This window comes from Amycolatopsis roodepoortensis (genome assembly GCF_014873915.1).
Taxonomy (GTDB): domain Bacteria; phylum Actinomycetota; class Actinomycetes; order Mycobacteriales; family Pseudonocardiaceae; genus Amycolatopsis; species Amycolatopsis roodepoortensis.
Map to the genome: position 1 here is coordinate 845,317 of NZ_JADBEJ010000008.1, position 228,227 is coordinate 1,073,543.

General features: G+C 68.4%; 226 protein-coding genes and 4 tRNA genes (2 of these 230 only partly in view). 156 read left to right on the forward strand and 74 right to left on the reverse strand.

From position 1 onward, the window contains the following. From nuoL to H4W30_RS41825, 5 genes are all read left to right on the forward strand, one after another. On the forward strand, positions 1–1,881 hold the 3' portion of the coding sequence (nuoL, locus tag H4W30_RS41805) for an NADH-quinone oxidoreductase subunit L (RefSeq protein ID WP_192747742.1). It extends 18 nt beyond the left edge of the window; only the last 1,881 of its 1,899 coding nucleotides appear in the window; the start codon falls outside the window, past its left edge; its stop codon occupies positions 1,879–1,881. Beyond that, positions 1,881–3,431: an NADH-quinone oxidoreductase subunit M gene (locus tag H4W30_RS41810; protein ID WP_192747743.1), complete on the forward strand. Its 1,551-nt coding sequence runs from the start codon at positions 1,881–1,883 to the stop codon at positions 3,429–3,431. Before nuoL ends, H4W30_RS41810 begins: the two co-directional genes overlap by 1 nt. Positions 3,432–3,434: 3 nt before the next feature. Then, positions 3,435–5,000: an NADH-quinone oxidoreductase subunit NuoN gene (gene nuoN / locus H4W30_RS41815; protein WP_192747744.1), complete on the forward strand. Its 1,566-nt coding sequence runs from the start codon at positions 3,435–3,437 to the stop codon at positions 4,998–5,000. A gap of 97 nt (positions 5,001–5,097) precedes the next feature. Further along, a complete protein-coding gene (locus tag H4W30_RS41820; RefSeq protein ID WP_192747745.1) occupies positions 5,098–5,904 on the forward strand; it encodes an alpha/beta fold hydrolase in 807 nt (268 codons plus the stop codon). A 32-nt stretch (positions 5,905–5,936) separates the two neighbouring features. Next, the gene (locus H4W30_RS41825) at positions 5,937–6,707 is read left to right on the forward strand and encodes a helix-turn-helix domain-containing protein (RefSeq protein ID WP_225950834.1); all 771 of its coding nucleotides are present in this window, start codon (positions 5,937–5,939) and stop codon (positions 6,705–6,707) included. On the opposite strand, the gene H4W30_RS41830 is transcribed toward H4W30_RS41825, so the two are convergent. The 4 genes from H4W30_RS41830 to H4W30_RS41845 are packed head-to-tail and all read right to left on the reverse strand — an operon-like array spanning position 6,660 to position 9,753. Further along, positions 6,660–7,412, reverse strand: a complete 753-nt coding sequence (locus H4W30_RS41830) for an ESX secretion-associated protein EspG (RefSeq protein ID WP_192747747.1) — start codon at positions 7,410–7,412, stop codon at positions 6,660–6,662. The genes H4W30_RS41825 and H4W30_RS41830 overlap by 48 nt on opposite strands. A gap of 27 nt (positions 7,413–7,439) precedes the next feature. Then, entirely contained in the window at positions 7,440–8,717 is a 1,278-nt protein-coding gene (locus H4W30_RS41835) for a PPE domain-containing protein (protein ID WP_192747748.1), read from the reverse strand. Continuing rightward, the gene (locus H4W30_RS41840; protein WP_192747749.1) at positions 8,717–9,331 is read right to left on the reverse strand and encodes a DUF3558 domain-containing protein; all 615 of its coding nucleotides are present in this window, start codon (positions 9,329–9,331) and stop codon (positions 8,717–8,719) included. The genes H4W30_RS41835 and H4W30_RS41840 overlap by 1 nt, the downstream gene beginning before the upstream one ends. After that, on the reverse strand, positions 9,331–9,753 hold the full coding sequence (locus tag H4W30_RS41845) for a hypothetical protein (protein WP_192747750.1): 423 nt from the start codon (positions 9,751–9,753) through the stop codon (positions 9,331–9,333). The genes H4W30_RS41840 and H4W30_RS41845 overlap by 1 nt, the downstream gene beginning before the upstream one ends. A 299-nt stretch (positions 9,754–10,052) precedes the next feature. On the opposite strand from H4W30_RS41845, the gene H4W30_RS41850 reads away from it, so the two are divergent. From H4W30_RS41850 to H4W30_RS41860, 3 genes are all read left to right on the forward strand, one after another. Then, positions 10,053–11,201 (forward strand): hypothetical protein, encoded by a 1,149-nt coding sequence (locus H4W30_RS41850; protein ID WP_225950835.1) that lies wholly within the window; start codon positions 10,053–10,055, stop codon positions 11,199–11,201. Between the two features lie 137 nt (positions 11,202–11,338). Further along, positions 11,339–12,526 carry an AAA family ATPase gene (locus H4W30_RS41855; RefSeq protein WP_126733260.1) on the forward strand — a complete coding sequence of 396 codons (1,188 nt, stop codon included), beginning with the start codon at positions 11,339–11,341 and terminating at the stop codon, positions 12,524–12,526. 35 nt (positions 12,527–12,561) lie between these two features. Continuing rightward, entirely contained in the window at positions 12,562–13,263 is a 702-nt protein-coding gene (locus H4W30_RS41860) for an HNH endonuclease (RefSeq protein WP_318780771.1), read from the forward strand. Here the strand turns inward: H4W30_RS41860 and H4W30_RS41865 are convergent. Further along, positions 13,239–13,874, reverse strand: a complete 636-nt coding sequence (locus H4W30_RS41865) for an SRPBCC family protein (RefSeq protein ID WP_192747752.1) — start codon at positions 13,872–13,874, stop codon at positions 13,239–13,241. The genes H4W30_RS41860 and H4W30_RS41865 overlap by 25 nt on opposite strands. A gap of 109 nt (positions 13,875–13,983) precedes the next feature. Then, entirely contained in the window at positions 13,984–14,643 is a 660-nt protein-coding gene (locus tag H4W30_RS41870; RefSeq protein WP_192747753.1) for a hypothetical protein, read from the reverse strand. A 179-nt stretch (positions 14,644–14,822) separates the two neighbouring features. On the opposite strand from H4W30_RS41870, the gene H4W30_RS41875 reads away from it, so the two are divergent. Further along, positions 14,823–15,128 carry a DUF6204 family protein gene (locus tag H4W30_RS41875; RefSeq protein ID WP_192747754.1) on the forward strand — a complete coding sequence of 102 codons (306 nt, stop codon included), beginning with the start codon at positions 14,823–14,825 and terminating at the stop codon, positions 15,126–15,128. A 1-nt stretch (position 15,129) separates the two neighbouring features. On the opposite strand, the gene H4W30_RS41880 is transcribed toward H4W30_RS41875, so the two are convergent. Further along, positions 15,130–15,297, reverse strand: coding sequence for a hypothetical protein (locus H4W30_RS41880; RefSeq protein ID WP_225950836.1), 168 nt, complete (start codon positions 15,295–15,297; stop codon positions 15,130–15,132). Between the two features lie 159 nt (positions 15,298–15,456). Between H4W30_RS41880 and H4W30_RS41885 the strand changes: the two genes are divergently transcribed. Further along, positions 15,457–16,482, forward strand: coding sequence for a polyprenyl synthetase family protein (locus tag H4W30_RS41885; protein WP_192748018.1), 1,026 nt, complete (start codon positions 15,457–15,459; stop codon positions 16,480–16,482). Between the two features lie 15 nt (positions 16,483–16,497). Continuing rightward, a complete protein-coding gene (locus tag H4W30_RS41890; protein WP_192747755.1) occupies positions 16,498–17,808 on the forward strand; it encodes a sunset domain-containing protein in 1,311 nt (436 codons plus the stop codon). A gap of 70 nt (positions 17,809–17,878) precedes the next feature. Here the strand turns inward: H4W30_RS41890 and H4W30_RS41895 are convergent, their stop codons facing one another. From H4W30_RS41895 to H4W30_RS41910, 4 genes are all read right to left on the reverse strand, one after another. Then, entirely contained in the window at positions 17,879–18,946 is a 1,068-nt protein-coding gene (locus tag H4W30_RS41895; RefSeq protein ID WP_034310725.1) for a 2-oxoacid:ferredoxin oxidoreductase subunit beta, read from the reverse strand. Continuing rightward, positions 18,943–20,850 (reverse strand): 2-oxoacid:acceptor oxidoreductase subunit alpha, encoded by a 1,908-nt coding sequence (locus tag H4W30_RS41900; RefSeq protein WP_192747756.1) that lies wholly within the window; start codon positions 20,848–20,850, stop codon positions 18,943–18,945. The genes H4W30_RS41895 and H4W30_RS41900 overlap by 4 nt, the downstream gene beginning before the upstream one ends. Positions 20,851–21,140: 290 nt before the next feature. Continuing rightward, on the reverse strand, positions 21,141–21,893 hold the full coding sequence (locus H4W30_RS41905; protein ID WP_192747757.1) for an enoyl-CoA hydratase: 753 nt from the start codon (positions 21,891–21,893) through the stop codon (positions 21,141–21,143). 13 nt (positions 21,894–21,906) lie between these two features. Next, a complete protein-coding gene (locus H4W30_RS41910; protein ID WP_005151923.1) occupies positions 21,907–22,353 on the reverse strand; it encodes an Lrp/AsnC family transcriptional regulator in 447 nt (148 codons plus the stop codon). A 74-nt stretch (positions 22,354–22,427) separates the two neighbouring features. Here H4W30_RS41910 and ddaH point away from each other — a divergent pair, with 74 nt between their 5' ends. From ddaH to H4W30_RS41925, 3 genes are all read left to right on the forward strand, one after another. Next, positions 22,428–23,273: a dimethylargininase gene (gene ddaH, locus H4W30_RS41915; protein WP_192747758.1), complete on the forward strand. Its 846-nt coding sequence runs from the start codon at positions 22,428–22,430 to the stop codon at positions 23,271–23,273. A 91-nt stretch (positions 23,274–23,364) separates the two neighbouring features. Continuing rightward, positions 23,365–24,021, forward strand: a complete 657-nt coding sequence (locus tag H4W30_RS41920) for a polysaccharide deacetylase family protein (protein ID WP_192747759.1) — start codon at positions 23,365–23,367, stop codon at positions 24,019–24,021. A 107-nt stretch (positions 24,022–24,128) separates the two neighbouring features. Beyond that, positions 24,129–24,797, forward strand: a complete 669-nt coding sequence (locus tag H4W30_RS41925) for a glycoside hydrolase family 75 protein (RefSeq protein ID WP_192747760.1) — start codon at positions 24,129–24,131, stop codon at positions 24,795–24,797. Between the two features lie 70 nt (positions 24,798–24,867). Here H4W30_RS41925 and H4W30_RS41930 read toward each other — a convergent pair whose 3' ends face one another. After that, positions 24,868–26,274: a hypothetical protein gene (locus tag H4W30_RS41930; protein ID WP_192747761.1), complete on the reverse strand. Its 1,407-nt coding sequence runs from the start codon at positions 26,272–26,274 to the stop codon at positions 24,868–24,870. A 296-nt stretch (positions 26,275–26,570) separates the two neighbouring features. Here H4W30_RS41930 and H4W30_RS41935 point away from each other — a divergent pair, with 296 nt between their 5' ends. From H4W30_RS41935 to H4W30_RS41990, 12 genes are all read left to right on the forward strand, one after another. Beyond that, a complete protein-coding gene (locus H4W30_RS41935) occupies positions 26,571–27,887 on the forward strand; it encodes a nucleotide sugar dehydrogenase (RefSeq protein WP_192747762.1) in 1,317 nt (438 codons plus the stop codon). Further along, complete coding sequence (locus tag H4W30_RS41940) at positions 27,868–29,055, forward strand: glycosyltransferase family 4 protein (protein WP_192747763.1); 1,188 nt, start codon at positions 27,868–27,870, stop codon at positions 29,053–29,055. The genes H4W30_RS41935 and H4W30_RS41940 overlap by 20 nt, the downstream gene beginning before the upstream one ends. 138 nt (positions 29,056–29,193) lie before the next feature. After that, a complete protein-coding gene (locus H4W30_RS41945) occupies positions 29,194–30,483 on the forward strand; it encodes a GumC domain-containing protein (RefSeq protein ID WP_192748019.1) in 1,290 nt (429 codons plus the stop codon). Then, entirely contained in the window at positions 30,480–32,081 is a 1,602-nt protein-coding gene (locus H4W30_RS41950; RefSeq protein WP_192747764.1) for a Wzz/FepE/Etk N-terminal domain-containing protein, read from the forward strand. The genes H4W30_RS41945 and H4W30_RS41950 overlap by 4 nt, the downstream gene beginning before the upstream one ends. A 189-nt stretch (positions 32,082–32,270) precedes the next feature. Next, positions 32,271–34,172, forward strand: a complete 1,902-nt coding sequence (gene asnB, locus H4W30_RS41955; RefSeq protein ID WP_192747765.1) for an asparagine synthase (glutamine-hydrolyzing) — start codon at positions 32,271–32,273, stop codon at positions 34,170–34,172. A gap of 161 nt (positions 34,173–34,333) precedes the next feature. Next, entirely contained in the window at positions 34,334–36,502 is a 2,169-nt protein-coding gene (locus tag H4W30_RS41960) for a bi-domain-containing oxidoreductase (protein WP_192747766.1), read from the forward strand. Then, the gene (locus H4W30_RS41965; RefSeq protein ID WP_192747767.1) at positions 36,502–38,433 is read left to right on the forward strand and encodes a heparinase II/III family protein; all 1,932 of its coding nucleotides are present in this window, start codon (positions 36,502–36,504) and stop codon (positions 38,431–38,433) included. Before H4W30_RS41960 ends, H4W30_RS41965 begins: the two co-directional genes overlap by 1 nt. Beyond that, the gene (locus H4W30_RS41970) at positions 38,430–39,950 is read left to right on the forward strand and encodes a right-handed parallel beta-helix repeat-containing protein (protein ID WP_192747768.1); all 1,521 of its coding nucleotides are present in this window, start codon (positions 38,430–38,432) and stop codon (positions 39,948–39,950) included. Before H4W30_RS41965 ends, H4W30_RS41970 begins: the two co-directional genes overlap by 4 nt. A gap of 55 nt (positions 39,951–40,005) precedes the next feature. Further along, positions 40,006–41,187, forward strand: a complete 1,182-nt coding sequence (locus H4W30_RS41975; protein ID WP_192748020.1) for an O-antigen ligase family protein — start codon at positions 40,006–40,008, stop codon at positions 41,185–41,187. Next, positions 41,184–42,377, forward strand: a complete 1,194-nt coding sequence (locus H4W30_RS41980) for a glycosyltransferase family 4 protein (protein WP_192747769.1) — start codon at positions 41,184–41,186, stop codon at positions 42,375–42,377. Before H4W30_RS41975 ends, H4W30_RS41980 begins: the two co-directional genes overlap by 4 nt. Next, positions 42,374–43,006, forward strand: coding sequence for a phosphatase PAP2 family protein (locus tag H4W30_RS41985; RefSeq protein WP_192747770.1), 633 nt, complete (start codon positions 42,374–42,376; stop codon positions 43,004–43,006). The genes H4W30_RS41980 and H4W30_RS41985 overlap by 4 nt, the downstream gene beginning before the upstream one ends. A 17-nt stretch (positions 43,007–43,023) precedes the next feature. Beyond that, positions 43,024–43,824 carry a class I SAM-dependent methyltransferase gene (locus tag H4W30_RS41990; RefSeq protein WP_192747771.1) on the forward strand — a complete coding sequence of 267 codons (801 nt, stop codon included), beginning with the start codon at positions 43,024–43,026 and terminating at the stop codon, positions 43,822–43,824. Between the two features lie 369 nt (positions 43,825–44,193). Here H4W30_RS41990 and H4W30_RS41995 read toward each other — a convergent pair whose 3' ends face one another. From H4W30_RS41995 to H4W30_RS42065, 15 genes are all read right to left on the reverse strand, one after another. Beyond that, positions 44,194–45,663, reverse strand: a complete 1,470-nt coding sequence (locus tag H4W30_RS41995) for a right-handed parallel beta-helix repeat-containing protein (RefSeq protein ID WP_192747772.1) — start codon at positions 45,661–45,663, stop codon at positions 44,194–44,196. A 55-nt stretch (positions 45,664–45,718) separates the two neighbouring features. Beyond that, complete coding sequence (locus H4W30_RS42000) at positions 45,719–47,029, reverse strand: glutamate-1-semialdehyde 2,1-aminomutase (RefSeq protein ID WP_192747773.1); 1,311 nt, start codon at positions 47,027–47,029, stop codon at positions 45,719–45,721. A gap of 4 nt (positions 47,030–47,033) precedes the next feature. Then, the gene (locus tag H4W30_RS42005; protein WP_192747774.1) at positions 47,034–47,582 is read right to left on the reverse strand and encodes a dTDP-4-dehydrorhamnose 3,5-epimerase family protein; all 549 of its coding nucleotides are present in this window, start codon (positions 47,580–47,582) and stop codon (positions 47,034–47,036) included. Beyond that, a complete protein-coding gene (locus H4W30_RS42010) occupies positions 47,579–48,814 on the reverse strand; it encodes a polysaccharide pyruvyl transferase family protein (RefSeq protein ID WP_192747775.1) in 1,236 nt (411 codons plus the stop codon). Before H4W30_RS42010 ends, H4W30_RS42005 begins: the two co-directional genes overlap by 4 nt. Beyond that, positions 48,811–49,752: a glycosyltransferase family 2 protein gene (locus H4W30_RS42015; protein ID WP_192747776.1), complete on the reverse strand. Its 942-nt coding sequence runs from the start codon at positions 49,750–49,752 to the stop codon at positions 48,811–48,813. Before H4W30_RS42015 ends, H4W30_RS42010 begins: the two co-directional genes overlap by 4 nt. Beyond that, positions 49,749–50,999: an MATE family efflux transporter gene (locus H4W30_RS42020; RefSeq protein WP_192748021.1), complete on the reverse strand. Its 1,251-nt coding sequence runs from the start codon at positions 50,997–50,999 to the stop codon at positions 49,749–49,751. The genes H4W30_RS42015 and H4W30_RS42020 overlap by 4 nt, the downstream gene beginning before the upstream one ends. 56 nt (positions 51,000–51,055) lie before the next feature. Next, positions 51,056–52,336, reverse strand: a complete 1,281-nt coding sequence (locus tag H4W30_RS42025; RefSeq protein WP_192747777.1) for a DUF4910 domain-containing protein — start codon at positions 52,334–52,336, stop codon at positions 51,056–51,058. Next, complete coding sequence (locus tag H4W30_RS42030; protein WP_192747778.1) at positions 52,336–53,358, reverse strand: NAD-dependent epimerase/dehydratase family protein; 1,023 nt, start codon at positions 53,356–53,358, stop codon at positions 52,336–52,338. Before H4W30_RS42030 ends, H4W30_RS42025 begins: the two co-directional genes overlap by 1 nt. 5 nt (positions 53,359–53,363) lie before the next feature. Then, positions 53,364–54,017, reverse strand: coding sequence for a PIG-L deacetylase family protein (locus tag H4W30_RS42035; RefSeq protein ID WP_192747779.1), 654 nt, complete (start codon positions 54,015–54,017; stop codon positions 53,364–53,366). Further along, entirely contained in the window at positions 54,014–54,805 is a 792-nt protein-coding gene (locus H4W30_RS42040; protein WP_192747780.1) for a sugar phosphate nucleotidyltransferase, read from the reverse strand. The genes H4W30_RS42035 and H4W30_RS42040 overlap by 4 nt, the downstream gene beginning before the upstream one ends. Further along, a complete protein-coding gene (locus H4W30_RS42045) occupies positions 54,802–56,037 on the reverse strand; it encodes a class I SAM-dependent methyltransferase (protein ID WP_192747781.1) in 1,236 nt (411 codons plus the stop codon). Before H4W30_RS42045 ends, H4W30_RS42040 begins: the two co-directional genes overlap by 4 nt. Positions 56,038–56,489: 452 nt before the next feature. Then, entirely contained in the window at positions 56,490–58,415 is a 1,926-nt protein-coding gene (locus H4W30_RS42050; RefSeq protein ID WP_192747782.1) for a S8 family serine peptidase, read from the reverse strand. A gap of 135 nt (positions 58,416–58,550) precedes the next feature. Next, positions 58,551–59,012, reverse strand: coding sequence for an acyl-CoA thioesterase (locus H4W30_RS42055; protein ID WP_318780772.1), 462 nt, complete (start codon positions 59,010–59,012; stop codon positions 58,551–58,553). A gap of 63 nt (positions 59,013–59,075) precedes the next feature. Then, positions 59,076–60,263: a BtrH N-terminal domain-containing protein gene (locus H4W30_RS42060; protein ID WP_192747784.1), complete on the reverse strand. Its 1,188-nt coding sequence runs from the start codon at positions 60,261–60,263 to the stop codon at positions 59,076–59,078. A gap of 24 nt (positions 60,264–60,287) precedes the next feature. Next, positions 60,288–61,256 (reverse strand): YncE family protein, encoded by a 969-nt coding sequence (locus tag H4W30_RS42065; protein WP_192747785.1) that lies wholly within the window; start codon positions 61,254–61,256, stop codon positions 60,288–60,290. Between the two features lie 134 nt (positions 61,257–61,390). Here H4W30_RS42065 and htpX point away from each other — a divergent pair, with 134 nt between their 5' ends. The 3 genes from htpX to H4W30_RS42080 all read left to right on the forward strand — a co-directional run bounded on the left by htpX (position 61,391) and on the right by H4W30_RS42080 (position 64,960). Further along, positions 61,391–62,257, forward strand: a complete 867-nt coding sequence (gene htpX / locus H4W30_RS42070) for a zinc metalloprotease HtpX (RefSeq protein WP_192747786.1) — start codon at positions 61,391–61,393, stop codon at positions 62,255–62,257. Between the two features lie 321 nt (positions 62,258–62,578). Further along, the gene (locus H4W30_RS42075; protein ID WP_192747787.1) at positions 62,579–63,640 is read left to right on the forward strand and encodes an LLM class flavin-dependent oxidoreductase; all 1,062 of its coding nucleotides are present in this window, start codon (positions 62,579–62,581) and stop codon (positions 63,638–63,640) included. Positions 63,641–63,643: 3 nt separating this feature from the next. Beyond that, positions 63,644–64,960, forward strand: coding sequence for an NtaA/DmoA family FMN-dependent monooxygenase (locus H4W30_RS42080; RefSeq protein WP_192747788.1), 1,317 nt, complete (start codon positions 63,644–63,646; stop codon positions 64,958–64,960). Here the strand turns inward: H4W30_RS42080 and rfbA are convergent. Then, complete coding sequence (rfbA, locus tag H4W30_RS42085; RefSeq protein WP_192747789.1) at positions 64,950–65,831, reverse strand: glucose-1-phosphate thymidylyltransferase RfbA; 882 nt, start codon at positions 65,829–65,831, stop codon at positions 64,950–64,952. The two genes, H4W30_RS42080 and rfbA, sit on opposite strands and share 11 nt — an antisense overlap. Before the next feature lie 53 nt (positions 65,832–65,884). After that, positions 65,885–67,033 (reverse strand): sialidase family protein, encoded by a 1,149-nt coding sequence (locus H4W30_RS42090; RefSeq protein ID WP_192747790.1) that lies wholly within the window; start codon positions 67,031–67,033, stop codon positions 65,885–65,887. 184 nt (positions 67,034–67,217) lie between these two features. Here H4W30_RS42090 and H4W30_RS42095 point away from each other — a divergent pair, with 184 nt between their 5' ends. Beyond that, positions 67,218–67,874 carry a hypothetical protein gene (locus H4W30_RS42095; RefSeq protein WP_192747791.1) on the forward strand — a complete coding sequence of 219 codons (657 nt, stop codon included), beginning with the start codon at positions 67,218–67,220 and terminating at the stop codon, positions 67,872–67,874. Positions 67,875–67,923: 49 nt separating this feature from the next. On the opposite strand, the gene H4W30_RS42100 is transcribed toward H4W30_RS42095, so the two are convergent. Continuing rightward, entirely contained in the window at positions 67,924–68,415 is a 492-nt protein-coding gene (locus H4W30_RS42100; RefSeq protein ID WP_016331028.1) for a YajQ family cyclic di-GMP-binding protein, read from the reverse strand. 119 nt (positions 68,416–68,534) lie between these two features. On the opposite strand from H4W30_RS42100, the gene H4W30_RS42105 reads away from it, so the two are divergent. From H4W30_RS42105 to H4W30_RS42115, 3 genes are all read left to right on the forward strand, one after another. Next, positions 68,535–68,616, forward strand: a tRNA-Tyr gene (locus H4W30_RS42105). Positions 68,617–68,722: 106 nt separating this feature from the next. Continuing rightward, positions 68,723–69,283, forward strand: a complete 561-nt coding sequence (locus H4W30_RS42110) for a TetR/AcrR family transcriptional regulator (RefSeq protein ID WP_192747792.1) — start codon at positions 68,723–68,725, stop codon at positions 69,281–69,283. Beyond that, positions 69,280–70,671, forward strand: a complete 1,392-nt coding sequence (locus H4W30_RS42115) for an MFS transporter (RefSeq protein WP_192747793.1) — start codon at positions 69,280–69,282, stop codon at positions 70,669–70,671. Before H4W30_RS42110 ends, H4W30_RS42115 begins: the two co-directional genes overlap by 4 nt. Here the strand turns inward: H4W30_RS42115 and H4W30_RS42120 are convergent. From H4W30_RS42120 to H4W30_RS42140, 5 genes are all read right to left on the reverse strand, one after another. Further along, a complete protein-coding gene (locus H4W30_RS42120) occupies positions 70,619–71,323 on the reverse strand; it encodes a class I SAM-dependent DNA methyltransferase (protein ID WP_318780773.1) in 705 nt (234 codons plus the stop codon). The genes H4W30_RS42115 and H4W30_RS42120 overlap by 53 nt on opposite strands. A 112-nt stretch (positions 71,324–71,435) precedes the next feature. Further along, on the reverse strand, positions 71,436–72,005 hold the full coding sequence (locus H4W30_RS42125; RefSeq protein ID WP_192747794.1) for a dihydrofolate reductase family protein: 570 nt from the start codon (positions 72,003–72,005) through the stop codon (positions 71,436–71,438). Between the two features lie 40 nt (positions 72,006–72,045). Continuing rightward, a complete protein-coding gene (locus H4W30_RS42130; protein WP_192747795.1) occupies positions 72,046–72,468 on the reverse strand; it encodes a PPOX class F420-dependent oxidoreductase in 423 nt (140 codons plus the stop codon). Continuing rightward, positions 72,465–73,679, reverse strand: a complete 1,215-nt coding sequence (locus H4W30_RS42135) for a DUF4241 domain-containing protein (protein ID WP_192747796.1) — start codon at positions 73,677–73,679, stop codon at positions 72,465–72,467. Before H4W30_RS42135 ends, H4W30_RS42130 begins: the two co-directional genes overlap by 4 nt. 39 nt (positions 73,680–73,718) lie before the next feature. Next, positions 73,719–74,357: a TetR/AcrR family transcriptional regulator gene (locus H4W30_RS42140; RefSeq protein WP_192747797.1), complete on the reverse strand. Its 639-nt coding sequence runs from the start codon at positions 74,355–74,357 to the stop codon at positions 73,719–73,721. 97 nt (positions 74,358–74,454) lie between these two features. Between H4W30_RS42140 and H4W30_RS42145 the strand changes: the two genes are divergently transcribed. Then, entirely contained in the window at positions 74,455–74,598 is a 144-nt protein-coding gene (locus tag H4W30_RS42145) for a hypothetical protein (protein WP_158633055.1), read from the forward strand. A gap of 49 nt (positions 74,599–74,647) precedes the next feature. Further along, a complete protein-coding gene (locus H4W30_RS42150) occupies positions 74,648–75,028 on the forward strand; it encodes a VOC family protein (RefSeq protein ID WP_126733305.1) in 381 nt (126 codons plus the stop codon). 52 nt (positions 75,029–75,080) lie between these two features. Here H4W30_RS42150 and H4W30_RS42155 read toward each other — a convergent pair whose 3' ends face one another. The 4 genes from H4W30_RS42155 to H4W30_RS42170 are packed head-to-tail and all read right to left on the reverse strand — an operon-like array spanning position 75,081 to position 77,587. Then, complete coding sequence (locus H4W30_RS42155; RefSeq protein WP_306856048.1) at positions 75,081–75,470, reverse strand: VOC family protein; 390 nt, start codon at positions 75,468–75,470, stop codon at positions 75,081–75,083. Further along, a complete protein-coding gene (locus tag H4W30_RS42160; RefSeq protein ID WP_005152025.1) occupies positions 75,467–75,757 on the reverse strand; it encodes an ArsR/SmtB family transcription factor in 291 nt (96 codons plus the stop codon). The genes H4W30_RS42155 and H4W30_RS42160 overlap by 4 nt, the downstream gene beginning before the upstream one ends. A gap of 43 nt (positions 75,758–75,800) precedes the next feature. Beyond that, positions 75,801–76,445 carry a response regulator gene (locus tag H4W30_RS42165; RefSeq protein ID WP_192747798.1) on the reverse strand — a complete coding sequence of 215 codons (645 nt, stop codon included), beginning with the start codon at positions 76,443–76,445 and terminating at the stop codon, positions 75,801–75,803. Further along, the gene (locus H4W30_RS42170) at positions 76,436–77,587 is read right to left on the reverse strand and encodes a sensor histidine kinase (protein ID WP_225950839.1); all 1,152 of its coding nucleotides are present in this window, start codon (positions 77,585–77,587) and stop codon (positions 76,436–76,438) included. Before H4W30_RS42170 ends, H4W30_RS42165 begins: the two co-directional genes overlap by 10 nt. A 135-nt stretch (positions 77,588–77,722) precedes the next feature. Between H4W30_RS42170 and H4W30_RS42175 the strand changes: the two genes are divergently transcribed. Then, positions 77,723–78,373, forward strand: a complete 651-nt coding sequence (locus tag H4W30_RS42175) for a DedA family protein (protein ID WP_192747799.1) — start codon at positions 77,723–77,725, stop codon at positions 78,371–78,373. A gap of 47 nt (positions 78,374–78,420) precedes the next feature. Here H4W30_RS42175 and H4W30_RS42180 read toward each other — a convergent pair whose 3' ends face one another. The 6 genes from H4W30_RS42180 to H4W30_RS42205 form a co-directional block, all read right to left on the reverse strand. After that, positions 78,421–79,581, reverse strand: coding sequence for an alkaline phosphatase PhoX (locus tag H4W30_RS42180; RefSeq protein WP_192747800.1), 1,161 nt, complete (start codon positions 79,579–79,581; stop codon positions 78,421–78,423). Then, entirely contained in the window at positions 79,578–80,081 is a 504-nt protein-coding gene (locus tag H4W30_RS42185) for a helix-turn-helix domain-containing protein (protein WP_192747801.1), read from the reverse strand. Before H4W30_RS42185 ends, H4W30_RS42180 begins: the two co-directional genes overlap by 4 nt. Continuing rightward, positions 80,078–80,278: a hypothetical protein gene (locus H4W30_RS42190; RefSeq protein WP_126733312.1), complete on the reverse strand. Its 201-nt coding sequence runs from the start codon at positions 80,276–80,278 to the stop codon at positions 80,078–80,080. The genes H4W30_RS42185 and H4W30_RS42190 overlap by 4 nt, the downstream gene beginning before the upstream one ends. Positions 80,279–80,445: 167 nt before the next feature. Continuing rightward, positions 80,446–82,848 carry an endopeptidase La gene (lon, locus tag H4W30_RS42195; RefSeq protein WP_192747802.1) on the reverse strand — a complete coding sequence of 801 codons (2,403 nt, stop codon included), beginning with the start codon at positions 82,846–82,848 and terminating at the stop codon, positions 80,446–80,448. Between the two features lie 167 nt (positions 82,849–83,015). Beyond that, the gene (locus H4W30_RS42200) at positions 83,016–83,864 is read right to left on the reverse strand and encodes an SAM-dependent methyltransferase (protein WP_192747803.1); all 849 of its coding nucleotides are present in this window, start codon (positions 83,862–83,864) and stop codon (positions 83,016–83,018) included. Positions 83,865–83,882: 18 nt separating this feature from the next. Then, positions 83,883–84,821: a GNAT family N-acetyltransferase gene (locus H4W30_RS42205; protein ID WP_192747804.1), complete on the reverse strand. Its 939-nt coding sequence runs from the start codon at positions 84,819–84,821 to the stop codon at positions 83,883–83,885. Between the two features lie 280 nt (positions 84,822–85,101). Between H4W30_RS42205 and H4W30_RS42210 the strand changes: the two genes are divergently transcribed. The 6 genes from H4W30_RS42210 to H4W30_RS42235 all read left to right on the forward strand — a co-directional run bounded on the left by H4W30_RS42210 (position 85,102) and on the right by H4W30_RS42235 (position 89,139). Beyond that, entirely contained in the window at positions 85,102–87,717 is a 2,616-nt protein-coding gene (locus tag H4W30_RS42210) for a putative bifunctional diguanylate cyclase/phosphodiesterase (protein WP_126733316.1), read from the forward strand. A gap of 79 nt (positions 87,718–87,796) precedes the next feature. Further along, positions 87,797–87,869, forward strand: a tRNA-Thr gene (locus H4W30_RS42215). Positions 87,870–87,918: 49 nt separating this feature from the next. Further along, a tRNA-Met gene (locus tag H4W30_RS42220) sits at positions 87,919–87,991 on the forward strand. Positions 87,992–88,036: 45 nt separating this feature from the next. Beyond that, positions 88,037–88,201 (forward strand): 50S ribosomal protein L33, encoded by a 165-nt coding sequence (rpmG, locus tag H4W30_RS42225; RefSeq protein WP_005152047.1) that lies wholly within the window; start codon positions 88,037–88,039, stop codon positions 88,199–88,201. An 87-nt stretch (positions 88,202–88,288) separates the two neighbouring features. After that, a complete protein-coding gene (locus H4W30_RS42230; RefSeq protein WP_034304171.1) occupies positions 88,289–88,738 on the forward strand; it encodes a MaoC family dehydratase N-terminal domain-containing protein in 450 nt (149 codons plus the stop codon). Then, a complete protein-coding gene (locus H4W30_RS42235) occupies positions 88,735–89,139 on the forward strand; it encodes a MaoC family dehydratase (protein ID WP_192747805.1) in 405 nt (134 codons plus the stop codon). Before H4W30_RS42230 ends, H4W30_RS42235 begins: the two co-directional genes overlap by 4 nt. A gap of 75 nt (positions 89,140–89,214) precedes the next feature. Here the strand turns inward: H4W30_RS42235 and H4W30_RS42240 are convergent, their stop codons facing one another. Further along, a complete protein-coding gene (locus H4W30_RS42240; RefSeq protein ID WP_192748025.1) occupies positions 89,215–90,147 on the reverse strand; it encodes an SGNH/GDSL hydrolase family protein in 933 nt (310 codons plus the stop codon). Between the two features lie 118 nt (positions 90,148–90,265). Here H4W30_RS42240 and H4W30_RS42245 point away from each other — a divergent pair, with 118 nt between their 5' ends. Further along, positions 90,266–90,481, forward strand: coding sequence for a hypothetical protein (locus H4W30_RS42245; RefSeq protein WP_126733319.1), 216 nt, complete (start codon positions 90,266–90,268; stop codon positions 90,479–90,481). A gap of 37 nt (positions 90,482–90,518) precedes the next feature. Here H4W30_RS42245 and H4W30_RS42250 read toward each other — a convergent pair whose 3' ends face one another. Next, a complete protein-coding gene (locus tag H4W30_RS42250) occupies positions 90,519–91,415 on the reverse strand; it encodes a TIGR03619 family F420-dependent LLM class oxidoreductase (RefSeq protein WP_192747806.1) in 897 nt (298 codons plus the stop codon). Then, positions 91,412–91,939, reverse strand: coding sequence for a PLP-dependent aminotransferase family protein (locus tag H4W30_RS42255; RefSeq protein WP_192747807.1), 528 nt, complete (start codon positions 91,937–91,939; stop codon positions 91,412–91,414). The genes H4W30_RS42250 and H4W30_RS42255 overlap by 4 nt, the downstream gene beginning before the upstream one ends. 206 nt (positions 91,940–92,145) lie before the next feature. Here H4W30_RS42255 and H4W30_RS42260 point away from each other — a divergent pair. The 6 genes from H4W30_RS42260 (at position 92,146) to H4W30_RS42285 (ending at position 95,765) form a co-directional block, all read left to right on the forward strand. Beyond that, positions 92,146–92,218, forward strand: a tRNA-Trp gene (locus H4W30_RS42260). A 27-nt stretch (positions 92,219–92,245) separates the two neighbouring features. Next, entirely contained in the window at positions 92,246–92,698 is a 453-nt protein-coding gene (secE, locus tag H4W30_RS42265) for a preprotein translocase subunit SecE (RefSeq protein WP_007031001.1), read from the forward strand. 76 nt (positions 92,699–92,774) lie between these two features. Continuing rightward, the gene (nusG, locus tag H4W30_RS42270; protein WP_192747808.1) at positions 92,775–93,614 is read left to right on the forward strand and encodes a transcription termination/antitermination protein NusG; all 840 of its coding nucleotides are present in this window, start codon (positions 92,775–92,777) and stop codon (positions 93,612–93,614) included. Between the two features lie 78 nt (positions 93,615–93,692). Continuing rightward, positions 93,693–94,127 (forward strand): 50S ribosomal protein L11, encoded by a 435-nt coding sequence (rplK, locus tag H4W30_RS42275; protein ID WP_020633284.1) that lies wholly within the window; start codon positions 93,693–93,695, stop codon positions 94,125–94,127. An 82-nt stretch (positions 94,128–94,209) separates the two neighbouring features. Further along, complete coding sequence (gene rplA / locus H4W30_RS42280; RefSeq protein ID WP_126733323.1) at positions 94,210–94,923, forward strand: 50S ribosomal protein L1; 714 nt, start codon at positions 94,210–94,212, stop codon at positions 94,921–94,923. Between the two features lie 77 nt (positions 94,924–95,000). Continuing rightward, positions 95,001–95,765, forward strand: coding sequence for an alpha/beta fold hydrolase (locus tag H4W30_RS42285; protein ID WP_192747809.1), 765 nt, complete (start codon positions 95,001–95,003; stop codon positions 95,763–95,765). Positions 95,766–95,927: 162 nt separating this feature from the next. Here H4W30_RS42285 and H4W30_RS42290 read toward each other — a convergent pair whose 3' ends face one another. After that, positions 95,928–96,776, reverse strand: coding sequence for a hypothetical protein (locus H4W30_RS42290; protein WP_192747810.1), 849 nt, complete (start codon positions 96,774–96,776; stop codon positions 95,928–95,930). A gap of 328 nt (positions 96,777–97,104) precedes the next feature. Here H4W30_RS42290 and rplJ point away from each other — a divergent pair, with 328 nt between their 5' ends. From rplJ to H4W30_RS42355, 13 genes are all read left to right on the forward strand, one after another. Next, entirely contained in the window at positions 97,105–97,656 is a 552-nt protein-coding gene (gene rplJ / locus H4W30_RS42295) for a 50S ribosomal protein L10 (protein WP_192747811.1), read from the forward strand. Between the two features lie 48 nt (positions 97,657–97,704). Then, positions 97,705–98,091: a 50S ribosomal protein L7/L12 gene (gene rplL / locus H4W30_RS42300; RefSeq protein WP_192747812.1), complete on the forward strand. Its 387-nt coding sequence runs from the start codon at positions 97,705–97,707 to the stop codon at positions 98,089–98,091. A gap of 490 nt (positions 98,092–98,581) precedes the next feature. After that, positions 98,582–99,751 carry an ABC transporter ATP-binding protein gene (locus H4W30_RS42305; protein ID WP_192747813.1) on the forward strand — a complete coding sequence of 390 codons (1,170 nt, stop codon included), beginning with the start codon at positions 98,582–98,584 and terminating at the stop codon, positions 99,749–99,751. A gap of 38 nt (positions 99,752–99,789) precedes the next feature. Further along, the gene (locus tag H4W30_RS42310; RefSeq protein WP_020633292.1) at positions 99,790–100,542 is read left to right on the forward strand and encodes an MlaE family ABC transporter permease; all 753 of its coding nucleotides are present in this window, start codon (positions 99,790–99,792) and stop codon (positions 100,540–100,542) included. A 3-nt stretch (positions 100,543–100,545) separates the two neighbouring features. Next, positions 100,546–101,382: an MlaE family ABC transporter permease gene (locus tag H4W30_RS42315; protein ID WP_005152080.1), complete on the forward strand. Its 837-nt coding sequence runs from the start codon at positions 100,546–100,548 to the stop codon at positions 101,380–101,382. Then, positions 101,379–102,716 (forward strand): MCE family protein, encoded by a 1,338-nt coding sequence (locus H4W30_RS42320; protein WP_192747814.1) that lies wholly within the window; start codon positions 101,379–101,381, stop codon positions 102,714–102,716. The genes H4W30_RS42315 and H4W30_RS42320 overlap by 4 nt, the downstream gene beginning before the upstream one ends. Positions 102,717–102,885: 169 nt before the next feature. Next, entirely contained in the window at positions 102,886–103,917 is a 1,032-nt protein-coding gene (locus H4W30_RS42325) for an MCE family protein (RefSeq protein ID WP_126733329.1), read from the forward strand. Further along, complete coding sequence (locus H4W30_RS42330) at positions 103,914–104,900, forward strand: MCE family protein (RefSeq protein WP_192747815.1); 987 nt, start codon at positions 103,914–103,916, stop codon at positions 104,898–104,900. Before H4W30_RS42325 ends, H4W30_RS42330 begins: the two co-directional genes overlap by 4 nt. Further along, a complete protein-coding gene (locus H4W30_RS42335) occupies positions 104,897–106,075 on the forward strand; it encodes an MCE family protein (RefSeq protein WP_192747816.1) in 1,179 nt (392 codons plus the stop codon). The genes H4W30_RS42330 and H4W30_RS42335 overlap by 4 nt, the downstream gene beginning before the upstream one ends. Then, positions 106,075–107,274, forward strand: coding sequence for an MCE family protein (locus tag H4W30_RS42340; protein ID WP_192747817.1), 1,200 nt, complete (start codon positions 106,075–106,077; stop codon positions 107,272–107,274). The genes H4W30_RS42335 and H4W30_RS42340 overlap by 1 nt, the downstream gene beginning before the upstream one ends. Beyond that, a complete protein-coding gene (locus H4W30_RS42345) occupies positions 107,274–108,539 on the forward strand; it encodes an MCE family protein (protein WP_192747818.1) in 1,266 nt (421 codons plus the stop codon). Before H4W30_RS42340 ends, H4W30_RS42345 begins: the two co-directional genes overlap by 1 nt. 31 nt (positions 108,540–108,570) lie before the next feature. Further along, positions 108,571–109,092 carry a hypothetical protein gene (locus tag H4W30_RS42350; protein ID WP_126733334.1) on the forward strand — a complete coding sequence of 174 codons (522 nt, stop codon included), beginning with the start codon at positions 108,571–108,573 and terminating at the stop codon, positions 109,090–109,092. 84 nt (positions 109,093–109,176) lie between these two features. Further along, the gene (locus H4W30_RS42355) at positions 109,177–110,148 is read left to right on the forward strand and encodes a hypothetical protein (RefSeq protein WP_192748026.1); all 972 of its coding nucleotides are present in this window, start codon (positions 109,177–109,179) and stop codon (positions 110,146–110,148) included. Positions 110,149–110,289: 141 nt separating this feature from the next. Here the strand turns inward: H4W30_RS42355 and H4W30_RS42360 are convergent, their stop codons facing one another. After that, positions 110,290–111,468, reverse strand: coding sequence for a hypothetical protein (locus H4W30_RS42360; protein WP_318780774.1), 1,179 nt, complete (start codon positions 111,466–111,468; stop codon positions 110,290–110,292). Between the two features lie 646 nt (positions 111,469–112,114). On the opposite strand from H4W30_RS42360, the gene rpoB reads away from it, so the two are divergent. Together rpoB and H4W30_RS42370 are read left to right on the forward strand one after the other, a co-directional pair. Then, positions 112,115–115,615, forward strand: coding sequence for a DNA-directed RNA polymerase subunit beta (gene rpoB / locus H4W30_RS42365; RefSeq protein ID WP_192747819.1), 3,501 nt, complete (start codon positions 112,115–112,117; stop codon positions 115,613–115,615). A gap of 85 nt (positions 115,616–115,700) precedes the next feature. Next, a complete protein-coding gene (locus H4W30_RS42370; protein ID WP_192747820.1) occupies positions 115,701–119,612 on the forward strand; it encodes a DNA-directed RNA polymerase subunit beta' in 3,912 nt (1,303 codons plus the stop codon). Positions 119,613–119,847: 235 nt separating this feature from the next. Here the strand turns inward: H4W30_RS42370 and H4W30_RS44685 are convergent, their stop codons facing one another. Beyond that, complete coding sequence (locus tag H4W30_RS44685) at positions 119,848–120,075, reverse strand: hypothetical protein (protein ID WP_318780775.1); 228 nt, start codon at positions 120,073–120,075, stop codon at positions 119,848–119,850. A gap of 76 nt (positions 120,076–120,151) precedes the next feature. Between H4W30_RS44685 and H4W30_RS42375 the strand changes: the two genes are divergently transcribed. The 7 genes from H4W30_RS42375 (at position 120,152) to H4W30_RS42405 (ending at position 127,847) form a co-directional block, all read left to right on the forward strand. Further along, entirely contained in the window at positions 120,152–121,567 is a 1,416-nt protein-coding gene (locus H4W30_RS42375; RefSeq protein ID WP_318780776.1) for a hypothetical protein, read from the forward strand. Between the two features lie 953 nt (positions 121,568–122,520). Next, positions 122,521–124,365, forward strand: a complete 1,845-nt coding sequence (locus H4W30_RS42380) for a selenium-binding family protein (protein WP_225950841.1) — start codon at positions 122,521–122,523, stop codon at positions 124,363–124,365. Between the two features lie 80 nt (positions 124,366–124,445). Continuing rightward, positions 124,446–126,194 carry a hypothetical protein gene (locus tag H4W30_RS42385; RefSeq protein ID WP_192747821.1) on the forward strand — a complete coding sequence of 583 codons (1,749 nt, stop codon included), beginning with the start codon at positions 124,446–124,448 and terminating at the stop codon, positions 126,192–126,194. A gap of 32 nt (positions 126,195–126,226) precedes the next feature. Then, complete coding sequence (locus tag H4W30_RS42390) at positions 126,227–126,460, forward strand: hypothetical protein (protein WP_192747822.1); 234 nt, start codon at positions 126,227–126,229, stop codon at positions 126,458–126,460. Between the two features lie 26 nt (positions 126,461–126,486). Next, positions 126,487–126,720: a hypothetical protein gene (locus H4W30_RS42395; RefSeq protein WP_034304224.1), complete on the forward strand. Its 234-nt coding sequence runs from the start codon at positions 126,487–126,489 to the stop codon at positions 126,718–126,720. A 55-nt stretch (positions 126,721–126,775) separates the two neighbouring features. Beyond that, positions 126,776–127,261 carry a hypothetical protein gene (locus H4W30_RS42400; RefSeq protein ID WP_192747823.1) on the forward strand — a complete coding sequence of 162 codons (486 nt, stop codon included), beginning with the start codon at positions 126,776–126,778 and terminating at the stop codon, positions 127,259–127,261. Positions 127,262–127,346: 85 nt separating this feature from the next. Continuing rightward, positions 127,347–127,847, forward strand: a complete 501-nt coding sequence (locus H4W30_RS42405; protein ID WP_192747824.1) for a GNAT family N-acetyltransferase — start codon at positions 127,347–127,349, stop codon at positions 127,845–127,847. A 4-nt stretch (positions 127,848–127,851) separates the two neighbouring features. Here the strand turns inward: H4W30_RS42405 and H4W30_RS42410 are convergent, their stop codons facing one another. Genes H4W30_RS42410 through H4W30_RS42425 form a run of 4 tightly spaced genes read right to left on the reverse strand, consistent with a single transcriptional unit; the run spans position 127,852 to position 131,382 of the window. Beyond that, positions 127,852–129,288 (reverse strand): hypothetical protein, encoded by a 1,437-nt coding sequence (locus H4W30_RS42410; protein WP_192747825.1) that lies wholly within the window; start codon positions 129,286–129,288, stop codon positions 127,852–127,854. Positions 129,289–129,297: 9 nt separating this feature from the next. Next, positions 129,298–130,461 (reverse strand): hypothetical protein, encoded by a 1,164-nt coding sequence (locus tag H4W30_RS42415; RefSeq protein WP_192747826.1) that lies wholly within the window; start codon positions 130,459–130,461, stop codon positions 129,298–129,300. Between the two features lie 13 nt (positions 130,462–130,474). Next, a complete protein-coding gene (locus H4W30_RS42420; protein WP_192747827.1) occupies positions 130,475–130,807 on the reverse strand; it encodes a hypothetical protein in 333 nt (110 codons plus the stop codon). Further along, positions 130,804–131,382, reverse strand: a complete 579-nt coding sequence (locus H4W30_RS42425) for a YbaB/EbfC family nucleoid-associated protein (RefSeq protein ID WP_192747828.1) — start codon at positions 131,380–131,382, stop codon at positions 130,804–130,806. The genes H4W30_RS42420 and H4W30_RS42425 overlap by 4 nt, the downstream gene beginning before the upstream one ends. 683 nt (positions 131,383–132,065) lie before the next feature. Between H4W30_RS42425 and rpsL the strand changes: the two genes are divergently transcribed. The 39 genes from rpsL (at position 132,066) to truA (ending at position 156,689) form a co-directional block, all read left to right on the forward strand. Then, positions 132,066–132,440, forward strand: coding sequence for a 30S ribosomal protein S12 (gene rpsL, locus H4W30_RS42430; protein WP_003102113.1), 375 nt, complete (start codon positions 132,066–132,068; stop codon positions 132,438–132,440). Then, entirely contained in the window at positions 132,440–132,910 is a 471-nt protein-coding gene (rpsG, locus tag H4W30_RS42435; RefSeq protein ID WP_007031033.1) for a 30S ribosomal protein S7, read from the forward strand. The genes rpsL and rpsG overlap by 1 nt, the downstream gene beginning before the upstream one ends. 63 nt (positions 132,911–132,973) lie before the next feature. After that, positions 132,974–135,073, forward strand: coding sequence for an elongation factor G (fusA, locus tag H4W30_RS42440; protein WP_125679956.1), 2,100 nt, complete (start codon positions 132,974–132,976; stop codon positions 135,071–135,073). 124 nt (positions 135,074–135,197) lie between these two features. Then, entirely contained in the window at positions 135,198–136,391 is a 1,194-nt protein-coding gene (gene tuf, locus H4W30_RS42445) for an elongation factor Tu (RefSeq protein WP_016331088.1), read from the forward strand. Positions 136,392–136,800: 409 nt separating this feature from the next. After that, positions 136,801–137,106 (forward strand): 30S ribosomal protein S10, encoded by a 306-nt coding sequence (gene rpsJ / locus H4W30_RS42450; RefSeq protein WP_003102098.1) that lies wholly within the window; start codon positions 136,801–136,803, stop codon positions 137,104–137,106. 34 nt (positions 137,107–137,140) lie between these two features. Then, a complete protein-coding gene (gene rplC, locus H4W30_RS42455; protein ID WP_007031036.1) occupies positions 137,141–137,791 on the forward strand; it encodes a 50S ribosomal protein L3 in 651 nt (216 codons plus the stop codon). Positions 137,792–137,793: 2 nt separating this feature from the next. Continuing rightward, positions 137,794–138,480 carry a 50S ribosomal protein L4 gene (rplD, locus tag H4W30_RS42460; protein ID WP_192747829.1) on the forward strand — a complete coding sequence of 229 codons (687 nt, stop codon included), beginning with the start codon at positions 137,794–137,796 and terminating at the stop codon, positions 138,478–138,480. Continuing rightward, on the forward strand, positions 138,477–138,788 hold the full coding sequence (gene rplW, locus H4W30_RS42465; RefSeq protein WP_126733348.1) for a 50S ribosomal protein L23: 312 nt from the start codon (positions 138,477–138,479) through the stop codon (positions 138,786–138,788). Before rplD ends, rplW begins: the two co-directional genes overlap by 4 nt. A 16-nt stretch (positions 138,789–138,804) precedes the next feature. Next, on the forward strand, positions 138,805–139,638 hold the full coding sequence (gene rplB, locus H4W30_RS42470; protein ID WP_005166779.1) for a 50S ribosomal protein L2: 834 nt from the start codon (positions 138,805–138,807) through the stop codon (positions 139,636–139,638). 18 nt (positions 139,639–139,656) lie between these two features. Next, a complete protein-coding gene (gene rpsS / locus H4W30_RS42475; protein WP_003102083.1) occupies positions 139,657–139,938 on the forward strand; it encodes a 30S ribosomal protein S19 in 282 nt (93 codons plus the stop codon). A gap of 28 nt (positions 139,939–139,966) precedes the next feature. After that, entirely contained in the window at positions 139,967–140,383 is a 417-nt protein-coding gene (gene rplV, locus H4W30_RS42480; protein ID WP_005166780.1) for a 50S ribosomal protein L22, read from the forward strand. Beyond that, positions 140,383–141,240, forward strand: coding sequence for a 30S ribosomal protein S3 (gene rpsC / locus H4W30_RS42485; RefSeq protein ID WP_192747830.1), 858 nt, complete (start codon positions 140,383–140,385; stop codon positions 141,238–141,240). Before rplV ends, rpsC begins: the two co-directional genes overlap by 1 nt. Before the next feature lie 3 nt (positions 141,241–141,243). Next, on the forward strand, positions 141,244–141,663 hold the full coding sequence (gene rplP, locus H4W30_RS42490; RefSeq protein WP_005166782.1) for a 50S ribosomal protein L16: 420 nt from the start codon (positions 141,244–141,246) through the stop codon (positions 141,661–141,663). Further along, positions 141,663–141,911, forward strand: coding sequence for a 50S ribosomal protein L29 (rpmC, locus tag H4W30_RS42495; RefSeq protein WP_007031040.1), 249 nt, complete (start codon positions 141,663–141,665; stop codon positions 141,909–141,911). The genes rplP and rpmC overlap by 1 nt, the downstream gene beginning before the upstream one ends. Beyond that, complete coding sequence (rpsQ, locus tag H4W30_RS42500; protein ID WP_007031041.1) at positions 141,908–142,189, forward strand: 30S ribosomal protein S17; 282 nt, start codon at positions 141,908–141,910, stop codon at positions 142,187–142,189. The genes rpmC and rpsQ overlap by 4 nt, the downstream gene beginning before the upstream one ends. Positions 142,190–142,268: 79 nt before the next feature. Continuing rightward, entirely contained in the window at positions 142,269–142,637 is a 369-nt protein-coding gene (gene rplN / locus H4W30_RS42505) for a 50S ribosomal protein L14 (RefSeq protein ID WP_005166785.1), read from the forward strand. Positions 142,638–142,640: 3 nt separating this feature from the next. Next, complete coding sequence (gene rplX, locus H4W30_RS42510) at positions 142,641–142,955, forward strand: 50S ribosomal protein L24 (RefSeq protein ID WP_005166786.1); 315 nt, start codon at positions 142,641–142,643, stop codon at positions 142,953–142,955. Between the two features lie 2 nt (positions 142,956–142,957). Continuing rightward, a complete protein-coding gene (rplE, locus tag H4W30_RS42515; protein ID WP_093938476.1) occupies positions 142,958–143,521 on the forward strand; it encodes a 50S ribosomal protein L5 in 564 nt (187 codons plus the stop codon). A 4-nt stretch (positions 143,522–143,525) separates the two neighbouring features. Continuing rightward, entirely contained in the window at positions 143,526–143,711 is a 186-nt protein-coding gene (locus H4W30_RS42520; RefSeq protein ID WP_005166789.1) for a type Z 30S ribosomal protein S14, read from the forward strand. 80 nt (positions 143,712–143,791) lie between these two features. Next, a complete protein-coding gene (rpsH, locus tag H4W30_RS42525) occupies positions 143,792–144,190 on the forward strand; it encodes a 30S ribosomal protein S8 (protein ID WP_007031043.1) in 399 nt (132 codons plus the stop codon). Positions 144,191–144,206: 16 nt separating this feature from the next. Continuing rightward, positions 144,207–144,746 (forward strand): 50S ribosomal protein L6, encoded by a 540-nt coding sequence (gene rplF, locus H4W30_RS42530; RefSeq protein WP_005166793.1) that lies wholly within the window; start codon positions 144,207–144,209, stop codon positions 144,744–144,746. A gap of 2 nt (positions 144,747–144,748) precedes the next feature. Continuing rightward, on the forward strand, positions 144,749–145,147 hold the full coding sequence (rplR, locus tag H4W30_RS42535; protein ID WP_007031045.1) for a 50S ribosomal protein L18: 399 nt from the start codon (positions 144,749–144,751) through the stop codon (positions 145,145–145,147). A gap of 34 nt (positions 145,148–145,181) precedes the next feature. Then, complete coding sequence (gene rpsE / locus H4W30_RS42540; protein ID WP_007031046.1) at positions 145,182–145,826, forward strand: 30S ribosomal protein S5; 645 nt, start codon at positions 145,182–145,184, stop codon at positions 145,824–145,826. A gap of 2 nt (positions 145,827–145,828) precedes the next feature. Next, the gene (rpmD, locus tag H4W30_RS42545) at positions 145,829–146,014 is read left to right on the forward strand and encodes a 50S ribosomal protein L30 (RefSeq protein WP_007031047.1); all 186 of its coding nucleotides are present in this window, start codon (positions 145,829–145,831) and stop codon (positions 146,012–146,014) included. Beyond that, positions 146,011–146,457: a 50S ribosomal protein L15 gene (gene rplO, locus H4W30_RS42550; protein WP_034304258.1), complete on the forward strand. Its 447-nt coding sequence runs from the start codon at positions 146,011–146,013 to the stop codon at positions 146,455–146,457. The genes rpmD and rplO overlap by 4 nt, the downstream gene beginning before the upstream one ends. Positions 146,458–146,727: 270 nt before the next feature. After that, a complete protein-coding gene (locus H4W30_RS42555) occupies positions 146,728–147,531 on the forward strand; it encodes a hypothetical protein (protein ID WP_318780777.1) in 804 nt (267 codons plus the stop codon). 50 nt (positions 147,532–147,581) lie between these two features. After that, the gene (locus tag H4W30_RS42560; protein ID WP_192747831.1) at positions 147,582–148,214 is read left to right on the forward strand and encodes a LysE family translocator; all 633 of its coding nucleotides are present in this window, start codon (positions 147,582–147,584) and stop codon (positions 148,212–148,214) included. A gap of 307 nt (positions 148,215–148,521) precedes the next feature. Further along, positions 148,522–149,829 (forward strand): preprotein translocase subunit SecY, encoded by a 1,308-nt coding sequence (gene secY, locus H4W30_RS42565; protein WP_126733351.1) that lies wholly within the window; start codon positions 148,522–148,524, stop codon positions 149,827–149,829. Then, complete coding sequence (locus H4W30_RS42570; protein ID WP_192747832.1) at positions 149,826–150,380, forward strand: adenylate kinase; 555 nt, start codon at positions 149,826–149,828, stop codon at positions 150,378–150,380. Before secY ends, H4W30_RS42570 begins: the two co-directional genes overlap by 4 nt. Positions 150,381–150,424: 44 nt before the next feature. Then, positions 150,425–151,201: a type I methionyl aminopeptidase gene (gene map / locus H4W30_RS42575; protein ID WP_192747833.1), complete on the forward strand. Its 777-nt coding sequence runs from the start codon at positions 150,425–150,427 to the stop codon at positions 151,199–151,201. A 544-nt stretch (positions 151,202–151,745) separates the two neighbouring features. Then, on the forward strand, positions 151,746–151,967 hold the full coding sequence (infA, locus tag H4W30_RS42580) for a translation initiation factor IF-1 (protein ID WP_005166804.1): 222 nt from the start codon (positions 151,746–151,748) through the stop codon (positions 151,965–151,967). A 36-nt stretch (positions 151,968–152,003) separates the two neighbouring features. Then, positions 152,004–152,117: a 50S ribosomal protein L36 gene (gene rpmJ, locus H4W30_RS42585; protein WP_004558882.1), complete on the forward strand. Its 114-nt coding sequence runs from the start codon at positions 152,004–152,006 to the stop codon at positions 152,115–152,117. Between the two features lie 205 nt (positions 152,118–152,322). Continuing rightward, positions 152,323–152,703, forward strand: a complete 381-nt coding sequence (gene rpsM, locus H4W30_RS42590; RefSeq protein WP_005166805.1) for a 30S ribosomal protein S13 — start codon at positions 152,323–152,325, stop codon at positions 152,701–152,703. Next, entirely contained in the window at positions 152,700–152,885 is a 186-nt protein-coding gene (locus H4W30_RS42595) for a hypothetical protein (protein ID WP_005166807.1), read from the forward strand. The genes rpsM and H4W30_RS42595 overlap by 4 nt, the downstream gene beginning before the upstream one ends. An 18-nt stretch (positions 152,886–152,903) precedes the next feature. Beyond that, a complete protein-coding gene (gene rpsK, locus H4W30_RS42600) occupies positions 152,904–153,311 on the forward strand; it encodes a 30S ribosomal protein S11 (protein WP_004558885.1) in 408 nt (135 codons plus the stop codon). Positions 153,312–153,334: 23 nt separating this feature from the next. Further along, on the forward strand, positions 153,335–153,940 hold the full coding sequence (gene rpsD, locus H4W30_RS42605; RefSeq protein ID WP_007031054.1) for a 30S ribosomal protein S4: 606 nt from the start codon (positions 153,335–153,337) through the stop codon (positions 153,938–153,940). Positions 153,941–154,067: 127 nt separating this feature from the next. After that, positions 154,068–155,141: a DNA-directed RNA polymerase subunit alpha gene (locus H4W30_RS42610; RefSeq protein WP_005166811.1), complete on the forward strand. Its 1,074-nt coding sequence runs from the start codon at positions 154,068–154,070 to the stop codon at positions 155,139–155,141. 77 nt (positions 155,142–155,218) lie between these two features. After that, positions 155,219–155,782: a 50S ribosomal protein L17 gene (rplQ, locus tag H4W30_RS42615; RefSeq protein WP_192747834.1), complete on the forward strand. Its 564-nt coding sequence runs from the start codon at positions 155,219–155,221 to the stop codon at positions 155,780–155,782. 73 nt (positions 155,783–155,855) lie between these two features. Continuing rightward, positions 155,856–156,689 (forward strand): tRNA pseudouridine(38-40) synthase TruA, encoded by an 834-nt coding sequence (gene truA, locus H4W30_RS42620; protein WP_225951075.1) that lies wholly within the window; start codon positions 155,856–155,858, stop codon positions 156,687–156,689. On the opposite strand, the gene H4W30_RS42625 is transcribed toward truA, so the two are convergent. From H4W30_RS42625 to eccE, 3 genes are all read right to left on the reverse strand, one after another. Continuing rightward, positions 156,659–157,621, reverse strand: coding sequence for an endonuclease domain-containing protein (locus H4W30_RS42625; RefSeq protein ID WP_192747835.1), 963 nt, complete (start codon positions 157,619–157,621; stop codon positions 156,659–156,661). The genes truA and H4W30_RS42625 overlap by 31 nt on opposite strands. A gap of 244 nt (positions 157,622–157,865) precedes the next feature. Then, positions 157,866–158,588 (reverse strand): hypothetical protein, encoded by a 723-nt coding sequence (locus H4W30_RS42630; RefSeq protein WP_126733355.1) that lies wholly within the window; start codon positions 158,586–158,588, stop codon positions 157,866–157,868. Then, positions 158,585–159,766: a type VII secretion protein EccE gene (gene eccE / locus H4W30_RS42635; RefSeq protein ID WP_192748032.1), complete on the reverse strand. Its 1,182-nt coding sequence runs from the start codon at positions 159,764–159,766 to the stop codon at positions 158,585–158,587. The genes H4W30_RS42630 and eccE overlap by 4 nt, the downstream gene beginning before the upstream one ends. 558 nt (positions 159,767–160,324) lie before the next feature. Between eccE and eccB the strand changes: the two genes are divergently transcribed. From eccB to H4W30_RS42650, 3 genes are all read left to right on the forward strand, one after another. Then, a complete protein-coding gene (eccB, locus tag H4W30_RS42640) occupies positions 160,325–161,938 on the forward strand; it encodes a type VII secretion protein EccB (RefSeq protein WP_192747836.1) in 1,614 nt (537 codons plus the stop codon). Between the two features lie 67 nt (positions 161,939–162,005). Then, positions 162,006–162,320 (forward strand): hypothetical protein, encoded by a 315-nt coding sequence (locus tag H4W30_RS42645; RefSeq protein WP_034304288.1) that lies wholly within the window; start codon positions 162,006–162,008, stop codon positions 162,318–162,320. A 5-nt stretch (positions 162,321–162,325) separates the two neighbouring features. Further along, the gene (locus H4W30_RS42650; protein WP_192747837.1) at positions 162,326–163,462 is read left to right on the forward strand and encodes a WXG100 family type VII secretion target; all 1,137 of its coding nucleotides are present in this window, start codon (positions 162,326–162,328) and stop codon (positions 163,460–163,462) included. A 92-nt stretch (positions 163,463–163,554) separates the two neighbouring features. Here the strand turns inward: H4W30_RS42650 and mycP are convergent, their stop codons facing one another. After that, entirely contained in the window at positions 163,555–165,192 is a 1,638-nt protein-coding gene (gene mycP, locus H4W30_RS42655) for a type VII secretion-associated serine protease mycosin (protein WP_192747838.1), read from the reverse strand. Positions 165,193–165,215: 23 nt separating this feature from the next. Next, a complete protein-coding gene (gene eccD, locus H4W30_RS42660; protein WP_126733359.1) occupies positions 165,216–166,580 on the reverse strand; it encodes a type VII secretion integral membrane protein EccD in 1,365 nt (454 codons plus the stop codon). Positions 166,581–167,049: 469 nt separating this feature from the next. Here eccD and eccCa point away from each other — a divergent pair, with 469 nt between their 5' ends. The 5 genes from eccCa to H4W30_RS42685 all read left to right on the forward strand — a co-directional run bounded on the left by eccCa (position 167,050) and on the right by H4W30_RS42685 (position 174,316). Beyond that, a complete protein-coding gene (gene eccCa / locus H4W30_RS42665) occupies positions 167,050–171,057 on the forward strand; it encodes a type VII secretion protein EccCa (RefSeq protein ID WP_192747839.1) in 4,008 nt (1,335 codons plus the stop codon). A gap of 51 nt (positions 171,058–171,108) precedes the next feature. After that, entirely contained in the window at positions 171,109–173,049 is a 1,941-nt protein-coding gene (locus tag H4W30_RS42670) for a type VII secretion-associated protein (RefSeq protein WP_192747840.1), read from the forward strand. Between the two features lie 12 nt (positions 173,050–173,061). After that, complete coding sequence (locus tag H4W30_RS42675; RefSeq protein WP_192747841.1) at positions 173,062–173,424, forward strand: hypothetical protein; 363 nt, start codon at positions 173,062–173,064, stop codon at positions 173,422–173,424. A 232-nt stretch (positions 173,425–173,656) separates the two neighbouring features. Continuing rightward, positions 173,657–173,977: a WXG100 family type VII secretion target gene (locus tag H4W30_RS42680; RefSeq protein ID WP_091597926.1), complete on the forward strand. Its 321-nt coding sequence runs from the start codon at positions 173,657–173,659 to the stop codon at positions 173,975–173,977. A gap of 54 nt (positions 173,978–174,031) precedes the next feature. Further along, on the forward strand, positions 174,032–174,316 hold the full coding sequence (locus tag H4W30_RS42685) for a WXG100 family type VII secretion target (protein ID WP_125679971.1): 285 nt from the start codon (positions 174,032–174,034) through the stop codon (positions 174,314–174,316). Between the two features lie 123 nt (positions 174,317–174,439). Here the strand turns inward: H4W30_RS42685 and H4W30_RS42690 are convergent, their stop codons facing one another. Continuing rightward, positions 174,440–175,177, reverse strand: coding sequence for a DUF4333 domain-containing protein (locus H4W30_RS42690; RefSeq protein WP_192747842.1), 738 nt, complete (start codon positions 175,175–175,177; stop codon positions 174,440–174,442). 59 nt (positions 175,178–175,236) lie between these two features. After that, entirely contained in the window at positions 175,237–176,127 is an 891-nt protein-coding gene (locus H4W30_RS42695) for a hypothetical protein (RefSeq protein ID WP_126733364.1), read from the reverse strand. 276 nt (positions 176,128–176,403) lie between these two features. On the opposite strand from H4W30_RS42695, the gene rplM reads away from it, so the two are divergent. The 6 genes from rplM to H4W30_RS42725 all read left to right on the forward strand — a co-directional run bounded on the left by rplM (position 176,404) and on the right by H4W30_RS42725 (position 182,237). Continuing rightward, on the forward strand, positions 176,404–176,856 hold the full coding sequence (gene rplM / locus H4W30_RS42700; RefSeq protein ID WP_005166833.1) for a 50S ribosomal protein L13: 453 nt from the start codon (positions 176,404–176,406) through the stop codon (positions 176,854–176,856). A gap of 14 nt (positions 176,857–176,870) precedes the next feature. Further along, a complete protein-coding gene (rpsI, locus tag H4W30_RS42705; RefSeq protein WP_034304312.1) occupies positions 176,871–177,374 on the forward strand; it encodes a 30S ribosomal protein S9 in 504 nt (167 codons plus the stop codon). A gap of 257 nt (positions 177,375–177,631) precedes the next feature. Then, complete coding sequence (glmM, locus tag H4W30_RS42710; protein WP_192747843.1) at positions 177,632–178,966, forward strand: phosphoglucosamine mutase; 1,335 nt, start codon at positions 177,632–177,634, stop codon at positions 178,964–178,966. An 84-nt stretch (positions 178,967–179,050) separates the two neighbouring features. Beyond that, positions 179,051–179,359, forward strand: coding sequence for a type VII secretion target (locus H4W30_RS42715; protein WP_126736594.1), 309 nt, complete (start codon positions 179,051–179,053; stop codon positions 179,357–179,359). Further along, entirely contained in the window at positions 179,359–181,740 is a 2,382-nt protein-coding gene (locus H4W30_RS42720; RefSeq protein WP_192747844.1) for a hypothetical protein, read from the forward strand. Before H4W30_RS42715 ends, H4W30_RS42720 begins: the two co-directional genes overlap by 1 nt. An 11-nt stretch (positions 181,741–181,751) precedes the next feature. Then, entirely contained in the window at positions 181,752–182,237 is a 486-nt protein-coding gene (locus H4W30_RS42725) for a hypothetical protein (RefSeq protein WP_192747845.1), read from the forward strand. A gap of 4 nt (positions 182,238–182,241) precedes the next feature. On the opposite strand, the gene H4W30_RS42730 is transcribed toward H4W30_RS42725, so the two are convergent. Further along, positions 182,242–183,174 carry a cytochrome P450 gene (locus tag H4W30_RS42730; RefSeq protein WP_192747846.1) on the reverse strand — a complete coding sequence of 311 codons (933 nt, stop codon included), beginning with the start codon at positions 183,172–183,174 and terminating at the stop codon, positions 182,242–182,244. Between the two features lie 62 nt (positions 183,175–183,236). Between H4W30_RS42730 and H4W30_RS42735 the strand changes: the two genes are divergently transcribed. The 5 genes from H4W30_RS42735 (at position 183,237) to H4W30_RS42755 (ending at position 188,554) form a co-directional block, all read left to right on the forward strand. Further along, on the forward strand, positions 183,237–184,898 hold the full coding sequence (locus H4W30_RS42735; RefSeq protein WP_192747847.1) for a fatty acyl-AMP ligase: 1,662 nt from the start codon (positions 183,237–183,239) through the stop codon (positions 184,896–184,898). Beyond that, positions 184,888–185,193, forward strand: coding sequence for an acyl carrier protein (locus tag H4W30_RS42740; RefSeq protein WP_020633351.1), 306 nt, complete (start codon positions 184,888–184,890; stop codon positions 185,191–185,193). The genes H4W30_RS42735 and H4W30_RS42740 overlap by 11 nt, the downstream gene beginning before the upstream one ends. A 138-nt stretch (positions 185,194–185,331) precedes the next feature. Beyond that, positions 185,332–185,646 (forward strand): hypothetical protein, encoded by a 315-nt coding sequence (locus H4W30_RS42745; RefSeq protein ID WP_016331125.1) that lies wholly within the window; start codon positions 185,332–185,334, stop codon positions 185,644–185,646. Continuing rightward, positions 185,646–187,988, forward strand: coding sequence for a hypothetical protein (locus H4W30_RS42750; protein WP_192747848.1), 2,343 nt, complete (start codon positions 185,646–185,648; stop codon positions 187,986–187,988). Before H4W30_RS42745 ends, H4W30_RS42750 begins: the two co-directional genes overlap by 1 nt. A 29-nt stretch (positions 187,989–188,017) precedes the next feature. Further along, the gene (locus H4W30_RS42755; RefSeq protein ID WP_192747849.1) at positions 188,018–188,554 is read left to right on the forward strand and encodes a hypothetical protein; all 537 of its coding nucleotides are present in this window, start codon (positions 188,018–188,020) and stop codon (positions 188,552–188,554) included. A gap of 281 nt (positions 188,555–188,835) precedes the next feature. On the opposite strand, the gene H4W30_RS42760 is transcribed toward H4W30_RS42755, so the two are convergent. After that, positions 188,836–189,660, reverse strand: coding sequence for a dienelactone hydrolase family protein (locus H4W30_RS42760; protein WP_125679983.1), 825 nt, complete (start codon positions 189,658–189,660; stop codon positions 188,836–188,838). A 171-nt stretch (positions 189,661–189,831) separates the two neighbouring features. On the opposite strand from H4W30_RS42760, the gene glmS reads away from it, so the two are divergent. The 8 genes from glmS to tsaE all read left to right on the forward strand — a co-directional run bounded on the left by glmS (position 189,832) and on the right by tsaE (position 199,438). Beyond that, positions 189,832–191,694 (forward strand): glutamine--fructose-6-phosphate transaminase (isomerizing), encoded by a 1,863-nt coding sequence (gene glmS, locus H4W30_RS42765; protein WP_125732187.1) that lies wholly within the window; start codon positions 189,832–189,834, stop codon positions 191,692–191,694. A gap of 15 nt (positions 191,695–191,709) precedes the next feature. Continuing rightward, positions 191,710–193,149 carry an NAD(P)H-hydrate dehydratase gene (locus tag H4W30_RS42770; RefSeq protein ID WP_192747850.1) on the forward strand — a complete coding sequence of 480 codons (1,440 nt, stop codon included), beginning with the start codon at positions 191,710–191,712 and terminating at the stop codon, positions 193,147–193,149. A 234-nt stretch (positions 193,150–193,383) separates the two neighbouring features. After that, a complete protein-coding gene (locus tag H4W30_RS42775) occupies positions 193,384–194,199 on the forward strand; it encodes a DeoR/GlpR family DNA-binding transcription regulator (RefSeq protein ID WP_192747851.1) in 816 nt (271 codons plus the stop codon). Next, a complete protein-coding gene (gene xylB / locus H4W30_RS42780; protein ID WP_192747852.1) occupies positions 194,189–195,616 on the forward strand; it encodes a xylulokinase in 1,428 nt (475 codons plus the stop codon). The genes H4W30_RS42775 and xylB overlap by 11 nt, the downstream gene beginning before the upstream one ends. Before the next feature lie 4 nt (positions 195,617–195,620). Beyond that, positions 195,621–196,712: an ABC transporter ATP-binding protein gene (locus H4W30_RS42785; protein WP_192747853.1), complete on the forward strand. Its 1,092-nt coding sequence runs from the start codon at positions 195,621–195,623 to the stop codon at positions 196,710–196,712. A gap of 28 nt (positions 196,713–196,740) precedes the next feature. Further along, positions 196,741–197,880 (forward strand): alanine racemase, encoded by a 1,140-nt coding sequence (alr, locus tag H4W30_RS42790; protein ID WP_192747854.1) that lies wholly within the window; start codon positions 196,741–196,743, stop codon positions 197,878–197,880. Continuing rightward, on the forward strand, positions 197,877–198,974 hold the full coding sequence (locus tag H4W30_RS42795; RefSeq protein ID WP_192747855.1) for an alpha/beta fold hydrolase: 1,098 nt from the start codon (positions 197,877–197,879) through the stop codon (positions 198,972–198,974). The genes alr and H4W30_RS42795 overlap by 4 nt, the downstream gene beginning before the upstream one ends. Further along, the gene (tsaE, locus tag H4W30_RS42800) at positions 198,974–199,438 is read left to right on the forward strand and encodes a tRNA (adenosine(37)-N6)-threonylcarbamoyltransferase complex ATPase subunit type 1 TsaE (protein ID WP_192747856.1); all 465 of its coding nucleotides are present in this window, start codon (positions 198,974–198,976) and stop codon (positions 199,436–199,438) included. The genes H4W30_RS42795 and tsaE overlap by 1 nt, the downstream gene beginning before the upstream one ends. A gap of 71 nt (positions 199,439–199,509) precedes the next feature. Here tsaE and H4W30_RS42805 read toward each other — a convergent pair whose 3' ends face one another. Together H4W30_RS42805 and H4W30_RS42810 are read right to left on the reverse strand one after the other, a co-directional pair. Next, positions 199,510–200,844: a carboxyl transferase domain-containing protein gene (locus H4W30_RS42805; RefSeq protein WP_192747857.1), complete on the reverse strand. Its 1,335-nt coding sequence runs from the start codon at positions 200,842–200,844 to the stop codon at positions 199,510–199,512. After that, positions 200,841–202,262: an acyl-CoA synthetase gene (locus H4W30_RS42810; protein ID WP_192747858.1), complete on the reverse strand. Its 1,422-nt coding sequence runs from the start codon at positions 202,260–202,262 to the stop codon at positions 200,841–200,843. The genes H4W30_RS42805 and H4W30_RS42810 overlap by 4 nt, the downstream gene beginning before the upstream one ends. Before the next feature lie 385 nt (positions 202,263–202,647). Between H4W30_RS42810 and tsaB the strand changes: the two genes are divergently transcribed. Genes tsaB through tsaD form a run of 3 tightly spaced genes read left to right on the forward strand, consistent with a single transcriptional unit; the run spans position 202,648 to position 204,829 of the window. Further along, the gene (gene tsaB / locus H4W30_RS42815; protein WP_034304364.1) at positions 202,648–203,307 is read left to right on the forward strand and encodes a tRNA (adenosine(37)-N6)-threonylcarbamoyltransferase complex dimerization subunit type 1 TsaB; all 660 of its coding nucleotides are present in this window, start codon (positions 202,648–202,650) and stop codon (positions 203,305–203,307) included. Next, positions 203,304–203,783: a ribosomal protein S18-alanine N-acetyltransferase gene (rimI, locus tag H4W30_RS42820; RefSeq protein WP_192747859.1), complete on the forward strand. Its 480-nt coding sequence runs from the start codon at positions 203,304–203,306 to the stop codon at positions 203,781–203,783. Before tsaB ends, rimI begins: the two co-directional genes overlap by 4 nt. Next, the gene (gene tsaD / locus H4W30_RS42825; RefSeq protein ID WP_192747860.1) at positions 203,783–204,829 is read left to right on the forward strand and encodes a tRNA (adenosine(37)-N6)-threonylcarbamoyltransferase complex transferase subunit TsaD; all 1,047 of its coding nucleotides are present in this window, start codon (positions 203,783–203,785) and stop codon (positions 204,827–204,829) included. The genes rimI and tsaD overlap by 1 nt, the downstream gene beginning before the upstream one ends. On the opposite strand, the gene wecB is transcribed toward tsaD, so the two are convergent. The 3 genes from wecB to H4W30_RS42840 all read right to left on the reverse strand — a co-directional run bounded on the left by wecB (position 204,826) and on the right by H4W30_RS42840 (position 207,059). Beyond that, positions 204,826–205,977, reverse strand: a complete 1,152-nt coding sequence (gene wecB / locus H4W30_RS42830) for a non-hydrolyzing UDP-N-acetylglucosamine 2-epimerase (RefSeq protein ID WP_126736664.1) — start codon at positions 205,975–205,977, stop codon at positions 204,826–204,828. The genes tsaD and wecB overlap by 4 nt on opposite strands. Positions 205,978–206,081: 104 nt before the next feature. Continuing rightward, positions 206,082–206,261, reverse strand: coding sequence for an LPXTG cell wall anchor domain-containing protein (locus tag H4W30_RS42835; RefSeq protein ID WP_007031099.1), 180 nt, complete (start codon positions 206,259–206,261; stop codon positions 206,082–206,084). A gap of 21 nt (positions 206,262–206,282) precedes the next feature. Further along, a complete protein-coding gene (locus H4W30_RS42840; protein WP_192747861.1) occupies positions 206,283–207,059 on the reverse strand; it encodes a choice-of-anchor P family protein in 777 nt (258 codons plus the stop codon). 431 nt (positions 207,060–207,490) lie between these two features. On the opposite strand from H4W30_RS42840, the gene xrtP reads away from it, so the two are divergent. Together xrtP and H4W30_RS42850 are read left to right on the forward strand one after the other, a co-directional pair. Continuing rightward, positions 207,491–207,994: an exosortase P gene (xrtP, locus tag H4W30_RS42845; RefSeq protein ID WP_034304374.1), complete on the forward strand. Its 504-nt coding sequence runs from the start codon at positions 207,491–207,493 to the stop codon at positions 207,992–207,994. Continuing rightward, positions 207,994–209,382, forward strand: coding sequence for a glycosyltransferase (locus tag H4W30_RS42850; protein WP_034304376.1), 1,389 nt, complete (start codon positions 207,994–207,996; stop codon positions 209,380–209,382). Before xrtP ends, H4W30_RS42850 begins: the two co-directional genes overlap by 1 nt. Before the next feature lie 15 nt (positions 209,383–209,397). Here the strand turns inward: H4W30_RS42850 and H4W30_RS42855 are convergent, their stop codons facing one another. Next, a complete protein-coding gene (locus H4W30_RS42855) occupies positions 209,398–211,293 on the reverse strand; it encodes an N-acetylmuramoyl-L-alanine amidase (protein ID WP_192747862.1) in 1,896 nt (631 codons plus the stop codon). A 141-nt stretch (positions 211,294–211,434) separates the two neighbouring features. Here H4W30_RS42855 and H4W30_RS42860 point away from each other — a divergent pair, with 141 nt between their 5' ends. From H4W30_RS42860 to groL, 3 genes are all read left to right on the forward strand, one after another. Beyond that, positions 211,435–212,073: an HAD family hydrolase gene (locus tag H4W30_RS42860; protein WP_192747863.1), complete on the forward strand. Its 639-nt coding sequence runs from the start codon at positions 211,435–211,437 to the stop codon at positions 212,071–212,073. Positions 212,074–212,290: 217 nt separating this feature from the next. Beyond that, the gene (groES, locus tag H4W30_RS42865) at positions 212,291–212,584 is read left to right on the forward strand and encodes a co-chaperone GroES (RefSeq protein WP_009072407.1); all 294 of its coding nucleotides are present in this window, start codon (positions 212,291–212,293) and stop codon (positions 212,582–212,584) included. 100 nt (positions 212,585–212,684) lie between these two features. Continuing rightward, positions 212,685–214,298 carry a chaperonin GroEL gene (gene groL, locus H4W30_RS42870; protein WP_192747864.1) on the forward strand — a complete coding sequence of 538 codons (1,614 nt, stop codon included), beginning with the start codon at positions 212,685–212,687 and terminating at the stop codon, positions 214,296–214,298. A gap of 255 nt (positions 214,299–214,553) precedes the next feature. Here the strand turns inward: groL and H4W30_RS42875 are convergent, their stop codons facing one another. After that, a complete protein-coding gene (locus tag H4W30_RS42875; protein WP_034305019.1) occupies positions 214,554–214,856 on the reverse strand; it encodes a WhiB family transcriptional regulator in 303 nt (100 codons plus the stop codon). A 248-nt stretch (positions 214,857–215,104) separates the two neighbouring features. Here H4W30_RS42875 and H4W30_RS42880 point away from each other — a divergent pair, with 248 nt between their 5' ends. The 5 genes from H4W30_RS42880 (at position 215,105) to H4W30_RS42900 (ending at position 219,499) form a co-directional block, all read left to right on the forward strand. Beyond that, positions 215,105–216,016, forward strand: a complete 912-nt coding sequence (locus H4W30_RS42880; RefSeq protein ID WP_192748034.1) for a MerR family transcriptional regulator — start codon at positions 215,105–215,107, stop codon at positions 216,014–216,016. Positions 216,017–216,025: 9 nt separating this feature from the next. Next, complete coding sequence (locus H4W30_RS42885) at positions 216,026–216,865, forward strand: hypothetical protein (protein ID WP_192747865.1); 840 nt, start codon at positions 216,026–216,028, stop codon at positions 216,863–216,865. A 140-nt stretch (positions 216,866–217,005) separates the two neighbouring features. Further along, entirely contained in the window at positions 217,006–217,602 is a 597-nt protein-coding gene (locus H4W30_RS42890) for a response regulator transcription factor (protein ID WP_003073605.1), read from the forward strand. A gap of 379 nt (positions 217,603–217,981) precedes the next feature. Beyond that, complete coding sequence (locus tag H4W30_RS42895; protein WP_026467317.1) at positions 217,982–218,554, forward strand: sigma-70 family RNA polymerase sigma factor; 573 nt, start codon at positions 217,982–217,984, stop codon at positions 218,552–218,554. Next, complete coding sequence (locus H4W30_RS42900) at positions 218,555–219,499, forward strand: anti-sigma-D factor RsdA (RefSeq protein ID WP_192747866.1); 945 nt, start codon at positions 218,555–218,557, stop codon at positions 219,497–219,499. A 110-nt stretch (positions 219,500–219,609) separates the two neighbouring features. Here the strand turns inward: H4W30_RS42900 and H4W30_RS42905 are convergent, their stop codons facing one another. Continuing rightward, positions 219,610–219,996, reverse strand: a complete 387-nt coding sequence (locus tag H4W30_RS42905; protein WP_005166667.1) for a DUF5319 domain-containing protein — start codon at positions 219,994–219,996, stop codon at positions 219,610–219,612. 123 nt (positions 219,997–220,119) lie between these two features. Here H4W30_RS42905 and guaB point away from each other — a divergent pair, with 123 nt between their 5' ends. The 3 genes from guaB (at position 220,120) to H4W30_RS42920 (ending at position 223,467) form a co-directional block, all read left to right on the forward strand. Then, positions 220,120–221,631: an IMP dehydrogenase gene (gene guaB, locus H4W30_RS42910; RefSeq protein WP_126736620.1), complete on the forward strand. Its 1,512-nt coding sequence runs from the start codon at positions 220,120–220,122 to the stop codon at positions 221,629–221,631. Positions 221,632–221,712: 81 nt separating this feature from the next. Further along, positions 221,713–222,183 carry a DUF3574 domain-containing protein gene (locus H4W30_RS42915; RefSeq protein WP_192747867.1) on the forward strand — a complete coding sequence of 157 codons (471 nt, stop codon included), beginning with the start codon at positions 221,713–221,715 and terminating at the stop codon, positions 222,181–222,183. 150 nt (positions 222,184–222,333) lie between these two features. Beyond that, complete coding sequence (locus H4W30_RS42920; RefSeq protein ID WP_126736622.1) at positions 222,334–223,467, forward strand: GuaB3 family IMP dehydrogenase-related protein; 1,134 nt, start codon at positions 222,334–222,336, stop codon at positions 223,465–223,467. A 120-nt stretch (positions 223,468–223,587) separates the two neighbouring features. On the opposite strand, the gene H4W30_RS42925 is transcribed toward H4W30_RS42920, so the two are convergent. Continuing rightward, positions 223,588–223,983, reverse strand: a complete 396-nt coding sequence (locus H4W30_RS42925) for a hypothetical protein (protein ID WP_318780779.1) — start codon at positions 223,981–223,983, stop codon at positions 223,588–223,590. Positions 223,984–224,085: 102 nt separating this feature from the next. On the opposite strand from H4W30_RS42925, the gene H4W30_RS42930 reads away from it, so the two are divergent. Together H4W30_RS42930 and H4W30_RS42935 are read left to right on the forward strand one after the other, a co-directional pair. Further along, positions 224,086–225,792, forward strand: coding sequence for a GMC oxidoreductase (locus tag H4W30_RS42930; RefSeq protein WP_192747868.1), 1,707 nt, complete (start codon positions 224,086–224,088; stop codon positions 225,790–225,792). Positions 225,793–225,801: 9 nt separating this feature from the next. Continuing rightward, positions 225,802–226,524: a maleylpyruvate isomerase N-terminal domain-containing protein gene (locus H4W30_RS42935; protein ID WP_192747869.1), complete on the forward strand. Its 723-nt coding sequence runs from the start codon at positions 225,802–225,804 to the stop codon at positions 226,522–226,524. Positions 226,525–226,543: 19 nt separating this feature from the next. Here the strand turns inward: H4W30_RS42935 and H4W30_RS42940 are convergent, their stop codons facing one another. Beyond that, on the reverse strand, positions 226,544–227,527 hold the full coding sequence (locus H4W30_RS42940) for an ABC transporter substrate-binding protein (protein ID WP_192747870.1): 984 nt from the start codon (positions 227,525–227,527) through the stop codon (positions 226,544–226,546). A gap of 53 nt (positions 227,528–227,580) precedes the next feature. Between H4W30_RS42940 and H4W30_RS42945 the strand changes: the two genes are divergently transcribed. Then, on the forward strand, positions 227,581–228,227 hold the 5' portion of the coding sequence (locus tag H4W30_RS42945; RefSeq protein WP_225950844.1) for a FecCD family ABC transporter permease. 361 nt of this gene lie beyond the right edge of the window; the window shows 647 of its 1,008 coding nt (coding positions 1–647); it begins with the start codon at positions 227,581–227,583; the stop codon falls past the right edge of the window.

A 228,227-nucleotide genomic window follows, 5' to 3' on the forward strand; every position in this document is an offset into this window, starting at 1 on the left:
CTGCTGGTGGCCTTTCCCGCCCTCGGCGCCCTGATCCTTCTGCTGGCCGGTAAGCGCGCGCGTCCTTGGGGACACCTCCTCGGCAGTGCGACCGTCTCACTGTCCTTCGTGTACGGCCTGATCCTGTTCTTCACGGCCGACACGAAGGCCACCGCGGACGTCAAGCTGTTCTCGTGGATCCCGGTTTCGGCGCTGCAGGTCGACTTCGGGCTCCGGATCGACGCGCTGTCGCTGACGTTCGTGCTGCTGATCACCGGCGTCGGCATGCTGATCCACTTCTACTCGATCGGCTACATGGCCGAGGACCGCGACCGGTCGAGGTTCTTCGCGTACCTCAACCTGTTCGTCGCCTCGATGCTGATCCTGGTGCTGGGCAACAGCTTCGTGACGCTGTACCTCGGCTGGGAAGGCGTGGGTCTCGCCTCGTACCTGCTCATCGGCTGGTACCAGGACCGCCCGTCCGCGGCCACCGCGGCGAAGAAGGCGTTCCTGATGAACCGCGTCGGTGACGTCGGGCTCGCGCTGGCGATCTTCCTGATGTTCAAGTACGTCGGGAGCACCGGCTACGCCGAGGTCTTCGGCGCCGTCGGCCAGATCCCGACCGGCGCGGTCACCGCGATCGCGATCCTGCTGCTGCTGGGTGCCTGCGGTAAGTCCGGCCAGTTCCCGCTCCAGGCCTGGCTTCCGGACGCGATGGAGGGCCCGACCCCGGTCTCGGCCCTCATCCACGCGGCGACGATGGTCACCGCCGGCGTCTACCTCGTCGCCCGCGCGCACGAGATCTTCAACGCCACCGCGGACGGCCGCCTGATCGTCACCCTCGTCGGCACGGTCACGCTGCTGATCGGGTGCATCATCGGCTGCGCGTACGACGACATCAAGAAGGTCCTGGCGTACTCGACGGTCAGCCAGATCGGTTACATGATGCTCGCCGTCGGCCTCGGGCCGATCGCCTACGCGCTCGGCATCATGCACCTGGTGGCGCACGGTTTCTTCAAGGCCGGGCTGTTCCTCGGCGCCGGTTCGGTCATGCACGCCATGAACGACGAGGTCGACATGCGGAAGTTCGGCGGGCTGCGCAAGCACCTGCCGGTCACCTTCTGGACCTTCGCCCTCGGGTACCTGGCGCTGATCGGTATCCCGCCGCTCTCGGGCTTCTTCACCAAGGACGCGATCATCGAGGCGGCGCTGTCGCAGGGCGGCTGGCGCGGCTGGGTGATGGGCGGCGCGGCACTGCTCGGCGCCGGGCTCACCGCGTTCTACATGACGCGCCTGATGGTGATGACCTTCTTCGGCAAGGAACGCTGGAAGGAGATCAAGAGCTCCGACGGCCGCGACTTCCACCCGCACGAATCGCCCGCGGTGATGAAGTGGCCGATGATCATCCTGGCGATCGGCTCGATCGGTGCCGGCGCGTTCTTCGCCCTCGGCGACCGCTTCGCCGAATGGCTTTCGCCGGTGGTCGGCCCGCTCGAAGAGGGTGGCCACAGTGTCATCCCGCACGCGCTGGTCCCGATCCTCACCGTGGCGCTTTCGGTGCTCGGCGCGGCGGCGGCGTGGCTCTTCGTCGGCCGTAAGGACGTTCCGGTGGAACGCCCCGAGCGGGTCTCCGCCGTGGTCAAGGCCGCGCGCAACGACCTGTACGGCAACACCCTGAACGAGACGCTGGTCGCCCGCCCGGGCACCTGGCTCGCCCGCGCGCTGGTCTACGTGGACAACCGCGGGGTCGACGGCGCGGTCAACGGCCTCGCCGCCGGGCTCGGTGGCGGATCCGGGCGCCTGCGCCGCCTGCAGACCGGCTTCGTCCGCTCGTACGCACTGTCCATGCTGGGCGGCACATTCCTGCTTCTGGCGGCACTCCTGCTGGTGAGGTTCTCCTGATGACCTGGGTACTCGCATCCATCCTGCTGCCGCTCGTCGGCGCCGCGGTCGTCGCGGGGATGAAGAAGAACGACAGGCTGGCGACGCTCACCGCGCTCGTGGTCTCGCTCCTGACGTTCCTGCTGGTGATCCCGATGTGGGCGAGCTATTCGCCTTCGGGGGACCGGATCCAGCAGAAGTCCTCGATGGACTGGATCCCGAACTTCGGCATCCACATCTCGTTCGGCATCGACGGCATCGCGCTGGTGATGATCGCGGTCATCGGCCTGCTGGTGCCGATCGTGGTCGGCGCGCTGGGCCTGACCGACAAGCTCCCGGCCGGGCGTTCGGCGGGCGGGTTCCTGTCACTGATCCTGGTGCAGGAGGCGCTGACCATCGCGGTGTTCGCCGCGACCGACGTCTTCCTGTTCTACGTGCTGTTCGAGATCATGCTGATCCCGATGTACTTCCTGATCGGCGGCTACGGCGGCGCGAACCGGCAGTACGCGGCGGTCAAGTTCTTCCTGTACTCGTTCCTCGGCGGCCTGATCATGCTGGCCTCGGCCATCGGGGCGTACTCGATGGCGTCGGACGAGCTCGGCAAGGGCACCTTCGACTGGGAAACGCTCGTCACGGTCGTCCGCGACGCCCCGCTGGGCACGCAGATCTGGCTGTTCATCGGGTTCTTCCTCGCGTTCGCGATCAAGGCCCCTTTGGTGCCGTTCCACACCTGGCTGCCCGACGCCGCGGGCCAGGCGCCCATCGGCGTCGCGGTCCTGCTGGTCGGCGTGCTGGACAAGGTCGGCACGTTCGGGTTCCTGCGCTACTGCCTCCCGATGTTCCCGGAGGCGAGCAAGGAACTCGCGCCATGGGTGCTGGTGCTCGCCGTCGCGGGTGTCCTTTATGGATCGATCCTCGCGGCCGGGCAACGCGACATGAAGCGCTTCATCGCCTACGTGTCGATCGCCCACTTCGGGTTCATCGCGCTGGGCATCTTCACCTTCAACGAGCAGGCGATGGTCGGCTCGGTGTCGTACATGCTCAACCACAGCCTCGCCACCGGCATGCTGATCGTGGTCGTCGGCCTGATCGTGATGCGCGGCGGATCGACGCGGATCTCCGACTACGGCGGCATGGCGAAGGTGACCCCGCTGCTCGGCGGGATGCTGCTCATCGCCGGTCTGTCCACTTTGTCCCTGCCCGGCACGAACTCCTTCATCAGCGAGTTCCTGGTGCTGCTGGGGTCCTTTGTGGACTACCCGGTGTACACGATCATCGCGACGGTCGGCATGGTGCTGGCCGCGGCGTACGTGCTCTGGCTCTACCAGCGCGTCATGCAGGGCCCCGTGCGCGGTGACGCCCTGATGGCCGCGGGTGGTGGCCCCGGTACGGCCATCGCCCCCGAACTCGGGGCGACCAAGGCCATCAAGGACCTCGGCGGCAAGGAGATCGCGATCCTCGCGCCGATGGTCGTGCTGATCATCGCGCTCGGGTTCTATCCCAAGCCGGTGCTCGACACGATCACCCCGTCGGTGCAGCAGACCATGTCTGCCGTGCAGGGAGGCAAGTAAACCGTGCTCTTCTTGACCCAGGCGCCACTGCTGCAGGTGCCGTCGATCGACTACTTCGCCGTCACGCCGATCCTGATCATCCTCGGGGCCGCGTGTGTCAGCGTGCTGTTCGAAGCCTTCCTGCCCAAGCACATGCGGTGGCCGTCGCAGGTCTTCCTCTCCCTGGTCGGGATCGGGGCGGCGGGCGTCTTCCTGGCCTGGTACGCCAGCACTTCCGCGCCGAAGAGCGGCGTCACGACCTTCAGCGGCGCGATCGCCGTCGACCGGCCGTCGCTGTTCCTGTGGGGCACGCTGCTGGCGCTGGCGCTGGGCGCGCTGCTGCTGATCGCGGACCGTTCGGTCGAGCCGGGCGGCGCGTTCGTCGCGCAGGCCGGTATCCGCCCCGGCACGGTCCAGGACCGTGCGCAGGTGGGCACCACCGGCATGCAGACCGAGGTCTTCCCGCTGACGCTGTTCGCGCTCGGCGGCATGATGGCGTTCGTCGCGGCCAACGACCTGCTCACCATGTTCATCGCGCTCGAGGTGCTGAGCCTGCCGCTGTACCTGATGTGCGGTCTCGCGCGGCGGCGTCGCCTGCTCTCGCAGGAATCGGCGGTCAAGTACTTCCTGCTCGGCGCGTTCTCTTCGGCGTTCTTCCTCTACGGTCTCGCGCTGCTCTACGGCTACGCGAACTCCGTGAAGCTGTCGGACATCGCCAACGCCGCCGCCGGTTCGGACCGGTCGGACACGCTGCTGTTCGCCGGGCTCGGGCTGCTCGCGGTCGGCCTGCTGTTCAAGGGTTCGGTCGGTCCGTTCCACACCTGGACCCCGGACGTCTACCAGGGCGCGCCGACGCCGGTCACCGCGTTCATGGGTGCCTGCACCAAGGTCGCCGCGTTCGGCGGGATCCTGCGGGTGTTCCAGGTGGCGTTCGAGTCGACCAGCTGGGAATGGCGCGGCGTGCTCTGGGGCGTCGCGATCATCTCGATGCTGATCGGCGCGGTGCTGGGCCTGACGCAGACCGACGTGAAGCGCATGATCGCCTACTCGTCCATCGCGCACGCCGGGTTCCTGCTGGTCGGTGCCATCGCGATGACCGAGGACGGCCTGTCGAGCACGCTGTTCTACCTGCTGGCCTATGGCTTCACCACGCTCGCCGCGTTCGGTGTCGTCTCGCTGGTGCGGGACTCGAACGGTGAGGCGACGCATCTGTCCGCGTGGGCGGGCCTGGCGAAGCGGTCTCCGGTGCTGGCGGGGGTGTTCACCTTCCTGCTGCTGGCGCTGGCCGGTATCCCGCTGACCAGTGGCTTCGTCGGCAAGTTCGTGGTGTTCTCGGCGGCCCTGTCCGACGGGATGGCGCCGCTGGTCGTCGTCGCCTTGATCTTCAGCGCCGTCGCCGCGTTCTTCTACCTGCGCGTGATCGTGCTGATGTACTTCTCCGAGCCGGCGCCCGACGGCCCGACCGTCACCGTGCCCGGCGCGTTCACCACCACGGCGATCACGCTCGGCGTCATCGTCACGCTGGTGCTGGGCCTGCTCCCGGCGTTCGCCCTCGACTGGGCGGGCTCCGGCGGTTTCGCCCTCAAGTAGTCCCGGTTCGCGAAAGGCCCCCTCGCTGACGTGAGGGGGCTTTTTCGTGTCAGTGCGACGTCAGAGGTGTGACAGGCCGGACCGCGATAGTTTCCTCATGACCAAGAACAGCACTGCCACGATCACCGCCCCCTGGACCGGAATGGTCCCCGTCGAAGACACCGCGCTCGCCGTCACCGACACCGGTGGCCCCGGCATCCCGATCGTCTACCTCAACGGCCAGTTCGCGACCCAGGGCTACTGGCGGCGGATCCTCGCCGACCTGGGCTCGGAGTTCCGCCACATCACCTACGACGAGCGTGCCCGCGGCAAGTCCCGCCGTTCCGCGGACTACTCAATGGCGGCGGCCGTCCGCGATGTCGACGCTGTCCTCGCTGCCCGCGGAGTGGAGCGGGCCATCGTGGTGGGCTGGTCCTACGGCGCGGTCGTCGCGGCGCACTGGACCGCCCGGAATCCGGAGCGCACCATCGGCGCGGTCCTGGTCGACGGCGCCTTCCCGTACGACTGGCTCGACGAGGCCATGGAGCAGCGGATCCGGAAGATGTTCAAGCGCCTGAACCTGATCATGCCGCTGCTGCGCCCGACCGGCCTGGCCCCGCGGATGACCGCCGCGCAGCAGGCGGAGAGCAACATCGAGCTCGGCAAGCTTTCGCGGGAGGCCGAGCTGGGGCCGGTGCTCGACGGCATCACCGTGCCGACGCGATACGTGCTCGCCTCGGGAACCTCCTTCGGCAGCAAGGCGGACGAGCAGGAACAGATCCGGACCGGGCTCGACGCCGTGACCGTCCGCAATCCGAACATCAAGGTGAGCGCGAAGGTCGAGAGCAACCACGGAGCCTTGCTGCGCAAGGACTTCCCGGCCATTTCCGCTGCCGTTCGCGAGGTCGCCCGGCTTGGCGAATGACTTGCTCCGCCGCACCGGGCAGGGTACTCCCGATGCCGAAGCCCACACCCCAGGCGAGAGCCCTCGCCGACGGACTGCGAGCCGCGCGGAAGGCCGTCAGATTGGCCGCGACCGAGGTGGCCGACAAACTGGCGTGGTCCCAGTCGACGATCAGCCGGATCGAAACCGGCCTGCGCGCGGCGTCCGCGGAGGAGGTGTCGGCGCTGCTCGCGGTGTATCAGGTCACCGGAGAGCGGCGAGAAGCGTTGCTCTCGCTCTCCCGCGATCCGGGGGCCTGGTGGTTCGGTGACGTGTCCCTTCAGGGTGAAACGCTTGCGCGGTACGAAAAGGAGGCCACCAAGATCGTCGCTTTCGGGACCACGCTCCTGCCGGGACTGCTGCGGACTCCCGCCTACGCGAGGGCTGCGAACTCTCCCGCCGCAGTGCTGGGCCAGAAGAGATTCGTCGCCTATATCGACGAAGCGGCGTTGCACCGCCAGGTCGGTGGGCCGCTGGTGATGGCGAATCAGCTTCGGCATCTCGTCTCGATGGCCGAGCGGCCCACCGTCGAACTCCGGGTCATCCCGTTCGCCGCCGGAGCACATGCGGGCGATGCCCACGTTCTGCTGGAATTCGGCGACGCACCGCCGGTGGTGTACCTGGAACATCGGCGGTGTGGGCTGTTTCTCCACCGGCCCTGCGATGTCGAGCCCTACCTTCGGTCCACTGTGGACGCTGTCGCGCTGGATCCGGCTCGGTCGGTCCGCCTGATCGAGTCAGTGATCGAGGCTCGCCCGCAACGCGGCGACCTTCTGGGCCAGTAGCGTGGGTTCGCCGGGCAGGACGGTGATGTACCTGTTCCGGGGTGAACCGCTCACGTGCATGGCCACCCGTCCGGCGTCGAGGTCCAAATAGGTCAGACTGTCCGTCGCCTCGGTGCGTTTACCCCCGTCCGGGTGCATAGCCGCGGCGAAGAAGCCGACGCCGAAATAGGGCTGCTCGAAGACCTCGTCCAGCTGTCGTGCTTCGCGGCTTCGGGACTCGGGCTCGTCGTAGAGCCCGTCCCCGCCGCTGCCGTTGAAGTCGTCCTGGGGCAAGGAGAACGGGGCGAACCGCGCGGGCGGGTACTCGGGCAGGTTCATCACGAGCGCCGCCGCGCGATCGGCGGTCCGCACACCTTTCAGCCACACGCGGTTGCCTTCGCAGATCGCGGTGACCGCGGCCCGGCCGCGTACGGCGACGAGCACGTTGTACTGCTCCGTCTCCGTTCGCAACGTCGCGTAGTACTCGGTGTTCGGCCGGTCGAGTATGTGCAGGACGTCCTCGAAATCGCTGGTCAGCCGCTTGCCCTCGGTGAACCCGTGCTGGCCGAGCTCCTCGAACGCTGCCCTGTCCTCGCCGTTTCGCGACGACGGCGGGATGTAGCGCAGCCCGCCCGCGAAGATCAGATGCGGATCGCCGCAGCCGGCGTGACGGAACGCGGTCAACAAGGTGTCGAGCGTGATCTCGACCGGGCGCGCGAGCACCACGTGCCTCCCTCCCCTGGGACTGTGGTGCTACTTCTTCTTCTCGCCGATCACCGGCGGCATCGGCTTCTCGGTGTAGCCACCGAAGGTCTCGTCGGGGTCCGGGTTCTGGAGGTACGCCGGAGCCTTCTTCTCCTTGTCCTCCTCGCCCTTCCCGCGAGCTGCGCCGGGCGCCATCGGCATCCCGTTCGCCCCGCCACGACCGGAGGCGCCTGCCGTTCCCACCGCACCACGGCCGGCCACGCCCTCACCGGGCATCCCCGCGCCGCTTCGGCCACCCATACCGGGCTGCTGTCCGGGCCCGCCTACTCCGCCTGTCGCGCCTGGTCCGCCTGGGCCGCGGAAACCGCCGCCGCCCGGCCCACCTGGTGTCCTGATGCCCGAACCCGGTACCCCGGGGCCGGTCGTTCCCGGGCCGTACCCGGGCGGGAAGGCGCCGGGCGTGTTGTACGTCGGGTTCGGCTTGCCGGTCGGCCCGAAGTCGGCGTTCGCCGCCGGCGGCACGACCGGAGTGGTCTGGGGCGGCGTATACGAATTCGCGCGGGTCCCGTCGTCCGGCAGCTGATGGCCGGGGTGATGCTGACCTGGCTGGGGCCCTTGCCCAGGCTGCGGGCCGCCGACAGTCTGACCCGGTGTGCCCGGCCCGTTGGGACCACTCGGCCCGTCGGTACCGCCGGGACCGCCCGGACCTCGGTAGGGCTCGCCGACCCCGTACTCGCGCCCGTCGGAACCGTCGCCGAACCCCCTGGCGGCCGGCTTCCCGCCGCCGCCCTCGTCCAAGGTGACACTGCCGCCGGGGTCGGTGAGCTGCGCGTACTGGGCGGGCAGCTCGTCACCGTTGGCGGTGCTGGCGGAGTGGTAGCTCGCGAAGGTGTCGATGTTGTGCTGGCTGTCGGCCTGGTACGCCTGGACCTTGCTCCAGTAGCCGACCAGGCCGCCACTCATGACGGACTTGACGTCCTCGGCCGTCGGCGCGGGCTGCTCGGGCGGAACCGGCTTGACCGAGTTCTTGGCCGTGCCGAACGCGTCCATCTGCGCGCTGATCGCCGACTGGGCGACGGCCAGATGCATCGCGTCGTCGTACGCGGCTTCGACAACGGGCTTCGTCGCGTCGGCTGCGGCGTCGCTGGCGCCACCCTGCCAACCGGCCATGGTCTTCTGGGTGAGCGCGGAGAGCTTCTGCGCCCGTTCGTGGTGCCGCTGGGTCAGGTTGAAGCCACTCTTCTGTGCATCTGCCAATGAACCCGGGCCTTCGCCACCGGTGATCTGTTCGTAGATCTGGGCGGCGGTGAGCGGTCCTGCCGTCATCAGTTGCCCCCTCGGATGGTGGCGAGGACCCTGATCGCGGCTTCACGAGCAACATCGCAAGGGTCCTTCTTGCCGATGTTTGCTTCGGATTGCTCCGCGGCGACGCCGATAGTTTCCGTGTCGCTGGTTCCCAGTGCGGCCGAGCAACGGCCTGCAGACCGCTCGTCCTTGATGCCGTAAGCGGTCAAGGGGTAGCCATCAACTGCTTCGAGCGGCTCCAGGAATTGGTAGGACTTCCCCTTGGCTTCATAGATTCTCGCCGTGCCGCTGTCTTGCTCGTTGCTGAAAACCACGCTGACGAGAGGCCGGGTAGTGGAGGGGGCGACCCAAGTACATGCGGGCCCGGCTGCGCCGTCCCGGGACTTGCCATCCGCCGCTACGCCTAGGAGTTCCTCGACTTGAGACTTGTTGAGGGTGTTGCAAGGCGCTTGCTTGAACCTTGCCAGGTCGATCGGGTCCCCGACCTTGGGTACGTCGGGAGGCGTACTGGCCGGGTTCGACGGGCTCTGGCTCGTTCCGCCGCTGGTGGGTGTGGGCGTGCCGTTCGGGGTGGGGGTCGAGCAAGCACCGACGGTAAGCGCGACCGCGCCGACTATGAGGACTGTTCGACGCATCAGGCGATGCCTTTCGGCTGTTGGTTGACGACTGTGGTGGCGTGCTCTTCCGCAGTGGCGTACTTGCCGAGCGCGACCAGATACTTCTTAGCCATGTTCTCGCAGTAGGTGATGCGCTGAGTGAGGGCTTCGACGAGCGCCTCGCCGGATTGCCGGGTTATGGAAGCGTTGTCCCCGCTTGCGTAGTCAAGTCCTGGGGGCTGAGCAAAAGCAATCCTGTTCGCGTCGATCAGGTCGTTCTTGTACTCGACTGCCAGGTCAGACCACTCTTTCACCAGCTCGTGAAGGGTCGCCTCGTCGTACTTGAACCCCGCGCCCTGCGCGACAGGCGTCCCGTACGAACCCCCACTGGGCCGAAAGCGGTCGACCTCGCTCCAACGCAACCCCGGCTCATAGGTCGGCGAACCCTCAGGCACGGCCATGCACCCCCATGGCGCCGAACCGTTCCCCGCTGAATAGCCGAAGCCGCCCCGAAGTCACCGTCGTCATCTGCCCCTCCCGTGGCTACAAGGTGCGTCTCCCCGATGCACCCTGCGTAATCCGACGCCGGGAAGATTACCAGGGTTCCCGGGGTGGTGAAGCAGGCTGCATAAAGTCCTGCTCCCTGCTGAATAGCCTCCGCGATCATGGTGACTATCCGTGAAAATCAATCGTGTGAACCTGCCCGGGAAAACGGGGTTCCACCTGGTGAGCTGCCCCGCGAATTCGCACACTCTGCGTAATGAAGTTTCGAAGAGTGATTCTCGGCGCAGTGCTCCTAGGGCTGCTCGCGGCTTGTACGGATTCCGTGGATACGCCCCTGCCGCCTCCGCAGTTTCCGAAATGGCAGCCCAAACAGCCGCGCCCTGCGGATCGTGACGGAAAGGCCGTCGACGCGACGCTGGCCGCTCTCGACTTCTGTGAGCTGATCGACCTGGCCGCCTACGACCGCAGGAAGGGCGGCGATACCCGGCCGGTGATACGCGAGCCCAAGGTGAAGTACGGCCGGAAGATGTGCACTCTCCTCCGCGGCGGCTATGAGGCCTTGCTTTACGTCGAGGACGTGGACCCGGGCCACGCGGCGCTCCGGAACGACGGAGCCGTCATCGATCTCGCCGGGGTGAAGGCGTACCAGGTCGAATCCCGCCGTGAGGGCGCGGTCAGCGGCTGCGCGATCACCGTCCCGGTCAGTTTCCAGCGCGCGGTCCAGTTCGAGCTGGGGTTCCAGAGCCGGAGCAAGGACTGCGGACTCCTCCGCGACTTCGCCACCGCCGGAGCCGCGAAGCTGCCCCGCGACCTCGTCTACCCGCCGGACGCTCAGGACAGCGCCCGCGTCGGTGCCTGCGCCAACTGGGTCTCCACCAGCAAGGGCGAGACCTGTGATCCGGCGGTCGAGGCCCAGGTGCCCTCAGGTGCCGACGCGATCCTGGCAGCCGGCGCCGCCGACCCGAACGTCGAGTGCACGGTGTTCCGGGACGCGGTCAAGAAGACCTTCGGGCCGGAGTTCGAGCCGATCGCGACGCCGGGGGCCTGCTACTTCGTCGAACCACGCCATCGGGTGCAGATCGAGGCGGGGGCCACCGCGAACGGCGGCGCGCCCGGCGACTGGCACGCCGACCCGAACGGCACCTGCAAAGACCACCGTCAGCACTCGTTCAGCGGGAATCCGGGAGCCACCCTTCGCACCAAGGACGACAGCGGGTTCCTCATGTACGTCTCGCCGTTCGGGAGCCTCGGCTCGCGCGGGCATGTCCGGCTGCTGATTTCGTCGCAGCGGGAGCGGGGGATCGACGAATGGCCGCGGTCCAGGGCGCTCCCGGCCGTGGACGTCGCCAAGGCGCACGCCGTGATGGAGCTCGTGATGGCGACCCACTTTCGGGGGCCCAGGTGACGCCCGCGCGAACCCGCGATCGACGTCGACAGGGCGCCCTCCCACCGCGATAGCGGGGCCTTCGGCCAGGCGGGTTCACGCGAATAGTCCCTTTCCGGTCCCATCTCAGCTCCGCCGACAGGCATTAAGCTTTCTCCATGTACATCGAGCGGGTCCGGCTGGAGAACATCCGCGGCTTCAGCGGCGCCCGCGCCGTCGACCTCCGGCTCCCCGGCCCGGGCTGGGTGGTCCTCGCCGGGCGCAACGGTTCCGGCAAGACCTCGCTGCTGCGCGCCATCGCGGTCGCGGCGGCGCCGGACGTCGCCTGGGGGCTGCTGTCGGACGCCGGCAGCTGGATCTCGAACGATCAGACGTCCGGCTCGATCGAGCTGTCGGTGATGCGCGAAGAGGGTCCGGCGCCGGTCGAGGTCCGCTGGCTCGACTCCGGTCTGCTGCCGATCTCCGGGCTTCCGCCGGGCCAGCCGTTCTGCGCGGCGTACGGGCCGTTCCGGCGGCTCGCGGGCGGGAGCGGCGAGGCCGAGTCGTGGATGCGCGGCGCGGGATCGCTGGCGCGGATGGCCAGCCTGTTCCACGAAGACGCCTCGCTCGCCGAGGGTGTCACCTGGCTGATCAACCAGCATCTCCGTGCCCTGGAAGGAAAAGCGGGTGCTCGCGAGCTGAAGGACGCGGCGCTGGAGATCCTCGGTGACGGTCTCCTGCCCGGTGGTTACCGGATCCGGGACGTCGATTCGGACGGGCTCTGGGTCGAGTACCGGGGCGATCGCTTCCCCTTGCGCGAGATGAGCGACGGCTACCGCACGGTGACCGCGCTCGTGGTCGACCTGCTCAAACAACTCGACAGCGCGGGCCTCGACCACGAGAGCCCCGGTGTCGTGATCATCGACGAGGTGGACGCGCATCTCCATGTGTCGTGGCAGAAACGCATGGGATCGTGGTTCAAGGCGCATTTCCCGCGGATCCAGTTCATCGTCACCACGCACAGCCCCTACGTCTGCCAGGCGGCCGACCCGGGCGGCCTCATCCGCCTTTCGGGGCCTGACGAGGACGTCCCGCCGCGCGTGGTCTCCGAGGAGCTGTACGAGCGGGTCGTGTTCGGTTCCGGCGACGACGCCGTGCTCTCCGACCTTTTCGGCCTGGACACGCCGTATTCGCCGCAGGCGGTCGAATTGCGTGAGCATCTGGCCGAGCTCGAGTTCCAGGTGGCTTCCGGCCGCGCGGACGCGAACGGCGTCCGGGAATGGGAACGCCTGCGGGGCATGCTGAGCAGTTCGCCGCCGAGCCGGGTCGACGAGGTGGCCAGGCGGTTCGAGGCCGACGATCGGTGATCGCGATTCGCCGGGTCGCGCTGCCGGAGCAAGTCGTGGCCGATCTCGAGGAGCTGACGGCGCGCATCCCTCCCGGTGACACGAAAGAAGCCCGGCGACTCTGGCGGGTTTCGCGTGCCGTGCGGCGTTCTCTGCGGGCGGGCCTGGACGTGATGGCCGCCGGCCGCGGCTACTGCATGTACTGCGGCGACGGGCTCGGGTCCACTGTGGACCATTTCGAGCCGATCGCGCGGAATCCGGGGCGCGCGTTCGACTGGCTCAACCACGTGCTCGCCTGCGAGTACTGCAACAGCCACCACAAACGCGACCTCTTCCCGGTGGACGCGGACGGCGGCAGCCTGCTGATCGACCCGACCGCCGAAGACCCGCTGAAGCACCTGTTCCTCGTGCTGTCGATCGGCACCTACCGCGCGCTGACCGCGAAGGGCGAGCAGACCATCAAGGTGTGCGGGCTGAACCGCGCGCAATTGGCGCGGGGCCGGGAAACGGCGGTCAACCAGGTGAGCGCGCTCGTCATGGGCTGGTGGGCCGCCCGCGAACTGGGGGACGACCGGAGACGGCGCGCGATGGTCTGGACCCTGCTCGACCAGCCGCACGCCGACGTCCTGCACGCGATGCTCCGGCAGGCGGGAATGCCGGGAGCCCGCGCCGTGTTCCGGGCGGACGACGAGCTCATCGGCCTGCTTCGCACCCCGGAACTCGCCGAGGATCTTCAGCTCTCCGGCGGCGCCGTGTAGGCGGCCAAGGTGGCGTCGGCGCGGGTGCGGGCGGTCGCCGCGTCCGTCCCGTTGGCGACGTCGGCCTCGTACCAGGCCTCGTTGCTCAGCGTCATGAACCGCACGCCTTCTTCGCTGGTCATCCAGGCCATTGCGGCCTCGGGGTCGGCGGCCTCGCCGGATTCGAGGTGCAGCGCGAGCCCGTTCAGCATCATGTCCCAGCCGATGCCCACGGCACCCGGCCCGAACTGGTTCCAGTGCTCGTTCGGCACCGCGGTGTGGTCGAGTTCGAACCGCGTCCGCCCGTCGGCTTCGGGGCTCAGCCGAAGCTCGATCCAGCTGACGTCGCCGCCGTACTCCCAGGTCGCCGCGAAACCCTTCGGAGGATCGCAGCGCTCGATCGTTCCGCCGGCATTGCCTTCGAGCTGGTACTTGCCACCGACACGCAGATCGCCGCTGACCGGCAGGAACCAGCGGGGGATGCGCTCGGAGTTCGTGCAGGCGTCCCAGAGATCGTCGAGGCCGGTGTCGTAGACCTGGCTGACGGTGGCCGTCACCGCCTCGCCCGCTTCGACCACGCGCTTGCCCAGCCTGCGCTGGACGGAGTTGATCTGGCTGGTCACGTCGACCATCGGTGCCCTCCTCGGCTCGGATGCCGACAAGGTATCAGCCCTGGCTTATATAAGCCAGAATGGAAAAGGGGCGCCCGGATCCCGGACGCCCCTTTCCCGGCGGGATGGCTTACGGAGTGGGGGAGCAGGCCGTGCGGCCGAGGACTACTTCGCCGGTGATGTTCGACCCCGGGGCGAACTTGATCCGCAACATGGTCAGCCCGATGCTGCCGTTACCCGGCAGCGTCTGCTCGTTGAAGATCGCTTCGGCGAGCAGGGTGCCGTTGGACTTGGTGATCGGCTTGACGTAGCCGACCGGCACGGGCGACGGCAGGGTGCCGAGCCCGGTCGCGCCGCCGTAGGTCCAGCTCGCGTTCGTGCTGGTCTGGGTCGCCGTGCAGCTGACCGAATAGGACCTGATCTTGATCCGCGGCCCGCCCGACGAGACCAGGGCCGACAGCTCGAAGTTCTGTCCCTTGGCCTCCGACTTCGTCGTGGTGACGTCGTTTTCGGGGTCGACGACGGTGGTCGTGCACGTCGACGTGCCGCCACCGAACGTGATCCCGGTCCTGGTCACGACCCCGGACGAGTTGCTCGTCGGTCCCTCGACCGCGCATTCGGCGATCGAGGCGATCGAGATCGGCGCCGAGGTCCCCTTGGTGAAGGCGGCGGAGCCGAGTGAGGCGACGCCCGCGGGGTTCGACGCCGCCGCCGGGGTCACCCCGGCGCCGAGACCTGCCAGCAGCAGGGCGCCGACAAGGCCTGCCCGGCTTGCGATGGTGATGCGCATTCCACGTCCTCCTCACGTGACGGAGAGCGAGCCGGTTGGCCGTTCTTCCTTTGTCATCACTATCTGCGTGTCGGATTCGGCCGTTGCGTGCGTGACGGTCGTTTCACTCGACCGTGGATCATGGACACCCGTTGGATATTCGGGTTCGTATCCGAATACAGGTCTGTATATTTGGACGCATGCCGACCTACCGCGTCCTCGTCAACGGCAAGTTCGACCACCCCGACGCCGAGACCCGCGCCCGGCTGCTCGCCGAGCTCGACCAGCACCAGTCGATGGGGTTCACCGAGGACGGCCTGCTCACCTACAGCGCGCACCTCGGCGCGTTCACCTTCCGCATCACGCTGCGGGGCGAAGAGGAGCGCGAGGTGCTCGACGAGGCCGAGCTGAAGGTCATGGAACTGCTGGACGCCAAGGGCTATCCGTACCGCGACGTGGCCGGCAAGGCGACCTGCATGGACGACATCAAGATCCGCCGCCGCTGACTCAGGCCGCCTTCACGCCGTCCACCACGAGCACGGCCACGACGAGCATCACCGCCATGAACACGGCGAAGAGGACGACGGTGATCCACACCGTCGAACGCTGCTCGCGGTGGTCTTCGGCGGGCGGTCTCCACGCCGGTCTGTCGCCGGAATCGTCCGGACTCCCCATGTCGTTCCCCCAGTTCGCGCCGAAGTGGGCAGGATACTCGGCGGGGGTGTCATATTCGTCACCGTTTCCCCTGGACAGCACGTCAACAGGCCTCAGCTGCTAGCCACTACGCTGGGAGCAACCCCGAACGGTGTCAAAGAGAGCGGAGCCGACGTGTCTGTGTCTTCACCTGCCCCAGGTGGTGCCATCGAGGACCTGCGCGCGTCCGTGGGACTCCAGATCGCCGACGAGCAGCTCCTGCGCACCCTCGCGACCGGTCTCGCCGACGTCGAGACCCTGCTCCGCGAGGTCGTCCGCAGTGACGTCAAGGCCGTCGAGGACGCCGCCTCGCACCTGGTCGAGGCGGGTGGCAAACGTTTCCGTCCGCTGTTCACGCTGCTCGCCTCGCAGTTCGGGCCGAAGCAGGGCGACCAGGTGGTCACCGCCGCGGCGGCGGTCGAGCTGGTGCACCTCGCGACGCTGTACCACGACGACGTGATGGACGAGGCGACGATGCGCCGCGGCGCGGAGAGCGTCAACGCTCGCTGGGACAACACGATCGCCATCCTGACCGGCGACTTCCTGTTCGCGCACGCCTCGCGGCTGGTCGCCGACCTCGGCACCGACGCGGCCCGGATCATCGCCGAGACCTTCGGCGAGCTGGTCACCGGCCAGATGCGCGAGACGGTCGGCCCGGCCGAGGGTGACGACGCGGTCGAGCACTACCTGACGGTCATCGCGCAGAAGACCGGCTCGCTGATCGCCACCTCCGGCCGCTTCGGCGGGATGATGTCCGGCGCGCCCGACGAGTACATCGACGCGCTTCGCCGCTTCGGCGACATCATCGGGACGGCGTTCCAGATCTCCGACGACGTGATCGACATCGCGTCCGCCTCGGACGAGCTCGGCAAGGCACAGGGAACGGACCTGCGCGAAGGCGTCCGCACGCTTCCGATGCTGTACGCGCTGGCCGACCCGGCCACCGACCCGCGCCTGGTGGAGCTGCTGTCCGGCCCGATCTCCGACGACGCGCTCGTCGCCGAGGCCCTGGACCTGCTGCGTGCCTCGTCCGGACTCGAACGCGCACGCGAAACTCTTTCCGACTACGCTCGTCGGGCGCGTGCCGAGCTCGCGGCGCTGCCCGCGTCGCCCGCCCGGGACGCCTGCGAATCGGTCGCCGACTACCTGGTCGCGCGAACGCATTGACAAAGGGCAGGTTAGATGTCCATTTTCGGACAGGTTTGGCTGTGGAGTCTGCTGGCGTTCGTCGTCGGCGCGCTGCTCACCTGGCTGGTGCTCGTACTCCCGGCGCGCAAGCGCATCCGTGAGCTGGAAAGCTCGCTGGCCACCGCGCACGCCGAGACGTCGAGACTGCCGGCCGGGGTGAGCCTCGGCGCCGGGGCGGCGGCCGTCGCCGGCGGGACCGCGTACCTCGCGAAGCCGTCGCACGACGAGCTGGACGAGGAGTTCGCGGCCGTCGAAGAGCCGCCTAAGCCCGCGTACCCCGAGACGCTCACCGAGCAGGAGCCCGCGCAGCAGTGGACCGAGCCCGCCGAGGAGCCCGTCAAGGACGAAGTCACTGAGGAGCCGGAGCACTCCCCGACGCAGGTCTTCGAGCCCGAAGAAGAGTACGAGGCCGAGTACCGCACCGCGCCTCAGCCGGACCCGGAGCCCGAGCCGGACCAGGAGCACCCGGCCGAGCGGACGCAGTTCATCCCGGCGGCCTTGCCGGAGCCGGAACCCGAACCGGAGCCGGAGCCGGAGCCCGCGAACCCGTACGTCGCCGCGGCGACCGATTACCTCCAGCCCGCCTCGAAGCTGGACGTCGAGCCCGAGCCGGAACCCGAGCCGCAGCCGCCGGCACCGGCCGAGGCGCCGTACCGGTCCCGGCTCGAGATGCAGCTGGACCCCGAAGGCGCCGAGACGCAGCCGGAGCCGGTTTCGCTGTTCAGCCCCGCCTCGCGCGTGGAAAACGAACAGGCGCCCGTCGAGACCAACTGGTTCGAGCGGGAAGAGGAGCTGCACGACCCGCCCGCGTACGCCTTCGGTTCCGACGAAGAAGCGAAGGCCGGTCTCCTCGACTCGGAGCCCGAGACGCCCGCCGAAGCCACCCAGGTGCTGCCCAAGCGCACGCCGCGGGGTGCGGTGCGCGGTGGTTTCGAGCCGCCGCAGCCGATCCAGCCGTCGATGCGGGCGATCGAACGTCGTGAGCCGGAACTGTCTGGTGGCCAGAGCGGCTCGCTGTTCGAGCCCGCCGTCCAGCCCGGCGACGCGATGCCCGCTCCGGAGCCCCCGCCCGCGCGGCAGGTCGCTCCGGTCGCGGAGTCCGTCCCGCCCGGTCCCTTCGGCCCCGGTTCGGCGATGCCGCGGCCGGGCGGTGGCCGTCCCGCCGACGACTTCGCGGTCAAGGCCAGCGTGACCGCCCTTCGGTACTGCACGGAGGACTCGGCCCAGTTCCCGAAGATGGTCGCCGAGGTCTGGTTCCGGACCGCCGCCGACGCGGAGCGCGTGGGCTTCCGTCCCCTGACCTGATGAAGCGCGTGAAGGCCCCCTTCCCTCGGCTCAGCCGAGGGAAGGGGGCCTTCACGCGCTTGAGGACCGGCTAGCTGACGACGGTCCAGGTGTCCTTGCCGCGCAGAAGGCCCTGCAGGTCGGGCTTGCGGGCGGCCTGGGCCTCCGCGACCTGGGCGCGCGCCTGGTCGTCGTAGGTGGGCCGCTCGACCTGCCGCAGGATGCCGGTCGGCACGTGGTTCAGGTTCTGGTCGCCGATCCGCGAAAGCGCGAACGCGTACGAGGTGTCCTCGATCGCCGGGTCGTGCACGACGAGGTTCTCCTCGCCGATGTTCGCGACCTTCCCGACCTCCAGGCCGGCCCAGCCGCTCCGCGTGACGCCGTATTCGCCCTGCGGCCCGAACTTGATCGGCTCGCCGGCCTTCAGCGGGATGAGCCGGGTCGCGGCCTCGTCCTTGTCCTTGAGGACGTCGAAGGCGCCGTCGTTGAAGATCGGGCAGTTCTGGTAGATCTCCACCAGCGCCGACCCACGGTGCTTCGCGGCGGCCTCCAGCACCTCGGTCAGGCCCTTGCGGTCCGAGTCGAGCGCGCGGCCCACGAACGACGCCTCGGCGCCGATCGCCAGCGAAAGCGGATTGAACGGGGTGTCGACCGAGCCCATCGGGGTGGACTTCGTGACCATTCCCGGCCCGGACGTCGGCGAGTACTGGCCCTTGGTGAGGCCGTAGATCCGGTTGTTGAACAGCAGGATCTTGATGTTCACGTTGCGCCGCAACGCGTGGATCAGGTGGTTGCCGCCGATGGACAGCGCGTCGCCGTCACCGGTGACGACCCACACCGACAGATCCGGCCGCGCGGTCGCGAGCCCGGTCGCGATCGACGGCGCCCGGCCGTGGATCGAGTGCATGCCGTAGGTGTTCAGGTAGTACGGGAACCGGGACGAGCACCCGATCCCCGAGATGAACACGATGTTCTCGCGCTTGAGGCCGAGCGTCGGCAGGAACGACTGCACGGCGTTGAGCACGACGTAGTCACCGCAGCCGGGACACCAGCGGACCTCCTGGTCCGACTTGTAGTCCTTGGCCTTCTGCGGTTCGGTCTCGGTCGGCACAAGGTCCAGGCCGCCGAGGGTGGGGATCCCCAGATCGATCGCGGTCACTTCGTCCCCTCCGTACTGGTGATGATCTCCGTGAAGACGCCTTGCAGCTCTTCGGCCTTGAAGGGCAGCCCGGCGACCTTCGTGTACGACTTCACGTCGACGAGGTACTTGGCCCTCAGGAGCATCGAAAGCTGGCCGAGGTTCATTTCGGGGACGACGACGGTGTCGTACGAACGGAGTACGTCGCCGAGGTTGCCCGGGAACGGGTTGAGATGGCGCAGATGCGCCTGCGCGATGGGCATGCCGTCCTTGCGGACGCGGCGGCACGCGGCGCCGATGGGGCCGTAGGAGGAGCCCCAGCCGAGCGCCAGCACCCGTGCCTTGCCGCCGCTCGGGTCGTCGACGACGAGGTCCGGGACGGCGATGCCGTCGATCTTGGCCTGGCGCAGGCGGACCATCTTGTCGTGGTTGTCGGGGTCGTAGGAGATGTGGCCGGTCTTGTCGGCCTTCTCCAGCCCGCCGATGCGATGCTGCAGGCCGGCGGTGCCCGGCAGCGCCCACTCGCGGGCGAGGGTCTCGGGGTCGCGTACATACGGCCAGAATTCCCCGGAACCGTCCTCGGCATTCGGCTCGGTGGCGAATTCCACGCGCAGATCCGGCAGGTCCTCGACGTCCGGGATCAGCCACGGCTCGGAGCCGTTCGCGATCGCGCCGTCCGAGAGCAGGAACACCGGGGTGCGGTACTTCAGCGCGATCCGGGTGGCCTCCAGCGCCGCGTCGAAGCAGTCGGCGGGGGACAGCGGCGCGACGATCGGCACCGGCGATTCGCCGTTGCGGCCGAACATCGCCTGCAGCAGGTCGGCCTGCTCGGTCTTGGTCGGCAGGCCGGTCGACGGGCCGCCGCGCTGGACGTCGACGACCACCAGCGGCAGCTCGGTCATCACCGCGAGGCCGATGGCCTCGGACTTCAGCGCGACACCGGGCCCGGACGTCGAGGTGACGCCCAGGGCGCCGCCGTACGAGGCGCCGAGCGCGGCGCCGATACCGGCGATCTCGTCCTCGGCCTGGAAGGTGAGGATGCCGTAGTTCTTGTGCTTGGACAGCTCGTGGAGGATGTCCGACGCCGGGGTGATCGGGTACGTGCCCAGCAGGATCTGCAGGCCGGACTGCTGCCCGGCGGCGACCAGCCCGTACGCCAGCGCGGTGTTCCCGGTGATCTGGCGGTACGTGCCCTGGTTCAGCTTCGCGGGCGCGACCTCGTACGTCGTCGCGAACGACTCCGTCGTCTCGCCGTAGTTCCAGCCCGCGCGGAAGGCGAGGATGTTGGCCTCGGCGATGTCGGCCTTCTTCGCGAACTTCTCGCGCAGGAACCGCTCCGTGCCCTCGGTCGGCCGGTGGTACATCCAGGAGAGCAGCCCGAGCGCGAACATGTTCTTCGCGCGTTCGGCGTCCTTTTTGGACAGACCGGTCTCTTCGAGCGCACCCCTGGTCAGTGTCGACATGGCCACCCGGTGGACCTGATAGGCCGAAAGGGTGTCGTCGTCGAGGGGGTCGTTCTCGTAGCCGACCTTGACCAGGTTCCGCTTCGAGAACTCGTCGGTGTTGAGGATGATCGTCCCGCCCGCCGGGACGTCGGCGACGTTCGCCTTCAGCGCGGCGGGGTTCATGGCGACCAGGACGTCCGGCCGGTCGCCCGGCGTGAGGATGTCGTAGTCGGCGAAGTGCACCTGGAAGCTCGAGACGCCGGGAATGGTGCCCTGCGGCGCGCGGATCTCCGCGGGGAAGTTCGGCATGGTCGACAGGTCGTTGCCGAAGGCGGCCGCTTCGGAGGTGAACCGGTCGCCCGTCAGCTGCATGCCGTCACCGGAGTCACCGGCGAACCGGATGACCACCCGGTCCAGCTTGGCGACCTCGGTGGGCCTGACGGCCGACAAGGAGCCGTTGCCGTTCGCACTCGTGCTCATAGGTCAGGGATTCCCTCTCTCCCGACGTGCGTCGTCCCCGGCCGTGCCGGGGATCGGCGTGCCTCGCCCGGCGATGTCGGCCAGGTCACAGGTGCCATGTCCCGAGGTTAGCCCTCGGGACACTTTCCAGGTTGCCGTAAAAACGGTCTGGACCTACTCCTCGAGTGTCCTGAGCTCGCCGCTGAGCGGGGATTATCCGGTTTATCTGTTACCGATGGTAACGGTCAGGGATGCGGCTCGATTGTGAGCCGTATCTCCTTCCAGCGTAGTGAAGTCCGGTCGAGGAACGGTCATTGGCCGGTCATCGACGCCCGTAGCTTGGCCAGCCGCTCGGTGAACGCGGGTGCGGTGAGTGACGCCACCTGCGGCTCGATCTCGGCGTCGACGGCGGCCGAATGGTCGGTCAGTCCCGCGGTGTGCCGGAGCGTGCGTTTCGTCGCCAGAAGGACGTCTCGCGGGGCGCCGACGGCGGGTTTCGCCAGTTCACGGGCCGCCTCGACCAGATCCCCTTCGACGAGCCGGAGCGCGAGCCCGCATTCGACAGCGGCTTCGGCGCCGACGACTTCACCGAAGAGCGTCATCGCCGCGGCCTTCTGCGGTCCGACGAGCCGCTGGATCATCCATGTCATCCCGCCGCCGGGATGGATGCCCAGATCGAGAAATCTGGCCACGAATTTCGCCTTCGGTCCCACGATGCGGACGTCCGCGGCGAGCGCGAGGTTCAATCCGGCGCCGACGGCGGCACCCCCGACCGCGGCGATCGTCGGCAGGGAACACCGCGCCACCGAGAGGAATCCGTCGTAGATCGCGCGGAGCCCGTCTTCGCTGGCGCGGGCGAGAGTGTCCAGATCGGCGCCCGCGCAGAACGCCGGCGGTGCGCCGGTGATGACCACAGCGTGGACACTTTCGTCGGCTTCGGCGCGCGCGACGGCCTCGGCCAGCTGTGCGGAGAGGGCGAGGGTCAGGGCGTTGCGGGTCGCGGGCGCGTCGATGGTGAGCACGGCGACGCCGCCGTCGTGGCTGGAGCGGATCTGATCGGTCACGGGGTCGAGGGTGTCACGCTTCGGGCGTCGGCGGGCGCTCCAGAAGCCTGGACAGGACGACGGTGGAGACCGTGCGGTCGACGATCTCCAGCCCGCGCAGGCGTTCCAGCGCGGTCTCCAGATGGTGGATGTCCGACGCGCGCAGATGGACGATCGCGTCGGCCGCCCCCGACACCGTGTACGCCGCGACGACCTCCGGCAACGGCTCCAGCCGGGCGCGGATCCGGGCGGGGGTGATGTTGCCGTTGCAGGTCATCTCGACGAACGCCTCGGTGCCCCAGCCCAGCGCCTCGGGGTCGACGACCGCGGTGAACCCGCGCAGGACCCCGGTTTCGAGCAGTCTGTCGACCCGTCGTTTCACCGCGGGCGCGGACAGGCCGACGACCTTGCCGATGTCGGCGTAGCTGGACCTCGCATTGGCCATCAGACATGAAACGATTCGCTGGTCGATGGTGTTCACACGCAATGTTTAGCAGGTATATGCGCAGCGAACAGCGATTGATTGCGGAATTAGGTAAGCCTTACCCTTCGGGTATGCCGGAACTGGAGCAGCAGCCCCGTGTACCCACGACGCGCCGCTACCTCATGTGCCCGCCGCGGTACTTCGCGGTGGACTACGTCATCAACCCGTGGATGGACCCGTCGGTCCCGGTCAGCGTCGACACCGCGATGGCGCAATGGACCGAACTCCGCGACACCTATCGGCGTCTCGGCCACACCGTCGAGGAGATCGACCCCCAGCCCGGCCTGCCCGACATGGTGTTCGCCGCGAACTCCGGCACCGTCGTCGACGGCCGTGTCCTCGGCTCGCGGTTCCGCGCGCCGCAGCGCACCGCCGAGGCCGAGCACTTCCGCCGCTGGTTCGTCGAGCACGGCTACCGCGACATCACCATGCCCGAGAAGATCAACGAGGCCGAGGGCGACTTCGCGTGGACCGGCAAGGTCCTGCTCGCCGGCACCGGGTTCCGGACCGACCCGGCCGCGCACGCCGAAGCGCAGGAGGTCCTCGGGGTCCCGGTCGTGTCGCTGCGGCTGATCGACCCGAGCTACTACCACCTCGACACCGCGCTGTTCGTGCTCGCCGAGGCCACCGACACCACGCCCGCCCAGATCGCCTACTACCCGGACGCCTTCTCGGCCGGGTCGCGGAAGGTGCTGGAGCGGATGTTCCCGGACGCGGTAATCGCGGACCGGGCCGACGCGGAGTGCTTCGGCCTGAACGGGGTGTCCGACGGCCGCAACGTCGTCCTGCCGGTCGAGGCGACCGGATTGGCGTCGCGGCTGACCGAACGCGGCTACGAAGTCGTCTTCCTGGACATTTCCGAGCTCAGGAAGGCGGGCGGCGGCCCGAAGTGCTGCACCCTGGAGATCCGCAAGTAATCCATTCGTGGACACCTTGCGGGATCATGTAACTACTCCATTCGCCAACTCGATTAATCGGGAAACGAACTCGGTCCCGAATGAGGCGCGGATGGTGATCCTGGCGATAGGCGGCGTGGGCAGACCCGTGCGCGCGCTGGATCCTGGCGAGAACGAAACGTGGGTGACGGTCGAACAGTTCGAGCGTGTGCTCGACACCGTGGCCGGACGCGAAGACGTCGGCCTCACCTTCGACGACGGCAACTCGTCGGACGTCGAGATCGCGCTCCCCAGACTGGTGGAGCGCGATCTCACGGCCGAGTTCTTCCCGCTGGCCGGCCGGATCGGGCAGCGGGGTTTCCTCGACGCCGACGGCCTTCGCGCGCTGGTCGAGGCGGGGATGTCGATCGGTTCGCACGGCTGGGAACACCGCGACTGGCGGCGGCTGGACGACCGGAACGCCCGGCGTGAACTGGAAACCGCGCCGAAACTGCTCGCGGAACTGAGCGGGAAACCCGTGCGCGCGTACGCGCCGCCGTTCGGCGCCTACGACCGGCGGGTGCTCAGCAGACTCCGGCGTTCCGGTGCGACGAGGGTCTACACGACCGAAGGCGGCGCGGCTTCGCGCGACGGCTGGCTGCGGCCGCGGATCGAGGTCCGGCACGACGTCGACCAGGAGTGGATCGACGGCGTGCTCGGTGAGCGGGAAGGTCTGTACCGCCGAGCGGGACGGATCATGGCGCGGGTCGCCAGGCTTGCCCGCCTTTGACCGTTTTTCTTTGTGCGGTGGGAAAATAACCCTTGAATCGAAGCCGTCGGCGGCGGCATCCTGAGCACCCTCGATAAAGAAGTCTTATTAACAAAGGGGTGTTCGGAATGCGGAAACTGCTCTTGTTCTCGGCGATGGTGGTGGCCGCCGGGTTGGCTCCCGCGGCGACGGCCGCGGCTTCCCCTTCGATGCAGGCGGCCCCGACAGCCCAGCAATTGCTGGCGAAGACCACCAGTTGCAAGCAGGTGTCGAACGGCAAGTACAAGACCGACGACGAAACCGGCCGGACCATCGCGGTCTGCGACGCGGGAAGCGCGGTGTTCTGGAAGGCCGACATGGACATCGACTGCGACGGGCAGCCGACCGCGCGCTGCAACAAGAACACCGACCCGTGGTTCCAGGACGGCACCGCGTACCCGCGCTCCGACGGCAAGGCGCTGATCGCCGACCAGACGCCTTATGTCGTCGTGCCGAGCATCAGCGGCACGTGGAACTTCGAAAAGGCGGGCCTCAAGGGCGCCGGTTCGTGCGCGGTGATCTACAACGACAAGGTGCTCTACACCGTCATCGGGGACACCGGCCCGAAGGACATCATCGGCGAAGCGTCCTACGCGGCCGCGAAGGCGCTGGGGATCAACCCGGACCCGAAGAACGGCGGCGTCGACTCGGGCGTCACGTACATCTGCTTCAAGAACTCGAAGGTGTCGCCGATCGAGGACAACGGGAAGTCGGCCTCGGTCGGGCAGGCCTTGGCGACGAAGTTCGTTCAAGGCTGAGCAGGAGTGCGCACCAATGTGGCATAGGAGACGCTGAGCGTTCCCTATGCCACATTGGTGCGCATTCAGCTCAGCGCGGCTCCATCTGCACCCACGGGTCCCACCCGTAGGGCGGCGCGACGTGCTGGATGGTCGAACTGTGGACCGCCTTCCATGGTCCCGCCACGCGGAACACGTACTCGCCGACGGCGACACCCGGGAAGGTCACGACGCCTTTGGCGTCGGTCCTGGCGAACGAAACCAGCCGGTTGTCCTTTGTGGACAAGGTGGCGGTGATGCCTGCCAAGCCTTCACCGTCGTCCGGCGTCCAGTTGCCGTTCTTGTCGACCCAGGCCAGGACGCGGGCGTCGGCACGCTTGCCGGGCACCTTGGCTTCGGCGGACACCTCCGGACCGGACAGATAGGTCTTGCCGCTGAATTCGCAGGAAAGGGTGGTCTTGCCGAAGTAGAACGCCTTTTCCGGCACCTGGGCGGTCAGGGCGAACACCAGTCGCTGACCCGAGGTCAGCGCACCCGCCTGAGGGGAGCCGAACGCGCCCCACTGGTCCTGTGGGATCTTCAGCTCGGTTCCGTCGCCGTTGTCCCTGCAAGTCACGAAGAGACCGGAGAGCGGGTGCTCGCCACTGTTCGTGAGCGTGACCGTCGCCTTGACCGTTCCTCCAGGTGCATAGCTCGTCTTGTCGAATTCGAGCTTCGCTTGAAGTGTCTGGCTGAGCGGCTGCTGACCTCGGATGCTCAGGTTCTGGAAATCGCCGCTGCCGTCCAGGCGCATCGAGGTGTTTTCCGGCAGCAGCCAGCCGTCGGGTACATCGCGGAAGTACAGGGACCGATGGGACCCGACCGGGACGGCGTCGAAGAAGAACCGTCCGGCGGCGTCGGTGACCACCGACAGTTCCTGTGGCATGTTGAAACTGCCTATCCGTGCGGTGATCCCGGCCAGCTCCTCGCCGGGGGAAGGCACACCGTCCCGGTTCTTGTCCCCGTAAACCTGGCCGGCGACGCGTTCGGTGGTTTCGGGTGGGACCACGTTCACCGGAACGTCGATGGTGTTGTCCCCGAAGTCGGTGTCGACGGGGGTCATCACGTCGAGCCTCACGACGGGATTGCCCGCTTCGACGGCCCAGATCCGGCCCGTCAGGCGGTAGGTGCGGCTTTCGCCCGCCTGGAAGGTCGCTCCGGGACCGCCGTGGCTCAGCTCTCCCCAGGTGTTCAGGTCGAAGCTGTAATGGGGACCGGAGTAGGTACTTCCCTGCGCCTTGACCTCCGTCGCTGTGGCGTCGCCGATGTTGGTGATCGTCAGGTCGATCGGAATGGTTTCGTCCCTCAGCCAGCGCCCGTCCGGCACGGCCGCCGTGATCTTGAGGTTCGGTCCGGGGTCGGCGTACGCGGGTACCGCGGCCATCGCTCCGGTGAGGGTGAATGCCAAGGTCATTGCGCCGACGGCGCGAAATGATCTTCTGGACAAGGTTCTGCGCATCGGCTCCCCAGGTGCTCGTCGTTGACGAAATCAACCTAAAAGCGGCGTCGACGGCTTGACCAGCACGGAACATTCCGGAGTCGCCGGGAGGCAACCGCGAGATCGTTTCGCGCGTGTACAGCGGATCGAGACGAAACCCTTACGCGACCCTTGTAGCGTTTCGCACCCTTCGGACGATGAGTAATTCCCTTGCCGCACAGGCATTCCGCCAAAAGCAGGCGAACGACGGACACCGGTAACGAACCCGGCCGTCCCGCCGACCAACGGGCAGCGGAACGCGGCTGGAGGAATTCGTCATGAAGATCAGCGTCTTCGGGCTCGGTTACGTCGGTTGCGTGTCGGCGGCGTGCCTCGCCGGTCGCGGGCACGAGGTCGTCGGGGTCGACGTGAACCCGGTGAAGATCGAACTCGTCTCCAGCGGCAAGGCGCCGGTGGTCGAAGAGCGGATCGGCGAGCTGACCGCGGAGGTCGTCGCCGCGGGCAAGCTGAGAGCCACGACCGACGTAAGACAGGCGATCGCGGACAGCGAAGTCTCCCTGATCTGCGTCGGTACCCCGTCGGCGCCGAACGGTAGCCTGTCGACGGCGTTCCTGGAGCGCGTCGCCGAGGAAATCGGCGAAGCGCTCAAGGACAAGGCCGAACGCCACACCGTCGTCTTCCGCAGCACCATGCTCCCGGGCACCTGCCTTGATCTGCTCGTCCCCATCCTCGAAAAGTCGTCCGGCCGCACCGCGGGCGTCGACTTCGGGGTCGCGGTGAACCCCGAGTTCCTGCGCGAGGGCAGCAGCGTCAAGGACTTCTTCGACCCGCCCAAGACCGTCATCGGCGAGCTCGACGCGGCCAGCGGTGACGTCGTCGCGGCGCTTTACGAAGGCCTTCCCGGCGAGGTGTTCCGCGTCGCGATCCCGGTCGCCGAGATGACGAAGTACGCCGACAATTCCTTCCACGGCCTCAAGATCGGCTTCGCGAACGAGCTCGGCGCCATCTGCCGCGCGCTGGGGCTCGACTCGCACCAGGTGATCGACGTCTTCCTCGCCGACCGCAAGCTCAACATCAGCCCCGCCTACCTTCGCCCCGGGTTCGCCTTCGGCGGCTCGTGCCTCCCCAAGGATCTGCGCGGCCTGGTCTACGCCGCGCACCGCGCGGACGTCGCCGTCCCGATCCTGTCGCACGTGCTGCCCTCCAACGACGAACACCTCCAGCGCGCCTTCGACCTGGTCGCGCGTACCGGCAAGCGCAAGGTCGGCCTGTTCGGCCTGTCGTTCAAACCCGGCACCGACGACCTGCGGGAGAGCCCGCTCGTCGAGCTCGCCGAGCGCCTGCTCGGCAAGGGGTACGACCTCCGCATCTACGACGCCAACGTCAGCCTTTCGCGGCTGATGGGCGCGAACCGCGAGTACATCGAGGGCAGGCTGCCGCATCTCGGGCAGCTGCTCGCCGGTTCCATCGGCGAGGTCGTCGACCACGCCGACGTCTGCCTCGTCGGCTGCACCGATCCGGACGTCCTCGCTGCCCTCCCGGCGGGCGGCGGCCACACCATCATCGATCTCGTCCGCGTACCCGACGCCGACCGTCGCCGGGCTGAAGAGGGATATGTCGGTCTTGCCTGGTAAAGCTCTCATCCTCGTCGAGAACCTGTCCGTCCCCTTCGATCGCCGCGTCTGGCAGGAATGCCAGACACTTCGCGACGCCGGCTGGGAAGTCCACGTCATCTGTCCACAAGGGACGAAGAGGGACACCGAAGCCGAAGTCACCATCGACGGCGTCCACATCCTGCGGTACCCGCTGAAGGCCGCCACCGGTGGCCCGGCCGGGTACGTCCAGGAGTACGGCTCCGCGCTGTGGCACACGCTGCGGCTCGCCCGCAAGGTCGGCCGCGTGGACGTCGTGCACGCCTGCAACCCGCCGGACCTGCTGTTCCTGGTCGCGCTGTACCTCAAGCGCCAGGGCGCGAAGTTCATCTTCGACCAGCACGACCTCTGCCCCGAGCTGTACCTCTCGCGTTTCGACCGCGGTGAGGACTTCCTGTACCGCGCGGTCTGCGCGCTGGAGCGCCGCACGTACAAGACGGCCGACGTCGTCATCGCGACCAACGAGAGCTACAAGGACGTCGCCGTGAAGCGCGGCGGCAAATCACCGGACGACGTCTTCGTCGTGCGCAGCGCGCCCGTGGTCGAGCGGTTCCACCTGGTTCCGGCCGAGCCCGAATTGAAGAAGGGCAAGCCGCATCTGCTGGCGTACCTCGGCGTGATGGGTCCGCAGGACGGCGTCGACTACGCGTTGCGCGCGCTCGCTTCGCTGCGTGACGCCGTCGGCCGCACCGACTGGCACGCCGTGTTCATCGGCTCTGGCGACGCTTTCGACGCCATGGTGGCGTTGTCCAAGGAACTCAAGCTCGACGACCAGGTCGAGTTCACCGGCCGGATCTCCGACGAGGACCTTCTGCGCTATCTGTCCTCGGCCGACGTCTGCCTTTCGCCGGATCCGCTGAATCCGCTCAACGACGTGTCGACCATGAACAAGATCATGGAGTACATGGCGATGAGCCGTCCGATCGTCTCCTTCGAGCTGCGGGAGGCCAGGGTTTCGGCCGGGGAGGCCGCCCTTTACGCCCCGGCGAACGACGAGCCGGAGTTCGCGAAACTGATCGCGCATCTGCTCGATTCGCCGGACCAGCGAGCCGCCATGGGTGAGCTGGGACGGGCGCGCGTCGCCGGTCCGCTCTCGTGGGAGAACTCCCAGAAAGCCCTGCTCGCCGCCTATGCGGCCGCGGTCCGTTGATCGATTTCCCGGTCGCGTTTTGAACAAGAGTCGGGCAACCCTGTAACCAACGCGGTGGCCGGTCCGACGGGATTCATGCACACCCCCACGCACCGGACGGAGATCCCGGCTTTGACTGACGACACGGTGCGCCTGTCCATGATCGGGCAGGTCTTGCGCGGGAGGTGGCGGACCCTGGTGGTCCTGGCCCTCCTCGGCGCCCTGGTCGGCGCGGGATCGTCGTTGATCCTTTCTCCCGGTTACCGGACGACGTCCAACGTGCTGCTGCAGGGCCCGCGTGAGGCGGACGAACTGCTCACCCAGGCCGAGGTGGCGACCAGTTCGGTGGTGCTCGACCGGGCCGCCGCCGTCCTCGGCCGCGGCAGCGGGGCCGACCTGCGTGACCAGGTGAGCACCACGGTCGCGCAGGGCAACGTCATCACCATCGCCGCGACCGACGATTCCGCCGAGCACGCGCAGCAGGTCGCGGATCAGGTCGCCCAGGAATTCGTGAAGTACTCGACGCAGGTCCTCGCCAGCACCGGCGACGCCGCGGTCAAGGTGGCGCAGGAACGCCGCGAGACCCTGCGTCAGCAGGTCGCGCAGACGAACCAGCGGATCACCGAACTGACCGCGAAGGTCTCCGACGGGACGACCTCGGTGGAGACCGTCCAGCTTCGCACCGAGCTGGCCGCGCTGCGCTCGTCGATCGAGCAGGCGATGTCGACGCTCAACGCCACCGACACCACGAGCGGCGGCCTCGGCAGCATGGTCGTCATGGGCGCGGCCCAGCGGCCGACTTCGGCGGCGGCGCCGACCTTGCCGCAGCTCGCCCTCGGCGGCGCGGCGTTGTTCTTCGTGTTCGGCCTGCTCGGTCACCTGTTCGCCGCCCGCACCGACCGGCGGCTGCGCGACGAGCAGGAGATCGGCGCCGCGCTCGGCGGGCCGGTGCTGGCCACTGTCGACATTGCCGACGAGGCCGATCCCGAAGCGGAGCGGAGCCTCCGGGCGAAGCTCCTGGGCGACGACAAGCCGTGGAACATCCGGCGGATCGACGTCACCCCCGACGAGATCGACGGCGACGTCCACTACCGCCGCCTCGTGTCCCGGCTTCCGCAGCGGCGGCTGCTGGTGCTGGTGGCCGACGGCGATCACGCCGCGCGGACCGCGGCCACCAGGATCGCCGAACTCGCCGGCCGCCGGTACACCGTCGTCACGGTGGCTCCGGCAAGGCCGGTCGTGGAGGACCAATCCGCCGAAGGTGTGCTCGTCGTGCTCGGTCTCGGCACGCGGACCGCGTGGGAACTGGTCGGTGTCGCCGAGGCGTGCGCCGACGCGGGGCTGGCCGTGGCGGGAGCGGCCCTGATCCGCCCCGTGCGGCCCACCCGGCCGCCGAAGCCCGTGAAGCAGGCTGGGAAAGATCGAGAAGCACTGGCAGGTACCCCGTGACGACCGCCGAAAAAGAGAAATCCGAGCCGCTCATCGATCTCCAGCGGCTCGTGGTCTCGGTCCGGCGGCGGCGTCGCCTGTGGCTGGCCACCGCGCTGGCCGGGCTGATCGCCGGCGGGCTCGTGGCGATGTTCCTGCCGTCGCCGCCCACGGCCGTGGCGAAGATCCTGGTCGTCCACGCGGACGATTCGCCCAGTGACAGCGGCACGCTGATGGAGACCGACGTCGCCGTGCTGCAAACGACGAAGATCGCCGGTGACGCGCTCAAGAAGCTGAACAGCACTCAGCCGCCCGAAGAGTTCCTCAAGGACTACACCGGGCTCGGCGTGACGAACAACGTCCTTCAGGTGACGGTGAAGGGCAAGGACGCCGCCGACGCGGTCGCTCGCGCGCAGGCGCTCTCCGACGCCTTCATCGCCGAGTACGTCGCGCGCAACCAGGCCGGTGCGGCGGCCGAGCAGAAGGCCTTGCTCGATCAGCGCAATCAGGCGCAGACCGAGCTCGCCGGCATCCAGAACGACATCGTCGCCGAAGAGGCGAAGCGGAACCCGAACCCGGCTCAGCTGGAGCGGCTGTACTCCCGCCGCGCGGAGCTGACGTCCAAGATCTCCGACTACGACGGCCGGGCGCAGGAGGCGGGCATCGGCACGCCGAAGGTCGGCGCGGGGACGCAGATCGTGGACGCGCCGCGGATCCTGCCGAAGTCGCTGCTGAAGTCCGCAGGCACCGCCGCCGGGATCGGCCTGGTACTCGGCCTGCTGGCGGGCCTCGTGCTGGCCGCCATCGGCAGCGTGGTGAAGGACCGGCCGGTGCTGCGCCGTGAGATCTCCCGCCATCTGGGCGCGTCGGTGATCGCCCAGCTGCCGAAACCGCCGCGCTGGTTCCGGAAGGGCCGTGCGCTGGAGGAACGCAAACGGGTCGCGACGACGCTGATCCGCACGATCCGCGAGGACGACGGGACGGTGTCACTGCTCGACCTCGGGGCCCGCACCACGACGGCCGCGCTGGCCGCCGACATCGCGAAGGAGCTCGCGGAGCAGGGCCCGGTCGCGCTGGTCGACGAACTGCCGAGGGCCGGTCTGCGCGCGCTGGCCGCCGAAGACAAGATCCGCGTCCTGGATCGCGACGAGCCCAAGGTTCCCGGTGAACGCCGCATCGGTCTCGGTTCGATCGAGCCCGGGACCGCGTGGACGGATCTCGAACACCTCGGCGCGGAAGCGATCCTCGTCGTGCGCGCCGGGCAGGCGAACACCGAATGGCTGCACACCGTCGCGCGTCAGCTGGCCGAGCGGCGGATCCCGATCATCGGGGTCGTGCTGGTCGACCCGGATCCGCGCGACCACACCGACGGCACCCTGTGGGACGGCCTGCACACCGCGTTGCGCGGCCGGGCCGCCGTGCCCGCGCGCCGTCCGCAGCCGAAGCCGGTCGAGATGTTCCCTGACGACGAGCCCACCGTGCGGCGGCTCGCGGTGGCGCCACCCGAGCCCGCCCCGCGCCGCACGCCGACGCCGTACAAGCGGGCCGAAGTGAACGACGCCGACCAGCCGACAGCCCGATTCGCACCGGTCACGCAGGACAACGCCGAAGCCTTGTAAGGACGGGGAGCGGAGCAGAGGTGCAACTCGATGAAGGGACGACACGCGTGAACCCGCCACGGCCGAAGGCTCCGCTGACGCGGTGGCAGGGTGCCCCTTCCGCCCGACGTGACGTGAAACGCCGACCAGCGCCCTGCCGACGTCGGCCGCGGTCGCGGGTTCACCTCTAGAGAAGGGGAGCGAAAGCAGATGTGCGGTATCGCAGGGGCCTACCACTGGCCGGACGGAGGACCGCTCACCGATCGGCTGACCAAGACACTCGCCCACCGGGGGCCCGACGGTTCGGGCCGGTACGACCACGGTGAAGTCCACTTAGGACACCGGAGGCTGTCGATCGTCGACCTGACCGAGACCGGTGCGCAGCCGATGGTCAAGGACGGGCTCGCGCTCACCTACAACGGCGAGCTGTACAACGCGCCGGAGCTGCGGAAGGAACTCGAAGCCACCGGTGTGCGCTTCCGGGGGACGTCCGACACCGAAGTCCTGCTGGAAGCCTGGCGCGCCTGGGGAACCGAGGGCTTGCATCGGCTGCGCGGCATGTTCGCCTTCGGAGTTTTCGACGAGCGTTCCGGCGAGCTGGTGCTGGTCCGCGACCAGCTGGGGATCAAGCCGCTCTTCCTGGTGCGCCGCGGCAAGGGCGTCGTCTTCGCGTCCGAGCTGAAGGCACTGGCCTCTGAGCTGGGCGGCTCGCTGACCGTCGACGACACCGCGCTCGTCGCGTCCCTGCTCTACTACTGGGTCCCGGACGGCCGTTGCGCGTTCAAGGAGGCCGAGAAGCTGCCGCCGGGCAGCTGGGCGCGGTTCCGGCCCAACGGCGACGTCGAACGCGGCACCTTCTGGTCGCTGCGCCAGGTCGCCGAGGAAGGCGCGGCATACGAAGGCGAGTTCGACCTCGACGCCGTCATCGAGGACTCCACGCGTAAGCACCTGATCGCCGACGTGCCGGTCGCGACCTTCCTCTCCGGCGGGCTCGACTCCAGCTACCTGACCGCGCTCGCCGCGCGCGAGCGGCCGGGGATCTCCGCGTACACCATCGGTTTCCGGGCCGAGGACGCGAAGTTCGAGGCGATGCCGGACGACCTGATGTACGCGAAGAAGGTCGCCGCGAAGTTCGGCATCGACCTGCATGAGATCGAGATCGCGCCGCAGGTGCTGGATCTGCTGCCGCGGATGACGTATCACCTCGACGAGCCGATCGGTGACCCGGCGGCGATCAACAGCTACCTGATCTGCACCGCCGCCCGCGAGGCCGGGGTCAAGGTGATGCTCTCGGGCATGGGCGCCGACGAGCTGTTCGCCGGGTACCGCAAGCATCTGGCGAACAAGCTCGCCGTTCAGTACCAACGGGCTCCCAATCTGGTCCGTCGTCCGGTTGAGTCCCTTGTGGACAGACTGCCGGTGGCGACGTCGAAACGCGGGTTCCGGTCGGTCCGGTTCGCCAAGCGGTTCCTCTCCTTCGCGGAGCTGCCCGAGGAGACCGCGTTCCGGCGCAGCTACACGATGTACGACCAGGCCGAGCTCGCCGGACTGCTGAACCCGGACCTCGCCGGCGCGGTGGACGACGTGATCACCGAACACGCGGACACCTACCACGACAACACGTTGTCGGATTTCGTGAACCGCATGTGTCTCGCCGATTCCCGGCTCTTCCTGCCGGGGCTCAACCTCGCCTACACCGACCGGTCCAGTATGGCGGCGTCGGTCGAGGTGCGGACGCCGTTCGTCGACGTCGAGGTCGTGAAGGCCGCGTTCCGGATTCCCGGTGACCGGAAGATCGTGAAGCGCCAAGGGAAGATGGCGCTGAAGGAAGCGGCGCTGTCGATTCTGCCTGCCGAGATCGTGCACCGGCCGAAGGGCCTGTTCAGCGCGCCGCTGCGGGCCTGGATGAGCCGCGACCTCGCGCCGCTGGTGCGCGAGGTGACGAACGAAGGTGAATTGGTGAAGGCCGGGTTCCTCCGTCGGGAGGCCCTGCGGAAGCTCGTCGACGAAGACGCGTCCGGGCAGCAGGACCGGTCCAAGCATCTCTGGCACATCTTGACCCTCGAGTACTGGTATCGCGGCGCCGTTGCGGGTCGGCAGGGTGGGCCATGAGTGGCGATTCATGGCGAAGGCGTGTCGCGAAAACCACTTTCGGGACACCAGACGTCCCGAAAGTGGCTTTCGCGACACCGTCGCCGGCACCCGGCAACTTCGCCTGGCCCTTTGATACCCCGAAACGACCGACCCGAACCACCTGATCGCTGAGGAGCGACGTGAAGCAGGTAGTGCAGAACTACAAGAGCGGGGAGCTGGCGCTCCTCGACGTCGAAGTGCCCGCGTGCAAACCGGGGGGTGTACTGGTCCGCACCGCCTATTCGCTGATCTCCACCGGCACCGAGATGATGAAGGTGTCCGAGGCGAGCCTTTCCCTGGTGGGCAAGGCGAAGGCCCGGCCGGATCAGGTCGCGAAGGTGATGCAGAGCGTCGCGACGAACGGCCTCGGCGCCACGTACCGCAAGGCGATGAACAAACTCGACTCGTACACGCCGCTGGGGTACTCGCTGTGCGGCGTCGTCGAGGAGGTCGGCGCGGGCATCGACGACGTCGCCGTCGGGGATTACGTGGCGTGCGCGGGGAACGAGCACGCGCTGCACGCGGAACTGAACTGGGTGCCCAAGAACCTCTACACCAAGGTGCCCGACGGGGTCGATCCCCGGCACGCCGCGTTCGGCACGGTCGGTTCGATCGCGATGCAGGGTGTCCGCCAGGGCGAACCGCAGATCGGCGACATCGCGCTGGTCATCGGGCTGGGCCTGATCGGTCAGCTGGTCGTGCAGCTGCTGGTCGCCTCCGGGGTCCGCGTCGTCGGCGTCGACCCGGACCCGGCGCGGTGCGCGCTCGCCGAACGGCTCGGTGCCCTGAAATGCGGTGACCCCGGCTCCGGCGTCGTCGACACCGCGGTCGCGGAGATCAGCTCCGGGCACGGCGTCGACCAGGTGTACCTCGCCGCGGGCGGCAGCACGAACGAGCCGGTGGAGCTGGCCGCGAAGCTGGCCCGCGATCGCGGCCGCGTGATCGACATCGGCAAATGCTCGCTGAACCTGCCGTGGAACGCCTACTACGAAAAGGAACTCGACGTCCGGTTCTCCCGTTCGTACGGCCCCGGCCGCTACGACCCGGAGTACGAACTCGAAGGCCGCGACTACCCGATCGGCCAGGTCCGCTGGACCGAACGCCGCAACCTCGAATGCGTCGTCGACCTGATGGGCAGCGGCCGTCTCGACGTCGAGCCGCTGATCTCGCACGTGTCGGCCTTCTCCGACGCCGTCGAGACGTACCGGAAGCTCGACGAGGGCGAGCTCAAGGCCGTCGCGGTGCTGTTCGAGTACGAAAAGCGTGCCGCCACCACCACGGAGCCCGTCACTTCGGTCGACCTCCCGAAGCCGGTGACTTCCCGCGCGGTGCCGAAGATCGACACCTTGCGGGTCGCCTTCATCGGGGCCGGCAACTACGCGTCCTCGATGCTTCTCCCGCATCTCGTGCAGGAGGAGTACCTCGACCTCTTCGAAGTCGTCACCACGTCCGCGCTCTCGGGCGCGAACGCCAAACGCAAGTTCGGCTTCGCCCGCGCTTCCACCGACGTCGACGCGATGCTCGAAGACGAGTCGATCCACGCCGTGTTCATCGTGACCAGGCACAGCTCGCACGCCGAGCTGACCAGGAGGGCGCTGCTCGCGGGCAAGGCCGTCTTCGTGGAGAAGCCGCTGGCGCTGTCGGAGAAGGAACTGGAGATCGTGCTCGGCGCGATCGAGGAATCCGGCAACGACCGGCTGCAGGTCGGCTTCAACCGCCGGTTCGCCCCGCTGCTGAACGAGGCGATGCGCCAGTTCGGCCCGCGGATCGGCCCGGCTTCCGTGCGCTACCTGGTCAACGCCGGTCAGCTCGACGCGAACAGCTGGTACAACCAGGCCGACAGCGAAGGCTCGCGGTTCGCGGGCGAGGGCGGGCACTTCATCGACACGGTCAGCTGGCTGCTCGGCTCCGACCCGGTCTCCGTCTACGCCACCGCGACCCCCGGCCACCAGGACCTCCAGATCCTGCTGCGCTACCCGGACGGCTCGACGGCGTCGATCGCGTACACCACCAGCGGTTCGTCGGCGTTTCCCAAGGAGACGATCGACCTCACCGCCGACGGCAAGGTGCTGAAGTTCGACGACTTCGCGCGCGCGTCGGTGTTCGGCCGCAAGAAGTGGGCCAGCTCGCGTATCCCGAAGGGCCGGGACAAGGGGCAGGCCGCCGAGCTCGAAGCGTTCATCGGCGCGCTGAACACCGGGGTCGCGATGCCGGTCTCCGTCGAGTCGCTCGTTTCGACCACGCTGGCCACGCTCGCGGTGAACCGCAGCCTGGAGACCGGGATGCCGGTCCGGATCGGACTCGGCTGATGGATCCCTCCTGGTACCTGCGAAGACTGTCGCGGATGGGGCCCGCCGAGATCGCGGGCCGGGTGACCGACGTCGTGCGCAAACGCCAGTGGCGCGGGGTCGCGGGGGAGAAGCCCGCCTGGCTGCCGGAGCGACGGTTCGTGACGGCGCCCGGTGAAGACGTCCTCGCCGCCGTTTCGGGTGAAGCCGTCAAGGATCTGCTCGTCACCGCCGACCGGCTGATGGACGGACGCGCGGAGTACTTCGGTGTCGAGCGGGACGACCTAGTCGCCCCGGACTGGTCGCACGACCCGAAGACCGGCCGCCGTGCGCCGTCCGACGTGTACTCCTTCGACATCCCGTACCGGAGCGAGGACGCCGTCGGCGACATCAAGCAGATCTGGGAGCCGTCGCGGCACCAGCACCTCACCGTGCTGGCCGCCGCGTACGCCCTGACCGGCGAGGACCGGTATGCCGAGCGCGTCGCCGCGCACCTGAAGTCGTGGTGGGCGGCCAACCCGCCGATGCGCGGGGTGCATTGGGTGAGCGGGATCGAACTCGGCATCCGGCTGCTGTCGTGGGTCTGGGTGCGGCGTCTGCTGGACGGCTGGGAGCGGACTCCGGCGCTGTTCGAGGACAATCCCGTGGCGCTCGGCCAGATCTGGCACCACCAGCGCTGGCTGGCGGCGTTCCCGAGCCGGGGCTCGTCGGCGAACAACCACGTGATCGCCGAGGACGCGGGACAGCTCGCCGCGGCCTGTGCGTTCGCCTGGTTCCCGGAATCCGACGGGTGGCGGGACAGTGCGCTCGCGTCGCTCGACAAGATGCTGCGGAACAACACCTTCGACTCCGGGCTCAACCGGGAACTCGCCACCGAATACCACGGCCTCGTCCTGGAGCTGGGACTCGCCGGGGCGCTGGAGGCGAAGGCCGCCGGGGTCTCGGTGCCCGAGTCGACCTGGCTCGTGCTGCTCCGGATGACCGACGCTCTGGCGTCCATTGTGGACAACAAGCTCCGCCCGCCGCGACAGGGTGACGCGGACGACGGCTTCGGGCTCATCGTCGATGGTGACGAGACGAGCCGCTGGGCGTCGCTGCTCGACACCGGGGCTGTCCTTTTCGGACGGTTGGACTGGTGGCCGGAGACGCCGGGCGGTGACGTCCGCACCCAGCTCTTCTCTGCGCTGGGCAAGGACATCCGGGTCGACACGCGGCGCCCGGCCCGGCGGCGGGACGACTTCGCCGACGCCGGGATGACCATCCTGCGGGACGGCGACGTCTGGTGCCGTTGCGACGGCGGGCCGCACGGCTTTCTGTCCATCGCCGCCCACGCGCACGCGGACGCGCTCTCGGTGGAGGTCCGGCACGACGGCGTCGACATCCTCGCCGACCCTGGGACCTACTGCTACCACGGCGAACCGAAGTGGCGGTCGTACTTCCGGTCCACGGCCGGGCACAACACGCTCGAACTCGCCCGCACCGACCAATCCGTCTCCGGTGGCCCGTTCCTGTGGACGAAACACGCCAAGACCACCGTGCTCGCGGCGGGCACACCGTCACGCTGGAGCGCGGAGCACGACGGTTACGCGCCTTCGATCCACCGGCGTTCGGTGGAGCTGGACGGCGCTGACCTGCGGATTCTCGACGAGGTCCGCGGCGAGACCCGGCCGTGCCGTCTCGCGTTCCACTTCGGCCCGGCCGTCGACGTCGTCCTCACCGGTGCGACGGCGAAGTTGTCGTGGACGGCCGACGGCCGGGAACGGAGCGCTTCGATGGAACTCCCGTCGCAGCTCAGGTGGTCCGCGCACCGCGGCGAGACCACCCCGCCGCTCGGCTGGTACTCGGCCGGGTTCGGCCGTCGGGAGCCCGCGTGGACGCTGATCGGCGCCGGGACGGCCTCGACCGAGATGACCACCGTGCTCACCTTCGACCCCGAAGGACCTCCGTTGTGACGGCTCGACCGCACCGCTTCCTGCCGATCCTGCTGGCCGCGGCGGCACTGGCCGCGTGTACCTCCGGCCCCGCCGACGAGGCGGGCGCACCGCCGGACCCCGGGCGAGCGCCGTCCGGCGGCGTGGCCCAGGTGTGCGGCAAACTGCCGCCGGGTCCGGCGGCGGCACCGGCGGGAGCGGTGACGGTCGATCCGGCCGTCGCGGGCGATCTCGCGGCGAAGACCAGGGCGAACGGCCCGGGGACGACGTTCTGGCTGGCGCCCGGCACCCACGGGCTCGGCGACGACCGCTTCGACCAGGTCCAGCCGAAGGCCGGGAACGTCTACGTCGGCGCGCCGGGCGCCGTCCTCGACGGCCGGAAGATCAACCAGTACGCCTTCTCCGGCAGCGCCGCCGACGTCAAGATCCAGTACCTCACGGTGCGCGGATTCCAGGCCCCGCGCGACGAGGGCGTGGTCAACCACGACTCCGCCCCCGGCTGGATCATCGAGCACAACACGGTGCAGGACAACGAAGGCGCGGGCCTGATGGCGGGCGCGCGGCAGCAGGTGCGGGGGAACTGCCTGCGGCACAACGGGCAGTACGGGATCAACGCCTACGAGGGGAAGAACGGGATCACCGGGCTCGTCGTCGAAGGCAACGAGATCACCGGGAACAACACCGGTGACTGGGAGAAGAAGGTCGAAGGCTGCGGCTGCACCGGCGGCGTGAAGTTCTGGTCCGTCGACGGCGCCGACGTCCGCGGCAACTGGGTGCACGCCAACCGTGGCGTCGGGTTGTGGGCCGACACCAACAACAACGACTTCCTGATCGAGGGCAACGTCGTCGAGGGCAACGACAGCACCGGGATCATGTACGAGACCAGCTACAACGCCGTCATCCGCGGCAACACGCTGCGTCGCAACAACGGCGTGGACGGCAAGACCTACATCGACCGCGGCGACAGCTTCCCGGTGGCGGCGATCTACATCTCCGAATCCGGCGGCGAGCCGAGGGTGAAGGCGCGCACGGACAAGGTCGAGATCGCCGGGAACGTCCTCGAGAACAACTGGAACGGCATCACCCTCTGGGAGAACTCGGACCGGTTCTGCAACAGCCCCGCCAACACCTCGTCCGGCGCGTGCACGCGGCTGGTGCCGGACCACGAGACCTGTGCCAAGCCGGCGATCGCGTCCGGCGCGCTGTTCGACGACTGCCGCTGGAAGACCCAGCGCGTCGAGATCCACCACAACCGGTTCGTCCTCGACCCGGCCGTGGCGGGCTGCGAGAACACCTGCGCGCGGATGGCCGTGCTCGCGAACTTCGGCACGTATCCGGACTGGTCGCCGTACCAGGGCGAGGTCGTACAGCACGCGATCACCTTCGCCCAGGGCAACAGGTGGCACGACAACACCTATGTCGGCCCGTGGAACTTCGTCGCCTTCGAACCGAGCCGGAACCTGAGCATCGGAGAATGGCAGGGCGGCCCGTACCACCAGGACGCCGGATCGGCCTACAGCCGGCAAGGGGGAGGCTGACATGCGGCACTTCCCGCATCTGCCCCGGGGAGAACGCCCCTCGCAGTCGCCCGACATGCCGAAGGCGGTCGCGTTCGTATGGGCGCTGCTGATCCTGAACACGCTGGGCTCCACCGGCGCGACGACGGTCGTCCCGATCCCGCGTTCGGTGATCCAGCTCGTCACCATGGGTTCGCTCGTGCTGGCGTTCTGCATCGCGCTGGCGCTGAACGCGCGGCTCCGGATCCGGCCGAGCGCGTACCTGTTGCTGCTCAGCATCCTGGTGGTGCTCAGCCTGCTGGCGAGCCTGAACCTCGAAGTCGGGTACGGCGCGCTGTTCCGCTGCTTCCGGTTCGGCGTGTTCGTCAGCACGCTGTGGCTGCTGACCCGGTGGTGGGACGGCGGGATCCGGCTCGTGCGGCACCACATCCGGACGTACTCGGTGGTGCTGCTGACGGTCGTCGTCGGGCTGGCCGCGTCGCCGGGGATCGCGCTGGCCGAGGAGTACGGCGGACGGCTGACCGGCACCATCTGGCCGCTGACGCCGCCGCAGGTCGGGCAGTACTCGGCGGTGGTCATCGGGCTCACGCTGCTGCTGTGGCTCGGTGGTGAACTCGACCGGCTGAACGCGCTGATCGTCATCGTCCCCTCGATCGGCATCCTGCTGCTGACCCACACCCGCACCGCGACGCTCGGCCTGGTCGCAGGCGTGCTGATCGCGCTGCTCTCGCTCTGGATGTCCAGCGCGCGGGCCAGGAAGGTGTTCGCCGGGGTCGCGCTGATCGGCGCGGTGTCCGCCGTCGTCCTCGGTTCGCTGCTGCAGGCCTGGTTCCTGCGCGGCCAGAGCTCGGAGAACTTCTCCAGCCTCACCGGCCGCGCGAAGGTGTGGGACGCGCTGCTGTCCGACCCGCGCACCCTCGGCGAGTACGTGTTCGGCGTGGGGCTGACGAACAAGTCCTACATCGGCCTGCCCATCGACAACAGCTGGCTCGCGGTCTACCACGAACAGGGCTACGTCGGGATCGCGATCGTCGCGGCCTTCATGCTGGTGCTGATCGTGGTCGCCGCGCTGCGGCCGCCGTCGCTGGCCAGGGCGTGCGCGATCTTCCTGATCACCTACTGTGTTTCGGCGTCCTACACCGAGGCCGGCCTCGGTGACGCTTCGCCGTACCTGCTGCATCTGGCGCTGGCGGCTTCGCTGCTGGTGCGGGTGCCTGTCACCGAGCAGAATTTCGTCCCGGCCAAGGAGCCTGCGTGAAGGTCCTCGTGGTCCACAACCGCTACCGGTCCGAGCAGCCGAGCGGGGAGAACAACGTCGTCGACCAGGAGGTCGCGCTGCTCGCGGCCGCCGGGCACGACGTCGGCCTGTTCGAACGGCGCAGTGACGACATCTCCGCGATGTCGTTGCCGCGCAAGGCCGTCGTCCCGCTCCAGGTGCCGTGGAACCGGGCGGCGCGCGCCGACCTCGCCCGGAGGCTGGCCGAAGACCGGCCGGACGTCGTCCACGTGCACAACACGTTCCCGTTGCTGTCGCCGTCGGTGCTGGCGGCGTGCGCGGACGCGCGTGTGCCCGTCGTCGCGACCGTGCACAACTACACCCTGATCTGCCCGCCCGGCACCCTCTACCGCGACGGGCACGTGTGCACGGACTGCGTCGGCCGGACACCGGCGCCCGCGGTGCGACACGGTTGTTATCGGGGGTCGGCGCTCGCGACCGTGCCGATGGCGGCGAGCCTGGTGCTCAACCGGCGTCGCTGGTGGTCCGGGGTGTCCCGGTTCTTCTGCATCTCGAAGGCGCAGCGTGAGGTGCTGGCCGCCGCCGGGATGCCCGCCGAACGGCTGGCGGTGAAGTACAACTTCGTCGCCGATCCCGGCATCCGGCGCTCCGGTACCGGCGAGCACGTGCTGTTCCTCGGCCGGATCACCGCGGAGAAGGGGATCGGCCTCCTCATGGCGGCCTGGGACCGGATCGCCGCGACCGGCGGGCTCGGCCTGCCGCTGGTGATCGCGGGCACCGGCCCGATGCAGGACGAGGTCGCGCGCTGGGCGGAAGGCCGCGACGACGTCCGCTACGAAGGGCTGCGGAGCAAGGCGGAATGCGCCGAGCTGGTCACTCGCGCGGCCGTGGCCGTGGCGCCGTCGGAATGGCTGGAGACGTTCGGGCTGGTGGTCGTCGAGGCGATGGCCGCCGGGGTCCCGACCGTCGCGGCCGCGCACGGCGCGTTCCGCGAACTGGTCGAGGACGGCGTGACCGGGCTGCTGCACGAACCCGGAGACGCCGAGTCGCTGGCGCGGCGGCTGCGGGAGGTCGTCGGCGATCCCGGCCGGAACCTCGAATTCGGCAAGGCGGCGCGGCTGGTCTACGAACAGGAGTTCACTCCCGAAGTGGGGTTGGAGCGGCTGATCGGCGGCTACGAGGACGCGATCGGGCGGGTGGCCGCGGAGTGAAACCGGCCCTGCCGACGGCGCTCCGCCCGGCCGCGTTCGTCCTGGCCGTGATCGGCGGGTTCGGCGCGCTGGTGCTGGGCCTGGTCTACGCCGGCACCTCCGGGCCGACCGGCCTGGACGCGACGCTGGTGGACGCACTCGCCTGGTCCGGCGACCCCTGGTGGACGATCGCGACGGTGATCGATTTCGTCGGCGAACCGGTCGGCGCGATCGTCACCATGGCCGTGTTCCTCGGCTGGTGCTGGTTCTCGCGGCGGCCGCGCACCGCCGTCACCGGGGTGGTGGCCGCGTTGGTCACCGTCGGCCTGACGAGCGGGCTGAAACCGCTCACCGGCCGGTACATCCACGGTGAATTCCTCGCGTATCCCAGCGGGCACACCGGTTTCGCCGCCGCGTTGACCTTCACCGCCGCGCTGGGCGTGCTCGGCGGGCTTCGGCGCTTCCCAGCGTCGGTGCTCCTGGTGGTCGTGGTCGTCGTCGCCGGACTCGCGATGGGCTGGGCCCAGGTAACGATGGGCGCGCACTACCCGACTGACACGCTGGGCGGCCTCGGTGTGGCGCTCGCGGTGGTTCCGGCGGCCGCGCTGCTCACCGACAAAGGGGCGACCCGGTCCTCGAACACCGCATAGCGAAAGGAACGGTTCCCATGCCCCTCATCGATACCGCCAAGAAGATCGCCGCACGGGCGGAGGACCTCGGCCAGCGCGCACTGGCGACGGTCGGCGCCAAACAGTCCGAATCCGCCATCTCGGCCGACGCGCAGGGTTATTGGAACTCGCCGGACGAGAAGAGATGGAAGGACAATTCGCACTGGCGCGAGTCCGACACGTTCGACGGCAACGACCTCTGGTCGGAAATCGGCAAGCGGCACCTCGACATGTTCGAGGGCGGCGCCCGGTTGGCGGGCTTCGACCGGCCGTGGAACCGCGTCGTCGAATGGGGCTGCGGCGGCGGCGCGAACGCCATCCACTTCGCCCCGCGCGCTCAGGAATTCATCGGCGTCGACATCTCCGCCGAGACACTCGCCGAATGCGAAAAGCAGGTCGCGAACGTCTGCGACACCTCCTTCCAGGCCGTCGACATCGACGTCGCGAATCCCGAAGCCGCGCTCTCGATGGTGAAGGAACCCTGCGACGTCTACGTGAGTTTCTACGTTTTCGAGCTGATCCCGACGCCGGAATACGGCGAACGCCTGCTCCGCATCGCGCGGGAACTGCTCGTCCCCGGCGGGCTCGCGCTGATCCAGGTCAAGTACGACCCCGGCACCTGGCGGACCCGGCCGCGCCGTCGTTCGTACCGCTCGGGGCTGGCGGCGATGACGACCTACCGCGTCGACGCCTTCTGGCAACTGGCGGAGCGGTGCGGCTTCACTCCCCAGGCGATCCAGCTGGTGCCGAAGAACGAACTGGACGAGCGGTACGCCTACTTCTTCCTCACAAAACCCTGACCCCCGCAGTCAGCCGACTAACTGCGCCGGGCTTCGTGCCGGCCCCGGCGTCGCGAAAGCCACTTTCGCGACGTCTGGTGTCCCGAAAGTGGCTTTCGCGACACCGCCTCGGACCGCATTTAGCCGACTAACCGCGTGACCGAAAACGCAACTCGCGTGATTAAGGACGCAACTCGCGTGATCACACGCGTAACTCGGGTGTCGTCCCTCCAATCACGCGTGTCGTCCATCGGATCACACGTGTCGTCCGTCCAATCACGTGAGTTACGCCTTCAGTCACGTGAGTTACGCCTTCAATCACGTGAGTGCGGCGCCTGATCACGCGAGTTGCGTGTCTGATCACGTGAGTGCGGCGCCTGATCACGCGAGTCACCGGGCGGGGCAGCCGCCGGCACCGTCGAACGTGCTGCAAGGGTCCTGCCCGTAAGGAGCAGCCTGCCAAGCCGCCACGTCCAGCGACCGCGACGCGTCATGCGCCACGAACGACCAATGCCCGACGTAGGTGTTCGAGAACCACTCGTTGTCCTGTGCGAACGTAACCGCTTCCGACACGACGTTCCCCCGGTACGGCGACCACGACGGATAAGTGCCGTAGTTCGACAACACCGCCATGCGCCCGCAAAACCCCGTGCAGTCGGGCGCACTCCGGAAAACGTTGTCGTGCACGTTGACCCGCTGGGTCTTCCACCGGCAATCGTCGTACGCCGGTGAAACCGCGATCGATTCCGGCGCGCAGTCCGACGGCGAGGCGACGACCCGGGTGCAGGTACCGGTCGAGGTGTTCGAGGGGCTGTTGCAGAACCGGTCGGCGTTCTCCCACAGCGTCAGGCCGCCCCAGTTGTCCACGAACTCGTTCTCCGCGATCTCGATCATGTCGGTCCGCGCCCAGATCCGCGGCTCGCCGCCGGATTCGCTCAGATACACCGCGCCGATCGGGAAGTTGTTCCCCCGCGCGGCGAAATCGCGACCCAGTTTCAGGGCGTTGCGGCGGAACACGTTGCTGCGGATGATGAGGTTGTAGCTGATCTCGTAGAACAGCCCCTCGGCGTCGTTGTCCTCGATCAGGTTGTCTTCGACGATGAAGTCGTTGTTGTTCGTATCCGCCCAGAGCCCGACGCCGTGGTTGTGGTGCACCCAGTTCCCCCGGATGTCCGCACCGTCGACGGCCCAGAACTTCGCCCCGCCGCTGCATCCGCAGCCGGGCGACTTCTTCTCCCAGTCGTCGGTGTTGTTCCCGGCGATCTCGTTGCCCTCCACCACGAGCCCGGTGATGCCGCCGCCCGCGCGGTAGGCGTTGATCGCGTACTGCCCGTTGTTCCGCAGGCAGTTCCCGAGCACCTCCTGCCGCGGCCCGGCCATCATCGCGGCGCCGCGGTTGTCCTCGATGACGTTGCCCTCGATCACCCAGTGCTCGCCGGAATCGTGGTTCACCACGCCCTGGTCCTGCGGCGCGGCGAAACCGCGGATCGTCAGCCCGCGGATCACGACGTCCTTGGCATGCTGGGTGAACGCCGTCCGGTTGATGCCGCGGCCGTCCAGCACCGCACCGGGCGCGCCGAGGTAGACGTTGCCGTCCTTCGGGATCACCTGGCTGTACGGGTCGTCGGCGAGCGTATGCCTTCCGCCCCCGAGCCAGAACGTCGTGCCCGGCGGGTGTTCCGACGTCTTGGCCGACAGCGAAACACCGGGCTCGACGACGACGGCGCTCTCCGGCTTCGGGAAACTCGCCGGTCCGGACGCGCAGACGGCCGGCACCTCGGTCGCCGCCGCCACGGCGGGGAAGGAGCCGGCCGTCAGGACCACCGACAGCGCGAACGCCGTCGTTCTCGCCCAATTCATACGATTCAAGGTAAGTCACCGCGCACTGCAGAGGAGGGACACGAACGAGTGGTCCTCAGACGTACTTGCGGAAAACAGGTTTCACCGGACGGCCGCCCGTCCATTGCGCCGGATCCTGGAATTCGAGGGCCTTCCGGTACGTGGTGCAGGCCCGCGAGACGACGTCGATCGTCTTGTCGATGTCGGCTTCGGTCAGCCCGGCGCTGACCACGAACGACGGCCCGATCACCCCGCCGGTGATCAGTTCCCGCAGGAACAGCGTCCGGTACGGCTGCGACGGCTCGCCCCGTTCGTCGAGCGTGGCGAAGACCAGGTTGCTCGCCCTGCCGCGCACGAGCACGTGGTCGCCGACTCCCGCGCTCGTGGCGACCTCGCGAACACCCGCCGCGAGCCGGTCGCCCAGCGCGTGCAGCCGCGCGGTGATCCCTTCTTCGGCATAGGTGTCGAAGACGGCGATCGCCGCGGCGAGGGAATGCGTCTCGGCCCCATGCGTGGTCGAAAGCAGGAAAACCCGCTCACGGTGGTCGCGCAGCCCGCCGAGCTCCATGTACTCCCGTTTGCCCGCCAGCGCCGAGACCGCGAACCCGTTCCCCAGCGCCTTTCCGAACGCCGAGAGATCCGGGGTGACGCCGTACAGTCCCTGCGCCCCGGCGTCCGACCAGCGGAACCCGGTGATCATCTCGTCGAACACCAGCAGACAGCCGTACCGGTCGCACAGGTCCCGCAGCCCGGCGAGATACCCAGGTGGCGGCTCGGTCTGGGTCGCGGCTTCCAGGACGAGGCAGGCGACTTCGCGCGACCGCAGCAGCTCTTCCGTGGCCGCGAGATCGCCGTAGGGGAAGGAGACCGTCAGTTCCGTCGTCTCGCCCGGGATCCCGGCGGACATCGGCGTGGTCCCGATGAACCAGTCGTCGGTGGAGAAGAACGCGTGATCGCGACAGATCGCCACGAGCGTCCGTCCGGTCGCCGCACGGGCCAGCCGGATGGCGGCCGTGGTCGCGTCCGAGCCGTTCTTCGCGAACTTCACCATCTCCGCGGTCGGCACGGCGGCGAGGAACCGTTCCGCGGCTTCGGCCTCGATGATGGACGGCCGGACGAAGTTGCCGCCCTTTTCGATTTCGGTCCGGACGGCCTCCAGGACCCGCGGGTGCGCGTGCCCGAGACTGACCGCGCGAAGCCCCGAGCCGTATTCGATGTATTCGTTGCCGTCGACGTCCCACACGTGGCCGGCGAGGCCGCGCGCGATGACGGGCGAGTAGTCGTCGGGGTACTGGTCCTGGCCCTTGGCATAGGTGTGCGCGCCACCGGGGATCGCCCGGTGCAGTCGTTCGTTCGCCTGGTCGGAGCGCGGCAAGGGGCGGTTCACGGGATCACCTCGTGGTCGTCAGTGCGGCGGCTAGAGGGGGAGCGTGAGCGTCACGTTCGGACACCGCGCTGACCGGGAGCGGCCACGGGATGGCCAGTTCCGGATCGGCGTACGAGATCGCGATGTCCTCGGCCGGATCGTGCGGCCGGTCGATGCGGTAGGAGATGTCGGCGGGGTCGGTGAGCGCCTGGAACCCGTGCGCGCAACCCGCCGGGATGTACAGGGAGACCTGGGTCTCCCCGGACAGTTCGAACCCTTTCACGGTGCGGAAGGTGGGGGAGCCCGGCCGCAGGTCCACGATGACGTCGAAGATGGCCCCGGCCGAGCAGCGGACCAGCTTGGCCTCGCCGCGTCCGCCGCGCAGATGCATCCCGCGTACGACTCCCTTGCGCGACCGCGAAAGGCTGTCCTGCGCGAAGCCGCCGGGGTCGATGCCGACCGACGCGACGACCTCGCTGTCGAAGGTGCGGCTGAAGAACCCGCGCTCGTCGGCGAACGGTGTCGGCGTGAAGAGGTAGGCGCCTTCGATTTCGGGAACCGCTTCGACCTTCATCGGATCTCCTCGGACGTGCGGAACAGCGTCTTGTCGAGAACGTCGTACTGCTTCTCCAGCAGTTTCCCCTTGGCAGCACTCCGATCGCGCAGGCGCTGCCAGAACTCGTCGGGTTTGGCCTCGAGTTCGGCGAGCTGCCGGACGAGCAGGTCGACGTCGACGGCGCGGGCGGACTGGCAGTACTCCGCCAGTCCCATGTTCGCCATGATGCTGTCCATCTTCTGCGAATAGCTGATCGAGATCGTCGGCTTCGCGAGCTTCAGCGAGCACAGGACGTTGTGATAGCGCGTTCCGACGACCGCCCCGAGCGCGGCGATCTCGGTGATGAGGTCGCCGAGGGTGGGCAGTTTCGCCGCGGTCACCCGGTTCGGGTCGAGGTCGGGCCGGTGTTCGCGCAGATCGGCGAAGATCTCTTCGACGACAGGGTCGTCGATCTCGTCACCGGTGAGCAGCCGGATCTCCCGCCCGTCGTCGACCAGCCTGCGCACGAACCGTTTCATCGCGTCCACATAGGACGAACGGATCTCCTGGCCGCGGCGCCGGTCGTCGTTGCCCCCGTGGAACTCCATGACGCCGACCCCGACGACGTCCGACGGCCGTCCGGCGGGGATCGGCAGGGCGAACGCGAGGTCCGGGTAGAGGTCGTCTTTCGCTGTGTCGAGCCCCATCTCGGCCCAGGCGTCGCGGGACAGCTCGTCGCGGAACGAGCGGTAGTGCGCGGAGCGGGCGGCGATCCGGTAGAGCCGCCGCGTGGTCCGCTGGCGGATGACGTTCGAGCCGACGTTGAGCAGCGCGACCCGGGTCCCCCACAGCCTGCCCGACACCCCCAGTAGTGCCATCGCGTACGGAAAACCCCAGGGCCGCAAGGGAAGCGTTGTTTCGAGGACGCCGGCGCCGGGCACGATCACCACGTCACACCGCCGGGTCCAGGAGAGGATCTTGAGCGTGTCCGCGACCTTGCCGACGGCCTTCAGCAGGGCCGCGAGCACCCCCGTCGTGTCGCGGTTGCGCGAGTAGTACCAGAGCAATGACTCCGCTTTGACGCCGTAGCGCGCCTCGACCAGTTCCGGTCCGGAGCAGAGGCAGCTGAGTTCCGCCTCCGGATGTCGTCGCCGTACGTACTCGAGTACCACTTCGAGTGATCCGTCGTTGCCGATGTTCCCCGCCCCCAGCAGCCCGAAGAAGCCGACCCGGGGATGTCTTCGTTTTCTCGCTCCAGGGCGAGAGGTCACGACGTCCTCCTCTGCCGTCCAGGGACCACGGCGTCGATGTTCATTCCGTCGATTTCGGGTTCGGCGTCCTCGGCGCGGTCTTCGTTCCGGCCGCGGGACCGGTCGGCCAGCCAGGACGCGAGGTGCCGGTAGCAGTCGCGCCGGTCGGCCGACGAGAGCGGCGCCCGGCGGATACCGCCGACGAAGCCGCCGATGTACTCGCCGATCAGCCGCGGCATCGGGTTCCGCACCGGGTCGGCGCGCCGCGGGTCGAGGTTCGAGCAGCGCTTCCGGATGCTCGGGTTCGCCCGTTCGGCGCGGCCGGGGTGGTCGCGGCGGAAGTACTGCACCTCGGGGACCTGGTGGAACGGGCCGTGGAGGCTCAGTTCGGCGACATAGGTGCGGTCGGCGTGGTGGTAGCTGTCGAGCGGTTTGACCCGGCGGAGCACGTTCGTGCGCATCACGCCGTAGAAGTCGTCGCCGCCGGTTTCGAACAGCAGGCTGCGGAACCGCGTGGGCGCGTGCGGCGAATCCGTCGCCAGCGGGTAGTCGAGCTTGTGGGTCACCGCGCCGTGGTCGTCGATGATGGCCTGCCAGCTGTGCGCGACGATCATTTCCGGCCGCTCGTCGAGCGCCTCGATGCACAGTTTCAGCAGGTCACGGCCGTAGAGGTCGTCATGCGAAGCCCATTTGAACAGCTCGCCGCGGGCCTCGTCGAGGACGCGGTTGTGGTTCGGGGACGCGCCGACGTTCTTCGGCAGCCGCAGATACCGGATCCGGGCGTCGCGGCGCTCGTAGTCCCGGCAGATCTCTTCGGTGCCGTCCGTCGAAGCGTTGTCCGAAATGATCAGCTCGAAGTCCTCGTGGCTCTGGCCCAGCAGGGCGTCGAGCGATTCGGACAGGTACTCCTCGCCGTTGTAGACGGGCAGACCGATGCTGAGCCGCGGAATCCGGGTCATACCATTCCCACCTCTTCGTCATTGGTGCGTAGCGCGGGCGGCCGGTACTCGCGATACGCGGCACGGAGCTGGTACCACCACATCGCGGCGCCCAGCCAGACCGAGAGCATCGAGCCCCACGCGGCACCTTCGGCGCCGTCGATACAGGCGCCGATGATCCCGAAGACCACGTAGCCCACCGAAGCGACCAGTTGCGCGCGGAGGCTGCGTTTGGCGTTGCCGAGGGCACGCAACCCGGCGGCCGCGCCCGCGGTGAAGCCCGCGGCGGTGACCGACAGCGTGACCGGCAGGATCAGCGGTTCGGCCGCGTCCCAGACCGAGCCCATGATCCAGCGGCCGACGTCGTGCGGCACCAGGATCAGCAACCCGAGGCCCCACAACAGAGCCGCCCCCGCCTGACCTCCGCCGAGCACCACGCAGAAATGCTTCAGCCGGTGCGGGGCGCGTTGCAGGACGCGGGCGCCTTCGGCCACCGTCGTGAGCGAAAGCCCCATCAGCAAGGCGAGGAACGGCCCGAGCAGCTGCTCGGCACCGCGGACCGCGCCGACCGCGGTGATCCCCGCAATGGCCCCGAGCCCGTAGGCGCGCAGCTGCGACGAGCCGGCGTTGCTGACGTTCTCGATCAGGTAGCGCACGCTCAGGTCGCGCTGCTCCTTCACCCAGCCCGTCATCGCGGAGAGCCGCGGCACGATGCCGGTCTGGAACATCCCGTAGACCGCCGCGACCGCGCCGGCCAAGCCCCAGGCCAGGACGAAGGCGACCACGGTGCCGAAATGCGAGGCGATGCCGAGCGCCGGGATCAGCGCGACACCCCACACCGTGTCGTTGACGAAGGCCTTCTTGCCGTCGCCCTTGGCGAACAACGCGAACCGCCACGCGTCCTGCAACATCAGCCCGGGAAGCACCGCGCCGAGCGCGACGAACACCCCGCCCAGCGGCTGCACCGCGACGAGGCCGGCGATCACGCTGATCAGGCCGGTCGCCAAGCCGACACCGATCGCCGTCCCCGCCGCCCTCGACACCGCCCGGCGCCAGGCTTCCTCCGACACCGCCGAGAAGCGCACCATCATCGGGTCGGTGGCCAGGCCGCGCGAGAGGTTGAGCACCACGCCGTAGGTCACCCACGCGAGGCTGAACATGCCGAAGGCGAAAGTCCCGAGCGAGCGCGCGACGAACAGCCCGACCGCGAAGTTGGTCAGGCTCGAAACCGCCTGGTCGCCGAGGCCCCAGCTGAGCCTGCCCGCCATGGCGCGTACGGCCCCGGAGGCCAGTGTCGCCCGATGTCTCCCGCCTGCCACCCGCGTCACTCCTTCAGCAATCCGGCGCCCTGCAGCGCGTGAGCGGCGGCGACGACGGAATCGAAGGGGAGACCGGATCGCTGTGCGACGTCGAGCAGGCTGTGCTCGCCGTCCGAAAGGTTGAGCACCCAGAGCATCGCCATCTGGGCGGCCTTGGCGTCACTGCGGCCGCCGAGGGAGTCGTAGAGCCCGCGTTTGCCGAGCTGCGGCTCGCCGTACGGGCTGAGGTTGACGTAACGGCGGTTCCTGTCCAGCACGGAGAACGCCTCGCCCAAGGTCGCGAGGGTGTCCTCCATCGCCTCGGTCGACACGAAATCCAGGTTGTCGGCCGAGGTGTGGTACTCGGGATAGCCGGCGTACGGCGTCCTGGTCAGCGAGCCGACGCCGAGGTTGAACCCGGGCGAGCAGAATTGCCGCTCGTCGTAGCCGTACGGCGAGAAGTCCAGGATCTTGTGCGGTTTCCCGGAAAGGACGAATTCGAGCACCTTGTCGATCTCGGCGTCCCCGCGGCGGCTTCGCTTGTAGGTGAGCGATCCGGGGTCGCCCGCGCAGGCGAGCACGACGCCTGCTTTGACCTTGCCGAGCCGTTCGGTGTTGCGCGCGAGCCAGGTGATCGCGCCGATCGTGCCCGGCATGAAGAGGAACCGGTACGTGAAGTGCGGTTTCCCCGCGGCCAGCCGCTGTGCGAGCGCCGCGGCGACGGCGATCCCCGCGAGGTTGTCGTTGGCCAGTGACGGATGGCAGGTGTGGCACGACACCAGCACCTCGTCGGTGACCTCGCCGGGGACCACGTGTTCGGCGTAGGTCAGGTGTCCGTCGTCCAAAGTGGACTCGATGCGGACCTCGTAGTCGCCGTCCGGCAACGCGTCGAGGGTGTCCTGGGCCAGGCAGAAACCCCACGTCGGCGAGTAGTAGCTCGTGCGGTACGGCACCAGCGACGGCTGCTCGGGCAGCGTGTGGAGATGCTCGCGCAGCGCTGCCAGCGGCATCGTCTCGGCCACCGGAACGCTGTAGCCGACGACGTGCAGGTTCGACTCCCGGAAGTCGACGACCTTCCGGCCCGCCGGGTCCTTCACCCAGGCGTCGCGGATGTTCCACTCCTGGGGAACGGTCCAGTCGAGCACCTGGGTCCCGGTCGGTACCTCGTGGACGTCGAGCGGGATGTGCTCGCCGAGGATCTCCAGCGTGGCGCGGACGCCGTCGCCGGTGATGCTGCGGCAGAGCGGATACAGGCGCTCGACCAGCTCCCGCAGGTCGGCGCCCGTGTCCAGGGGTTTGCGCGTCATCACCGTCGCCGCAGGGTTTCGTCGATCTCGCCCGCGGCGGTCCGCGCGTTGAGCGTGGCCAGCCTGGTGAAGGTGTTCTTGAAGTCGTGCGCGGTCAGGCCGTGCGTGCGGTAGGCGTAGATCAGGTCGAGCGCGCCGTCCTTGACCGACCAGTCGCATTCGAAACCGGGGATCGCCTCGCGGAAGCGGGAGAAGTCGACGCGGTAGGAACGCGGGTCGCCCGCGGACTCGCCGGTGATCCGCAGTTTCGCGCTGGGGACGGCCTCGACGACCTGCTGCGCGATCTCGGCCACGGTCACGTTGTTGCGTTCGGTACCGATGTTGAACGCCTTGTCGTGGACGGCCTCCTTCGGGGCGACCAGCGCGGCCTCGAAGGCGCGCGCGATGTCCTTGGCGTGCACCAGCGGCCGCCACGGCGTCCCGTCCGACAGCACCAGGATCTCGCCCGAGACGTGGGCGTGCGCGGTGAGGTTGTTGAGCACGATGTCCGACCGCAGCCGCGGCGAGAAGCCGAACGCGGTGGCGTTGCGCATGTACACCGGGGTGAAGTCGTCGTCGGCGAGCTCGTGGAGGTCGTCCTCGACCCGCACCTTCGACTCTGCGTACGGCGTCACCGGGCGCAGCGGCGCGTCCTCGTCGACCAGGCCGTCTCCGCCCGAAGCGCCGTAGACCGAGCACGTCGAGGCGTAGAGGAACCGCTTGACCCCGGCGTCCTTCGCCAGCTTCGCGAGCTTCACCGAAGCGTGGTGGTTGATGTCGTAAGTGAGCTCCGGCGCCAGCGAACCCAGCGGGTCGTTGGACAGCGCGGCGAGGTGGATCACCGCGTCCACCCCGGTCACGTGCTCGGCCGTGACGTCGCGGAGGTCGACGTCGTAACCCTTGGGGTCGTCGGGCTTCGGGCCCAGCACGCAGGTGTCGAAGAGACCGGAGTCGAGGCCGACGACCTCGTGGCCTTCGGCGGCCAGCACCGGGGCCATCACCGTGCCCAGGTAACCCTTGTGCCCGGTCAGCAGCACACGCATGGCTTTCAGCCTTTCGGAGTGAGGTCGAGCGTCAGTTTCTTGAGGTCGAAGGCCTCCGCGTAGCGCTGCCCGCATTCGATGCCGCGAATGCGGGCGAGGCCCAGGAAGGCTTCCCGGTCGTACCAGGGCCGATGCCGCTGGGAGGCGTAGTGCTCCTGCAGCAACTGGACCTTCTCTTCGGCGAGCTCGGGCGTGAGCGGCACGTACGCGGTGGGTTTGGCGAGGTCGCCGTCCCATTTCGCGATCTCGTACTCCAGCTGGAGATGGGTGCGGAACACCGTCGGCACCAGCGACGCCAGCCCGCGGTGGTCCTGGTGCGCGTCGGCCGTGCGAGGGGAGAGGACGAGGTCCGGGTCGGTGCGGCGGCGCAGGTCTTCGAGGGCGTTCTTGGCCTCTTCCCAGTGCGAGGGGAACCGGCCGTCGGGCAGTTTGAGCACGGTGGCCTCGACGTCGGCACCGGGGCAGAAGGCCGCGAGCGCGGCGCGCTCCTCGGCCTCGCGTTCGGTGCCGCCGCCGGAAAGGACGAGCGCGTCCACCCGGAGGCCCGGGTTGGCGGCGCAGAGCGTCAGCAGTGTGCCGCCCGCCCCGATGGCGATGTCGTCACAATGCGCGCCGAGCGCGACGACCCGACGGACGCCGCCCGTGCCGAGTCCGATCACGCCGTGCTCGCGGGTTCGCGTTCCCAGCGCGCCCACGGACGGTCGCCGTGCGCGTAGGCGTCGTCCAGCTGGACGCGTTCCTTGACGGTGTCGGTCGGCTTCCAGAATCCGCGATACGGGTACGCCAGCAGCTTGCCCCGCTTGGCGAGCTCGCCGCAGCCGTCGGCCACCAGGTCGCCGCCCTCGGGGATGTGGTCGAAGATCTCCTGGCGCAGCACGAAATATCCGCCGTTCTCCCACAGCGGCATCTCGCTGACCGGGGTCAGCGCGCCGATCCGGCCGTCCTCGCCCATCTCGACGCAGTGGAACGACGACTGCGGCGGCACGACCATCATCGACGCGCCGGCGTCGGATTCGGTGAACCGCTCGATCATGTCCGGCAGCGGGGCGTCGGTGAGGACGTCGGCGTAGTTGGCGAGGAACATGTCGTCGCCCTGAAGGTACGGGCGCACCCGGCGCAGGCGCTCGCCGATGGCCGATTCGAGACCGGTCTGCACGAAGGTGATCGACCAGTCCGCGATGTCGGTCGAGAGCAGTTCCGCCTTGCCGTTGCGCAGGATGAAGTCGTTGGAGGTGGTCTCTTCGTAGTTGAGGAAGAACTCCTTGATGTGGTGCGCGCCGTAACCGAGGCAGAGGATGAACTCGGTGTGCCCGAAATGCGCGTAGTAGCGCATCACGTGCCAGATCAGGGGTCTGGGGCCGACCATGGCCATCGGCTTCGGCACGTCGGACGCGTCACCGTTGCGCATCCGCATGCCGTAGCCGCCACAGAAGAGGACTACCTTCACGACTTCACCTCGACGATTTCCAGGTGCGGGATGGGGAAGACCAGTTTCCCGCCCCATTCGTCCACATAGGACAGTTGGGCGGTCAGCTCCTTCCGGAGGTTCCACGGAAGGACGAGCACGTAATCGGGTTTGTCCGCCTCGATGCGTTCCGGCGGCAGGATCGGGATCCGGGTGCCGGGGGTGAACCGGCCGTGCTTGTACGGGTTCCGGTCGACGGTGTACCGCAGGACGTCCGGGCGGATACCGCAGTGGTTCAGGAGCGTGTTGCCCTTGCCGGGGGCGCCGTAACCGACGACGGTCTTGCCTTCGAGCGCCGCGTCGGTGAGGAACTTGTTCAGGTCGAGCCGGACCTTGGTGACCCGCTCGGAGAATTCGGTGTAGCCGGACATTTCGTGCAGTCCGGCGGCCTTCTCGGCGTCGAGGACCTGAGTCATCCGCTCGCTCGGCTCACCGGCGACGGCCTCCGGACGCGCCCACAGTCGGATCGAACCGCCGTGGGTGGGCAGGAGCTCGACGTCCACAACGGACAATCCGCCGCGCGCGAGGGCCCGGCGCGCGGATTCCACCGTGTAGTACTGGAAATGCTCGTGATAGATCGTGTCGTACTGGTTGTCCTGGATCAGCGTCAGCAGGTGCTGGACCTCGATGCTGACCCAGCCGTCGTCGGCGACCAGGGCGCGGAGCCCGTGCGTGAAACCGATGACGTCCGGGATGTGCGCGTAAACGTTGTTCGCCACGACGAGGTCGGCGGGACCGTGCTCGTCGCGGACCTCTTGCCCGGTCTCAGGGCTGAGGAAAGCGGTCTTCGTCGGCACCCCGGCGTCACGCGCGGCTTGGCCGACGTTCACCGAAGGTTCCACGCCGAGACAACGGATCCGCTGCGCCACAACGTGTTTGAGCAGATAGCCGTCGTTGCTGGCGACCTCGACGACGAACGACGAATCGTCGAGCCCCAGCCGATCGACGGCACCGTCGACGAACGTCTTCGCGTGCTCGACCCAGGAAGCGGAATATGACGAGAAGTACGCGTATTCGGTGAAAGTCTCTTCCGGGGTGATCAGCGGCGGGATCTGGGCGAGCCAGCATTCTGTGCAGACCCGCAGGTGCAGGGGGTACGTCGGCTCCGGCTCCGCGAGCTGCTCCGCGGTCAGGAACCTTTCGCACGGCGGCGTCGCCCCGAGGTCGACGACACTGGCGAGATGGGCCGAGCCGCAGAGTCGGCAGGTGGTCATCGAGAGGCTCCTTGGCTCGCGTCACGTATCCCAGACGTCGGCACCTCGGGTCGCCTCGTTACATGCCTTCCAGGGGTCTCACGCTTCCGTCTCACAACCGAAACCTGTCGTCTCGGCCATCGGCGCAGACCCCTCCGCCATCCGGGCGCGGGCACTCCGGCCGACTCGCGTTTAGCGGGCTAAACGCGATCCGCCCGGCCCTCACTCTTCGCGCCCAGATCGCGTTTAGCCGACTAAACGCGACGCGCCCGGCCCTCGCGTCGCGCCCAGATCGCGTTTAGCCCGCTAAACGCGATCCGACGCTCCACCCCAGCCCCCAGCCCGCGTGAAGGCCCCCTTCCCTCGGCTCAGCCGAGGGAAGGGGGCCTTCACGCGCTCACGGAGCCCACCCCACCGGTCACTTCGCGTTTAGCGGGCTAAACGCGATCCGGCCGCCGGAGCTCGTCAAACCGTCAAGAGACCACCAGCGCGTAGTCCGCATCGGTCGCCGAGGTCTCCGGGTGACCGTCGGCGTTCACCTGCGTCGCCACGACCTCCACCGTCCAGGTACCCGCGGCCGGCTTCTCCAGGATGACGTTCTCCACCGTGTCGACCGTGTTCGGCGACCCGCCCGCGGTCGAGAAGTTGCCCGCCTTCAGCCCGTTGTTGCCGTAGTAGACGGTCCCGCTCGGCGCGGTGACCTTCAGGGTCAGGTCGTTGACCCTCGCGACCGACGCGCTCGGCGAACCCGCCGGGTCGGTGTAGGCCAGCGTCGCCTTGAACTGCTTGGTCCCGTTCACCGCGACCGTGTACTTCTTCGACTGCCCGGTGCCCAGCAGATCGGTCTCGTTCACCAGCACCGGCAGTTTCCACCCGTTCGCCTTGGCCTGGTCGTGCAGATACCGCACGTTCGCGGTGCCCCAGCCCTGATGCGTCCTGGTCATGTCGTGCGCCGTGCCGCTGAACGCGAACTGGTCGGCCCCGTTGACCAGCAGCGCCTTCGCGGTCGCCGCGTGCGGGCGGCTCGTGAAGACGTCGCGGGCCTTGCCGGGGCCGCCGTCGAACACGCCGTCGGCCCACATCTGGAACAGCAATCCGGCGTTCCCGCAGGTGATCGGGGTCGCGCCGCTCGTGCCGCCGAACGACGTCGTGTACGAGGTGTCACTGCTCGAAGACGTGGTGTCGATCCGGTCGTAGTAGTTCGACAGTTCCGGTTTGATCCGCCCGTCGGCGGCCGGGCCGATGCTGGCACCGCCGCTCCACTTGTCGTCGGTGCGGCCCAGCGTGTTGTAGTGGTACTGCCCGCCCACCGACAGCACGTTCTTCGACCAGGCCTGCGGCCGCGACTGCTGGGTGCCCGCGTTGCTCTGCGACTGGCAGATCAGCAGGTCGTGATCGAAGACGATCTTGTCGAGCTCGGCGGAGACGGAGTTGTACGCCGTGGTCAGCCCGCCGCCCCAGCTGTTGCTCTGGAACACCGCGCGGTACTTGCCAGCCGGGTCGACCAGTTCCTTGGTGTGGGCGTAGCGGTCCGGCTTGTTGTAGGTGGCGAAGATCCCCTGCGCCTCGGGCAGCAGTCCACGCTGCGGCGCGCTCACGCCCGACGCGAAGATCTGGCCGTAGGTCGAGGTCCCGTGGCTGGTGCTGGTGGAGTTCGAGCCGTGCATCACCGTCGGCCGCGCCTTGAACTCCTGATGCGTGACGCGCAGCCCGCCGTCCATCACCTCGCCGCGGACGCCCTGACCGCGGTAGCCGCCGACACTCTCGATGTAGTTCGCGCCCCCGCTCTCCCTGGCGTTGGCCATGTCGGTTTCGGGGGCGGTGATCGCGCCGACCGCGAGTACCTCCGCCCCCTGCGCCACGGCGGCGACCTGCCCGGAACCGAGTTTCGCGACGATGTGCTGACCGCTCTGCGAAATCGCCTCGATACCGCCGCCGAGCCGCAGGATCCGCTCGGCCACGGCGCGCTGATCCCGCGCGTCCGCCTCGACCAGCGTCACCAGGTGACTCCCGGTCGCGGCCGTCGAGATCTCCATCTTGTCGTCCGGCCGGTATTCACCGAGCCAGCGGACGAAAGCCAATTCCGCCACCGATTCGCGGTTCTCCGGCTTCAGTCGGACCACGTAGGCGAAATCGGGAATGTAGGTCCCGATCCGCACGCCGAGTGAACGCAATTTCCCGCGCTGCGCGTCGGTCAGCGCGCTTCGGACCTGGAGCAGATACGCGCCCTTCCAGTCCTGGCTCGCCGCCGTGCGCTGGGTCAGCGGATCGAAGGTCCTGCTGGCCAGACGGATGAACTGGGGGTCTTCGGCGGCCGGGGCGGCGACGGCCGCCCCGCTCGTCAGTAGCATCGCGCCGATCATGGGCGCGAGGAAGCGGACAGACTTCGGCCGTGGCATGAAATACCTCCGGGGAGCTCTGCAGGGGAGAGGTCTTTCGAAGGTACCGGCCGAAAAGCGTGATGATCAGCCGCTGAACGGCCCAGCCGTTTTCCGGTATTGCGGGAAATGGAGCATAAACGGTTAAAAACTGATTCAGGAGATCTCGTCGATCGCCCCGCTGAACCGCGTCAGCCGCTCGCGTTCCTCCACGTCGAGCCGCCGCGCGCTGCCTTCGGGCAGGGTGCACGCGACCCAGATGGTGCGGCAGCGCGCGTAGACGGCCCGATCGTCGCGCAGTCTGCTGTTCACCACGACGTCGCAGGTGCCGATCCGGCCGACCACGGTCTCCACCTCGACCGGATGGTCGCGGAACGTCAGCCTGCGCAGGTAGCTGACGTTGTGCTTCGCGATCAGGTACGCCGGTCCCTTGGCCTGGAAAAGGTGCTCACGCCGCGGGTCGAGCAACGCGATCTGGGCTTCCTGGAAGTACTCAAGCAGCCGCACGTTCCCGACGTGGCCGAGACAGTCCAGGTCGGCGACACGCAGGCGATGGCGGTGGAGGTGGATCTCGGGAGCGGGACGCGCACTGGTCGTCCCCAGCGGATGTGCGTGCACGAAGTGGATCTTCAACGATCGCCCGGTGTTCCGGCCGCGCGGCGCAACGGACACCGGCCCGGTTCACTCCATCAGGGCTTCGGACAGTTCGCGGATCGCGGCGGTCTCGGCGGTGTGGATGTCCCGGATCAGGTCGCTCATCGTGCCGAACAGTTCACGGGCTTCACCGTCGGTGAACGGTGTTTCGTCGTTGTAGTGCGCGCGCAGTTTCCACATTTCCGCACCGGCCGCCGCGGCGGCGTCCTGCCCCGCGTCGCCCTCCCGGACACCCGCCGACACCGCGCTGACCAGCCCGCGCACCCAGGCGAACTCCGCGTTCGACGCCGGGACGGCCGTCTCGGCCAGTTCGGCCCAGCGTTCGCCGATGCCGCGCCAGGTCGACGCCTGTTCGGCCAGCGCCGGCAACTCGAGCAGACTGGAGGCTTCGGTGAGCGCGTCGGCGAACAGCCCGCGCAGATGCCCGCCCTCCATCCCGGCCGGCGTGACGCTCTCCCAGACGTTGAACAGCGCCCCGACGAGCCCGCGCCGCTCGCCGAACGCGCGCGGCCAGCCCTTCGGGTCACGTTCATCGGTCATCGCCTTCGCCCAGCGCCCCCACGCGGGCAGCGAGAACGACTTCGACGGCGCCGACAGGTTCCGGACGCAATCCGTCAGCCCGTCGCGCACGGCCGTCCGCCAGTCGGGGACCTCGCCGGGCCGAGGCGTCGCGAGCAGGTTCTTGTAGGAGCCGACCCTGGCGCGCGCGGCGTCGAACGTCTTCCGGTCGACCGTCAGCGGGGCGAGGTTCCGGTCGTCGACCAGCACCCGGCCGTCCTCTTCGCCGTACGCGACGATGAAATGGCCGCCACCGCCGGACATCTCCGCCGGCAGGTGCCAGTAACCGAGCGACTCGCGGTCGGGGAGGACGATCACCGGCCGCCCCGCTTCGAGGTCGGTGGTCAGCCGTTTGGCGGCGGCGCGTTTGCCGCCGGTGGTGTGGATGTCGAAACCGAGCCCGAGACGGTCCACTGTGGACTTAAGCCATTCCTGCGGATACTGCCAGCGCGCGCGGAAACCGAACACGATCGTCGACATCGTTTCGTGCGCGAAGTCCCACAGGATGTAGCCTGCCCCGATCCCGCCGGACACGGCGAAGACCAGCGCCTCGCTGGGCGCCTTCCCGTCCGGCCCTTCGACACCATGATGCGCCAGTACGGCGGCCACGGCCGAGACGTCCGGTTGCAGGCCACCGCGCAATTCGTACTCGGTCACCCCGCCATCATGCCCGCTCCGGCGTCAGAAGTCCCGGATCAGGGAAACCCTGCCGCGCAAGGGATCCGCGACGTACACCGTCCTGGTGCGCTGGTCGATCGCGACGGCGCCGGGGTTCACGCCGAGTGACAGGTCGCCGGTGAGCAGATTGGTCCTGCCGTCGATCCTGGCGAGACCGTTCGGTCCGCCGTTGGCGTAGACGGTGTTCGATCCTTCGTGGACCGCGAGCGCCGAAGATTCCGAGCGCAGCAGCACGGTCGCCTTCTCCTTGCGCGCGCCCGTGTCCACGATGGACAAATGGTGGATCGCCGAATTCGCGACGAACACCGTCCCCGACGCGCTGTGCACGGCGACTCCGGTCGGTGACTTGCCGACCGGGATACCGCCGGTGAACCTGCCCGCGCCGATGTCGAAGACCTCCAGGGAGTCGGTGCCCGTGCTGGTGCAGTACGCGAGCTTGCGCCCGCTGTCGACCGCCGTCGACGACAACCCCCGCGTGGGGCCGGGGACGAGGTCCAGCAGGCGGCAGCCGACGCCGTCGATGACGGCCAGTGTCCCGGTGAGGGCACTGGCCGCGTAGATGCGGTTCGCCTGCTCGTCGACGTCGACAGTGGACGCGCCGGGACCGGCGGGCACCACGCTGAGGACCTCGTTGGCCCGCCCGTCCAGGACGAGGACGGTCCCGGCGGGCGGGTTCGCGACGAAGACCCTGTTCGTCACGGTGTCCACGGCCAGCCCGGCGGGTTCGCCGCCGACCGGGATCACGTCGGCGACCGTGCCGGACCGCGAGTCGAGGACGACGATCGTGCCGGTCGATGGGTCGGAAACGTACGCGAAGCCGGTGACGGAATTCACCGCGACCGCCTCCGGGGTGCCTCCGACCTCGACGAGAAGTACTTTTTCGGCTCTGGCCGCCGGCGCGAAGGCGACCGCGGAGGCGCCGGCCGCGGCCAGGGTGAGCAGGGCTCGGCGGCTCAGTTCGGGTCCTCGCACAGGCGCCTCCCGATGATCGTTCCGAGATTCGACGATAACCCGCGAGCCGGGCACGCGAAGGAACTTCGCGTCCCCCGATCGCGTTGTTTCCGATGAGTAACCCCCACCCCGGAGAAAGGAAGGAGCAGGACGCCGTGCACAAACACCAGAACGGGCTCAAGACCGTCGTCCTGCTCGGCCTGCTGTCCGCGCTCATCGTCGGGATCAGCGGTTTCTTCGGGCGGGGCGCGCTGATCATCGGGCTGGTGGTGGCGCTCGGGGTCAACGCGTACGCGTACTTCAACTCCGGCAAGCTGGCGTTGCGGGCCATGCACGCCCGCCCGATCTCCGAGGCCGAGCACCCGGCGATGTACCGGATCGTGCGGGAGCTGGCGACCACCGCGCGGCAGCCGATGCCGCGGCTCTACGTCAGCCCCACCCCGGCGCCGAACGCCTTCGCCACCGGCCGCAGCCCCCGGCACGCGGCGGTGTGCTGCACCACCGGCATCCTCGACCTGCTCGACGAGCGCGAGCTGCGGGCGGTGCTCGGGCACGAGCTGTCCCATGTCTACAACCGCGACATCCTGATCTCGTGTGTCGCGGGCGCGCTGGCGAGCGTGATCAGCGTGATCGCCAACATCGCGATGTTCACCAGCGTCTTCGGCGGCGGCAACCGCGAGGACGGCGACAGCCCGCTGGTCGGGCTGATCCTGGTCCTGATCGGGCCGATCGCGGCAGCGGTGGTGAAGCTCGGGGTGAGCCGCTCGCGGGAGTTCCAGGCCGACGCGTCGGGCGCGGAGCTCACCGGAGACCCGCTCGGCCTGGCGTCGGCGCTGCGGAAGCTCGACGAAGGGACGCGCGCGGCGCCGCTCGTGCCGGAGCCGAAGCTGGTCTCGCAGTCGCACCTGATGATCGCGAACCCGTTCCGGCCGGGCGGCGGCCTCACGAAGCTCTTCGCGACCCACCCGCCCATGGCCGAACGCATCCGGCGCCTGGAAGAGATGGCGCGCCACCCCCACTGACCAGCCGGATCGCGTTTAGCCCGCTAAACGCGCTCCGCCTGCCAGATCGCGATTAGCCCGCTAAACGCAGGTCGCCCTCCCGATCGCGATTAGCCCGCTAAACGCGATCCCGCTCGGCCCCCCTGCCGCGAGGCCTCCACCCCCGCGGCAGGGGGAACACCCAACGCCTCATTTGGGCGTGCTGACCTGCCGGATCGCGTCTAGCCCGCTAAACGCAGGTCGGCCGCGGGGATCGCGATTAGCCCGCTAAACGCAGGTCGGCCCGGGCGTCTCACCCCGTGGGAGCGGGAATCGGGGGAGGAGGGCGCGAGTTCCCCGGGCATGGGTTCCGCACAGCAGTTGCACCTCGCGGTCGCGCTCGACGGGGCCGGCCGGCATCCGGCCGCCTGGCGGGTCTCCGACGTCCGCCCGGCCGCCTTGTTCACCGCCGCCCACTACCTAGCCCACGCGAAGCTCGCCGAAGCGGCTTCGCTCGACTTCGTCACCCTCGACGACACCCTCGCGCTCCAGCCCGGCGGCGAGGACGTCGTACGTGGCCGGCTCGACGCCCTGCTGACCTTCGCCGCGCTAGCCCCGCTGACCAGCAGAATCGGCCTGGTCCCGACGGTCACCACCACGCACACCGAGCCGTTCCACATCTCGACGGCCGTCGCCTCGCTCGACTTCGCGAGCCGCGGCCGCGCAGGCGTCCTCGCGGTGCCTTCGCGCACTGAAGCCGAGGCCGCGCACTTCGGCAGGCGCACCCTCCCGTCCGAGGCGGACGCCGAAGCAGAGAACGCCGAGGTCGTCGACGTCATCGCGCGCCTCTGGGACAGCTGGGAGGACGACGCGATCATCCGCGACGAGCCGACCGGCCGTTTCATCGACCGCGAGAAGCTCCATTACGTCGACTTCGAGGGTCGCTTCTTCAGCATCAAGGGACCTTCGATCACACCGCGCCCGCCGCAGGGCCACCCCGTCGTCGCGGTGTACGGCGACTCGCCGTACGCGCACGGCGCCGACGTCGTCCTGATCGACGAGCCCCGCGAGCGCTTCCCGGACGCCAAGCACCTGGCGGGCCTGTCGATCGTGCTCGCCGAGACCGAGCAGGCCGCCCTCGGCCGCCGCCGGACGCTGGAGACCTACGCGCCCTTCCCGCCGGGCTTGAGTTTCACCGGCACTCCAGCCGACCTCGCGAGCGAGCTACCCCGCCTCGCGGCGGCCAACGGTCTCGACGGCTTCCACATCCTGCCCGCGGTCCTCCCCGACGACCTGGCGCTCTTCACCGCCGAGACCGTCCCCGCGCTCCAGGCCGCGGGCGCGTTCCGGCAGACCTACACCGGCACCACCCTGCGCGACCATCTCGGCCTCGGGGTCGCCGCCAACCAGTACGCGGAGGCGTGACAGATGCCCAAGCAGGTCAAACTCGCCGCACACTTCCCGGGCGTCAACAACACGACCGTGTGGAGCGACCCGCGTTCGGGTAGTCAAATCGACTTTTCGTCCTTCGAACATCTCGCGCGCACGGCCGAGCGGGGCAAGTTCGACTTCCTCTTCCTCGCCGAGGGCCTGCGCCTGCGCGAACACGCGGGCAAGATCCTCGACTCCGACGTCGTCGGGCGGCCGAACACCACCACCGTGCTGGCCGCGCTGTCGGCGGTCACCACCAGGCTCGGGCTCGCGGGCACGCTGTCGTCGACCTTCAACGAGCCATACGAGGTCGCGCGGCAGGTCGCGAGCATCGACCACCTCTCCGGCGGCCGCGCCGCGTGGAACGTCGTCACCTCACCGGACGCGTGGACGGGACAGAATTTCCGCCGCGGTGGCTTCCTGAAACGCGAAGACCGCTACCGCCGCGCGGAGGAATTCCTCGCCACCGTGCGTGAGCTCTGGGACAGCTGGGCGCCCGACGCGCTGGTGGGGGACAAGGAGAACGGTGTCTTCGCCCGCGGCATCGAGCGCTTCGTCCACAGTGGACCGCAGTTCGACATCCGCGGTGAGTTCACCGTCCCGAGGACCCCGCAGGGGCAGCCGATCGTCATCCAAGCGGGCGATTCCGACGAAGGCAGGGAGTTCGCCGCCAAGACCGCCGATGTCATCTTCAGCCGCCACGGTTCACTGGAAAGCGGCAAGGAGTTCTTCGCCGACGTCAAGCGGCGGCTACCCGCCTACGGCCGCGAGCCCGGCGAACTGCTGATCATGCCCGCGGCGACATTCGTGCTCGGCGACACCGAGGAGGACGCGCACGAGTACGCCCGCGAGATCCGTTACCAGCAGGTGCGCCCGGCGACCGCGATCCAGTTCCTCGAACAGGTCTGGAGCCGCGACCTCTCCGCCTACGACGCCGACGGCCCGCTCCCCGAGATCGACCCGGACCCCGACGCCGAGCCGCTGACCTGGGGCCGCGTCCGGCACGAGAAGGATCCTCTCGCCGTGGCCGCGAAATGGCGGGCGATCGCGGAGGAGAAGAAGCTCTCCATCCGCGAACTCGTCATCGAGGTGACCGCGCGCCAGCAGTTCGTCGGCACCGCCCGGCAGGTCGCGGAGTCGATCGACGAGTACGTCCAGAGCGACGCCGCCGACGGTTTCGTGCTCGTGCCGCATCTGACCCCGGGTGGGCTGGACGCGTTCGTCGACGACGTCGTTCCGCACCTGCAGGAGCGGGGTGTCTTCCGGACCGGCTACACCGGCGACACCCTGCGCGAGCACCTGTTCAGCCGGTAGCACCCTGCGTGCGCGCGACGTTCATCAGATATTCGCCGTAGCCGGACTTCGCCAGCTTCGCGCCGAGCGCGTAGCACTGCTCAGCGTCGATGAAGCCCATACGCAGCGCGACTTCTTCGAGACAGGCGATCCGGACACCGGTCCGATGTTCGAGAACCTGCACGAACTGGCCCGCCTCCAGCAGCGAGTCGTGCGTGCCGGTGTCGAGCCAGGCGAACCCGCGGCCGAGGTCGATCAGGGTCGCGCGGTCTTGGCGCAGGTAGGTGAGGTTGACGTCCGTGATCTCCAGCTCCCCGCGCGGCGAGGGCTTGAGGGCACGGGCGATCTCGACGACCTGGTTGTCGTAGAAGTACAGGCCGGTGATGGCCTTGTTCGACTTCGGCTTCTCGGGTTTCTCCTCGATGGAGAGGAGTTTGCCGTCGGCGTCGATCTCGCCGACGCCGTACCGCTGGGGGTCCTTGACCGGGTAGCCGAACAGCACGCAGCCGTCGAGCGAGGTCGCCGCGGCCTGCAACCTGCTGGAGAACCCCTGGCCGTAGAAGATGTTGTCGCCGAGCACGAGCGCGACGTCGTCGTCGCCGATGAAGTCCGCGCCGATGACGAACGCCTCGGCCAGCCCGTTCGGAGCGGCCTGCTCGGCGTAGCTGAAACTGAGCCCGAACTGGCTGCCGTCGCCGAGCAACCGCCGGAAATGCGGCAGGTCGACCGGGGTCGAGATGATCAGGATCTCGCGGATCCCGGCGAACATCAGCACCGAGATCGGGTAGTAGATCATCGGTTTGTCGTAGACCGGTAGCAGCTGTTTCGATATCGCCTGGGTGATGGGATGCAGACGCGTCCCACTGCCCCCCGCCAGCACGATGCCCTTCATGCGATGCCCCCGCTTCGTAGCCGATCGCTCGGGACCTCACACTACCGGGTGGCTCAGAACGCCGGACCCTTCGCGAAGTACGCCTTGCAGCCGGCGTTGTTCTCGGTGGAGATCTGCAACACGTTCTTGCCGCCGTCGACCGGCAGCAGCGTCGAGCTGTAGTTGGGACAGAAGTTGTCGTGGATCCCGGTGATGTGCACCGGCGCCGGAAGTTCGTACCAGTGCCCGGTGCCGAAGTTGTCGTTGGCCAGCAGCACCTTGCCGTTCTTGCTCTGCGGGACCCCGGCGGCGTTGGTGTAGATCTGCCCGACCATCACCAGCCGCACGCCGTTCGGGCCGCCGGGGAACAACGTGACCGTCTGGGCGTGCTGGAAGTAATTGCCGTTCGCGGTGGTGACGCGGGTACCGGGGTCGAGGGGGTCGCCCCAGTTGGCGCCGTCGGAGGAGATCTTGAAGTACGGGTCGCAGAAGCGGTCGCGGTAGTTGCAGATCTCGTAGGCCAGGTAGTACCGGCGGTCGGGGAGGCGGCGGATGATCGGCATCCCCGGCCGCACCCGATGCGGCGGGATGGCCATCGTGCGCTGTTTGGTGCCCCAGTTCACCCCGTCGGTGGAAGCGACCCGGTTCATCACCTGCGCGTGCTGCGGCGCCTCGGTCTCGTCGGCGTAGTGCAGCCACAGCGTGCCGCCCGCGTCGACGACGAACTCCGGCTCCCAGATGCCGTCGTGGTTGTGCGAACGGGCCGCCTCGGACAGGAAGCCCCACGAGCGGCCGGCGTCGCGGCTGGACCAGATCCTGATGCCGATGCGCCGCTCCGGACCGGCGTTCTGCCGGTAGCTCGCGGCCCACAGCAGGGTGCCCGCGCGGAGCCTGCCGACCCGTTGCGGCAGTTCGTACAGCGTTCCGCAGCACATGCCGCGGCGGCCGTCGCGATCGCGGATCTCACCGATCTTGTGGAAGCTCTGGCCCTCGTCGGTGCTCTCCATGATCGGGGTGAACTTGCCGTTCGCGTCCTCGCTGGTCAGCGACGCGATGATGCGGCCGCGGCCGATCGCGGAATGCTCGAGCCGGATGAGCCGCGGGTACGAGCCGTAGCCCGGAACGAGCTGCTGGCGCTCGGCGGCCTGCGCGGAGGTGAACAGGGACGCGATCACCGTGAGTGACAGCGCGAAGGCTAGTGCGGAGCTGAAACGGCGCTTCATCGTGACCTTCCTCGAACGCGATCGCCGGATTACAACACGGGCTTTTGTCCCTTTCGGACTCCCGCGAAGGTGTTTGCGACGGAAACCCACTTCCGAGTGGCCTGAATCGCTCGGCCGAGTGGCCCGGTAACGCTGGGCTATCGGCCGGCGAAGATCCGTTGACGGTTCGAGTAGGGGGAAACACGTGATCAGGCGCTTGTGCGCGGCTGTGCTGCTGACCGTGGGCCTGGTGGCCTGCTCGCCGCCGAATCTGGGCCGGGTCGTCCCGCAGGCGGCCGCCCCGGAAGGGCTGGCACCTTCGCCGGCCCCCACGACCAAGCCGAGCCCCGGTCCTCAGCGGGAGGAGAAGCACTCGGGCAAGGGGAACGCGTCGGTCCCCATGGCCTGGCCGACGCGCATAGGCTTTGTGACCTTCGACTGCCCGAAGTGCTCCGGCCACGTCGCGGTGAACACCGAGAACGAGCTGATCGTGAACGACGTCGGCCCGTACAAGGGCACGCAGTGGATCAACGACATGCCCGGCCGCCAGGCGAAGACCTTCACCATCAAGGCCAACGCCGCCTGGACACTGACCATCACCGACGAAAGCGGCCTGCCCGTCCTGGAGCCGGGCAAGCCCCTGTCGGGCAAGAGCGAAGCGGTGTTCACCGTGCCCGACGCCGTCACGTCGGTCGCCGTCGCCACCAAGAACAGCGGGCGGACCGCGGTGTGGGTGCACAGCGGCGATTACTCGGAACTTCCCGTGAACCAGCTCGGCGACTACACGGGCAGCGTGCCCGTGTCCGGCCCGGCCTTCGTCTCGGTGGAAGGCGACGGGACCTGGACGGTCACCGCGTCCTAGACATGACGAAGGCCACCTTCCGCGGAAGGTGGCCTTGTCGTCGCCGCGCTCAGCGGTAGTTCGTGAACTGCAGCGCGATCTCGAAGTCCTTGCCCTTCAGCAAGGCGATCACGTCCTGCAGCTGGTCCTTCTTCTTGCCGGACACCCGCAGCTGGTCGCCCTGGATCTGCGCCTGGACCCCCTTGGGGCCCTCGTCGCGGATGAACTTGGCGATCTGCTTCGCCTTGTCCGACGCGATCCCCTGGAGGATCTTGCCGCCGATCTTGTAGATCTTGCCGGACAGGGCCGGCTCGCCCGCCTCGAAGGCCTTCAGGGAGATGCCGCGCTTGATCAGCTTCTCCTTGAACACCTCGACCGCCGCCAGCGCCCGCTCCTCGGTCTCGGACTCGATCGCGATCGCCTCCTCGCCGGACCAGTCGATCTTGGTCCCGGTACCCCGGAAGTCGAACCGTGTACCGAGTTCCTTGCTGGCCTGGTTCAGGGCGTTGTCCACCTCCTGGCGATCGACCTTGCTCACCACGTCGAAAGAGGGATCCGCCACGTGTTCTCACACCTCGTACTCGCTTGTCAGGAGCTTCCACCCTAGCCCTGTGGAACCCGGTTGACCGGCCCGCCACGGCATTGGGTATTCTTTCGTCTCGGCCGGGGACACCCGGTCACGGCGAGTTGCCCGAGCGGCCAAAGGGATCTGACTGTAAATCAGACGGCACTGCCTTCGGGGGTTCGAATCCCTCACTCGCCACACAGGAGCGGCCCCGTGACCCAGTCACGGGGCCGCTCCTTTTTTCGTGCGTCCCGGTCTTTAGTTAGTGGTTAGTAACTAGTAACTTGAGGCTATGGCTGGACGGATGAGCGGACCCGAGCGACGTGCCCAGGTGCTGGCCATCGCCGCGGAAGAGTTCGCGGAGCACGGGCTGCACGGGGCGTCGACGGAGGCGATCGCGAAGACGGCGGGGATCACGCAGGCGTACGTCTTCCGGATGTTCGGGACGAAGAAGGCCCTGTTCCTGGAACTGGCGCAAACCGCGTTCGAGCGGCTCAGCGACGCGATGCGGGACGCGGGCGCGGGGGAGACCGGGCTGAAGGCGCTCTCGGCGATGGGCGCGCAGTACTTCGACCTGCTGGCCGACCGCACCGGGTTGTTGTTGCAGCTTCAGGGCTTCGCCGCGTGCGGCGACCCCGAGGTGCGGGACGTGGTGCGGTCGTGTTTCGCGCGGATGTGGGACACCACCGAGAACGGCACCGGACTCGACCCGGTGACCGTGAAGACTTTCCTCGCCTTCGGGATGCTGCTGAACGCCGGCGCCGCGATGGACGTCGAGCAGGTCGACGCGCTCTGGGCCGAGGGGGTTCGCACCCGGATCCAGCCGGGCCTGTTCACGCACGTCACCACCGAGACGAACCGATGAGTGCCCCCGTCCGGCGGGACGGGCGACTGAGCGCCGCACTGGTGTGCACGGCGTTGGCGGGCGCTGTGATCGGCAGTGTCGGCGCGCCGCTGATCACCCCGGTCGCCACGGGGCTGCACGTATCCCTCGACGCGGCACAGTGGACATTGACGGTGACGCTGTTCAGCGGCGCGATCGCGGGCCCGGTCCTTGGCAGGCTCGGCGGTGGCCCGTACCGCCGCACCACGATCCTGATCACCCTGGCCATGGTCACGACGGGCGGGTTGCTGACGGTGCTTCCGCTTCCGTACCCGGCGTTGCTGATCGGGCGCGGCTTGCAGGGGCTCGGGGTCGCGGCCGGGGCACTGTTGATGAGCGTCGCCCGCGCGCACCTGCCGCACGAGCGCTCGACCTCGACGATCGCCGCGCTGTCGGTCGCGTCGACCGTCGGCATCGGGGTCGGCTACCCGGTGGTCAGCCTCCTTGATCAGCTCGCGGGCCTGCGCGCCGCGTACGGCTTCGGATTCCTCCTCTCCGTCGTCGCGTTCCTCATCGCCTGGCGCATGCTGCCTGCCGAGACGCCAGGTGCGCCGCCACGGATCGATGTCCCCGGCGCGCTGCTCCTCGCGCTCGGCACACTTGGGGTTCTCCTGCTCATCGCCGTGCCCTCCGTGTGGTCGACCGTCTGGTTCGCCAGTGGTCTCCTCGCCGGTACCGCCGCGGTCTTGGCCGCGTGGGCCTTCGTCGAACTGCGCACCACGGAGCCGCTGGTGGACCTCCGGCTGCTCGGCCGAGGCCCGGTCTTCCGCGCGAACCTGGCGATTCTCGTGGCGGGGGCGGGTTTGTACCTGCTGTTCAGTCTCTTGACCCGCTACGTGCAGACACCGGCGGACGCCCCGTACGGATTCGCGCTGCCCGGTGTCGCCGCGGGCGCGGCGTTGATCCCGTTCTCCCTGCTCGGATTCGTTGCGGGGAAAGCGGTTCCGCGGATGGACGAACGGTGGACGTACCTGGTTTCGACCGTGATCGCCGTCGCCGGCGCGCTGGTGTTCGCCGTCGGAAGTCAGTCGTTCGTCCTCGTCCTCCTTTCCATCGCGCTGCTCGGTTTCGCCGTCGGCGGCATCTTCGCGGTGATGCCCAGACTCGTGCTCGTCGGTGTGCCGCAAGGAGAAACGGCCAGCGTGCTCTCGATCAACCAGATCGCGCGCAGCATCGGCATGGCCATGGGCAGCGCCCTCGCCGGGTTGCTGCTCGCCGCGGCCACCCCGGACGGCGCCCTCCTCCCCACCCGCAACGGCTATCTCACGACGGCACTGTGGGCACTGCCCCTGCTCGCCGTCGGCGCGATCATCATCTTCACGGACAGGCGCGTTCCCACACGGACACGTGCTTCGTACTCTCGGCGGTGAACTCCGAACGATCCCAGTCCGCCCAGCGGTACTTCAGGCGCATCCCGGCGATGCGCGCCATGAGGTCCATTTCGGCCGGCCACGCATACCGGAAGGGAATGCGGCGGAAGCGCCCCTGCCCATCCGGCGACACCGTGACATGGTTCGACGTGAACTCCTGCGTGACGACGTTGTACTGGTCGAACCCGACGTAACCGCGCTCCATCGCGAACGGGACGATGTCCTGCCCGGGCGGCAAGCGGCGCAGATCCGGCAGGCCGACCTCGACGACGAACAGCCCGCCCGGCCGCAGGTGCGCGGCCGCGTTGCGGAAGACGTCGACCTGACCGTCCTGCGTGGTCACGTTGCCGATCGTGTTGTACACCAGGTAAACCAGTGAGAATTCGCCCTCCACTCGTGTCTTCGTCATGTCGCCGATCGTGACCTCGACCGCGTCACCGCCCGGCTTGCTCGCGACCCGGCCCGCCATCGCGCGGCTCAGTTCGATACCGCTCACCGGCACACCACGCGCCGCCAGCGGGATCGCGATCCGTCCGGTCCCGACGGCGAACTCGAGCACCGGACCGTCGGCCAGGTCTTCGAGGACGTCCACCGCCGGCGTCACCACTTCGGGCGCGTTCGCGCCGCCCGGCTCGTCATAGCCCGCGGCCACACTCTCGGGGAACCAGCCGTCCGCCGGGTCGTCTCCCGTATCCGTCTCACTGATCCACGGCCGCCGACGCTACGCCCGCGACCGTGTGCTCCTCATCCCGTTCTCGGTGGCGTCAGCGCGACGCGGTCCGATAACGCAGCAGCACGATGCCCGACGCGAACGTCCGCTCCTCCACCAGCCGAAGCTTCGGGACGCCGGTGGCACCCTCGAACAACCGGCGGCCCTCACCGGTCACGACGGGATAGACGAACAGCCGGTACTCGTCGACGAGGCCCTCGGCGATGAGCGCCCGCACCAGCGAGATGCTGCCGGTCGTCACGATGTCCTTGCCTTCGGCGGCCTTCAGGTCCTCGATCTCGGACCGCAGCTTACCGGAGAGCACCGTCGTGTTCCGCCACTCCGGTTCGGTCAGCGTCCGCGAGACCACGTACTTGCTCACTGAGTCGAGATAGGCCGAAATCCCCGTCGTGTCATCGGTTTGCTTCGGCCAATATCCGCGCATGTCTTCGAAGGTGACGCGTCCGAGGAGGAACGCGTCGGCGTTCTCACGTTGTTCTTCGAGCACGGCCAGGACGTCCGACCGGTCCACGTCCGGATCGGTGTCGCCCGGGCTGAACCAGTCACCCGCCAGTTCGATCACGCCGTCGATCGTGCAGTTCTCCGTGACGATCAGCTCACGCATGGACCAGACCGTACCGCCGCCCACCGACAAAAACGGCGCGTCAAGCCTCGCCGTGCACCGCTCGCCTCGACGGATACCACGTCTCGCCCGCGGGTTCGCCCGCCATGTTCCAGCTCCACGACACCTTCGGCGTCACGCGCGCGTAGATGCCCGGTCCGACCATTCCCACCCGTTCGATCGGATCCTCGGCCTCGCCATAGACGCGGACACCGCGGGCGATGAACGGGTCGAACGAGACCGTGTCGTCGACGACCAGGGCCACTTTGCGCCGTCCTGCCCGGATGTTGCGGAACTTCCGCGTCGCGAGAACCGAAGCGCCCACTCCACCGACCCAGAATTGCGTGCCGTCGAACTCGAACGCCAGCGGGACGACATCGGGCTGTTCGCCGTCCTCCGAGAGGGTCGCGAAGCGGGCCAGTGGCTGCGAACGCAGGTACGCGATCTCATCGTCTGTAAAGGTCATGACGTCATCATCCGGGCGCGATTGAGGACCAGCATGTCGGTGACGAAGCAGACCGGCGTGCCGTCGGCCGCCCGGCCGACCCACGTCGGGTAGCTGCCGTCGCCCCAGCCGGTGGTGAACGCGATGATGTTGCCTTCGGCTCCGTCCGGAGTGACGTCGATGTACGGGTCCACCTCCTCGAACTTCTCCAGCAGGTCGTCGTCCATCTCCTCGGGGAGGGCGGCCGCGTCGGCGAAGCAGCCCGTGCCGCTGTCCACGCCGTAGCCGTAGAACTCCCCGTCCCCGAGGAAAAGCGCGTTCTGTCCGGGCCAGAGCGCGGTTTCCCAGGTGGCGACGGGAGCGTCGGCGACGACGAGTTTCGCGGCCGCGACCCGTTCGTGGGCCGGTTCGTCGACGAACCGGATCACGGAGACTTCGACCCGATATTCACCGGGCGGCACGGTGACCGTGAAGTGCTCCGCGTCGGCGTCCAGGAACGCCGGGTCCGCCGCGACGAGCCTGCCGCTGGGCATCCGGAGCTTGCCGGCGTCCCGGAGTTCGACCTCGACGAGGCCATGGTCGCCGCTCAGCGAGAAGCGCGTGCCCGCGGTGAACATCTCGTCCATGCCGGAAGGGCACAGCGGAACGGATGGCCGCCAGGGACGTTCGTCGACGGCCAGCGGCGGATCGGCATCGGGAGCGTCCGGCGTCCGGAGGGTCAGTGGCCCCGAATTCGCGAGTGGCTCCCAGTCGCCGAAGGCGGGCTTCGGCATGGCCAGCTCCGACACCTGCTTACTCACCTGGCCGCTGCTGGAGCCGCCGCCGTAACCCTGGGGCGCCTGATGCATCCAGCCCTTGCCATCCGGGCCGAAGGACATCTCAAGATGGCCGGCGCTCTTCTTGTCGAACTCTTCCTGATCGTCGAACCGGTAGGTCCACTGCTCGACCTTCATGAGGAAGAGCGAGCCGTCCTCCAGCATCCGGAACTCGAAGAAACCTCTGCGCCTGCCCAGTTCATCGAACTGCACCGTGCGGGCGAAGCGGTGCTTCCACGCGATTTCGAGCAGAACCAGCGGCACCTCGGTGCCAGGGCGCACCAGGGCGACGGCGTACTGCTCTCCGGCGGCGTCGCGCCCGCGCGCTGTGCCGGAGGAGAGCCTCCCGATCACCGCTCGGGCGGCCGGATCCCAGCCTTCGCAATAGACGACGTCCAGCAAGGTCCCCTCAGACATGCAGCGGAACCTAGCGGGAACCCCCGACAAAACCCAGGGCTATTCGCGGATCGCGTAGTCACCGAAGGCCGGTTCCAGCAACTCGAAAGCTCGTTGGGTCGCCTTCGTCAGCGCGGCGGCGATCTCTTCGTTGCTTTCGCCGGCGTGCGAGCGCCGGAGGACCTCGCGGAAGAGGACGCGGTCGATCGCGTTGAGCTCGGCGGCGGCCATGACCGGGGTGACGTCGTCCGCGTCGGCTCCGGTCTCGCTCGCGAGCAGTTCGGCGAGCGCCGCTTCCCGCAGTTCGTGCAGTTCACGCAGCCGGGCGGTCAGGGTCGGGCTCTCCAGGACCATTTTGGCGAAGACCGGCCCGGTGAAGCCGATCACGGGCGAGTGTTCGGCCACCGCGTCCAGGAAGGTGCGCCGTAGCGCGGCCAGCGCCGACTCACCCGGCTTCCGGTCCCGGACGGCGTTCGCCAGCCCGTTCGTGAACTCCTCGTGCTGGTCGAGCGCCAGGTCTTCCTTGCGTGCGAAGTAGTTCGTGACGGTCTTCTTCGCGACTCTCGCCGCCGCGGCGATCTCGGCGATCGTCGTCTCCTCGAAGCCCTTCTCGATGAAGAGGAGCGTCGCCTGATCGGAGATCAGCTGCCGTGTCTCCTGCTTCTTGAGCTCCCGCAAACCCACATCCGTGCTGGTCATACGCGAAGTTTACCACCGTCGTAAAAATATCCTTGACTTACGGTGCGCTCGATGTAAACTTACGTCCGTACTACCGAACAGCGAGAGAAGAGGCTCCTTGACCGCTCGAATCCCCCAAGGCAACGAAGGCACCAACCGCGCCCAGGCCCGCCGGAACGACCGCCGTCACCAGCAGCCGTTCCCGGGCCGCTCGATGCCGGTGCGCCGCTCGACCGGCGTCCCGCGCCGCCGGTCGTACTGACCGGCCCGCTGCTCCGGAAACCCACCAGCCGACCCGAAGGGGATAGCCCGTGAACGTCCTTGCCTCCACCGTCTCGCTGACCGTCGACGACGTCGCCGCTTCCAGCCGTTTCTTCACCGAGCACTTCGGTTTCACCGAGCAGATGGCCGCGGAGGGTTTCGTCTCCCTTGGGCATGAAACCGCGAAGATGACCATCGTCCTGCTTCAGGCGGGGATCGAGGTCCTGCCGGAGAACCTTCGGCAGCAGCGCGCGTCCGGGGTGATCGTGGCCTTCACGGTCGAGAACCTCGAAGCCGAGGAGAAGCGCCTGCGCGACGAAGGTGTCGAAATCACGTTGCCGCTGCGGGAAGAGCCGTGGGGAGAGCGCCTCCTCATGGTCACCGACCCGAACGGCGTGCCCGTGGAACTCGTGGAATGGGTTCAGCAGTAAGGAAATTCGTGGCGGGGCTTGGTCCACAGTGGACCAAGCCCCGTTTTCGCCGCTACTTCATCGTGGCGAGCTGGATCAGGTTGCCGCAGGTGTCGTCGAAGACGGCGGTGACCACGGGCCCCATGTCGACGGCGTCCTGCGTGAACTCGACGCCCAGGCCCTTGAGCCGGTCGACCTCGGCGTACACGTCGTCGACGGCGAACTGGGTGAACGGGATACCGTCGTCGGTCAGCGCTTTCTTGAACGGCTTCGCCGCGGGGTGGCCGTCCGGTTCGAGCAGCAGTTCGACACCGTCGGGGTTGGCTGGGGAGACCACGGTGAGCCAGCGGGCCTCGCCGGCGGGTACGTCGGTTTTCTTGATGAATCCCAGTTTCTCGGTGTAGAACTCCAGCGCCTTGGCCTGGTCGTCGACGAAGACGCTGGTGATGTTGATCCGAATCACGGGTTCGGTTCCTCTCGGTCGATGGGCCACCGCTCGACGATCGACCGCAGCGGGCTCGTGTCGATGTGGTGGAACTTGTAGCGGCCCTGCCGCCGGGTGTGCACCAGGCCCGCCTGTTCGAGCATCGCGAGATGCTGCGAGATGGCCTGCCGTGACGAGGCAAGTCCATGTTTCATGGTCAGCCTGCCGCAGATCTCGAACAGGGTCTGACCGTCCTTTTCGGTCAGCTCGTCCAGGATGGTGCGTCGCGTCGCGTCGCCGATCGCCTTGAACAGGTCGCCGTCCACTACTCCGTTATAGGCAAGTCGTCACTTGCCTGTCAACTCGGGCTCAGGAACCGAGGTAGCGCAGGACCGCGAGGACCCGACGGCTGTACCCGGCGGTGCTGGCCAGCCCGAGCTTGTCGAAAATGGCGTTCACGTGCTTCTCGACGGCGCTCAGCGACACGAACAGCGATCCGGCGATCCCGGCGTTCGTGTGGCCCTGCGCCATTTTCTCCAGCACTTCGCGCTCACGGATGGTCAGCTTCGCGAGCGGATCGGTATGGGTGGTCCGCGCGAGCAGTCGCCGGACGACCTCCGGATCGAAGGCCGCCCCGCCCGCGGCGACACGGTCGAGCGCGTCCAGGAATTCGCCCACTTGGGCGACCCTGTCCTTCAGGAGATAGCCGACGCGTTCGACGTCACCGGTGATCAACTCGGCGGCGTAGCGCTTCTCGACGTACTGCGAGAGCACCAGTACCCCGATCTCCGGCCAGCGGTTCCGGATCTCGAGCGCCGCGCGCAGACCCTCGTCGGTATGGGTCGGCGGCATGCGGACGTCGGTGACGATCACGTCCGGCCGGTAGGCGGCCGTCGTCGACAGGAGCGCGTCGCCGTCGCCGACCGACGCGACGACCTCGTGCCCCTCCTCGACCAGAAGCCGGACCAGCCCCTCTCGTAAGAGCGTCGAATCCTCGGCGAGGATCACTCGCACGGCAGCACCGCCGTCACCACGGTCGGGCCACCGATCGGACTGTCCACAGTGAACTGCCCGTCCGCGGCCGCGACGCGCATCGCGAGGCCGGAGAGCCCGCCGCCGGATTCCCGCGCCCCACCCGTCCCGTCATCGGTGATCCGCACCCGCACTCTGTCCCCCTCTCGCTCGGCCTCGATGTCGATCCGCGTCGCCGCGGCGTGCTTGATCGTATTGGTGACCGCTTCGGACGCGACGAAGTAGACGACGGTCTCGACGGCCGCCGGTGGCCGTTCCGGCAGGTCGACCCGCAGGTGGACCGGTATCCCCGAACGTTCGGCGAGCGCTTCGAGCGCGGGGTGCAGCCCGTCCGCGTCCAGCGCGATCGGATACACCCGCCACGACACCTCGCGCAGGTCGACGAGGGCGCGCTGGGATTCCTCATGCGCTTGCCGCAGCAGATCCGACGCGCGGTCCGGGTCGGTGGCCCGCCGTGCCCGGCCGAGCAGCATGCCGAGCGCGACGAGCCGCTGCTGGACACCGTCGTGCAGGTCCCGCTCGATCCGGCGGCGCTCGCCGTTGACCGCCTCGACCACCTCCGCCCGGCTGGTCGTGAGTTCGGAGAGCCGCCGGCGCAACTGTTCGTTCGTGCTGGGACCGAAAAACCGCCTCGCCAGCCTGGCGTCCAGCGTCGCGGCTCCGATCAGCCCTTGCAGGCACAGAAAAACGAGTATCCCGCCGAAGAGGAGGGTGGTGACCGGGTCGTACCAGTCGGCGGGCGCTCCGCCTCCGGGAGACTGACCGTCGAAGAGCTGGGCGGCGATGATCAGCCCGGATCCTCCGCCCAGCAGGATCATGAGGAAGATCGCGGCGCAGAGCAGGCCGATGACGCACCGCGGGACGAGATAGGCCATCGCGCGTCGATCGGTGTAGTCCGCGGCGTTCTCTTCGCCGAAGTACTTCTCCAATCTCCGTCGTTCCACTTCGGACAGTGTCCGCGCACCGGCGAAAACAGGTCGCCGCAGCGCGGGGACGGCGAGCGCCATTCCGCCGAAGAGCACGTAGAGGAACTCCGCGACCGCTGTCGTGGCGCCGATCGCCAGGCCCAGCGTGCCGCGGAGACTCTTGCGCAGATAGCGGCGCATCGCTGCCGGGACAGGCATAACGCCAGGTTAGCGGGGTATCCGAAAACGGGTACTGCGGTTTTCCTCAGTGATCTGTGCCGCTTAACCCCAGGGTGCGGAACCCGGGTGATTCGTACGTTCGTTGGCAACTGCAGACGACCACGAAAGGCCGCCATGAACCTCCTGCTCGCCCAAACCGCCAGCGAACCGATGGGAGGACTCGCCGGCTGGGCGGTGTCACTGATGGACGCGCTGGGTGGTCCGGGCGCCGCGATCATCGTCGGCCTGGACAACCTGTTCCCGCCGATCCCCAGCGAACTGGTGCTCCCGCTCGCCGGGTTCTCCGCCAGCCAGGGCACGTTCACCCTGGTGGAAGCACTGGTGTGGACGACGTTCGGCTCGGTCGCGGGCGCGATCATCGTGTACTACCTCGGCCAGCTGCTTGGCCGCGACCGCACCCGCCGCTGGATGGCGAAGATCCCGCTGGTCAAGACCTCCGACTTCGACAAGACCGAGGCCTGGTTCCAGAAACACGGCACCAAGGCGGTGTTCTTCGGCAGGATGGTGCCGATCTTCCGCAGCCTCATCTCCCTGCCCGCCGGGATCGAGCGCATGCCGTTCTGGCGGTTCCTGGCCCTGACCACGCTGGGCAGCCTGATCTGGAACACGGTGTTCGTGCTGGCGGGCTACGGCCTCGGCGAGAGCTGGCACCTGGTCGAGAAATACGCCGGGTTCTTCCAGTACTTCGTGATCGCCGCCGTCGCGGTCGCGTTGACGCTCTTCGTGGTCAATCGGGTGCGCGAGAAGAACCGCACCAACGCCTGAGCCCGTGGCAGGGCGCCCCGCACGCGGTGCGGGGCGCCCAGAACCACTCAGGAATGGAAGGGGCCGGTCACCTCGTAGGTGATCCCGCCCGAGGACGAACCGGAGGTACCGCGTTGCGACGAGAAGTACAGCCGGTTCCCCGCCGGGGTGAACGCCGGGCCGCAGATCTCCGACGAGCTCTGGCCGTTGATCCGCAGGAACGGCGCCACGATGTCGTTCGGCGTGATGATGCAGATCTCCATGTTGCCGCCGTCTTCGGCGACGAACAGGTCGCCCGAGGAGGTCCCCGTGACGTTGTCGACGCCGGTCAGTGGGGCCGAGCCGGGGCTGACCAGCGAGTCGTCGTAGGCGAGCTCGTAAGTGTTGTTCGTGAGGTTGAGCTGCCAGACGCGGTTGTCACCCTTGGTGGTGAACCACGCGGTGTCGTTGGCGTAGTGCAGTCCTTCGCCGCCGCTGAACCGCTTCGCACCGGACACCTGGTTGCGGGTGGCGGTGGGGGAGCCGTCGGGGTCGGGCACGTTCGCCCAGGTGAAGCTGCCCGAGGTCGCCGTGCCCGCCTTGAGCACCTGCAATGTCCCGGCGGAAAGATTGCCCCAGGTCGTCGGGACGAAGCGATAGAAACAGCCGTCCGAGGTGTCCTCGGTAAGGTAGACGACCTTGCGCACCGGGTCGGCCGCCGCGGCCTCGTGCTTGAACTTCCCCATCGCGGGCCGCTGGACGGCGGCCGTGGCCGGGCCGTTCGGCTGGCATTCGTAGACGAACCCGAGGTCGACCTCCTCGCAGGAAAGCCAGGTGTTCCAAGGAGTCTTGCCACCCGCGCAGTTCTGGCGGGTGTTCGAGAGGATGCGGTGGGCGCCGGTGATGTTCCCGCTCGCGTCGAATTTGATCGCGCTCGCGCCGCCGCCGGGCGTGATCTCCGAATTCGACACGTAGATCCAGCCGCTGCCGTCGGCGAACACCGCCCCGCCGTCCGGGGCGCTGTGCCAGGTGTACCCGGTGTTCGCGACCTTCTGGCCGGACCGCGCGATCACGCGGCTGGTGAATCCCGCCGGCAGCTGGATCCCGTTCGCGTCGGCCGCCTGGAGCGCGCCGTACGGGCTGGGTCCGTTCTGGGCGGGCGCGGCGAGGGCCGCTCCCGAGAGCCTGTTTCCGAACGCCGTGACACCGGCGCCGACCACGGCCGCGCGCAGGAAATTCCGTCGCTTCACTCATGCCTCCGAGACATCCGCTGATGTGGTGGTGCGGGAAGGAGCGGGTCGGAGATTACGGGCGGAACGGGACTTCCAGGTGAATTCGCGGCATATTCACCGCGAGAAGGGAACTTTCGTAGGGAGCCCTCGTTCAGCACGATTTCCCGGGCTTTGCGGAGCCCGGGGGCGTCGGCTCCGCCGCGTTGTTCCGCGACGGCCAACGCGAGCGGTATTCGATCGATCGGCGCGTATCCGCCATTGCGGTGGTGACGACGTCCGATCAGGTGACGCCAGTCGGCGAGATACTCGTCGATTCCCGGCTCTCCGGGAACCGCCCGGAGTAGGGAGTGCAGCAGTGTCCTCAGCTGGTTTTCGTTGCCGGGCAAGGTGTTCCGGGCCAGCGTGTCGGCCAAGGTGCTGCGGGACCAGCCGGTCGCGGCGGCCAGCGCGCGGATGCTGAGGCCGCTTCGGTCGCGCAGTTCACGCAGTCGCGCCATGAACTCGGATTCGGTGTTCATCGGTGTGCCCTGGCGGGCACGGGGTGGCGGAGAACGGCGCCGAACAGGGCGATGGCGATGCCCGCGGCGATCGAGGCGCTGGTGCCGGCGAAGGTCAGCGCCGCGGTGAAACCGGTGAGAATGCTCAGGCAGACGATCTGACCGGCCGAAACGCACCTGCGCCTCGGCCGCAACGGGGAAAGAATTCCTTGACTCATGACCTTGCCCTCTCAAGGATCACGCACCCCGGCTGGGTGGCACGCAATACACGTTATCAAAACGTGATAGGGAGTTTAAGGCGAAGCAATGTCCGGGTTCGTCCGGATCTCGGAAAGCCGAAAGCCCCGGATCCTTGGCAGGATCCGGGGCTTCAGGGCTCGCGACGTTACGCCGCCTGAGCGACCGGGGCAGTCGCCGGGGCCAGCGCGATGTCCAGCACCTCGCGGACGTTCGCTACGGCGTGGACGTCCAGCTGTGCCAGCACTTCGGCCGGGACGTCGTCCAGGTCGGGCTCGTTGCGCTGCGGGATGATCACCGTCTTCATCCCCGCCCGGTGCGCGGCCAGCAGCTTCTGCTTGACCCCGCCGATCGGCAGCACGCGCCCGGTCAGCGACACCTCACCGGTCATCGCGACGTCCGACTTCACGACCCGGCCCGAAAGCAGGGACGCCAGCGCGGTCGTCATCGTGATGCCGGCGCTCGGCCCGTCCTTGGGCACCGCGCCCGCGGGGACGTGCACGTGGATGCCGCGGTCCTTCAGGTCTCCGACCGGCAGTTCCAGCTCGGCGCCGCGTGAACGCAGGTACGACAACGCGATCTGCACCGACTCCTTCATCACGTCACCCAGCTGGCCGGTCAGCGACAGCCCGGTCGAGCCGGACTCCGGATCCGCCAGCGACGCCTCGATGTAGAGGACGTCGCCACCGGCGCCGGTCACCGCCAGGCCCGTCGCCACGCCCGGGGTCGACGTGCGCTGCGTCGACGCGGGCAGAGAGGACTCCGGCAGGTGCCGCGGGCGGCCGAGGTAGGTCTCGAGCCCGTCGGCGTCGATCGTCAGCGGCAGCTCGACCTCGTCCAGCGCGACCTTGGTCGCCACCTTCCGCAGGACCTTCGCGATGGTCCGGTTCGCGTTGCGCACCCCGGCCTCCCGCGTGTACTCGGCGGCGATCCGGCTGAACGCGCCGTCGGTCAGCGTGACGTCGTCCTTGCCGAGCCCGGCGCGCTCCAGCTCACGGGGGAGCAGGTGGTCGCGGGCGATGGTGACCTTCTCGTGCTCGGTGTAGCCGTCGAGGGTGACCAGTTCCATCCGGTCCAGCAGCGGGCCGGGGATGGTCTCGAGCGCGTTCGCCGTCGCCAGGAACACGACGTCGGACAGGTCGAGCTCGACCTCGAGGTAGTGGTCGCGGAAGGTGTGGTTCTGCTCCGGGTCCAGCACCTCCAGCAGCGCGGCGGTCGGGTCGCCGCGGTAGTCGGCGCCGACCTTGTCGATCTCGTCGAGCAGCACGACCGGGTTCATCGAGCCCGCTTCCTTGATGGCTCGGACGATCCGGCCGGGCAGCGCGCCGACGTAGGTGCGGCGGTGACCGCGGATCTCGGCCTCGTCGCGGATGCCGCCGAGCGCCACGCGGACGAACTTGCGGCCCATTGCCTTCGCCACCGACTCGCCGAGCGACGTCTTGCCGACCCCGGGAGGGCCGGCGAGCGCCAGCACCGCGCCCGAACGACGGCCGCCGACCGGGCCGAGCCCGGACTCCGCGCGACGCTTGCGCACGGCCAGGTACTCGATGATGCGTTCCTTCACGTCGTCGAGACCGGCGTGGTCGGCGTCGAGGATGTCACGCGCGGCGGCGATGTCGTGGACGTCGGTGGTGCGCTCGTTCCACGGCAGTTCCAGCACGGTGTCCAGCCACGTGCGGATCCAGCCGCCCTCGGGGGACTGGTCCGAGGTCCGCTCCAGTTTGTCCACTTCGGACAGTGCGGCCTTCTTGACCGCGTCCGGCAGTTCGGCGGCCTCGACGCGGGCGCGGTAGTCGTCGTCATTGGCCGTGCCGTCGAGTTCGCCCAGCTCCTTGCGGATCGCTTCGAGCTGGCGGCGCAGCAGGAACTCCTTCTGCTGCTTCTCCATGCCCTCCTGGACGTCCTTGCGGATGGTGTCGGTCACCTCGAGCTCGGCCAGCTGCTCGCGGCTCCATTCGAGGGCCTTCTCCAGCCGCGAGGAGACGTCGAGCGTGGTCAGCAGTTCGAGCTTCTGCTCGGTCTTGAGGTAGGACGAGTTGCCGGCCAGGTCGGCGACCGCGGACGGGTCTTCGACCTCCTGGACGGCGTCGATCATCTGCCAGCCGCCGCGCTGCTGGAGGATCGCGATGACGACGGACTTGTACTCCGACGCGAGCTTCGCGGCGTTGTCGTCGGTGGTCTCGGCGGCGACCTCGGCGTGCACCCAGCGGGCGGCGCCGGGGCCGTCGGCGATGCGGCCGACGACCGCGCGGCGGGTGCCGCGCAGCAGCACCGCGGTCTTGCCGCCGGGCACGCGCCCGATGCGCTCGACGGTCGCGATGGTGCCGAGTTCGGCGTATTCGCCGTGGACGCGGGGGACGATCAGCACTTCGGCCTTGGTGGCGGCGCTGGACCGGATCCCCGGGAAGGAAGCCTGGGCAGGCGTGTTGGCCTGGGCGGACTCCACCGCGGCGCGCGTCTCCGTGTCGGCGAGGTCGAGCGGGACGATCATGCCCGGCAGCACGACGTCGTCATCGAGCGGGAGGACGGGCAGGAGGCGGTTGTCGGTCATCTGTGCACTCCTCGGTTAGTTGAGTCTGCCTAGCTCAACTCTCCGATCGACCCGTTTGTTTCCTTTCCGCGTTCGCCGTCAGCGATCACCTTCCCCTCCGACCTCTAACGCCCAACGCGTCGCGTTTAGCGGGCTAAACGCGACGCGTTGCGGCGATAGGTCGGATGTCAGGGGTGGACGGCGACCCCGCACCACGCGAACGGCCGGGCACCTTCCTCGTCCCGCCGCAGCTCCCGCACCGGTCGCCAGTCGGGCAGGTGGACGACGCCGGGCTCCAGCAGCGGCCAGTCCCCGAAGAGCGGCTCGATCTCTTCGCGGTCCCGCATCCACACCGGGTTGCTCGTCTTCCGGTACTGCTCGACCATCCAGTGGAGCCCGTCCGCGTCCACGCCGGTCTGGCCGCCGAAGCTCATATGCGACAGCCCCAGCCAGCTGCCCGGCGCGAGCGCGTTCCGGTAGGTCGCGACGAGCGCGGGCGGATCGTCGTGCGGTCCGGCGAAATGCAGGACGGCCATCATCATCAGGCAGACGGGCTGATCGAAATCGATCAGCCGCAGCGTCTCCGGATGCCGCAGGACGTCCTTCGGCCGCCGCATGTCCGCCTGGATGATCCCGGCCCAGTCGGTCGCCTCGTGCCGTTCGAGGATCAGCTCCGCGTGCGCCACCGCCACCGGCTCGTAGTCGACGTACACGACCTTCGCCGTATCGCCCGGCTCCAGTTCCTCCTGGACGATCTCGTGCACGTTCCCGGCGGTCGGGACGCCGGAGCCCAGATCGATGAACTGCCGGATCCCGGCGTCCAGTGCCGCGCGCACGACCCGGTTCATGAACTCGCGGTTGTGTCGCGCGCCCGGTTTGACCCACCGCCACTGCTTTTCCAGCGCGCGGGCGAACTCGCGGTCGACCGCCCAGTTGTGGGTCCCGCCGAGGAACCAGTCGTAGATCCTCGCCGCGGACGGCTTCTCGGTGTCCACCCCGGTCGGCGCCACCGGGGCCGCGTCATCGTCCCTCGTCACGAAAAGAGCCTATCGGGATCAAGGGACCGCCGGTCGCCGCTGCCAGTACGTCCAGAGCGGCCGGTAGCCCTGCGCGTACCAGAACGGCGTCGAGCGCGGGTTGGCCAGCGCGTGGTGCAGCAGCACGGCTTCGGTGCCGCATTCGTCGAAGACCTGGTGCGCGTGGGCGGCGAGCGCCGTCCCCACCCCGCTCGATCGCGCCGGTTCGGCCACCGCCAGCGAAGACAGGTAGCCGACGCGCTCGGCCGCGACCCGGCCGTCGATCCACGCCGTCTCGCCGGGGAACTGCACCCGGACCATGCCCAGCGGGCGTCCGTACAGTTCGGCGATCCACAACGTCGGATTTTCGCGGCCGACGTGTTTCGACAGCTCCGCCCTGATCGTTTCCTCCGCGCCCTCGCGCAAAGTGACAGAACCGAACTGCGCGTCATAGCGCTGCAATTCCAGTTCGAGTCCGACGGCGGTTTCGAGATCATCCGCTTCGGCGGGCCGGATGTGCACGCCGGGCGTGGCGGGCGGCCCCGTCGCGGCGAGCCGGTCGGCCGGGCGGACCGCGATCACCAGCACCGGCGCGAAGCCTCGGCGGAGCAATTCGGCCGAGCCGGGGGAGTCCCGGCTCGGCCGCACGACGGTCGCCGCGGTCTCGACATCCCCAGGTGGGGCCACGGTCTTCAGATGTTCATCCCATCGGGTGAGTAATGCGTCAAGGGCGGCTTCTGGGCGGGGCCCGGTGAGTCGCGCTTCGAGGCGATGCTCGACGAGGGCCCGCCACGGAGAGTCAACGGAATCGGGACCCGCTTCGGTCCGTACCGACAATCCGGCGGCGGCCGAGTCGCCAACCGTCGCGGAGAGTGACAGGGAGCCCTCCGCAGGCTCCAGTGCAGGCATTTCGGGGAGCAGGGCGTCCACGGTGGCGAGCCGCTCGGCGTGCCCGGCGGCGATCGCGTGGCTATTCATAGGGCTATTCAAGCCCCTACTCACGGGTCCGCCGGGAACTTCACGAGATTGGCCGGGGCGTGGCGTCAGGTGACTTCCGGTAGTCGGAAGGAACGCGAATAACGCTCCCATTTCACCCCTTGGTCCACGCAGGTCAGCGCGACGCGCCCATTGTTAACCCTGGGGTGATCTCATACTGTCTCGAATGGGACTCGGGTACGCCCTCCGGGGTACTGTATTGCCCTCGTCCCCGAGGTCGCGGTAGGACAAGACCGGTTGGGCAGCCGGGAAGGAAGGTCGGATGCCGGACACGAACGGCAGGCCCGGGAGCGCCGCACAGGCAACAGCGGGCAAGGGAGGCGCCGTTACGGAGGCTCGTACCGACGAGCGACGGTTCCGCGTCTACACCTTCGCGGTACTCACCATGGGCATCGCCGCCGCGGCCGCGGTCAGCCTCTGGCTGGACTTCGAGGCTTCGGACGACCTGTTGTGGATCGGGCCGATCCTCGCGCTCGCGTTCCTGCTCGCCGAACAGCTCGGCATCAACGTCGACGTCCGCAGCGGCATCTCGTGGACGATCTCGTTCACCGAGATCCCACTGGTCATCGGATTCTTCGTCGCTCCATTCGAAGTCGTGCTAGCCGCCCATCTCGCGGCGGGCATCGGGACCTTGCTGGCCCGCAAGGTCGCGGGCCGCGTGCTCTACAACGCCGGCGCCTTCCTGCTGGAGATCACCGGCGCGTTCGCTGTGGCAGGGCTGGTGAAGCAGGCCTCCGGCGCCCACGACATGACCTGGATCGCCGCGCTGGCCGGGACTTTGACCGCGCCGCTGGTCAGCACGCTGCTCGCGCTCGCCGCCGTCCGCGTGCTGCGCCGTCGCATGCGGGTCAGCACCGCGATCCGCCTGACCGGCCGCATCCTCGTCGTCGGCTTCGTCAACGCTTCGGTCGGTCTTTCCGGATATTTGGTGATTTCCGGGACGCCGAAGGCCTGGCCGCTCGTCCTGGCCGTGTTCCTCGGGCTCACCGCGCTGTACTGGGCGTACTCGGATCTGCTGCGTGAGCAGCGCGACATGGAAGCGTTGTCCGACGTCAGCCTGATGGTCGCGCGCTCCGGTCAACAGGCGGCCGCGCGGCCTGCCGGGCGCGCGGACGAACTCGTCGGCGGTGTCGACGTCCGCGAATGGGCGACCATCGCCGAACGCATCAAGGACCAGCTCGCCGCCGGCCGCGTCGTGCTGAGGCTTCGACTGGAGCCGAAGGACACCATGCGGATGGTCGTCGCGGGCGACGAACTGCCGCCCGTCGACCCGGCCGCCGACGACCCGCTGCTGCGCCTGCCCGGCGCGCACGTCCGGCACTTCCGGATCACCGAAGCCAATCCCGACGTCCGCTCCGCGTTGCTCGACCGCGGCGCGCAGGAGGCGCTGGTCGTCCCGCTGCGCAGCGCGAACCAGCTCCTCGGCGTCGTCGAAGCGCACGACAGGCTGTCCCGCTGGCGCGGATTCGGCAAGTACGACGTCCAGCTGCTCGGCACGATGGCCAGCCACCTCGCGACGTCGCTGGACAACCGGCGACTCCTCGCGACCCTGCGCCACGACGCCTACCACGACCCGCTGACCGGCCTGCTCAACCGGCCGGGCTTCCGCCAGGTCGCCAAGGAACCCTTGCGGGAACAGGTCGACGCGGTCGTGCTCCGGATCGACCTCGACGTCTTCTCCACCGTCAGCGACGCGCTCGGCTACGTGTGGGCCGACCGGATGGTCATCGCCGCGGGCCGCCGGATCCGCGACGCGCTCGGCCCCGACGTCCCGCTCGCCAGGCTCGAAGGCGCGTCCTTCGCGGCGCTCCTCGTCGGCTGCGCGCCGGAACGCGCCCAGGCCGCCGCGGAACTGCTGCGCGCGGAGCTCGTCGCCCCGTACCCGGTGGACCGGCTCTCCGTCGAAGCCAACGCGATGATCGGCTACGCCACTTCGTCGGCGGAAGACGACGACCAGGTCGACGTCGACGGGCTCCTGCAGCGCGCCGACGTCGCAGTCCGCGCCACGAAGGGCGGCGAAGAGGTCCGCGGCTACATGGCCAGCATGGGCCAGATCTTCATGCGCCGGTTCCAGATGGTCACGCAGTTCCGGCAGTCGCTGGAAGAAGGCCAGCTGAGCGTCCATTACCAGCCGAAGATCACCTTGCCGAACCGGCAGATCCAAGGCGTCGAGGCGCTCGTGCGCTGGGTGCATCCGGAGTTCGGCAGGCTCGGGCCCGACGAGTTCGTCCCGGCGATCGAAGCCGCCGGCCTCATCGGCGTCCTGACGTCGTTCGTGCTCGAAGAGTCGTTGAAGCGTGTGCGCAAATGGCTCGACGAAGGCCTGCGCATCTCCGCCGCGGTGAACCTCTCGGTGCGGAACCTGGCCGACGAGGACTTCCCGACGAAGGTCGCGCGCGAACTCGACCGCTTCGGCATCCCGCCGGAACTGCTCACCTTCGAACTCACCGAGTCCGGTGTGATGTCCGACCCGCAGAAGGCGCTGCCGATCCTGCGGGAGCTGCACTCGCTGGGCATCGTGCTCGCCGTCGACGACTTCGGCACCGGCTACTCGTCGCTGGCGTACCTGCGGCAGCTCCCGGTCGACCAGGTCAAGATCGACAAGAGCTTCGTCCTCGGCATGGGCACCGACCTCGGCGACCTCGCCGTCGTGCGCTCCATCGTCGAGCTGGGCCACTCGCTCGGCCTCACGGTCGTGGCGGAGGGCGTCGAGGAGGACGTCGCGCGGGATCAGCTCGAAGCGATGGGCTGCGACGTGGCGCAGGGCTACCTCATCTCGCGGCCGCTGCCGGAGGACCGTCTGGAGGCGTGGCTGCAGGCGCGCACGGCGCGTTCGCCCGGACGCCACTCCGAGACCGTCCTTACCCTGCTGACCTGAGGTTTTGCGGTAACGTACCCCCCTGTTCCAGCCGCCCGCGAGGACTTGCTAATCTTTCCAAGTCCTCGCGAGAGGCAAGGCCCCTTTAGCTCAGTCGGCAGAGCGTTTCCATGGTAAGGAAAAGGTCTACGGTTCGATTCCGTAAAGGGGCTCAGAACTTCAGCCGCGTCACGCAAGCGTGTCGCGGCCAGGTTCATGTAAGGCGGTGTAGCTCAGCTGGCAGAGCAAGCGGCTCATAATCGCTGTGTCGCCGGTTCAAGTCCGGCCACCGCTACGCGGTAATCCTGGGTATCCCAGGCCTAGTAGAGAAGGAAATGCTGTGGCTGCCACTGACGTGCGACCGAAGATCACGCTCGCGTGTGAGGAGTGCAAGCACCGCAACTACATCACCAAGAAGAACCGGCGCAACAACCCGGATCGCCTGGAGATGAAGAAGTTCTGCCCGAACTGCGGTACGCACCGGACTCACAAAGAGACCCGCTGAGCGTCTAGCGGTTCTACCTGTCTCACCCGAAGCCGTCCTGGTCACCAGGGCGGCTTCGGGTTTTTCCGGGTTCGGTAGCCTGCCCGGGTGGCCTTGGACCAGTCGTTCACCGGGCGGGTGTACCCGCCGACCAGTACCTATGAAGTGAGTCGCGAGAAGATCCGGGAGTTCGCCGACGCGCTCGGCGACGCGAACCCGCTCTACCGCGACACCGAAGCGGCGAAGGCGGCCGGCTACCCCGACGTCATCGCGCCGCCGACGTTCCTGACGATCATCAACCTCGCCTCGATCAACGCGATCGTCTCGGACCCCGAGCTGGGTCTCGACTATTCGCGGATGGTCCACGGCGACCAGCGGTTCACCTACACGCGGCCGGTGCACGCGGGCGACGTCCTGTCGCTCACCACGTACATCGACAACATCATGACCCGCGCCGGGAACGACTTCATCAACCTGCGCGCCGAGATCTCCGGCGCCGACGGCGGCCCGATCGCCACCACGAACGCCCAGCTCGTGGTCCGAGGGGAGGACGCGTGAGCACGTTCACCGCCGGGGAAGAACTGACCCCGCTGACCATCGACGTCACCCGCGACCAGCTGGTGCGCTACGCCGGCGCCTCGCTGGACTTCAACCCCATCCACTGGAACGAGGCCTTCGCCAAGGAGGTCGGGCTGCCCGACGTCATCGCGCACGGGATGCTGACCATGGCGCTCGGGGCGCGGCTCGTCACCGACTGGCTCGGCGACCCCGGCCGTCTCGTCGACTACTTCGCGCGCTTCACGCGCCCCGTGGTCGTGCCGAACGACGGCGCGGCGACGATCGAGTTCACCGGGAAGGTCGCCGTGGTCAACGACGACGGCACCGCCCGCGTCGACATCACCGCCAAGTTCGAGGGCAAGGCCGTCCTGGGCAAGGCGCAGGCGGTCGTCCGCATCTGACCTCAGGGGGAGCAAGGGACCTTTGCTATCGCTCGCTTAGCATGCCTAAGTAAGTGAGAGCAAAGGTCCCTTGCTCTACGTGAGCTTGAGCAGCTTCTCGATGACCTCCGCCATCCCCTCCGCACCCCGTGCGTTCGGATGCAGCGGCGCCGCGGGCACGGAAGGAGCGGGGCCTTCGACCCAGCGCCGGTTCGCGGCGCTGCACATGTCCCGCCCCTTACTCGCTGTCGACATGTCGGCGAAGCCCGCTTCGTGCTCCTTCGCCGTCTCCTCCAACGCCTCGTTCAGTCGCTTCAGCGAGTCGCGGAAGTAGGCCACGTCGCCCGCGCCGACCGGCAGGACCGGCCAGCAAGCGGCGTCGTCGTCCGGAAGCACCGTCGGGTACCCCACGACCACGATGCGTGCCGAAGGGGCCTTCGAGCGGATCTGGTCCAGAATCCCGCCGAGCCTGTCCGCCGCGGCGGCGATCCGCTCGGCCAGCTGGTCGCGCCCGCCCGCGGTCAGCTGGGTCTTGCAGGGCGAAGCGGTCTGCACCTGAGTCGCGCACTGGCTCGCGAAGCCGACGAAGCCCACGTCGTTGCCGCCGATCCCGACGGTCACCAGAGTCGTATCGGCGTCGATCACGTCGAGCTGCGGAGCGTTCGTGCCGTCCCGGGTCTTCTGCTCGCCGGTGAGGTGTCCGGTCGTGGCGCCACCGCAGCTGGCGTCGACGAACTCGGCCGGACGCAGCTTCGCGGCGAGCAGGCTCGGGTAGTTGTTGTCCGAGCGGTCGCAGCCCGGCGGCTCGCCCACAGGCCGCCCGGTGCCCGGCGAAGACGTGTAGGAATCGCCCAGCGCCACGTACCGGCCCGCGCCGTCCGAAGTGGTGACTCCCGCTGGTGTCACCGAGGTCCCGCGCTCCCACAGGTGATACGCGATCCCCAGGACGGACAGCACGATCACCAGGAAGAGGCAGCCGCCGCCCGTTCTTCGCCGCGTCACTCGTTCGTTGTACGCGACCTGGGTCACATTTGTCATCGGTCCGCTCGTCGGTGAACGACGCGTGAACGGGTGATCTCCGGTTGCCTGAGACGTGGATCACGTTCAAGGTGGTGCGCGTAGTTGCCCCGAGGAAAGGCGAAATCACGTGAGCCTGAACCTGAACAAGCTGGTCGACAAGGCGTGGGAGGACAAGGGCATCAACGAGGTGCTGGATGCTCCGCCGTCCGCGCTCGAGGGCCTGACCAAGAAGCACGACGAACTCCTCGCCGAGCTCAAGATCAAGACCATCCGGGACCTCGGCAACTGGAAGTACGCGGCGAAGGCCCACGCGCTCGTCCAGCTCGCCGACGGCGAATCCTGACCCGTTGAGGGCCCTTCCCGGCGAACGGGGAGGGCCCTCAGCCGCGGGGGACGAGGTCGCGCAGCTCGGCCGCGAGATCGAGGGCGTGGTCCACGTCCCGCGCGAGGTAGTGCGGGTCGACGAAGGCTTCGGCGATCCCGGTCTCGGCGGCCGCCTTCAGCTGCGCGGCGACGTCTTGGAGATCGGTTCCGGGCTTGGGGTTGATCCGCAGGACCCGCCGCAACGTGCCGGGGTCGCGGCCCGCCTTCTCGGCCGAGCTCACCACGGTCTGCCAGAGCTTCGCCAGATACGGCGCGGGCAGCCCCGCGGGAAGCCAGCCGTCCGCGCGGCGGCCGACGCGGTCCAGCGCCACCGGCGACAGCCCGCCCAGCAGCACCGGCGGATGCGGGCTCTGCGCCGGTCGCAATCCCACCTTCGTCGCCGGGATCCGCCAGCGTTCGCCTTCGTGCTCGACCGGGTCCCCGGTCCAGAACTTCCGGAGGACGTCGAGAAGCTCCTCCAGTTGCGCGCCACGCCCCTTCCAGGGCGTGCCCGTCGCCGTGTACTCGTCGCGAAGCCAGCCGATGCCCAGGCCGACGTCCAGGCGGCCACCGCTCACCTGATCCAGTGAGGTGAGCATCCGGGCGAGCACGACGGCCGGATAGACCGTTCCGGTGAGCGTGCTGGTGCCCAGCCGGACCTTGTTCGTGACGCTCGCGGCGACGGTCAGCAGGATCAGCGGATCGCCGAAGGTGACGAACTCGGGCGGGTACGGTCGTTCCGGCGTGCCGCCGGGGTAGAAGTCCGACGGCGACACCGGGGCCAGCACCCGATCCCCGACCCACAAGGACTCGTACCCGAGCTCCTCGGCGGCCGCGGCGAAACCGGTGACGGCGTCCAGCGACGCGAGGGGGCCGTACTGCGGAAGGGCGATTCCCAGGCGCATCACGGTCACCGTGCTTCCGCGAACAGAGGACGCATCGTGGTGATCCCTTCGGCGAGATCGTTTTCGTCCACCGCATAGGAAATCCGGAGGTCTCCCGGCGTCCCGAACGCCTCATCGGCCGCGCGCACTCCGCGAATTTCCTTGCCTGGCAGGAATTTCATCGGTGGGTAGACGTAAAAAGCGCCGAGTGGCACGGGAGTTTCCACATCCGGGACCATCTCGTCGGTGACGACCCTGAGACCGTTTTCGTGTGCCCAGCGCCCGATCGCCTCGACCCGCTCGCGCGGGTACACCGCGCCGGACGGCGACTCGAACAGCAACACCTCGTCGCCGGGGTCGAGCAGCGTCGCGAACGCCGAGTGGACCGCCTGCTCCGGGAGCCCGCCCTCGGCCGGCTGCCCGGCGCCGAATCCGATCACCGGACGACCCCGCGCCTTGAGCTCCCGGGCCTTCGCATCGACCGCCGGCGTGATGCCGCCGACGCGAGCCGAGACGCGGCCGGCCGTCGAAGGCGAGGGTGCGGGAGCGCTCATGGCGACATCGTGGCACGATCATGGGGTCGGCCGTGGGGGAGTTTCCCCGCGGAAGGCTGCTCCGCGCCGCTTTGAGGGGCGCGGTTGCGAAGCTGTTCGGGGGTTGCCGTAGACTTCTGGTCTCGGAACGCACTACGGTCATCCCCGCCACGGCGGTGGGGACGATGGAATGCGTCCTCGGGAGCTCCAGAGCATCGGGGTTCCAAAGGGGTGTAGCTCAATTGGCAGAGCAGCGGTCTCCAAAACCGCAGGTTGCAGGTTCAAGTCCTGTCACCCCTGCGTTAGCGAACTGGTGAAGGCGGAGGAGTGGTCGTGAGCGACAGCGACGCCAGCGGTGAGAAGGCGCAGGACGGCGCCGGGCAGAAGCCCGACGAGCAGTCCCGCCCGGTGACCGCCGCTGCCCGGCGTGAGCGCCGTGCGTCCGCGCGCCCGTCCGGTAAGGCCGACGCCAAGTCGGACGACAAGACCCGCCCCGCCGGCAAGGCGAAGGCCGGGGACAAGACCGAGAAGTCCAAGGACGCCAAAGGCACGGCGACCCCGAAGCGCGACCGCAAGCCGAAGCAGGCGTCGATCTTCGCCCGGCTGATGCGCTTCATCCGTGAGGTCTGGGCCGAGCTGCGCAAGGTCATCTGGCCGAACCGCAAGCAGATGGTCACCTACACCGCGGTGGTGCTGGTCTTCGTGGTGTTCATGGTGGCGCTGGTGAGCGGCCTCGACCTGGCCTTCAAAGAGGTCGTCGGTGCCGTCTTCGGCAGCTGAGGCAGCCGTTCGCGGTGCCTGAGGGCACCGTACGGAGGCCTGCGCCACGGCAACCGATCAACTGAGAGGACGGAACGTGACCTCCGACAACGGCACAGCAGCCGGTCATGAGCTGACCGAGCTTTCCGACGAGCAGGTGCACGCGGCACTCGGCGACGAGCAGTCCGAGCACCTGGACTCCGTCGAGGTGCCCGCCGCAGGCGACGAGGTCGACGAAGCCGGAGATGCCGCGGAGGCCGACGAGGCGTCCGTCGAGACCGACGACACCGCCGCCGAGCCCGAGGCCGACGAGGACGTCGACCCGGTCGCGAAGATGCGCGCGGAACTCAACGCCGCTCCCGGTGAGTGGTACGTCGTCCACTCGTACGCGGGTTACGAGAACAAGGTGAAGACCAACCTCGAAACCCGGACCCAGACGCTGGACGTCGAGGACTACATCTTCCAGATCGAGGTCCCGACCGAAGAGGTCACCGAGATCAAGAACGGCCAGCGCAAGCAGGTGCAGCGCAAGGTGCTGCCTGGCTACATCCTGGTCCGCATGGACCTGAACGACGCCTCGTGGAGCGCGGTGCGCAACACGCCGGGTGTCACCGGGTTCGTCGGCGCCACCTCGCGTCCGTCGCCGCTGACCGTGGACGAGGTGCTCAAGTTCCTCGCGCCCAAGGTCGAGACGGCCGCCCCCGCCAAGCCCGGCAAGGGCGAGGCCGCTTCCGCCGAGTCCCAGCTCGGTTCGCCCGCGGTCGAGGTCGACTTCGAGGTCGGCGAGTCGGTCACCGTCATGGACGGCCCGTTCGCGACGCTGCCCGCGACGATCTCCGAGGTCAACGTGGACGGACAGAAGCTGAAGGTCCTGGTGTCGATCTTCGGCCGGGAGACCCCGGTCGAGCTGTCGTTCAACCAGGTCTCCAAGATCTGACGGCCGCCAGACGGCCGGCAGTCCCCGCGTACTGGCAGGTGTGCGGGGGACTCAAGTCAGTAAGAAGGAACAAACGAAATGCCACCCAAGAAGAAGAAGCTTGCGGCGATCATCAAGCTGCAGATCAAGGCGGGTGCGGCCAACCCCGCGCCGCCGGTCGGCCCCGCGCTGGGTCAGCACGGCGTCAACATCATGGAGTTCTGCAAGGCCTACAACGCCGCGACCGAGTCGCAGCGCGGGGATGTCGTCCCGGTCGAGATCTCCGTGTACGAAGACCGTTCGTTCGACTTCAAGCTCAAGACGCCGCCGGCCGCGAAGCTGCTGCTGAAGGCCGCGGGCGTGGAGAAGGGTTCCGGCGAGCCGCACAAGACCAAGGTCGCCAAGGTCACTTGGGACCAGGTCCGCGACATCGCGAAGACCAAGGAATCCGACCTGAACGCGCACGACATCGACCAGGCCGCGAAGATCATCGCCGGCACCGCCCGCTCGATGGGCATCACGGTCGTCGACTGAGCACCACCCCGCACCACCGTGGGAGAGCCGAGTGCTGGCTCCAACACCACACTGATCCGTTGAAGAGTTAAGGACAGAAGCAATGCCCAAGCACAGCAAGGCCTACCGTCAGGCTCTTGAGCTGGTGGACCGCGAGCGGCTCTACGCCCCGCTCGAGGCCGCGAAGCTGGCCAAGGAGACCTCTTCCAAGAAGATGGACGCCACCGTCGAGGTCGCCATGCGCCTCGGTGTCGACCCTCGGAAGGCCGACCAGATGGTCCGCGGCACCGTGAACCTGCCGCACGGCACCGGTAAGACCGCCCGCGTCATCGTTTTCGCCGTTGGTGACAAGGCCGCCGAGGCCGAGGCCGCCGGCGCGGACGTGGTCGGCACCGACGAACTGATCGAGCGCATCCAGGGTGGCTGGCTCGAGTTCGACGCCGCGATCGCGACGCCGGACCAGATGGCGAAGGTCGGCCGTATCGCCCGCATCCTCGGCCCGCGTGGCCTGATGCCGAACCCGAAGACCGGCACCGTGACCCCCGCGGTCGCGAAGGCCGTGACGGACATCAAGGGCGGTAAGATCAACTTCCGCGTGGACAAGCAGGCCAACCTGCACTTCGTCATCGGCAAGGCCTCGTTCGACACCGAGAAGCTGGTGGAGAACTACGCGGCCGCGCTGGACGAGATCCTCCGCGCCAAGCCCTCGTCGGCGAAGGGTCGCTACCTGAAGAAGGTCACGATCTCCACGACGATGGGCCCGGGTGTCCCGGTCGACCCGGCCCGGACCCGCAACCTCCTCTCCGAGGACGCGTGAGTCTGAGTTAGACATCACTGAGAAGGGGGCGGTCCCGCTACGGCGGGGCCGCCCCCTTTTCGTGTTTGCTTGAGGGCATGCCTACCTTCGCGTCGTTCGACGGGCTTCAGCTGAACTACACCGTTTGGGAAGGCGGAGGACGTCCGGTTCTGCTGCAGCACGGCTTCGCCGCGGACACGAACGCCAACTGGATCGCGCCGGGCGTCGTCGACACCCTCCAGGACGCGGGGCTGACCGTGATCGGCCTGGACGCGCGCGGCCACGGGCGGTCGGCGAAACCGCACGACGAGGCGAGCTACGGCGACGACGCGATGGTCCGCGACGTCTCGGCGCTGCTCGACACGCTGAACCTCGACGAGGTGTCGATGGTCGGCTATTCGATGGGCGCGATGATCGCGCTCGGCGCGGTGGCCGCCGACCCGCGGATCCGGTGTCTCGCGATCGGGGGCGTCGGTTCGGGGATCGTCGACTTCGGCGGCGTCGACACCCGCGTCGTCACGCCGGAGGCGATCAGCGAGGCTCTGCTCGCTTCGGACCCCTCGACGCTTCCGCCGTCTTCGGCGCCGTTTCGTCTGCTGGCCGACGCTCTGCGGGCGGACCGGATCGCGCTGGCGGCCGTCGCACGCGGGACGGCGAACCCGAAACTGGACCTGACGGCGATCGCGGTGCCGACCCTGATCCTGGCCGGGGACACCGACCCGCTGGCCGCGGAACCCGAACGCCTGGCCGCCGCCATCGCCGGCGCGCGCCTCGTCCGGGTCCCCGGCGACCACATGGCCGCCGTCATGCACCCCGCCTTCGGCTCCGCGCTGACCGGCTTCCTCACTTCGCACGACTTCTGACCGGACCTGCGTTTCGCGGGCTAATCGCGATCCCGGGCGCGCGTCGCCTTTAGCGGGCTAAACGCGATCCCGGGCGCGCGTCGCCTTTAGCGGGCTAAACGCGATCCGGCGGGCACTTGCGTTTAGCCCCCTAATCGCGATCTGGAGGTGGAAACATCCAGGTCAGTTGCCGGTGGGCGGGGCAGGGCAGGGGTCGGGGGAGTTCGCGTGCCCGGTGATCAGCCACTGGCCCATCTCGACTTCTTGCAGGGTGAAGCTGCCCAGCAGGGGACCACCGCGGATGCTGTACCAGCACGAGTGGATCGTCAGGTTCTGCCGCGGGACGACGCTCGACATCGGGCGCACCGCGTAGATGTACGGCGTGATGTCGGTGACCTTGGCGTTCAGGGCCGGGACGGCGGTCGCGCAGTCCGGGTAGCCGAGGTTGCGGGCGAACTGGGCCTGCGCCTGTTCGCTCATCGACAGGCAGACCTTCTCGACGCGGGTGGCGGGCGGGTACGGCTTGCCGATCGTGTCGTAGATGGCCCGCACGGCCTCCCACGGATTGGTCGACAGCACCTGGTTGGTGCGGTGTTTGCCCCCGCCGCCTTGGACGAACGTCGCCGTGTCCTCCCCGGCGTCGCTGGGGAAGATCTGCCGGTAGGCGATGGTAGCGCCGATGCAGATCAGCAAGATCACGATGATCCAGGCGAGCAGCTTCCCGCCCAGACGTCGCAGCCAACGCGGCATGCGGGGCCGAGGGGCCGGCACGAGCTCGCCGGGCGGCGGTCCCGGAGGCGCCGGAGGCTGCCCGCCGTACTGCTGGGTCATGGGTTGCGCGGGCTGCTGCGACGGCACGAGCCCCTGCTTCTGCGCCTCGGTGAACTTCAGATAGTCCTGGAACTGCTGAAACTGCTGGAACTGGCGCAGTTGCTCATCGTCCAGCCGGGGCGCGGGCTGACCTCCCGCCTTGGGCTCGATGTCCGTGCCGGGCTCGTTGTCCGGCTTTCCGTCATCACGCTGCTCCGCCACGTCACCATGATGCCTCGCGAGCCCTCCCGCGCACTCCGCCGGTCGCGTTTAGCCCGCTAAACGCGATTTGGGAGGGGGTGGTGCCGAGGGCGAAACAGGGGCACGTATTCTTGTCAAGGTTCTACCGAAGACCGCTGGTCTTCTCCTGGTCATACGACCCGGAGAACGAAGGCCCCGCTAGGGCGGGCGACCCGCGCAGGAGGAACGAGGCTCGCTCGCGACGCACTCCGTCGTTTGCCCTGACGCCCCGCGCCTGTCTGCGCTGGGGCGTTTCGTCGTTTCAGGGCTCTCAAGGCCAGTGGACCACTAGCCAAGAGAGGAGGCGACCATGGCGAAGCCCGACAAGGAGGCGGCCGTCGCCGAGATCGCGGAGCGCTTCCGCACCAGCTCGGCCACAGTCGTTACCCAGTACACCGGCCTCTCCGTGTCCCAGCTGTCCCAGCTGCGCCGCGCTCTCGGCACCAATGCCAAGTACCGGGTCGCGAAGAACACCCTTGTCCAGCGTGCCGCCACGGACGCCGGAATCGAGGGTCTCGAGGACCTGTTCGTCGGCCCGACCGCGATCGCCTTCGTCGAAGGTGAAGCTGTTGACGCCGCGAAGGCGCTTCGCGACTTCGCGAAGGACAACAACGCGCTTGTGATCAAGGGCGGCTACATGGACGGCAAGACGCTGTCCGTGGACGAGATCAACCAGATCGCCGATCTCGACAGCCGTGAGGTCCTGCTCGCCAAGGCGGCGGGCGCGTTCAAGGCGAAGCTGTCCCAGGCCGCCGCGCTGTTCCAGGCGCCGGCGTCCCAGGTCGCCCGCCTGGCTGCCGCGCTGGAGGAGAAGCAGCGCAACGCCGGTACCGAAGCAGCCGAAGCACCCGCCGAGAGCTGAACACCCCCCACCCCGAACTTTTAGTTCGTTTCAGAGAGGAAAGCCACCATGGCGAAGCTGAGCACCGCCGAGCTGATCGACGCCTTCAAGGAGCTCACCCTTCTTGAGCTGTCCGAGTTCGTGAAGGAATTCGAGACCACCTTCGACGTGACCGCGGCCGCCCCGGCTGCCGTCGTCGCCGCCGGCCCGGTCGGCGCCGCTCCGGCCGCCGCCGAGGAGCAGGACGAGTTCGACGTCGTCCTCGAGTCCGCCGGTGACAAGAAGATCCAGGTCATCAAGGTCGTCCGTGAGGTCGTCTCCGGTCTGGGCCTGAAGGAGGCCAAGGAGCTGGTCGAGGCCGCTCCCAAGGCCCTCCTGGAGAAGGTCGACAAGGAGGCCGCCGACGCCGCCAAGGAGAAGCTCGAGGCCGCCGGCGCCAAGATCACCATCAAGTGATCCCGGGCGCGTCAGCGCCTAACGCAGCACCGCCGAAGGGGCGGGCATCCACACGGGTGCCCGCCCCTTCGCCGTCTCCGGCCACGACCTGCGTTTAGCCCCCTAATCGCGACGCGTAGCAACGCTAAGCATCAGGGCGCCGGATCGCGTTTAGCCCGCTAAACGCGATCCGGCCGGCGCGGAGAGCGACAGGGGCCCTGACCTGCGTTTAGCGGGCTAAACGCGATCCGGGCCGGCCGGCGCCCGCTGTGGATCTGCGCCCGGGAGTGACGTGCATTACGGTGCTGCAAGCGGTGCACGGGCAGGCGGCGGGCTGCGCGAAAAGTTACCCGCGGGTCTGGCCAGAAAAGAAAACTGGTGAGTAACCTGTTCGCACTCAGCTCGTTGCACCTGGTTGACGCGGGTATCGCTGCGCGAACGCATGCGTCCTCCCGGGCCAGTGGCACGGGACGGCAGTGCGCGACGACGCGGAACAGCTCCTGGAGGTGCGATGGGTGCCGAGGTGGTCATCGAAGGTCTTTCCAAGTCCTTCGGTAAGCAGGCCATCTGGCGGGACGTCACGCTGACCCTGCCTCCGGGCGAGGTTTCGGCGATGCTCGGTCCGTCCGGAACCGGTAAGTCCGTCTTCTTGAAGTCGATGATCGGTCTGCTCAAGCCGGACCGCGGCCGCTGCATGATCAACGGCGTCGACATCGTGACGTGCTCCGAACACCAGCTCTACGAGGTGCGCAAGCTCTTCGGCGTCCTTTTCCAGGACGGCGCGCTGTTCGGGTCGATGAACCTCTACGACAACGTGGCGTTCCCCCTGCGCGAGCACACGAAGAAGTCGGAGACCGAGGTCCGCCGGATCGTGCTCGAGAAGCTCGAGATGACCGGTCTCAACGGCGCCGACAAGAAGCTGCCCGGCGAGATCTCCGGCGGTATGCGCAAACGCGCCGGCCTCGCCCGCGCCTTGGTGCTGGACCCGCAGATCATCCTGGTCGACGAGCCGGACTCCGGTCTCGACCCGGTCCGCACCACCTACATCTCCCAGCTCTTCCTCGACGTCAACGCGCAGATCGACGCGACCTTCCTGATCGTCACGCACAACATCAACCTCGCCCGCACCGTCCCGGACAACCTCGGCATGCTCTTCCGCAAGGAACTGGTCATGTTCGGGCCGCGCGAGGTGCTGCTGACCAGCGAGGAGCCGGTCGTCAAGCAGTTCCTCAACGGCAAGATGGACGGCCCCATCGGCATGAGCGAGGAGAAGGACTCGGCCCAGCTCGCCGCGGAGCGCGCGATGTTCGAGGCCGGTCACCACGCGGGCGGGGTCGAGGACGTCAGCGGGGTGCCGCCGCAGATGCAGCCGACGCCCGGCGTGCCGACCCGGATGGGCGCGGTCCGCCGCAAGGACCGCGTCATGCAGATCCTGCACGGCCTCCCGCAAGAGGCGCAGCAGAGCATCATCGAGTCGCTCTCCCCGGAGGAGCAGCAGCGCTACGGCGTCCGCCCGCAGCGCCTCGCGACCGCCGGCCATCGGTCCGCGCCCGCCGAGAACTCGATCCCGAACCATCACCAGGGGCAGCTGCCCGACGACCAGGTCGCCCACATCCCGCACCCCGGGAGAGCGGGCAACCACCGCTTGCGGCCACAAGATCCGGGGTCAGGTGGCGCGTGAGCTCTTCCGCTTCATCGGCGAAGATTCCCGGTATCGGCATGTTGCGCGAGACCGGGAACCTGTTCGCTCTCGGCCTCGACATCGTTCGTGGCATTTTCCAGCGCCCGTTCCAGCTGCGGGAGTTCATCCAGCAGGCCTGGTTCATCGCGAGCGTCACGATCCTGCCGACGGCGCTCGTCGCGATCCCGTTCGGCGCGGTCATCTCGCTGCAGTTCGGTTCGCTCGCCCGCCAGCTCGGCGCCCAGTCCTACACGGGCGCCGGGTCGGTGCTGGCCACCGTGCAGCAGGCCAGTCCGCTGGTCACGGCGCTGCTGGTCGCCGGCGCAGGCGGTAGCGCGGTCTGCGCGGACATCGGCGCGCGGACGATCCGCGAAGAGATCGACGCCATGGAGGTGCTCGGCGTCTCCGCGGTGCAGCGGCTGATCGTGCCGCGCGTGCTCGCGATGATGCTGGTGGCGCTCCTGCTGAACGGCATGGTCAGCGTCATCGGCGTGCTCGGCGGGTACTTCTTCAACGTCGTCCTCCAGGGCGGGACGCCGGGCGCGTACCTGGCGAGTTTCTCCGCGCTGGCCCAGCTGCCGGACCTCTGGGTCGGCGAGCTGAAGGCGCTGATCTTCGGCTTCATCGCCGCGGTCGTCGCCTCTTACCGGGGACTGAACCCGTCCGGTGGCCCGAAGGGCGTCGGGGACGCGGTGAACCAGTCGGTCGTCATCACGTTCCTCATGCTGTTCGTGGTGAACTTCGTGATCACGCTGATCTACCTGCAGATCGTGCCCGGAAAGCTGGACTGACGCATGACCTTCCTCCAGGGCGCCAAGCGGGTCGCCAATCGTCCACTGCAGACACTGGACAACCTCGGTGACCAGATGTCGTTCTACGGCCGCGCGTTGCTGTGGACGCCGCGGACGTTGCGCCGCTACACCAAAGAGGTCCTGCGGCTGCTCGCCGAGGTGAGCTTCGGTTCCGGCTCGCTCGCCGTCATCGGCGGCACGGTCGGCGTGATGGTCGGCCTGACGCTGTTCACCGGTGTCCTCGTCGGTCTTCAGGGTTACTCGGCGCTGAACTCGATCGGCACGTCGGCCTTCACCGGCTTCCTGACCGCGTTCTTCAACACCCGTGAGATCGCCCCGCTGGTCGCCGGTCTCGCGCTTTCGGCGACCGTCGGCGCCGGGTTCACCGCCCAGCTGGGCGCGATGCGGATCTCCGAGGAGATCGACGCGCTCGAAGTCATGGGCGTGCCCAGCCTGCCGTACCTGGTGACCACGCGGATCATCGCCGGTTTCGTCGCGGTCATCCCGCTGTACGTCATCGGCCTGCTGAGTTCGTATCTCGCGTCCCGGTTGGTCGTTATCTACATCTACAACCAGTCAGCGGGTACCTACGACCATTACTTCGACCTGTTCCTACCACCACAGGATGTGTTGTATTCGTTCATCAAGGTGCTGTTGTTCAGCGTCTTGATCATCCTGTCGCATTGTTATTTCGGTTACCGGGCCTCCGGTGGCCCCGCCGGTGTCGGCGTGGCCGTCGGTAAGGCGGTCCGGCTGAGCATCGTCACGGTGTCCATCATGAACTTCTTCATCGGTTTCGCGATCTGGGGAACCGACGTCACGGTGAGGATCGCAGGATGATTGCGACAATCCGGCGCAGGCTGCTCGGCCTGCTTCTGGTCGCCGTGCTCATCGGCGGGGTGGCGCTGAGCATCGCGCTGTACCAACGGGCGTTCACGCCCGTCGTCAGCGTGAAGCTCCAGTCGGGCAACATCGGGAACCAGTTGCTGAAGCAGTCCGACGTGAAGGTCCGCGGGCTCATCGTCGGCTCGGTCAAGGAGATCAACGCGACCCCGGACGGCGCCGAACTCACGCTCGCGCTGAACCCGGAGTCGGCGAAACTGATCCCCCAGAACGTTTCCGCGCGATTCCTGCCGAAGACGTTGTTCGGTGAGCGTTTCGTTTCCCTCGAGATCCCGGACGTGCCTTCGGAGAAGACGATCGCCGAGGGCGACGTGATCACCCAGGACCGCACTTCCGGCGCTGTCGAGCTGGAGCAGGCCTTCGCTCATCTGATGCCGGTCCTGCAGGCCGTCCAGCCGCAGAAGCTGTCGAGCACGCTTTCGGCGATCTCGACCGCGCTCAACGGCCGCGGCGACCAGCTCGGCGACACGCTCGCGCAGCTCGGCAACTACGTCGGGGAACTGAACCCGCACGAGCCCAAGCTCCAGCAGAACCTCAAAGAGCTCGCGAAGTTCTCGGACAATCTCAACGCTGTCGCCCCGGACCTGGTGCAGACCTTGGACAACCTGAGCACCACCACCCGCACCGTGGTGGACCAGCAGCTGAACCTGGCGAACCTGTACGGCAGCGTCACCCAGGCTTCGGTCGATCTCCAGACGTTCCTGCGGAACAACGCGGACAACCTGATCCGGCTCGCCGACACGGCCCGCCCGACGGCGGAGCTGCTGGCGAAGTACTCGCCGTCGTATCCCTGTGTCATCGGGCAGATGGCGGACAACCTGCCGAAGATCGACAAGGCCCTCGGCAAGGGCACCGACCGGCCCGGTCTGCACGCGACCATCGAGGTCACCGTCAACCGCGGGCCGTACCTGCCCGGCAAGGACGAGCCGCGGTTCGAGGACAAACGCGGCCCGCGCTGCTACGACCTGAAGCAGTTCCCGGACCCGTTCCCGCAGTACCCGCCGGACGGTCCGATCAAGGACGGCAGCACGGTCAAACCGCCGGCGCGCTCGGCGAACGACGGTCTTTCGCCCTCGAACGGTTTCGCGAACGTCGGCGGTTACAACGGCGGGGGAGCGCCCGGCGGTAGCCCGTCGTACAGCGCGTCCGAATCGGACTTCCTCGCGCAGCTGGTCGCTCCGCAGGTCGGCATGGCCGCCACGGACATGCCCGGCTGGGGCTCGCTGCTCGTCGGTCCGCTCTATCGGGGAGCGGAGGTGCACGTCCAGTGACTGGAACGGTAGTTGCGCCCCTGCGCGCGAAGGTGATCGAGGCGCGCGTGCTCCGGCCGAAGGCCTCGCTATCGCGGAGGCGGGCCGCCTTCGCCGCACGACCGCCTGTCATGGCTGGTAGTCGCGGCCTGGCTACGCGATCGCGATCGCGCGCGGACGGGGGGAAGGCATGAGGGGTCTGCTCGCTCCGCTGATCAAACTCGGCGCCTTCATCGTCGTCACCGTGCTGTTCACGACGATCCTCGGGATCAGCATCGCCAACGTGAACACCACCAGCACCAACGCCTACAAGGCACGGTTCAGTGACGCGACCCTCGTGCTGCCCAACGACGACGTCCGCATCGCCGGCGTCCGGGTCGGGCAGGTCAAGGAGGTCCGCATCGTCGACCGGCGCCAGGCCGAGATCGAGTTCGAAGTGGACGCCGGCCGCAAGCTGCCCGCCGGGGTGACCGCGCAGATCAAGTTCCGGAACCTGGTCGGCCAGCGCTACCTCTCGCTCGGGCAGGGCACCGACAGCTCCGGCAAGACGCTGGAGCCCGGCGGGAACATCCCGCTGGAGCGGACCACGCCCGCGCTCGACCTGACGCAGCTGTTCAACGGGTTCAAGCCGCTGTTCACCGCGCTCAACCCGGACGACATCAACAAGCTGTCCTACGAGGTCATCCAGGTCCTGCAGGGCGAGGGCGGCACGGTCGAAAGCCTGTTGAAGCACACCGCGTCGCTGGCCACCACGATCGCCGACAAGGACAAGGTGATCGGCGAGGTCATCGACAACCTGAACTCGGTACTCGACACGGTCAACGCACACACCCCGCAGCTCAACGACCTGATCGTCAAGCTGCAGCAGCTGGTCTCCGGGCTGGCCGCGGACCGCGAGCCGATCGGCGACGCCATCGAATCGCTCGGCACTCTCGCCCAGACGACCTCCGGTCTGCTCGGTGAGGCCCGCGAGCCGCTCAAGCAGGACATCGCCGCGCTCGGCACGCTGTCGAAGAACCTCAACGACAGCCAGCCGATCGTCGAGCATTTCATCCAGTTCCTGCCGCAGAAGGTGACGGCGCTGACCCGCACCGCCGACTATGGCTCCTGGTTCAACTTCTTCGCCTGTGAGATGACGGGAGCCGTCGCCCTGCCTCCGCTGATCAACGAGCCGATCAACCTGCCGCTGCTGCCGGTGAACCGGGCGAGGTGCACGGCATGAAGTCGTTCCAGAAACGCAATCCGATCCCGATCGCGCTGGTCGGCATCTCGGTGCTGCTGCTCGGTTTCATCGCCGCGCTCAACTCCGACGACCTGCCGGTCATCGGCGGCGGCACGACGTACTCGGCCGACTTCAGCGAGGCTTCCGGCCTGCAGGAGGACAACGACGTCCGCGTCGCCGGCGTGAAGGTCGGCAAGGTCTCCGAGATCAAGCTCGACGGCGACAAGGTCCGGATCTCGTTCAAGGTCAAGGACGCCTGGCTGGGCGACAAGACCAGCGCCGCCATCAAGATCAAGACCGTGCTCGGCCAGAAGTACCTGGCGCTCGACCCGCAGGGGCAGCGCACGCTCGACCCGAGCGCGACGATCCCGCGTGAGCGCACGATGTCGCCGTTCGACGTCCTCGACGCCTTCCGCGGGCTTTCGCAGACCGTCGACGACATCGACACGACGCAGCTGGCGAAGAGCTTCGACGTCATCACGGAGACCTTCGCGGACACCCCGGCCGACGTGAAGGGCGCGCTGACCGGCCTTTCCCGGCTCTCGGACACCATCGCCAAGCGTGACTCGCAGCTGTCGAGCCTGCTCGCGAACACGCGGCAGGTCTCGCAGACGCTCGTCGACCGCGACGCCGAGTTCCAGAAGCTCCTGGCCGACGGCAACAAACTGCTCGGCGAGGTGGCCAAGCGCAAGGACGCGATCTCCGCGCTGCTGGACGGCTCGCGCAACCTCGCCACCCAGCTCAAGGGCCTGGTCGACGACAACGACGCGCAGCTCGACCCGGTGCTCACCCAGCTCGACCAGCTGACCTCGATGCTCCAGCGCAACCAGGACGCCCTCGGCCAGGGCATCGCGCGGTTCGCGCCGTTCATCCGGGTGTTCACGAACACGATCGGCAACGGCCGCTGGTTCGACAACTACATCTGCGGACTGGTCCTGCCGTCGTTCGGCCCGATCAACGAGAAGGGGTGCTACGACAAATGAGTACCCGTCTCGGTTCCAGCCTCGCGCGCGGCTTCACCATCGCGATCGTGCTCGCGCTGGTCGTCGCCGGTGCGCTGTGGTGGACGCTCAAGGACGCGGGCCGCAACCACGTGACCGCCTACTTCGCGGGCACCGTCGGCCTCTACGAAGGCAACAGCGTCCGGATGCTCGGCGTCGACATGGGCACGGTCACGAAGATCCAGCCGATGGGCAACCAGGTCCGCGTCGAACTCGAGTACGACCGTTCGGTGCCCGTGCCCGCCGACGCGAAGGCGATCATCGTGTCGCCGTCGCTGGTCAGCGACCGCTACGTGCAGCTCGCCCCGGCGTACAAGGGCGGCCCGCGGATCGCCGACGGCGCCGTCATCGGGCTCGACCGCACCGAGGTCCCGCTGGAAGTCGACGAACTCGCCGCCAGCCTCTCGCGGGTCAGCCAGTCGCTCGGGCCCAACGGCGCCAACAAGAACGGTTCGCTGTCGAACCTGCTCGACACCGCCGCGAAGAACTTCGACGGCAACGGGCAGGCGCTGCACGACACGATCACGAAGCTCGGCCAGGCCGCGGGCACGTTGTCCGGTAACAAGGACGACCTGTTCAAGACCGTCGAGAACCTCGGCTCCTTCTCGCAGACGCTGGTGAACAGCGACAAGCAGGTCCGCGACTTCGAGCGGCAGCTCGCCGACGTCAGCGGATTCCTCGCGGGGGAGCGGGAGAACCTTTCGGCCACGGTGAAGCAGCTGTCCGACACGCTCACCGCGGTGCAGGCGTTCATCGAGAAGAACCGCGACCGGCTCAAGTCCAATGTGGACAAGCTGGCCAGCGTGACCAAGGTGCTCGTGGACCAGCGCGGCGCGCTCGCCGAGATCCTCGACGTCGCCCCGGTCGGCCTCGGGAACCTGGTCAACACCTACAACGCCTCGTCCGGCACGCTCGACGCGCGGGCCAACCTCAACGAGCTCACCCAGCCGCCGCTGGTGATGGTGTGCAACCTGCTCAAGCAGACCCCGGAGGCGCTCGACGCGCTGGGCGACGCGTGCAAGGGGGTCGCCGGACTGGTCGACGGGCTGGTGCCGCTGCCGTCGATCGCGCAGGTGATCCAGTCCTCGCAGGCGGGCCAGTTGCCGCCGCTGCCGCTCCCGATCGCGGGGCAGCTCTACGGAACGGCGGCCAAGTGATGAAGAAACTCGCTCTCATCGCCTCCGGGACCGTCGCCGCGCTGACGTTGAGCGGCTGCGGGTTCAGCGGGATCTACGACGTCCCGCTGCCCGGGGGCGCCGAACTCGGCGACCACCCGTACACGGTCAAGGTGCAGTTCCGGGACGTGCTCGACCTGACCCCGCAGGCCGGGGTGAAGGTCAACGAGGTCGCCATCGGCCGCGTCGAAGCGATCGGGCTGACCCCGGACGGCTGGAACGCCGAAGTCACCCTCCGGGTCAACGGCGACGTGAAGCTGCCGGCGAACGCACTCGCGAACGTCAAGCAGTCGAGCCTGCTGGGTGAGAAGTACGTCGAGCTGGCCGCGCCGGCCGACGGACAGGGCAAACTCGCCGACAACGCGGTGATCCCGCTGGCCCGCACGAACCGCAGCGTCGAGGTCGAAGAATTGCTCGGCGCGCTTTCGCTGCTGCTGAACGGCGGCGGGGTGGAACAGCTCAACACGATCACCAAGGAGCTCAACAACGCCACCCACGGCCGCTCGCCGGAGCTCAAGGCGCTGCTGAACAACACCAACGAGCTGGTCACGAACCTGGACAAGCAGTCCGCGAACATCACGCGGGCGCTCGACGGGCTGAACCGGCTCTCGCTCACCCTGAACGGCCAGAAGGACAAGCTGGTCGGCGCGGTCGACAACCTCGGCCCCGGCCTCGGCGTGCTGGAGCAGCAGCGCGGTCAGCTGGTGACCATGCTGAACGCGCTCAACCACCTCTCCGGGGTCGCCGTCGACACGGTGAACAAGAGCAAGGAAGACCTCGTCGCCGACCTCAAGGCGCTGCAGCCGACGCTGCAGAAGCTCGGCGAGGCGGGCTCGGATCTGCCGAAGGCGCTGGAGATCCTGCTGACCTTCCCGTTCAGCGACGCCGCCTACGACGGCGTCAAGGGCGACTACTTCAACCTGTTCGCGAAGATCGACCTGAACCTGAACGAGATCCTCAAGAACCTCGGCCGCAGCCGCGAGAACCCGCTCAAGGACGTCATCCCGGTGCCGGGTCTGACCGGGGGCACCGAGGGGCCGGGCGCGAACCCGCCGCTGCCGATCCCGGACAGCGTCGGTGGTGTCGCCGGTAGCCAGGTGGGCGCGCCGCAGGGCGGCGGACAGCCGCAACAGACCGGACCCGCCGGTATCTTCGGCGTGCTGTCGGGAGGTGCCGGCTGATGCTGGTCCGTAGGACGAAGATCCAGCTGGTCGCGTTCGCGATCATCTCCGTGGTCGCCATCGTGTACGCGCTGATCCGGTTCGCCGGCCTCGGCCAGGTCTTCGGCGACGAGGGCTACACGGTGAAACTGCAGCTCAAGCAGTCGGGCGGCATCTTCCAGAACGCCGAGGTCACGTACCGGGGCTTCAACATCGGCCGCGTCGGCGAGCTGCGCCTGACCAAGACCGGGCTGGAGGCCGACCTCAACATCTCGCCGGACGCCCCGCAGGTGCCCGCCGACCTCGACGCCGTCGTCGCGAACCGGTCGGCGGTCGGCGAGCAGTTCGTCGACCTGAAGCCCAAGAGCGACAAGGGACCGTTCCTGAACTCGGGCTCGGTCATCCCGGCCGACAAGGTCAAGACGCCCGTGCCCACCGAACAGCTCATCGGCGACCTCGACAGCCTCGCGGCCTCGGTGCCGACCGACTCCCTGCGCAAGGTCGTCGACGAGTCGTACAACGCCTTCAACGGCACCGGCCCGGACCTGCAGCGGCTGCTCGACACCGCGCGGAGCTTCACCGCGACCGCGCAGGAATACCTGCCGCAGACCGTCCAGCTGCTGGAAAAGGGCGGACAGGTCCTCGAAACGCAGAACGACATGGCGAGCTCGATGAAGTCGTTCAGCGCGGACCTCAACAAGCTCTCCGGCACCCTGAAGAACTCCGACGCCGACATCCGGAAGCTGATCGGGATCACCCCGCAGGTGGCGAACCAGATCAGCTCGGTGCTCGCCGAATCCGGGCCGGGGCTGGGCGCGCTGACGGCGAACCTGCTCACCACGTCGAACCTGCTGGTGACCCGGCTCGACGGGCTCGAACAGGGCCTCGTGACCTACCCGATGCTCGCGGCCGGCGCCAACACCGTCGCCAACGACGGCACCGCGCACCTTGGGCTCGCGCTCAACCTGTTCAACCCGCCGTCGTGCACCAAGGGCTACATGGGCCTGGACAAGTACCGCGAAGGCACCGACACGACGCCTCGCGCGCCGAAGGACGACGCGTACTGCGCCGAGCCGAAGGGCAGCCCGATCAACGTGCGCGGTTCGCAGAACGCGCCCTACAACGGGGTCCCGCAGATCCCGTCGGAAGGCGAAGTCGCGGCGAATGCCGGCCGCTCGGCCGAGGAACTGGCCAGCCTGCGCGCGGCACAGGGCATGCCGAGCGTCCTGCAGAGCCCCGGGGTCAGCCTGCCCACCCTCGGCACGCTGCTGGGCCTGCCCGGCTGACGCCGAGACCGTATATCTAACCTGGAGTGTCATGAGTTCTTCCCGATCGCGGACCCTGGTCCTCGGGGCGGCGGCGTTCGCGCTCGCCGCCTTCGTCGCCGCGGCGATCTTCGGTGTCATGTGGGCCGTGGCCGCGTCCGACGACAACGCCGACCTGGCGCGCTCGCGGGACGAGGTGGCCAAGGCGGGCGGCACCGCGATCAAGGCCTACACCGAGGTCGACTTCGAGAAACTCGACGAGTTCTTCGCCAAGCAGAAGGCCGTCTCCGACGACAAGATGAGCCAGCAGCTGGCCCAGCTGGAGCCGACCTATCGCAAGGCGCTCGGCGACGCGAAGACCAAGGTCGTGACCACCATCCAGGACATCGCGGTCGAAGAACTCGACGACCACGAGGGCAAGGCGAGCTTCCTCGCCGCCATCTCCACCCAGGTCACCCAGGGCGACAAGGCGAGCTCGAAGGCGTTGCGCCTGGAGGTCTCGATGACCCGGGTGGGCGATGAGTGGAAGCTGTCCGGGATCGACAACGTGCCCCTCGTCGCGGCCGGTCAGTAAGAGCGTCACCTAGAACGGAGCCACGTAGTGCCCCCCTCCCGTCGCCAGCCCCCTCGCAGCACTCCGCCGGTGCGCCGCCCCCGGGTGGCCGGCCTGCGACGGCCCGGTGCGTCTCCTGCTCCCGCTTCTTCCCCCGAGGTGTCCACCTCGGAGGTCTCGAAGGTCTCGGAGGTCTCCGAGGTCTCGAAGGTCGACGAAACGCCGAAGCCGGTCCGCCGTCCGTCGCCGCGGCCTGCTCCGCGTCCTGCGCCTTCGCCTGAACCCGAGCCTGAGGCCGTTGAGGTTGCTGAGGTCGCTGAGCCTGAGGTGGCCGCTGTCGAGGCTCCTGAAGAGCCCTCGGTCGCCGAAGAGCCCGTCGAGAAGCCGAGCCCGCGTGCGAAGGCCCGTGCGGCCGCCGAAGAGAAGCCTGACGACCTCGAAGAGGCCGAAGCCGAGGTCGCTTCCGACGAGTCTGACTCTTCGGAGCCCGAGAAGAAGCCGGGCTCCCGGCAGCTGATCCTGGCGGGCGCGCTGGTCGTCGTCGGACTGCTGCTGGCCGCGACCGCGGTGCTGTTCAAGATCCAGGCCGACGAGGTGTCCAGCTCGACGAACAACACCGCGCTGCTGGACGTCGCGAAGACCGCGCAGGTCAAGGACCAGGTCGCGAAGGCGACCGAGGCGCTGTTCTCGTACGACTACAACAACATCGCGAAGACCGAGTCCGCGGCGGCCGATCTGCTGGTCAACGACGAGGTGCGGGCGAAGTACAACCTGCTGATGGGCGAGGTCAAACGGCTGGCCCCGCAGCAGAAGATGGTCGTGACGTGCAAGGTCACCCGCAGTGCTGTCATCCGGCTGGAAGGCGACCGGGCCGACGTGATGGTGTTCGTCGACCAGAGCTCGACGCGGGCCGACACGAACAAGACGACCGCCGGGAGCGCGCAGCTGCACTTGAATGCGGAGCTGCAGGGGGACAAGTGGAAGATCACGGCGATGAACACCTACGCCGCTCCGCCCAACCCGGCCGCTTCCTCGGCTCCCGCCTCACCCCCCGCTTCCCCGGCCCCCTCGAAGTGACCCACCCCCGGATCGCGTTTAGCCCGCTAAACGCGATCCGGGCGCCGACCTGCGTTTAGCCCCCTAATCGCGATCTGGGGCCGCGGCGTGCGCCCTCTCGCGGCTTTCCGGCACTCCCGCCCCCGACCTGCGTTTAGCGGGCTAATCGTGACGCGTCCGCGCGCCGCTCGACCGGAGCTTGAAACTCGCCGTGCGCGCCTTCTTGGCCATCTTCCGGTCCGGATGGCTCGCGCCGACGACGCTCAGGAGTTCGAGCCGGTCCGGATGGCCGGAGGACGTCAGCAGGTCCACGACGTCGAAGCCGTCGTCCATGTCGGCGAGCTGATGGACGAACGCGCCGAGCGCGTTCATCGCCGCGTAGTGGTCGGCCATCCCGAGGGTGACCTCATCGCGAGTGATCGTTTCCCGGTCGACCGCGCCACGTTCGGACAGCCACATCGCGGCGGCCGCGCCGGCCAGACCGCCTTCGGCTCGGATTCCCGCAGCGGTCTCGAGGCCGATCTCCCCGGTTTCCCCGAGCGCGATCAAGGCAAACAGTCGTTCTTCGGGAAGCCGTGCCGTGCGGAGGAACTCACTCGCCTCTGCTGCCGCGTCGGAGGGCGACCGGTGCCGGGTCCAGGCCTTCAGCTCCGCGTCGATGATCTCCGGCGCGGACTCGGCGAGGCGTGGGCTCAGCTCGCCGAGACTCTTCTCCGCCGCCTCACCGATGACCGGTGCGTCCATTCCGGCCTCGCGGAGCGCCCTGTTGATCGCCCAGACGGCGATCGGGGTGAGGCTGAGGACGTAAGGGGAGGGATCGGGTTTCCCGGCGATCTCGGCGATCAGCGCGAGCCCGGCCGGGTCCGCGGTGCGCTTCTCGAGCGCGCCGAGCCGTTCCAACAGGTCCAGCGCGACGCTGGTCGCGTACCGCGTCGATTCGTCCGGCGCCTGCCCGAGCTCGATGGCTTCGAAAAGGAGCTCGACCGGCACAGTGACCTGACCCGACCGGTAGAGCGTGAGTGTGATCGTGTCGACCAGTCCGAAGGGCAGAGGCTCAGCCTCGCCGATCGTCGAATATAGCCGCTCCCAGAGCCGGAGAGCGTCATCGGCGAGCGTCGCGTTCTCCTCGACGGGCACGTGCTCGCCGTCGACGACGCGGACCAGCCCGGACACCTCCGCCCACCGGGCGATCAGCGGATCGCCGGCGTCCGACCCGGCGACGTAGCCGCGGACCTCGTCGAGGAGGGGGCTCCGCTCCGCGGCCTTCCGCAGCTCGGCTTCCGGCCGTAAGAGGACCGGGGGCATCTCGGAACCGGCGTCCTGCTCCCACGTTTCGCTCACGCCCCCAGTCTGGCAGCGTCCGCCCGGCGCGCGTCGCGATTAGCCCGCTAAACGCAGGTGCGCCGCCCTGCCTGTGCGCCGCACCAGACGACCCACCGGTCACAACGGTCACGCGGGCGGAGTTCATCCGAAGCGCCCGGTCGCGAGCCTGGCCCGACCCGGTGACCGTCCGGGAAGCCCCACCGGCCGGATCGCGATTAGCCCGCTAAACGCAGGTCGGCGCGCCGGCGCCGTCACCTGCGGGTACCGGGCGGTAACCAGGATGATCGTCCTGTGAGGCACCCCGCGCGGGGTTACTTCCACGCTGCGCCAACCGGCGGGACCACCGCGCGGCATCTTGACTCAGAGCCCCTGTGGGGTCACGCTTACTGGCAACGGTGAGAACCGGCGGTGCCCTTGCGGGAGGGACGGTCCGGGAAGGCCGAGGAGAGGCATACCTGAAGACGTCGCGATGCAGGCTGGGCCCCATCTGGAGCGCCCCCTGGACAGACCGCGACGTTCGGGCTAGACTGCTTCTTTGCGCTGCCCTCTTTCAGGCTGCCCGGAGCCGGTAGTTAGGATAGTGGGCACACGGCACCCTTGACAGATCGCATCAGCTGTTGCTGACGCGGCTGCTCACCGCTCATTGTCCCCGGAAGGACGCATCTTGGCAGTCTCTCCCGCGAACCAGGCCACTGCTGCGACCACCTCGGCTGTATCTCGCTCGGAGTCCACGGGAATCCCGGGAGCCCCCAAGCGGGTCTCCTTCGCAAAGATTCGCGAGCCGCTCAGCACCCCGAACCTGCTCGACGTGCAGATCAGGTCCTTTGAATGGTTCACCGGCGACGAGGCGTGGTTCGAACGCCGCGTCGAAGAAGGTGAAGAAAACCCGGTCGGTGGCCTGGAAGAGGTCCTCAACGAGATCTCGCCGATCGAAGACTTCTCCGGATCCATGTCGCTGTCCTTCTCCGACCCGCGCTTCGACGAGGTCAAGGCCTCCGTCGAGGAGTGCAAGGACAAGGACATGACGTACGCGGCCCCGCTGTTCGTGACCGCCGAGTTCGTGAACAACAACACCGGCGAGATCAAGAGCCAGACGGTCTTCATGGGTGACTTCCCGGTGATGACCGACAAGGGCACCTTCGTCATCAACGGCACCGAGCGTGTCGTCGTGTCCCAGCTGGTCCGTTCGCCGGGTGTGTACTTCGACACCAGCGTCGACAAGACCACCGACAAGGACGTCTTCAACGTCCGCGTCATCCCGAGCCGGGGTGCCTGGCTGGAGTTCGACGTCGACAAGCGCGACACCGTCGGCGTCCGCATCGACCGCAAGCGCCGCCAGCCGGTCACCGTGCTGCTGAAGGCGCTCGGCTGGACCACCGAGGCGATCCGCGAGCGCTTCTCCTTCTCCGAGACGCTGCTCGCCACCCTCGAGAAGGACCACACCGCGGGCACCGACGAGGCGCTCCTCGACATCTACCGCAAGCTGCGTCCGGGCGAACCCCCCACGAAGGAGAGCGCGCAGACGCTGCTGGAGAACCTGTTCTTCAAGCCGAAGCGCTACGACCTGGCCAAGGTCGGCCGGTACAAGCTGAACAAGAAGCTCGGCCTGACCACGCCGTACGACACCGGGACGCTGACCGAAGAGGACATCGTCTCGACGATCGAGTACCTGGTCCGCCTGCACGCGGGCGAGGACAAGGCGACCGTCGGCGACCAGGTCATCCCGGTCGAGACCGACGACATCGACCACTTCGGCAACCGTCGTCTCCGCACCGTCGGCGAGCTCATCCAGAACCAGATCCGCGTGGGTCTGTCCCGGATGGAGCGCGTCGTCCGCGAGCGGATGACCACCCAGGACGTCGAGGCGATCACCCCGCAGACCCTGATCAACATCCGTCCCGTCGTGGCGGCGATCAAGGAGTTCTTCGGTACTTCGCAGTTGTCGCAGTTCATGGACCAGAACAACCCGCTGTCGGGGCTGACGCACAAGCGTCGTCTGTCCGCCCTCGGCCCGGGTGGTCTGTCGCGTGAGCGCGCCGGCATGGAGGTCCGTGACGTCCACCCGTCGCACTACGGCCGCATGTGCCCGATCGAGACGCCGGAAGGCCCGAACATCGGCCTGATCGGTTCGCTCTGCTCGTACGCGCGGGTCAACCCGTTCGGTTTCATCGAGACCCCGTACCGCAAGGTCGTCGAGGGCCGCGTCACCGACCAGGTCGACTACCTCACCGCGGACGAGGAAGACCGCTACGTGAAGGCGCAGGCGAACGCGCCGATCTCGGACGACGGCACCTTCGTCGAAGACCGCGTCCTGGTCCGTAAGAAGGGCGGCGAGGTCGAGCTGATCGACCCGCTGGACGTGGACTACATGGACGTCTCGCCGCGGCAGATGGTCTCGGTCGCGACGGCGATGATCCCGTTCCTCGAGCACGACGACGCGAACCGCGCGCTCATGGGCGCGAACATGCAGCGTCAGGCCGTTCCGCTGCTGCGCAACTCGGCCCCGCTGGTCGGCACCGGCGTGGAGCTGCGTGCCGCGGTGGACGCCGGTGACGTGCTCGTCGCCGAGCAGGCCGGTGTGGTCGAGGAGCTCTCGGCCGACCTGATCACGATCATGCACGACGACGGCACGCGGAAGAGCTACGGACTGTACAAGTTCCGTCGCTCGAACCACGGCACCTGCTTCAACCACCGCCCGATCGTCAACGAGGGCGACCGGGTCGAGCAGGGTCAGGTCATCGCCGACGGCCCGTCCACCGAGAACGGTGAGATGGCGCTCGGCAAGAACCTGCTCGTCGCGGTCATGCCGTGGGAGGGCCACAACTACGAGGACGCGATCATCCTCTCCGAGCGCCTGGTGCAGGACGACGTGCTCACGTCGATCCACATCGAGGAGCACGAGATCGACGCCCGCGACACCAAGCTGGGCGCCGAGGAGATCACCCGGGACATCCCGAACGTCTCCGAGGAGGTCCTCGCCGACCTCGACGAGCGCGGCATCATCCGCATCGGTGCCGAGGTCCGCGACGGCGACATCCTGGTCGGCAAGGTCACGCCCAAGGGTGAGACCGAGCTGACCCCGGAGGAGCGCCTGCTCCGCGCGATCTTCGGCGAGAAGGCCCGCGAGGTCCGCGACACCTCGCTGAAGGTGCCGCACGGCGAGACCGGCAAGGTCATCGGCATCCGCGTGTTCTCCCGCGAGGACGACGACGAGCTGCCCCCGGGCGTCAACGAACTGGTCCGCGTCTACGTGGCCCAGAAGCGGAAGATCCAGCCGGGCGACAAGCTCGCCGGCCGCCACGGGAACAAGGGTGTCATCGGCAAGATCCTCCCCGCCGAGGACATGCCGTTCATGGAGGACGGCACGCCCGTCGACATCATCCTGAACACCCACGGTGTCCCGCGTCGTATGAACATCGGCCAGGTCCTGGAGCTTCACCTGGGCTGGCTGGCGTCGCAGGGGTGGAAGATCGAGGGCAACCCGGAGTGGGCGAAGAACCTCAACGAGGAGCTCTACGACGTCGACCCCGGCACGAACACCGCCACCCCGGTGTTCGACGGCGCGAAGGAAGAGGAGCTCACCGGGCTGCTCGGCGCGACCAAGCCGAACCGCGACGGCGAGCGCATGGTCAAGCAGAACGGCAAGGCCACGCTGCTGGACGGCCGCTCCGGCGAGCCGTTCCCGTACCCGGTCTCGGTCGGCTACATGTACATCCTGAAGCTGCACCACCTGGTCGACGACAAGATCCACGCCCGGTCCACCGGTCCGTACTCGATGATCACGCAGCAGCCGCTGGGTGGTAAGGCGCAGTTCGGTGGCCAGCGGTTCGGCGAGATGGAGTGCTGGGCGATGCAGGCGTACGGCGCCGCATACACCCTGCAGGAGCTCCTGACGATCAAGTCGGACGACGTGGTCGGCCGCGTCAAGGTGTACGAGGCCATCGTCAAGGGGGAGAACATCCCCGAGCCGGGTATCCCCGAGTCGTTCAAGGTGCTCCTGAAGGAGCTCCAGTCGCTCTGCCTCAACGTCGAGGTGCTGTCCAGCGACGGCGCCGCGATCGAGATGCGCGACTCCGACGACGAGGACCTCGAGCGTGCCGCGGCCAACCTCGGCATCAACCTGTCCCGCAACGAGTCGCCCTCGGTGGACGACGTCGTGCACTGACCCGCGATGAGGCGGGAGCCCGCCAGGCTCCCGCCTCCGCTCGCCAACTCCTCTAGTCGCATCAACCCCAAGGGGATGTAAAGACGTGCTGGACGTCAACTTCTTCGATGAGCTCCGCATCGGCCTCGCCACCGCCGACGACATTCGTCAGTGGTCCTTCGGCGAGGTGAAGAAGCCGGAGACCATCAACTACCGGACGCTCAAGCCCGAGAAGGACGGCCTCTTCTGCGAGAAGATCTTCGGCCCGACCCGGGACTGGGAGTGCTACTGCGGTAAGTACAAGCGGGTCCGCTTCAAGGGCATCATCTGCGAGCGCTGTGGCGTCGAGGTCACCCGCGCCAAGGTGCGTCGTGAGCGGATGGGCCACATCGAGCTGGCCGCTCCCGTCACCCACATCTGGTACTTCAAGGGTGTTCCCTCCCGCCTGGGCTACCTGCTCGACCTGGCGCCGAAGGACCTCGAGAAGATCATCTACTTCGCGGCCTACGTGATCACCGGTGTGAACACCGAGCTGCGGCACAACGACCTCCCGACCCTCGAGAACGAGATCGGTGTCGAGCGCAAGAACCTCGAGACCAAGCGTGACGCGGACATCGAGGCACGGGCGCAGAAGCTGGAAGCCGACCTGGCCGAGCTGGAGGCGGAGGGCGCCAAGTCCGACGTCCGCCGCAAGGTCAAGGAAGGCGGCGAGCGCGAGATGCGTCAGCTGCGTGACCGCGCCGGTCGCGAGCTGGACCGTCTCGAGGAGGTCTGGACGACCTTCACCAAGCTCGACACCCGCCAGCTGATCGCCGACGAGCTGCTCTACCGCGAGCTCGTCGACCGCTACGGCGAGTACTTCACCGGCGGCATGGGCGCGGAGGCCATCCAGAAGCTGGCCACCGAGTTCGACGTCGCCGCGGAGGCCGAGAGCCTGCGCGACACCATCCGCAACGGCAAGGGGCAGAAGAAGCTCCGCGCGCTGAAGCGGCTCAAGGTCGTCGCGGCCTTCCAGGCCACCGGCAACGACCCGCGCGGCATGGTGCTCGACGCCGTCCCGGTGATCCCGCCGGACCTGCGCCCGATGGTCCAGCTCGACGGTGGCCGGTTCGCCACCTCCGACCTGAACGACCTCTACCGCCGGGTCATCAACCGGAACAACCGGTTGAAGCGACTGATCGACCTCGGCGCGCCCGAGATCATCGTCAACAACGAGAAGCGGATGCTGCAGGAGGCCGTCGACGCGCTGTTCGACAACGGCCGCCGCGGCCGCCCGGTCACCGGTCCCGGTAACCGCCCGCTGAAGTCGCTGTCCGACCTGCTCAAGGGCAAGCAGGGCCGGTTCCGTCAGAACCTGCTCGGCAAGCGTGTCGACTACTCCGGCCGTTCGGTCATCATCGTCGGTCCGCAGCTGAAGCTGCACCAGTGCGGTCTGCCGAAGGACATGGCGCTCGAGCTGTTCAAGCCGTTCGTCATGAAGCGGCTGGTCGACCTGAACCACGCGCAGAACATCAAGTCCGCCAAGCGGATGGTGGAGCGGTCGCGGCCGCAGGTGTGGGACGTGCTCGAAGAGGTCATCACCGGCCACCCGGTGATGCTGAACCGTGCGCCGACCCTGCACCGCCTCGGTATCCAGGCCTTCGAGCCGCAGCTGGTCGAAGGCAAGGCCATCCAGCTGCACCCGCTGGTCTGTGAGGCGTTCAACGCGGACTTCGACGGTGACCAGATGGCCGTGCACCTCCCGCTGTCCGCGGAGGCGCAGGCCGAGGCCCGCATCCTGATGCTGTCGGCGAACAACATCCTTTCGCCGGCGTCGGGCCGTCCGCTCGCCATGCCGCGTCTGGACATGGTGACGGGTCTGTTCCACCTGACCCGCCTGACCGAGACCGCCGAGGGCGCGGGCAACGCGTACTCGTCGCCCGCCGAGGCGATCATGGCGTTCGACCGCAAGGCGCTGAGCCTGCACGCCCCGATCAAGATCCGCATCACCGACCGTCAGCCCGCCAAGGCCGACGAAGCGGCGCTCGCGGAGAAGGGCTGGGAGCCGGGCAAGGCGTGGCTGGCCGAGACCACCCTGGGCCGCGTGCTGTTCAACGAGCTGCTGCCGGCGGACTACCCGTTCATCAACGAGCCGATGCCGAAGAAGCGTCAGGCCGCGATCGTGAACGACCTCGCCGAGCGCTACTCGATGACCCAGGTCGCACAGACCCTGGACCGCCTGAAGGACGCCGGTTTCTACTGGGCGACCCGTTCGGGTGTCACGGTCGCCATCTCCGACGTGCTCGTCCCGGCAGGCAAGAAGGCCATTCTGGACGAGTACGAAGGCAAGGCCGACCAGGTCGAGAAGCGGTACCAGCGTGGTCAGCTTTCGCACGCCGAGCGCAACAACGAGCTCGTCAAGGTGTGGACGCAGGCCACCGAAGAGGTCCACAAGATCATGGAGACGGCGCTGCCGGACGACAACCCGATCGCGATGATCGTGAAGTCCGGCGCGGCGGGCAACATGACGCAGGTCCGGTCGCTGGCCGGTATGCGTGGTCTGGTGTCGAACCCGAAGGGTGAGTACATCCCGCGTCCGATCAAGGCCAACTTCCGTGAAGGCCTGTCGGTGGCGGAGTACTTCATCGCGACGCACGGTGCCCGTAAGGGTCTGGCGGACACGGCGCTCCGTACCGCCGACTCGGGTTACCTGACCCGTCGTCTGGTGGACGTGTCGCAGGACGTCATCGTCCGCGAGATCGACTGTGGCACCACCCGCGGTATCAACATGCCGATCGGCGAGGACATCGGCGACGGCAAGGTCCTGCGCGACCAGCACGTCGAGACCAGCGTGTACGCGCGGAACCTGGCGACCGACGCGGTCGACGCCAAGGGCAACGTCGTGCTCAACGCCGGTGACGACATCGGTGACCCGGCGATCGACAAGCTCATCTCGAGCGGGATCTCCAAGGTCAAGGTGCGTTCGGTGCTGACCTGCGAGTCGGCCGTCGGTATCTGCGCCACCTGCTACGGCCGGTCCATGGCGACCGGTCAGCTCGTCGACGTCGGCGAGGCCGTGGGTATCGTCGCGGCCCAGTCGATCGGTGAGCCGGGTACGCAGCTGACGATGCGTACGTTCCACCAGGGTGGTGTCGCCGGTGACGACATCACGACCGGTTTGCCCCGTGTCCAGGAGCTGTTCGAGGCCCGAGTCCCGAAGGGCAAGGCGCCGATCGCCGACGTCGATGGCCGCGTGCGCATCGAGGAGAGCGAGCGGTTCTGGAAGATCACGCTGATCCCGGACGACGGCAGCGAAGAGATCGTCTTCGACAAGCTGTCCAAGCGTCAGCGGCTCGCCAACACCCCGAACGGCCCGCTGGGCGACGGCGACCGTGTTGCGGTCGGCCAGCAGCTGCTCGAAGGCACGCCGGACCCGCACGAGGTCCTGCGGGTCATGGGGCCGCGCGAGGCGCAGATGCACCTGGTGGACGAGGTCCAGAAGGTGTACCGGGCGCAGGGTGTGTCGATCCACGACAAGCACATCGAGGTCATCGTGCGGCAGATGCTGCGCCGCGTGACGATCATCGACTCCGGTGCCACGGACTTCCTGCCGGGCGAGCTGCCCGAGCGGACCAAGTTCGAGGCGAAGAACCGCGCGTCGGTCGCCGAAGGCGGCGAGCCGGCCTCGGGTCGCCCGGTGCTGATGGGGATCACGAAGGCCTCGCTGACCACGGACTCGTGGCTGTCGGCGGCCTCGTTCCAGGAGACCACGCGTGTCCTGACCGATGCGGCCATCAACGGCCGCTCGGACAAGCTCGTGGGCCTCAAGGAGAACGTGATCATCGGTAAGCTGATCCCGGCCGGTACCGGGATCAACAAGTACCGCAACATCCAGGTGCAGCCGACCGAGGAGGCGCGGGTCGCCGCTTACGCGATCCCGTCCTACGACGACGGCTACTACACCCCGGACGTCTTCGGCTCCACGCCGGGCGCCGCGGTGCCGCTGGACGACTACGACTTCGGCCGCGACTTCCGCTGACCGAAGCGAAATCCACGAGAAGGGCCCTCGCCGATCCGGCGGGGGCCCTTCCCGTTTCCCGGAATGTTCCAGTTTGAACCCCGTCACCCGAAGTAGGTATGCACGCTCCGCAGAGCTCGTTAAATTGATCGGGTTCCACGCGGCTCGGGGGCTGTGCGCATTCATTGGGTTATCTGGGGAGACTCTGCGTGAGTAAAGGACCTGGCGCGAGATCCATCGCGCGTACTGCGGGGATCTATCTTGCGACGATCGCCGCCGGTGCGGCATTGACCGGTGTGTTCGCCGCGCCCGCCGTGGCGGATCCGGAGCCTTCGGCCCCGACCTCATCAAGTGTGGTGCCGACGACGTCCGAAGCGCCGAGTAGTGCTCCGGCCCCGACGTCGAGCGCGCCGCCGGTCGAGCCTCCGTCGTCCACGGCGCCGAAGCCACAGGCCGCGAGCGACAAGCTCGAAGCTTCGGTCACGTTCGAAAAGTCGTCTTACCGGACCGACGAAGACGTCCGATTCACCTTCAAGGTCAAGAACGTCAGCGGAACTCGCGTGACCGGCCTACAGCTGAACTATTTCTTCAGCGAACCGGGCGCCCTTTCGATCCCCTATGAGCCGGGCTGGCGGGAACTGGGTCGCTCGCCGGGGGTGAGCCTCGAGCCGGCGGGGACCATCGAGATCCCCGTCACCGGACAGGTGGCGGACCTCGACAGTGACGTCGTGAACGTTCGTGGCTTCCTTTACGACGATTCTTCGTTGAGCATCGGCGAGTTCAAGGCCAGCGTCCCCGTCACGAAGGTGGTCGGAGGCGCGGAGGGAGTCGTGTTCGGCGACAAGAACGGCAATGGCAAGCTCGACGACGGCGAACAGCTCGCCGGTATCCCGCTCACCTTGCGCCACACTCTTGGCACCAAGGAGTACAAGGCCACCAGCGACGCCGACGGGAAGATCGACTTCGGCGACGTCGCGGCCGCCCGGTATCTCCTCGGCGGCGGCGAGGCGATCAAGGGTTGGCTCTTCCCGACCAAGGTCGTCCAGGTCGGCGCGGACACCACGAACCTGCCCATCCGCGGGGTGCAGCCGTTGAACGGCGCCCTCAAAGCATCGGTGTCCTTCACCAAGGACACGTACAAGGCAGGCGAGCTCGCCCACCTCACCGTCACGCTGTCGAACTCCGGATCCATCCCGCTCTCCGGCATCGTGGCGGGATGCAATCGGGTCGGAATGGACTTCGGCCTGAGGGGTGACGGTCCCGGTTGGGGGGAGCTCGCCTACTTCGCGGGCGGGGTGACGATCGCTCCCGGCGAGACCAGCAACTTCGACGTGTCCGAAAAGGTCCCGGACGCCGCACTGAACCATGGCCGTGTCGCGGTGGCTTGTGACTTCGGTTATGCCGAAGTCGACATCGAACGCAACCCGTCCGCGATCGACGAAGCGGCGGTGCCGGGTGGGATGGCCACCCTCGCGGGACAGGTCGCCGACGACTCCGATCCGAGTAAGCCGGGACCGGGGATCGCCGGCGTCAAGCTCGTCTTCTCTTCCGACGGCGACTGTCCGACCATCGTCGAGACCACGACCGACGCGGACGGGAACTTCAAGATCGAGAATGTGGTGCCGGGGCCGAAGTACCGCCTGTTCTTCGCGCCGCCGAAGGGGTGGCGGATCAAGAACGAGAATCCGAGGTCGATCTACGTCGTCGGTCCGCCGGACAACCCCGCCCGGCTGCACGTCGGAGCGGAGAAGGGTGAGGAACCGCCGGTCACCATGCCTACCCGGCGTCCTGGCTGTGACGCCTCCGGAACCACCACGCCCGCACCCAATGCGCCGGGGCAGCAGGGTTCCGGCGGCGGAACGGGACTGGCCAGCACCGGTGCCGACGTCCTCGGCCTCGGTGCCCTCGCCCTGGCCGCTTTGGCCCTCGGCGGGGGTCTGGTCTTCACCTCGCGCCGCCGTCGCCAGGCCGACTGACCTGCGTTTAGCCCCCTAATCGCGATCTGCCACCTGCCCGCGCCCGATGCCACCGGATCGCGTTTAGCCCGCTAAACGCGATCCGGTGGCACTTGCGTTCAGCGGGCTAAACGCGATCTGCCCGCCGCCCCGCCCCGACCTGCGTTTAGCCCCCTAATCGCGATCCGGCGGGAAAGGGGCGCAGGTCGGGGCGACAGCGCCACGATCGTCGGGCCTACCGTGCTCTCGAGGCTGTGGCCGGGCTCCTCCGCGATGTACCCGTCACGGTCGGGTAGAACTCCATCTTCTCGTCCGCGTGGTCCTTGGCCCGCCGGACGAAGTGGTCGACGGCAGGCTGCGGCCGGTAGCAGTCGAACACCTTGAGCGTGTAGCTCTGCCGCAGCGCTCGACGCCGGGCGCGCGCCTGTATTACAGGCCCGGGTGGGCAGCAGAGTTCCCGGGAAAGCATAACGAACCCATAACGGCCACTGCCTTGCTGGACGCCGGTTACTGGTCCGTTGTGACCTGCCGTAGCGCCGCCAAGTGGCCTAGTTCCCAATGCTCGGAAAACCGCCACCCGTTCGGCTCAATGGTCCATCCGCATCGTGGGAAATTCACTCTGCCGTGGCATGTCTCATTCTTTGATCACGAGATTGACACTCCGGCGGGTTCACACGAGTATTTCGCCCATGCAATCCCCAGTCGCCTTGGTGTGGCGCCGGCACGTTGACTTGCGGCAGCAAGCCAGCGCGCTGTGTATGGATTCCTGACCCTTTCCGGGCTTACTCGATCAGCGTATTCGCAACGTCTGCGCCGGTTCCTCGTGCGCTGACGCTTTCCGCTGTGCCGCAACGGTTCTCCGCTGGAACCGGCGGTTGATTGCTTTCCCTTTGATTCGTGCCGGTGACGCCTGCGCGGAAAGGGAGAGGTGTGCCAATTGTCTGGCGCTTCGGTAGCGAAAACAGGGAGAAAGAATGCTATCCAACTCGCCCAAGTGGCGAAAAGTGGTGATCGGCGCCTTGGCGGCGGCGCTCGCCGTGGGCACGGTGACCTACACCGGCTCCGCGACGAGCGCCTACGCCGACGTCCAGGTCGTCAAGGACGCGAAGAAGGCGGCCGACGGCAAGGAGTACTGGGTCCAGAACCACCTGGTGTCCAAGGACGTCGCGGCGGCCCGGAGCGCGGACGGCAAGCGCAAGAAGTGGCTGCTGGTCTGGGCCGGTGACGAGAACATCGCCGACACCTTGGTCAAAGACGTCAAGAATCTGCCGGGTTCGCTCGGCGGCGGCCTGAACAAGATCAAGAACGCATTGCCCGGTCCGGACTTCCTCGCCGTGATCGACGCGACGCAGGGTTCGCCGACGTACGGCAAGGTCGTCAACACCGCCACCGTGGGACCGCTCGTCGAGAACGAGCCGCACCACATGCAATACGTGTGGCACAAGGGAGACACGATCTACGCCGGCGCGCTGTTCGCCGCCGCGACGTACGCCTTCGACGTCACCGCGTTGCCGCAGCTGAAGCTCAAGGGCGTCAGCCTCCCGACGCAGACCCTCGGCGGCTCCGTGCCGGACGCGTACTGGGTGCTCAAGGACGGCACCGCCTACGGCACCTACATGGGCGGCCCGGTCGTGCCCGGCCCGCACACCTACGCCAACGGTTCCACCGTGGTGGGCAACGGTTTCGCTGGCAGTCCCGGCGAGGTCGTCCGCTTCGACCAGAACGCACAGGTGCTTTCGGAGTCACCGGCGGCAACGCCGCAGGGCGACAACAAGAAGCTGTGCGACAACCTCCCGCAGCTGGACAAGCCGACCTGCGCCAACCCGCACGGCATCCAGGCCCGCGAGGACCTCAACACGCTGGTCACCAGTGATTACGCCGAGCCGCGCAACATCATCCTCGACCCGGTGAAGCAGCCGTCGCCGTATCTCCGGCGGCCGACCGTCCGCACATGGGACATTTCCGACCGCAACAAGCCGAAGCTCAAGGCGGTCTCATACCTGCCGGACGGCCCTCGCGCCGACCCCGCGGACCCGCTGCACGCGGAAAGCCGCGCGGTCATGGAGACCACGGTGACCAACCTGCCCGGCCACAAGGGCGCGTTCGCCCAGACCATGCAGGGCGGCGCGGTGTTCTACACGCCGGACATCACGGCCAAGGAACCGCATTGGATCCAGGTGTTCGACGACGGCGCCGCCAACAAGGCGATCCACCCGAACAACGATTCCAACGGCGGTGGCTCGAACGGTGGCTGGATCCAGACCAGCCCCGACGACAAGTACCTCTACCGCGCGATCACCGGACGCTCCAAGGGCGCGCTCGGCCCGGACGACCCCGGCACCACCGGCGGCGTGTACGTCCTCGACATCCAGAAGCTGGTCGCCGCGGGCGACAAGGTCGAGAACATCAAGGGCCGGATCGACACGAAGGAGAAGTCCCAGCAGGGCGGTGGCGGCGACCTGCCGACCGTCGTCGGCGCGGCGCCGATCAACCCGGGGACTCCTGGCGGCGGCCCGCACTGGGGCGCGTACGACAACTTCGTGCTCGGTGACGACGGGTACTACCACGAAACCGACAAGCCGCAGCACCTCGCGGTGTCGAACTACTTCGTCGCCCGGTCCGGTTTGGACGGTGACCACAAGGTCAACCTGCTGAACCTCGCCGAGGACGGGAAGGTCGCGGTCGACCAGAACTTCCGGGACGAGTTCACCGGACAGGTCGGGATCAACTTCAACCGGAAGACCTGGCCGCACGGGTCCTTCGGCAACGCCAAGCCGCATTCCGAACTGTTCGTCGTGGCGGACGCGGATCTCAAGTAACCCTGCTCGGCGCGGAAGGTCGTGGGTGGCGGGCGCACCCCGCCGCCCACGGCTCCGCCGATCTGTTCGGAGAAGGTCCCATGGATCACCACGTCATACCGGCGAGCTCGGGTTCGGCCGGCGTCGGCATCGCCCTCGTCCTGCTCCGGCTCGGACTTCTGCTGGCGACCGCTTTCCTCGCGGGCACAGGCATCCTGCGTCCGCTGGTGGGTGAACTGCCCCGACGGTTGCGCCTCACCATCGCCGCGCTCGGCGCGATTTCCGCCGTGCTGGCCGCGGTTTCCGCCTTCGCGACCGACGTCAACGTCATCGCGTTGATCGTGCATCTCGTGCTCGCGCTGGCCATTCCCGTACTGATCCGCTGGCCGTCGGCGGGCCGCTGGGCCGCACTGGCGCTCGCCGCACTGGTCGTGCTCGAAACCTCGCTCGGGCGGACAGGTGTCGAATTCGCCATCGACACCGTCTACGTCGCGGCCGCGGCCTTGTGGTTCGGCGTCACCGTTCTCTCCGTCTGGGTGCCCGCGGAGCAGTGGCGCCAGACAAACTTCCGGCTCGGCCCGCTTTCGCTGACACTGGGCGGACTTCTCGTCGTCGCGGGTGCGGTCCAGCTGTTCACTTCGGGGCTCGGGTTCGACCGCCGGATCTACGGGACGCTTTTCGGCCTCACGTTGCTGGCGACCGCGGTGTTGCCGGCCATCGCCGGTTTCTTCTTCTCCCGCAACGATTCCACGCGTGTCTACCGGTTCGGCGCGGCCGCTGTGGCCATCGGTTTCGTTGCTTGGAGCGCTCTCGTGGCCATTCCCAAACCGCCCGAGCTCCCGGCTCCCGGTGTCGCGCTGCTCGCCGAAGCCGCCCTCGGTGAACAGCGATTCCCCGTTTTGGTGAGCCCGCAACGACCCGGTAAGAACCTTGTCCATTTCCCCGCGAGCGCGGGAGGGGACCTGTCCGCCGGGATCGAAGGCGGCCTGATCGGCAAGGCCATCGTGCGGCCTGGCGCCGAGGGCACCTGGGCCGAGGTCGACCTGCCGAAGGGGCGTAGCGACCTGGTCATCAGCCGCGGTGAGGAGAAGACGTCGATCGAGGTCGACGCCGGAGAGGCGCCAGGCCCCGCCATCGAGGACGCGGACGCGCCCGAGTGTGTTTCGGCGGCGCTGGGTGGCCTGATCGCGGACCGTCGCGAAGTCCTCACCTCATGCCCGGCGGACGCGCTTTCGAGTGAGGACAGCGGTTCTCTCGTCAAACTCGTGGAATTCCTCGCCGGCCGCAAACCTTCCGCGCTCACCCTCGTCGAGGACACCTCGCCGCGCAGTGCGGCCGCCGCGAAGCTGGTCCGCGAGACCGCCGCGCGTTCCGGTCTGCCGGTGCAGGCCGAGGCGGGTCCGAACACCGCGTTGGTCGTCGTGTCCGGCTGGGCCGGCGGCTACACGGCGATGACCCGCGCGGCCGAGTCCCAGCGGCTCAAGCCGACCCATCAATACGGCCTGTACCTGGCGCCGTGGCTGCTGAACGGGCCGATCGTCAACTCCGTCGCGAGTTCCTCGGTACCGCTGAGGTTCGACCCGCGCGAACAGGTCGCCGTGAGTTTCGCCGTCGCCGCGGGCAACGCCTTCGGCGGCGAAAGCCCCACGCTCGGCGGGTTCCGGAGCTGGCTGGGCGATCAGTGGAGGTCGATCAATGGCGACGTCCAGATCTTCGCGGCGGCGCAGGTCAACGCCATGCCGATGTACCCGGGCGAACCGCACGCCGTCGGGATGATCGCCGACCGGAACTACGCGGGGCAGTGGATCCCCGACGGCACGATCGTGCCGGTCAGCTCGGTACTGCGGTGAATTTCGATTTCAACGAAAGAATGGGAGAAGAAATGAAGCGAATCGCGGCCCGTGTGCTGCTGCCGCTCGCCGTCGCGGGCGCGCTGTCCGGACTCGCCGGAGGGGTCGCCTCGGCCGACCCGCTGCCGGGTCTGCCCACCGGCGGCGGCGATCCCGCCGTCTGGCTGATCCCCGGCCTCGACCTCGGTGGATTGCTCGGGCCGACCGTTCCCGTGCCCACCGACGTCCTCGCCCCGATCTACGGGATCATCACGCCCATTTCGTAAAACCGTTACCAGCAAAGGAGAATCTCATGAAGAAGACCTTCGTCCGCGCGGTCACCGGTGCCGCGCTCGCCGGGCTCGTCGTGCTCGGCTCGGCCGCCCCCGCGCTCGCCGCGCAGGACGCGCCGAACGATGTCGTGGTCGTCGACGAACCCGACACGAGCGACCTCCACAACATCTGGACGTTCGCACCGCTCGGAGTCCCGGTGCTGGGGCTCATCCAGTCGCTGAACGGCGTCCCCGGCCGGCTGCTGCCGTCCTGACTTTCGCGGCGGCGCGGCTCCCGGGCCGCGCCGCCGCTCTCGGCAAGGAGGGCCGATGGTCGACAGACAGCTGATCGGGCGGATCGCGATCGCGGGGATCGTGGTGGCTGCGCTCGCGACCTGCGTGGTGCTGCTCAACGGCGGTGAGGAGCCGCCGGCCGAGACCGTAGCCGTGGTCGGCGCGCCGGCCGAGGCCGCGCCGTCGCGGGGGCCGGATCGCACGATCACCCGGACGCTCAGCCAGGCGCAGCCGGTGTCGAACGACTGGCGGATCGCGTACGAGCTCGCCGGGACGGGGACCGCGACCGTGGTCTACGACTCGAACGGGCTGGGGCTCGTGCACCAGGAGCTGCAGGTGACGCTGCCGTGGCGCAAGGAGCTCACGTGGAAGAACACCGGCACCCCGCCGACCGTCCAGCTGATGGGGCAGGGCGAGGGCGCCGTCGAGTGTCGGGTGGCGGTGGGCGGCGCCGTCGTCACCTCGGAGAAGTCGGCCCCCGGTGAGGTCGCCACCTGCGCCGGCCGCCTCGCCCCCTCCTGACCACCGCGCCGACCTGCGTTTAGCCCCCTAATCGCGATCTGGCGGCGGCGCGAAAACCGGTGGCCAAGCTGGGCAGAATGTAGCCATGACCTGGAGCTTCGAAGTCACCCCCGTCGATCACCCGGACGCCGCCCAGCTGCTGCGCGAGTACTTGGACGAGATCGCGTCGCGCTACTACGAGCGCCAGGTCACCGAAGCGGAGCTCGACGTCCTGCTCCAGGAGCAGCACAGCCGGGACATGGTCCCGCCGACAGGCGCCTTCCTCCTCGCGCGGCGGGACGGGGTGCTGGCCGGCTGCGCCGGGCTCCGGGTGATGACGCCCGAGATCACCGAACTCAAACGTGTCTTCCTGCGGAAGTCCGAACGCGGCAAGGGCGGCGCGCCGCTGCTCGTGGCCGCCGCCGAAGACGTCGCCCGCGGCCTCGGTGCCACGACCATCCGCCTCGACACCCGCGACGACCTCGTCGAGGCGAGGGCCCTGTACGCGCGCCTCGGCTACGAGACGGTCGAGCCCTTCAACGACGACCCCTACGCGCACCACTACTTTGCGAAGTCCCTGGCCCCGGCCGTGCCGGATCGCGTTTAGCCCGCTAAACGCGACGCGGACGCGGGCGGAAGGTGGCCTTGGCGAGCAGGGCGCCGGCGAGGACGGGCGCGAGGCCGATCAGCAGCAGGAAGACGCCGGTGTCCTTGCCCTCGATCAGCGGATGCCACCACAGCGGCGTCACGGCGATGTCGACGACGTCACCCCGTTCCGGGAAGTTCCCGAAGGACATCCACCGCAGGTCCTTGACCTCGTGCGTCTCTCCGTCGAGTTCGTAGGTGCCGTCCACCAGGTTGCCGTTGCCGCAGCTGGTGCAGCTCGACGTGCTCGCCTCCGCCCGCTGCGTCGCGGTCACGGCGAGCCGCGCCTCGGGGGCGAGCCCGGTCAGCGCGGTCAGCGAGTTCACCGCGAGCGCCAGCCCCGGCAGCACCAGCGCGAGCGCGACGACCGTGCGCGCCACCAGCGACAGCGTCGACAGCGGCTGACGTCCGGCCGCTTCCCGGCGCCGGTTGAGCGGCGTGCGGAGCCCGGCGAGCGGACCTCGCCGTTCGCCGAGCCATCCGGCGTCGCTGGTGTCGGATCCCGCCGCCACCGAACGGAAGTCCGCGTCCTCCCAGTCCACTGTGGACGCCAGGACGGCAAGACGGCGCGAGTCGGCGAACATCATTTCTTCGGTCAGCGTCCCGGCTTCGGACGTCCACAGTGAACCGCCGTGGAAGGCGACCTCCCGGACCCGGAACCACGGATCGTCTTCGAACAGCGCACGGACGCCCGGGGTGAGCAGCGCCTCGGCGAACTCCGGATCGGACGTCGTCACGGTGAACCGCCGGTCGAACTCCGTGCCGGTCTCGAACCGCTGCAGCAGGGCGTCCGGCTTCGGCGCCCCGATGGTGTTCCGCGTGATGCGCGCGTCCTCCAGCGGCGTGAACCGCTCCGGTTCGAAGGCACCCGTCACGGGGGTGATGACGACCGAAGGCACGTCAGGCGTCCGCAGCTGGATCAGGGCGTACGTCCCATCAGTCAGGTCAGCTGTCCTGGACGAGTCCGGAAACTCCGCCGAGCCGCCGAGCCGGTACTCGACCCCGAGCAGACGGTGCCCGTTGTGATCGAACTCGACCGCGGTCACCACCGACTCGGGTGACGCGTGGGTGACGGCGATCCCCCGCGAGGGGAGTACGCCGAAGCTCGGCTCGCCGGACCCGTCCAGCCTGCCGGTCCACGTCTTCTGCCGATACCCCCGCCACGCCGCCAGAGCCGCGATGACCAGCGGGAACGCGAACCACAGCCAGCCGGGCACCGCGCTGCCGGACCCCTCCGAAAGCCAATACAGCGACGTCTCGGAGACGAGGATCCCGCAGAGCGCGTAGCTGACGGCGGCCGCGGTGGGCCGCCGTCCGTCGAATCGCCCGCCGAGCAGCAACAGCGCCAGGGCCAGGGTGTATCCACCGGCGATGAGCCACGGCCCGGCCAGCTGATCGTCCATCGGGCGACCCTACTGGTCCATGTCGAGGTTCTCGCGGGTCTCCTCATCGCTGTGGCGACCGCCGGTGCGGCCGTACTCCTGCCCGGCGGTGATGTTCTTGGTGTTGTCGATGACCTTGTTCGCGACGTCGAAGGCGGCTTTGCCCTGATACGCCGAACCCTTCGCCAGGTCGGCGGGGTTGACCCCGACCACCTGCTTGATCGCCTGGTTCGGCACACCCTTGAGGACGTCCTTCGCGGCGTCGCCGAAGGTGCCCAGCTGGGACCCGGTGCCCTTCGCGAACGCGCCGACGATCGCCTTCTCCTGGCCGGGGGTCATCCCGACCTTGCCCGCCTTCGTCAGCTTCGAACCCTGTTTGATCAGGTCGTCGGTCCACTTGGCCATGAAGCCCATGAACTTGTCGAGCAGCTTGCCGAGCCGCCCGAGGTGCTTGGTGATCTTGCTCATCGCGCTCGCGGCCTTGGTGATCGTCGCGGTCATCGCGGCGGCCACCGAGGAGCCGAGGCTCACGACGGAAGCCGCCAGCGCGGGCAGCCAGATGTAGATGGCCCAGGTGACCAGCTCGGAGATGATCGATTTGACGACCTCTTCGATGACGGTCATCACCATCGACCACATCTGCAGCGTCTCGGCCACCGTCCCGGCGCTGTTGCCGATGCCCTTGATGCCGACGGCGAAGTCGCCAAGCGCGTTCCTGGCGGCGTCGCCCGCGTCGCCGATCCAGTCCTTCAAGGACTCGTCGCCGGTCTTCACGAAGTCGTCGGCCAGCGTGACGAAGCCCTTGGCGATGTTGCCGAAGTTGCCGGCCGCGGTCTTGAGCGCCGGGCCGTCGCCCGTGACGAAGTGCAGCGCGTCCTGCAGCGGCTGGATCAGCTCGATCAGGATGTTCAGGCCGTTGCTGACCAGCCAGCCGACCGGGTCGAGCACGAAGCTCGCGACATCCGCCCCCGCCCCCGCGATGAACCCGGCGCCGTCCTGCACCAGCTGTCCGCCCGCGGCCACGACGTCACCGGGGCCCTGCGCCGTGCTGAACTTCTCATAGGCGTTGGCGACGGTGGTGACGCCCTTGCCCGCGATCGGCACCTTCTTCGCCGCGTCGAGCGCGTTCTTGCCGAAGCTGTCGTCACCCGTGATCTTGACGCCGGCGGCGATGCTCGCCTTCTCGTCGGTCATGCCGTCCCCCAGCTCACTTCGGTCCGTCGATCTTGGCTTCGTACTTCCCCAGGGTGATCGTCGCGTCGTTTTCGAAGCCGTTGTAGATCGACGCCGCCTGGGTCATCTTCCCGGAGAACGAGTCCACCCCGGTCTTCAGGAGTTCGAGCAGTTCACGCAGGTCGGCGAGTTTGCCGGTGTAGGTCTGCTTCACCGCGAGCCCGATCAGGCCCCACGACTTGTCCGTGACGTCGGCCTGGTCGACGAGGCCGCCGAACTTGCCCGCCTCGTCCTTGTAATAGCCGAGCTTGTTCGCGTAGTCGGTCAAGGCCTGTGTCTTGACCGCGTGCCCACCCGGTCCGGTCATCGGTGATCCTCCTCGTCGAACAGGTTCTTGAGGAACTGGTCACCGGCCGAGCTCCCGCCCGACGGTGCCGGCCCGGGAGTCGGCTCGTCCGACCGCCGGAGCACCGTCTCCTCGCTGAAGTCGTCTTCGTTCCGAGGGCGGCGCGCGGGGTTCTGTGGTGGCTCCTCCGACATCTGAGACCGCAGATCGTCCGCCGTGGTTCCCAGTGCTTCCGCCTGGGCTTCGAGAACCTGTTCTTCGACGTTCAGATGGAAGGCCCCGCCGAACTGCGCGTCGACGATCCCCGCCTGCTTCCGCGCCGCGTCGGCCACCGCGGTGTGCAAAGTGGACAGAATGGCGGCGGAGAGCTGTTGTGGTTGCTGCCGAAGGGCTTCCGGGCTGAGACGAATGTCCTTCACGGACCCGCCGGGCCCCGCGACGACGGTGACCGAGCGGTCCGGCGACGTCGCCACCGACTCCAGTTCGGCCAGCTCGCCCTGCATCTCGCCGACCTTCGCGAACTGCGTCTCGGCCTGTTTGATCTTGGTTTGGAACTTCTCGAACTCGGCGACCAGCTGTTCGAACTCGGCCGACATGGAGCCTCCCCGTGCGAAGTGCGTGTGTCCGCTATCACCGCGGCCATCGTGACCTATTCACCCGTTGGACGCGATGGTGTGCTTTCCGGATCCATCCGGCTCACCCGATAGGGGAATAGGTAGCGTGGTCCGCTGAGCAGGGCGGTATCAGTACGAACGAGGGGAGGCGTCGTGGACGCCGAGAAGCAGGAAAGCAGCGAAGAACCCAGGCGGGGGAGTCACGCGGCGCCGGAGGGGGCACCCGTGCATCCGTTGATCGACCTCTCCCGGGACCCACATCCGGGCCGGGCGGACCACGCCAAGCCCGACGAGGACTGAGTCCTCTACCGGAGGGCGACGCCAAGGCCGACGAGGGAATCGAACAGCCCGAAACGCCGTTCCATCAGGGTGGCCGCGGCGTGACGCCCGGCACGATATAGTTATCGACCCCCCGATTTGGCCGGTCCGGAAGCGGCCGGGTATCTTTGGAGACCGTGCCCGGCAGGCGTCGGGCCGTCCCGTGTGCCGTGCGGCATGAACGGGGTGCTCAGGCATCCGGTTCCAAGGCTTCGCCCACGCGGGATCCGACGGAAAATCCCTACGGGAAGTTACCGGTCGCAAGACCGTGACGCGGGCCGACACGCCCGACCGCGGGGGCCGGAGACAACACGTAGTAGCAAGATCGCGAACAGAAAGCTGGTCCATTGCCCACGATCCAGCAGCTGGTCCGTAAGGGCCGCCAGGACAAGGCTGCCAAGCAGAAGACCGCGGCCCTCAAGGGGAGCCCGCAGCGGCGTGGCGTGTGCACTCGCGTGTACACCACAACCCCCAAGAAGCCGAACTCGGCGCTTCGCAAGGTCGCTCGTGTGAAGCTGACCAGCGGCATCGAGGTCACCGCCTACATTCCCGGTGAAGGCCACAACCTGCAGGAGCACTCGATGGTGCTCGTGCGCGGTGGTCGTGTGAAGGACCTGCCGGGTGTCCGTTACAAGATCATCCGCGGTTCGCTCGACACCCAGGGTGTCAAGAACCGTAAGCAGGCGCGCAGCCGGTATGGCGCGAAGAAGGAGAAGAGCTAATGCCCCGCAAGGGTCCGGCCCCGAAGCGGCCGCTGATCTCTGACCCCGTCTACGCATCCCCGCTGGTCACCCAGCTGGTGAACAAGGTGCTGAAGGACGGCAAGCGGTCCCTGGCCGAGCGCATCGTCTACGGCGCCCTCGAAGGCGCTCGCGAGAAGACCGGCACCGACCCGGTCGTCACGCTGAAGCGCGCCCTTGACAACGTGAAGCCCACCATCGAGGTGAAGAGCCGCCGCGTCGGTGGTGCCACCTACCAGGTGCCGATCGAGGTCAAGCCGGGACGTTCCACCACGCTCGCGCTTCGCTGGCTGGTCTCCTTCTCGCAGGCTCGTCGCGAGAAGACCATGATCGAGCGTCTGCAGAACGAGCTCCTCGACGCGAGCAACGGCCTCGGCGCCAGCGTGAAGCGGCGTGAGGACACGCACAAGATGGCCGAGTCCAACAAGGCCTTCGCGCACTACCGCTGGTGATGACCGCCCGGCTGCCGATCCAAGCCTTGCCGGGCCCCAATTTTGAGACAGGGGAACACTCTCGTGGCACGTGAAGTGCTGACCGACCTGAACAAGGTCCGCAACATCGGCATCATGGCCCACATCGACGCCGGTAAGACCACCACCACCGAGCGGATCCTGTTCTACACCGGGGTCAACTACAAGATCGGTGAAGTCCACGATGGCGCCGCCACCATGGACTGGATGGAGGAGGAGCAGAAGCGGGGTATCACCATCACCTCGGCTGCGACCACCACTTTCTGGGCCGACCACCAGATCAACATCATCGACACGCCGGGCCACGTCGACTTCACCGTCGAGGTGGAGCGCTCGCTCCGCGTGCTCGACGGCGCCGTCGCCGTCTTCGACGGCAAGGAAGGTGTCGAGCCGCAGTCCGAGCAGGTCTGGCGTCAGGCGGACAAGTACGAGGTTCCTCGTATCTGCTTCGTCAACAAGATGGACAAGCTCGGCGCGGACTTCTATTTCACCGTCCGCACCATCGAGGAGCGCCTCGGCGCCCGCCCGCTGGTCATCCAGCTGCCGATCGGCGCCGAGAACGAGTTCGAAGGCGTCGTCGACCTGGTCCGCATGAAGGCGCTGACCTGGCGCGGCGAGGTCCAGAAGGGCGAGGACTACGCCGTCGAGGAGATCCCGGCCGAGCTCGCCGACAAGGCGGCCGAGTACCGGGAGAAGCTGGTCGAGGCCATCGCCGAGACCGACGACTCCCTGATGGAGAAGTTCCTCGAGGGCGAGGAGCTGTCCGAGGCCGAGATCAAGGCCGGCATCCGGAAGCTCACCGTGAACCGCGAGGCGTACCCGGTGCTCACCGGTTCCGCGTTCAAGAACAAGGGCGTGCAGCCCATGCTCGACGCGGTCATCGACTACCTTCCGTCGCCGCTGGACGTCCCGGCCGTCGAGGGCACGCTGCCCGACGGCGAGACCGTCGTGTCGCGCAAGCCGTCGACCGAGGAGCCCTTCTCCGCTCTGGCGTTCAAGATCGCCGCGCACCCGTTCTTCGGCAAGCTGACCTACATCCGGGTGTACTCGGGCAAGGTCGCCTCCGGCGCGCAGCTGATCAACGCCACCAAGGAGCGCAAGGAGCGCATCGGGAAGCTCTTCCAGATGCACTCCAACAAGGAGAACCCGGTGGACGAGGCCCAAGCGGGCCACATCTACGCGGTCATCGGCCTGAAGGACACCACCACCGGTGACACCCTCGCCGACCCGCAGAACCCGGTCGTCCTCGAATCGATGACGTTCCCGGCGCCGGTCATCCGCGTCGCGATCGAGCCGAAGACCAAGGCCGACCAGGAGAAGCTGTCCCTGGCGATCCAGAAGCTGGCCGAAGAGGACCCGACGTTCCAGGTCAACCTGGACGAGGACACCGGCCAGACGATCATCGCCGGTATGGGCGAGCTGCACCTCGAGGTGCTGGTCAACCGCATGAAGTCCGACTACAAGGTCGAGGCGAACATCGGTAAGCCGCAGGTCGCCTACCGCGAGACGGTGCGCAAGACGGTCGAGAAGCTCGACTACGTGCACAAGAAGCAGACCGGTGGTTCCGGTCAGTTCGCGAAGGTCATCGTCAAGCTCGAGCCGCTCGAGTCCACCGACGGTGCCCTCTACGAGTTCGACAACAAGGTCACCGGTGGCCGCGTGCCGCGGGAGTACATCCCGTCGGTCGACGCGGGCGCACAGGACGCCATGCAGTACGGCGTGCTGGCCGGCTACCCGCTCGTCGGGTTGAAGTTCACCTTGTTGGACGGCGCGTACCACGAGGTCGACTCTTCCGAAATGGCCTTCAAGATCGCCGGCTCCATGGCGATGAAGGAAGCCGCGAAGAAGGCCGGTCCGGTCATCCTCGAGCCGCTGATGGCCGTCGAGGTCACCACGCCCGAGGACTACATGGGCGATGTGATCGGTGACCTCAACTCCCGCCGTGGCCAGATCCAGGCCATGGAGGAGCGCGCCGGTACCCGTGTCGTCAAGGCACTGGTCCCGCTGTCGGAGATGTTCGGTTACGTCGGTGACCTGCGTTCGCGTACGCAGGGACGTGCCAACTACTCCATGGTGTTCGACTCCTACGCCGAGGTTCCCGCGAACGTCGCGAAGGAAATCATCGCGAAGGCGACGGGGGAGTAGTTCCCGTCCGCTCGCGGGCATAAGGAACACTCCTGAACGTCCGCAGCATCCGTCAAGAAACGAATCCCCGTCCGACAGCCACGTTGGCCGGTGAGTAAGCAAAACAGTCCAGGAGGACATTCCAGTGGCGAAGGCGAAATTCGAGCGGACCAAGCCGCACGTCAACATCGGGACCATCGGTCACGTCGACCACGGTAAGACCACTCTGACCGCGGCGATCACCAAGGTTCTGCACGACAAGTACCCCGAGCTGAACACCGCTTCGGCGTTCGACCAGATCGACAACGCGCCGGAAGAGAAGCAGCGCGGTATCACGATCAACATCTCGCACGTCGAGTACCAGACCGAGAAGCGTCACTACGCCCACGTGGACGCCCCCGGTCACGCGGACTACATCAAGAACATGATCACCGGTGCGGCGCAGATGGACGGCGCGATCCTCGTGGTCGCGGCGACCGACGGCCCGATGCCGCAGACCCGTGAGCACGTGCTGCTCGCGAAGCAGGTCGGCGTGCCCTACATCGTGGTCGCGCTGAACAAGGCCGACATGGTCGACGACGAGGAGATCCTGGAGCTCGTCGAGCTCGAGGTCCGCGAGCTGCTGTCCTCCCAGGACTTCCCGGGTGACGACGCTCCGGTCATCAAGGTCTCCGGCCTGAAGGCCCTCGAGGGCGACGCCAAGTGGGGCGAGAGCGTTCTCGAGCTGATGGAAGCCGTCGACGAGAACGTGCCGGACCCGGTCCGCGAGCTCGACAAGCCGTTCCTCATGCCGATCGAGGACGTCTTCACCATCACCGGCCGTGGCACGGTCGTGACCGGTCGCATCGAGCGCGGCCGCGTCAACGTGAACGAAGAGGTCGAGATCGTCGGCATCAAGGAGAAGTCGACCAAGACCACCGTCACCGGTGTCGAGATGTTCCGCAAGCTGCTGGACACCGGCGAGGCGGGCGACAACGTCGGTCTGCTGGTCCGCGGTATCAAGCGCGAGGACGTCGAGCGCGGCCAGGTCGTCGTGAAGCCGGGCACCACCACCCCGCACACGGAGTTCGAGGGCTCGGTCTACATCCTGTCGAAGGACGAGGGTGGCCGTCACACCCCGTTCTTCAACAACTACCGCCCGCAGTTCTACTTCCGTACCACGGACGTGACCGGCGTCGTCACCCTCAAGGAGGGTGTCGAGATGGTCATGCCGGGCGACAACACGGACATCAGCGTCGTGCTGATCCAGCCGGTCGCCATGGACGAGGGTCTGCGTTTCGCCATCCGCGAGGGTGGTCGGACCGTCGGCGCCGGCCAGGTCACCAAGATCATCAAGTGATTTAGGCGCCCCGCCCGGGGGCAATACACCCCCGGGTTAGGGGCGTCAAATCACGTGTGCGACACTATTCAGGTTGCTCGTCCTGGGGCGGCCGAACTCGTACTTCTTCGGAAGACAGGTTCCGGCCGCCCTGGTATGAGCGGCCACGGTCCGCGGAGCACTTCCTTCGGGTGAGGCTAGCGGGCAAGGGCGTTTGAGACGGCGATCAAGCTTTTCCGCCGGCTCGATGCCTCCTCACGTTGAGGAAGACCAGGCAAGACGAAGATCCCGCGGGATCCGTCTGTGCGTCGGGCACGACACGCCCGACCGCGTGGACCGGGGACAGGGCCGTTGAACTGGGAAAACCTCAGTCAGACTGAGGTTTGAAAAGACAAAAGCGGCACGAGACGACAAGGAACGAGCAGCCACCATGGCGGGACAGAAGATCCGCATCCGGCTCAAGGCCTACGACCACGAGGCGATCGACACCTCGGCGCGCAAGATCGTCGAGACGGTCACGCGCACCGGCGCCCGTGTTGTCGGGCCGGTGCCGCTGCCCACCGAGAAGAACGTTTACTGCGTCATCCGCTCGCCGCACAAGTACAAGGACTCGCGCGAGCACTTCGAGATGCGCACGCACAAGCGTCTGATCGACATCCTCGACCCGACGCCGAAGACGGTCGACGCGCTCATGCGCATCGACCTGCCGGCGAGCGTCGACGTCAACATCCAGTAGCAGCGGCTGGCGAGCGGCGGAGAGTAAGAGACTCATGTCTGACAGGCAAGTGAAGGGCATCCTGGGCACCAAGCTCGGCATGACCCAGGTCTTCGACGAGAACAACCGGGTCGTCCCGGTGACCGTCGTCCAGGCCGGGCCGAACGTGGTCACCCAGGTTCGGACCCAGGAGAACGACGGCTACAAGGCCGTGCAGCTGGCTTTCGGCGCGGTCGACCCGCGCCGGGTGAACAAGCCGCGCACCGGCCACTTCGACAAGGCGAGCGTGACCCCGCGCCGTTACCTTGCCGAGCTGCGTACCACCGACGCCGAGACCTACGAGGTCGGCCAGGAGATCACCGCCGAGGTGTTCGAGGCCGGTATCGAGGTCGACGTGACCGGTACCAGCAAGGGCAAGGGCTACGCCGGTGTCATGAAGCGTCACGGCTTCAAGGGCCAGGGCGCGAGCCACGGTGCCCAGGCCGTGCACCGCAAGCCCGGCTCGATCGGTGGCTGCGCCACCCCGGGCCGCGTCTTCAAGGGCCTGCGCATGGCGGGCCGGATGGGCAACGACCGGGTCACCACGCAGAACCTGACCGTGCACGCGGTGCGTGCCGAGGACGGCCTGCTGCTGATCAAGGGCGCCGTGCCCGGTCCCAAGGGCGGCCTGCTGTTCGTTCGCAGCGCCGCGAAGGGTGGTAACTGAACATGACCAGCGTCGAGCTGAAGACCCCGGCCGGTAAAGCCGACGGCACGGTCGAGCTCCCCTCGGAGATCTTCGACGTGCAGGCCAACGTGCCCCTCATGCACCAGGTCGTGGTGGCCCAGCTGGCCGCCGCGCGCCAGGGCACGCATGACACCAAGACCCGCGGTGAAGTCCGCGGTGGTGGCAAGAAGCCGTACCGCCAGAAGGGCACCGGCCGTGCCCGCCAGGGTTCGACCCGTGCGCCGCAGTTCGTCGGCGGTGGTGTCGTCCACGGCCCCACGCCGCGTGACTACACCCAGCGGACCCCGAAGAAGATGAAGGCCGCCGCCCTGCGTGGCGCCCTCTCCGACCGGGCCCGTGCCGGGCAGCTGCACGTCATCACCGAACTGGTGACCGGCGAGAAGCCGTCCACCAAGTCCGCCAAGGCCGCCATCGCCGCGGTGACCCAGGCCAAGCGCGTTCTCGTGGTCCTGCACCGCGACGACGAGCTGGGCTGGAACTCCGTGCGCAACCTGGCCGAGGTCCACATCATCACGCCCGACCAGCTCAACACCTACGACGTGTTGGTCAACGACGACGTGGTGTTCACCAAGGCCGCTTACGACGTGTTCGTCGCCGGTCCCGTCCGGGGCAAGGGCGCGAAGGCTTCGGCTCGGTCGAGCGAGGTTGAAGGGAGTGACGAGCAGTGAGTGCGATCGCCATCCCCGATCCCCGCGACATCTTGCTCGCGCCGGTGATCTCCGAGAAGTCCTACGGGCTGCTCGAGGAGCACAAGTACACGTTCATCGTCCGCCCGGACGCCAACAAGACCCAGATCAAGATCGCGGTCGAGAAGGTGTTCGGCGTCAAGGTGGTCAGCGTCAACACGGCCAACCGCCAGGGCAAGCGTAAGCGGACTCGCGCCGGCTTCGGCAAGCGCAAGGACACCAAGCGCGCCATCGTGACTCTTTCGGCTGAGAGCAAGCCGATCGAGATCTTCGGCGGACCCACCGCGTAAAGGACTGAGCTGACACATGGGCATCCGCAAGTACAAGCCGACGACCCCGGGTCGTCGCGGTTCCAGCGTCTCCGACTTCGCCGAGATCACTCGGTCGACCCCGGAGAAGTCGCTGCTGCGTCCGCTGAGCAAGTCCGGCGGCCGTAACTCCAGCGGCAAGATCACCACCCGGCACAAGGGTGGTGGCCACAAGCGTGCGTACCGGCTGATCGACTTCCGCCGGAACGACAAGGACGGCGTTCCCGCCAAGGTCGCGCACATCGAGTACGACCCCAACCGGTCCGCTCGTATCGCGCTCCTGCACTACGCCGACGGCGAGAAGCGCTACATCATCGCCCCGGAGAAGCTCAAGCAGGGTGACACGGTCGAGAACGGCCCCCGCGCCGACATCAAGCCGGGTAACAACCTGCCGCTGCGCAACATCCCGGTCGGCACCGTGATCCACGCGATCGAGCTCCGCCCCGGTGGCGGCGCGAAGATGGCGCGGTCCGCCGGTGCCAAGGTGCAGCTGGTGGCGAAGGACGGGCCGTACGCCCAGCTTCGTCTCCCGTCGGGCGAGATCCGCAACGTCGACGTGCGCAACCGCGCCACCATCGGCGAGGTCGGCAACTCCGAGCACTCCAACATCAACTGGGGCAAGGCGGGCCGTAACCGCTGGCGCGGCAAGCGCCCCACCGTCCGTGGTGTCGTCATGAACCCGGTCGACCACCCGCACGGTGGTGGTGAGGGTAAGACCTCCGGTGGTCGCCACCCGGTGAACCCGAACGGTAAGCCCGAAGGCCGCACCCGCCGCCGCAAGGCTTCCGACGCCATGATCGTCCGCCGCCGGCGTACCGGCAAGAAGCGCTGAGCAGGGAGGTAGAAGAACATGCCACGTAGCCTCAAAAAGGGCCCCTTCGTGGACGACCACCTGCTCAAGAAGGTGGACGCTCTCAACGAGTCGGGCAAGAAGACCGTGATCAAGACGTGGTCCCGCCGGTCCACGATCATCCCGGATTTCCTGGGTCACACGATCGCGGTGCACGACGGCCGCAAGCACGTCCCGGTGTTCGTCACCGAGGCGATGGTGGGTCACAAGTTGGGCGAATTCGCGCCGACTCGGACCTTCAAGGGCCACATCAAGGACGACCGCAAGTCGCGCCGCCGCTGAGCGGGCACGAGAGAACAAGGAACTAGCGATGAACGCCCAGAACGACGTGGCCGAGGCTTTGCCGACGGCTTACGCGCGGGCTCGCTTCGTCCGGGACTCGCCTACCAAGGTGCGCCGGGTGATCGAGCTGATCAAGGGACGTAGCGCCGCCGACGCCTTGGCCGTGCTCCAGTTCGCCCCGCAGGCGGCAAGCGAGCCGGTCGCGAAGGTGCTCGCCAGCGCCGTGGCCAACGCCGAGAACAACCTCGATCTCGACCCGGACACCCTCTGGGTCAAGAACGCCTACGCCGACGAGGGCCCGACCCTCAAGCGCATCCGTCCGCGGGCCCAGGGCCGCGCGTACCGGATCCGCAAGCGGACCAGCCACATCACCGTCGAGGTGGAGTCGCGTCCCAAGGCCGAGGCCAAGAAGGCACAGGGCAAGAAGAAGGCAGGTGGCCGGTAGTGGGCCAGAAGATCAACCCGCACGGCTTCCGCCTGGGTATCACCACGGACTGGAAGTCGCGTTGGTACGCCGACAAGCAGTACGCGGAGTACGTGGCCGAGGACGTCAAGATCCGGAAGCTGCTGTCCACGGGCATGGAGCGCGCCGGGATCTCCAAGGTCGAGATCGAGCGCACCCGTGACCGGGTCCGCGTCGACATCCACACCGCCCGGCCGGGCATCGTCATCGGCCGTCGCGGCGCGGAGGCCGACCGCATCCGCGGCGCGCTGGAGAAGCTGACCGCCAAGCAGGTCCAGCTGAACATCCTCGAGGTCAAGAACCCCGAGGCCGACGCCCAGCTCGTCGCTCAGGGTGTCGCGGAGCAGCTGAGCAACCGTGTGGCGTTCCGCCGCGCGATGCGCAAGGCGATCCAGACCTCCATGCGTTCGCCGCAGGTCAAGGGCATCCGCGTGCAGTGCGGCGGTCGTCTCGGCGGTGCCGAGATGTCCCGCTCCGAGCACTACCGCGATGGCCGCGTCCCGCTGCACACGCTGCGCGCCGACATCGACTACGGCTTCTTCGAGGCCAAGACGACGTTCGGTCGCATCGGCGTGAAGGTGTGGATCTACAAGGGCGAGCTCGTGGGTGGCCTCAAGGCCAAGGAGGCGCGTGACGCCGCCGCGGCCGCCGAGCGCGCCCCGCGCCGTGACCGTGGTGACCGTCCGTCCCGCCCGCGCCGCTCCGGCGCGTCGGGCACGACGCCGACCTCGACCGAAGCCGGCCGGGCCGCCGCCGCCGCGAAGAGCGGCGACGCTCCCAAGGGCGACACGGCCACCGAGGCCCCGGCTGCTGAGACTGCAGAAAAGACGGAGGGCTGACACGTGCTCATCCCGCGCAGGGTCAAGCACCGGAAGCAGCACTCCCCGAAGCGCCACGGTGCCGCCAAGGGCGGTACGAAGGTGAACTTCGGCGAGTACGGCATCCAGGCGCTTGAGCACAGCTACGTGACCAACCGGCAGATCGAGTCCGCTCGTATCGCCATGACGCGTCACATCAAGCGTGGCGGCAAGGTGTGGACGACCATCTACCCGGACCGCCCGCTGACCAAGAAGCCGGCGGAAACCCGCATGGGTTCCGGTAAGGGTTCGCCCGAGTGGTGGATCGCCAACGTGAAGCCGGGCCGCGTGATGTTCGAGATCTCGTTCCCGAACGAGGAGACCGCCCGCGAGGCGCTCCGTCGCGCGATCCACAAGCTGCCCATGAAGTGCCGCATCGTGACCCGTGAAGGTGGTGAGTTCTGATGGCGAAGGCAGGTGCCGCCCAGGCATCGGAGCTGCGTGAGCTCACCGCGGAAGAGCTCGTTCTGCGTCTGAAGGAATACAAGGAGGAGCTCTTCAACCTCCGCTTCCAGATGGCGACCGGACAGCTCGACAACAACCGCCGTCTGCGCACCGTCCGTACGGACATCGCGCGGATCTACACGGTCATGCGCGAGCGTGAACTCGGCCTGTCCGTTTCCCCTGACGCCGAGAGTGAAGGTGCCGCATGAGCGAGCAGCCCAACGCTGAGGCGGCCCCCCGCAACGACCGCAAGGTCCGTGAGGGTTACGTCGTCTCGGACAAGATGAACAAGACGATCGTGGTCGAGCTCGAAGACCGCAAGAAGCACCGTCGTTACGCCAAGGTTCTCCGCAGCACCAGCAAGGTCAAGGTGCACGACGAGAACAACGAGGCGGGCGTGGGCGACCGGGTCACCCTGATGGAGACCCGCCCGCTGTCGGCGACCAAGCGCTGGCGTCTGGTGCAGATCGTGGAGAAGGCCAAGTAAGTAGGGCTCTCTTTGAGTCCCTTAGTTCCGCAAGGCTCGCGCTTCACCGCGAGAACCAGCGCGACATACAGGAGTAGACGTGATCCAGCAGGAGTCGCGGCTTCGGGTTGCCGACAACACGGGCGCGAAGGAGATCCTTTGCATCCGCGTTCTCGGTGGCTCGGGGCGGCGCTACGCGGGCATCGGCGACATCATCGTCGCCACCGTGAAGGACGCCATGCCGGCCGCCGGCGTGAAGAAGGGTGACGTCGTCAAGGCCGTCATCGTTCGCACGCGCAAGGAGCGCCGTCGTCCGGACGGTTCTTACATCCGCTTCGACGAGAACGCTGCTGTGCTCATCAAGAACGACAATGAGCCCCGCGGCACCCGCATCTTCGGGCCGGTCGGCCGCGAGCTGCGCGACCGAAAGTTCATGAAGATCATTTCGCTCGCGCCGGAGGTGTTGTAGAGCATGAAGGTGAAGAAGGGCGACACGGTCGTCGTCATCGCCGGCAAGGACAAGGGTGCCAAGGGCAAGGTCATCCAGGCCTACCCCGAGCGCGAGCGCGTGCTGGTCGAGGGCGTGAACCGGATCAAGAAGCACACGCGGATCTCCCAGACCCAGCGCGGCGCGCAGTCCGGCGGCATCGTCACGCAGGAAGCGCCCATCCACGTCTCGAACGTGATGGTCGTCGACTCCGACGGCAAGCCGACCCGGGTGGGCTACCGCATCGGCGAGGACGGCAAGAAGGTCCGGGTCTCGCGCCGGAACGGTAAGGACATCTGATCATGACCACCGCAGAGAACATCGCCCCGCGCCTCAAGGTGCGGTACCGCGAGGAGATCAAGGGGCAGCTCCAGCAGGAGTTCTCCTTCGAGAACGTCCACCAGATCCCGGGCGTCGTCAAGGTCGTCGTGAACATGGGTGTCGGTGACGCCGCCCGTGACAGCAAGCTGATCGAAGGCGCCATCCGCGACCTGGCCGCGATCACCGGGCAGAAGCCCGAGGTTCGCAAGGCTCGCAAGTCCATCGCGCAGTTCAAGCTGCGTGAGGGCCAGCCGATCGGCGCGCGCGTCACGCTGCGCGGCGACCGGATGTGGGAGTTCCTCGACCGGCTGCTGACCATCGCGCTGCCGCGTATCCGTGACTTCCGCGGGCTTTCGCCGAAGCAGTTCGACGGCAACGGCAACTACACGTTCGGTCTCAACGAGCAGTCCATGTTCCACGAGATCGACCCGGACGCCATCGACCGCCCGCGCGGTATGGACGTCACTGTCGTCACCACCGCCAACACCGACGACGAGGGCCGCGCGCTGCTTCGCAAGCTCGGCTTCCCGTTCAAGGAGAACTGAGTCGATGGCCAAGAAAGCACTGGTCCACAAGGCCGCGAAGACGCCGAAGTTCAAGGTGCGCGGTTACACGCGTTGCCAGCGGTGCGGTCGCCCGCACTCGGTGTTCCGCAAGTTCGGGCTCTGCCGGATCTGCCTTCGCGAGATGGCACACGCGGGCGAGCTGCCCGGCGTCCGCAAGTCCAGCTGGTAAGAGTCTTTTTTAACTCCCACTTCGCCACAGGCCCTGCAGTGAGTGCGGGGAACCAGGGCGAGAAAGGTTGACAGGTCACCATGACGATGACCGACCCCATCGCAGACTTCTTGACCCGTCTGCGTAACGCGAACTCGGCGTACCACGACGAGGTCGTGCTTCCCCACTCGAAGATCAAGGCGAACATCGCCGAGATCCTCAAGCGCGAGGGCTACATCTCGGGCTACCGCGACGAGCCGGGCGAGAAGCACAAGAACCTCGTCGTGGAGCTGAAGTACGGCCCCAACCGTGAGCGCAGCATCGCCGGCCTCCGCCGCGTGTCCAAGCCCGGTCTGCGGGTCTACGCAAAATCGACCGAACTGCCGTCGGTTCTCGGTGGCCTCGGCGTCGCGATCATCTCGACGTCGTCCGGCCTCCAGACCGACCGTCAGGCCAAGCGAAACAGCGTGGGCGGCGAAGTCCTCGCCTACGTCTGGTAAGGAAGGGGGCAAAGACATGTCACGCATTGGAAAGCTGCCGGTCGCCGTCCCCTCCGGGGTCAAGGTGACCATCGACGGTCAGCAGATCAAGGTCGAGGGGCCCAAGGGCACCCTCGAGCACACCATCGCCGAGCCCATCACCGTCGAGCAGGCCGAAAACGGCACGCTCGAGGTCAAGCGGCCCGACGAGGAGCGCACCAGCCGTGCCCTGCACGGTCTCACCCGGACGCTGGTCAACAACCTCGTCGTCGGTGTGACCGAGGGCTACGAGAAGAAGCTCGAGATCCACGGTGTCGGTTACCGCGTGCAGGCCAAGGGCTCGGACCTCGAGTTCGCCCTCGGCTACAGCCACCCGGTGAAGATCGAGGCCCCGGAAGGCATCACCTTCAAGGTCGAGACCCCCACCCGGTTCTCGGTCTCGGGCATCGACAAGCAGAAGGTCGGCCAGATCGCCGCGGTCATCCGCAAGCTGCGCCGCCCGGACCCGTACAAGGGCAAGGGCCTGCGCTACGAGGGTGAGAAGATCCGCCGCAAGGTCGGAAAGACGGGTAAGTGATCATGAGCGACACGACTACGAAGCGCAAGCCGGTCGGCAAGGACATCTCGACCCGCCGCCGCGTCGCGAAGGCCCGTCGGCACTTCCGCCTTCGCAAGAAGATCAACGGCACGGACCAGCGTCCGCGCCTGGTCGTCAAGCGTTCGTCGCGGCACATCGCCGTGCAGCTGATCGACGACCTCGCCGGCAAGACCCTGGCGTCGGCGTCCACCCTCGAGGCGGACGTCCGCGCGCTGGAAGGCGACAAGAAGGCCAAGGCCGCCAAGGTCGGGGAACTCGTCGCCGCCCGCGCCAAGAACGCCGGTGTCTCGACCGTGGTGTTCGACCGTGGTGGCAACGCCTACCACGGCCGCATCGCGGCGCTCGCCGACGCCGCGCGTGAGGCGGGGTTGGAGTTCTGATGCAGCAGATGCTCGTGAATGGAAGGAAAGCCTGATGCCGGGACGTACACGGCAATTCGGCGGCGGCCAGGGCGGACCCGGCGGACAGGGCGGCAACGACCGCAATGACCGTCGCGACCGCCGGGACCGGCGCGACAGCGGCCGTGGCGGGGCCGGCCAGGAGAAGACCCCGCACCTCGAGAAGGTCGTGACGATCAACCGCGTCGCCAAGGTCGTCAAGGGTGGTCGTCGCTTCAGCTTCACCGCCCTGGTGGTCGTCGGTGACGGCGACGGTCAGGTCGGCGTCGGCTACGGCAAGGCCAAGGAAGTTCCCGCGGCCATCGCCAAGGGCGTCGAGGAAGCGAAGAAGAACTTCTTCCGCGTTCCCCGCGTCGCCGGCACCATCCCCCACCCGATCCAGGGTGAGGAAGCCGCCGGTGTCGTGCTGCTCCGTCCGGCCTCGGCCGGTACCGGTGTCATCGCCGGTGGCCCGGTGCGCGCGGTGCTGGAGTGCGCGGGTGTCCACGACGTGCTGTCGAAGTCGCTCGGCTCCGACAACGCGATCAACATCGTGCACGCGACCGTGGCGGCCCTGAAGGGTCTGCAGCGTCCCGAAGAGGTCGCGGCCCGCCGCGGTCTCCCGCTCGAGGACGTCGCTCCGGCTCGCATGCTGCGTCAGCGCGCGGGTCAGGGGGTCTGATCATGACTCAGCTCAAGGTGACCCAGGTCAAGAGCAAGATCGGCACGAAGCACGCTCACCGCGAGTCGCTGCGCACCCTCGGGCTGCGCAAGATCCGCCAGAGCGTCGTGCGTGATGACACTCCCGAGGTGCGCGGCCTTATCCACACCGTCCGCCACCTGGTGGAGGTCGAGGAGGTCAAGGCATGACTGCCATCAAGATCCACCACCTTCGTCCGGCTCCGGGCGCGAAGCGCGACAAGATCCGCGTCGGCCGTGGTGAGGGCTCGAAGGGCAAGACCGCCGGTCGCGGTACCAAGGGCACCAAGGCCCGGAAGAACGTGCCCGCCGGTTTCGAGGGTGGGCAGATGCCCATCCACATGCGGCTCCCGAAGCTTCGCGGCTTCAAGAACCGCTTCCGTACCGAGTACCAGCCGGTGAACGTGGGCGACATCGCCCGCGTCTTCCCGGAGGGTGGCAAGGTCGGCGCCGAGGAGCTCGTCGCGAACGGTCTCGTCCGCAAGGGCAAGCTCGTGAAGGTGCTCGGCAACGGCGACGTGAACGGCGTCAAGCTGGACGTCACCGCCGACGCTTTCTCCGGCTCCGCCAAGGAGAAGCTCTCCGCCGCCGGTGGCTCTGCCACCACGCTCTGAGCTCGCTCCCGCTTCACCCGGCTCCCTCCGCTTCGCTGCGGGAGCCTCAGCTTCACCGAAAGGCCCGCCCGGCTCCGCCCGGCGGGCCTTTCGCTTGCGCTCCGGCGCCGACCTGCGTTTAGCGGGCTAAACGCGATCCGGTCCCTCAGGCGTGCGCTCCCGCGCCGACCTGCGTTTAGCGGGCTAATCGCGATCCCGGCGCGGGCAGGCCGTCCGGCCCCCGACCTGCGTTTAGCCCCCTAATCGCGATCTGATGCTGGAGGCGCGGGCGTGGCGGAAGGGGCCCTGTGCTGGAAGGATCGCGAGGTGGCCACACCTCCCGGGCAGGATCCGCAGCCCCTTCAGCAGCCGGACGCCCCGCCGGTGATCGTGTCGATTTCCGGATCCACGGACCCTGCGGGCAAACCGGTCCGGTCGGGCCGGCCTGAGCCCCGCAGGCTCGTCGCGGCGGGATTGGCCACTCTGGCCATGCTGCTCGCCGCCCTGGGCTGCCTCTTCCCGTTCTTCAGCATCGAGCATCGGTTCTCTTTCGATCGCAGCGACGCCGTCATGGTCGTGTTCATTCAAAGCGCGTGGGATACGAAGGTCCTTCAGCCCAACCAGCCTCCTTTCAGCGCACCGTCCACACCTGTCGGTATTCCGGTCCTGATCGCCGCGGCGATCCTTCTGGCGGCCGTGATCGTCAGTGCCCGTGCCTCCCGCCTGCGGCGCCCGGGCGCTTTGGACCGATGGCTAACCACCATCGCGGCGGTGTTCCTCACCGGAGTCGTCGCGACTGCCGCCACCTTGAGTTTCGGGCGCACGATGGGCGAGTCCGTCGAGACGTCGACGACAGTGGGCGCGGGTATGTGGGCCCTCTTCGCCGCGGTCGTGGCCGCGGCGGGCGCGGCCGTCATGAGCCACCGCGTTCAGGACGACGAGGTCCCAGTGAGCGGCGACCCGAGCCTCGCGGACATGCCTACACCGAAGCACGGCATCTCCGTCGCGGTCCTCCCGCCGGAGCCTCAGCCGGAGAAGCCGGACTACTCCGCTTTCGCGCCTCCACCGGATCCTGGCGCGAAAGAGCGCGATTAGCCCGCTAAACGCGCTCGCGGCCGCCGATACGGTGGGGGAGGAGGTGGCCGATGACTTGGGCGGTGGTCTTTTTCGGAGCGGCGGTCCTCGTGGCTTTTACGCCAGGGGCGAACAACCTGCTCGGCATGCATCACGGCATGACGCAGGGGGCCTGGAAAGGGCTCGCCGGGCTGTTAGGCCGATTGGCCGCGTTCACGGTGCTCATCGCGGCCGTCGCCGCAGGGCTCGGGCAGCTCCTCGCGGCGTCGGAGCTTGCACTCACAGTGATCAAATGGGCGGGCGTCGCCTACCTGGTCTGGATCGGCGGGCGCCTGCTGTGGTCGACGTTCCGTGCCGGGGGAACCGCGCTGGTCCAGGCGCCGCGAGGCACTGAATCCGTACCCGCACTCCGGATCGCGAGGAAGGAATTCGTCGTCGCGATCACGAATCCGAAGGCGATCCTCATCTTCACGGCGTTCGTACCCCAGTTCATCGACGCAGCTCACGGCTCCTTTCCCGTTCAGATCGCGATTCTCGGCGCCGTCTACCTGCTCGCCGAGTTCGTGGCGGGCGCGACCTACATCGGGGCGGGCGCGCTCGTGAAGTCGCTCCGGCTGTCTCGCCGGGCGACTCGCAACGTCGACCGCGGCACCGGCGTCGTGCTTCTCGGCATGGCGGGCGCGCTCGCCACTTCGAGCTCCTGATCACGGTGCGTTTAGCCCCCTAATCGCGATCCGGTGGCCGGAAAAGTGAGGCACGGTAAGGCGATCTGTCAAGATCCGCGAGCGAGAAGCGGCGGCCGATCAACCCCGCGGACCAACCTTCGTCCGGAAAACCCACACGCACTGCGGACACGCCCTGTGAAGCTGTTAGAGTCGGCGACACGCTTCGGGACGAGTGTGCCCCGAAGCGTTCCTGGCTTGTGCCAGAAAGCTGTGTGTTCCCGCCGGCCCCAGGCCGGCCAAGCCGATCGTCGGTAAGACAGCCGACGACGCCGAGGAGGTTCCCCGCGTGCTCAGCGCCTTCCGCTCGGCTCTAGCGACGCCGGATCTACGTAAGAAGATCCTGTTCACGCTAGCCATCGTCGCGGTCTACCGAATCGGTGCCACCATCCCGGCCCCGGGCATCTCGTATTCCGCCGTGCAGCAATGCACGGAGACCGGGTCGCAGGAGGGCGTCTATCAGCTGCTGAACCTGTTCAGCGGCGGTGCACTGCTGCAGCTGTCGCTGTTCTCGACCGGCATCATGCCGTACATCACGGCGAGCATCATCGTCCAGCTCCTCACCGTGGTCATCCCGCGGTTCGAGGAGCTGAAGAAAGAAGGACAGGCCGGTCAGGGCAAGCTGACGCAGTACACCCGGTACCTGACGATCGCCCTCGCGGTCCTGCAGGCGACCGGTGTGGTGGCACTCGCCGACCGCAAGCAGCTCTTCCCGCAGTGCGACACCGCGATCATCCCGGACAACAGCGTCTACACGCTGGCCATCATCGTCATCACGATGACCGCCGGTACCGCCGTCATGATGTGGCTGGGTGAGCTGATCACCGAGCGCGGCGTCGGCAACGGCATGTCCGTCCTCATCTTCCTGAACATCGCGGCCCGCATCCCGATCGAGGGTGGCAACATCCTCAGCAGCGCCGGCCCGGTGGTCTTCACCCTGATCTGTGTGTTCGGCCTGGTGATCATCGCCAGCGTCATCTTCGTCGAGCAGGGCCAGCGCCGGATCCCGGTGCAGTACGCCAAGCGCATGATCGGCCGCCGCATGTACGGCGGGACGTCGACCTACCTGCCGATCAAGGTGAACCAGGCCGGTGTCATCCCGGTCATCTTCGCCTCGTCGCTGCTCTACCTGCCGGACCTGATCAGCCGCCTCGTCGGCGACGCCAACAGCAACGCGGGCTGGCAGGTCTTCATCCAGAACTACATCGTCAACCAGTCCAGCTGGGCGCACGTCCTGCTGTACTTCGCGTTGATCATCTTCTTCACGTACTTCTACATCACGATCACGTTCAACGTGGACGAGCGTGCGGAAGAAATGAAGAAGTTCGGTGGCTTCATCCCGGGTATCCGCCCGGGCCGACCCACCGCGGAGTACCTCAGCTACGTCCTCGGCCGGATCACCCTGCCGGGCTCGCTGTACCTGGGCATCATCGCGATCCTTCCGAACTTCTTCCTGTCCGTCACCGGCAGCGGGAACAACCAGAACTTCCCGTTCGGTGGCACGGCTGTGCTGATCATGGTCGGTGTCGGCCTCGACACCGTGAAGCAGATCGAAAGCCAGCTGATGCAACGTAACTACGAAGGGTTCTTGAAGTGACGCGCCTGGTTCTCGTTGGCCCTCCTGGCGCGGGCAAAGGTACTCAGGCGGTAGCACTGTCGGAGAAGCTCCGGATCCCGCACATCTCGACCGGCGATCTGTTCCGCGCCCACGTGGGCGAGCAGACGCCGCTGGGCCAGGAAGCCAAGCGCTACCTGGACTCCGGTGAACTCGTGCCCGACTCGGTCACGAACGAGATGGTGCGCGAGCGCCTCGCCGAACCCGACGCCAAGGTCGGTTTCCTGCTCGACGGGTTCCCCCGCAACACTAAGCAGGCCGACGTCCTCGGTGAGATCCTCGGCGAGGTCGACACCAAGCTCAACGCGGTCATCCAGCTCCAGGTCTCGGAAGACGTCGTCGTCGATCGGCTGCTGTCGCGCGGCCGTTCGGACGACACCGAAGAGGTCATCCGCCGCCGTCAGCAGATCTACGTGTCCGAGACCGCTCCGCTGCTCGAGTACTACGCGGACATCCTGGTCACGGTCGACGGCGTCGGCACGGTCGACGAGATCTCCGCCCGCGTGCTGGAAGCGCTGCGCGACCGCACGTGAATCTCGGAGGACTGCGTGTACTGCAACGGCTTCGTCGTGGGCGCATGATCGAAATCAAGACCCCTGGCGAGCTCCAGGCGATGCGGGCCGCCGGACTGGTCGTCTGGCGCACCCTCACCGCGGTGCGTGAGCTTGCCAAGCCGGGGGTGACCACGGCCGACCTCGACGAGCTCGCCGAGCAGACGATCCGTGACGCCGGCGCGGTGCCCTCGTTCAAGGGGTACCACGGCTTTCCGGCGTCGATCTGCGCTTCGGTGAACGAGCAGATCGTGCACGGCATCCCGTCGAAGACGCAGGTCCTGAACGACGGCGACATCATCTCGGTGGACTGCGGTGCCATCCTCGACGGCTGGCACGGCGACTCGGCGGTCACCCTCGCGATCGGCGAGGTGTCGAAGGCGGATCTCGCGCTCTCGGCTGCCACCGAGGCGGCGATGTGGGCGGGGATCGCCGCCGTGTCGTCGGGTGGCAGGCTCACGGACATCTCGCACGCGGTGCAGACCGCGGCCGAGAAGGCGAGCCGGGAAGACGGCATCGAGTACGGGATGATCGTCGAGTACGGCGGCCACGGCATCGGGCGCCAGATGCACATGGACCCGTTCCTGCCGAACCTGGGCAAACCGGGCAAGGGCCCGCGGCTCAAGACCGGGATGGCGCTCGCGATCGAGCCTATGCTGACCGGTGGCGGCGGGGAGACCGTCGAGCTCGAGGACGGCTGGACCGTCGTGACCGCCGACGGCTCGCGGGCCGCGCACTGGGAGCACACCGTCGCGATCACCGACGACGGCCCGTGGGTGCTCACCGCCCCCGAAGACTCCTGACCTCGCCCTTCGCCGTCCGGATCGCGTTTAGCCCGCTAAACGCACGTGTGCCCGGACCGCGTTTAGCCTGCTAAACGCACGTGTGCCCGGACCGCGTTTAGCCTGCTAAAGGCGCACGGGTCTCCGGAGCGCGATTAGCCCGCTAAACGCAAGTGCGTCCGCTGGTCGGTGGAGCGCCCCGGCCCGCCAGTGAGGCGCCCGCCCGCTGCCTCCATCGGGTGCACCTCGCCCGCCGGTCGCCCCAGGTCGCGGGCCCACCGGATCGCGATTAGCCCGCTAAACGCAGGTCGGCGAGGGCGTACGATGGTGGAGGCCAGATCAGGCGGGCTCGAGGGGTCACCTAACACAGTCACCCCCGTTTGGGGCTCGCGACACGGGTTGCGTACACTGTCAAGTCGGTGTACTCATCGCGCCCGGATCCTGCGTGCTCGTGAACTCTCGCGAACGGACATTGGACCCGGGCAGGAGTGTGCCGATGCACCACCCAGCCAAGCACTCAAGCTTTGACTGATCACACAGTGTAGCGACAGGAAATGCGGAGGACATGGGCAAGAAAGACGGGGCCATCGAGGTCGAAGGCCGCGTAGTCGAGCCGCTCCCCAACGCGATGTTCCGCGTCGAGTTGGAGAACGGCCACAAGGTCCTTGCACACATCAGCGGCAAGATGCGGCAGCACTACATCCGCATCCTGCCCGAGGACAGGGTTGTCGTGGAGCTCTCGCCCTACGACTTGTCACGTGGTCGCATCGTCTACCGCTACAAGTGATCACGACGAGTTAGCACAAGCAGGAGAGCAGGAGACGTGAAGGTCCAGCCGAGCGTCAAGAAGATCTGCGACAAGTGCAAGGTGATCCGCCGTCACGGCCGGATCATGGTGATCTGCGAAAACCTGCGGCACAAGCAGCGGCAGGGCTGATCACTCGCACTCGTACAGAGTGGATTGACGGCTACACAATCTCCCCGCACCTGCCGGGCCGTGCGAACGGCCCGGTTCACCCTCGGACTTCAGGCCGAGGCCGGGACACCCGAAGCGCAAGCAGAGGGCACGACAGGCGAGTCGGTCCCGGGACCGGACGGGGAGCAGACCTGAAGATGAATTCTATGAAGGAGCATCAACGCCAATGGCACGACTCGCTGGCGTAGACCTCCCCCGCGAAAAGCGGTTGGAGATCGCGCTGACCTACATCTACGGCATCGGCCGTACCCGCTCGAAGCAGCTCATCGCGGCTGCCGAGCTCAACGCGGACACTCGCGTCAAGGATCTGAGCGATGACGACCTCGCCAAGCTGCGGGTCTACATCGAGGAGAACTTCAAGGTCGAGGGTGACCTTCGCCGCGAGGTGAACGCCGACATCCGTCGGAAGATCGAGATCGGGTGCTACGAGGGCCTTCGCTGGCGTCGCGGACTTCCCGTCCGTGGTCAGCGCACCAAGACGAACGCCCGCACCCGTAAGGGTCCGAAGAAGACGGTCGCCGGCAAGAAGAAGGCTGGCAAGAAGTGAGCGTCCAGGGCAAGAAGGTCGTGCGTATGGGCGGCGTCCACCGCCGCGGCTCGGCTTGTGTCTCGCCCAAGGCGCTCTACGCCCGCCCGATGGCGCTCCGCAACCTGTACACCGACGCCGGTTCGATCATCCGGCGCGGCCAGGCCGAAGCGGTCGCCGCTCACCAAGAGAACGCGCGCTAACAGGAGAACCCTCAGAACATGCCACCGAAGTCTCGTACTGCGGCGGGGGCCAAGAAGGTCCGCCGCAAGGAAAAGAAGAATGTCGCGCACGGTCACGCGCACATCAAGAGCACCTTCAACAACACCATCGTCTCGATCACGGACCCGACCGGTGCCGTGATCGCGTGGGCGTCGAGTGGTCACGTGGGCTTCAAGGGCTCGCGTAAGTCCACCCCGTTCGCCGCGCAGATGGCCGCCGAGAACGCCGCCCGCAAGGCTGCCGAGCACGGCATGAAGAAGGTCGACGTCTTCGTGAAGGGCCCGGGTTCGGGTCGCGAGACGGCGATCCGCTCGCTGCAGGCGGCCGGCCTCGAGGTCGGCACCATCCAGGACGTGACCCCGCAGCCTCACAACGGCTGCCGCCCGCCCAAGCGGCGCCGGGTCTGAGGAACGGGGAGGAGTAAGAAGAAATGGCTCGTTACACCGGCCCCGCGACGCGTATTTCGCGTCGCCTCAAGGTTGACCTCATCGGCGGCGACCAGGCTTTCGAGCGTCGCCCCTACCCGCCGGGCCAGCACGGCCGCGGGCGCATCAAGGAGTCCGAGTACCTCCTGCAGTCGCAGGAGAAGCAGAAGGCTCGCTACACCTACGGCGTTCTCGAGCGTCAGTTCGTCCGGTACTACAAGGAAGCCGTCCGGCGTCCGGGTAAGACCGGTGAGAACCTGCTGCAGATCCTCGAGTCCCGGCTGGACAACGTGATCTACCGCGCCGGCATCGCCCGCACCCGCCGTCAGGCGCGTCAGCTGGTGAGCCACGGCCACTTCCTGGTCAACGGCGTCAAGGTCAACGTCCCGTCCTACCAGGTCACGAAGTGGGACATCATCGACGTGCGGCCGAAGTCGTTCGCGATGCTGCCCTTCGTCGCGGCCAAGGAGTCCTTCGGCGAGCGTCCCGTTCCCGCGTGGCTCCAGGTCGTTCCGTCCAACCTCCGCGTGCTGGTCCACCAGCTCCCGGAGCGCGCTCAGATCGACGTTCCGGTTCAGGAACAGCTGATCGTCGAGCTCTACTCGAAGTGATCCACCATCGGGCCGGGGTTTCCCCGGCCCGATGTGGGCACGGGCGGCGGCGCCCGGAGTGCGCCGCCGCTTCGCCATCCCTTTCGGTGTCATATGGCGGGCGCCGTTTGGAAAGGAATTAGGAAAGATGCTGATTTCCCAGCGACCGGCTCTCGGCGAAGAGACGGTCAACGAGACCCGCTCCCGGTTCACCATCGAACCGCTGGAGCCCGGCTTCGGCTACACGCTCGGCAACTCGCTGCGGCGCACGCTGCTGTCGTCCATTCCGGGCGCGGCCGTGACGAGCATCCGCATCGACGGCGTGCTGCACGAGTTCACCACCGTTCCCGGGGTGAAGGAAGACGTCACCGACATCATCCTGAACCTCAAGGAGCTCGTGGTCTCCTCGGAAGAGGACGAGCCGGTCACCATGTACCTGCGCAAGCAGGGCCCTGGTGAGGTCACCGCCGCCGACATCGTGCCCCCGGCCGGTGTCACCGTGCACAACCCGGATCTGCACATCGCGTCGCTGAACGGCAAGGGCAAGCTCGAGATCGAGCTTGTCGTCGAGCGCGGCCGCGGTTACGTTCCGGCCCTGCAGAACAAGCAGGCGGGCGCGGAGATCGGCCGGATCCCGGTCGACTCCATCTACTCCCCGGTGCTGAAGGTGACCTACAAGGTCGAGGCGACCCGTGTCGAGCAGCGCACCGACTTCGACAAGCTGATCCTGGACGTGGAGACGAAGCCGTCGATCACGCCGCGGGACGCTGTCGCGTCGGCCGGTAAGACGCTGGTGGAGCTGTTCGGTCTCGCGCGCGAGCTGAACGTCGACGCCGAAGGCATCGAGATCGGCCCGTCGCCGCAGGAGGCGGACACCATCGCCGCCTACGCGATGCCGATCGAGGACCTGGACCTCACCGTCCGGTCGTACAACTGCCTCAAGCGCGAGGGCATCCACACCGTCGGCGAACTGGTCTCGCGCAGCGAGGCCGACCTGCTGGACATCCGCAACTTCGGTGCGAAGTCGATCGACGAGGTCAAGCTCAAGCTCGTCGGTCTCGGCCTCGCGCTGAAGGACAGCCCGCCCGGGTTCGACCCGACCGCGGCCGCGGCCAGCTACGACGGTGAAGGCTGGTCCGAGGGCGTCGACAGCATCACGGACGGAATTTCGGACAACGGCCACGACGATGGCCAGGACTACGCAGAGACGGAGCAGCTGTAAGGCCAGCTACGGCTCCCTCACACCAGTAGGGGTGGGGGAGCGACGGCCTCCAGCTGTGAGCTGAACGAGGAGAACCGATGCCCACCCCCACAAAGGGACCCCGTCTCGGCGGGTCGCCCGCGCACGAACGGCTGATCCTGGCCAACCTGGCCACCCAGCTGTTCGAGCACGGCAAGATCACGACGACCGAGGCGAAGGCCCGGCGGGTGCGCCCGCTGGCCGAGAAGCTGATCACGAAGGCGAAGCGGGGCGACCTGCACAACCGTCGTCAGATCCAGCGTGTCGTGCGCGACAAGGACGTCGTGCACAAGCTGATCGCCGAGATCGGTCCGTTCTTCGCGGAGCGTCCGGGTGGCTACACCCGGATCACCAAGACGATGGCGCGTAAGGGCGACAACGCCCCCATGGCCGTCATCGAGCTGGTAGCCGAGAAGACCGTCACCGCCGAGGCCGAGGCCGCGCGCAAGACGAAGTTCGCGAAGGACGAGCCGAAGGCTGCCGCCCCGGCCGCCGAGGAGACCACCGACGCCCCTGAGGCTGCCGACACGGCCGCCACCGAGGCTCCGGAGGCCACCGAGGCTCCCGCCGCCGACGAGGCCGCTGAGGCCCCCGCTGCGGACGCGGACAGCAAGAAGGACTGACGTCCTGACGGCACCGAACACCCCGGACGAGCCCGCCACTCCCACTGCGGAGGGCGGGCTCGTTCGTCTGCGTCTGGATGTCTCCTACGACGGCACCCATTTCTCCGGCTGGGCGCGGCAGCCCGGGCGGCGCACGGTGCAGGGAGTCCTCGAAGAGGCGCTCGCGAAGCAGCCTCCAGGAGCTTCGGTCCCGAAGTCCGTCGTCGTCGCCGGCCGCACCGATGCCGGTGTGCACGCGGCGGGCCAGGTGGTCCACGTCGACGTGTCGCCTTTAGCGGGCAAAACGCGATCCGGCCGTCTGGAACTGGACGAGCACGGCGTTCCTGACCTGGGGCGGATGCGTCACCGCTGGAATCGGTACCTGCCGGGCGACGTGCGGGTGCTGGATGCCCGCGTCGCGCCGCCTGGGTTCGACGCGCGGTTCTCTGCCGTGCGTCGTCACTACCTCTACCGCGTTTCGGACGCGCCATGGGGCGTGGATCCGTTGCGGCGTCACGACACTCTCGCCTGGGGCCGCCCGCTTTCGGTCGACGCGATGAACGAGGCGTCGGAGGCTCTCCTGGGCCTGCAGGACTTCGCGGCCTTCTGCAAGCAGCGCGAGGGCGGGACGACCATTCGCGAGCTACAGCGGCTTGTCTGGCGGCGGACCGGGCCGCACGCGGTCGAGGTCGCCGTCTCCGCCGACGCGTTCTGCCACTCGATGGTGCGCAGTCTGGTGGGGGCACTGCTCTTGGTCGGGGACGGCCGCCGTCCGCTGGGCTGGCCCGGTGATGTTCTGGAGAGCCGGACGCGCGACAGCGCTGTGGCTCCCGCACACGGCCTGACGTTGATGGCGGTCGACTATCCGCCGGACGCCGAACTCGCCTCCCGCGCCGATCAAACGCGCGCCATGCGCAGTCCCTCCTGACTCGGCCGCGGCGCGGTTAGCGGGCTAATCGCGCTCCGGCGGCGGGCCCGCCAGACGGACTCGACGATGCCTTTGAAGTCTTTCGCCAGGTCTTCCGCGGTGACGATGACGAATCGCCAGCCTTCGGCCTCCACACGTCTTCGGCGTTTGCGATCGTGGGCTTGTTGCTTCGGTGTGTTGTGCCAGCGGCCGTCGTATTCGACGGCGACCTTGAACTGCTCGTCCCCCAGGTCGAGGCGAGCGAGGAAATGACCGGTTCGGGCGGTGACCTCGAGCTGAGGCGTCGCCGTGATGCCGCCGGCGGCCAGCACGATGCGGAGCTCCGATTCCGGGGGCGACTCCGCGCGAGGGTCGGACAGTCGCAAAGCATGTCTGGCCAAGCGGATTCCCCTGTTGCGACGACCGTAGAACTCCCTGTTGAGACGTAGGTCGGTGAGTTTCTCGGCTCTCAAGAACTGGTCCAGATCCGGTACGCCGATGCGGAGCCGGCGCACCCAGCCGGATTTGCGAGGAGAAAGCCGGAGGAGCAGATCGAGCGCGGTTCGGCTTTTCCGCGCGATCCGAATACCGTTCCACGGCCTCGATTCCTCGGGTTTGACTTCGGTACGCCGAACCTTGATACCGACTATCGGGCCGAAGCGATTCTTCTCCGGGACGATCATCTCGACCGGATCGTGAGGTTTGGCCAGCTCGACGCCCTGAACCGTCGCGGCCGATCGTCCGGTCAGCACCGCTTCGGGAGGCGCCAGCAACGCGGCTCCGCGGCAGCGCAATTCATGCGTGACCTCGACATCGGCGCGCGTGTAGACGTCCTGGAACAGCCGTCGGACGCTTGATCCGCGTAGCTGGCTGGCCGTGATGAGGCCTGCCTTGCGGGCTTCCGAACCGCGGAAGACGTCGGGAAGATGAGATGTATCGAAGGGTTTGGTCATATCGGCACAGTGATCGACAAGACCGACAACCTATGCCCGTGACTGCCAATTCGAGGGTGTTTATCCACAACCCCCGGCCTATCCACAGCCGGCGCTATTGCCCCTTGACGGACAGGCTCCGCGACCCGGATCGCGTTTAGCGGCCTAATCGCGACGCGGGCAGGACGCAAAACGGGGGCACCGTCCGAAAAGGACAGTGCCCCCGCAGAGCACGATTAGCCCGCTAAAGTCGACGCGGGCGGGGTTAGTCGCCGCGGCGCACGGGGCCCAGGATCTGCTGCTCTTTCGCCGTGGTGACCAGGCGAAGAGGGCGCCAGAGGTTCCGGCCAAGGGCGACCACCTGGTCGTCCTTCAGCGTCGTGAGCTGCTTCATCATCTGGGGCGGGAGCCGCCAGATCCGGGCGGCCAGCTCGGCCTGTCCCGGCGGGAGTCGCTGCATCAGCACCAGGTCGGCGGCGTTCGCGGTCGCCCCGGCCTGCGGGTGCAGGTACGGCAGCACGTAGACCGTCGTCTGCCACGGCGACCGCGGCGGGAACAGATCCTGCGGCGTCGGGCCACCGTCGGTCACGACAAGCAGGGGCGCGTCCTCGGAGGGCCGCGGAAGGTCCACCGGCGACAGCCGCCGGATCTGCACCAGCGGCGAAGGCCTGCCGTTCGGCTGGGTCCCCGCGGCCTGGGGGAGCACCTGCCACGCGGCCGGACGTCCGGTCGCGACGACGACCCACGCGCCGACCGCCATCGCCCGCAGCGCTACCTGGCGAGCCAGGTAGAGGCCACCGACCAGCACGATCCGGGTCGGCGTCGAGCGCAGCGCCGAGATCGTCAGCGGTTCGCCCTTGAGCCCGGAGCCGAGAACGATGCCACCGCGATCACCGGATGGGCTGATCGCGTCGAGCATCGCCGGGTCGACGGTGAATTCCGGGGCGACGCCGGCGCTCTGGCCGGCGTCGCGCATGCGGGTGCTCATGCCGTGCCTCCGATCGGCAAAGTCGCGGAGAACCCGGAGATCTGCAGGCCGCGCAGCGGCGTCAGCGTCACACCCAGCCGGTCCGAGATGCCCTGCAGCCGTTGGTCGGCCGCGTCCAGTTCACGCGGGTTCCGCGCGCTCAGGCGCACGATTCCCCGCAGGCCGATCTTGCCCTCGTCCGCGGACGGCGAGATCGACATCGCCACCGTCGCCGACAGCGCGCGGACACTGGTCAGCGCGTTCAGGCTGCCGCTGATCTTGCCCTTCGGCCAGCTGGTGATCGCGTAGCTCGCGTGGCCGATACCGGCGGCGGTGACGCCGGTCCAGCGTTCCTGCAGACCGACCTTCCCCTGCGAACCGGCGACCGCGGTCAGCTCGGCGGCCGAAATGCTGGACCGCAGCAACTCGTCCGGGTCGAGCGGCCGGGTCGGTACACCCTGCGATTCCAAGGCGTTGCGCACTCGTGAGAGCGCGCCGATCAGGGCACGATGCGCACCCACGACGCCGCCGCCGCGTTCGCGGATGGCGGCCGGGCACCGGCGCGGGTCGAGCCGGATGGCGACCCACGTCGTCCGCCGCGCCGCCGCGGGGAGCGGGCCGAGCACCTCCATGTAGGAGCTGAGGGCGGGCGAGTCCGACGGAAGCGCGGCGCTGCCCGGGTAGCAGTGCCAGATCATCTGGATCGAGTCGAGGACCACACCGCGGTCTTCGAGGCACGGTGCGAGCGCGGACAGCGGCAGGCTCGGTGCGCCACCGGCTTGGGTGATCAGCGCGGGCGCGGGTTCGACGAGCAGGACCGCGGTCCACGTCCCGTCGTTCCACGCGATGCCGACCTGCTGGCGTTCGTGGTCCACGCCGTGCGCGACGACAAGATCGGGAACGGCGAGGCGCAGCAGGTTCACGCGGGCGTCGTCGGGGCCGGTGACGGCGTCCTCTTCGGCGGCGAGCGACTCGAGGCTGCTCGGCGGAAGCGGATTCGCGACCCGATCGTGCGAACGGAACGTGTACCGCATGGTGAGTCCAGCCCATTGGGTGAACCAACGGCCGCCCCAGCGCAGGAACGCGATGATGAGCGCGAACGCGAGCACGCCGATCGCGACGTACTTCAGCTTCATGTCGATCGCGAGCAGGACGAGACCGATCGCAAGCCCGAGCTCGAGCACGACCAGGTTCGCCACGGGCAGCGGACCGAGGTTGATCCCGCCGGTGCGGCGCCGCGCAGGCGCGTCGAACCGTGCCACCGGAGCGGGCGGGGGACCGGACTGCGGGCCGGGGCCGCCGGACGGGGGACCGCCAGGGCCGCCTGGCCCTCCAGGTCCACCGGGACCTCCCGGACCACCAGGCCCGCCGGGGCCCTTGGGCCCTCCGGGACCACCGGGGCCGCCAGGACCCTGCGGTCCGCCAGGCCCTCCAGGGCCGCCTGGGCCCCCGGGACCACGAGGAACACCGGGACCTCCCGGGCCTCCGGCCGGGCCGCCCGGACCACCCGGTCTGCCGGGCCTTGGCGGCGGTCCCGGCGGACGACCAGGAGGTTGCGGCCCCGGAGGGCCGGGCGGACGTGGAGGAGTGGTGACGGACATCCGCGCTTTCTCTTCCCCTCGTGCTTGCTGCGTACCCGGAAAGCCGGTCCCGAGGAACTTGACACTAGCTGGAGTTGGTAGAAACCCCACACCAGACGGTCCCCGTACGGCTATCCTGCGGAACCGTACCGCGACGGGGAGGACTGTAGGTCGAGAATGCCATCAACACCGACTACTAAGTCTCAAGTTCAGGCTTATCAGTTCGTTCTGCGACGGATGCAATCCGCGCTGGTCCGTCGCGACGCCGTCATGCTCCACGACCCGATGCGCACGCACACGCGGGCCACCATCGTGGGTGTCGTGCTGGCCGCGCTGGGCGTCCTGGTCTTCGTCATCTGGGGCCTGCTGAGCCCGAAGCCCGCCGTGCCGGAAGCGGGCAACATCGTCATCGGCGAACAGTCCGGAACGGTTTACGTCGTGGCCGGGAACCCGAAAAAACTGATCCCGACCTTCAACCTCGCCTCCGCGCGGCTGCTGATCATCGCGCAGTCGAAACAGGGGGCGCAGCAGGCGGGTGCCAAGCCTTCCGGGCCCACGCAGGCGTCCGAAGTGAAGAACCCCACAGTCGTCTCGGATGAACAGCTGAAGAACATCCCCCGCGGTCAGCTCATGGGTATTCCGAACGGCCCGCAGCTGATGCCGACGGACACTCAGCGGGTCTCCCCGGACTGGGGTGTGTGCGACGAGGTCATGTACGACCCGTCCGTGCCTCAGCCGGACCTCACGAAGACGGAGACGACCGTCTACGCGGGCGTGAAGCAGCTCGGAAGCCGTGAGCTCGGCCAGAACGAAGCCTTGCTGGCCAAGGGCGCCAACGGCCGCGAGTACCTGATCTACCGGCAGAAGCCGGACCCGAACGCCCGGAACGCGAACGCCGTCAAGGCCGAGATCCAGCCTGACGCCGACGCCGTCCGTTCCGCGCTGAAGCTGCCCAATCAGCCCCGCGGTATCTCGCAGGGCCTGCTGGACGCGATCCCCGAGGTTCCGGAGCTGAAGCTCCCGGACGTCCCGGGCAAGGGCGAGACCCCGGCCTACGAGATCGAAGGCATGAAGGTCGGTGACGTGTTCTCCACGGAGCAGGCCGAAGGGCGGAAGGACTTCCACCTCATCACGAGGGAAGGCATCCAGGCCATCTCGCCGGCCGTCGCGGACATCGTGAAGACCGGGAAGAACGACGGCAGCACCTCGGTCAGGTCCGTGCCGCTGGCCGCGATCCGCAACCTCACGCGGGTTTCCCAGGTCGTCGAGCTCGACGCGTACCCCCAGACCGTGCCGACGGTGCTCAACGCGACCCAGGGCTCCCGGGTCTCCTGCCTGAGCTGGTCCATCACCGGTGAAGGCGCTTCCCGGGACGCGCACACGGCCGTGTTCGTCGACGACAAGCTGCCGAAGGGCCGGAACGCCGACGGATCCGCGCCCGGCGTCAAGATCGGTACCCCCGGCCCGGTCGGCGCGCCGATCAACAGCTTCTACATGGAGCCCGGCTTCGCGGCGGTCGTCCAGTCGGCGACCGGCAAGGAGACCTTCGACAAGGGGCCGATCCAGCTGATCTCCGATCGCGGGATCCGGTACGGCGTCCCCGACGCCGTCACGGCGGATTCGATCGGGCTCAACAAGCGGGTTCCCGCGCCCGAATCCATCGTCAGGATCCTGCCCACCGGCGCTTCGCTGAACACGCAGGACGTGCTCCGGACGTTCGACACCGTGCCGATCGACGACAGGGCCGGTTCAGTCGCCACGCAGTCGCAGCAGGCTCCGGCGGGTAACTGAGCACGGGAACCCCTCGGACGGCGCGAGCGTCTCAACGCCCGAGCGGATCGGGTGAGTGGAGGGTGCAGTGGCCGGCCTGAAGATCGACGGCGATGTCGTCGGCGACTATGCGAAACGGGTGGACGCGGCCGCCGGAGAGCTGGATCTGGCGGCCGCGGAGGTGACGGGTGAGGGCGTCACCGTCGAATCCCACGGCACGCTGGGCGAGGAATTGGGCCTCGGCGCGTCCTATGGGCGTGCGGCCGAGGCCATCCGGCGTCAGCTGGTGGAAGGCGCGGCCGCGCTGAGGTCGGCGTCCGAGGCCCTGCACACGGTGACCGCGCGGCACGCCGGGCACGACGACGAGGCCGCGCAGACGATCAAGCGCGCAGTGGAGCTCTGAACCGCATGATCGCCGAATCGGAGAACCCGACGGATTCCATCCCGCACCCGATGGCGGCCGCACGTCCCGCGGCTCCCGAAGCGCCCCCAATCGCGTTTAGCCCGCTAAACGCGACAGGGTCGGGTGGCGAGGAGCTGATCGAGGCCGCGGCGCCGCATCTCGCCTTCGTTTCGGAGCTGTCCGGCCAGCTGGGGCTGATCGATCCGGTCGAGACCTACCTGACCCCGCTGGCGGGGCGCTGGGAGGACTTGAAGGCCGAGGCGGACCTGCTCCGGAAAGCGGCGAAGACCGCGGGCAACGTCTCGAAAGAACTATCGGAGGACCTCGGCCGTCTCGACGCCGGGTGGTCCGGCAAGGACGCTGACGCCTTCGTCGCGTACATCGTGGACATCAATGCCGCGGGCTCCGATGTCGAAGACGCCCTCAGCACGCTGGCGAGCTCGCTCGACGAACTGGTGCTGTCGATCCGCCGCATCCTGACCGACCTCGTCGAGGTCCTGGTCGACACGGCCGAATTGACCTCCGAGACCGCGATGCTGCCGGTCGGTGGAGTCCGGCGGGCGCGGACCCAGCTGGAGGAGGCGCAGGAGTCGGCCAAGGCGCTCTATGAAGCCGCTCGTAACGTCCTCGAGGGCTTCGTGCGATTTTGCGACGGCGTCGACGATCCTGACGCAGGCTCGCGGAGCATCGAAATCGCGCACCGGTACCCGCAGGACGAGTTCAAGCTTCACGACGAGTCCGAGGCGCAGGGCGCGCCGGTGCCCGAAAAGGCCACCGCTGAGGCGGATTCCGGTGCGGCGTCCGACGATCAGTCGACGTCGCCGTCCGCGGCCGACGGCAGGCAGACCGGGTCGCAGGAACCGCCGATCCAGCAAGGGCAGGCGCTGGTCCCGGAGGTCGCGCCCGTTCAGGCCGCTCCGGCGCACGGGCATGGGGTCGCCGGGGCCGGATCGGCGATGATGCCGATGGGGATGGCGCCGATGATGGGGATGGGCGGCATGGGCGGAGGCCAGACGGCGCACCAGTCCAAGACGCGGCCCGCCTCGAAACCGTCCGATGTGGTCGGTGAGCCCGGCCAGGTCGTCCCGCCCGTGATCGGCGAGGACGAGAAGCCGGCTCCGAAGCCCAAGCCAGCCAAGTAGGCGCCCCGGGCGGAGCGACTTTAGCGGGCTAAACGCGATCTGGGCGGCTCTCAGGCGAGCCCGGATCGCGTTTAGCCCGCTAAACGCAGGTGCTAGGGGGTCTTGCGGCCCGGTGAGGTGGTCGGCCGGTTGCGGCGGACCGAGTGCACCACGAACAGCGTGACGAGCAGCGCCACCAGGCCCCCGCCGGTTCCGGCGAGCGCGACGATCATCGGGGCGGGGTCGCGGTCGTTCGCGGGCGGCAGGTCCGCGGGCAGCTGGACCGGCTTGGCCTTGTCTGCCTCCGACGGCACGATCGCCGTCAACGCCGCGATCGGGTCGATGACACCGAAGCCGACGAAGTTGTCCCGTCCGCCCGGCGCCGCGGGGTGCTGTGCCGTCGCCTGGATCCGGGTCATCACCTCACGGGCGTTCAGCTCCGGGAACTTCTGGCGCACGAGCGCGGCCACACCGGCGACGTACGGGGCGGCGAAGCTGGTCCCTTGGATGGGGCCAGGATCCTTGCCGCCCTCGATGGTCAGGTTGGCCAGGCTGCTGGACCCCTCCGCGGGATCCAGCGAGATGATCTTGGTGCCCGGAGCGGCGACACTGACCCACGGTCCGTGGACGCTGAATTCCGCGACACCGCCGGTCTCGTCGATCGCCGCGACCGACAGCACGTCTTCGGAGAACCAAGGCGGAGTGACGATCGTCTTGGGGACTTTGGGGTCCGGTTGATCGTTCTGCACGCATTTGTCGCCGACGTTGCCCGCCGCCGCGACGACGACCACATTGCGATTGACGGCGTAGTTCACCGCCGCCTGAAGCTCCTGCTCGGTCTTGGTGATCCCGCCGGTGGCCGAGCGGCAGTTGTCGACCGACATGTTGATGACGTTGGCGCCCTTGTCGACAGCGCGGACCACCGCCTGCGCGAGGGTGGTCAGCGTGCCGGCGGTCTTGCCCTGCTCCTGCTGCCGTCCACCCTTGTCCTGGCCCGGTGTGGTTCCGCCGACGGCACCGTTCCCCTGAGAGGACGGCGGTAGCTGCGATCCCGGATTGTTCGACGAGGAAGGGGGAGCCGGGTTGTTGGAAGAAGCCGGCTCTTCCTTCTTCTCGACTTCCTCGTAGTTCTGGCTGGATTGACGGATCGACAGGATCGTGGCGTCCGGCGCCACCCCCCGGAACCCGATGCTCGAGTCGGGCGGGTTCGCGGCGATGATCCCCGCTACTTCGGTGCCGTGACCATCGCAATCTTCGAGCCCAGGCGGCTTGCCTCCGCCGGGTGTCGCGACGTAGTCACCACCGGATTCGACACGGCCCCCGAAGTACGGGTGAGCGGAGACGCCGGTGTCGATCACGGCGACCTTGATGCCGCCGCCGACCGACTTCTTGGCGCCGCGCATCAGCTGATGCACCTTTTCGATCTGCAGGTACTCCTGGCCCCAAGGCCGGTTCTTGATGTCGACCTGGTCGCCGCCGAGCTTGCTGCGCTGGACGCACTCGGTCTTCTTCTCGTATGTCTTGTCCGGCTTGCCCGTGTCGGTCGGCTTCTTGGACGGATCCACCCGGGGCGGGATCGCGTAGTAGCCGCCGGCGTCCGGCGCGATGCTGCTTTGCTGCGCCCACGCGGGAAGAGCCACCGACGCCGGCGAGAGAACACCGATTCCGGCCGCCAGCAGTACCGTTCCGGTACGTGCGGCGAGGCCGAGGTGGCGGACGCGCGTCCCCCTGGACTTCCGCGCTACGGCCATCAGAGCATCATCCGATCGGGTCGTCACTTGAAGTTGAGGTGGCGCAGCGTCGTGTAGAGATCCATGACGCCGAGCGCCAGCGGGAGCACCGTCGCGATGAAGACGGCCTCGAAGATCTCCACCGTCCGCCGCAGCGGCGGCGAGAAGCGCTGGTTCGGGAAGATCACGCCGACCACGAGCGCGCCGGCGCCGATCAGCAGCAGTGCGCCGAATACGAACAGGACGCGGTTCAGCGGGCTCGCCGACCACATCCAGCCGAGCAGGATGCCCGCGCCGGACACCATGCCGGTGGTCAGCAGGGCGATGGCCTGCGCGCCGTTCGCGTACGCCCGCGCCCTGAGGAGCAGGACCAGCGTGGCGATCACACCGAGGATCGGGCCGAAGACCGTCGGGGAAGTCGAGGCGATGATCGCGAACAGCGCCGTGGCCGCGCCGCAGCCGGTCAGCAGACCGGTCATGTACTCGTGGGCGACCGCGGTGCGGCGTTCGATGGCGCGGTAGTCCGGGAAGCCCGAGTCTTCCTTGAGCTCTTCGGCGCTGCCGGGAACGTGCGGCGTCGGAAGGGCGGCGAGCTTGATCGTCGCGCGCGGCAGGAGCGAGATGCAGGCCAGCGAGAACGCCGTGGCGCCGGCGGCGATCCCGGCGATCGGGGTGTCGATGAGTGTCGCGGCCAGGAACGTCAGCGCGGAGATCGTCGCCGTCGTGGCGGCCGCGATGAAGGTGGTGATCCCGTGTCCGATGACGAGGATGCAGACCGCCGCCACGATGATCACGAGGGCGCTCGCGAGCAGCAGGTTCGCCCACACGGACAGTCCCGGAACGATGTAGAAACCGCTGACGAACGCGAGCGGCAGACCGCCCGCGGCGGCGATCAGCACGCCGGTCGCCTCCGCCTGGTAGGCCTTGGCCAGCGTCGCGCCGATCGCGACGCACGCGATCGCGCCGACACCGCCCGCGATCGCGGCGGCGAGCGCGTTGCCGCCGTACAGCGAGCCGCTGGTGAAGAGCGCGAGGGCCGCGAAGAACAGCGCCAGGCCGCCCGCGATGTGCCCGAAGCGGCGTGCCGTCTCCTTGGTCCAGGGACGGAAGCTGTCCGGGGACGACTCGGCGATCGCGTCGACGACGTCGTCGTACAGCGGGGGCGGCGGGTTCTCGTTGCGCTTGCGCAGCTGCAGCAGCTCGCCGTCGACCACGCCGAGGGACGCGAGGGTCCGGCTCGGGTCGAGCGGCGCGTCGCCCAGCTTCGCCAGCGCCCAGCCGCCGTGGCGGGCGCCGCCGTCCGGCGTCGCCTCCTTCGCCATCTCCAACAGCATGGGCAGCAGGTCCGCCACCGCGACGTCAGCCGGCAAAGCCACGTCGATCCGGGTGCGTGGCGCGACCACCGTCACCCTGCTGAATACCGTCGTGCCCGTTGCCACTGCCTTCCCCCTGCCCTGAGAGTCTGCTCCCGGGGGAACCTATACCGAACCCGGGTGCCCACATCATCGACTGTCGGAAAAAGACCGGCAAAAGTAAGAGAGACGACCTCCGGGGGCCCTCCGACCGGCTGCCGGCGCGTCGACTTTAGCGGGCTAATCGTGACGCGGCGGAGCCCTGGGCCCTCAGGTGCCCCAGGCCGCCGGATCGCGATTAGGGGGCTAAACGCACGTCGGGCGTCTGGGGCGCCGGATCGCAGTTAGGCCGCTAAACGCACGTCGGCGGAGCCGGAGCCCTACACTCCCGACATGCGTACGGCCCCGGCCGGGGCCGTTCTCGGCGTTGTCCGGATTTCGTCGGTCACGTTCGATAGGTTGTCTCGCGCACCAGTACGCGCACCAACGGTGGCCGCCATCGTCGAGTTTGAAGAGGGGTCCTTCGATGAGCACGCTGCAGTTCAAGAAGTCACCGCGTCTGGCGGCGCCGCGGCCGCCGGGCGGCGAGGTGCATCTCGAACCGCCGCCTGAGGTGCCGCGCACCATCCCGGGCAACATCGTCATGAAGCTGCTTCCCGCGGTGATGATCGTCGCCTCCATCGGCATGATGATCTTCATGTTCACCACCGGTGGACGCAATCCCATGATGATGATGATGGGCGGCATGATGGTGCTCAGCACCGTCGGCATGATGGCCGGCGGCGCGGGCAAGGGCGGCGGCGCCAAAAAGGCCGAGATGGACGAGGACCGCAAGGACTACCTGCGCTACCTCGGCCAGATGCGCGACAGGGCCCGTGAGGCCATGGTCGATCAGCGCGCCGCTCTCGAATGGGTCCACCCCGACCCGCAGACCCTGTGGTCCCTGGCCGCGAGCCGCCGCATGTGGGAACGCCGCCAGAACGACCAGGACTTCCTCCACCTCCGCGTCGGCCGCAGCTCGCACCGCCTCGCGACGCGGCTGGTGCCGCCGCAGACCGGCCCGGTCGACGAGCTGGAGCCGATCGCCACGCTCGCCCTGCGCCGGTTCGTCCGCGCGCACTCGATCGTCCCGGACCTGCCGACCCAGATCACCCTCCGCGGGTTCGCCGCGGTCAGCATGCAGGGCGACCGCGGCCTCACCCGTGGCCTCACCCGCGCGATGCTGGCCCAGCTGGTCACCTTCCACAGCCCCGACGACGTCCTCATCGCGGTCGCCACGGCGGGCCGCGCCAAGGAGGAGTGGGAGTGGGCGAAGTGGCTGCCGCACGCGCAGCACCCGGCGCTCGCCGACGGTATCGGCCAGCTGCGGATGATGGCGGGCTCCCTCGCGCAGATCGAGCAGTGGCTCGACGAAGAACTCCGTGACCGCCAGCGCTTCTCCCGCAACGCGACGCCCGCCCCGGACCAGCCGCACGTCGTCATCATCGTCGACGACGCCGAGGTCACCCGCGAAGAGCAGATCATCCTCGAAGAGGGTCTGGTCGGCGTCACCCTGATCGACCTTTCCGACTCCATCGGCAACCTCGCGGCCCGTCGTGGTCTGCGGCTGGTCGTCGAGGAAGACCGCCTCGGCGCGCGCAGCGCCGGCGGCGTCGAGTGGTTCGGCCGTCCGGACACGCTGAGCGTGGTCGAGGCCGAAGCGCTGGCACGCCTTCTCGCGCCGTACCGCGTCGGCACCGCCGCGCAGGACGCCGCCGAGGAAGAGCCGCTGCTGTCCAACCCCGGTCTGCTCGAACTGCTGGGCATCCCCGGCGACCCGATGACCTTCGACGTCCAGCAGGCCTGGCGGCCGCGCCCGGTGCGTGACCGTTACCGCGTCCCGTTCGGCGTCGGCGAGTACGGCCAGCCGGTCGAGCTGGACATCAAGGAAGCCGCGATGGAGGGCATGGGCCCGCACGGCCTGTGCATCGGGGCGACCGGTTCCGGTAAGTCGGAGTTCCTCCGCACGCTGGTACTGGGCATGCTCGCCACGCACTCGTCGAGCACGCTGAACTTCGTCCTCGTCGACTTCAAGGGTGGTGCGACGTTCCTCGGCTTGGACGCCGCGCCGCACGTCTCCGCGGTCATCACCAACCTCGCGGACGAGGTCACGCTGGTCGACCGCATGAAGGACGCGCTGGCGGGCGAGATGAACAGGCGCCAGGAGGCGCTGAAGAACGGCGGTAACTTCAAGAACGTCTGGGAGTACGAGAAGGCCCGCGAGAACGGCGCCGACCTCGACCCGCTGCCCGCGCTCTTCATCGTCTGTGACGAGTTCTCCGAGCTGCTGGCCGCCAAGCCGGACTTCATCGACCTGTTCGTCGCCATCGGCCGTCTGGGCCGGTCGCTGCAGATGCACATGCTCCTCGCGTCGCAGCGGCTGGAAGAGGGCAAGCTGCGCGGTCTCGACTCGCACCTGTCGTACCGCATCGGTCTGAAGACCTTCTCCGCCGCGGAATCCCGTGCCGCGATCGGCGTGCCCGACGCGTTCGAGCTGCCGTCCGTGCCCGGTGGCGGATACCTCAAGTACGACACCTCTACGCTGGTCCGCTTCAAGGCCTCCTACGTCTCGGGCCCGTACCGGCCCGCGGGTATCAAGGCGGCGGGTCCGGTCGCGACGGTGGTCCGCGCGGACAAGCGCCCGCAGCTGTTCGTCCCGGACTTCGTCGAACTGCCGAAGGAACCGGAGCCGCAGCAGATCGAGGCCGCGCCGGTGGAAGAGGCCAAGTCGGAGGAGGCCGTCGAGCCCAGCGAGCTCGACGTGATCGTGTCCCGGCTGATCGGCCAGGGCCCGCCCGCGCACGAGGTCTGGCTGCCGCCGCTCAAGGAGCCGAACTCGCTCGACACCCTGCTCCCGAACTTGAACCCCACCGACGACCGCGGTCTTTCCCCGGTCGGGTTCTTCGGCAACGGACGGCTCCAGGTGCCGATGGGCATCGTCGACCGCCCGTACGAGCAGCGTCGTGACCTGCTGTGGGCCGACTTCTCCGGTGGCGCCGGGCACGGTGTGATCGTCGGCGGTCCGCAGTCGGGCAAGTCGACCATGCTCCGGACGCTGATCATGTCGATGGCGCTGACCCACACCCCCGAGGAAGCGCAGTTCTACGCGCTCGACCTCGGTGGCGGTACGTTGGCCGGTCTCCAGGGCCTGCCGCACGTCGGTGGCGTGGCCGTCGCCCGGCGCGAGCCGGACAAGGCCCGCCGGATCGTGGCCGAGCTGACCACCCTGCTCACCGAGCGGGAAGGCCGGTTCGGTGCCATGGGCATCGACTCGATGAACGAGTTCCGCAACCGCAAGCGGCGGGGCGAGATCAAGCCCGAGGAAGACGCCTTCGGTGACGCCTTCCTGATCGTCGACAACTGGAAGGCGCTGCGGGACGACTTCGACGAGCTGGAGACCTCGATCACCAAGCTCGCCACCCAGGGTCTTTCCTACGGTGTGCACGTCATCATCGCGGCGAACCGGTGGGCGGACATCCGCCCGGCGATCAAGGACATGATCGGTACCCGGTTCGAGCTCCGCCTCGGTGACCCGAGCGAGTCGGACATCGACCGCCGCGTCGCGGTGAACGTCCCGGCCGGACGTCCCGGCCGCGGCCTCACCAGGGACAAGCTCCACCTGCTGACCGGTCTTCCCCGCATCGACGGATCGAGCAACCCGGACGACGTCGCCGCCGGTGTCGCCGACGCGGTCGCGAAGATCAAGGCCGCGTGGAAGGGCCGCCCGGCGCCGCAGGTCCGCCTGCTGCCCGAGATGGTCACCTACGACGAGGTCCTGTCCATCGACACCAAGCGCAACACGAAGCTGGTGCCGATCGGCGTCAACGAGGAAGACCTCCAGCCGATCTACCTGGACTTCGCGGCCGATTCGCACTTCTACGCGTTCGCGGACGGCGAGTCGGGCAAGACGAACCTGCTGCGCCAGATCACCAGGGGCATCACCGAGCGGTACACGACGCAGGAAGCGGTCATCATCCTCGTCGACTACCGGCGCACGATGCTCGGCTTCATCGGCGGGGACCAGCTGCTCGGCTACGCGGTGTCCGCCGCGCAGCTGGAGAGCATGGTCAAGGACGTGCACGGGTCGATGACCCGGCGCCTCCCCGGTCCGGACGTCACGCAGGAGCAGCTCAAGACCCGGTCCTGGTGGACCGGTCCCGAGCTGTTCGTCATCGTCGACGACTACGACCTGGTCGCCACGCAGACGAGCAACCCGCTGAAGCCGCTCGCCGAATTCCTCGCGCAGGCGAAGGACGTCGGTCTGCACATCGTCGTCGTGCGCCGCAGTGGTGGCGCGAGCCGGGCGATGTTCGACCCGATCCTCGGCAAGCTCAGGGAGATCGCGGCGCCCGGTATGGTCATGAACGGCTCGCGGGACGAGGGCAACCTCGTCGCCAACGTGAAGCCGAGCCAGATGCCGCCGGGCCGAGGCAACCTCGTCACCCGGAAGCACGGCAAGCAGCTCATGCAGGTCTCGTGGATCCAGCCGGACTGATGAGGCGACGGCCGGGCGTGGGGTGACGACGATGATCTGCGGGAGTGGCTTGTGACAGTGCGGGTAGCGGTGGACTTCGGGACATCGAGCACCTGCGTAGTCGCTTCGATCAACGGCCGCGAGCCGCAGGTCGTCGTGGTGGACGGGCAGCCCTTGATGTCGTCGGCGGTCTACGCCGCGCCGGACGGCACGCTGTTCGTCGGCCAGGAGGCGGAGCGGCAGGCCGCGGTGGATCCGTCGCGCTACGAGCCGAATCCGAAGCGCCGGATCGACGAGGGCGACCTGCTGCTGGGCGACAACGTCCTGCGCGTGACCGACGTCGTCCACGCCGTGCTGAAGCGCGCGGTGACCGAGGCGCGCCGGCTCGCCGGCGACGCCGAGGTCGAGCTGCTCGTGCTGACCCACCCCGCCGATTGGGGCGCGACCCGCACCCGGCTGCTCCGGCAGGCGGCGAACGGGCTCGCGCGCCAGGTCGCGCTCGTGCCGGAGCCGGTCGCCGCGGCGGTCTACCACGCTGCGACGTTCGCCCCGGCCGACCTCAATTCCGAACGCACCGTCGAGTTCAGCGGCCGCCCCGGCGACGCGCTGGCGGTCCTCGACCTCGGCGGCGGCACCGTCGACGTCTCCGTGGTGCAGCGCATGCCCGGCAGCCCGGCGGATCGCAGTTCGCCCGCTAAACGCGCCGGGTTCCAGGTGCTGGCCACCCGGGGCGATCCGAGCTTCGGGGGAGCGGACGTCGATCAGGCGCTCCTGGAGCACGTGGGTTCGCTGGTGTCGTCGGCCGACCCGCCGGAATGGCGAAAGCTCGTCGAGGGTCGCGAGCTCACGGACAGACGGCGGCGCCGGGTCCTGCGGCAGGACGTGCGCGGCGCGAAGGAGACGCTCTCGCGGCACGCGTACACCGACGTCCCGATGCCGCCGCCGTTCGCCGACGCGCATGTGACCCGGGAAGACCTCGAGCGGCTCATCGCGGGCCCGCTCGGCCGCGCGGTCGAGCTGACCGTGGCCGCGATCGGGGATTCCGGGCTGCGGCCCAAGCAGCTGACGGCGATCTTCCTCGTGGGCGGGTCGAGCCGGATCCCGATGGTTTCCCGGCTGGTGCACGAGCGGACCGGTGTCGTACCGACGACCCTGGATCAGCCGGAGACCGTGGTCGCCCGAGGCGCCCTGCGCGCGGTGCTGATCGACCCGGACCGCACGGGTTCCCTCGCGGGTTCCGCGGTCTCCCGGGCCGGCGGTGGCCCCGCTCCCGCCGACCGGCGTCCCGATGCCCCGCGCCCACCGTTCCCGCCCGGCCCGCCCCCACAGAGCGCGTTTAGCCCGCTAAACGCGACGCGGCAGCAGGGGCCGCCGTCGCCGCCGATGGGACAGCAGGGGATAGCGGCACCTCCGCCGCCGTGGCGGCCGGGGGAGCCCGCCAGGGAGCCCAAGCCCGCCGAGACCGGCGGGAAGAACAAGAAGCTGCCCTGGATCATCGCCGCGGCAGTGGTGGCCGTCGCGGCGGTCGCCGGAGGCATCCTCTTCGCGGTCAACAGCGGGGAGGCCGAGCCGGAGGGCCGCACGCTCGCCCAGTACGACTACCGCTTCATCGCGCCGCCGGACTGGACCCAGACCGACGACCGCGTCGCCAAGCGTCAGGTGGTGATCCACCCCAGCGACTCCCTCACCGGCGACGACCTCGTGGTCGCCCAGGAATTCGTGATGACGTACGACGCGACGGCCGACAGACAGAAGCTCGTCGACGAACTCAGCGCCGAGGCACAGCGAGAGCCGGCCAAATACAGCGGCTTCAACGGCGCCACGCAGTACGCCGGCAAGACCGTCGTCTACTACCGCGAGACCAAACCGAGCGCGCGCGTCGACTGGTACGTCGTCGTGCAGGGAAAGACTCGCGTCCACATCGGGTGCCAGTACGGCACCGGCTCACCGCTCGAACAACGCGTGAGCGCGGCCTGCGAGCAGGTCGTCAAGACGATGGTGGTCATCAACTGAAGGGGGAGGCATATGCCACCCGAACCCGAGACCGCCGCCGAACACTTCGCGCGTACAGGGCGCGACGCGGTCACCTATGCGCGGCAGGTCGCCCGCACGGCCAAGGCGCGTTACGAACGCCGTCGGGGCGAGAACGCCGAACTGGCGAAGCAATTCGGCAAGGGACGGCTCGCGGGCGGCGAGACCGCGCCGACCCCCGCCGCCCTCCGGAACGCCGCGAAACGGTTCCGGGTGGGCGCCGGTCTTCCGGTTCCCCCGTTGCCCTCCGCGGCGGACTTGGTTCCCCTTCGGCCAGAACCGGCGCCCCGACGGCCACGTGTGGGTGACGACGACGAGGACTTTTCGCAGTCGCGAATCATGAGCCGCGGCGATTGAGCCGCCTGTGTGCGTTCGCTAAATCGCGTGGTGAGAGCCATTTTCTCCACGGGAAACGCAGCGCACGCGCCGGGTTCCCGCGTTCGGTTCCCGCCGGGAGCGTTAACGCAAGCAACTACTTGAAACCAACGAGCGACAAGAGGGAACCAGACGTGGCAGTGTCTCCGTCGTAGGTCCGTACCAAACGAACTTCACCAAGTACGGATAACCACGAACGAAGGGGGTAGCTCCCATGGCTGGCGGTTTTCAGGGGAATGTCGAGCAGTTCACCCAGGCTGAGAAGCGGGTGACCGAGGTTCGCGTTTCGATGGACCAGAACCTGAGCAAGCTTCGCGACAACATCGAGGCCACCCGCGCGGGCTGGACCGGCGACGCCTCGATCGCGTTCAACAACGTGATGAAGCGCTTCGACGAGGCGGGCCGTGGGCTCAACCAGGCCCTCCAGAACATCGGTGACCTGCTCGAGCAGGCCGGCTCGAAGTACAACGCTTCCGAGCAGCAGCAGCAGGAACTCATCAACTCGGTCAACAAGGGCTTCGGCGTCCTCGGCTGATCTGGCTCCACCCCGCAACAATCCGAGACTTTTCTTTAATCACTGGAGGAATTCATGGGCGAGATGAAGGTCGATTACGCCACGATCCACGCGGCGGCCGACGACTGCAAGAGCACCGGTGGCGAGCTGGAGTCCCTCTTCGGTCAGCTGAAGAGCGACCTCGCTCCGCTGGTCAACACCTGGCAGGGTGACGCGCAGACCGCGTACATCGCCGCGCAGACCGAGTGGGACAACAAGTTCGAGGAGCTCAAGCAGCTGCTCGCGCAGGTCGCCGGCGTGCTGCCGCAGCTGGCCGACGGTTACCAGGCCACGGAACAGGGCGTCACCGGCCTGTTCTGAGTCTTCCGGCTCCGAACGAGCAACGGCGGGCAGGCATCTTCGGATGCCGAGCCCGCCGTTTCGTTTGTGGTAAAAGAAAAGCCGCGACGGTTTCCGTCGCGGCTTTTCTCGTCGGGTCGAGGGTCAGTGCGGCGCGCCGACCTCGAATTCCGGGCTGGTGTTCAGCACCCGGACGGTGACCTTCTTCTGCTGCCCCGAAAGATCGATCGAGCAGTCGAACGTGGTGCCGTTCTCCACCGGCTGGCCGGAAGGACAGGACACGTTCTTCACGTCCGGCTCCCCGTAGTGCTCGTTGAGCACGCGGACGACACCGTCCTGGACCGACTTCTGGTCGAGCGTGTCGCCCGAGAACGCGCCGAGCAGCCAGGCGCCGACGCCGCCCGCGATCAAGACGGCCGCGGCGGCCCCGCCGATCAGCAGGGTCTTCTTGGAAGCCTTGGGTTTCTTCGGCTCCGCCCCGAAAGCGCCGAGCCCGCCGTACTGGGAAGACTGGGCGGGCTGGAACCCGCCGCCGTACTGTCCCTGCGGGGGAGCGCTCGGAACCTGTTGCTGTGCCTGCCAATCCTGCTGCTGCGGCATGGGCTGCTGCGACGGTTGCTGCTGCCACGCCGTTCCGGGCGCGGGGGCACCGCTTTGCTGCCAGGGCCCGGAAAAGGAGCCGGTGACGCCGGGCTGCTGCTGCCATTGTCCCGTGTAGGAACCGGTGGTCGCCGCGTTCGGGTCGTTCTGCTGCCACTGCCCGGCGTGCGGCCCGGTGGCCTGGCCCTCCTGCTGCCAGCCCTGCTGCTGGTTCGCGGGATTCGCGGGCGGCTGCCACCACTGCTGCGGCTGTTGCGGCTGCTGGTCGGGGGGCTGGCTCATCGGTGGTCACCTCGGGACTTCGGGAACTTCACGGCGTCGGGACGAAAGCGGGCCATGGCTCAGACGCCCTTCAACTCGCTGAAGCGGCGGTTGAAATCGTCCTTGGCCGCCTTGTCCGGCAGCACGGTGATCTGCGAGGCGTCGGGCAGCTTGGGCAGATCCTGCGCGCTCGCCTTTCCGGTGAAGCGGAAGTCGTAGCGCAGCTCGATCTTGTGCCCGCCGCCCTCGATCTTGGCGTCCATCACGATCTGGTTCAGCGTGCCGTCCGAGTTGAGGGAGACGGTGGTGTGCACCGGCGCCTTCTTCATCTCGGCCGTGACCGCCCCGCTGATCGACGGCGGCAGGATCTCCACCCGCCGTTCCATGAACTTCCCGAACGGGATGTCCGCGGTCAGCTCGATCCGGTTCTCCGGAAGGCTTTTGGCGCCCTTCACGATCTTCTTGTCCGCGTTGTAGGACACGGCGATCGCGTCGGCCATCTTGCAGGCGGTGATGATCCCGACCCAGGCGCACGGGATCGCCAGCCCAGCCTCCGACTTCGGCATCGAGACCCACGGTGTCGGGGCGAGGCTCTTGTAGACGGGGCCGAGGTAGACGTACTCGACGGTCCCGTCGGCGGGGGTGTACCAGTCGATGCTGTCGTCCGGGTTCTTCTGCGAGCGCTGACGGCTGACCCGGCCCTCCGGCGAACCGGTGCGGGCCGAGGAGATCGTGCTGCGGATGTACTTCTCGTCGAACCGGAAGTAGGCGCCCGACTCGCTGGTGACGTCGCGCTGCTGGCCGATGGTGTCCTGGAGCTTGTTCATCGCCGTTTCGAACTTCGTGCCGACGTAGGTCGCCGCGTCGTCACCCTTCGGCACGGCGGTGCCCGCCCGCCCCTGGCCGCAGGCGGTGGTGAGGGCCAGCACGGCGCTCAGCACGCACAAGATGGTCGTTGGACGTTTGTTCATCGCCGTTCCCCTGAATCGAGTCCCCGCGCGCGGTGCGCGTCCGGATCGTCTCATCCTCTCCCGCGAAGGACGATGCCGTGGGCGGTTCCGCCACACCGGCGGGGTACAGTTGCGGGGCGCCCGCCGGGCGCCGGTCCTAGTATGGGACCCCGGACCGACCCCCGCTTCGCAGTAGGGTCGGGCGTGGGGGTATCTTCATATGTCGTTGTGCGCTGCGGCGCGTAAGCGCTAGGCCCGCACAGAACCCACACGCAATGTTGACGACGAGGTAGACCCTTGCCCACGTACAGCCCCAAGCCCGGCGACGTCACTCGTGCCTGGCACGTGATCGACGCCGAGGATGTCGTGCTCGGCCGGCTCGCGACCGAGGTCGCCACGCTGCTGCGCGGCAAGCACAAGCCGACCTACGCCCCGCACGTGGACACCGGTGACTTCGTCATCATCGTCAACGCCGAGAAGGTCGCGCTCACCGGTAACAAGCGCGAGCAGAAGTTCGCGTACCGGCACAGCGGTTACCCCGGTGGTCTGCGTAAGCGTTCCTTCGGCGAACTGCTCGACACCAAGCCCGAGCACCTGCTCGAGAAGGTCGTCAAGGGCATGCTCCCGAAGAACAAGCTCGGCCGCGCCCAGGCGAAGAAGCTCAAGGTCTACGCCGGTGCCGAGCACCCGCACGCCGCGCAGCAGCCGCAGGCGCGCGAGATCACCAAGATCGCGCAGGTCGCGCAGTGAGTGAGGAACAGTCTGTGACCAGCACCGAGACCGAGGCCGTCGAGGCTGTCGCGACCACGGAGACCGCTCCGGTCGGCGACGCCGTCGCGACCAGCGAGACCCCCGCCGCCCCGCGTCCGTCGCGTGCCGCCGGTGGCAACGCCCAGACCGTCGGCCGCCGCAAGGAAGCCGTCGTCCGGGTGCGCGTCGTTCCCGGTACCGGTGAGTTCAAGCTCAACGGCCGCACGCTCGAAGAGTACTTCCCGAACAAGGTGCACCAGCAGCTCATCCGTGAGCCGCTGGTGACGGTCGACAAGCCCGACTCGTTCGACATCTTCGCCAACCTGCACGGTGGCGGGATCTCGGGCCAGGCCGGCGCGCTCCGTCTCGCGATCGCCCGTGCGCTCGTCGAGGTCGACGCCGACGACCGCCCGGCCCTGAAGAAGGCCGGCTTCCTGACCCGTGACGCCCGCGCCACGGAGCGGAAGAAGTACGGCCTCAAGAAGGCCCGTAAGGCTCCGCAGTACAGCAAGCGCTGATCGCGCCTCTGGCGCAACCCGCGGAAGCGCCCATCCGTCTCTCGGATGGGCGCTTCCGTGTTTCCGGGGTCCTTCGGTCCCCGCTCGCCCCCAGTCACACCTGTCACACCCGCCCCATGCGCCCCACCCGCGTCACGTTTAGCCCGCTAAAGTCGCGCGCGTCGCGATTAGCCCGCTAAAGGCGAAGCCGGGGGCGCGGGGAGACAGGCAGGGGGACTGGCTAGGTTGTCGTGGTGGTTTTTCAAGGAGGTCGACAGATGGCACGTCTATTCGGTACCGACGGCGTACGTGGCCTCGCCAACGAGGAGCTGACCCCGGAGCTGGCGCTCTCGCTCGCCGCCAGCGCCGCCCGCGTCCTCGCGGCCCACGACCGTTCGCACCGCCCGGTCGCCGTCGTCGGCCGTGACCCGCGCGCCAGCGGCGAGATGCTCGAGGCCGCCGTCGTGGCGGGTCTCACGTCCGCGGGTGCCGACGTGCTCCGCCTCGGCGTCCTCCCGACGCCCGCCGTCGCGTACCTGGTCGGCGCGCTCGAAGCGGATCTCGGCGTGATGATCTCCGCCTCCCACAACCCCATGCCCGACAACGGCATCAAGCTTTTCGCGGCAGGCGGCCACAAGCTTCCCGACGGGATCGAGGACGAGATCGAAGCCGGTCTCGCCGCGCCCGTCACCCGCCCGACCGGCATCGGCGTCGGCCGGGTGAAGGACGTCTCCGACGCGGGTGACCGCTACATCGAGCACCTGTTGTCGGCCACCCCGCACCCCCTCGCGGGCCTGCGCGTCGTCGTCGACTGCGCGAACGGCGCCTCCTCCTTCGCCGCCCCCGAGGTGTATCGCAAGGCCGGCGCCGAGGTCATCGCGATCCACGCCGACCCGGACGGCGTGAACATCAACGAGCACTGTGGGTCGAATCACCCGGAAGCGTTGCGCGCCGCCGTCGTCGAGCACGGCGCCGACCTCGGGATCGCGCACGACGGCGACGCCGACCGCTGTGTCGCCGTCGACGCCGCGGGTGAGCTCGTCGACGGCGACCAGATCATGGCTGTCCTCGCGCTCGCCCTCGCCGAGACCGGTGAGCTGACCAAGAACACCCTGGTCGCGACCGTGATGAGCAACCTCGGGCTGCACCTGGCGATGCGCGCGCACGACATCAACCTCGTCACCACCGCCGTCGGCGACCGCTACGTCCTCGAGGAGCTCCGGGCCAGCGGGTTCGCGCTCGGCGGCGAGCAGTCGGGCCACGTCGTCCTCCCCGCCTACGCGACCACCGGCGACGGCCTCCTCACCGCGCTGCGTGTGATGAGCCGCATGGCGTCGACCGGCAAATCGCTCGCCGAGCTCGCCGCGGTCATGAACCGCCTGCCGCAGGTGCTGGTGAACGTCCCGGTGGCGGACAAGGCGGCGGTCGCCGTCTCGGCCGCGGTCCGCGACGCCGTCGGCGCCGTCGAGGCCGAACTCGGTGAGGAAGGCCGTGTCCTGCTGCGCCCGTCGGGCACCGAGCAGCTGGTCCGGGTCATGGTCGAGGCCACCGCGCACGACACCGCACAGGCGGCCGCGGACCGGCTCGCGGGAGTCGTCTCCTCCGCCTCGTAACCCCTCTCACGATCTCCCCAAGTCGCTGCGCTGGGGTTACCGGCCCGGTACATTCCGTGTGCGGATACCTAGGGGAGGGTGACGGTGGCCGGTAAAGGGCACAAGGTCGATCCAGCGCAGCTGAACGAGGCAGCCAAGGTCCTGCAGGACCTGCCAAAGCAGGCTTGCGAAGGGCCGATCGGGGCGGTCGAGCAGATCAACCTGAGCGCGGCGAGTTTCGGCCCGGCGCACGGGGACTGCTTCAGCGGGTACTCCGCGAGCATCCAGCGTCTGGCGAAATGCGCGCGCAGTTATCTCGCGGCTTCGGACGAGTTCGGCCGCAAGCTCGCGGCGTCCAAGGACCTCTACCAGTCCAATGAGGACTCCAACGCCGCCGAGATGAGGAAGCACTGATGCCTCTCGCGGACGTCGGTGGCGACACCGGGCACGACATTCCCAGCCGGGCCGAAGTCGAGAAGATCCTCAACGACCCGAACATCGATCGCGACACCAAACGCGAGCTCGCCCTCAACTACATCGACTACATCGAGGACGAGACGCCGGAAAGCTGCGGGTTCGCCAGCGAAGCCGAGCGGAACGGCTTCCGGGACTACATCAAGTCGATGAACGGTGACTGGATCACCGAGAGCGACATCGGTGACAACAACGCCTACCTCGAAGACGTCAAGGCGGCTTACAAGACCGCCCACGAGAAGTACGACGCGAACCAGGCCGCGGGGCGGCAAGGTGATCGCGACGCGCTGAACCGCGACGCGGCGAAGACCCAGGAGATCGCCGGGCGCGCCACCGAGACCGACCCGGGCTGCGCGAATTCGAACGACATCATGGTCCCCGGCCTGTCGGGGTTCAAGGTCTACGAGATCTTCCACCCGCTCTACGTCCGCGCGCTGGGCCTGGCGGGTGGCGGAGCGGCGGTCTCCCTCGCCGAGCTTCAGCGGCTGTACCACGAGCAGGACAACATCCCGTTCAACCTCTTCAAGACGAGCGCGGAGGAGCTGACTGCGGTCGGCACGGCCGTCACCGGGTCCGCGCAGGACGTCTCCGGAAAGCTGGGGAATTCACTCGGCACCTGGGAAGGCGCCGCGGCCGAACAGGCGCGCGCCTACCAGAAGGCCTATTCGGACAAGACCGGTCTGGTCGCCGAAGCCTTCAAGGCCGCGGGTGACGGTCTGCTGCGGACCACCGCCTCGGTGGGCAAGTTCTGCCGCGAAAAGGTCGAGTGGCTGCAGAAGTGGTTCACCGACAACATCGACGGTGCGACTGCGCAGGACATCGAGCGGATCATCCGCATCGCCGACGGATCGTGCAGCCACAACGACATCGTCCATTGCATCAAGTTCCTGAGTATCGACGCCAAGAACGCCTACAACAAGGACTGGGGCGACATCGACCAGAGCACCATCGACGAGGTCCTCAAACCTCAGGCGGTGGCCTGGCTGAAGAACGTCTTCCTCGGCTGGTTCGGCAAGCACATCGAGAATTTCCAGCTGGTGTGCAAGAACACGCGCGAGGCGATCAACGGCGCGTGGAAGGCGTACTTCGACTCGCTCGGCCAGGTGGTCGAGAATCCGTTCGCGGATCTGGGCAAGACCCCGGAAACGGGCGGCGAGAAGCCGGTCGAAAAGCCGGTCGAGAAGGGCGGTGGCGGCCCGCCCGCCAGCGGTGGTGGTGGCGGTGGCCCGTCGCCCGGTGCCGGTGGCGGCCCCGGGCGCATGACGCCGAGCAACACCGTGCTCCCGGAGCCGGAAAAGCCCGAAGTTCCGGGCCAGGAGAAGAACCCGGTCACGGACAAGCCGCTCGACATCGACCCGGCCACGGGCGAGCCGTATCCGATCGACCCCCGCACGGGTGAGGCGATCAAGACCGGCACCGACGCCGTGCGGCCGGAGCCGGTGACGGTCGAGCAGGGCGACCGCAAGATCTCCATGGCCGAGCCCGGCGCCGACGGGAAGATGGGCATCTCCGTCCAGGACGGCGCCGGCAAGGTCAAGGACTACGGCCTCGACTTCGGTGATGGCAAGGCCACGCCGGACGCGGCGGGCGGACCCGCGCCCCGGGAGGGCGCCGAACAGCGTCCGCCGGCGACTCCTGGCCCCGACGGCAAGATCCACATCGAGGACGGCGGCCTCAAGATCACCGCGGAACGGCCGAACGGTCCCGACGGGCCGACGCTGGTGACCGTCGACGACGGTTCAGGGCAGCCGTCGAAGTACACCCTGGGTGAAGACGAAGCCGCGGGTGGCCGTCACGCGAGCCCGGATTCCACGCCGCAGCCGGCCGGAAGGCATGCCGCGGCGCAGCCTGTCGAAGAGCAGGCTGTTCGCTCGCACGACGGCACGTCCGGTGGGGCCGGCGGCGGAGCGCCCGCGCCCGGTCAGCAGGCCGAACCGGTGGCGGCGGCTGAGGACGGTGACTCCGAATCGACGACGGCCCAATCGCTGAGCGACCCGTTCGAGGGTGGGGACAACGGGCTTGGTGACACGTCGGATCCGGCTGGGACCGGTGGCGGCGCGGCCGCTCCCTCGACGTCGTCCGGGCTCGGTTCCGCTCCGGGAGGGGGCACCCAGGATCCGGCCGCGGCCGGTGCGGGGATGATGGGCGGAATGGGCATGATGGGCGGCGGCGCGGCCGGAGGCGGGCAAGGGTCCGGCGAAGACCAGCAGCGCACGTCCAGTGGGTACCGGGTCGACGGGGGCCTGTTCGACACCGCGACGACGACGGGCAGCCGGATCAGCGGATCGCTCGACGACGACGGCGTCATCGGCTTCCGCTAGGGGAGGGGTCAGTGAATCCTGAGGAGGATCTCGCCGGACTCCGGCACAAGCTGGCCGGGTTGGAGCGCGAGAACGGCGACCGGATGTACCTGGTCGACAACCGGGCGGCCAAGGCGATCGAGGAGACCAAGGCGGCGGGCGACCAGCTCAAGCAGGAAACGGGCGCGGCGCTCGCGGCCCGGAGCGAGCAGAAGCGGCGCGCGGAGGCCGCGGGTGGCTGGGAGACCGAGTCGACGCTCAGCGAGAAGGTCGAGGACGACGGCGACTTCGGGTTCGAGGAGGACGAAGCCGAGAACGAGCGCCGTGCGGGGTATCGGACGGCCGAGGAGCCGCCGATCGCGTATCGGCCGCCTGCTCCTTCCGTTTCCGCCTCGCCGCAGCCCCCGCCACCTCCGGCGCCTGTGCCGGAGGAGCGTCAGGCCGGGCGGCATCGGCGGGTGGCCGCCGCGCGGGGTGATGACGACGATTTCGCCAACACCGACTGGCTGGCGACCTGAGCCGTCAGGTTCGCAGCGCCACGACGGCCCGTTCGACGCCGTGGAAGACGGCGTGCGTCTTGTACCGCACGTCCTCGACGACATGCTCGGGAGTCAGGATCTCGGCGAGGGCGCGAAGCGCGACTTCGCCCTCGGCGACCGCGATTCGCGAGCCGGGGCAGGTGTGCCGGCCGAGGCCGAAGGCGAGTTCGGCGTCGGGGCCCAGTGGGATGGCCAGTTTGTCGCCGGTCGTGAAGTTCTTGCCCGCCAGGGAGAACGGCGTGGTCACGCGGCGGGCGGCGAAGCGGGTCGGGGAGATCTGGTGGATCAGCCCGCGTACGTCGTCGAGGGCGTCTGGACGGCGTAGGAGTTCGAGACCGGCGAGGGCGAGGAAGTTCATGGAGTTCTCGTACGCCGCGTGGGCCAGCATCACCGGCGTGATCATCAGCTCGTCTTCGCAGATCCGGCCCGCTTCGTGCGCTTCGCGGAGCAGCGCCAGCCCGCCGCCTTCGACGGCCGTCGCCTTGAGGAAGAACATCGCGACCCGGAGCGCGGCGGTGTCGGCCCCGGCGGGCCCGCCCGACCAGACGTCCAGATTCGCGGCGGTCTCCGAAAGGTTCGTCAGCAGCTTCTCGCCGAGCGGCTCTTCCGTGCCCAGCACAGCCTCCGTCACCTTGGCCGCCACCGGCCTGGCGAAATCGGTCACCAGGTCGAAGCGCGCACTCGACTTTAGCGGGCTAATCGTGACGCGCAGGTCTGTGAGCAGGGCAATCGGGAGGGGTTCCGCCAGGGCGATGACCTCCTTGACGACCGCGCGGAGCCGCCGGTGGTCCGCGCCGTCCATCAGCAGGAGGTTCGGCGTCTCGGCGGCGGCACCGCCCGGGTTCGAGCTGAGCTCGCGGTCGCGCAGGGCCTTGACGCGATCCGCCGGATCGTCCAGCACGAAGAAGTCGTCCACGTTCGTATGATGCCCATGCGCGGCCGGAGGATGTGCCAGTGCCTTCAAAACCGTCACCAGAAGTGCCCGAGGAAGTGCTGCGGACGCCGCTCGTGCTCCGCCTGCTCGAACGCGCCGACGTCGATCGGCCGGCGTACACGCACCTCGACTGCTCGAACCGGTACGAGCCCGTCGAGGACACCCTGACCTGGGCCGAACTGCTTGTCCACGTCCGCGCTGTCGCCGCGAAGCTGCGTGAGGTGATCCAGCCGGGAGACCGCGTCGCGATCACGGCGAGGCAAGACCTGTCTTACGTCGTCGCCTTCTTCGGCGCGCTGTACGCCGGAGCTGTCGCGGTGCCGCTGTCCGCGCCGGACGTCCGCGCCCACCGCGAGCGGCTCGTCGGTGTCCTCAACGACTGTGACGCCGACATCTGGCTCACGTCGGAGGCCTTGGTCGAGCGGTTGACGGAGTTCGCCGGGGCCGAGCCGGTTCCGGCGCCCCGCGAGATCATCGCCGTCGACACCCTGCCGCGAGACCCGGCCGACCAGTCGCCGCCGTCGCCGGTCTCCCCCGAAGACCCCGCCTACCTGCAGTACACCTCCGGCACGACGCGATCACCGGCAGGCGTGATCATCACGCATCGGGCGTTGTCGGCCGCCTGCTGGCAGATCTGCGACGCCTACGACGTCGACGAGCGGATCACCTGCGTCGGCTGGATTCCGTTCTTCCACGACATGGGGCTGGCGCAGTTGCTCGCCGGGACGATGCACTCCGGCGGCCGGACGGTGTTCATCGCGCCGCTGGAATTCATCCGGCGCCCGGAGCGCTGGCTGCTGCTGATGTCGTCGTATCCGAACACGCTCACCGCGGCCCCGAACTTCGCGTACGACCTGGTGACCGAGGCCGTGCCCGAGTCGAAGCGCGCCGAGTACGACCTCTCGACGGTGTCGATCGCGCTCAGCGGCAGCGAACCGGTCCGGGCGGCGACCGTCCGGGAGTTTCTCGCCGCATACGAGCCCCACGGTTTCCCGCGGGGCGCGTTCCGGCCGTCCTACGGTCTGGCCGAGGCCACGGTCTACGTCGCCAGCGGCGATTCCAGCGGCCCCGTGGTGACCGAGGTGGACGGCCGGGAAATCGTGGAGATCGGCTGGCCCAGAGGCCAGCGGGTCCGCGTCGTGCCCCCGGCGGATCGCGTTTTGCCCGCTAAAGGCGACGTGGGCGAGATCTGGGTCAAGGGGCCCAACGTGGCCGCCGGGTACTGGCGCCGTCCGGAGCTGACCGCCGAGGTGTTCGATGCCGAGCTCGACGGCGAAGGCGGTTGGCTCCGCACCGGCGACCTCGGCATGATCCGCGACGGCAGGCTGTCGGTGACCGGCCGGATCAAGGACCTGATCATCATCGACGGCCGCAATCACAGCCCCCACGACATCGAGGAGACGGTCGCCGCCGCGCACCCTCTGCTCGGGCCCGAACGAGTCGCCGCGTTCTCGGTCGACGGCGATGAGGGCGAGGGTGTCGTCGTTGTCGCCGAGCGCGCCCGGAAGGCCCAGGACTTCGACGAAACGGAGATCGCGCGGGCCGCCACCCGCGCCGTCGCCGAGCGGCACGACGTGCGGCTTCGTGCCTTCTTCCTGGTCAAACCCGGCGGACTGCCGAGGACCTCCAGCGGCAAGGTCGCGCGTTCCGCGGCCAGAACGCGGTACTGGACCGCGGATGGGACAGAATTCCCCCATGGCAGCTGACGGGAGCGAGTACGTCGACGAGATCAAGGCCCTCGTCTGCGAGACCTTCGACGTCGATCCGGACACCATCGACGAGAACACGCCGTTCGCCGAGATGGGCGTCGACTCCCGGCGCCGCGTCCGGCTCCTGGCGACGGTCGAGGTGGAGTTCGGCATCGACATCGACCTCGACGAGCTGGATCGCCTGGTCGACATCCGCGGCGCGGCCACCGTGCTCGCCGAAGCCGTCGAAGCGGGCGCGAAACCGCGAAAACGCGGTCTACCAGGCTTCTTGCGCCGAAATCGTTTGAGTTAGCAAAGGTGTGAATGTTCCTGCGGTCCGGATGACCGGTGGGTACATTCTGTGTGCATATGCGATGGCACCTGATGCCGCCGGCGTGCGTCGTAGGTAGGACAACGAGGCGGATACAGCGGGACGAAGGGGGCACCGGTCATGCCGGACGGGGGCTACAAAGCCGATTCAGAGGCGATGCTCACGGCGTCGACGTCGTTGGAGCGCGCGGCTGAGAAAACGACGTCCGAGGCGGGGAAGGTGGGGCCGACCCAGGTCGGGCCCGAAAACTTCGGCCGGGTCCACAAGGACTATCAAAAGGGCTACGCCACCGGGATTCTCGCCATTTCCGACGCGATGAAGGGGTACGCGGGCCAGCTCACCCAGCTCGCCGGCGGCGTCAGCACCGCGTCGACCCGCTACACCTCGTCCGACCAGGCGAACGCCGCGGCTGCCAACAAGGCGGGAGCCCAGTAATGAGCCAACCGACGCAAGCACAGATCAACGAGATCCTGAACGACCCGTACGTCACGCAGGGCACCAAAGACGCCTTGCTGATGCCGTTCGGCAACCGGGAAGAGGCGTACAAGAAGGCCGTCGCCGAACGTGACTCGAACGCCGCGGGGGACAAGAAGCAGGCGGCCGACACGAAGCAGGCCGACAAGGACCTCGACGCGATGTCCCGGCCGGCCGCGGGTGGTTCCACCACCAAATCCGACCAGGTGCTCGACCTCGGGAAGCCGGCACTGGACTTCTTCTCCGACTGGGCCGAGCAGGTCTGGAACAAGATGCCGGAGAAGTCGGGCGAAATCAGCTACAAGACCGACATCTGGGACCGGTTCCACGAGAACCGCGAGATCAACTTCCAGAAGATGTTCGACGAGGTCGAAGATCTCGCCGACGCGAAGAAGGTCGTCGAGCAGACCCAGAAGGACGCGACGGCGGCGCTGACCACGCTCTTCCACGACTGGAAGGGCGAGGGCGCGACGGCCGCGAAGGTCAAGTACGAGCAGCGGATCCAGCCCGACGCGAAAGAGCTCATCGCGCAGATGGACGGCGCCATCAAGCTGGTGCCGTCGACCATCGACAAGATCTACAGCGCGCTCAAGCTGAAGGTCGACGAAACGCTGAAGCTCCGGGTCGACAAGGTCGCCACGGCGCCGTTGTACATCGCGAAGCAGGTCGTCGAGATCGCGAACGGCAAGGTCGACTCCAAAGAAAAGCTCATGGACGTCGCGTACTGGCTCGATTCCGCGTGCCCGGGCAACAACCTCGCCGAACGACTGCGTCACGACGACTGCGATCTGAACGACGAGAACAAGGATTACGCGATCGGGGCCGCGAAGCAGTGGCTGAAGGGCTCGTTCGCCACCGAGTTCGGTGAGCGCTTCGAGAACTTCAAGAAGCTCTGCAAGAACGCGACCGAGACGATCAACACGCAGTACCACGAGCTTTCGCGGTTCATGGAGGACTACACGAACCCGTTCCCCGCGCCGGGGTCCGAGAAGCCGCCCATCGACGACGGCAAGGGCAAGGACAAGGGTGGCGGCGGTGACACCGGTGGCGGCACCGGCGGCGGTACGGGCGGCGGAACCGGAGGTGGAAGCGGGAGCGGCGGCGGTGCCAGCACCCCGCCTGCCGCTACGGTCCCCGAGACGCCGAAGCCGGAGGAAAAGCCCGCCGAGGGCATGAACCCGGTCACCGGCAAGCCGCTCGAGCTGGACCCCGAGACCGGCAAGCCGTACCCGATCGACCCGGCGACGGGCGAGGCGATCAAGGACGGCATCGACGGTCAGGACACCATGACCGTCCAAAAGGGCGACAACAAGATCGAGATGACCGAGCCGGACAAAGACGGCAAAATGGACATCAAGGTCGATGACGGCAAGGGCAACGAGAAGGACTACAAGCTCGACTTCGACGACCCGAAGGGCGAAGAGGGCAAGGACGGCAAGCCCGGCCCCGACGGCGTCTACCGGCCCGGTCCGGACGGCAAGATCCACATCCAGGACGGCAACCTCAAGATCACCGCCGAGCAGCCGCAGGGCCCGAACGGTCCGACCGTGGTGACCGTCGACGACGGCAAGGGCGAGCCGACCACCTACACCCTCGACGAAAAGGGCGAGAAGAAGGAGCTCAAGCCCGGCGACACCCTCGAGACCGACGACATCAAGAACGGCCTCGACGACCGGAACCCCGGCAACCCGCAGCCCGGTAAGCCCGAAGACGTTCGTCCCATGCCCGCCCCGGCTGACGGCGGGATGGCGCCTGGTGGCGGCGGCGGTAGTGGCTTCGGCGCTCCAGGCGGAGTCGAGGTCGGTGTCGGCGCCGGTGCGGAAGGGACCGCTTCGGTGTCCGCGGGGGCCGAAGCCGCCGCGGGTGGCGCGTCGGGAGCCAGTGGCGATGGCACCGTTCCGACCGCCGGTGGCGGTGGCAGCTTCGAAAGCGCGATCGGCAGCCCGCTCGAAGGTGCTTCGGCAGGGTCGCTGAACGAAGCGGGTTCGCTGGAAGCGGGCATGCAGTCCGGAGGCAGCGCGCAGCCGGCCGGGGCCGAGGGCGGTCTCGGGATGGCTCCCGGCGGGATGGACCCGGCGCCCGCGAGCGCCGGTGCCGCGAGCTCGCCCGCCGGAATGGGCGGCATGATGGGTGGCATGGGCGCCATGGGCGGCGCGGCCGGCGGTGGCGGGGGTGACACGCAGCGCGGGTCGAGCCAGTACCGCGTCGAGGGTGGAATTTTCGAGACCAGTGGCGCGGGCGGCCGGATCAGCGGATCGCTCGACGACGAGGGTGGCGACCGTTCGATCAGTTACGAGCGATGATCGCCTGACCGGGGAACGAGGGAGGACCGATGAGCGCTGTTGACCGGCTGGCGGCCGCCATGTCCAGGCAGGACGCCGCCATCACGGAACAGTTGGAGCAGCGCGGGCTGCGGGAGCGGCATCTCGCCGACGCCAAGGCCCAGGCGGTGGACACCATGCAGAAGGACGCCGCCATCCATGACAAGTACGCCGCGCACATGCAGGAGCTGGGGAAGCGGAGCAAGGAGGCGGGTGGCTGGCTGACCGGCAAGACGACCGCCGACCGCAGCCACACGATCGGCTTCGACATCGAGGACGACGAAAAACCGGACGCCCGGTTCGCCGAATTCGGTGCCCGTGCCGACGTGTCGCGGCCGGCGCCGCCTCCGCCGCCGCTCCCGGTCGCGCCGGGGGTGCCCGGAATGCCGGCGACGGTGGACGTTCCGCCAGCGGCGCCGACGCCCGCGCCCAGTGCCGCGGCGTCCGAAGAGCCCGGCGCGCCCGCGCGTCGCCGCGGTCGTCACGCCCGTGACGACAAGGGATTCGACGACGACGATTTCTCGAACAACTCGTGGATGGTCGACTGACCGGCTTCACGCACTTCAGGGCCCGGCTTGCCAGAGCCGGGCCCTTTCTTTTGCCCTCCGGCGCCGCGTCGCGTTTAGCGGGCTAATCGCGATCCGAGGGCCGGGCCGGGGGCGTGTCGCGTTTAGCGGGCTAATCGCGATCCGAGGGCCGGGCCGGGGGCGTGTCGCGTTTAGCGGGCTAATCGCGATCTGACGTGTCGCCGGGTGCCGGATCGCGTTTCGCGGGCTAAACGCGATCCGGGTACAGGATCGCCTTTAGCGGGCTAAACGCGATCCGGGCGTCAGGCGGCGGGTTCGTCCTGGAGCTCGATGGGGGCGCGTTTGACGTCGGCGTCCAGCAGGGGCTGGTACTTCGTCGTCCCCGTCAGGTGGGTGAGGAAGAACGCCGTGAACAGCGCCCGCGTCAGCTGCTGGGTCCCGCGGTGCGGCTTCCCGTGCAGCAGCAGCTGGCTCCAGTGCCTGCCCTCGGTGACGCCGAGGTGCGACGACTTCCCGAGCGTCCGCAGCTGCACCGGCCCGCCCCACGCGTCCGCGATGGCCTCGGCGTGTCCGACGGGCGGCGCGACCAGGTCTTCGCCCGCCGCGAGGTGCAGGCCGGGCGCGGTCACCGAGCGGGCCGACACCGTCGCCGGCGGCAGCGTCTGCGCTGGGGTGATGGTCGCGACCGCGCGGATCTCGGGCCGCTCGTCGTTCTCGGCGGCCTGCGCGGCGGCCAGGACCGCCGAGCCGCCGCCGGTCGAATGCCCGGCCAGGCCGAGTTTCGCCGGGTCGACGCTGATGCCGTCCGGTCCGAGGCGGACCGTCGTGATCAAGTCGAGCGTCGTGAGCAGGTCACCGGCCAGCAGCCGGTGCGAAGGCAGCGGACCGCGCTGGGTGGCCGGGGCCGCCGCGACGATGCCCCAGCTCGCGAGGTGCCGGAGCAGATGCCGGTAGCTCCCGGTCGGCTGCAACCAGCCGTGCCCGAACGCGATCGCGGGCAGACCGAGGCCCGAACGGGGGGTGAACACGACGCCGGGCAGTCCGACCAGGGCGAGGTTGCCGCGCAGAACCTCGTGCGGACCTGGGTGGGACAGCTCCGCGAGCAGCTGCTTGGGCTTGCTGGCCATGCTCGTGACCTTACTGCCCGCGCCCACGTCCGGCCCGCGCGCCGCCCCGGCGTTCGCCTTTAGCGGGCTAACCGCGCTGCTTAGCGTGCCTAAGCGTCGCGTTTAGCCCGCTAAACGCAGGTGCGGGCGCCCGGGCGAAGGGGCCGAATTTCCGTCGTTAGGCTGGTGGCCGTGTGTGGAATCGTGGGATACGTCGGACACCGCCCGGCCCTGGACGTCGTCATCGGCGGCCTGCGCAGGATGGAGTACCGCGGCTATGACTCGGCAGGCGTCGCGGTCCTCGACGGCGCCGGCGCGCTGAACGTCGAGCGCAAAGCGGGCCGCCTGGCCAACCTGGAGACCCAGCTCGACACGGTCGGCAGGGACGCCTTCACCGGCACCGCCGGGATGGGCCACACCCGCTGGGCCACCCACGGCGCCCCGGTCGACCGCAACTCGCACCCGCACCGCGACGCCTCCCAGCGCGTCGCCGTCGTGCACAACGGCATCATCGAGAACTTCGCCGCCCTGCGCGCCGAGCTCGAGGCCGAAGGCGTCGAGATGGCGAGCGACACCGACTCCGAGACCGCCGCGCACCTGATCGCCCGCGCGTACACCGAGGGCGACACGAAGGGCGACTTCGCGGCCAGCGTCGCCGCGGTCTGCCGTCGTCTCGAAGGCGCGTTCACCCTGGTCGTGACGATCGCCGACCAGCCGGACACCGTCGTCGCCGCCCGCCGCTCTTCGCCGCTGGTCGTCGGCGTCGGCGAGGGCGAGCACTTCGTCGCCTCCGACGTCGCCGCGTTCATCGAGCACACCCGCGAGGCGGTCGAGCTCGGCCAGGATCAGCTCGTCGTCATCACCCGCGACGGCTACGACGTCACCGACTTCCACGGCGACGCCGCCCAGGCCAAGCCGTTCACCGTCGACTGGGACCTCTCGGCCGCGGAAAAGGGCGGCCACGAGTACTTCATGCTCAAGGAGATCGAGGAGCAGCCGGAGGCGCTGGCGAACACGCTGCGCGGGCACTTCGACGGCGGCCGGATCATCCTCGACGAGCAGCGCATCTCCGACCAGGACCTGCGTGACGTCGACAAGGTCTTCGTCGTCGCCTGTGGTTCCGCGTACCACTCGGGCCTCGTCGCCAAGTACGCCATCGAGCACTGGTGCCGCCTCCCGGTCGAGGTGGAGCTGGCCAGCGAGTTCCGCTACCGCGACCCGGTGCTGGACCGCGCGACGCTGGTCGTCGCCGTCTCCCAGTCGGGCGAGACCGCGGACACCCTCGAAGCCGTCCGCCACGCCCGCGAGCAGAAGGCCCGCGTTCTGGCGGTCTGCAACACCAACGGCGCGCAGATCCCGCGCGAGTCCGACGCCGTCCTCTACACACACGCCGGTCCGGAGATCGGTGTCGCGTCGACGAAGGCGTTCCTCGCGCAGATCGCGGCCAACTACCTGGTCGGCCTGGCGCTCGCGCAGGCGCGCGGCACCAAGTACCCGGACGAGGTCGCCCGCGAGTTCGCCGAGCTCGAAGCGATGCCCGCCGCGGTGCAGAAAGTCCTGTCCACTGTGGACCAGGTCCGTGACCTCGGCCGCCGCATCGCCGACTCGAAGGCCGTGCTGTTCCTCGGCCGTCACGTCGGTTTCCCGGTCGCCCTCGAAGGCGCGCTGAAGCTCAAGGAACTGGCGTACATGCACGCCGAGGGCTTCGCGGCCGGCGAGCTCAAGCACGGCCCGATCGCGCTGATCGAAGAAGGCCTTCCCGTCGTCGTGGTGATGCCGTCGCCGAAGGGGCGCGCGGTGCTGCACTCGAAGCTGGTGTCGAACATCAGCGAGATCCAGGCGCGCGGCGCCCGCACGATCGTGATCGCGGAGGAGGGCGACGAGACCGTCCGCCCGTTCGCCGACGAGCTGATCGAGATCCCGGCCGTCCCGACCCTGCTGCAGCCGCTGGTCTCCACGGTGCCGCTGCAGGTGCTGGCCGCCGAGATCGCCCGCACGCGTGGGTACGACGTCGACAAGCCGCGTAACCTGGCGAAGTCGGTCACCGTCGAGTAAGAGACCGGAGGCGTCGTGCAGGGAATCTGGACCACGGAACGGATTCGCGCGGCGGAGGACCGGTTGCTCGCCGTCACTCCCGACGGCGAGCTCATGCGGCGCGCGGCGTTCGGCCTCGCGGTGCACGCCGCCGAAATGCTGGCCGCGCACACGGGTTCGGTGTCCGGGCGGCGGGTGACGCTGCTCGTCGGGTCGGGCAACAACGGCGGTGACGCCTTGTGGGCCGGCGCGTTCCTGCGCCGCCGCAATGTGGCCGTCTCGGCGATCCTGCTGAAGCCCGAACGCGCCCACGGCCCGGGTTTGGCCGCTCTGAAGCGTTCCGGCGGCAAGGTCGTGTCCCTTGAGGACGGTCCACAGTGGATCCGGCGGGCCGACCTCGTCGTCGATGGGATCGTCGGAATTTCGGCGCGTGGGCCGTTGCGGCCGGACGCCGCCGCGCTGCTGGAGCACGTGAGCTCGCCGGTGCTCGCGGTCGATCTGCCGAGTGGGGTGGATCCGGACACCGGCGCGGTCGACGGCCCGGCGGTCGTGGCCGATCGGACCGTCACCTTCGGCGCGCTCAAGCCGGTGCACGCCCTCGCGCCCGCGTCCTGTGGCGAGGTCTCCCTGGTGGACATCGGACTGCGGCTCAGCGAGCCCGATCTGCAGCGACTCGATACGGCGGATGTCGCCGCGGCGTGGCCGGTGCCCGGCCCGGACGACGACAAGTACAGCCAGGGCGTGGTGGGGATCGCAGCCGGGTCGGCGACGTACCCGGGAGCGGCCGTGCTCGCGGCCGGTGCGGCGGTGCGGGCGACGTCCGGGCTGGTGCGTTACGCCGGTCATGCGGCGGACGTCGTGCGCGGGCAATGGCCCGAGATCATCGCGACGGGTTCGGTGACCGACGCGGGCCGGGTGCAGGCCTGGGTCGTCGGGCCGGGGATCGGCACCGGCAACGAGGGGCGGGACGTGCTGCGGTTCGTGCTCGGCCGCGGCGTGCCGGTGTGCGCGGACGCCGACGCGACGACCATCATCGCGCGGTCGCCCGACGTGCTCGACGCACGCGATCCGGACACCCCGCTCGTGCTGACGCCGCACGCGGGGGAGTTCGAGCGGCTCATGGGTGAGCCGCCGGGTGCGGACCGGGTCGCGGCGGCGCGGTCGGCCGCGCGGAAGTACGACGCCGTCGTGCTGTTGAAGGGGCACTGCACGGTGGTCGCGGCGCCGGACGGGCGGGCGCTGGTGAACACGCCGCGGGGATCGTGGCTCGCGACGGCCGGTTCGGGGGATGTGCTGTCGGGTCTGGTCGGTGCGTTGCTCGCTTCGGGACTCGACCCGTGGCTGGCGGCCGGTGCGGCCGCGCACGTCCATTCCCTCGCCGGATCCCTCGCCGCCGACGGCGCCCCGACCTCGGCCTCCGGCATCCTCGCCGCGGTCCCGGACGCCATCCGGTCCGTCCGCCGCATCGCCTCCTGACCAGGGCCACGACCTCCGTTTAGCCCCCCAACCGCGCTCTGCGGGCGGGTGCCCTCAGAGCGCGATTAGGGGGCTAAACGCAGGTCGGCGGGGCAGGCGACGCAAGTGAGAAAAATTCGGGAGTTATCGAGTTACGTGTTAACTCCGGGCGAATAATCTGGTAAGAAGCAGGTGTGAGCGCCGACACCCACCCCGCCGAGACCGCGATGGTCCGGGTCGTGAACGGTGTCGCCCATGTCTAAGACCAGGCCCTCGGACGCCGCCGTCGAGCATCGGCGCCAGGAGATCCTCGACCACGTCATCGCCACCGGCGAGGTCCGCATCGACGACCTGACCACCCGCTTCGGCGTCAGCCTGATGACGATGCACCGCGACCTCGACGACCTCGCCGACCGCCGGCTCCTCCGCAAACTCCGCGGCAAAGTCGAGGCCTACCCCGCGACGACCATGGAGTCCGCCGCCCGCTTCCGCGACACCTTCAACCAGGCCACGAAGGACGCCCTGGGCGAGGCCGCCGCGGCGCACGTCCACTCCGGCCAGACGGTCTTCGTCGACGACTCGACCACGCTCTTCCCGCTCGTTCGCCGCCTCGGCCAGATCGAGGACCTCACCGTCATCACCAACTCGCTCGAAGCCGCCCGCATCCTCGGCCCGGCCAAGAGCGTCGAGGTCGTCCTGGCGGGCGGCCGCTACCACCACGAGTTCGATTCTTGCGCCGGCCCGGACGTCGTCGGGTTCCTCGACCGTACGCACGCCGACATCGCCTTCGTCTCGGTCGCCGCGGTCGCGGTCGGCCGCCTATTCCACCCGGTCCAGGACTATGCGGAGCTCAAGAAGGCCGCGCTGCGCACCGCCGACCGCAACGTCCTGGTCGTCGACAACTCCAAATTCGGCCGCACCGCCACCTACGCGTACGGCGACATCGGCGACTACGACCTCCTGATCACCGACGAAGAGGCGCCGACCGAGGAGATCGAGGCGGCGCTGACCGCGGGAACCGCCATCGAGCAGGTCGAATGCGCACCGGAGGGCCCGGAATATGAGTTCTGATCTGGTCGCCGGTATCGACTCGTCGACCCAGTCGACGAAGGTCGTCGTCTGCGACGCGAACACCGGTGAGATCGTCCGCACCGGCCGCGCTTCGCACCCCGACGGCACCGAGGTCGCCCCCGCCGCGTGGTGGGACGCGTTCCGCGAGGCGACGGACGGCCTGCTCGACGGCGTCGGCGCCATCGGCATCGGCGGCCAGCAGCACGGCATGGTCGCTCTCGACGAGGCGGGTGAGGTCGTCCGGCCCGCGCTGCTGTGGAACGACACCCGGTCCGCGAAGGCGGCCGAAGACCTCAGCGGCGAGCTCGGCCCGGAGAGCTGGGCGAAGTCCGTCGGCTCGGTGCCGGTCGCCAGCTTCACCGTCACGAAGCTGCGCTGGATGGCGGAGAACGAGCCGGAGCTGGCCGATCGCGTCGCCCGTGTGCTGCTCCCGCACGACTGGCTGACCTGGCGGCTGCTGGGCGACGGCGCCGAGCCGGTCACCGACCGCGGCGACGCTTCCGGCACCGGGTACTTCTCGCCCGCCACCGGCGAATACCGCCAAGACCTCCTCGCGCACGCCTTCGGCGGCCGCACGCCCGAGCTGCCCAAGGTCATCGGCCCCGCCGAAGCCGCGGGCCACACCCCGGACGGGATCCTGGTCTCGGCCGGGACCGGCGACAACATGGCCGCCGCGTTCGGTCTCGAACTCGCTCCGGGCGACGTCGTCGTCTCGCTGGGCACCAGCGGCACCGTCTTCGGCGTCTCCGAAACCGCGAGCGCCGACCCTTCCGGCATCGTCGCGGGATTCGCCGACGCCACCGGCCGCTTCCTCCCGCTGGCCTGCACCCTCAACGCGGCCCGCGTGCTCACGGCCACGTCCGCGATGCTCGGCGTCGAACTCGCGGAGTTCGACAAGCTGGCGCTCGCCGCCACACCCGGTTCCGGCGGCCTCACCTTCCTTCCTTATCTCGACGGTGAGCGGACGCCGAACCTCCCGGACGCCAAGGGCACGCTCTTCGGCCTCACCCGCGCGAACATGACGCCCGAGAACCTCGCCCGCGCCGCGGTCGAAGGCATGCTGTGCGGCCTCGCGGCCGGTCTGGACGCCCTGCGCGAGCAGGGGCTCGAAGTCCGCCGCGTCCTCCTGATCGGTGGCGGCGCGCAATCGGCCGCCGTCCGCGCGGTCGCGCCGATCGTGTTCGGCGTGCCCGTCGTCGTCCCCGAAGTCGCCGAGTACGTCGCGGTCGGTGCCGCGCGGCAGGCGGCCTGGGCCCTCGCTTCCAGCACGGAACCTCCCCGCTGGCAGGAACAGCACGGCTACACCCCACTCGAGCCGACCGAGGCGGACCGCGCCGAGGGGCACCGGATCCAGCAACGGCATCTCGAAGCCCGCGAACTCGGGCACGGCATTTCCGCGAAACCGAAAGAGGACTGAACCGATGGCCACGATCACCTACGACAAGGCGACCCGGCGCTACGCGGGCTCCGAGCGGCCCGCCGTGGACGCACTCGACCTCGAGATCGCCGACGGCGAATTCCTCGTGCTGGTCGGGCCTTCCGGCTGTGGCAAGTCCACCAGCCTGCGGATGCTCGCCGGCCTCGAAGACATCGACGAAGGCGCCGTGTGGATCGGCGACCGCGACGTCACGCAGCTGCCGCCGCGCGCCCGCGACATCGCGATGGTGTTCCAGAACTACGCGCTGTACCCGCATATGACCGTGGGCCAGAACATGGGCTTCGCGCTGAAGATCGCGGGCCGTCCGGCGTCGGAGATCAAGCAGAAGGTGCTCGACGCCGCCAAGCTGCTCGACATCGAGCAGTACCTCGACCGCAAGCCGAAGGCGCTCTCCGGTGGTCAGCGCCAGCGTGTCGCGATGGGCCGCGCCATCGTGCGTGAGCCGCAGGTCTTCCTCATGGACGAGCCGCTGTCGAACCTCGACGCGAAGCTGCGTGTCTCCACCCGTACGCAGATCGCCGCGCTGCAGCGACGCCTCGGCGTCACCACCGTGTACGTCACGCACGACCAGGTCGAGGCCATGACGATGGGCGACCGGGTCGCGGTCCTGTCGGACGGTCTCCTGCAGCAGTGCGACACCCCGCGCGCCCTGTACGACCGGCCCGCAAACGCTTTCGTCGCCGGATTCATCGGCTCGCCCGCGATGAACCTGGTCACCGCGAAGCTCACCGAAGACGGAGCCGAGCTGGGTGGGGCGCGGGTACCGCTGACCCGCGAGATCCTCGCCAAGGCCGACGGCGACACGGTCACCCTCGGCTTCCGTCCGGAATCGCTCGAGGTGACGACCAGCGAAGACGGCACGCTGCCGATCAAGGTCGACCTCGTCGAGGAGCTCGGTTCGGACGCGTACGTCTACGGCAAGCTCGCCGAGACCGACGCCGAGGGCTCGAAGTCGAACGTCGTCACCCGGGTGGACCCGCGCACGCCGCCGACCATGGGCGACACGCTGCACCTGCGGATCCGTCCCGACGAGCTGCACGTGTTCTCCGCCACCGACGGGGCGCGCCTGTCCTGAGCCGGTTCGTGGGAAACTGGTGGTCGTTATGACCGCCAGTTTCCCGCGTGCCGAGGTCGTCATCGACCTGTCCGCCATCCGGCACAACGTCGCCCTGCTCGCATCCCGCGCTCCCTCGGCCCAGACCATGGCCGTGGTCAAGGCGGACGGCTACGGGCACGGAGCCCTCGAGGTCGCCCGTGCCGCCGTCGAGGGTGGGGCCACCTGGCTGGGCACCTGCTCCCTCGGCGAGGCGCTCGCGCTGCGCCGGGCCGGGATCGGAGCCCGCCTCTTCAGCTGGCTCGACACCCCCGAAGCCGACTTCGCGCCCGCGGTCGCCGAAGACATCGACGTCGCCGTCAGCTCCCTCGACGAGCTTGCCCGCGTGGCCGACGGCGCTCGCCGGGCACGCGACTTTAGCGGGCTAAACGCGATCTGCCGGGTGCACCTCAAGATCGACACCGGGCTGTCCCGAAACGGCTGCCCACCTGCGGAATGGCCGGCATTGGTCAAGGCCGCGGCGGCCGCGAAGCCGCTCATCGAGGTCGTCGCGATCTGGTCGCACCTCGCGTGCGCCGACGAGCCCGGCCACCCCTCCATCGACGCACAGGCCAAGCGGTTCGACGAGGCCTACGACATCGCGCGCGCCGCCGGCCTGAACCCGATGCGGCACATCGCGAACTCCGCCGCCGTGCTGACGAGGCCCGACCTGCACTTCGACCTCGTGCGCCCCGGGATCGCGATCTACGGGCTGAACCCGGTGCCCACCGGCGACGATCTGCGCCCGGCCATGACCTTCAAATCGTCCGTCGTGCTCACGAAGCGGATCCCGGCAGGCGAATCGGTCTCGTACGGCCACAGCTGGACGGCCGAACGCGACACCACCCTCGCGCTGGTTCCCGTGGGTTATGCCGACGGCGTGCCGCGGTCGCTGTCCGGACGGATGGACGTCCTGCTGGGCGGAAAGCGACGGCCGGTCGTCGGCCGCGTCTGCATGGACCAGCTCATCGTCGACTGCGGAGACGACGAGCCGTCCATCGGCAGCGAAGTGATCCTTTTCGGCAAGGGCGCGTTTGGTGAGCCCACGGCACGGGAATGGGCCGACAAGCTGGGGACGATCGACTACGAGATCGTGACTTCGATGTACCGCCCGCGTGTCCACCGGACGTATCTGGAGGCAGGCTCGTGACACCTTCACGAAGACTGCTGGCCATCGTCGGCGGCGTCGGGGCCGTGGCCACCGGCACCGCCGCGGCGATCGCCGTCGCCGCACAGCAGCGGCGGCAGAGTGAGGATCCGTTCGTGGACGAGCCGTTGGGGGATCTCGCACCGGATCGGACGTCGACAGTGGCGGCGGAGGACGGCACGCCGCTCGCGGTCGAGGAGATCGATCCGGGCGATGGGGGAGAACCGGAGCTGACCGTCGTCGGTGTGCACGGTTTCGCGTTGTCGAAGCGCTGCTGGCATTTCCAGCGGCGAGACCTCGCGTCGCTGAGGCTGCCGCGGGTGCGGCAGGTGTACTTCGACCATCGCGGGCACGGGCAATCCGGCGCCGCGACCGCCGAGACCAGCACCATCGAGCAGCTGGCGCGTGACCTCGACATGGTCCTGCGTTCGGTGGTGCCGGAGGGGCCCATCGTGCTCATGGGGCACTCGATGGGCGGCATGGTGATCATGGAGCTCGCCGCCGAGCATCCCGAGCTGTTCGACGACCGTGTCTGTGGCGTCGCGTTCATCGCGACCGCGGCGGGCGAAGTCGGTGCTCGGGGCCTTCCGAGATCACTGCTCTCGAAGTACAACCCGCTCACGCGAGGCGTCGGCGGGCTGGCCGGGTGGCAGCCGGGGCTTGTCGAATTCGTGCGCGCGGCGGGTGGGCAGCTGACCCGGCAGGCCGTGCGCAGGCTGGCCTTCGGCAGCCGTGACGTGTCTCCTCGACTTGTCGACTTCATGCTGGAAATGCTCGAGGTGACGCCGGTGCGCGGGCTCGTGAACTTCGTCGACACGCTCGGCAGCCACAACCGGTACGCCGCGCTCGCCGGGCTGAAGCACGCACACGTGCTGGTCGTCGGCGGGGATTCCGACCGGTTCACGCCGATCGCGCACGCCGAGCGGATCGCGGCGGAGCTGCCGGACGCGGAGCTGGTGCGCGTCCGGGGCGCGGGGCACATGGTGCAGCTGGAACAACCCGAACTGGTGAACAGCCACCTGATCGACTTGGTGCAACGATGCACCGGCACCGATGGTGAGACTTCCGAACGGCGGACCTGGTGGTGGCAACGCTGATGAATTTCGCTTTCCCGACTCCCGAATCGACGATGGAATTCGGGCGAGAGCTCGGACGCTCGCTGCGCGCGGGCGACCTCGTGCTGCTCGCCGGGCCGCTCGGGGCGGGCAAGACGACGCTGACCCGCGGGATCGCGGACGGTCTCGGGGTCGGTGGGCGGGTCAGCTCGCCGACGTTCGTGCTCGCCAGGGTGCATCCGGCCGGGGCCGCTGGGGTCGCGCTGGTGCACGTGGACGCGTACCGGCTCGGCGGGGATCTCTCGCAGCTGGACGACCTGGACCTCGACACCGAACTGGAGCGGTCCGCGTTGGTCGTCGAGTGGGGTGAAGGGTCCGCCGAGCGCCTGTCGGACGACTACCTCGTCGTGCGCCTGGAGCGCCGCGAAGACGATGTCCGCATGGTCACCCTGGAGCCGCACGGCACCTGGACGTCCCGCACGCCCGACCTGCGTTTAGCGGGCTAATCGCGATCCGCGGGGCGACTTGCGTTTAGCGGGCTAATCGCGATCCGGTGCCACAGATCGCGATTAGGGGGCTAAACGCAAGTCGGCGCGGGGCCGACGACGGAGCGCGCGATTCCCAGGTCCACCAGGTCTTGGGGGCGCAGGCGGAGCCGGTCCGCGAGGGCGGGGACCTCGTCGGCGGGCAGCTTGAGGATCGCCGCGGCCGCCTCGGGCGACGTCACCGAGAAGTACGCGTCGGGCGTCACCCACGTCGACCCCGGCGCCGCGAACGCGAGCGCGCCCCCGGAGCCACCTTCCCCGATCACAAGGGTCGTGATCGGCACGACCGCACTCGCGACCGCCTCGAACAACTCCGCGATCGCCGCGCCGGCCCCGGCCCGTTCGGCCGCCTCGTCGTTCGCCGCGCCCGGAGTGTCGACGAGGGTAAGGACAGGGATTCCGAGCCTCGACGCGAGCCGCACCAGACGCGCAGCCGTCCGAAAACCCGCGGGCGACGTCGGTGTCCCGCACTGCGCCGCGTACGCGATCGCTCGGCCGCCGCGCCAGCCGAAGCCGCACAAGACACCAGCGTCGACCCCGCCGCATCGATCGCCCGAGACTTCCTCGCGCCAGTCGAAGTACACGTCGAGATACTCCGCCGCCCTCGGCCGCTCGGCGGAGCGCGCGGCTTGGACCGCGTCCCACCCGCTGCCGGGCAAGTCCGTCGCTCCGAGCGCGCCCGGCGGCTCCGCGGCTTCCGGCGTCGGCGAAGTCAGAAGGCGTAGCCACCGTTCCAGTGCCGCGGGAAGGTCGGCTGACGCCACGATCTGGTCGACCTGGCCCCACGCGAGCTTCGCTTCGGCCGTGTACGCCTCTGGGGAAGCGTCGGCAGGCCGCACGCGGGAACCGGCGAAACCGACCTGCGCCCCGGGCAGCGCGAGAACGACGTCGGCGCTCGCACCGAGAGTCGCCCAGCCGCCGCCCGTCGTCGGGTCGCGCAGCACCGAGATCTGCGGCACCGACCGGGCTCCGGCCGCCGCCCGCGCGATGCGCTGCAACTGCGAAAGCGCCCGCATCCCGTGCTGCATGCGGCTGCCGCCGGTCGCGATCAGCGACACCACCGGCAACCGGGATCCGACCGCCCGCGCGAACGCCGCTTCGACGCGATCACCGGTCCGCTGGCCGATCGACCCGCCCAGGAAGCCGAACTCGAACGCGATCACGATCGCCTCGACGTCGCCGATCCTGGCGATCCCGCAGACCACGGACTCGTCTTCTCCGGTCCGCTTTTCGGCGGCCTCGCGTGCCGAGCGGTACCCCGGCCAGCCGATCGGCCCGTCGTCCGGTTCCTCGGAACGCGGAACCTCCAGATCCTCGAATCCGGTCGCGATCTCCTTGACGACGGACCGCGCCGAGGACCTGCTCATCCGAGCGCCCGTTTCATGACCTTGCCCATGTCGTTGCGCGGCAACGCCTCCAGGTAGCGGACCACGCGAGGCCGTTTGTGCGGCGACAACAGGCGCGAGACGTGGTCGGCGAGTTCGGACTCCGCCGGGCGTTCTCCGTCAGGCACCACCCAGGCCACGATGCGCTCGCCGAGGTCGTCGTCGGGCTCGCCGGTGACCGCCACCTCCGCGACGCCGGGATGCTCCATGAGCGCGTTCTCGATCTCACCCGCGCCGATCTTGTAGCCGCCGCTCTTGATCAGATCCGTCGCCTTCCGGCCGACGATCTTCACGTACCCGGCCGCGTCGCGCGTCGCCATGTCGCCGGTCCGGAACCAGCCGTCGTCGAAGGCGGCTTCGGTGGCGTCGGGGCGGTTGAGGTACTCGGTGAACAGGTTCGGACCGCGGACCTGGATCTCGCCGACGGTCTCGACCTCCTCGACGGGCTGGCCCGCTTCGTCGACCAGCCGTAGATCGACGCCGCGCAGCGGGACGCCGACCGTGCCGGGGACGTGCTCGCCGTCGGCGCGGATGCTGGTGTTCATGAGGGTCTCGGTCATCCCGTAGCGCTCGATCACGCGGCGGCCGGTCGCCGCGGTGATGCGCTGGTGATCGTGGACGGGCAGCGCGGCCGACCCGGAGACGAGCAGCCGGGCGCTGCTGAGCGCCTCGGCGAGCGACGGGTCTTCGCCGACTTCGCCCGCGATGCGGTGGTACATGGTCGGGACGCCGAACATCATCGTCGCTCCGGAAGCGAGTTCGCGTGCGACGCCTTCGGTCGAGAAGCGACCGAGATGCCGGACCGAGCCGCCGCGCCGGAGCGGTCCCAGGATGCCGAGGATCAGGCCGTGCACGTGGAACAGCGGGAGACCGTGGACCAGGACGTCGTCGGCGGTCCATTCCCAGGCGTCCTCGAGCGCGTCGAGGGTGGTCGAGATGGCGCGCCGGGGGAGGACGACGCCCTTGGGCGGGCCGGTGGTGCCGGAGGTGTAGACGATCAGCGCCGGGGCTTCGGCGTCCGGTTCCGCGGGGAGATCGACGGGCGTGCCTTCGAGGACGATGTCGCGGCGCGGCAGGCCGCTGAGTCCCGTGGGCAGGTCGGTGCCCGGTTCGGCGAGTATGAGGACGGGCTCGCTGTCGGTGAGGATGTGCGCGAGCTCGCGTTCGCCGATCTTCGGGTTGAGCGGGATGGCGGGGACGCCTGCGAGCAGGGCGGCGACGACGGCGACGCTGGTGTGCACCGACGGCGTCGCCCAGACCGCGACGCGGCCGCTCGGGAGGTCGCGGGCAAGTGTGCCGGCGACGGCCGCAAGGTCGTCGTAGGTGAGGGAGGTGTCGCCGAAGCGGAGCGCCTCTTTGGCCGAGCCGCTCGCCAGCGTGGGGAACAACCGATCGGGCACTTTGTGACCTCCTGCTCGACTCCGCCGGCCGGGCGCGTGGCCCTCGCAGGACCGTACCGCGCTGCCCACCCGCACCCCTGCGACCTGCTTCACACGGCAGGCCGACCTGCGTTTAGCCCCCTAATCGCGATCTGAGGGTCTGGAGCGCCGAGGCCACCGGATCGCGTTTAGCCCGCTAAACGCGACATGCGGGCGGGAGAGCGGGAGCGACTTTAGCCCCCTAATTGCGATCCGGCGGTGGGGCGCGGGACCGGGGTGCGGGGCCCCGGCGCGCGTCGCGTTTAGCGGGCTAAACGCGATCCGGCGCAGGGGGAGCGGCCGCGCCACCCGATCGCGTTTAGCCCGCTAAACGCGCTCCGGGGCGCTGGTCGTAGGCTGGGTAACCGTGCTGGTACTGGCCATCGACACCTCGACCCCGGCGGTCACCGCGGGCCTCGTCGCCCTGGACGGCGACGTCCTCGAGTCGCGCGGCGACCGCGTCACGGTCGACCCGCGCGCGCACGGCGAGCTGATCACGCCCCACGCCCTCGAAGCCGTCAAGGCCGCGGGCGTCACGCTTCGCGACCTCGACGCCATCGTCTGCGGCGTCGGCCCCGGCCCCTTCACCGGCCTTCGCGCCGGCATGGCCACCGCCGCGTCGCTCGCCCACGCCCTCGGCATCCCCGCGTACCCGGTGTGCAGCCTCGACGCGATCGCCGCCGACGTCGCCCCCGGCGAAGCGCCTTTCCTCGTCCTCACCGACGCGAGGCGCCGCGAGGTCTACTGGGCCGCGTACGCCGCCGACGGCTCGCGCACCGACGGCCCCCACGTCGAGCGGCCTGCCGACCTCCAGACCACCATCAAGGTCGCGGCGGGCGACGGCGCCCTCCTCTACGCGGACGCCCTCGGCGTCCAGCCGATCGAGCCGCGCTTCCCGTCGCCCATCGGGCTGGTCAAGGCCGCCCGCAAGGACTTTGACAACGAGCCCGCCCCGCTCACCCCGCTGTACCTCCGTCGCCCGGACGCCGTCGAACCGGCCGCGCGCAAGAAGGTGACCACGCCGTGAGGCTGGAACCCTTACGCCGCAAGGACATTCCCCGCTGTGTCGAGATAGAGAAGATCCTCTTCCCCGGCGATTCGCCGTGGAGCGCCTACGCCTTCCACGCGGAACTGGACGGCGGCGGCTACTACCTGGTCGCCCGGCCGGATGAAAGCGACGAGGTCATCGGTTACGCCGGGCTCGCCGTCGTCGGCCGCCGCGGCGACTACGAGGCGAGCATCCACACGATCGGCGTCGACCCGGCCTACCAGCGCAAGGGCATCGGCACCACGTTGCTGAAGGCGCTCCTCGATCGCGCGGACCAACTCGCCGCGCCGGTCTTCCTCGAAGTCCGCACCGACAACGACGCGGCGATCACGCTCTACGAGCGGCACGGTTTCGAACGCGTCGGTCTCCGGAAGCGCTACTACCAGCCCTCCGGCGCCGACGCCTACACGATGGCCCGCCCGCGGGCCCAGGTCCGAGACGAGGTGGCGGGCTGATGCCGCGCATCATCATGGGCATCGAGAGTTCGTGCGACGAGACCGGCGTCGGTCTCGTCCGTCTGCACGACGACAACACGGTCGAGCTGCTCGCCGACGAGGTCGCCTCCAGCGTCGACCAGCATGCCCGCTTCGGCGGCGTCGTGCCCGAGGTCGCCAGCCGCGCGCACCTGGAGGCGATGGTCCCGACGGTCGCGCGAGCCTTCGACAAGGCCGGCTTGAAACTGTCCGATGTGGACGCGATCGCGGTTACCGCGGGACCAGGCCTCGCGGGTGCGCTCTTGGTCGGCGTCGCCGCGGCCAAGGCCTACGCCGCCGCGCTCGACATCCCGCTCTACGGCGTGAATCACCTGGCCGGGCACATCGCCGTCGACACGCTCCAGCACGGCCCGCTGCCCGACCGCTGTCTCGCGTTGCTCGTTTCGGGCGGGCACACGCAATTGCTGCTGGTGGACGACATCGCGTCCGAGATCACCGAGCTCGGGTCCACTGTGGACGACGCGGCAGGCGAGGCCTACGACAAGGTCGCCCGCGTGCTCGGCCTGCCGTATCCCGGCGGCCCGCCCATCGACAAGGCCGCCAAGAACGGCGACGGCGCGGCGATCGCGTTCCCCCGCGGGATGACCGGCCCGCGTGACGCCAAATTCGATTTCTCCTTCTCCGGCCTGAAAACCGCCGTCGCGCGCTGGGTCGAAGGCGCCGAACGCCGCGGCGAGGACATTCCCGTCGACGACGTCGCCGCGTCGTTCCAGGAGGCCGTCGCCGACGTGCTCACCATGAAGGCGATCCGAGCCGCCAAGGAACACGGCGTCGACACACTGGTGATCTCCGGTGGTGTGGCGGCGAATTCGCGACTGTCCGAACTCGCCGCCGAGCGCTGCGCCGAAGCCGGGATCACCCTGCGGGTCCCGCGGCCGCGGCTGTGCACGGACAACGGCGCGATGATCGCCGCGCTCGGCGCGCACGTGGTCGCCGCCGGACGGCCGCGCGCATCGCTCGATTTCTCCGCGAATCCGGCGTTGCCGGTGCAGATCGTCTCGATCTAACGCGATTCGGCGGCGGTGCGCGGCGCTGGGGCGAGATTGAGCAGTTCCTCCAGCGCGGCCACCGACAACGCGGCGGCATTGCCGTCACCGTAAGGGTTTCCGGCGTGCGTCGGATGGAGGTCGCCACGCAGGACCTTCGCCGCGGTGTCCGCGATGAGACCGGTGTCCGTCCCGACCAGCCAGGCGCAGCCCGCCTCAATGGCTTCGCGCCGTTCGGTGACGTCGCGGAGCACGAGGACGGGCGTGCCGAACGTCGGCGCTTCCTCTTGGATACCACCGGAATCGGTCAGGACGAGTTCCGCGAGCCGCAGCGCGCGCACGAGGTCGGGATACTCGAGCGGCTCGGTGATCGTCACCCGCGGGGTCCCGCCGAGTGCGGTCGTCACCTGATCCCGCACCGCCGGATTGGGATGCACCGGGAACAGCACTTGGACGTCGCTGTGCTCCGCGACGATCAGTTCGATGGCGGCCAGCGTGCGGCTCAACGGCTCGCCCCAGGACTCGCGCCGATGCGACGTCACGAGGACGAGGCGTTCACCGGCCTCGGCGATTTCCATCTCCAGCAAGGCGAGCGCGGTGTCCCGCGCCGGGAGATCCCGCTCGGCGATCGCGATCACGGCGTCGACGACGGTGTTGCCGGTGACCGCGATCCGCTGGCGCGGAACACCTTCCGTGCGCAGGGCGGCCGCGGCGGCCGGTGTCGGCGCGAGATGCAGGGCGGCGATCCGCGAGATCATCTGCCGTGTCCCCTCTTCGGGGAACGGCGCGGCGAGGTCGTGCGTGCGCAGGCCCGCTTCCAGATGCACGACCGGGATGCCCTGCCAGAACGCGGCGAGCGCGCCGGCCAGCCCCGTCGTGGTGTCGCCCTGGACGACGACCGCGGCCGGGGAGACACGGCGCAGCACGTCGTCGAGCGCGGGCAGTAGCCCGGAAACGAGTTCCGCCTGGGTGCCGGTGGTCCTGGGCGGGGTGTCGAGCCAGGCGTCGACCGGCAGTCCGAACGGGATCAGCGCCTGTTCGACCATGCCCTGATGCTGTCCGCTGTGGACGACGAAGGGCCGTAGGTGCGGGTGCTCCGCCAGCGCCAACGCCAGCGGCGCGAGCTTGACCGCCTCCGGCCGCGTTCCGGCCAGCAACATCACATCCACGCGTTCGCGCTCCTCATCCACATTTCGAGTGTCCCGCAAAACGCGGGTGATGGCCGCCGGCGCGCGAGGGGCCCACGCCGGCGGCCGTTCCTTCCGGGGAAGCGTCAGCTCCCCATCTCGCCGAGCCGTTTCGTGCGGCGATAGCCCGCGATGACCGCGATGGTTCCGAGAACCAGCAGGATCACCCCGACGGCCAGCCACCAGCCGACATCGGCCCCGGTGGCGGCGAGGGCACCCACCCCGCCACCGGCGACGCCGACTCCGGCGCCAGGCAACTTGTACATTTCGACCTCACTTCACCCAGGTCAGGCGGTGGTCGCCGGACGCCGGTTGCGGACGACGCGGATACCGACCGGGATGGCGACGGCACCGAGCAGGCCGAGACCGATCCACAGCCCCGCGCCCGAAGCGAGCGGCACGGGCAGACCGGCCGGACCGCAGGTCGCCGACGAGACGATCACGTCACCGGAACCGAGCGGGGTGAGGGCTTCGCCGAGCAGCTTCACGTGGATGGCGTTGACCGTGAGGCTGCCGTCCTGGTTCTTGATCTGCTCGTTCAGGATGATCGTCGCGACGTTGACGGTGCCGAGGCCGACCTTGATCTGCGTGTTCGGCGCGGGCGTCGAGTCGACCGTCCCCGCACTGCCGAGGTTCGCGCCGACCAGGTTGGTCGCACCCTGCACACCCTTCTGGGTCGCGGTGCAGGTGGCTTCGACGACCTTGACGCCGACGTTACCGAGTGCGCTCTTCAGCAGCGGCAAACCGACATCGGCGGTGCTGGCCTTGGCGGTCACGGCACCGGAGTTGTCATCGCGCTTGGCTTCGGTGTTGATCGCGCCCGCGGTGAGCACGCCGGTGAGGTCGACCTTCGCGAGGCTGTTGGCGGTCGGCCCGGAGGTCTTCGCCTCGGCGAGCGGCCCGGCTTTCACCGCGTCGAGGCCGAGGAGTTTCACATCGACCTTGACGCCGTACGCGGAGCCGTCGCCGGGGGCCGCCGAGGCGGGCGCCGCGCCGGCGATGGCCACGCTCGCCACCACAGCGGCGAGCAGTCCACCTCGTCGCAAGAGGTGCGTGTTCTTCAACTGGTCCTCCGAATTGATTGGTGGGGGAGTTTCTCTTGATCTGCGGTCGGCACGAGGGCACAACCGCCGCGGACGAATCCTCAGCTGGCCTGACTCGGCTCGCGGACCGTCTATCGGTGAGTGTTTCTTAAATTGAACAAAAAACTGCGAGGATCACCGGATCAGGTGATCTTGCGGGACATTTACCGCAGGTCGCCGGAGGCGTCACTCTTTCGGCCTAGTCAGTTTCTCCACGATCGTGCCGAAAGGGCCCATGATCACGTTGGAAATGTGAACCCCGGTCGAAAGGGCCGGTTCCCGCTGGCTTACTCTCGTCGGCGAGTTCCTGTCCGCTGTGCCGGATCCCCGTCGTCTGCTGCGTCTTTCCTGAGAGGGTCACCGTGGCCGTTGCGAGCGCTCCTTTGCCGAGTTCCAGCCGGTTTCCGCTGCGTATGGCGGTGCTGGCGGTGCTCGCCGTCGCGGTCGGCCTGGTGCTGGCCGAACGTCTGTACCGGGTCTTCGAAGTGCAACTCTCCGGCCTGATACTGAGGGTTATCACCACATCGGGTGTCTTCGTCGCCGGTGAACGCGAGACTGTCTACTTTGGGTTGTCGGGCGATACTCCACTCGGGTTAAGAATGACTCCGGAATGCTCGTCGGCATTCATGTTGCTGCCACTGCTTCTGGTGACCGCCGTCATGTTGTATTTCCGTCCGAAAAATGCGAAGCGACTCTTCACCTCGTTGCTCATTTCCGCGATCGTCGTCATTCTTGTCAATCAGATGAGGGTTTTGGCCATCGTCGGTCTCGTGAACGTGATGGGTATCGACGAAGGTTATTACTGGGGACACACCCTGCTCGGTTCGATGGTCAGCGTCCTCGGCGGCGCGATCGCCCTCGTGCTGTTCGTCTGGCTGAGCACCCGCAAGCCCCGTGCCGAACGCGTGGCCGCCTGATGGGCGGCGGCTCGATCAAGATCCTGCTGGCGATCACGCAGGCGTTCGCGCTCACGATGAGCGTGGCGTTCATCGTGTACGTGGTCGTGATCGTCGTGCCGTACCTGCGGCGCAAACCCGCCCCCGTCGGCGACGCCGCCGACTTCACCTGGCACTTCTTCGTTCCGTGCCGGGACGAACAGACCGTCATCCGGGAAACGGTGCGGTACCTGCGGTCGACGTTCCGGCACGCGCATGTCTGGGTCGTCGACGACGACTCCGAGGACCGCACGGCGCGGGTGGTGAGGTCGATCTGGCGCCGCAACGGCGGCTACGACCCGTACCTGCACCTCGTTCCCCGGCGCCGTCCGGAGGCGAGGACGGGCAAGGGCGACGCGCTCAACGCGGCGTACCAGGCGCTCAACGACTGGATGGGCCCGGACGCGAGCCGTGACGACGTGGTCGTCGTGGTCGTCGACGCGGACGGGCGGCCGGCGGCGAACTGCCTGGAGGTGTGCGCCGCGGACCATCTCTTCGGCGACGAGACGATCGGCGCCGTCCAGCTCGACGTCTGGATGGGCAACGCCGACACCCGGCCGCCGGGGAAGAACTGGTTTTCGCGTGCTTTCGGGCTGAAACTGGCCCAGATGCAGGATCTGGAGTTCCGCACGGCCATCGCGGCCATCCAGACCTCGCGCGGCTTCACCGGCACGATCTCCATGGGCGGCAACGGTCAGTTCACGCGACTGTCCGCATTGGACTCGATCGCCGGGCCGGACGAACAGCCGTGGCGCGGTTCGCTGCTGGAGGATTTCGAACTCGGCGTGCACCTGCTGACCGCGGGCTGGCGGACCGGCTACACCCCGGATTCCCATGTGAAGCAGGAAGGTCTGTACAGCCTGCGGCGGTTCCTGGTGCAGCGCACGCGCTGGGGCCAGGGCACGATGCAGTGTTCGCGATATCTCCGGCGGATCTGGGATTCACCGCACGTGAGCACGCTGGGCGCGGCGGAGATGATGTACTACCTCGCGCAGCCGTGGATGCAGCTGCTCGGCTCGTTGCTCTACCCGATCCCGTTCATCCTGCTGCTCTTCAGCACCGCCGGCGATCCGGCGCAGGTGTGGACCTGGTTCGCCGACGACGGCGCGTGGATCCTGTTCGCCATCTACGGTTCGTTCGGGCTGCTGCCGTTCATCGTCTGGGGCCCGATCTACCAGTTCAAATGCCTGAAGAGCCGCAATGTCCTACGTGGACTGGGGATGGGCTTCGCCTACGCGCTGTACATCTACACGTTCTACATCACGTCGTGGCGGGCGCTGTTCCGGCTGGTGCGCGGCCGCAACGGCTGGTCGAAGACGCGGCGGAACACCGAGCACGCCCCCGGGGTCAAGGTCGCGCTGGACTCCTGACCCCGGGGACGGCTTTCAGAGCGCGGGCAGGATCCGGACGTCATCCGCCTTCACGAAGGCGATGCGGTGTCCGAACTGGATCTGCACGTACTTCGTCTTGCCCTTGACGACCACGTGGTTCGCCGGGTCGAACGTCGTCGCCGAGTAGTACTCGGAGCCGAGCACGTTGCCGACGGAGTACCGCTGCCCGGCCGAGAACGTGTACGGCAGCGGGACGACCTGCTGTACCGGAACGTTCGCCGGGTAGGCCTCGGCTTCGGGGTACGCGCGGCCGAACACCGGCACGGTCGCCAGGCCGGGCTTCGGCGTGACGACCAGGCCGAACGCCGGGCTCGTCGTGCGCTGGTCGCGGAACCAGCCCTTCTGGCCGAGGTACCAGATCGCCGTCCAGCCGTCACGGCGCTCGGCGACGACGTACCGCTGGCCGGTCTCGGCCCGGCTGCCGATGTCGGAAACGGCCATCGTGCTCGCCGAACCGTCCGGGCGCAGGCCGATGTCCTTGAGCAGCGGCGCCGAGTCGCTCGGCTCACTGCGCAGCACGACCGAACCGGAACCCCTTGCCGGGCAAGGCTTTCCGGCGGCCTCGCAGCCGGTGAACGCGGGCTGGTTCGTGGCGAAGTCCGGGGTGATGGTCACCAGCGGTGAGCCGGGACGGCCGAAACCGGAAAGCGGCGCGCCCATCAGGTCGAAGTAGTGCGCCCAGTCCCAGTACGGGCCCGGATCCCAGTGCATGCCCCGGATCGTCGAGGGGAGCGTGCCGGGGACGTTGTCGTGGCCGAGGATGTGCGCGCGGTCGAGCGGGATGTCGTACTTCCGCGCGAGGTAGCCGACGAGCTTCGCGGAGGTGCGGTACATCGCCTCCGTGTACCAAGTGCCCTTCGCGGCGAAGCCTTCGTGCTCGATGCCGACGGACTTCGCGTTGACGTACCAGTTGCCCGCGTGCCAGGCGACGTCCTTGGTCGGCACGTGCTGCGCGATCTGGCCGTCGGACGAGCGGATCGTGTAGTGCCAGCTCACGTACGTCGGGTCGGTGACGAGGTCCATCGCCGTGTCCCAGTAGCCCTCGGTGTCGTGGATGATGATGTATTCGACCTTCTGGCTCTTCGGCCGGTCCGCCTTGTCGTGGTTGCCGTAGTCGTTGTTCGGCAGCTCCTGGTACGGCGCCGGCACCGAAAGGCACGAGATCTTCTTCGGGCACTCGATCTTCGGGTCTTCGGCCTGGGCGCGCGCCGGGCTCGCCGGTGACGCGGCGAGGGTGACTTTCTGGCCGTCGTCGGTCCTGCGGCTGACGCCCTTGGAGATGGTGTCGAAGACTTCGTCGGCGAAGGACTGCGCACCCTCCGCGTCCTTCGCACCGCTGTAGCGCGCGACGGCGGCCCGCCAGTCGCCGGTCTCGCGCTGGTACTTCGCCAGCAGAGCGGCGCCACCGCGGATGTTCTGCGTGGTGTTCGTGCGCAGCGTCGCGACGTCCTGACCGATCAGCGCGGCCGCGTCGTCGATCGTCTGGAGGCCGGGCGGGGGAGGCTTCGGCGCCGGAGTCGCGGGGAGTTTCGCCGGGCGAGCGTCGTCGCCGCGCGGGTCCTCCTCGCCTTCGTCGTGATGCGTGCCCGTGCCCGCTTCGCGCAAGTCGGTCAGGTGCATCGGGCCGTACCCGGCGGACGTGCTGGGCGTGCCCGCGTTGAAGTCCCAGCGTGACTCCAGGAAGGAGACGCCGAGCAGGACGTTCTCGGGGACGCCGAACTCCCGCGCGGCGGCCGCGAAGTCCCGCTGACGCTGCTGGTCCGTGGGGGCGGCTTCGGCGGGGACCGCGGCGAGAAGGCCGGCGGCGAGGGCGAGGACCGCGAGCCCGGCGGTCCGTTTGGACCGGCGCCGGAGCGGCTCGAGGGTTACGGGACGGAAGGGACGCGGCATGGGCGTATACCCCCAGTGACTAGGTCTGCTGAACAGGACCGACCCCAATGGTCGGAACCTAACCAGAAACCGGCTTGGTCCGTAAGGCCCCTTCAGATCGCGATTAGGGGGCTAAACGCAGGTCGGTGGCAAGGTGGGGGCATGGAGCTTCTGCGGGAGAAGGACCACGTCTTCCTCGACTTCGACGGGCCGGTGTGCGACCTGTTCGCCAGGCTGCCGGCGAGCGAGGTCGCGGACAGGCTCAAGCGTCTCGTCGAGCCCGAGGTGATCGCCTCGGACGATCCGTTCGACGTGCTCCGGTTCGCGGCCTCGTGCGGCCCGAACGCCGCGCATGTCGTCGAGCGGCAGCTCAGCCGCTTCGAGGGGGAGGCCGTCGCGCAGATTTCGCCGTCGCCCGGTGTTGCCGGCGTGCTCCGTGACTGGCGTGCGCAGGGGTTCACGGTGACGATCGTCAGCAACAACTCCGTCGACGCGATCCGGGCCTTCCTAGGGCTGCACGAGCTTGCCGAGTTCGTTCGCGGGATCAGCGCGCGGACGACGAGCGACCCCGCGAAGCTGAAGCCTCAGCCGGTGCTCCTCGACGCCGCGGTGAAGGCTCTCGGCACGTCGCCGGGGCAGTGCGTGATGGTCGGCGACTCGGCCGCGGACATTCTGGCCGCCCGCGCCGCCGGCGTCGCTTCGATCGCCCTGGCGAAGACACCCGCCAAGCGCCGAGCCCTCGCGGCCCTGGACCCCGATGCCCTGGTGACCGACCTCGCGGACTTGCGTTTAGCGGGCTAATCGCGATCCGGTGGTGCCGGGCGGAGGAAAACCGCCGGTCAGGGGCTCGGCGGGGGAGATTCCCCGGGGTGAGCGGACCCTCCTTGCGAAGCTGGCACTCACATGGCTAGAGTGCTAATTGCACGGCCCGAACACGCCCCGGCACCCGCGACGGCGGGGGTGGTAGGAGCCGTAACTAATCCTGCCAACGCTTTCGACGACCGTGGAGGTCAACCCGGTGAGCGTGAACATCAAGCCGCTCGAGGACAAGATCGTTGTCCAGACGAGTGAGGCCGAGGAGACGACCGCTTCCGGCCTCGTCATCCCCGACACCGCCAAGGAGAAGCCCCAGGAGGGCAAGGTTCTGGCCGTGGGCCCGGGCCGCATCGACGACAAGGGCAACCGCGTTCCGCTGGACGTGGCTGTCGGCGACGTCGTCATCTACTCCAAGTACGGCGGCACCGAAGTGAAGTACAACGGTGAGGACTACCTGATCCTTTCCGCTCGCGACGTGCTGGCCGTCATCAACTGACGTCCGCTCTCAGCGCATGACGCCCCGGGCCCCGCATTGCCGGGGGACGGGGCGTTCGTGTTTTCCGAGCTTTAGAACTGGAAGGTAAGCGGAACAGGCCATGCCCAAGCAGATCAGTTTCGACGAGGACGCTCGTCGCGCGCTCGAGCGCGGGGTGAACAAGCTCGCCGACGCGGTCAAGGTCACCCTCGGCCCGCGCGGTCGCCACGTCGTGCTCGACAAGAAGTTCGGTGGCCCGACCATCACCCTCGACGGCGTCACCGTCGCTCGTGAGATCGAGCTCGACGACGCGTTCGAGAACCTCGGCGCCCAGCTCGCCAAGAGCGTCGCCACCAAGACCAACGACGTCGCCGGTGACGGCACCACGACCGCGACCGTGCTCGCGCAGTCGTTGGTGAAGGTCGGCCTGCGCAACGTCGCCGCCGGTGCCAACCCGACCGCCGTCGGCCGTGGCATCGAGGCCGCCGCGGAGAAGGTCATCGCGGTCCTCAAGGAGAAGGCGACCCCGGTCAAGGGTCGCGACAACATCGCCCAGGTCGGCACCGTCACCTCCCGTGACGCGGCCATCGGCGCCCTGCTCGGCGAGGCCGTCGAGCGGGTCGGCGAAGACGGCGTCATCACGATCGAGGAGTCGTCCACGCTGGCGACCGAGCTCGTGATCACCGAGGGTGTGCAGTTCGACAAGGGTTTCCTGTCGGCGCACTTCGCGACCAACCCGGAGGAGCAGAAGGCGATCCTCGAGGACGCCTACATCCTGCTGGTCCGCGAGAAGATCTCGGCCCTGGCCGACCTGCTCCCGGTGCTGGAGAAGGTCGTCGAGGCCAAGAAGCCGCTGCTGATCATCGCCGAGGACGTCGACGGCGAAGCGCTGTCCACCCTCGTGGTGAACTCGCTGCGCAAGACGATCACCGCCGTCGCGGTCAAGGCGCCGTTCTTCGGTGACCGCCGCAAGGCGTTCCTGGACGACCTCGCGGTCGTCACCGGCGGCGAGGTCATCTCGGCCGAGATCGGGCACAAGCTGTCCGAGACCACGCTGGCCCAGCTGGGCAACGCGCGCCGGATCGTCGTCACCAAGGACGACACCACGCTCGTCGACGGTGCCGGCACGAAGGACGACATCGCCGCGCGCGTCGCGCAGATCCGCAAGGAGATCGAGAACACCGACTCCGACTGGGACCGCGAGAAGCTGCAGGAGCGGCTGGCGAAGCTCGGCGGCGGTGTCGCGGTGATCAAGGTCGGCGCGGCCACCGAGACCGAGCTGAACGAGCGTAAGCACCGCATCGAGGACGCCGTGGCTTCGACCAAGGCGGCCGTCGAAGAGGGCATCCTGCCCGGCGGTGGTTCGGCGCTGGTGCACGCGGTCAAGGAGCTCGACGGCGGCCTCGGCCTCGAGGGCGACGAAGCGACCGGTGTCCGCATCGTCCGCGACGCGCTGTCCGCCCCGCTGTTCTGGATCGCGACCAACGCGGGCCACGAGGGCGCGGTCATCGTGAACAAGGTCCAGGAGCAGAGCTGGGGGCACGGCTTCAACGCCGCCACCGGTGAGCTCACCGACCTGCTGGCCGCCGGCATCGTCGACCCGGTCAAGGTGACCCGGTCCGCGGTGGCGAACGCCGCTTCCATCGCCCGGCTCGTGCTCACGACGGAGAGCTCCGTCGTCGAGAAGCCGGTCGAGGAGGAGCCCGCCGCGGCCGGTCACGGCCACGCGCACTAGTTCCACCCCTGAAGCGGGGCGGTACTCCATCCGGAGTGCCGCCCCGTTTTGCTGCACCCGCTCGCCGACCTGCGTTTAGCCCCCTAATCGCGATCTGCCGCCGACCTGCGTTTAGCGGGCTAATCGCGATCCGGGGCGGGGAGCGGCGGCCGGGCGGACCTGCGTTTAGCGGGCTAAACGCGATCCGACGCCGGAGACGCGGAAGGGCGGCACCCCACCCGGATGCCGCCCTTCCGCGTCGCCGACTCGGCCGGATCAGCCGTTCGACATGCTCAATTGGCGCTTGTCCGCCTTGATGATGTGCTCGCGTTCCGATTCCGACAGCCCGCCCCAGATCCCGTACGGCTCGTGCACGGCGAGCGCGTGGTTCCGGCACATGGCCAGTACCGGGCAGGCCAGGCACACGGCTTTGGCCCTCGCCTCGCGGCGGGCTCTGGCCGGCCCGCGCTCGCCGTCAGGGTGAAAGAAGGACGCGCTGTCCATGCCTCGGCACGACCCTTCGAGCTGCCAGTCCCATACATCCGCGTTGGGCCCCGGGAGCCTGCGTGTGTCCGCCATCCTGACCGCCTCCGTCATCCGGTCGAAGCGTTTACCTGCTCTGCTGCGCTGCGGATACTCCATTCGGTGCAACGGCGGTAACGTTAGAAGCGCGCCAATACTTGTTCAAGAGATTCAAGACGATTCAGCCGTTAGGCATCCCCCGGATGTGTGAGCGGTACTTTCCGTTCCGGTTGCCGCCGTCCCTGGCTGCCTGGATATTGGGTCGAGTGGGATCTCGGATCAGCAGTGAAGAACCCACCCTGCCGGTGGCCTCGGTCGCTCGTCGGCTCGGGGTCGCGCCGTCCACCCTGCGCACCTGGGACCGCAGATACGGCGTAGGACCGAGCCGCCACACCAACGGCCGTCACCGTCGCTACGGCAGCTCCGACATCGGCCGCCTCGAACTGATGCAGCGCGCGCTGCTTCGCGGCGCCTCGACGGCTGAAGCGGCGAAGTACGCGCTGGAGCAGATGCCCCGGACGGCGACGGAGCCGCCGGAGGCCGTCGTGGTCCAGGTGGAGGAGCGCGCCGCGGCGCCAGCCGAAGATCACGACGTTCCGTCCCGTCTCGCCAGGCGCTTGAGCACCGCCGCGCTCGCGATGGACTTCGGCGCGGTCCAGCGCATGCTCGCCGACACGATCCGCGAACTCGGTGTCCTGCCCGCGTGGACCGGTGTCGTCTCGCCGGTCCTGACAGCGCTCGGCGCGCGCTGGCGCGGTGTCAGCGCCGGCGCGGAGGTCGAGTATCTGCTCGCCGAATGCGTGTACGCCGCCCTCGTCCGCGCGACGCCGGTGCTGCGCGAACCGCGTAACCAGCGCCCGGTCCTGCTGACCTGCGTGCCGGACGAGCGCGACAACCTGCCCATGTACGCGCTCGCCGCGGCGCTGGCGGGACGCCGGATCGGCGCTCAGCTGTTCGGGGCGTCCCTACCCGCCGAAGTGCTCGCCGTGACCGTGCGCCGCAGCGTCCCGGCGGCGGTGGTCCTCTGGTCGGGACGGCGCGCGACGGCGGACCCTCGTCTGTTCGCCAGAGTGTCCCGTGGCCGTCAGCGCAGCAGGCTCTTCGCGTGCGGTCCCGGCTGGGATCCCGCCACCCTCCCGGACAAGATCGAACTGCTCGGCGAACTCACGACCGCCGCCGACCGGATCGAGCACGTTCTTGTCGGTGCGAGGCGATAGAAAGGACGCATGGAATCGTCCTTGCGGTCCGCCGCGTTCGGCGACGGCCTGCCGCCGCCGAGCTCCTTCGCGGTGCCCGTGTCGCCTCGCGGCCGGTTGCTCGCCGCGATCGGGCTCGGCGCCCGCGGCCGGTACGCGGCGGCGGCCACGCTGCTGAACGATTTGCGCACAGGCAAGGATCCGGTGGTCGCGTCGCTGGCCGCGAGCACGCTGGCCTCGCATCGGCGGCAGCTGGGCGGGCACGCGGCGGCCCTGGTCCTCGACGGTGAGGCGCTCGCGCGGGTGATCACGGAGCCGCGAGGCGAACCCGACCCTGACGGTCTGGACGCCGAGGGGGCGCGGGCGGACGCCCTCCTCGGCCTCGCGGCGGACAATCTGGGGCGCGGCAGGCTCACCGCCGCCCGGAGGTTGCTCGCCCGTGCGGGCGCGCACACCGGCGACTGGCGGACCCGGACGAGGGCGGGCTGGGTCGGCGCGGAAATCGAACTGGCGAGTAACATTTCCGCCGCGGCGATCGCACCTGCGGAAATGGCGTGGGAAACCGCGCGCGCCAGGGGCGCCTGCCGGCACGTCGTCAAATCACAGCTTGTACTCGCCGTGACGATCGCGAATGCCGGTTCCGCTGAGCGGGAGCGCGCGAAAGCGCTGGTCGAGAGCGCGCGCGAAACCGCCGAAAAATACGAATTCAATTCACTTCTGTGGGTGGCGTGCCTGGTCGGGGCGGACTTCGGGGCAGGACACGCCGATGAGTATCGATTCAGAGGGGCGGAAGTGTTGCACGCAGTGTTACGGCATGCGGATCCTTGCGGGAGGTGGCTCGCCCGGGAATCTCCGTGGGTACCGCTCTGATGGCGTCTAGCCTGTTGGAGGGCCCATTCCGGCAACCGGGCTAAGAACTTTCAAAAAAAGCCACCGGATCGTGTCAAGGTTCGGGCTAAAGCGTCCGATAGGGGAAGTGGAATGTCACCCGGCTGCAGGAAGGAAACCCCGTGACGACGGTCTTGATCTGCGACGACCGACGCAGTGTCCGCGAAGGGCTCACTCGAGTGATGTCCGCGGTCCCAGGGGTCAGTCGCATCGACTGCGTAGCGCACGGTGACGAGCTGCTGGCCCGGTACTCCCGTCAGCCGGTCGACGTCGTGCTGGTCGGTACCCAGCGCGCCGTCCCGACCGGCGTCGAAGCCACCCGGCGGCTCGTCTCGGCGAACCCCCAAGCGAACGTGATCGTGTTCGGCGCCCCGGACGACGCGGGCAGCATCGCCGCCGCCATCGCCGGCGGAGCCCGCGGCTACCTGCGCTGGGACGCCTCGCGTCCCGAGCTGGTCGCCGCACTGGCGCACACGCTCGCCAGCACCTCGGTGCCGGCGCCGCGCCAGCCGTCCGACCCCGGCGTCCAGCTCACCGAGCGAGAGCTTCAGGTGCTTCGCGGGATGAGCCAGGGCAAGAGCAACGGGCAGATCGGCCGCGAGCTGTATCTGTCCGAAGACACCGTGAAGACCCACGCGCGCCGCTTGTTCCGCAAGCTCGGCGTGCGAGACCGCGCTCAGGCGGTCGCCCACGGATTCCGTCGTGGGCTTGTTTCCTGACAACGCTTTCTTGATTTCAACGGCGAGATCGCACAACGGGTGACGAACGGGCCGGGGGTGTACCCCTGGCCCGTACCTGTGTTCCCTGTCACGCTTCGCGCTTTTATGTTCACCGCTCGGGCACCCTGGCCCGAGCGAGTCCGCCTCCGGGCGGACCGTCGTACCCCGCTGTGTTCCGGCTCGTCGGATTTCGGCCACGAGCGAAAGGGACCAGGAAGATCCGGGTTCAGCGCGCTCGCCGGCAGGCGGCGCGCCGATGACGGCCGTCAACGAAGGCGGCGAGCCCGAGCGGTACGGTAGCTGTCACCGGTAGTGGATTCCGAAGTCACACGCCGGACTCTTTGCACGCCTATACGTAACACTGGGACTGTTGTCTGCGATGGCCAATGTGGGGGACGGACTGGATGAGCCGGTCGCCGCTGCTGTTGAGGGTGATCCTCAAGCGGTCGAGCGGTTGCTGGCGGCCATCCGTCCTTTGGTAGTGCGGTACTGCCGCGCTCGGGTTGGCAGGCAGGAGCGTTCGTTCGCTTCCGCAGACGACGTTGCTCAGGAGGTGTGTCTCGCGGTGCTCACGGCATTGCCTTCGTACCGTGATCAGGGCCGCCCGTTCCTGGCCTTCGTCTACGGGATCGCCCAGCACAAGGTGGCCGACGCGCATCGCGCCGCGGCCCGCAACCGCGCCGAGCCGGTCGCCGAAGTCCCCGACGAGGTCGAGGGCGGCGTCGGTCCCGAGCAGCGTGCCCTGCAAGGCGAGCTGAACGAGCGCATGTCGCAGCTGCTGCGCGTTCTTCCCGACAAACAGCGTGAGATCGTGGTCCTGCGGGTTGTCGTGGGATTGTCCGCCGAGGAGACGGCAGAGGCCGTGGGGTCCACCCCCGGCGCCGTCCGGGTGGCCCAGCATCGCGCCCTCGCGCGCCTACGTAAGGTTCTGGCCGCTGAGGAGGTGATCTGAGTGACCGATCGCGACCATCGGTTCTCCCCTGGGACCGATCGTGAACTGACGGCCTTCGAAAGAGGGCTGACGCCCTCGGAAGCCGAGTTCGCAGCTGATCTGTCGGCCGTCCAGGCCGACGACGCGCTGCTCGACGCTCTCGGTGGCTCGGATCCGAAGATGGCCGACGACCTCGGCGATCAAGAGCTCAACGCGCTGCTGCTGGCCTGGCGGCGTGACATCGACAGCGAGCCGCTCGCGGAACTCGTCGACGTCGACACCGCCGTCGTCACCGTGAAGACCGCCGCACTCGCCCGCAAACACGGGGGAAGACGCCGGCTGCTGGTCCCGGTGGCCGCCGCCGCGGCCGTCCTGGCCATCGCCTTCGCCGGTACCGGTCTCGCCGCGAAGGACGCGCAGCCTGGTGACACGCTCTGGGGCCTGACCAAGGTGCTTTACGCCGACCACGCCCGGTCGGTCGAGGCCGCCGCGGCGGCCAAACTCGATCTCGAGAAGGCCAACCTCGCGCTCGCCGGCGGGCGCCTCGACGATGCCCGCAAGGCGCTCGACGAAGCCCAGGCCGCGCTGAGCCAGGTGACCGACGAAGAGAACCGTGACCAACTGCTCGAACAGCACCGCCAGTTGAGTGCTCAGCTGCAGAACCCCGTGCAGCCCTTGCCGCCGGATCAGCAGCAGCCGACGCAGACGCCGGTCGCGACCACACCGCAGCCCACTCCGCAGCCGACCCCTTCGCCGACGTCGCTGCCCGGAGGCGGCAACCCTGGCACGAGTCTGCCGGGCACCACGACCCCCTCGCCGACTCCGCCGACCACGACCAGCGAGCCGCCACCGCCCACGACGTCCACGACGCCGCCGGCCTCGGGCAACGACCCCGGTGGCTCGCGTAACGAGCCGTCGCCCGGCGCCGGAGCGCAGGCTCCCGGCGCGGTCGAGACGACGCAGTAACACCCCGCGAACGCCGAAGGGCCTGGTGAGATCTCTCTCACCAGGCCCTTCGCTGTCTCAAATCGCGTTTAGCCCGCTAAAGGCGATCGCCTTTAGCGGGCTAAACGCGATCAGTAGGCGCTTTCGTTGGCCGTGACACCGTCCGCGAAGCCGCGGCAGTAGTCCCAGCTCACGTAGTCCCCGGGGTTCGGGTCGAACGCGGGCTCGTGCGGCCGCATGCGGCCGTCGGCGAGCAGCTGCTCGAGACTGGCGCGCAGCAGATGCCAGTCGTGGTAGTGGGGTTCGTCGCATTCACCGCAGTCGACCACGATCCCGCGCACCCCGCGCGGTTCGAGGAGCGCCTGGTAGACGGCGAGATCGGAGAGATCGGCCAGCAACTCGGTGCGTTCTTCGTCGCTGATCGGCTCGTCGAGCCGGTCGGCGTCGTCGATGAACGCGCGGGCCGGGTCGTCCGGGTCATCCGCGAACGGGTCTGGGGGCAACGCATCTTGCGGCACGCCTGCACGCTACCGGGCGCCCACCCGGGCCGGGCGGCCGCCCGGCCCGGATATCATGAGGGGCAGGCCCTCGCGTCGCCACAGCGACACGTACATCACCGCTAGGAAGGCCCTTCGCCTGCTATGACCAGCGACAGCGTCACCGCCCCCGTCCCGAGCAAGTTCGCCATGCTCGGGCTGACCTTCGACGACGTGCTGCTGCTGCCGGCCGAGTCCGATGTGGTGCCCAGTGCGGTCAGCACCCGCACCCGGCTCTCCCGCAACGTCACCCTGAACATCCCGCTGGTCTCCGCCGCCATGGACACCGTCACCGAAGGCCGGATGGCCATCGCGATGGCGCGCCAGGGCGGGATGGGCGTGCTGCAGCGCAACCTCCCGATCGACGACCAGGCGGCCGCCGTCGAGGTCGTGAAGCGCTCCGAAGCGGGCATGGTGACCGACCCGGTCACGTGCTCGCCCGAGGACACCCTCGCCGAGGTCGACGCCCTGTGCGCGCGGTTCCGGATCTCCGGTGTGCCGGTCACGGACGCCGCGGGGACGCTGGTCGGCATCATCACCAACCGCGACATGCGGTTCGAGGTCGACCACACCCGCGCGGTGCACGAGGTGATGACGAAGCCGCCGCTGGTCACCGCGCAGGTCGGCGTCACCGCGGAGGCCGCGCTCGGGCTGCTGCGCCGCCACAAGATCGAGAAGCTGCCGATCGTCGACGGCGCGGGCAAGCTGCGCGGGCTGATCACGGTCAAGGACTTCGTCAAGACCGAGCAGTACCCCAACGCCTCCAAGGACACCAACGGCCGACTGATCGTCGGTGCCGCCGTCGGCGTCGGCCCGGACGGGCACAAGCGCGCGATGGCGCTGGCCGACGCCGGCGTGGACGTGCTGATGGTCGACACCGCGCACGGGCACTCCCGCGCCGTCGTCGAGACCGTCGCGCTGCTGAAGAAGGAACTGGGCGACACCGTCGACATCGTCGGCGGCAACGTCGCGACCCGGGCCGGCGCGCAGGCGCTGGTGGACGCGGGCGCGGACGGGATCAAGGTCGGTGTCGGCCCCGGCTCGATCTGCACCACCCGTATCGTCGCCGGTGTCGGCGTGCCGCAGATCTCCGCGATCTACGAGGCCGACCAGGCCGCGCGTCCGGCCGGGATCCCGGTGATCGGCGACGGCGGTATCCAGTACTCGGGCGACATCGCGAAGGCGATCGCGTCCGGCGCGTCCACGGTGATGCTGGGCAGCCTGCTCGCGGGCACCGCCGAATCGCCCGGCGACCTGATCCTGGTCAACGGCAAGCAGTTCAAGACCTACCGCGGTATGGGCTCGCTGGGCGCCATGCAGTCGCGCGGGCAGGCGAAGTCCTACTCGAAGGACCGCTACGCCCAGGACGACGTGCTGAGCGAAGACAAGCTGGTCCCCGAGGGCATCGAGGGCCGGATCCCGTTCCGCGGACCGCTGGCGAACGTCGTCCACCAGTTGGTGGGCGGGCTGCGGTCGGGGATGGGCTACGCGGGCGCGTCGACGATCCCCGAGCTGCAGGAGGCGCAGCTGGTGCGGATCACCGCGGCCGGGCTCAAGGAGAGCCACCCGCACGACATCACGATGACCGTCGAGGCGCCGAACTACACCACCCGTTAGTCCGCCCCTTAGGACACTTACCCATCCGGTTCCGTTCCCGGGAGACTTGGCCCGCTGATCAAGTCTCCTGGGAGGAACCCGATGTCTTTCACCTCGCGCCGGACCGCGCTCGCCGTCTTCGCCGCCGCTGCCCTCGGGCTCGGCGGCGGAGTGGCGGCTTCCGCCGTCCCCACCGCTTCCGCCGCGCCTTCCGCACCCGAAACCGCCGCTCTTCAGGCCTCACCGGGTGAGCTGTGGAAGCGCACCGAGCTGTACTTCGGGACGACGAAGCCGGGCGGCGGCGAGCTGACCGACGCCGAGTTCACCGCGTTCACCGACAAGGTCGTCACGCCGAGGTTTCCGGACGGGTTCACCGAGCTGACCGGACGCGGCCAGTGGCGCGGTTCGGACGGCGTCATCTCGCGAGAGAAATCGAAGGTGATCGTCGTCGTGTACCCGTTCAGCGACCGCGACGCGAACCGCGAGATCGAAGAGATCCGGACCGACTACAAGAAGGCCTTCGCGCAGGAATCCGTCCTCCGGACCGACTCCGTGGAGAAGGTCTCTTTCTGACCGGAGCGCCTTTAGCGGGCTAAACGCGAAACAGGTGGGGCGAACGGGGCTGGTGTGACTTCCGGCCCGGTTCGGGTGCCCCGTGCGCAGGTCACCCACGCGGCCTAGCGACAATGGGGTGTAACGGTCGTCGGTGAGAAGGGACTTGACGTGCGGGATCTGGTCGAGATCGGCATGGGCCGCACCGCGCGGCGGGCGTATGACCTCGATGACGTGGAGATCGTGCCGTCGCGGCGCACCCGGTCGTCTTCGGTCGTGTCCACCGCCTGGCAGATCGACGCGTACCGGTTCGAACTGCCGCTGGTCACGCACCCCACCGACGCGATCGTGTCGCCGGGAACCGCGGTGGCCGTCGGCGAGCTCGGCGGACTGGGCGTCCTCAACGCCGAAGGGCTGTGGGCGCGGCACCCGAACGTCGAGGACGCGATCTTCCGCCTCGTCCGGGCGGCCGAGGACACCGAGGACCCGACCGCGATCGTGCGTGAGCTGCAGGAACTGCACTCCGCCCCGATCCGGCTGGACCTGCTGACCGAGGCGATCAAGACCGTCCGCGAGTCCGGGGTCACCGTGGCCGCGCGGGTCAGCCCGCAGCACGCCGCGGAGCTGACGCCGGACCTGCTCGCGGCGGGCGTCGAGATCCTCGTCGTGCAGGGCACGATCATCTCGGCCGAGCACGTCCAGCGGGACGCCGAGCCGCTGGACCTGAAGGACTTCATCGGACGGCTCGACGTCCCGGTGATCGCGGGCGGCGTCAGCGACTACCGCACCGCGATGCACCTGATGCGCACCGGCGCGGCCGGCGTCATCGTCGGGCACGGGGCCAGCCGCGGTGTGACGAGCACCGACAGCGTGCTGGGGATTGGGACGCCGATGGCGACCGCGATCGTCGACGCCGCGGCCGCGCGGCGTGACTACCTCGACGAGACCGGTGGCCGGTACGTCCACGTGCTCGCCGACGGCGGGATGAGCACGTCCGGCGACATCGCGAAGGCCATCGCCTGCGGTGCCGACGCGGTCATGCTGGGCGCGCCGCTGGCCGCGTCGTCCGAGGCGCCGGGGCAGGGGCTCTACTGGACGTCGGCGGCCGCGCACCCGTCGCTGCCGCGTTCGCGCGTGGCGCTGGGGCCGGACTACGCCGTCGACCTGAAGACCCTGCTGTTCGGGCCGTCCTCGGACGCAGAGGGCGTCGTGAACCTCTTCGGCGCGCTTCGCCGCGCGATGGCGAAGACGGGCTACTCGGACCTGAAGGAGTTCCAGCGGGTGGGCCTGACCGTCCGCCGCTGACGCTCGCTCCCGGCCCGGATCGCGTTTAGCCCGCTAAACGCGATCCGGGCCGTTTGGTGTCTCAGGAGTCACATCCGCCCCATCCGCCCCATGCGTCTCTCCTGTGTCGCGTTTAGCCCGCTAAAGGCGCTCCGGCGGCCGGGGGCGATAGTGCGCCGAGCCGAGGGCGCGGGCGATCTTCCGCTGGAGGTCGCGCAGGATCGGGAGGGTTTCGTCGTCCGCGAAGCCCGTGGTGGTCGACCAGTCCATCCCGGAGCCGAAGACGTCGCTGGCGAACACGATCTCGGTCGCGACGAGGGTCTTGCGCCAGTCCGAGGCGCGCAGCGGTTCTTCGTCGGCCAACGCCGCGCGCAACCTTCGCGCCTGTTCGAAGAGATCGGGCACGTCCTCGAAGCCCATCGCGACGGCGAGCTCGTCGGTGCACGCGGCCGGTCCACCCCATTCCGCCAGGCCACAGCGCAGTACCGTGCGCTCGTCACGCGTCAGGTCGATCGCCACCAGGGCATCCGTATCCACCGGTCGATGATGCCCCAGCCGCGTTCGTACATCCGGCTGGAAGGTAACCGGCCAGTAACTTACCTCTGGTCAGAAGGGGTGGCCGGGGTTACAGTCGAGGGTGTGACTGCGAGTAACACCACCACTGAAGACGACTTCGACTACGACGTGATCGTCGTCGGCTCCGGGTTCGGCGGCAGTGTCGCCGCCCTGCGCCTGACCGAGAAGGGCTACCGCGTCGCCGTCATCGAGGCGGGCCGCCGCTTCGCCGACGACGAGTTCGCGAAGACGTCCTGGGACCTTCGCCGCTACGTCTGGGCGCCGCAGGTCGGCTGCTTCGGCATCCAGCGCATCCACATGCTCAAGGACGTCATGGTGCTCGCCGGCGCGGGCGTCGGTGGCGGCTCGCTGGTCTACGCGAACACGCTGTACCGCCCGCTGAAGCCGTTCTACGTCGACCCGCAGTGGTCCCACATCACCGACTGGGAGTCCGAGCTCGGCCCGCACTACGACCAGGCCAGCCGCATGCTGGGCGTGGTCACCAACCCGAGCGTCACGCCGTCGGACGTGGTCATGAAAGGCGTTGCCGAGGACATGGGCGTGGCGGACTCGTTCCACCCCACGCCCGTCGGCGTGTACTTCGGCAAGCCGGGGGAGCGCGCGGAGGACCCGTACTTCGGCGGCGCGGGCCCGGCGCGCACCGGCTGCACCGAATGCGGCGCCTGCATGACCGGCTGCCGCGTCGGGGCCAAGAACACGCTGGTCAAGAACTACCTCTACCTCGCGGAGAAGGACGGCGCGAAGGTCATCCCGCTCACCACCGTGAGCGCGATTAGCCCGCTAAACGCAGGTGGGTACGAGGTGAGCATCAAGAAGACCGGGACCACCTCGCGCAGGTTCCGGCACAAGCTGACGGCCGCGCAGGTGGTGCTCGCCGCCGGCACGTGGGGTACGCAGAACCTGCTTCACAGCATGCGCGACACCGCCAAGCTGCCGAAGCTCTCACCGCGTCTCGGCGAGCTGACCCGCACCAACTCCGAGGCCATCATCGGCGCCGCCCGGACCTCGGTCGACGAGGAGCGGAACTTCAGCCGCGGCGTCGCGATCACGTCGTCGATCCACCCCGACGAGAACACGCATATCGAGCCCGTCCGCTACGGCAAGGGCAGCAACGCGATGAGCCTGCTCCAGACCATCGCCACCGAAGGCGATTCGGCGGTCCCGCGCTGGCGCCAGGCCGTGAACTTCATGTTCAAGCACCCGGTCCAGACCGTGAAGCTGCTCAACGGCTACCGCTGGAGCGAGCGGACCGTGATCCTGCTGGTGATGCAGAGCCTCGACAACTCCATCACCACGTACACCAAACGCGGGCTCTTCGGCCGCCGCAAGTACACGTCCAAACAGGGCCACGGCGAGCCGAACCCGAGCTTCATCCCCGCCGGGCACGAAGCCAACCTCCGCACCGCCGAGCGGATCGGCGGCATGGCGGGCGGCACCTGGGGCGAGATCTTCGACATCCCGCTGACGGCGCATTTCATCGGCGGCGCCCCGATCGGCACGGCGCCCGACAACGGCGTGATCGACCCGTACCACCGCGTCTTCAACTACCCCGGTCTGTCCATTGTGGATGGCTCGGCGATCACGGCGAACCTCGGCGTCAACCCCTCGCTGACCATCACCGCGCAGGCCGAGCGGGCCTTCTCGTTCTGGCCCAACAAGGGTGAACAGGACAGCAGGCCGCCGCAGGACTCGCCGTACGCGCGCCTCGAGCCGATCGCCCCGAAGAACCCCGCGGTTCCGGCGGACGCGCCGGCGGCGCTTCGGCGCTAAGTTGAGGAGGTGACAGCCTCCGAACGCGCACACGTCCTGCTGAACCGCGTCCGCGCCCTGCACGAGGAATGGGCGCGGCTGGCGCGCGGGCTCGACGAGGAGGCCGTGCACGCCCCGAGCGGTTTGCCCGGCTGGACGCGGGCGCATCTGCTGTCCCACCTCGCGCGCAACGCCGACGGCCTGGTCAACCTCCTCACCTGGGCGAAGTCGGGGGTCGAGACCCCGATGTACGCCGGTGAGGCGGCGCGGGACGACGACATCGAGAGGGGTGCGTACCGGTCCGCCGGGGAGATCGCCGAAGATGTCGTCGCGTCCGCGGCACGGTTCGTCGAAGTCGCGTCGACCATGCCGGACGACGCGTGGCAGGTCCGCGTGCGCGCCCGGCAGGGTCGCGAGATCCCGGCCGAGTTCGTGCTCTGGCTCCGCCTCTCGGAGACCGCGATCCACCTGGCCGACCTCGATCTCGGCTACGACTTCGCCCGCGTCGCCGAGCTGCTCGGCGCCGAGTTCGAGATCGTCGTCGGCAACGCCATCGGCATGTACGGCGGCGAACTGCCCGCCGTCCTGCTGGTCGCCGTCGGCGCAGACGGGACCCGTCACGAGTGGCGGATGGGCACCGGAGAGCCGGTCAAGCTGACCGGCTCCCCGGGCGACGTCCTGGCGTGGATCACCGGCCGTAGCGATGGATCCACTTTGGACGGCACCGCGCCGCCGCTGCCGCATTGGCTGTGACGGCACGGTCCACAAAGGACTAGGCGCGGAACGAGTCCACGCCGAACTGCTTGGCGATGTCGTCGAGCATGGCGTGCGCACCCTGGAGGCTCACCGAGGTGAACCAGGTGGTGTCGTTGACGTCGATCTTCTTTCCCTTGAGGGTTCCCCAAAGCGGGTTCGACTGGAACTTCGTCATGGGGTTTTCGGCCTGCTTGGTCTCGTCGGTGTAGCTGGCGATGAAGATCGCCTCGGCGTCGAGCTTCCCGATCTCTTCCTGGCTCAGGTCGTTGGAGATCTTCGCCTTGTTGTCCGGCTGGCCGGCGGGGCGCTGGATCCCGGCGTCGGCCATCACGCTCCCGGGGAACGACGCGGTGCTGTAGAGCCGCACCGTCGGCTCCCCTTCGATGAAACGGACCACGGAGGCCGTCACCGGCTTGCCGAGCTTCGCCTTGACCGCGTCGCCGACCTTGCGGGCGCGCTCCTCGTAGGACTTGATCTTCTGCTCCGCCAAGGCTTCCTTGCCCAGCGCCTTGCCGAGCATCCGGACGTTGTCCTTCCACGTGGCCCCGGTGGTCTGGCTGAACACCGTGGGTGCGACCTTGCTGAACTCCGCGTAGAACTTCTCGTGCCGCACCTTCGCGGACACGATCAGCTCCGGCTTGATGTCGTACAGCTTCTCGATGTCCGGGCTTTCGAGCGCGCCGATCTCCTTGGCGCCCTCGGCGAACTTGCGGTCGTCGCCCAGGTAGTCCGGCAGCTTGTCGTAGTTGCGGTACTTCGTGTACGCCACGACCTTCGTTTCGAGCGCCAGTGCCGCGTCGACGTAGCTGGAGTCGAGCGCCGCGACGGTGGTGGGCTGCTTGTCGATCGTGGTCGACCCCATCACGTGTTCGATGGTCCGCGGGAATCCACTTTGGCCGGTGCCGGTGGAGGCGGATTCCTGTTCTGCGCCACCGCATGCGGAGAGTGCCAGGCAGGCGGTCACGGCGAGGGTGAGGACTGCGCGCCGGGGTGGGGTCATGGGTCACTCTTTCTGTGCGGTTAGGCTTTCCTAACCGGAGCATAGGATGGCGGATGTCCACAGTGGAAGTTCGTGTTGGAAAGGCGACAGCGGGCGCCCTGCTGGTCACCCTTCTGGCTGTGATCTGCGTCGCGAGCATCGCCCTCGGTGCGCGTTCGATTCCTTTGGGTGTCGTGTGGGACGCGATCTTCCATCCCGCGGGTGTGCCGGATCACCTGATCGTCCGTTCGCTGCGGGTGCCGCGCACGTTGCTCGGTGTCCTCGCGGGGCTCGCGCTCGGCGCGGCCGGTGCGCTCATGCAGGGCCACACCCGTAACCCGCTCGCGGACCCCGGCCTGCTCGGCGTCACCCAAGGCGCGGCGTTCGCGGTGGTGCTCGCCGTCGTCGTGCTGGGCATCGACGACCTGTACGCGTTCATCTGGTTCGGCTTCGCGGGCGCGCTGATCGCGAGCGCGGTCGTCTTCCTGCTCGGCGCGGTCGGTGGCCGCGGCGCCACACCGGTGACGCTCGCACTGGCCGGAGCCGCGGTGAGCGCCCTGCTCAACGGCGTCATCTCCGCGATCGTGCTCGGCGACGACCGCGGGATGGAGACCTACCGGTTCTGGCACGTCGGCTCGATCGCCGGCCGGGATCCCGCGATGATCGGCCAGATCGCCCCGTTCGTGGCCGCGGGCCTGCTCCTCGCGGTGATCAACACCCC

Coding starts and splice junctions, on each gene's coding strand:
- H4W30_RS41920 (WP_192747759.1), top strand. CDS start 23,365: ATGGTGATCCTGGCGATAGGCGGCGTGGGCAGACCCGTGCGCGCGCTG.
- H4W30_RS42785 (WP_192747853.1), top strand. CDS start 195,621: ATGGCCACGATCACCTACGACAAGGCGACCCGGCGCTACGCGGGCTCC.
- H4W30_RS42190 (WP_126733312.1), bottom strand. CDS start 80,278: ATGAGTCAAGGAATTCTTTCCCCGTTGCGGCCGAGGCGCAGGTGCGTT.
- H4W30_RS42325 (WP_126733329.1), top strand. CDS start 102,886: ATGAGGGGTCTGCTCGCTCCGCTGATCAAACTCGGCGCCTTCATCGTC.
- rplE (WP_093938476.1), top strand. CDS start 142,958: ATGACCACCGCAGAGAACATCGCCCCGCGCCTCAAGGTGCGGTACCGC.
- H4W30_RS42255 (WP_192747807.1), bottom strand. CDS start 91,939: ATGAGCGCTCCCGCACCCTCGCCTTCGACGGCCGGCCGCGTCTCGGCT.
- H4W30_RS41995 (WP_192747772.1), bottom strand. CDS start 45,663: ATGAATTGGGCGAGAACGACGGCGTTCGCGCTGTCGGTGGTCCTGACG.
- H4W30_RS42015 (WP_192747776.1), bottom strand. CDS start 49,752: ATGACCCGGATTCCGCGGCTCAGCATCGGTCTGCCCGTCTACAACGGC.
- H4W30_RS42690 (WP_192747842.1), bottom strand. CDS start 175,177: ATGAGCCAGCCCCCCGACCAGCAGCCGCAACAGCCGCAGCAGTGGTGG.
- H4W30_RS42080 (WP_192747788.1), top strand. CDS start 63,644: ATGCCCAAGCAGGTCAAACTCGCCGCACACTTCCCGGGCGTCAACAAC.
- rplC (WP_007031036.1), top strand. CDS start 137,141: ATGTCTGACAGGCAAGTGAAGGGCATCCTGGGCACCAAGCTCGGCATG.
- H4W30_RS42835 (WP_007031099.1), bottom strand. CDS start 206,261: ATGTACAAGTTGCCTGGCGCCGGAGTCGGCGTCGCCGGTGGCGGGGTG.
- rfbA (WP_192747789.1), bottom strand. CDS start 65,831: ATGAAGGGCATCGTGCTGGCGGGGGGCAGTGGGACGCGTCTGCATCCC.
- H4W30_RS42855 (WP_192747862.1), bottom strand. CDS start 211,293: ATGCCGCGTCCCTTCCGTCCCGTAACCCTCGAGCCGCTCCGGCGCCGG.
- rpsK (WP_004558885.1), top strand. CDS start 152,904: ATGCCACCGAAGTCTCGTACTGCGGCGGGGGCCAAGAAGGTCCGCCGC.
- H4W30_RS42335 (WP_192747816.1), top strand. CDS start 104,897: ATGAGTACCCGTCTCGGTTCCAGCCTCGCGCGCGGCTTCACCATCGCG.
- H4W30_RS41875 (WP_192747754.1), top strand. CDS start 14,823: ATGCCGACCTACCGCGTCCTCGTCAACGGCAAGTTCGACCACCCCGAC.
- tsaD (WP_192747860.1), top strand. CDS start 203,783: ATGCCGCGCATCATCATGGGCATCGAGAGTTCGTGCGACGAGACCGGC.
- tsaE (WP_192747856.1), top strand. CDS start 198,974: ATGAATTTCGCTTTCCCGACTCCCGAATCGACGATGGAATTCGGGCGA.
- rplB (WP_005166779.1), top strand. CDS start 138,805: ATGGGCATCCGCAAGTACAAGCCGACGACCCCGGGTCGTCGCGGTTCC.
- H4W30_RS42130 (WP_192747795.1), bottom strand. CDS start 72,468: ATGACCTTTACAGACGATGAGATCGCGTACCTGCGTTCGCAGCCACTG.
- H4W30_RS42185 (WP_192747801.1), bottom strand. CDS start 80,081: ATGAACACCGAATCCGAGTTCATGGCGCGACTGCGTGAACTGCGCGAC.
- H4W30_RS41820 (WP_192747745.1), top strand. CDS start 5,098: ATGACCAAGAACAGCACTGCCACGATCACCGCCCCCTGGACCGGAATG.
- map (WP_192747833.1), top strand. CDS start 150,425: ATGATCGAAATCAAGACCCCTGGCGAGCTCCAGGCGATGCGGGCCGCC.
- H4W30_RS42630 (WP_126733355.1), bottom strand. CDS start 158,588: ATGAGCACCCGCATGCGCGACGCCGGCCAGAGCGCCGGCGTCGCCCCG.
- rplQ (WP_192747834.1), top strand. CDS start 155,219: ATGCCCACCCCCACAAAGGGACCCCGTCTCGGCGGGTCGCCCGCGCAC.
- infA (WP_005166804.1), top strand. CDS start 151,746: ATGGGCAAGAAAGACGGGGCCATCGAGGTCGAAGGCCGCGTAGTCGAG.
- H4W30_RS41930 (WP_192747761.1), bottom strand. CDS start 26,274: ATGCGCAGAACCTTGTCCAGAAGATCATTTCGCGCCGTCGGCGCAATG.
- H4W30_RS42695 (WP_126733364.1), bottom strand. CDS start 176,127: ATGAACAAACGTCCAACGACCATCTTGTGCGTGCTGAGCGCCGTGCTG.
- H4W30_RS42140 (WP_192747797.1), bottom strand. CDS start 74,357: ATGACCAGCACGGATGTGGGTTTGCGGGAGCTCAAGAAGCAGGAGACA.
- H4W30_RS42045 (WP_192747781.1), bottom strand. CDS start 56,037: ATGACCACCTGCCGACTCTGCGGCTCGGCCCATCTCGCCAGTGTCGTC.
- H4W30_RS42125 (WP_192747794.1), bottom strand. CDS start 72,005: ATGCGTGAGCTGATCGTCACGGAGAACTGCACGATCGACGGCGTGATC.
- H4W30_RS42005 (WP_192747774.1), bottom strand. CDS start 47,582: ATGAAGGTCGAAGCGGTTCCCGAAATCGAAGGCGCCTACCTCTTCACG.
- asnB (WP_192747765.1), top strand. CDS start 32,271: ATGTGCGGTATCGCAGGGGCCTACCACTGGCCGGACGGAGGACCGCTC.
- H4W30_RS42115 (WP_192747793.1), top strand. CDS start 69,280: ATGAGTGCCCCCGTCCGGCGGGACGGGCGACTGAGCGCCGCACTGGTG.
- H4W30_RS42860 (WP_192747863.1), top strand. CDS start 211,435: ATGGAGCTTCTGCGGGAGAAGGACCACGTCTTCCTCGACTTCGACGGG.
- guaB (WP_126736620.1), top strand. CDS start 220,120: ATGACCAGCGACAGCGTCACCGCCCCCGTCCCGAGCAAGTTCGCCATG.
- H4W30_RS41935 (WP_192747762.1), top strand. CDS start 26,571: ATGAAGATCAGCGTCTTCGGGCTCGGTTACGTCGGTTGCGTGTCGGCG.
- H4W30_RS41855 (WP_126733260.1), top strand. CDS start 11,339: ATGTACATCGAGCGGGTCCGGCTGGAGAACATCCGCGGCTTCAGCGGC.
- H4W30_RS42415 (WP_192747826.1), bottom strand. CDS start 130,461: ATGACCGACGAGAAGGCGAGCATCGCCGCCGGCGTCAAGATCACGGGT.
- H4W30_RS41880 (WP_225950836.1), bottom strand. CDS start 15,297: ATGGGGAGTCCGGACGATTCCGGCGACAGACCGGCGTGGAGACCGCCC.
- H4W30_RS42805 (WP_192747857.1), bottom strand. CDS start 200,844: ATGAGCAGGTCCTCGGCGCGGTCCGTCGTCAAGGAGATCGCGACCGGA.
- rpsM (WP_005166805.1), top strand. CDS start 152,323: ATGGCACGACTCGCTGGCGTAGACCTCCCCCGCGAAAAGCGGTTGGAG.
- rplA (WP_126733323.1), top strand. CDS start 94,210: ATGCCCAAGCACAGCAAGGCCTACCGTCAGGCTCTTGAGCTGGTGGAC.
- H4W30_RS41825 (WP_225950834.1), top strand. CDS start 5,937: ATGCCGAAGCCCACACCCCAGGCGAGAGCCCTCGCCGACGGACTGCGA.
- rpsJ (WP_003102098.1), top strand. CDS start 136,801: ATGGCGGGACAGAAGATCCGCATCCGGCTCAAGGCCTACGACCACGAG.
- H4W30_RS41850 (WP_225950835.1), top strand. CDS start 10,053: ATGAAGTTTCGAAGAGTGATTCTCGGCGCAGTGCTCCTAGGGCTGCTC.
- rpsD (WP_007031054.1), top strand. CDS start 153,335: ATGGCTCGTTACACCGGCCCCGCGACGCGTATTTCGCGTCGCCTCAAG.
- H4W30_RS42020 (WP_192748021.1), bottom strand. CDS start 50,999: ATGGCGGGCAGGCTCAGCTGGGGCCTCGGCGACCAGGCGGTTTCGAGC.
- H4W30_RS42385 (WP_192747821.1), top strand. CDS start 124,446: ATGGATCACCACGTCATACCGGCGAGCTCGGGTTCGGCCGGCGTCGGC.
- rpsS (WP_003102083.1), top strand. CDS start 139,657: ATGCCACGTAGCCTCAAAAAGGGCCCCTTCGTGGACGACCACCTGCTC.
- H4W30_RS42720 (WP_192747844.1), top strand. CDS start 179,359: ATGCCTCTCGCGGACGTCGGTGGCGACACCGGGCACGACATTCCCAGC.
- H4W30_RS42875 (WP_034305019.1), bottom strand. CDS start 214,856: ATGGCGGACACACGCAGGCTCCCGGGGCCCAACGCGGATGTATGGGAC.
- H4W30_RS42850 (WP_034304376.1), top strand. CDS start 207,994: ATGGGCGGCGGCTCGATCAAGATCCTGCTGGCGATCACGCAGGCGTTC.
- H4W30_RS42685 (WP_125679971.1), top strand. CDS start 174,032: ATGGGCGAGATGAAGGTCGATTACGCCACGATCCACGCGGCGGCCGAC.
- glmM (WP_192747843.1), top strand. CDS start 177,632: ATGGCACGTCTATTCGGTACCGACGGCGTACGTGGCCTCGCCAACGAG.
- H4W30_RS42305 (WP_192747813.1), top strand. CDS start 98,582: ATGGGTGCCGAGGTGGTCATCGAAGGTCTTTCCAAGTCCTTCGGTAAG.
- xrtP (WP_034304374.1), top strand. CDS start 207,491: ATGGCGGTGCTGGCGGTGCTCGCCGTCGCGGTCGGCCTGGTGCTGGCC.
- rplF (WP_005166793.1), top strand. CDS start 144,207: ATGTCACGCATTGGAAAGCTGCCGGTCGCCGTCCCCTCCGGGGTCAAG.
- H4W30_RS42680 (WP_091597926.1), top strand. CDS start 173,657: ATGGCTGGCGGTTTTCAGGGGAATGTCGAGCAGTTCACCCAGGCTGAG.
- H4W30_RS41990 (WP_192747771.1), top strand. CDS start 43,024: ATGCCCCTCATCGATACCGCCAAGAAGATCGCCGCACGGGCGGAGGAC.
- H4W30_RS42285 (WP_192747809.1), top strand. CDS start 95,001: ATGCCTACCTTCGCGTCGTTCGACGGGCTTCAGCTGAACTACACCGTT.
- H4W30_RS42760 (WP_125679983.1), bottom strand. CDS start 189,660: ATGGCCAGCAAGCCCAAGCAGCTGCTCGCGGAGCTGTCCCACCCAGGT.
- rpmC (WP_007031040.1), top strand. CDS start 141,663: ATGGCGAAGGCAGGTGCCGCCCAGGCATCGGAGCTGCGTGAGCTCACC.
- H4W30_RS42340 (WP_192747817.1), top strand. CDS start 106,075: ATGAAGAAACTCGCTCTCATCGCCTCCGGGACCGTCGCCGCGCTGACG.
- H4W30_RS42350 (WP_126733334.1), top strand. CDS start 108,571: ATGAGTTCTTCCCGATCGCGGACCCTGGTCCTCGGGGCGGCGGCGTTC.
- H4W30_RS41890 (WP_192747755.1), top strand. CDS start 16,498: ATGTCCATTTTCGGACAGGTTTGGCTGTGGAGTCTGCTGGCGTTCGTC.
- H4W30_RS41965 (WP_192747767.1), top strand. CDS start 36,502: ATGGATCCCTCCTGGTACCTGCGAAGACTGTCGCGGATGGGGCCCGCC.
- rplD (WP_192747829.1), top strand. CDS start 137,794: ATGACCAGCGTCGAGCTGAAGACCCCGGCCGGTAAAGCCGACGGCACG.
- H4W30_RS42110 (WP_192747792.1), top strand. CDS start 68,723: ATGAGCGGACCCGAGCGACGTGCCCAGGTGCTGGCCATCGCCGCGGAA.
- H4W30_RS42050 (WP_192747782.1), bottom strand. CDS start 58,415: ATGCCACGGCCGAAGTCTGTCCGCTTCCTCGCGCCCATGATCGGCGCG.
- H4W30_RS41975 (WP_192748020.1), top strand. CDS start 40,006: ATGCCGAAGGCGGTCGCGTTCGTATGGGCGCTGCTGATCCTGAACACG.
- eccB (WP_192747836.1), top strand. CDS start 160,325: ATGCCATCAACACCGACTACTAAGTCTCAAGTTCAGGCTTATCAGTTC.
- H4W30_RS42330 (WP_192747815.1), top strand. CDS start 103,914: ATGAAGTCGTTCCAGAAACGCAATCCGATCCCGATCGCGCTGGTCGGC.
- H4W30_RS42030 (WP_192747778.1), bottom strand. CDS start 53,358: ATGCGTGTGCTGCTGACCGGGCACAAGGGTTACCTGGGCACGGTGATG.
- H4W30_RS42320 (WP_192747814.1), top strand. CDS start 101,379: ATGATTGCGACAATCCGGCGCAGGCTGCTCGGCCTGCTTCTGGTCGCC.
- rpsE (WP_007031046.1), top strand. CDS start 145,182: ATGCCGGGACGTACACGGCAATTCGGCGGCGGCCAGGGCGGACCCGGC.
- H4W30_RS41870 (WP_192747753.1), bottom strand. CDS start 14,643: ATGCGCATCACCATCGCAAGCCGGGCAGGCCTTGTCGGCGCCCTGCTG.
- H4W30_RS42740 (WP_020633351.1), top strand. CDS start 184,888: ATGGCAGCTGACGGGAGCGAGTACGTCGACGAGATCAAGGCCCTCGTC.
- rplJ (WP_192747811.1), top strand. CDS start 97,105: ATGGCGAAGCCCGACAAGGAGGCGGCCGTCGCCGAGATCGCGGAGCGC.
- H4W30_RS41900 (WP_192747756.1), bottom strand. CDS start 20,850: ATGAGCACGAGTGCGAACGGCAACGGCTCCTTGTCGGCCGTCAGGCCC.
- H4W30_RS42560 (WP_192747831.1), top strand. CDS start 147,582: ATGACTTGGGCGGTGGTCTTTTTCGGAGCGGCGGTCCTCGTGGCTTTT.
- H4W30_RS42400 (WP_192747823.1), top strand. CDS start 126,776: ATGGTCGACAGACAGCTGATCGGGCGGATCGCGATCGCGGGGATCGTG.
- H4W30_RS42170 (WP_225950839.1), bottom strand. CDS start 77,587: ATGCCTGTCCCGGCAGCGATGCGCCGCTATCTGCGCAAGAGTCTCCGC.
- rpsG (WP_007031033.1), top strand. CDS start 132,440: ATGCCCCGCAAGGGTCCGGCCCCGAAGCGGCCGCTGATCTCTGACCCC.
- H4W30_RS42425 (WP_192747828.1), bottom strand. CDS start 131,382: ATGTCGGCCGAGTTCGAACAGCTGGTCGCCGAGTTCGAGAAGTTCCAA.
- rplO (WP_034304258.1), top strand. CDS start 146,011: ATGACTGCCATCAAGATCCACCACCTTCGTCCGGCTCCGGGCGCGAAG.
- H4W30_RS42775 (WP_192747851.1), top strand. CDS start 193,384: ATGTCTAAGACCAGGCCCTCGGACGCCGCCGTCGAGCATCGGCGCCAG.
- H4W30_RS42315 (WP_005152080.1), top strand. CDS start 100,546: ATGACCTTCCTCCAGGGCGCCAAGCGGGTCGCCAATCGTCCACTGCAG.
- rplX (WP_005166786.1), top strand. CDS start 142,641: ATGAAGGTGAAGAAGGGCGACACGGTCGTCGTCATCGCCGGCAAGGAC.
- H4W30_RS41845 (WP_192747750.1), bottom strand. CDS start 9,753: ATGGCCGTGCCTGAGGGTTCGCCGACCTATGAGCCGGGGTTGCGTTGG.
- xylB (WP_192747852.1), top strand. CDS start 194,189: ATGAGTTCTGATCTGGTCGCCGGTATCGACTCGTCGACCCAGTCGACG.
- rpmD (WP_007031047.1), top strand. CDS start 145,829: ATGACTCAGCTCAAGGTGACCCAGGTCAAGAGCAAGATCGGCACGAAG.
- H4W30_RS42310 (WP_020633292.1), top strand. CDS start 99,790: ATGTTGCGCGAGACCGGGAACCTGTTCGCTCTCGGCCTCGACATCGTT.
- H4W30_RS42380 (WP_225950841.1), top strand. CDS start 122,521: ATGCTATCCAACTCGCCCAAGTGGCGAAAAGTGGTGATCGGCGCCTTG.
- H4W30_RS42940 (WP_192747870.1), bottom strand. CDS start 227,527: ATGACCCCACCCCGGCGCGCAGTCCTCACCCTCGCCGTGACCGCCTGC.
- groL (WP_192747864.1), top strand. CDS start 212,685: ATGCCCAAGCAGATCAGTTTCGACGAGGACGCTCGTCGCGCGCTCGAG.
- H4W30_RS42745 (WP_016331125.1), top strand. CDS start 185,332: ATGCCGGACGGGGGCTACAAAGCCGATTCAGAGGCGATGCTCACGGCG.
- rpsQ (WP_007031041.1), top strand. CDS start 141,908: ATGAGCGAGCAGCCCAACGCTGAGGCGGCCCCCCGCAACGACCGCAAG.
- H4W30_RS42345 (WP_192747818.1), top strand. CDS start 107,274: ATGCTGGTCCGTAGGACGAAGATCCAGCTGGTCGCGTTCGCGATCATC.
- H4W30_RS42210 (WP_126733316.1), top strand. CDS start 85,102: ATGCCGGACACGAACGGCAGGCCCGGGAGCGCCGCACAGGCAACAGCG.
- rplR (WP_007031045.1), top strand. CDS start 144,749: ATGAGCGACACGACTACGAAGCGCAAGCCGGTCGGCAAGGACATCTCG.
- H4W30_RS42650 (WP_192747837.1), top strand. CDS start 162,326: ATGATCGCCGAATCGGAGAACCCGACGGATTCCATCCCGCACCCGATG.
- rplL (WP_192747812.1), top strand. CDS start 97,705: ATGGCGAAGCTGAGCACCGCCGAGCTGATCGACGCCTTCAAGGAGCTC.
- mycP (WP_192747838.1), bottom strand. CDS start 165,192: ATGGCCGTAGCGCGGAAGTCCAGGGGGACGCGCGTCCGCCACCTCGGC.
- H4W30_RS42410 (WP_192747825.1), bottom strand. CDS start 129,288: ATGGACGATCAGCTGGCCGGGCCGTGGCTCATCGCCGGTGGATACACC.
- H4W30_RS41940 (WP_192747763.1), top strand. CDS start 27,868: ATGTCGGTCTTGCCTGGTAAAGCTCTCATCCTCGTCGAGAACCTGTCC.
- H4W30_RS42090 (WP_192747790.1), bottom strand. CDS start 67,033: ATGAAGCGCCGTTTCAGCTCCGCACTAGCCTTCGCGCTGTCACTCACG.
- H4W30_RS41835 (WP_192747748.1), bottom strand. CDS start 8,717: ATGACGGCAGGACCGCTCACCGCCGCCCAGATCTACGAACAGATCACC.
- H4W30_RS41865 (WP_192747752.1), bottom strand. CDS start 13,874: ATGGTCGACGTGACCAGCCAGATCAACTCCGTCCAGCGCAGGCTGGGC.
- H4W30_RS42420 (WP_192747827.1), bottom strand. CDS start 130,807: ATGACCGGACCGGGTGGGCACGCGGTCAAGACACAGGCCTTGACCGAC.
- H4W30_RS42610 (WP_005166811.1), top strand. CDS start 154,068: ATGCTGATTTCCCAGCGACCGGCTCTCGGCGAAGAGACGGTCAACGAG.
- ddaH (WP_192747758.1), top strand. CDS start 22,428: ATGCCGGAACTGGAGCAGCAGCCCCGTGTACCCACGACGCGCCGCTAC.
- H4W30_RS42395 (WP_034304224.1), top strand. CDS start 126,487: ATGAAGAAGACCTTCGTCCGCGCGGTCACCGGTGCCGCGCTCGCCGGG.
- H4W30_RS42175 (WP_192747799.1), top strand. CDS start 77,723: ATGAACCTCCTGCTCGCCCAAACCGCCAGCGAACCGATGGGAGGACTC.
- H4W30_RS42135 (WP_192747796.1), bottom strand. CDS start 73,679: ATGTCTGAGGGGACCTTGCTGGACGTCGTCTATTGCGAAGGCTGGGAT.
- H4W30_RS42075 (WP_192747787.1), top strand. CDS start 62,579: ATGGGTTCCGCACAGCAGTTGCACCTCGCGGTCGCGCTCGACGGGGCC.
- H4W30_RS42520 (WP_005166789.1), top strand. CDS start 143,526: ATGGCCAAGAAAGCACTGGTCCACAAGGCCGCGAAGACGCCGAAGTTC.
- H4W30_RS41810 (WP_192747743.1), top strand. CDS start 1,881: ATGACCTGGGTACTCGCATCCATCCTGCTGCCGCTCGTCGGCGCCGCG.
- rpsH (WP_007031043.1), top strand. CDS start 143,792: ATGACGATGACCGACCCCATCGCAGACTTCTTGACCCGTCTGCGTAAC.
- H4W30_RS42025 (WP_192747777.1), bottom strand. CDS start 52,336: ATGACGCGCAAACCCCTGGACACGGGCGCCGACCTGCGGGAGCTGGTC.
- eccCa (WP_192747839.1), top strand. CDS start 167,050: ATGAGCACGCTGCAGTTCAAGAAGTCACCGCGTCTGGCGGCGCCGCGG.
- H4W30_RS42750 (WP_192747848.1), top strand. CDS start 185,646: ATGAGCCAACCGACGCAAGCACAGATCAACGAGATCCTGAACGACCCG.
- H4W30_RS41840 (WP_192747749.1), bottom strand. CDS start 9,331: ATGCGTCGAACAGTCCTCATAGTCGGCGCGGTCGCGCTTACCGTCGGT.
- H4W30_RS42405 (WP_192747824.1), top strand. CDS start 127,347: ATGACCTGGAGCTTCGAAGTCACCCCCGTCGATCACCCGGACGCCGCC.
- H4W30_RS42205 (WP_192747804.1), bottom strand. CDS start 84,821: ATGAATAGCCACGCGATCGCCGCCGGGCACGCCGAGCGGCTCGCCACC.
- H4W30_RS41945 (WP_192748019.1), top strand. CDS start 29,194: ATGATCGGGCAGGTCTTGCGCGGGAGGTGGCGGACCCTGGTGGTCCTG.
- H4W30_RS42625 (WP_192747835.1), bottom strand. CDS start 157,621: ATGACCAAACCCTTCGATACATCTCATCTTCCCGACGTCTTCCGCGGT.
- lon (WP_192747802.1), bottom strand. CDS start 82,848: ATGACCGACAACCGCCTCCTGCCCGTCCTCCCGCTCGATGACGACGTC.
- H4W30_RS41925 (WP_192747760.1), top strand. CDS start 24,129: ATGCGGAAACTGCTCTTGTTCTCGGCGATGGTGGTGGCCGCCGGGTTG.
- H4W30_RS42915 (WP_192747867.1), top strand. CDS start 221,713: ATGTCTTTCACCTCGCGCCGGACCGCGCTCGCCGTCTTCGCCGCCGCT.
- H4W30_RS42885 (WP_192747865.1), top strand. CDS start 216,026: ATGGAATCGTCCTTGCGGTCCGCCGCGTTCGGCGACGGCCTGCCGCCG.
- rplV (WP_005166780.1), top strand. CDS start 139,967: ATGAACGCCCAGAACGACGTGGCCGAGGCTTTGCCGACGGCTTACGCG.
- H4W30_RS42895 (WP_026467317.1), top strand. CDS start 217,982: ATGGCCAATGTGGGGGACGGACTGGATGAGCCGGTCGCCGCTGCTGTT.
- H4W30_RS42675 (WP_192747841.1), top strand. CDS start 173,062: ATGCCACCCGAACCCGAGACCGCCGCCGAACACTTCGCGCGTACAGGG.
- rplK (WP_020633284.1), top strand. CDS start 93,693: ATGCCACCCAAGAAGAAGAAGCTTGCGGCGATCATCAAGCTGCAGATC.
- alr (WP_192747854.1), top strand. CDS start 196,741: ATGACCGCCAGTTTCCCGCGTGCCGAGGTCGTCATCGACCTGTCCGCC.
- H4W30_RS42390 (WP_192747822.1), top strand. CDS start 126,227: ATGAAGCGAATCGCGGCCCGTGTGCTGCTGCCGCTCGCCGTCGCGGGC.
- H4W30_RS42755 (WP_192747849.1), top strand. CDS start 188,018: ATGAGCGCTGTTGACCGGCTGGCGGCCGCCATGTCCAGGCAGGACGCC.